This window comes from Pantoea sp. X-Soil-ISGK-355 (genome assembly GCF_059730805.1).
Map to the genome: position 1 here is coordinate 285,205 of NZ_AP035972.1, position 230,686 is coordinate 515,890.

Consider the following 230,686-nt stretch of genomic DNA (forward strand, 5'->3'; position numbering starts at 1 on the left):
TGGTACCTCTGATGATTAACAATCTTGCGGTACTGGGGCATGACTCGATGCTGCCTATGCTGTTGCCTGCTGTCATGGGTCAGGTTGGCGCGGCGCTGGCCGTTTTTTTGCGCAGCCGGGATGCGCGGCAGAAGATGCTGGCGGGTTCATCCGTGACCGCTGGGATTTTTGGTATTACCGAACCGGCCGTCTATGGGGTTAATCTGCCCCTGCGTCGTCCCTTTATCTTTGGCTGTGTGGCGGGCGCTATCGGCGGTGCCATTGTCGGTTTCAGTAGCACACACGTTTATTCCTTTGGCTTTGCCAACATCTTCACTATCGCCCAGATGATCCCGCCTGGCGGTGTCGACGCCACGTTATGGGGTGGTATTGCCGGGACCACACTGGCGCTGATACTGGGCTGTAGCCTGACGCTGGTAGCGGGTATGCCTGCTACCAGTGTGCCAGTTACGGCAACCCCGGTGATAACTGGCGAAGATGACATTCTGTCACCGATGACCGGTACCGTAATCGCGCTTGATCAGGTGCCCGACCCGACCTTTGCCAGTGGCCTGCTGGGACAGGGCGCAGCCATCATTCCTTCCGACAACAAAGTCATTGCACCTTTCGCGGGTGAAGTTGCCTCTCTGTTTCAGACCCGGCACGCCATCGGCCTGTTGAGTGACAGTGGGATTGAGCTGCTAATCCATGTGGGTATCGATACCGTCAGGCTTGATGGCAAACCTTTTACGGCACATGTAAACGTGGGCGACACGGTTAAGCCCGGCGATCTGCTGCTGACGTTTGATCGTCAGGCCATTCTTGATGCCGGATATGACCTTGCAACACCGATCATTATCACTAACAGCGATGCGTATCATGAAGTTTTGACGGTGGCAGGGACAGCTGTCACCGCAGGAACGCCATTACTCAGCATCATTCATCAGTAAAAGGAGCACAGGATGAAAACTTTCCCGAATACATTTTTATGGGGTGGTGCGGTCGCCGCTAATCAGGTTGAAGGCGCCTGGCGTGAAGAGGGGAAAGGCCTTTCCACCTCTGACGTCCAGCCACAAGGGATTTTTGGCCCGGTAGTCGATCGCGTTGCGGGGAGTAAAAGCCTTAAAGATGTGGCGATTGATTTTTACCACCGCTATCCGGACGATATAAAACTGTTTGCAGAGATGGGATTTAGCTGTCTGCGGGTTTCAATTGCCTGGACGCGTATTTTCCCGAACGGTGACGAGCAACAACCTAATGAAGCAGGCCTGGCCTTTTATGACCGATTATTCGATGAGCTGGCAGCACATAACATTACGCCACTTGTGACACTGTCACATTACGAAATGCCCTGGAATCTGGTTCAGCAGTATGGCGGCTGGGGAAACCGCCGGGTGATTGGCTTTTTTGAGCATTACGCGCGTACGGTGTTTACCCGCTATCAGAAAAAAGTCAGGTTGTGGCTGACTTTCAATGAAATCAATATGTCTTTACATGCGCCGATGACTGGCGTAGGCCTGCCAGAAACCAGCAGCCTGGGCGAAATTTATCAGGCGATTCATCATCAACTGGTGGCCAGTGCTCTGGCGGTTAAAGCCTGTCACGAAAGTAACCCTGAAGCCAGTATCGGTAATATGCTGCTGGGTGGGCTGGTCTATCCGCTGAGCTGTAAGCCTGATGATGTGCTTGAAGCGCTGCAGGAGAACCGCAAATGGCAATTTTTTGGCGATGTACAGTGCCGGGGAGCTTATCCGGGCTATATGTTGCGCTTCTTCCGCGAAAACGATATCCAACTGGATATTACCGATGCCGATCGCCAGATACTCAAATCGACCGTCGATTTTATCTCTTTCAGCTATTACATGTCCGGCTGCGTCACCGCCGATGAGGCGCTGAATCAGCAGATGCGCGGTAACATTCTGAGCATGGTGCCTAATCCCCACCTGCAGAGCTCTGAATGGGGCTGGCAGATTGATCCGGTCGGGTTGCGTACCTTGCTGAATCTGTTGTGGGATCGTTATCAAAAGCCGCTGTTCATCGTTGAGAACGGACTGGGGGCCAAAGACATACCGGATGCCACCGGCGTCGTGCAGGATGACTACCGCATCAGCTACCTCCACGATCATCTGGTTCAGGTGCGGGAGGCCATTGAAGATGGCGTTGAGGTCATGGGGTATACCAGCTGGGGTCCAATCGATTTGGTCAGCGCATCCAAAGCCGAACTCTCTAAACGTTACGGCTTCATCTATGTTGACCGCGATGATAATGGCGAAGGCTCGCTGGCGCGTAGCCGCAAGAAAAGCTTCTACTGGTATCAGGAGGTTATAGCGACAAACGGAGCCTCACTTAAAGGGTGAGATGACTGCCTGTTAATACCCATCATTGTGGCTCACGACAGGTCGCGATGCCACATTGATTTTTGTCAGTAAAACGATTACGGGATGATGAAATGAAACTGATCGTGACGGACAATTATAATGAAATGAGCCAGATCGCAAGTCATCATATGCTGGGTTATATGACACAAAACCGACGTGTGAATCTGGCAATAACGGCAGGTCGTACGCCTGCTAAATTGTACGAATATCTTGTTTCAGCCATCGGCGGACGCTCCGGCTATTCACATGTTCATTACTATAACTTTGATGAAATTGCGTTCAAAGGTCAACATCGTGAGGGCGTTACGATATCCAGTCTGCGTCAGCTTTTTCTGTCACCAGCACAAATTAAAGAAACGAACATTCATAAACTCACCGATGACAATTTTCTGGATTTTGAGCGTCTGTTAAAGCAGGAGGGTGGATTAGATTTAGTGCTAATGGGACTGGGGTCAGATGGACATTTTTGCGGCAACATCCCTGGCCTGACCCGATTTCATCACCCGGTGGTTAAGCATCCCATAGAGGGTGATCTCGCTGAATTCATTGCCCGGACTGAAATGAAGGGTGATTTAAGCTCTGTGCCTGATCATTATGTAACTATGGGGCCGATGAGCGTTATGGCAGCAAAAAATCTGTTACTCATTGTCAGCGGCGAAAATAAAGCCTGGGCTTTGGCACAGGTTATTGAGGGAGCGGTGACGGAGCAGATTCCTGCATCCGTTCTGAAATTACATCCTTCTTTGTTAATTATCGCTGACAGGGCTTCTGCCTCTCAATTAAGTACTGAGTCGCTTGAGCGTTATGTTCAGGGTTAAACTAACCTGGTAGTTAACGTTACAGAACATCACGTGATTAACGCTATAGCTTTTTAGCATCTGTTACTACCTGATAGCGGGTGCTTCTGCCGCCACCCTCAAGCCGGTAAAGACAACCTTTCTCTACCAGGTCCGCCAGATGACGGGTCGCGGTCGCTTTACTCACTTTAGCCACCTTCTGATACTGACTGGCGCTGATCCCCCGTTCGAAACCCTGCTCGCCACCATCCAGCAGCCGGTTCAGCACTTTCACCTGTTCCGCGCTTAATCCCATCCCCTGGTGACGTAGCCAGAAACGCGCTTTCATCTGGGTACGATCGATGACGTGCATCGCCTGCTTCAGGCTCTCATCCAGGATATCAAGAAACCACACCAGCCAGTCTGTGATATCAAGGCCGCCTTTCTGCGTCTGCTCCAGGATGCGGTAATAACCGGCACGCTGCGCCAGGATAGCGGGTGACATGGCATAAAGGCGAATGCTCTGACTGTCGGCCTGCGCCAGTGCCAGATCGGTTAGCGCACGGGTGATACGGCCATTCCCATCGTCAAATGGATGCAGCGTAACAAACCAGAGATGACAGATGGCAGCGCGCAGCATCGGGTCCAGCATCACATCCTGCTGACTGCTGTTGAACCACTCAATAAACTGCGCGAGCTGCGGCTCCAGTCCGTGTCGCGGCGGCGCTTCAAAATGCACCGTGGGGCGATCAATGCGACCTGATATAACCTGCATTGGCTCACTGCCGCGCAGCGTGCCGACGCTCAGACGCTGCACCGTCCATTCATCGGCCGGGAAGAGCCAGTGATGCCACTGAAATAATCGGTCGAGCGTCAGTGGCTGACTGCGGTTGTTGATGGCATCCAGCATCATGGCGGCCAGCCCTTCTGAGCGATCAGAGACCGGATAAGGCTGTTCTTCTGTGACGCCTAACCGGCGTGCCAGCGATGAGCGTACTGACTGTACGTTTACCCGCTCCTCTTCAATCGCGGAAGAGGAAAGGATATTACTTAACAGAGTATCCAGCGTCTGCGAATCACTGTCTGACTGCAGGCTGGCACGGCCCAGCAGCAATCCGCGCTGCTGCTGCAGATGGCGCAGGCGCGGTAACAGCACGGCATCCTGCCATTGAAAATCGGGCCAGTCCGGCTGTTGCCAGATCCAGGTAACGCTCATATTCGGCTCACGCTAAGGGTGGATGAGCCGAATAAAGGAGGCTATTCGGCTCACAGAATGAGCCGATAATAGCGAGTATTTGGCTCACAGGTCAACCCGGCTGAATTGAGGGCAAAAAAAAGGACCCGAAGGTCCTGTTTGCTTAGCGGGAGAACTGCATAAAGGTGTCTGAATAGTAGTGAACGATCCAGGCGACATACGCCAGCCAGACAACCATCCCGATAGCTAATCCTGATTTACCGATCATTGTTCTATCTCCACTGCGATAAGGGGGCTACAGCAACTGTTGACATAAACTGACAGTAATGGTGGGCACCAGTATTGTTGCAGATCAAAAAAAGGCCGTTCATTAGCAGCGCCATAATCCCTTTGCGATCAACTTCCCGTAATCACGCTCTGTGAGACCCCCATCACGGCGGTGAAATGGCCATTAAAGTTCAAAAAAACGCCGCCGATAGATGATCTCAGGAGCACTATAACTACAAGGAGGTATTGAGCCAGGTAAATTTCAGGGGATCACTATGGCCAGTCAGTTAACACATAAGAAAAGAATGAGTACCCGTGCGCAGATGCTGATCATGGGTGGTTTGACAATTATGCTGGGATTTACCGTGACCATCGGCGTCCTCAGCTGGCAGTCGGGTAAAGAGCAGAAGGTGCTCGCAGAAAACTATCTGCAGCAGATTGCACAGAGCCGTGCGCTTCAGGTGCAGCAGGAGCTGGGGCATGCCCGTGATGTTGCCAGTCATCTCGGGCAAAGTCTGATCGCGTTGCCTCAGGCCGCTATTACCGACCGTAAAGTGGCCGATAAAGTCATGGAGTATGCGCTGCGCGCCAACCCTGATTATCTGTCGATGTCGGTGATATTCGAACAGAATGCGTTTGATGGCCGCGATGCGGAGTTCGCGTCACAGCCGGGCCAGGCGCCACAGGGACGCTATGCCTTTTTTGTGGTTCGTGACGCATCAGGTAAATACGCGATGCATCCGCTTCTCTCCTATCTGACACCGGGTCAGGGCGATTACTATCTGATCCCGCAAAAATCACAAAAAGATACGCTTACCGAACCTTATAGCTATGCCTACAACGGCGTGCCGACCTTGCTGACTTCCGTAGCTGCCGCGATTATCGATCAGGGGACCTTAAAAGCGATCGTCACCTCTGACATTTCACTGGCCTCACTGCAGCAGAAAGTGAATCAGATCAAACCCTGGCAGGGCAGCGGCTATGCGCTATTGCTCTCGAATGGCGGGAATGTGGTGTCCTCACCCGTGAAAGAGGAAGCCGGTAAGCCCTGGAAAGGCGAAAAAGATGGTTTTACGACGAAAGTCGTACAGCATTTTGATGACGTGCTGGGCGAAGACGCATTAGTCACCTGGCAGCCGGTGGTGATTGGTAACAGTGACAAACCCTGGTATCTCGGCGTTGTCGCACCGGTCAGTCAGGTGATGGCTGCTGCCAACCGGCAACTGATGTGGGCACTGCTGCTGATGGTGGTCAGTATTCTGCTGGTCGGCACCGTACTCGGCATGCTGTTCAGTCGTAAGGTGCTGCGGCCGATTGGCGGCGAGCCGATTGAAGCGGCAAATATTGCGCTGGCCGTCGCGGATGGCAAGCTGGATAACGCAATTGCAGTGAAAAACGGCGATCGCAGCAGCCTCTTCTTTGCGCTTCATACTATGCAAAGCCAGCTCCGGCAGATTGTCGGGCAGATTAAAGATTCCAGTGAATCAGTACGACAGGGCGCGGGCGAAATTGCCAGCGGCAACCTGAATCTGGCGTCACGCACCGAAGAACAGGCCGCCGCGCTGGAGCAGACCGCAGCCAGCATGGAGCAGATCAGCGCCACGATCCGCCTGAATGCCGACAATGCGCAGCAGGCGACCAGCCTGACTGAAAACGCGACGCACATTGCCAGTCGCGGTGCCTCGCTGGTAGGCGAAGTGGTGCAGACCATGGCGCAGATCGATGACAGCTCGAAAAAGATTGGCGACATTACCACGATGATCAATAGCATTGCCTTCCAGACCAATATTCTGGCGCTCAACGCGGCGGTAGAAGCAGCACGCGCCGGAGAGCAGGGGCGCGGTTTTGCGGTGGTCGCCTCAGAAGTGCGTAATCTGGCCCAGCGCAGTGCTAATGCGGTGAAAGAGATCGGCGCACTGATTGAAGAGTCGAGCGTACGGGTGGAGAGTGGCGTCCGGCTGGTGAACGATGCCGGTAAGACCATGCAGGAGATGATGCAGGCGGTAAATTCAGTGCAGGGAATTATCGGTGAGATCGTTACAGCGTCAAGCGAACAGGCACGTGGCATCAGTCAGGTAACGATAGCGGTTAATGAAATGGATGGTGTTACCCAGCAGAATGCCGCGCTGGTGCAGCAGATGTCGGCGGCTGCCAGTTCACTGGAAGATCAGGCGCAGCAACTGTCACAGACGGTGGAGCAGTTTCATCTGGCGTAAAGCGGGCTGATACTCCTGAAAAACCGTCGCTGCTGGATAAAGCGGCGGCGGTTCAAATAGCATACGTCCTTCGCAAAGAGATAAGAGCGCCATCCCTTTTCGCTAACACTGATAGGGTGATTAACTACCACCGGTGAAGCAGAGTACGCCCGTCTTCGTCCTTGTGGCCATTGCCACACTGAAACTTATTTAGCAGCACATGGTCCCAGCGTCACCTTTTATGCCAGCAAATCCAATTCATACTGCATATCTGAAACTAATCCTGTTTATTAATTCATCGGGGGATAAATCCCCAAACATAAAAAGCCAATTCTCGGGAAGCTTAATACTTCTGTATTTTCATTATTTAAGTTTGTCTGCACTTTATGGGTAATACAGCAAGTTGCGATAAAGCGTGCAGAGCTATACGTTTCAGCGGAACTTAAGCTGTCAAAGCGATAAGGTCTTGCTACATTGATGCTCTATGTCCCTTTTAATCGTCGTGACAAATGTCTGCCGAACTCATATCCGCTCGTGTTGACGCTGCGGGAATTGAGGTCAGACATGAGTTTGCTCTGGCATATTTACTGGCTGCGGCTGTTATATATAAAACGAATGCCGGGCATAGAAAATGAATACACGGTTCTTCAACGTATTGGCTAAATTTGTCTGTTTTGTGGACACAGAACTATTCTTTTGTGCCAGGAAAGTAAGGGAAATTGCCTGTTCTGAAGAGGTATAACAGGAAAGAAGACAACCTTATCTAATAAATGAAACGCAACTATGTTGAATACCAGGGACAGTGTAGTATTGAAATGACGAATTGACTGAGTTATTTTCAATATCACTGGCAAACCACCAGTCTTACTGGCGCGTGCAGTAGAAAGGGTTTTTTAACATTAATGACTAAAAAGGCAAGGCGATGAAGTTCAGATATATAGTCCTGATGGGAATGGTAACACTTAGTCTGGTCTTCGCACTATTACTTCCTGGTGTATTTTCACAGTTAAGAAATACGCCTGAAATTAATTATTATAAAGGTCATGCTGATCTGGCTTATAGTGTATATAGTGGTTGTAAAGATCATCCGGCCAACATTGATGACTGCTATGCGGCATACAGTGCGGCCGTTTATCTGGCAAGCTCAGGAGATTGCACTCCTGCAGGTAAAGAAGTAAAGCGTAGGTTTAAGATCCTTGTTGAAAACATTAGTGAGAAAAATGTTACTGAAGAAATAATATCTGATTGTCAGGTTAAAGATGAGGAGCATTTCTTTAAAAAAATGATGAAGAAGTTTAGCTGACGTTATTGGCGAAGAAATAGCGATAACATCCAGTGGCTCTGCCGTCCACTATTTAGATCGGCCACCGTTCAGGAAAAATTAATTCGGGCAATCCCGTTCCCCCCCTGAAAACGTCTTTAGCGACGACTGGTTGCTGTTGAAGTTGGGGAGAGTGTTAATCAATAATTTCGGCGACGGTCAGATGCGGATAAAGCGCATAGCTCTGAAACATCCTGACAATATCCCGGTCAGCGGGATTCAGGTCGTTGAACTGCTTTTTATCCAGCAGAATTGCCCCGCCAGAGACGCTATCCAGACCGGCGAACGTGTTCACGGTACGGCGCGCCATCTCAACCTCAACTCATTTATCTATCTCTACATCGGCACCGGTCTGGGTGCCGGCATCTTCACCGATGGCCACATCTATACCGGTCATGCTCATAATGCTGGAGAGATTGGTCACATTGTGGTGGAGCCGGGCGGGCGTGACTGCTACTGCGGTAATCAGGGTTGCCTGGAACGTTATGTCTCATTACAGGCCGCCTATGAATTCTGTGGTCTCGATCCGATGCGGGCGCTGCCTGAAGATCTGCTGCAGATTGAACCGGCGCGTTTCACCGCCTGGATTGAGAGCGTGATAACGCCCTTGCGCCAGGCAATCAATATTCTGGAGTCAGTGTTTGATGCAGAGGCGGTAATTATTGGCGGGATGATGCCTGCGCCGTTGCTGGATCAGATGGTCGCGCGCCTGCCGCCGCTTTATCAGTCGGTGCGTGGACGTTACCTGTTAGATATGCGGCTGAAGAGGGGCATGACCGGCAGCGATACCGCTGCGCTGGGGGCCGCCGCGTTGCCAATCTTTGATGAATTTAATCCGCAGTTTCAGGTGCTGATGAAGTAGAAAAAAGGCGCTATTGCAGACAACAGCGCCATAAGCATTAACCCGGGTAGATACCGCGATCTTTACGCGCCATCAGGATCCGTTCACACGCCACGATATACGCCGCAGTGCGCAGCGAGCAATCCTTCTCCTTTGACTTCTCCCAGATATGAACCATCGCTTCGGTCATAATCTTATCAGAGCGACGATTGATCTCATCTTCACTCCAGAAGAAGCTGGCCATGTCCTGAACCCATTCGAAGTAGCTGACGGTCACGCCGCCGGCATTACAGACCACATCCGGCACAACGATAATGCCGCGGGTTGCCAGCATGTCATCAGCATCCGGATAGGTCGGGCCGTTTGCGCCTTCCAGCACGATTTTGCAGCTCAGGATCTCCGCGCGCTCGCGGGTAATCTGACCTTCCAGCGCGGCTGGGATCAGGATATCCATCTCAGTGGTCCAGAACGCCTCTTTATCAATGCTCTGCGCACCAGGGAAACCGGCAATCTGCTTGTGGGTGATTTGCCATTCGCTCAGCGCGGCCATATCAATGCCATCTGAATTATAAATCGTTGCAGTGTGATCCTGAATCACCACCACGCGCGCGCCTGCTTCATCAAACAGACGTGCCGCTTCGCTGCCGACGTTACCGAAGCCCTGAACCGCCACACGGGCGCCTTCGATGTCAATACCTGAGCGACGAGCCACTTCACGGCCAGTAATAAACACCCCACGGCCGGTCGCTTTTTCGCGGCCCAGTGAGCCGCCCAGGTGAATCGGTTTGCCGGTCACCACGCCGGTAATCGTGGTGCCGTGGTTCATGGAGTAGGTATCCATCATCCACGCCATCACTTTGCTGTTAGTGCCGACGTCCGGTGCCGGAATATCTTTCTGCGGTCCAATAATGATGCCGATCTCGCTGGTATAACGACGGGTCAGCCGCTCAAGTTCACCATCGGAGAGTTTGAAAGGATCAACACGAATGCCGCCCTTGGCACCGCCATAGGGCAGGTTGACTGCCGCACATTTGATCGTCATCCATGCAGATAGCGCCATGACTTCATTAAGATCGACATCAGGATGATAGCGAATACCGCCTTTACCCGGGCCGCGTGAAAGGTTGTGCTGAACGCGATAGCCTTCAAAATGGCGAATCGAGCCATCATCCATCTGAAGAGGAATGTCGACAATCAGTGCGCGTTTTGGATGCCGCAAAGTATCTATCCAACGTGAAAGATCGCCAAGATAGGGCGCAACCCGGTCGATTTGCTGTAAGTAGGTGGACCAGGCAGATGTGCTGCTTTCAGACGCATAAGATAACTTATCCATAAAAAACCTTTCTTAATGAAGTTATTTATTGTGTGGAGCCGTGGATGGTGAGCGCATTGTATGGCGCGGACATAATCTAACACTTCTGAAACAAATAAGATGGGGTATCCGCCCTGGAAAAGTGCAGTCACGCCCCTTTTTGGGGCGTGTGTAGTGAATAGATTTTGAGAGATGCCCTTTAAAGACGAATAATAATGCGCTACAGGTGCGTACAGCCTGCATATAAGGGGGGGCTCGCTATCTTTCAATTCTTTGAGGACGTTCAAAAAGTTAAATAATTGATCTTAACTTCATTGACTTTGCTGCACCAATTAAGTGCATGAGAATAAGTAATCGAAGGATTATCTTAAGTAATGGGTTGAGCGGAAAATAAGCAGCTTAATCATCTGGTTAGAACAGACAGGAATGATAAGGCGAGGAAAATAAAATTGGCGGGCCAGCGCCGCAAGGCTGGCCCCGAAGCATTACTGCCGCAAAGCCTGTTCGGCTTCTTTCAGCTCTTCACGCGCTTCTGCCAGCTTATCTTCGCGCTTCTGAATCTTGCTGGCACTACGTCCTTCCGCTTTCGCTTCTGCCAGCTCCTCTTCACGCTCCTGCACCTTAAACTTTTTCTCTGCTACTTTTTCCTGGCGCTGCTTTAACAGGCTCTCTTCAGTGCAGTTCTGATCCACTTCACGCAGCGCTTTTTCAAGGCCGGCAACCTGATGGGTATTATTGTGCTGGCGGGCAAAGGAGAGCTGTGTCTCAATCTCCTGCTTTTTGGCAGCACAACCGGTCAGATTAGAAGCCGCATGCGCAGCGGTGAAAGCGAGTGGTGACAGGCACAGAGTCAGGGTCAGTAAAGTCTTTTTCATCGTAGTCTCGTCAATGAGTCAGGGTTGAGACTCCAGTATACGTAGTCACCTTAAGAGATTCTTAACGAAAAAAATTATTTACTGGCGCGGAAAAGCAGGGGAATAGTGAAGCTGCCTGCTATCAGGCAGCGCTGGAAGAGGAGGTTTGTGAAAAATGCAGATTACGATCAGGTCCACTGAGCATGATCGGAAAACCATCCTGACTCTGCTGGTCATAATAGTCCTGCATCACCTGACTGATCCCCGCACCACACCACATCACATGATGCTGATGAATGGCGGTTTTAATGGCAGGCTGTCCAGTGGCACGCGAGTCAACCGCGACATTAAAGCCCAACGCCGTCAGACGAATTGCCTCCAGCCAGATTTCCGTTTTATCCAGTACGCTTACCGCTTCCAGAAACAGAGGAACGGACGATTCACTGCGCGATGAGACACGCATCACTTTATCCGCCTGCTGCTTAACGGTTTTCTCAAAACGGTCAAGGCGTCGTGCCGCGCCCTGACGGTGGTCGGCATAGAGCCAGACGCTCAGCGGTCGCAGCAAATTAATGATTAAATCATCACCGCTATAGTTACTGGACATGTCGTGCATCTGACGTGAAAGCGACAACGGTGTGCCAAATTCAAGCTGCCAGAGCATGTCGCCCTTGCGCGCCGCCCAGCCGTAGGTCTTAACCGATGAGGCGTCCTGCTGACCCTGCCTGATCTCATTAAGTGTTGCACCGGTTGCCGTCAGGCCAACCAGAGTGTGGATTTCGCTGAGATGAGCATTGCTCCACTCGTCAGCATTCTGCTGTGATGTCAGTAATCCCTGCTTCATCCAGCGCTTCAGATTCGCAGGATGCGTGCCGGTTATCGCACAAACAGTATCAGTAGTATGAAATTGCATATCGTGCCCTCTGTTGAGGGAAAGGCCGCCGGAATTAACCGGGGATGAACAACCACTATGAACCTTATAATCGTTAATTAACAGCGTTAACGCCTGTTAAAAGCGCTAAATAGCACCAATCACGCTGCGCTTATTCGGGTTTTTGAACAGGTTAAATTCAGGGTGATCAGCAGGTTAAATGCGTGATGACTCATCATAAAAAGACTGTGTATTTATTCAGTAAATATTCTTTACGCAGATAGTCCGCAAAAGCAGCGCTGTTTTATCCATTTTAAGAGCATGCTGACTTCACACCCCCTTACATCCGGCCTGCAAACCGCTAAAATAGTTGGTTCTGATGATCAGGAGAAAGAGTGTCCAATGCGTTATCGTTTTACTCTCGCCGTTATGACGGTTGCTGCTGTACTGACCGGCTGTGCGAAACATGCCGCCAGCGAAGCACCAGATGAATTTGCTGCTGGTCCGACACAGATCGATGTCTCGCATATCAAGACCCGTGCGGATGATGGCTCCAGTGTATTCCTGACGGTAGATGGCAAAGACGCTGGCAGATTGCCGAATGGTGAAAGCAAACTGCTGCATGTGCCGGCGGGTAAGCATCAGGTCGGTGGGTATGTGCCGACGCTGTTTGGTATGGGCCGTGTCACTATTGCGCCAGTTGAAGTGACCACGTCACCTGAAGATGTCAAAAAAGTGGCCTATACGGTCACCCGCAATAAAGCGACCTTTGTCGAGAACAAGGGCGAGCAGGGCTGAGTTATTAACGGCGGAGAGCAGCGCTCTCCGCTGGAAACGGCTGTTATAAACCGAGCTCGCTTAGCGAAGGATGGTCATCCGGGCGACGCCCCTGTGGCCAGTGAAACAGCCGCTGTTCTTCGCTGATTTTCAGATCGTTAATGCTGGCAAAACGCTGCGTCATCAAACCCTGCTCATCAAACGCCCAGTTCTCGTTACCATAAGAGCGATACCACTGTAGCTGCTCGTCGTGCCATTCATAGGCAAAGCGCACCGCAATCCGGTTCTGGTCAAAACTCCACAGCTCTTTAATCAGCCGATACTGGTGCTCCCGCTGCCATTTTTGCTGCAGGAACGCGACAATCTCTGCCCGGCCGGTCAGAAAGGTATCGCGATTACGCCACCGGCTATCTGCGGAATAGGCCAGCGCCACACGTTCAGCATCGCGACTGTTCCAGCCATCTTCAGCGAGCCGTACTTTTTCCATTGCCTGTTCAGGCCGTGTAAATGGCGGTAAGGGCGGGCGTGAATTTTTCAACTTTCTCTCCTCAACGGCGCGGGCAGATGCGTTATCCGCATCCATGACAGGTTAATCAGAGGTCGAGCGCGTGGATCTGACAGACAGCGCGTGCCGCTTCCTGACCTTTTTTAACAAAGTGCTGGGTATAGAAATCGATGAACTCGGCCGATGGCTGGAAATTATGTGGTGTGAGTGACACGGAGAAGACGGGCACGTTAGTCGTCAGCTGCGCCTGCATCAGACCACTCACGACCGCCTGAGCGACGAAATCATGGCGATAGATGCCGCCATCCACCACCAGTGCCGCACAGACAATCGCATCGTAATTGCCGGTCTGTGCCAGACGTTGCGCCAGCAGCGGCATTTCAAAAGCGCCAGGAACATCCCATGTTTTAATCTCGTATGAGGCTCCGCGACTTTCCAGTTCCTGTTCAAACCCGGTCAGAACCTGAGAAACAATTTCGCTGTGCCAGTTAGCTTTGATAAAGGCGACTTTCAACGGCTGCATGACTTACTCCAGTAATAGATAACATTCAGTGGTAACGGGCCAGACTGAGCCTCAGCACACCGAATCAAAATAGTGAGCATCGCAGGTCAGTAACCTGCTGAGAGCCTTCACTATACTGCAATGTAAAGAGTCTGTGTCCATCATTGTGATTATATGTAAATAACAGATGACATCATTAGCCTTACTGGCCGCATGAAAAAAAGTACGCCTGCCATCGATAGCTCGCCCTGAACACGTCTCCCAGACCGGAAAACGCTTTCTGCTCCCATGTTTGCGTAACCGGTTCCATTTACGTTATTGCTTAAATAAAATACTGGATATTTGAACAGGTGTTTGTATAATAAATGGACTGCCCGCCGGGTATTGGTAGCGTTAGCGAGGGGTGAACCCATGATGATTTCGACTGAAAGCCTCAAATCTCTGGAACAATCGGTCACAATGAGCAGCCGTGAACTGGCTCAGATGACCGGCATTACACACGGAGAAGTGAAGCGGTTAATCAAAAGTCTGGAAACGGCTCAGCGTCTTTCTCAGCCACTCAAAGTAAATGACTATGAGCGGGATGGAGAAGTGCGCCAGGAGTATCGTCTCAGCAAGCGTGACTCTCTGCTGGCTGTAGCACGTCTTTCCCCGGGCTTTACGGCTGAAGTGCTGGACCGCTGGCAGGATCGTGAAAAAACCACGCATCTGCCTGACTTCACTAACCCGGCTGAAGCGGCTCGCGCATGGGCTGAGCAGTTTGAACAGCGTCAGGCGGCAGAGCAGCAGCTGGCCCTTTCGGCTCCCAAGGCGGCGTTCTTTGATAGCTTCGTGGAAGTTGACGACTCGCTGGGCTTTCGTCAGCTCTGCAAGATGCTGAAAGTGAAAGAACCAGAATTCCGCCAGTTCCTGCTGGAGCGCAACATCATGTACCGCGCCAAAGGAACCCTGACGCCGCAACACTACCATATGCAGGCGGGCTACTTTACGCTGCATACCGGCACCGGTGAAAACCAGCACGCTTTTTCTCAGGCGCGCTTCACCTCAAAAGGGGTGAAATGGGTGGCGAGTCTGTGGGCAGGGCATCTCTCTGTTCAGCCTAAAGGTGCAGCTGCGTAACTTCACCTCTGGCTTTCCTGACGGTCGCCTGTACGCAACCGTGCCGACAGACGTGCAGATTAAAGGGCAGATATAAAAAAGGCCGCATCAGAGTGCGGCCTTTTTTGATCGTTCAGGGTCGATTAAGGGCGATTTACCAGCCTTTAATAGCATCACCTTTATAGACTTCTTCCGCTTTCGCCGCGACTTCCGGTGACTGCAGCGCAGACTTCAGCTTCTGAATTTTGTCGCTGTCTTTATTATCTTCACGTGATACCAGTGCATTGACGTAAGGCGACGAAGCACTTTCCATAAATAAACCATCGCGGTGCGCTGATAATCCAGCCTGAGCCGAGAAGTTGGTATTGATGATGGATAAAGAGACGTTCGGATCATCTAACGTGCGGGTCAGCTGTGGCGTGTCCACTTCAACCAGCTTCAGATTTTTTGGATTTTCGATGATATCCAGCGAGGTCGGTAAATAACCCACACCGTCTTTCAGTTTAATCAGACCCTGCGCCTGAAGTAACAGCAGGCTGCGTCCCAGTGTCGTCGCCTCGTTAGAGATCGTCACAGTAGCGCCATTCGGCAGTTCACTGATGTTTTTGATTTTGTGTGAATAGGCCGCAATCGGGAACACGAAAGTCTTACCTACCACCGCAAATTTATAGCCGCGCTCTTTCGACTGGTCTTCAAGATAAGGGAGGCTCTGGAAGGCGTTGGCATCAACCTCTTTGTTATTCAGTGCTTCGTTTGGCAGCACATAATCATTGAAGTTAAGGACTTCGACATCAAGCTTGTATTTATCTTTGGCAACCTGCTGTACGACCTGCCAGATTGCTTCATCCGGCCCGGTATTAATCGCGACTTTAACTTTGTTATCGTCGTCTTTAGAGCAGGCGGATAATAATAAAACAGAACTGGCGAGTAATGCCGTAAACAAACCTTTCATTATCAGAAATCCCTCAGATAGTAGATGGCTTCAAAGATAATACAGAACGCACAGGTTGCGTACTGACGGCGGAATATATCTTATAACCGCAAAGCAAATTTCGAACATTAATTAACCACCCACTCTGCTGGCCCAATCATTCCCGCTATTTTTTTGCACTGGCTGACTGATCGTTTACTGGTTCATCACGTATGAAACCCCCAGCGCCATTTTCTTCTACGCTTACTGCTCAGTCACTACTGGCATTCTATTAATTAACAACAGGGATTAACCATGTCAAAGCAGGATAACAAGATTAACGCAGTCGAAGTGATGCGCAGCGGCCAGGCCTGGAACGGTGAGGTGATTAATGCTTATCCCACCGGCGAACCTGAACTGACAGTGATGCGACTGTCACTGCCTGCCCATACGTCATTGCCCTGGCACACCCACCCGATGCCGAATGCGGCGTTTATTCTTTCCGGCACCCTGATTGTTGAGGATAAAGCGAGCGGCGAACAGCGTACGTTCACAGCAGGTGAAGCTCTGAATGAAACGGTTAACAGCGCGCATCGTGGTTACACTCTGGATGAACCCGCTGAACTGGTGATCACGTATGCCGGTGTGAAAGGACAGGAACTGACCGAGCCGCTGCCGGGAGAACCTGAAGAGTTTTAGGTGGCGGCTTTTGACATAACTCATGACGGCCGTGTTTCCGCTGCCGCTTTTTAGCCCTGAACTAAACCCCGCCCGGATTTGATTCGGATCAGTAAACGGTGTGCCTGCACAGACCAGGATGAACATTCTTTGCTCCATCCACACCCACAATGTAAAAGGATTTTTCATGGATAAGAACGTTGCTCTGCTGCTCGCGCCCGGTTTTGAAGAAGCTGAAGCCATTATCACGCTCGATATTCTTTCACGGCTTGGCGTTCGCGTGACCACTGTGGCCTGTCAGCCTTACCGGGAAGTGACCAGCTACCATCAGGTGAAGGTCGTGGCTGATGAGCTGCTGGAGGAGAATTGCGAGCGGCTGTTTGATGCGGTGATTGTGCCAGGCGGCCCGGACGGCAGCAAAAATCTGTCAGCGAATGCTGCGGTGATCGATTTTATTCGCCGGCATGATGAAGCGGGTCGTCTGGTCTGCCCAATCTGTTCCGCAGCGGCCAGAGTGCTGGCACCTCACGCGCTTTTAAAGGGACGGCGTTATGTCAGTTCCGGCACCTCTTCAGAGGGTGTGACCGATGGCGTTTATGTTAATGCATCGGTTGTGAAAGATGGCAATCTGCTGAGCGGACAGGATCTGGGCGCGGCGTTTGATTTCGCCTTCGCCATCGCTTTTACTCTGACAGGTGAGGGCGACAAAGCCACCGAACAGGCGGAACACATCAGTCATAAGCTTAAGGTGGATTTCGCTAAGCTGTGATTCGATTTTTCGCCCCCGAAGCGTCAGGCTGACGGGGCGCAAAATCATAGCAAGAACGCTTTTTATTCACAACCAAATCCCGCATCCCGTAATACCCCTTTTGCCTGCTCTGAACCTAAGAACGTCGCCAGCCTTTGCGCCTCTGGCGTGATGACCGCACAGGCATAGCGTGCAACAGGATTAACAGCCGCCGGAATATCCACAACCGTCAACCCCGCAGCCCGACTCAGGGCTGTCCGATAGCTGGCATAGCCGATAAACAGATCCGCCATATCCGCCTGAATAATCCACTCTGCTGCCAGCCTGCCTGTGGGAATTACTGGTGAGTCACGCCCGCCAGCAAGTGGGAGGGCGCGCTGGCGCACCGCTTCACCGGCATTACCCATCCGGGAAAAAAGAACCTGCGTATAGTCACCCGACGGGTCGGTACCAGGTGTGGACGTGGCGATTCGCAGCGAGTCACGGGTGAGCAATGTAAACCAGTCGTCTCCAGGCAGAAGACAATCGCTGCGCACCGTAATGCAGAGCCGGTTGCTGGTAAACGGCATGACTGCCAGCGCGCGTCCGGCAGCCAGCAGCGTCTGCGGATGATCCTCACTGGCTGAAGCAAAGAGGTCGCACGACTCACCGGCCTCAATCCTTTCGCGGAGCAGGCCGGCGGGCCCAAAATGGGTTTCAACCGGCGCCGGAAAGTACGCCATTAGTGCTGGCCAGACGCCTTTCAGGCTGCCCGCCGCCAGTATCTGCATCACTCTGGCCCCTGATAAGTGGTGCGATAAAAATGCTGATACCAGCGGTTAGCCAGCGTGCTCATGTCGACATCCTGAAACTTCTGCGGATAGAGTTTTTTTGCCATCCACAGCTCGCCAATCCCCATCGCTTCCGGCATCGGATAGCCCCAGGCTTTTGCGTAGTCAGGCATCAGATAAACGCGATGATTTTTTACTGCATCAATGGCCTGCCATTGCGGCGAACTGTTGATCTCATTGATGACAGAAGGATAGCGATCCTGGACAAAAATCACCTGCGGATCCCAGGCGATCACCTGCTCCATCGACACAGTTTTAAATCCTTTCACGGTCGCCGCAGCAACGTTAACCGCTCCCGCATGCTGCATCATCAGACCGGTATATTTCCCGGAACCATAAGTAGTCAGTTCCGGATTTGCCATATAGGCGCGAATACGTTTTTCCGCCGGAATATCTTTCAGCCGGTCGCTGACGATTTTGCGCCCCTGATCGGTAGCCTCAATCAGCGCTTTCGCTTCAGCGGGTTTATTGAAGATCTCGCCAATCAGCGTAATGCCGTCGCGCAGACCTTTGTCATAGGCCATTTCCTCATCAGTGAGGGTCGGATTCATTTTGTCCTGTTCACCCGGCAGGCCATGACGCAGCGAGATAGCCACGACAGGGATCCCCAGCGCGGTAATACTGTCGATCATCTCATGCGGGGCATAGTTGGTGACAAACACCACCTGCGGATGCAGCGCCACCAGCTTCTCCGGATCAACGTGCGTCAGATCGCCAAGCGTAGCCATAGGGTTCAGCTCAGGGGCCAGTCGGGCATAGCCGTCGCCGAGTTGCTGCTTCCAGTTCGCCATCACCCCGACGATTTTATCGGTGGCGTTCATCTGCACCAGCAGGTTCAGCGTCTGATGCTGAAGCACAACAACGCGGTCAACGTGGTCAGGAATCGTAACCTGGCGGCCAATCTGGTCGGTGATCTGGCGTGAGGCGTGGGAAGAGAGCGGAAGAAATATCAGTAAACCGAGTGTGCATACCTGCCAGAAGCGCTTCATTAACTATCCTCGAAAATCGTTATGCATTGGATTATATAGCGATAAGTGATGCGCGTCACGGTCTGGGGCATTATTTTGGGAAAGCAGGACGAGGATAAACCAAATTGTTACAGATAAGACTCACGTCAGCTCGACATTTTCTACTCCACGGTCAATAAAATCCTGAGCGAATCATGATGATTTGCCGCTTTCCCTGTCTGTCATCAACGTTTGTATAATTAAAAATGCGTTAATCTGCGACCTCTTGGATTTCAGACCTGACAGGAAGTCAACTGCATGATAATCAGCCCACCATTTGTTCGCCCGCGGAATGCCGGAGAAAGTGACGTATCATGGGTCAGCCGAATGATGCCCGTGGATATCAACCGGGATTTCCCGCTCAACCGGCACGCATCATGGCACGGGGGCGTGCACGTCCTCCACACCGACCGCACTGAGGAAGGCTATGACCGCGTTGAGTTTGTCCGCGCGATTGCGGATGGGGAAGTTGTTTCTTTTCGTTCTCCGTCTTCCACACACAAACGTGATACTTTTCCGCTGCATTATGATGGCAGAACCGATGACGGTTATGTCCTGCTAAAGCATCAGACCGATATCGGTGAAAACTGTCGTGTCGTGTACTACTCCCTGTACATGCATCTCATGGACCGGCTGGACCCGGCAATCAGAGCCGGAGCAAAAGTCTGGCGCAAGGACCGTATCGGGCAAAGTGGTATGGTCAGCGAAACCAATGCCTTTCACTTTGAGGTGTTCTGTGACAACGAGAACATGCTGAAGCTGACCGGACGCATCACTCCTGAACTCGATATCACCCGTGACGGCAGAACCGACACCCTTTACGGCGATATCCATTTTTATCTGCCGCCCGGTACACACTTTTATGAATCGGTGACTGACGCTGCCTCACCGGACACGGACCGCCTGAATTCAGTTCATACCACCACGGAACCGTTATTCGTCAGCATGACCTTCGAAAAAGGCGACTGCACGATGGTAACCCGCAGGCAGAACACCACCACGGCGGCACGTTTCGACACAGTGGGGGAGCCGCTGGTGAATGCAGATGCCAGTCCGGCAGACAATTCCATTGCCGAAACATATCTTAAATATGAATACAATCTGTACCGGACAGCGTGCCGTCTGTACCCGCAGAATCCGTCTGCCGGGCTCGAATTGCTCCGTTTCGGGCGGGTCATCAGCACTGAACATGAAACCCTGACGCCTGCTGATGCCCCGTTATGGCGTACCGTCAGGTTCCCCGGTGGAACGGGCATGGTCAATCTGGCTTCCCCTGACATCAAAAAATTCAGCGATGCCGACTTCCCGCACTGGACAGGGTGGCGGATGGTGGACGATGACACGGACAACAACAGTCAGTGTAATTCTCCCCTTATCGCCGGATTGCAGGACAGCGGGCATTTCGGCGACCTGAGCAGCCGTCTGGTCTGCCATTTTCCGTTGGAGTGGAATGCTGCCACCTTTGACCAGCGCTATGCCTGGCTCAGAACCGGCTCTGACGATGTTCCTGCCATGTCTGAAGAAGACTATGAACGGCTGAAAAGTCATGCCTCAGCGCTGTGCTTCGAGACCGGTGAACACGGCACCGGCAGGCTGTGGCATTTCCATCCAGTGGCCTTCATTACCCACTTTCGCAAATGCTGCTGGCTGAGCAAATCAGAGCTGAAGCAGCTTGTTCCACGGAACGCATTAAGAGCGGCCGGGCGGAATGATTACCGCTGGGAGGCCATAAATTACCGGGATGCTGCTGGCAGCATCCCGGACACTATCCGTACGCACATAAACAGGACGATGCAGAAATACCTGATAACCACCCCGCTGCGCATCGCCTGCTTCCTGGGGAACGGCATTCAGGAAACGGGCTGGCTGGGATCGATGGAGGAAGGGTACCGCTATACGGAAACAGACCCGCGCACGCGTCAGGTCATCCGGCGCTACAACATCTGGTACTACCCGTGGTACGGGCGCGGCCTGTTACAGCTTACCAGCCCGGTGAACTACTTTGATTATTTCAGCTTCCGGGGACGGACCTGCCCTGAAAATATTAAAAACATCCTGATAAATGAATACCGACGCCTGTATTCATACCGGCCTATTCGCTACTCCGACAATCATCTGTCTGATACCGAAAACCACGTCCCGGAAAATATTATCCGCTGGAGGAATAACGTCAGCAGCGACCTCCATGAGGCGGCCAGCAGCGCCGGGTTTTACTGGGTGGCAAGGGATATGGCCCCCTACGCGGATGCCGAACATGTGCTGGAGCGGTGCAGCGTCACTCCCCGGCGGAGCGGGATAAAGATTTACTACCGCAGCCCGGCCTTCTGGCGGGCCAGCGCCGCCGTTAACCTGCCAAACCAGGTCAGCAACACTGATTATCAGGGGCTGAATGGTTTTGAGACCCGCTGCTGTGTTTACGGTAGTGCAATAGCTGTCTTCACCGAGCAGAAATTCCCGGACAGCCATAACAACCCTGTCAACGAAAAACCCGAATCAGACCAGCTAAGGAGAGGCTGATGAAGAAATTATTATTGCTGATGGCAATCCCGTGTTTTACATCCGGGAAAATAACGCCTGAAATAACTATTCCAGACAGATTCAGTGAGTTGTCTTTCGACCAGCTATCATTACACAGAGGTAACTACCTGGCGAATACAGCTAGCTGCGAAATTGTTTCATTAAAACTATTCCACCCAATAGAGCATAATAAATACCCGCCATCAGCATCCTGGCTTTGCCAGTTTCCTGTTGATGTCATCAATGACGGATATGGCCCAAACAGATCGCTTGCTGAAAAGGTCTACCTTGATAAAAAAATGGATCGGTGGAAAAAGAAAAAATATAACCGAAACAGAAAAGAAACCCAGCGTTCTCTGGATGTTTATGGCATCAAAAGCCTGAGCGAGTTACAGCCTCTGAAGCTGTTTAATATTCAGTCAGTCAATGCCCGTGGCTATGCGGTTATCGACAGCAATATTCCCTTGGAGGAAAAGCAGAAAGGAGTGAAGAAAAGGCTATCATTCTGCCTGATACAAAACCATAGCTATTCTGCTTTTTGTGGTTTTGGCTCAATGATTAATGTCGTCGACGGCAAAGAGATTGATTTCACTCCCTATATGCTCAAATCTCTTGAGACAGTTGAAATAGGATTGCCAGAAAAGCGGATGAAATAATATGTTAGAAATATTGACTACCGCAGCCCGGCAGTCTGGCAGGCCAGCGCCGCCGTTAACCTGCCGGGCCTGATAAACAACGATCAATATCGGGAGCTGAACGGTTATAATACCCGCTGCTGCGTCTACGGCAGTGCAATAGCTGTTCTCACTGAGCAGAAATTCCCGGACAGCCATAACAACCCGGTCAACGAAAAACCCGAATCAGATCAGTTAAGGAGAGGGTAATGGAAAGGTTTTTAATTTTTCTAACTCTGGCATTGTTAGCACAAAAATCTGTGGGCTCTATTACTCCAGAGATACATATCCCCTCTGCTTTCAACAAAGACAGGTTTGTTAATTATTACAAAGTTATATCCAGTAACAGCGGAAATAGTTCATGCGATAACATTTCATTTAAAAATTTCCACCCTCCGGAATACGCAACATTAAAAATAAAACGACCTCCATTTAATACTTGGTTTTGCCTGTATTCTGCCGATGTCCTGCATAATGGGTACGGGCCGGGAAGAGTATTACCTGAAAAAGTGTACTTTGATACAAATAAAGGATTATGGAAAAAGAAAAATTACACATTAAGTAAAGAAAGTAGCCGGCTTTCTCTGAACGTTTATGATATTAAAAACTTGAGCGAGTTGCAACCTGTAGAACTCTATAATATCCAGTCAGTCAATGCTCGCGGTTATGCGGTTATCGACAGCAATATCCCCAAGCAGGAAAAACAAAACGGGGTAAAGAAAAGTCTGTCATTCTGCCTGATACGTGACGAAGCTGCATTTTGTGCTTCAGGCTCAATGATCAACCTCGTCGATGGTAAGGAAGTCGATTTCACTCCCTATATGCTTAAATCTCTTGAGACAGTTGAAATGGGATACCGGCGAAATCAAATAATTGACAGTGACTAAATTCGCCATATGCCTGATTCAAATTCATATAAACAGCTAAGATGCTCACAAGCAAAAGGATCTGATAAGGATTCTTTTGCTTGTCCAGGTCTATCCTGAATTCTTACTCTACGTTTACATTCTACAGAGCGTCAGCCGCCCTCATAGCTTCCCCACCACAGCACTGATTATGTGCAATGCCCGTTGCTGGTTCACCATCCCGGTGCTTCCTGTACCAAAACTCGTCTACCTTACTGATATGACTTACTTTAATTTCTGGCACGCCATTTGCTCAAGTCTTAGCAGTAAGCAGCGTATGACACATTGATAGCAAATAGCTGGCTAGGGTTCCGGTTCACGCAGGTGAATGTCTGGTCCGAGAGCTGGCGACCTCTGCGAGGTTACACGGCGGGACAAAAGCCCGGGAGACAGCGGCACCATCTGGTGTCCTGCGCTGCTCCCGTTTTTTTGTGCCAACCAGAGGTCAATCATGAAGAAATCCCTCCTCCTGACGCTGATTCTTTCGCTGACACTGCTGGTCAGTGCGCCGTCTTTCGCCGCCGTCAAAAAAGAGTTCAACATCTGCTGGACCATTTACGCGGGCTGGATGCCCTGGGGCACCATCAGCAATGAGAAGATCATTGATAAATGGGCCAGCAAATATGGCATTAAAATCCACATCACTCAGCTCAATGACTACATCGAGTCGATCAACCAGTACACCGCCGGGCAGTTCGACGGCTGCACTATGACCAATATGGATGCCCTGACCATTCCTGCAGCCGGCGGCATTGATAGCACGGCGCTGATCACCGGCAGCTATTCGGATGGTAACGACGGCGTAGTCCTGAAAGGGGAAAATAAAAAGCTCAGCGATCTGAAAGGGATGTCGGTCTATCTGCCTGCGCTGTCGGTGTCGCACTATCTTCTGGTCCGCGGGCTGGAGAAAGCCGGGCTGCAGGAAAAAGACGTTAAAGTCGTAAATACCTCCGATGCCGATATTGTCTCAGCGTTCGGCACCAGCAACGTAAAAGCGGCTGTGGCCTGGAACCCGCAGCTTTCGGTCATCAAAAAGACCCCGCAGACGACAGAAGTGTTCAGCTCATCGGCCGTGCCGGGTGAGCTGATTGACATGATGGTGGTGAATACCGACACCCTGAAAGATAACCCCGCACTCGGCAAGGCGCTGACCGGTGCCTGGTTCGAGATGATCGCGAAGATGCAGGCCGGAGACACCCAGGCGCTTAGTGCCATGGCGGCCGATTCCGGTACGGACCTCACCGGTTATAAGGCACAGCTGAAAACCACCCACCTGTTCTGGACGCCAGCCGAAACCCAGACCTTTGTCTCATCCCCTGAACTGGCGAAAACCATGCAGCGCGTCGCTGCGTTTTCCTTTGATAAAGGATTGCTGGGTGAGGGCGCGCAAAGCGCTGACTTCATCGGCATGCGCTTCCCGGGCAACGTCACCGTCGGTGATACCGCAAACATCAAACTGCGCTTTGACGACAGCTATCTGAAGCTGGCCGCTGCGGGCAAGCTGTAATCACCGTACTCAGGAGTTATTGCTATGCGCCACATCAACCGCTATCCCCGGCAGGGAATGCGCCTGACGCTGATGCTGTTACCGTTTGTGTTGCTTATCGCCGCGTGGTTTATCAGTTCGGCAGTGCGTCTGGAAGCCAATCCCCACGACAAACTGCTGCCCGGCCTGTCGCAGATGATCGCGGCCATCGACCGGATGGCGTTCACGCCGGACAAGCGCAGCGGGGAGTATCTGCTGTGGGTGGATACGTGGATTAGTTTAACTCGTCTGCTGACTGGCCTGGCGCTCTCTTCGGTAATTGGCTTGTGCATCGGCATTGCTGCGGGCGTCTTTCCGATGACCCGCGCGGCGCTGTCACCCTTCATGACCGTGGTGTCGATGATCCCGCCGCTGGCGCTGCTGCCAATGCTGTTTATCGTCTTCGGGCTGGATGAGCTGTCAAAAGTGATGCTGATCGTCATCGGCATCACACCGATGCTGGCACGCGATCTGGAACATCGGGCGCGGGAAATCCCCGCAGAGCTGTTTATCAAAGCACAAACCCTGGGTGCGAACAGCTGGACGGTGGTGCTGCGGGTCGTGCTGCCGCAGCTGTTATCCCGGCTGATTACGTCGCTGCGTCTGCTGCTGGGATCGGCATGGCTCTTTCTGATCTCCGCCGAAGCCATCTCCGCGACTGCCGGGCTGGGTTATCGCATCTTCCTCGTCCGCCGCTATATGGCGATGGATGTGATCATTCCTTATGTCATCTGGATCACGCTGCTGGCGTGGCTGATGGACCTCGCGCTGCGTCAGCTGCACAAAACCTTTTTCCCCTGGGCGGAAGGAGGCCGGGAATGAGTTTTATCGATATCAAAAATATCTGGCAGGAGTATGGCGACCACGTGGTGCTGGAGCGCATCAATCTGCAGGTGAAAGAGGGCGAGTTCTGCTCGCTGGTGGGTGCGTCCGGCTGCGGTAAGTCGACGTTTTTACGCCTGCTGCTCGGTCATGAGAAGCCAACGCGGGGAACGATCACACTGGATGGCGAGCAGCTGCCCGGAGAGCCGGATCGCAGCCGTGGCGTGGTGTTTCAACGCTACTCGGTTTTCCCTCATCTCAACGTGCTGGATAACGTCACCATTGGCCTCGAACTTCCGGCGTCACCCTTTATCGGGCGGCTGTCTGGCGCCCGGAAACGCCAGGCCCGTGAGCAGGCAAAACAGATGCTGGAGAAAGTCGGGCTGGGCCATTCGCTGGATAAATATCCGGCGCAGCTTTCCGGCGGAATGCAGCAGCGGCTGGCCATTGCGCAGGCGTTTGTGATGCAACCACGCGTGCTGCTGCTGGATGAGCCGTTTGGCGCGCTGGATCCCGGCATCCGCAAAGATATGCATGCGCTGCTGCTCCAGCTGTGGAGCGAAACCCGGATGACGGTGTTTATGGTCACGCATGACCTTGCCGAAGGCTTCAATCTGGGAACCCGGCTGCTGGTGTTTGACAAAGTGCGCATCGACCCGCAGGCCCCCAATGCGTGGGGTGCGCGTATCACTTACGACATCCCGCTTAATGAAACGCGGCTGTCGCAGCTGACGACCGGCAGCAGAAACAACATTTACCCTTTAAAGGAGACCGCTCAATGACAGATCTTTTTCATTCAGCCCCGAGCGTGCGCGAAGAGCCGCTGCCCGGTGGCGCGCATACCTCGCTGATTCTGCGTAAAGGGCAGATCCTGCGCCTGACCGACATTGAGGGCGGTGCGAACGTCAGCATGATGATGCTCAATCCGCACGAGAAAAGTGAACGGCTGAATCTGCCGGATACCCTGAAAGGTCAGCACACCGCACGCCTGACCACCGGCCACTGTTTCTACTCCGATATGGGGCGCGTGATGGCCGCGATTGTTGCGGACAGCTGCGGCTGGCACGACCCGTTTGGCGGCGTACTCAACGCGGCGGAAACACAGGAGAAGTATGGTGCCGGTCGCTATCAGGAGCTGCGCAACGGCTTCTATCGCAACGGCGTGGATAATCTGCTGGTTGAGATGGGCAAATGGGATCTGGGTCTGGAAGACCTGCTGATGGTCGTCAACTTTTTCAACAAGGTAACGGTTGATGAGCAGGGGCGCTTCGGGTTCAGCGCGGACAACAGCCGCGAGGGGGATTTTGTTGAGCTTTACGCGCCCATGGATGTGCTGATGGTGCTGACCGTGCTGCCACATCCGCAGGATCCGGCCACTGACTATCATCCCCGTCCGGTCCAGCTGAGCTGGTATCAGGCCGACGATATGCAGGCCGTCAGCGAGGCGATCGTTAATCGCGGTGAAAACCAGCGTGCATTTCACAACACTCAACTTTTTGCCCTGTAAGGAGGCTGCGATGACCGTTGTCCACTCTGATCGTCGTCCTGAAGATGCTGTCTATCGCCACGTAATCCCGGCAGGCGAGCCGTGGCTGTTCGAAGTCAAAAAAGGACAGACGCTGCGCCTGCTCGACCTCGAAGGGAATCAGGCAATTGATACCCTGTTTTACAACAGCGATAACCCGCGGGAACGCTACGATCCTCAGCGCACGCTGCGTCGTCAGGGAAACGTCTATCTGACCACCGGCAGCGTGCTCTATTCGAATCTCGGCAATCCGCTGCTGACGATCGTCGCCGACACCTGCGGTCGTCACGATACCCTGGGCGGAGCCTGCTCGCAGGAGAGCAACACCGTGCGCTATGCCCAGGGTAAGCGCTACATGCACAGCTGTCGGGATAACTTTCTCTGTGCCTGCCTGCACGATGGCCGCCTTCACAAACGTGATATCGGTGCCAACATCAATTTTTTCATGAACGTTCCGGTCACGCCTGAAGGCGGTCTGACCTTTGAAGACGGCTTATCTGCGCCCGGCAAATATGTCGACCTGGTGGCTGAATGCAACGTAATGGTGCTGATCTCCAACTGTCCGCAGCTGAATAACCCCTGTAATGGCTGGAATCCGACACCCGCCGAAGTGCTGGTGTGGAACTGATATGGCCTTGCGCACTGACCTTCTGAACATTCCGCCGACGCACGCCGCTTAAGTGCCGGTCAGCCCCGGGGACGGCCCCAGGGAATATCGAATTTTGCGGGACGACCCGCATCCCTGAGAGTTCGCCTATGTTTGATACCTTACTGATTGCCAATCGCGGCGCGATCGCCTGTCGCATCCTGCGCACGCTGCGGCCCATGCAGATGAAAGGGGTCGCCGTTTACTCCGAAGCCGATCTGAGCAGTTTACATATCCGCGAGGCGGATGTGGCGCTAAGCCTTGGCGAAGGCCCGGCTGCACAAACCTATCTGGTGACGGAAAAGATCATCGCCGCCGCGCAGCAGAGCGGGGCGAAAGCGATCCATCCTGGCTACGGTTTCCTTTCGGAAAATGCCGCCTTTGCTGAGGCGTGCGAGGCTGCCGGTCTGATTTTTGTCGGCCCCACACCGCAGCAGTTGCGGACTTTTGGCCTGAAACATACGGCCCGCGCGCTGGCGAAGGCCGAAGAAGTGCCATTGCTGGAGGGCAGTGAGCTGCTGGCGGATGTCAGCGAAGCCTGCCGCGCCGCAGAGCGTGTCGGCTATCCGGTCATGCTGAAAAGCACGGCGGGCGGTGGTGGTATTGGGATGCGCGTCTGTGGTGATGCAAATGAACTGTCCGACGCGTTTGAAACCGTACAGCGACTCGGCCAGAACAACTTCAGCGACGCCGGGGTGTTTCTCGAAAAATATATCGAAAGTGCCCGTCATCTCGAAGTGCAGATTTTTGGTGACGGAAAGGGCGAGGTTATCGCGCTGGGCGTGCGCGACTGCTCGATTCAGCGACGTAATCAGAAAGTGATCGAAGAGACGCCAGCGCCGAATCTGCCAGCTGGTATGGCGGAGGCTTTATGCGCGGCGGCTATCGCGCTGGGAAAAGCGGTGAACTATCGCAGCGCCGGAACGGTTGAATTTGTTTACGACAGCGCATCACAGCAGTTCTATTTCCTTGAAGTGAATACCCGCCTGCAGGTTGAACATGGTGTGACAGAGCAGGTGTGGGGCGTGGATCTGGTGCAGTGGATGATTGAGCTGGCGGCAGGCGATCTTCCGCCGCTAAGCGTATTAGCCGCCACGCTGAATCCACAGGGCCATGCCGTGCAGGCGCGCATATACGCGGAAGATCCGGGACGGCAGTTCCAGCCTTCACCCGGACTGTTAACTGAAGTCCATTTCCCGGCGGCCGACGGTAAAAACCTGCGCATCGACCGCTGGGTGGAAGCGGGGTGCGAAGTCCCGCCATTCTTCGACCCGATGCTGGCCAAAGTGATTGCCTGGCATCCCACACGCGAAAAAGCTATCGCCGCACTGGCACAGGCACTGACGGAAACCCGCCTCTATGGCGTTGAAACCAACCGCCTCTATCTGTTGCAGATCTTAGCCTTTGCGCCTTTTACCGCTGGCGACCCCTGGACACGCTGCCTGGAGCAGCTCGGCTATCAGGCTGCAACGGTTGAGGTATTGAGTGCCGGCACCCAGACCAGCGTGCAGGATTATCCCGGACGACTGGGATACTGGGCGGTGGGCGTGCCGCCATCAGGGCCGATGGATGATCGCGCCCTGCGCTCAGGCAACCGTCTGCTGGGCAATGACGAGAGTGACGCCGCGCTGGAAATCACGCTGAACGGGCCCACCCTGAAATTTAACACGGAGATTCAGGCGGTGGTCTGCGGTGCGCCGCTCAGTGTCACGCTCGACGGCGCTGAACAGGTAATGGACGCCGTATTTACTATCCCGGCGGGCGCCACACTGAAGCTGGGCACGATGCGTGGTGCAGGCGTCAGAAGTTATCTCTGCCTGAGCGGTGGTATTCAGGTGCCGGACTATTTAGGCAGTAAAAGTACCTTTACGCTCGGTCAGTTTGGCGGACACGCTGGTCGTGCGATGCGCAGCGGTGATGTGCTGCATCTCGCGCCGCGGGCTACGAACACAGCCGGAACACAACTGCCTACGGCGCTGCGCACAGACCTCGCCACAATCCGCACGCTGCGCGTGATTTATGGTCCCCACGGTGCGCCGGAATTTTTTGCGCCGGACTATATTGCGACGTTCTTTGCCACAGAATGGGAAGTGCACTTTAACTCCAGCCGAACCGGCGTGCGCCTGATTGGGCCAAAGCCGATCTGGACACGCGACAGCGGCGGCGAAGCGGGACTGCACCCCTCAAACATCCATGACAACCCGTACGCGATCGGCGCGGTCGACTTTACCGGTGATATGCCAGTCATCCTGGGACCCGATGGTCCCAGTCTCGGCGGGTTTGTCTGCCCGGTGACGGTCATCGAAGCGGATCTCTGGCAACTGGGCCAGCTGAAAGCCGGTGACAAAGTGCAGTTTGTTCCGGTAGATATCCCGACGGCACGGCGGCTGGCAGAGGGGCGGCGTATTGAGCTGACCACGCTACAGCCACAGGGCATTCTCTGGGAGCCTGCGCCACTGATGTCGCCGATAATAATGACCTGCGGTGAAGCGGATAAACGTCTGGTCGCGCGGCTTTCAGGCGATACGCATCTGCTGCTGGAGGCAGGCGAGCCGGAGCTGGATCTGGTGTTGCGTTTTCGCATTCACGCGTTAATGCAGGCGCTGGAAGCGCAAACACGCCACGGCATTATTGATATCACGCCGGGCATCCGCTCGCTGCAAATCCACTTTCAGCCGGAGACGCTGACGCCACACGTGCTGCTGGCGTGGGTGCGCGGTGAATGGGAAACGGTCTGCATGAGTGACGACCTTCAGGTCCCCACACGCGTAGTCCATCTGCCGCTCTCCTGGGACGATCCCGCCTGTCAGAAGGCGATTGAAAAGTATATGACCACCGTGCGTCCGGACGCGCCCTGGTGCCCGAGTAATCTTGAGTTTATTCGCCGGATAAACGACCTGCCAGATGAGCAGGCCGTCTGGAACACCGTGTTTGAGGCCCGTTATCTGGTCATGGGGCTGGGCGATGTTTATCTTGGCGCACCGGTTGCCACACCGCTGGATCCCCGTCATCGGCTGGTAACGACGAAATATAACCCAGCCCGCACCTGGACGGCGGAAAACTCAGTTGGCATCGGCGGCGCTTATCTATGTATTTATGGCATGGAGGGGCCGGGCGGCTATCAGTTTGTGGGCCGCACGCTGCAGATGTGGAACCGATATCACGAAGTCGCCGATTTTGGCGGAAAACCCTGGCTGCTGCGCTTTTTCGATCAGATCCGTTTTTATCCGGTCTCTGCTGAGGAACTGCTGCAGATTCGTCGCGACTTTCCACTGGGTCGCTATCCGCTGCGCATTGAGCACAGCACGCTGAGGCTGGCGGCGTATCAGGAATTCCTTACGCGTGAAGCGGAAAGTATTGGCGAGTTTCGTGAGCATCAGCAAAGCGCATTCAATGCTGAACGTGACCGCTGGATAGCCAGCGGCCAGGCCCATTTCGACAGTCAGGAAAACGTAGCGGATGAAGGCGGTGACGCACCGCTGCAACCGGGCGAGCAGGGGGTTGAAAGTCCGGTATCCGGCAATCTCTGGCAGGTGCAGGCGACTGCGGGCAGTCGGGTGCGGGAAGGGGATATCCTTGTGGTGCTGGAATCGATGAAGATGGAGATCCCGCTTCTGGCTCCGTGCAGCGGCATAATTCAGCAGGTCAGCGTCCAGCCAGGCAGCGCAGTGCGTGCAGGACAACGCGTGGTGGTAATCGTTGAAGACAATGCGTAACGACGATCACAACCGACCAGCCGGATAAGGTCATGCTTAAGTAACAATCTGCCGCTGCGCCCGTCAGCGGCTACGTGCTGGCGGGCCATCACAGCAGCTGGGTATCAGCACCGCGCGCCCAGTTCTTTTAACCAGCCGATCATCGCCTCACTGCCAGGCTGACTCAGCGTGCGTTGCGGCCAGACAAGGTAATAGGGTTTGCTCAGCGGCAGGCAAAGATCATCCACTACCACCAGATCGCCCCGCGCCAGTTCCGCCGCAATAAGGCGTCGCTGCCCCAGCAGCACACCAGCTCCCGCGACAGCCGCATCAATCGCCAGCGAGGTCAGATTGAAGCTGAACGCGGGCTGCGGCAGCGGTTCATCCATGCCTTTTGCCTGAAACCAGCTTCGCCAGTCAGGCAGAAAACGGCCTTCATTGCCCCAGTCGAGGTGGATCAGAGGCGCCTGGCTTAAGATCGTTTCCGGCGTAAAACGATGTAACAGAGCAGGGCTGGCCACCGGCAGCACGTCATCATGAAACAACTTCAGCTTATCTGACTGCGGGTAACGATCCTCACCAAAGCAGATCACAAAATCGGCGTGCATCGCGGTGAAATCGACCTGAGAATGCGTACCGTGTAACGAGAGATCGATATTCGGGCAATGGTCGCGCCAGCTCGCCAGCTGGGGCAACAGCCATTTGGACGCCAGCGCCGGTAATGTGTAAACCGTGAGTTTTGGCGCGCTGGCCGCATGGCGGATGTTTTGCTGACCCAGGTGCAAAATATCAAAGGCTTCGGTGACATAGCGCAGATACTCTTTGCCGGTTTCAGTCAGCATCACGCCGCTCTGCGTGCGCAGAAACAGCGCGCTGCCAAGTTGCTCTTCCAGCTGGCGAATCTGCTGACTGACCGCCGCCGGGGTTAAAGCCAGCTGGGCGGCGGCTTTTGCCAGGCTGCCCAGTTCGGCGGCCACTTTAAAGGACTGAATGACGCTGATTTTGGGCAACCTTGGCAATTGGGCAGGCATTAACTCTTCCTTATCAGGGCAGTAAGTTTTTATCGTTACGCAGCGTGGCAGGCGACAGGTAGAATAACATCACACCTGCCCATCATGAGAGCTGTTGCTATGTCTGAATCCCTTGTTCGTCTTGATCTTCATCCGCTGACCGACCAGGGCTGGCGTCAGCGCTGTCGTGAGCAGTTAAACCACTCCGGCGCGCTGGTACTGCGTCAGTTTTTACAACCACACGCTTTAGAGGCGATGATCGAAGAGGGCAATGCCCGGCGTCATCTGGCCTATCACACCCGTAGTAAACACAATGTCTATCTGATGAAGCCGGATGAGGCGTTCAGTGCGGATCATCCGCGTAATCGGGATGTGCTCAGCACCAAAGGCTGTATCACGGATGATGTTATCGCTGCCGACTCGCCACTGCGCCAGCTTTATAACGATGACCTGTTTAAACGTTTCCTGTGCGATGTGCTGGGAGAGGAAGCGCTCTATCCCTACGCCGATCAGCTTTCGTCGATTAACCTGCACTATGCGCCTCACGGTCAGGAGCTGGGCTGGCACTTCGACAACTCCTCCTTTGCTATCACCTTACTGGTCCAGAAACCGCTGGCGGGCGGCGTGTTTCAGTATGTGAAAGATCTGCGGGATGCCGATGCCGGTGATATGAACTTTGCCGGTGTCGACGCAGTGCTGGAAGAACGTCAGACCGTTGACGCGCTGGAGATAGATGCCGGGGATCTGGTGCTGTTTCGTGGCCGTAATTCCCTGCACCGCGTGACCCCAACTGAAGGCGAGGTCACCCGGATGCTCGCCGTGCTGGCTTACAATACGCAGCCGGGTATTGAGTTGTCAGAAACCGCGCGTATGACCTTTTACGGCAGACTATGACATCATGGCGTGTCTGCAAGGGTACCCCAGCCGCGCAGAAAGATTTGCTGCGTGCGGAAAGCCACTAATGCACGCCAGTCCGCATCTTAGGGCCAGAATCCCTCGACAGTTAGCTTTACCGGTCAGATACCCCTGGATCAGGACAGATACTGGCTGTCTGCCCCGACACAAGACAATGCGCACAATCTATCTTATGTTAAATAACATATCGCACATGTATTCAGGTAGCTTAAGTAATCTCAATTCCCCCCCCTTCGGGTTTTCACTTCAGACACAGGAGGCTGTCTCGCAACTAATCTGCAGGATTATTTATTGGATAATTACTACGGACGGCACGCTCTGACGTTTACGGGAGGACCCTGCTCAGCGAGAGCTTCCCGGCGTCTCCTGTTCAGAGAACAGCGTGATAATATCCCGCGAACCATGTAGCAGCCTCTCTATACGGACTTCGGTGTCCAGCACCCTGAACACGATGAGATACCGCCCGTAAGTACAACTTCTGACGCTCTGTCCCAGTTCCGGTCTTTCTTTGTAAATAACCGGCGACTCGGCTATCAGCAAGCATTGCTGGTATAGTTCTTCCATGAAACTCACCGCGCGCATCGGATTATCCTGTGCGATATAATCACCGATGGCCTCCATATCCTGTTCTGCCAGAGGCGAAATACCCAGTTTCATTACGCTTTACCACTTTCGGCCTGCCGCCGATATTTTTGCGACAGGCGACCAAATACCTCTTCCGCGTTTTTGCTTTCGCCGCTGTTTATACCTGCGCTGACTGCTGTTTGCAGAGCATCAAGTTTCATCTGCTGCTCCCGTTCTTCCAGTGCCCTGAGGCCCGCACGGATCACTTCACTGGTGTTGTTATATCGCCCGCTTTCTATCTGTTCGCGGATGAACGCTTCGAAATAAGGACTGAGTGCTACGCTGGTTGGCATGATTCCTCTCCCGCTGAGTTACTATCAGTTATTAACTGTTAGTATTTCAGGGTTACTCTTCTCTTTCAACTTCCGGCTTAACAACCTTCCACAGGTTTGCCGGATGTTTACCTGCGTGTAACTTTGCGTTGACCAACCCAGCGACCTTATAGCATCGCCAGTATCCTGTGCAGATCTTTGCCACTTTCTCGCATTTGTGATGTCATCCCGTGACGGAACGCTGGCCTGTAAAGTAAAAACCCCAACAATTTAGCTGGGGTTATGATGGGTCGTTACTCTTTCGCTATTGGCGTCTCGCTCACATCAATCTTCGTTTCGCCCTGAATGCCCTTAATGCGTTTCTCAACGTCATTCACCTGCTCGCTGCTGTGCAGCAAGGTGTACGTCAGATCAAATGCCGTGCTCGCGCCCGGTTGCAGTTGCTTCACACGTTTTTGTTCACGTTCAATGGTGACCGGATAGGCGTAACTGGTACCAGGTTCGATGCCGGTCACGTAGCCCTGTTTCAGGGTGTCGGTATTTTTCCATAAGGTCAGCATCGGGAGCTGACGCGTATCGAACTGAATGGATGCGCCGCTGTTGCCCGCTTTATTTATCACCGCAGCGACGGTCTGATGATTGCTGTCAGAAAGTGGTTTGATGTTGAACACCATCTCATCGAAATCTTTGGTCGGACCTTTATAGGTCTGCCACTCTTTTAGCCCGGCTTTCGCGTAGTCATTGAACGGGCTGATGCCGGACATCGGTGCCATGAAGCGTGCGCCCTCTTCCAGAATAGGCTGGCCGAAGTTGCTGTGATAGATGATCTGGTAATCGTGCGGATAGTCGGCATGGTTGGTTAACACATCATGCAGGCTGAAACTGTTGCTGCCTGGCACGTAACGCAGCTCGGTCATGGTCTGCAAATCAGCTTTTTTAAAGGTGCTCTCTTTAATCAGGCCGCGAATACGGATTTCGTGTGGTGCCGCATCTGCCACTTCAACTTCCAGCTGGGAAACCGGCGTATTCCCCGCTTTACCGTGCAGCGTATAGATTCGTCCTTCATCGGTGACCGGATGACCGGTCCATTCGTAGCCGCAGCGCACCATCATCTCGTTGAAGCCGTCCAGCCAACCCAGACCGTTGCGGCTCTCAAGATTGATGTAGGCAGGATTGACGACCTCTTTCACTGGTGAATCCCAGCCCATGCGGGTGCCAAAGCCCTCAACATGCAGTAAGTTCATGCCGCGGGTCGGACTTAACGCAATTGTCAGGCCATCCTCACTGCGGATCGTCAGAATTTTACTGCCTTCCTGCTTGCCGCCATGCAGGACTTTCTGTTCGATGCTGAACGGTTTGCCCTGAGACTTCAGCTCATTGCTGGAAATCTTCCAGTTTCCTTGCTCGGTGCCCTGTTCAGCACTCGTCAGCACCCAGGTTTTCGCCGCTGCTGAACCTGATACCAGAACCGCCAGTACTGTTAATGCCAGTTTAATCTTCATCATTCGCCTCATTTGCTGAATCGTTTTTTCATTCCATAAATGGAATTTACTGTCTGAAGCCGAACAGAAACGTGACGATGCTCACCTGCCAGAAAACCGGCGCTTTTTAGCAAAATTATTGCGGCTCAAATCACATAAATTTTACTTAATCAGGAATAACCACGATGCAATCTGTGACTCAACGACGCATGAGCTGCACTCGATTCAGCAAATGATGCAATGACCACCTGAAAATTGTGGTTAACGTCCTCTTAAATAAATCGTTAAAAAAATTTCAAAACCGCGCAACTTTTTCTCGTTTTAAACGAACCTTAAAAATGAGACGTCAGACAACCCCGTCTGCTCGTTAATGGAGAGAGTCACGCCAATGAAAAACACCCTGAAAACCCTTGCCGTCGCTACGCTGCTGGCACTGAGTGTTCCGGCAACATCCGCTTTTGCAGCGTTACAGGTCGGTGAAAAAGCCCCGGATTTTAAACTCGACGCCGCGCTGGCGGGCAAATCGACCACCTTTTCATTACAGCAGGCGCTGAAGAAAGGCCCGGTTGTGCTTTACTTCTTTCCGGCAGCGTTCAGTGCGGGTTGTACGCTTGAAGCGCATGACTTTGCTGAAGCGACCGATGAATTCAAAAAACAGGGTGCGACCGTCATTGGTGTCACCGCCGGTAATACCGATCAGATTGCTAAATTCTCGCAGCTTGAATGCCGTGACAAATTTACCGTAGCCGCCGACCCGGGAGCCAAAGTCGCCGAAGAATATAAGAGCACCATGGAGATGAAAGGTCAGAAGCTTTCAGACCGGACCTCTTACGTGATTGCGCCCGATGGCAAAATCCTGCTGAGCTTCACCGATAAAAATCCTGATACGCATATCCAGAAAGCGATGGATGCCGTTAAAAAATATCGTCAGGCCAATCCGGCATAACTTCATCATCTGAGCAGGTACACCATGCTGACTGCGATTGCAGCCGCCTTCCTGGGCGGCATTATTCTGAACCTCATGCCCTGCGTGTTTCCGGTGATCTCACTGAAAGCACTGAGCCTGATCCGCCACCACGAATCACCCTCCCACGCCCGGGCAGAAGGCCTGGCCTTTTTGCTCGGCGTCGTGGTGACGATGGTTGCCCTGACCGCCGTATTGCTGCTGGCCAGGGCGGGTGGTGCATCGGTGGGCTGGGGATTTCAGCTGCAATCGCCGCTGGTCATTGCAGCGCTGATTCTGGTGATGCTGGGTTCAGCACTGAATTTGCTCGGTCTGTTTGAAGTCGGACTGTCGATTCAGCGGGTTGGCGAAGTGGGTGGCGATCGCGGAGGATTAGTGGGTTCAGCACTGACCGGCGCGCTGGCCATCATTGTCGCCACTCCCTGTAGCGCACCTTTCATGGCCAGCGCAGTGGGATATGCCCTGACTCAGCCTCCGCTGGTGAGTGTGGTGATCTTTATATCGCTGGCGCTGGGCTTTGCTGCGCCCTTTACCCTGATCTCATTCTTCCCGGTGCTGGCGAGAATATTGCCAAAACCGGGCGCCTGGATGATCACCTTAAAACAGGGTCTGGCGTTTCCCATGCTGGGTGCGGTGGGCTGGCTGATCTGGGTACTGGAACGTCAGGCGGGATCGGCTGCACTGGCCGCGATTCTGGCCTGCTGCTTACTGTTTAGTTTTGCTGCCTGGCTGTATGGCATGGCGCAGAAACGCCGTATGATGGGACAGCGTCATGTGGTAATGCATGTTGCCACCGCGTTCTTTCTGGCGCTGGTCGTGGTGCCGTTGTTGAATATCAACAGTTTTGCCACGGGACCAGCTGAGACGGAAACCACCTCACCGGCTGCTGCAGCGGTGGCCTGGTCGCCCCAGAATGTTGACGCAATCAAAGGCCAGGGCAAGCCCATCTTGGTGAACTTTACCGCGTCCTGGTGTATTACCTGCCAGGTCAACGATCGCACGTCGCTGTCGACGCAAGCGGTAAAAGCAGCCATGGCGCGTACCAGCACCATTTACATGGTCGCGGACTCGACTAAATACAATCCCGATGTTGAACAGGCGCTTAGCGATTTCGGACGCGGTGGATTACCCCTCTACGTGGTCTACCCGGCTGACGGTGGCAAACCCGTGGTACTCCCGCAGGTGCTGACGCCAGGCATCGTGATTTCAGCGCTGGATCAGGCAACGGAAAAAGGAAAGAAAACCTGAGACGATTGATGAAACGATGTTCTGCTCCGGTATCAGCACACGGCGACAGTGTGCTGACCTGCTGATAAATGATGTCAGACACTGATCAACGCGCACAGCACTGGCCAGCCTTAATGGCCCGGGCGCAGGCGGGCGACAAAGCAGCCTATAACCAGTTACTCAAAGCGATGGTTCCGGCCATCCGGGCACTGGTGCGCAAAAAAATGCGTGACGAGGGGCTGGTTGAGGATGTGATTCAGGAAACGCTGCTGGCAATCCATCGGGTGCGGCATACCTACGATCCGCAGCGCCCGATCTTGCCATGGGTAGCCGCTATCGCCTCTGCCCGAACGATTGATACGCTGCGCCAGCATGGTCGTCGTCAGGAGGTTCAGGATGATGAGGCGCTGCAGCAGCGGCCCGCTGAAAGTGCAGAAGCCTCAGCCGATGCCGATATTCTCTCAGGCTATCTCGATACCCTTCCGCTACGTCAGCGGGAGATCGTCGAATCCGTGCATCTGCGCGAGCAGAGCCTGGCGCAGGCAGCCGCTGAAACCCATCAGTCTCTTTCTGCCGTTAAATCCCTGTTGCATCGCGCAATGGTCAACCTTCGTAAATATGGACGGGGTCATCATGAGAAATCATGACCAGTTAATTAATCAGCTCAGCGCCTCCGCGCAGCCGGTGCAGCGCGTCTGGCCCACCGCCTGGCGCGTTGCGGGCTGGATCGCGCTTGCTCTGCCTTTTGGCGCACTGACCAGCTGGGCGTTTCACAGCAGGTTTACTGACTGGAGTCAGCCTGGCGCATGGCTGGCATTTATCGCCGTACTGCTCTCTCTTGTCATCGCGGGCAGCACGCTGGCGGCTGCGTTTACGCTGAGTATCGCCGGCAGAAAACCAGTCAGCCTGCGCTGGCCGCTGATGCTGGCAGTGATGTGGCTGGGGCTGAATCTGATCAACATGTCATCTGAAACCACGTCTGCGGGCGCAAGCCGCTTTGGTGAAGGGATACATTGCTATCTGTTTATGCTGTCGGCCAGCGCGCCGATGATGCTGATGTCCGTGATCGCCCTGAAGCGCACCCGTTCACTCTATCCCGCGCGCAGTCTGGCGCTGAGCGGCTGTGGCAGTGCGTTTACCTCATCGATGTTGCTGTCGCTGTGTCATGACACCCATCTGCACGCCATCGATTTTTCTATGCATCTGGCTGCGGGCATCACCATCGTGGCGCTGACGGTGCTGGCCGGCCGCCGCTGGGTCAGGCTGGGAGAGTAATGGCAGGCCGCTTCCGTTCCTCCTGAAGATGACTCCGCGCCCCGTTCAATGAAAGTCTGTCAGGAGCGCGGACTGGGTAATTTTATGCATTTTCCCCTGCGCGGCTACGGCCCAGATCCAGGGTCAGAGAGACCGCACCGACGATCAGCATCAGCGCCATAATCAGTGAAAACGAGAAAGCAAGATGCGTGTAATGCGCCACGTAGCCAATCACGGCTGGCCCGCTCAGTACCCCCAGGTAACCCAGAGTAGTAATGGCAGGCACGGCGACCGCCTGCGGCATCACCGTCTGACGTCCGGCGGCAGAGAACATTACCGGCACGATATTGGCGCAGCCTGCGCCGACAAGGGTGTAGCCCAGCAACGCCAGCGGCCAGGAGGCGATAAAGGTCACCATCGCCATGCCAGCGGCGGCAATCAGTGCGCCACCCAGTACTACAGGCAGACGACCCAGCGACGAAATGATGCGATCGCCGGTCAGACGCGCCACGGTCATCGCAATGGCAAAGCAGGTATAGCCCAGTCCGCCCAGTGATGCCGGCATGGCCCGGACGTCGGTCAGATAGACAGCACTCCAGTCCAGCACGGTGCCTTCGGTCAGGAAGACGGCAAAGCAGATGATGCCGATAATCAGTACGCTGCCGCGCGGAACAGCAAATACCGGGCCTTCAGCGGGGTTCGCGTAGGTCAGTAAACCCGGTGCGCTGACCAGCGTCATGATAATCACCGCCGCTACCGCCAGCAAACAGCCGGTGAGCACGCTAAAACCCATCGCCAGCAGCAGCGTCATAAAGCCCGCCCCGGCAATGCCGCCCACACTGTACATGCCGTGAAAGCCAGACATCACAGGCTTCGCCGCCTGCTTCTCCACCAGGATCGCCTGGATGTTCATGGCGCAGTCGGTCACGCCGATGCCGATGCCAAAAACCAGCAACGCCAGCGCCAGCAATAGCGGGTCGCTGAGCACCGACAGCCATGGCGTACTGATGATGACCAGCGCGACAGCGACCAGAATCACCCGGCGGCAGCCAAAGCGGCTGGTCAGCCAGCCCGTCACCGGCATCGCAATCAGCGCGCCGACGCCAAGACAAAGCAGCAAGGTGCCGAGTTGCGCCTCATTAACGCCGGTATTGCCGCGGGCGAAAGGCACAATCACCGCCCAGGTCGCGGTTATAAATCCAGCGATAAAAAAGATAATGCGTGTTGCCAGTGTGGAAGAGACGTTATTAGCCATTGCATTCCTTTGAGGGATGTCGTGAAGAGCTGACAGGACTGAGAGATCGCTATTGACTCCCTGCCCGGCAGTGAACGATTATGCTCACTATAGCTCGATTTTGAATTATTTGAGGTTTATATGCTCGATTATGCAGCTTTCCCGCAGCAGCGACAAGCGCTGATTCGTGAGATATTGAAGGACAAAGGACGTGTGGTCTGCGCTGACCTTGCAAGGCAACTGGCCGTGTCAGAGCACACTATCCGCCGCGATCTCCATGAACTCAGTAAAGAGGGTTTATGTAAAAAGGTCTATGGCGGTGCGGTGTTACAGCTGCAGGAGGCGGGCAGCTTTGTCAGCCGGAAAGCTCACGATCACGCAGCAAAAGCCCTGATTGCGCAGCGCTGTGCCAGCCTGGTGAAAGCCAATAGCTGCATCTTTGTTGATGCCGGTACGACCAATCTGGCGCTGGCACAGGCGCTATCACCAGATTTGAATATCACCGTCGTCACCAATGCGCCCGATATTGCTGCGCTACTGATCAACCATCCTGCTGCGGAGGTAATTATGCTGGGCGGGCAGATACAGACGAGCACCGGCGGCGCGGTCGGGCAAACCGCGATCAACCAGATCCAGGGGATTCTGTTTGATCAGGCGTTTATTGGCGGCTGCGCCATGAGCCCGGAGGCCGGGCTGACCGGTTTTAACTATGCGGATTGCGAATTCAAGAAAGTCGCCATGGCGCAAAGCAATCAGGTCATTGTCGGGCTGACAGCGGATAAAATCCCCGCAGTAGCGCGATTCAGCGTGGCGAAATGCCGTGAAATCTCAACGCTCGTCGTGGAAGAGAAGCTCGATAAAGAACTGCTTGAGGCGTTTGAAGCGGAAGAGATGATGCTTATTACTGTCTGATACGGCGTGATGAAATAAATCATGTCGCAGGCGAACCCGATAAATGCACACTGCCCTGGCTATACTAATGGTCGACAAATCCGCACCCGATGCTGCCAAATCCCAGGCTTTGGCGTAGGCTGAAAGCTGGTTGGTTTCACTACACAGGAGATCAGGATGCAAAATGAAATGACAGCGCAATGCCACTGTGGCGCGGTGGCGTACCGGGTGACGCTGAAGGATGGATTTAATACGGTGCGCCGCTGCAACTGTTCGTTTTGCCGGATGCGCGGCGCGGTGGTGGTATTTGCGACAAAGGTGGAGCTGATCCGGGGTGAAGCGCAGCTCACCGAATATCGATTCAACAGCAAAGAGGTGGGCCACTACTTCTGTTCGGTTTGCGGCATTTACACCTTTCATCAGAGCCGCTCACAGCCCAATCAGTTCGGGGTGAATGTCGCCTGCCTTGAGGGGGTTTCGCCGTTTGATTTCACCGATGTCCCGGTCTCCGATGGTATCAATCATCCAAAAGATGGCGGCGCGGGCGGTGTAGCCGGTCATCTGATCTACACCCCCACGCAATCCTGAACGAACGCAGGCTGAACTACTCCCGTGTGGGCTTGCCACTGAAGCGGGTAATCGGCTTCTGCTCTTCACGGTCAATCTGCTGTGAGAAGACCTCCAGTGCGGCGAAGATCGGGCGCAGTCCACGCCACAGATCTTCATCATTGAGCAACCGGATGATGCCGCGGATGCCTGGCGCGGCTTTTTCCTGACGGGCCTCATCGCGCGCCGGTTTAACGGCCATCGCGGCATCGCGAACGGCCAACAGCAGATGATTAAAACTTTCTGGCGGCACACTGCCCAGCGTCATCATCAGTAGCGAGAGATTCTGTAGCGCGTTCTGCGTACCCGGCTGATTAAGGCCCGAAACCAGGATTTTCGCCACCTCGCTATTTGATTTAACCAGATCGTTCGCCAGCCGCAGAAAACCGTGCTGGTGGAGATTTTCAATCAGCTCATCCATCGCTTCGCGTGCGGTTGGCTCAGTACGTGTCGGCGTGACCTGATATTTCATCCGTTCTGCCATTAAAATTTCTCCGGTTTGTCTACGTGTTCAGGCGGTTCACGGTAGCCTGCCTGCTGCCATTTTTGTTCAATCGGCAGGTGATCCAGCGGGGTCCGACTGCCGTAACGGAAGTTGTGTAACGGCAACGGATTGGGCTGCGTCCGCCGTTCGATTCGCTTCATGTTCACGGCAAGCTCTTTATAAGCCGGTGTGTTGACGTCGGGATCGTGATGTTCGCCGGTCAGCGCGTTGACGCCATCCTTACCATGATGAATTGGCATAAACATGACGTTGCCCGCCACGCGTTCGGTGATAACAACCGGCACATCCAGCGAGCCGCGCCGTGAGGTGATGCGCACCCATTCTCCTTCCGTCAGCGCGCGCGAGGCAGCCAGTTCCGGTGAGATCTCAACAAAGGCATTAGGTGACAGCGACATCATGCGGCCACCCTGACCGGTCTGGTTCATCGACTGAAAATGCTCCAGCATCCTGCCGTTATTCAGCAGGAGATTGTACTCTGCATCCTCCTGCTCGGCGGGTGGCTGCCAGCTCAGCGGATAAAGCCGGGCTTTGCCATCCGGGAAATTAAACCGTTCCGTGTAGAGACGCGGCGTGCTTTCACCTGCGGCATTGACCGGCCAGAGTTGCGACTGCCAGCCGACCAGTTGCTCATAGCTTACGCCGGCGAAAATATCTGCAATGCCCGCTGCTTCCGCCATGATCGCGCCCGGATTCGGGTAATGCCACGGGTGACCGAGGCGCGCGGCGAGTTCGGTGAAAATCTGCCAGTCGGGACGACAGTCGCCCAGGGGTTTCATGGCGGGCGAGAAGTGCTGGATGCGTCGCTCGGTGTTCACAAACGTCCCCTCTTTCTCCACGCTGGGCGCGCCGGGTAACACCACATCGGCAAACTCAGCCGTGCGCGACATGAAAATGTCCTGAACCACCATAAATTCCAGTTTGGTGAAGGCGGCATGCACAGAATCTGAGTCAGCATCCGCAAAGGCGGTCTCTTCGCCGGTGATATACATCGCGCGGATTTTACCTTCACCCGCCTCCTGCACCATTTTGAAGTTATCCGCGCCTGGCTGGTCGGAGAGTGCCTCAGGCGCGACGCCCCATGCTCGCGCCCATTTCTCCCGCACCGCCGCGTCAGTGACTTTTTCATAGCCGGGATAGAGATTGCTCAGGCAGCCGAAGTCGCTGGCGCCCTGCACATTGTTGTGTCCGCGCATCGGGTATCCGCCGGTGCCAGACCGGCCATAGTTGCCGGTGACCAGCAGCAGGTTCGACAGCGCCGTGCTGGTGTCGGCACCGTGGCTGTGCTGGGTAATCCCCATCGCCCACAATATGCAGGCGCTGCTCGCCTGGCCAATCATCTCCGCCGCCTCTGTAAGTTCGGCTTCGCTCAGGCCACAGATCTTACTGGCATAGTCGAGCGTAAAGGCATCGAGCGAGGCGCGGTACTCTTCGACCTGATTAACCCGCTGTGACAGAAACGCGTCATCGGCATAACCGTGATCGAACATATATTTCGCCATCGCTGAGGCCCAGACGAGATCGCTACCTGGCCGGATGCGCAGATAGCAGTCAGCCCGTTCCGCCATTTCGTGACGACGCGGATCGACAACCAGCAGTTTCTGACCGCGATGTTTATGGCTCTGTTTGATGTGCGAAGCGATAACCGGATGGTTCTCGGAAAGGTTACTGCCGACCAGCACAATCAGATCGGTTTCCTGCAGATCTTTTATTGTTCCGGCATCGCCACCGTAGCCCACAGTCCGAAATAACCCTTCTGTGGCCGGGTTCTGACAATAGCGTGAAGAGTTATCGACATTGTTGGTGCCGAAGATTAAACGGGCGATTTTCTGGGTGAGATAGGCTTCTTCGTTACTCGCTTTACTGGAGCCAATAAAGCCTATTGCGTCACCGCCATAGTTCTGCGCAACACCACGTAATCCATCGGCAACCCGCTGTAATGCTTCATCCCAGCTGGCAGGCCGGAAGCGGCCATTCTCGCGAATCAGCGGCGTTGTCAGGCGTTCCGCGCTGTTGACGAAATCCCAGCCAAACTTGCCTTTAACACAGGTGGAAATACCATTGGCTGGCGCTTCGGCGACCGGCTGAATTTTCAGGATGTGACGATCGCGGGTCCAGATTTCGAAGCTGCAGCCCACGCCACAATATGTGCAGACTGTTTTGGTGCGTTTGATTTCAGACTGGCGCAGCGCCACGTCAATTTTTGACACACCGGTAATTGGCTCCATGCCGATACTGTTTTCCAGCGTTTTCACAAAGTCGATAAGCGGACGCTTCAGCCCTTCATCCATCGCGGTGAACGGGCCCGCATCGGGCTGCATCGTTTTTTCCAGCAGTGCATTGCACGGGCAGACCGTAACGCAGTGCCCACAGCTGACGCAACTGGAGCCGGCGATTTCCGTGCCGCCATCCCACAACACGCGTGGGTGCGCCTGGGTATAGTCAATCGAGAGCGTCTCGTTGACCTCTACATTCTGGCACGCCTCGACACAGCGACCACATAAGATGCACTGGTCAGGGTCGTAGGTGTAAAACGGATTGGAGTGATCTTTCGCGTAAGGCTTGGGCTGATGAGGATAGTACTGAATCGGAATGTGCATATCGGCTACTGCGTTATGCAGCGTACAGTCGCCGGTGTTGTGTTCGCAGACGGTGCAGTAAAGCTCATGACGATTAAGCAGCCTATCCATACCCTCCTGCTGCGCGGCTTTCAGCACACTGCCCTCACTCCGGACCGACAAACCCTCTTCAGTACGAAGCGTACAACCGCGAACACGCTCGCCATTAGCATCGACCCAGCAGACATCACAGCTTTGTTGCGGCGTTAACGCCGGGTGATAACAGACATGAGGCAGTTTTTTCCCGTGAGCATCCAGAAAATCGATAAGCGGTTGATCAGCAAATCCTTCTAATCGTTCACCATTGAAAAGAATGGTGCAGTAATTTTCACTCATATGAGCCTCATGACGACATGGCGAATAGCGCTGGGCTGGAAAATGTCCCCAAATTTAAACGGTTACTTCACAAGCTTAGTGAGGATTATCAGCCGTGCCATGAATACCGCTACGCTTATTGAGGTTAATCGCTGACAGGTAAGGCTTTTTTAAAATGTAATGACTTCTTACCGGATGAAATCAGGGGTTTTTTATGACAAAACCTTCGTGATAATGACAAAGGGGATCTGAATGCTGCTTAGCAATGATCACTCTGTTGCCTGACCCCTGATACATTTATCCGTTAAATGTATGTTGTAACTATAAACTGACTTTTTGTTGTGTATCGCGTGAATTGCGGCGCTGTTCAGTCTGAAGTGAGTTAACCACTGATTGTCAGTTACCGTGCCGCTTATTCCAGAGATGAATTACACACTGGCACGAACTTATTACGCCATTAAAAAAGCGAGGCAGATTTAATCCGGTGAGCAATTTTATGGACTATTTCAGCGTATGGCGATCACTATTCTGCTGGTCGCAAGTGAGCGCTCTGTTGATTACACAAATATGGCGCTCAGCTTATAGTCCAATACCCAGCAGACCGGAATGACGGCACACAGCCCACAGTATAACGCTCACGTTTTAATCATATCTATCAGTAATTTATCTGATTCTTAACATGCTGTTAATCATAAGATGATAATGATAACTGTTATGGTAATATCCTGTTAACCCTGCCGGAGGCTCACTGTTCAGGGCCTCTTTACGCGTCATGTTTAATTTAATTATCAGTAAAACTCTGGCTGGAATGAGGTCCCTATGAATCCCATCGTATATATTGTTGACGACGACGCTGCTGTGACTTCAGCATTACGTAATCTGCTCACCGCCGACGATTACACAGTTATCACGTTTTCATCGGCAGATGATTTTCTGGCTCATGCATTCACTCCCCTTCCCTGTTGCCTGATTCTGGATATTAATCTTCCCGGCGCAGATGGATTCGATGTCGCACAGGCTTTGCTCGATCGCGGTTACACGATCCCCACCATCTTTTTAACCGGTTTCGGGACCATTCCGGTCACAGTGCGTGCGATGAAAACCGGCGCTTATGAGTTTCTGACTAAACCGGTTGATCCCGATCATATGTTGCAGGCAGTAGCGGAAGCGTTGCGCATCGCTGAACAGAATATGGCCGCCTCTGAGGAGCGGCGAGAAATATTCCAGCGGCACCAGACCCTGACGCCGCGTGAAAGCGAGGTGATGCTGCTGGCGGTTAGTGGCCTGCTCAATAAGCAGATTGCTGCCGAAATGGGCGTCAGTGAAATTACGGCTAAAGTCCACAAGCGGCGAGTGATGGAGAAGATGCATGCGCGCTCGCTGACCGATCTGGTGCGTGCGGCTGAGCGGCTCAATATTGATCATACCCGCCGTCGCTAAAGCCACGATGTAAAGCTGGCCCGCACGCTTATTCCAGTGGCAGTGTAAACCAGAAACGGCTGCCGCCTTCTGGCCGGTTCTCTGCGCCTAACTCTCCGCAGTGCTTTTTGATGATCCCTTTACTGATGGTTAATCCCATGCCCATGCCGCTTTTCTTGGTGGTGTAGAACGACTCAAAGATCCGGTCACGCACGCCATCAGGCAATCCGCAACCGCTATCCAGCACCTCAAAGCGCAGCGTTTCAGCCGTGGGATTCTCTGAGGTGAGGCGCAGCAGGGCCGCGCGCGGTAAATCATCGGACATGGCATCGATAGCATTAATGACCAGATTGAGCAGCACCTGCTGAATCTGAACGCGGTCGCAGAAAATATCTGCCCTGGCCGCCTTGAGTTTCAGTTCCAGTGAAATGCCCCGCCGTTCCAGCTCGATCCGGGAGAGCGCCAGAATATCACGGGCAATCAGATGCAGGTTTTCTGGCGCAAAGCTCGGTTCATGATTGCGGGTCAGCGCCTGCAGACCGCGAATAATCTCTCCGGCACGTTTACCCTCTTTAATGATCTCGTTCAGACTGCTGCTGGCATTTTCCAGCATCAAGGGTTCACGCTTTAACCAGCGCAGGCTGGCACCCGCGTTAGCCACGATTGACATCAGAGGCTGGTTAATCTCATGGGCGATGGAAGCAGTAAGCTGCCCGACGGTGGTGGCGCGGCTAACCCGAGCCAGGTCCGCCTGCGCCATACGCGCGCTATCTTCTGCCTGACGCTGTAAAGTGATATCCGAAATGGTGCCGAAATACTCTTTCACCTCCGGGAAATTGTCCACCGGTTCTCCGATGCCTTTAATATAGCGGCATTCCCCGTCCGGCCTGAGTATACGGAACTCAGCCTGCATACTGCGCCCCTGGCTGACGCTAAGCGTGACCAGTTCACTGATGCACGCATGATCATCGGGATGAACGCGGGTGAGAAAGTCAGCCATCGACAGCCCTTTTTGTTCAGCTGGCAGGCCAAGAATGCGACCATATTCTTCAGAGACCATCATCATGTCCTCTGTCAATTCCCAGCGCCAGGTGCCGGTATGGCTGATCTTCTCGCCGAGCATCAGCGAGGTTTTACTGGCTCGCAACTGCTTCTCAACCCGCCGCCGATGAGTGTTCTCCTCCAGCAGCTCTGCGTAGAGCCGTGCGTTTTCCAGCGAAACGGCCGCCTGCGCACTCAGGGTTTTTACTATATGGGAGTGCTCAGCAGTAAACGCGTCGGGCATCAGGCGGTTCTCCAGATAGAGCACCCCGACCATGTTGGCCTGCCTGAACATCGGGACACACAACACCGCTGCGCCTGAAGCCACCAGATAGGGATCCTGGCTGAAGGGACTGAACGCCTCCGGTTTGCCGGTGCGTATCTCCTGGCCTGTTCGGATCACCGCTGACAGCACGGATAAAGGCAGGTCGGACGCGAGAGGTCGTTCTTTAACAATCTGCACACGCACCCCCTCTGCCATGCTCTCTGCCCAGGCCTGCGTCTCCGGCAGATTGCCATCCAGAATCCGGATGAGCCGACAGCGCTGAGCACCGGCCCGCTCCAGCAGCATGCGCATCAGGGTATGTATCAACCGATCAAGGTTGATCTCCTCCGTCAGGGCGCGCACGGCGGTCAGCACGCTCTCCATGTCATAGAATGCGGCATCCTGGGTAAACGGAATTGTCGCCAGTGCGCTGTTTTGCAGCGGCGCGGACAGATGCGGATAGCGCTGCTCCAGCTGGCGCACCATTGCCTGCGCGCCCCAGTTTTCCCAGCTTGCCATTGCCGCTTTAATCCAGGCATCTGCGGCGGTGTCCAGCTGTAAGGCTTTGCAGCAGCGACCCGCCAGCTGATTCGCCAGCGCATGGATGTGCAGATAGCCCGCCTGTCTGGAGAGACGAATGGCCTGTTCATACTGCTTCAGAGCGTCGCCCGTGTTGCCCGCCAGACGCGCGCACTCTGCCCTGAGCAGAGCATATTTGTCTGCAAACAGACCAGGATTGAGGTCAGCCCAGTCAGCAAACTTGTCGAGATGGCCACGCAGCACATTGCTGTCAGCCGCTTCAGGCTGGTGACTCAGTGATAATGCGCTGTAGAAATGAAAATCCATCAGATAGATATAAGCGGGCACTGCGCTAATCAGCGGACGAATATCCTCAAAACAGCGCAGCGCCTCCCGGTATTCAGCCGCAAAGAAATGCGCCATTCCCCGATAGAGACCGTCCCAGAACCGCACCATCGCTTTAGGGCCGGATATCGGCCCCGGCTCACTGCCCGCTACCAGCGGCAAAGAGGCGACGCGATCCTCTGCCCTGAATCCATTGCTATTACGCAGTTGCATCACCAGTTGCTTCTGCATAACGAGCACGTTCTCGACGTCGGGATAATACGATTTGCGGGTAAACGCCAGTCCACGCTCAATGGAGGTCAGCACCGACTCAAGGTGGTCGCCGCGTGTCAGCGTGTTCATGATCTGATGACGCAGCGAGAGGCAGGCAAAAGAGCGGTCGCCATGCATTACCGCCACGCGAAAGCTTTCGCGGGCACACTCCACGGCGACATCCAGCGGCTGTGTCCAGATCCCTACCTGATCCAGTGGCAGCAGCGTGCGTGCTTTGTAGCGGATAAAGTTATGCTCTTCCACCAGCGCACGCGCCACCCGGCCACAGTCATAGCTAAACTGCCAGGCCTGATAGCGGTCGCCAGTCAGCACGCTGAACCAGGCAAGGCCAAACGCAGAAGCCCCTGTCATGCCCTGGTCCAGCGTCATCTTCAGCATCCGGCAGACCAGCATCAGATGCAGCTGCGGGCAGTCGTAGGCGGAAACAAAAATTGTGCTGGCCATCAGGTTCAGCACCGACTCCGTTTCGGCATTGTTGTTCAGCGGCAGCCGTGAAAAAGCGGTCTGCGGGGAGTCGCCAATCCGCGTTCTGAGTGACAGCCATTCGGCGTCGATCTCCGCGTCATTCGGATTACGGTTGAAATGCTCACCAAAAACCGCCAGCCAGGCGAGTGCGGTTTCCAGTGCCAGATGATTGTCAGACTGGCGCATATGAATTTCAGCAGAGAGACAGGCAGCCCTGGATTTTTCACTGAGCGTTCCCGGCTCACGCAGCAGTCGGGTGCAGAGCGATTGTGCGTTGCTGAGATTACCGTGCAGAAACTCGCACTCCGCCTCATCAAGACCCAGCATAAAGTCATTGCCGGTCACCATCCGCTGGCTAAGTCGCTGGGCGGTGCGCAGATAGCGCAGCGCCGAGAGATAGTCCCCCGCACGTTTCGCTCCCTGTGCAGCGCGCAGACAGAGCGGATAATACCGCTCACGCTCTGCGACACTCAGCGGCAGTTCAGCAATCATGCCAATGTGATAAACCGCGCGGAACAGTGTTTCACCGTTATCCGCCGTCACCACCGCGTCTGACAGCCATGCCGCCGCCTGCTGATGAAGATGCTGTTGCTGCCGGCGGTCGGGCAGCGAAAATGCCGCGTTGTGAACCCGATCGTGGGTAAAGGCGTAGTTACCGCCCGTCAGGGTGATAAAACGACCACTGACTGCCGGTTCAAGCTGCTGCTGAAGCCGTTTAACAGGGGTTCCGCTGATATGACTTATCAGGGAGAGTTCGCCGCTGGCGCCCAGGCAGGCCAGATCGCCCAGCAGCTGCCGCGTTATCTCCGGCATCCGTACCAGCTGATTCAGCACCAGCGTTGCCACATTGTCGGTGTACTGACGCGTACTCAGTGTCTGGCTGTCGTAATGCCATTTCAGCGGGTTCTGACGAAAGTAAATGACCCCATCGTCCACCGCCTGACGAAAGAACTCCTGCACAGAGAGTGGATTGCCGCCGGTTTTGTCGAAAATAATCTGTGCCAGTTCGCGATGGCCGCCGGGACGGGTATGCAGCCTCCCCGCCAGCCAGCGACCGATACTTTTCACGCTGAGCGGCTGTGGCGTCAGCGCCACGGCCCGCGCCGCGGATTCTCTGATCCGCAGTAGAAAACCGGCAATCATCGGACAGGGCATTGATTCACCCTCCCGGAAAGCGAGCACCAGCATAAAAGGCAGATGTTCACTACGAATAATCAGCGTTTCCAGCAGTTGCAGCGTGGCATTATCTGCCCAGTGAACATCATCAATCAGCATCACCAGCGGGCGACCCGGCGTGGCAAAAGCCTCAATCAGCGCACACGCCATCTGGTTAAACTGCTCGCGGGCGTCCGGAGCATGGCGCACCACGGGCGACAGTGTCCGGATATTCAGCAGCTGTTTTAATTCGGGTACCAGTTCAATGGCTAAATCGGTATACCCGCCCAGTAACCGCAACAGTCGCCCCCGCCATTTGCTGACTTCCGGGGCGGACAAACCCAGCAGATAGAGCGTGACCGTGCGAAAGGCGGAGGCGATTGAGGCATAGGGGGCGACTGGCGAATGCTGATCGGCCTTGCTGGCGGCCAGCAGAATCTGTCGGTGCTGCAGGTTTTTCAGTGCGGAGGCGATAATGGCAGACTTCCCGGAGCCGGGCGCACCGCTCAGCATCACCAGGCTCTGCGTGCCGCTGCGGTTGACCGCCTCAAGCGTGGTCAGTAACAGGCGCGCCTGCGGATGCTGCGTGAACAGCGTTTCGGGCCGGAAACTGCTGCTGAACCGCTCCTGCAAACCGGGCGTAAACGGCGCAATGGTGTTTTCCGCTGAGAGGGTTGCCTGACAACGGCGCAGATCGGCCATCAATCCCTGCACGGTCTGATACCCCTCTGCGGGCGACTTTGCCAGCAGGCGCAACAGAATCACCGAGAGCATCGGCGGCACATCCTCTCTGACCTGTTCGGCGGGACGGGGGGCGGTAGCAATGTGATGATGAATCCACTCTGCTTCACCCGCTTCTGCTGATCCAAACGGCAGTCTGCCGGTCAGGTACTCATACAGCACCACACCCAGGCTGTAGAGATCGCTGAGGCTGCTGACGGGATGCGGTGTGCGACCGGTATGCTCAGGAGACATATAGGCCAGCGTACCGCCTGAGGCGCGCAGGCTGGTTTTGTCCGCCGACTGCGCTGCCAGCGAGGCCAGTCCAAATCCGCCCAGGCGGAAGCGCTCATCGTCAGTGACAAAAAAGTGACCCGGCTTGATATCCCCATGCACGATACCCTGATGATGCGCCTGACCGAGCGTGTGGCAGAGCTGCAATGCCACCTGCAGGAAGTCGGCGATGTTTTCAGGTGGAGTGGCGAGATTGTGAGCCAGAGTACGAAACGGAAAGCAAGGATAAATCAGGGCATACCGATTGTGATAACGGGTGGTGCCGGTGGCGGTGATTGCCCAGCGCGGTGAAAGATAGCCCGCCAGCGCACGCTCATTTTTAAGTCGCTGCGTCGCCTGAAAGGTGACCTCGTCACTTTGACCCGTAGCGATAATCAGGGATTCACCAGAGTGGCAGCGCGCCAGTATCCAGAGCAGGCAGCCATCCTGCGCCAGCGGTGTCAGCGTGTCGAAGTGGTCAATCGCGATCCCTGCGTCGTCACCTTCCTGGACATTAACTGAAAGCATGCTCATCAGCGGGCTTCTCCCCTGGATAACTCGCAACGGATCAGTGTCAGCAGCGTATCAACATCAATGGGCTTTCGCAAAAACGTGACCGCCCCCAGGGCGATGGCATACCACAGTGTTGTTTCTTCCAGATCTGCTGAGATAAAGATGACCGGGGGCAGCTCTGTCTGCTGTTTCAGGAGGACAAATAGCTCAAAACCGGACATGCCCTTGAGTCCGACATCAATAATCAGCAAGCCCGCCTCTGAAAGGGCATTGTCATCGCTCAGGAGCGCCTCACCGGACTCATATAAGCGCGTCGGGTAGCCGTCTGAGTGCAACAGATTGCTCAGTCCACTGCGGACCGCGCGTTCATCATCAACAATGATAATACGCTGTGACAGCGCCATGCAGTTATTCTCCGGAACGCCTCACTGAGCGGTACGCGAGGATTTAAGGGGTGTTATCGCCATCGGGTGGCGATGTCCCACTGATTTTTGGCACACACTCATGGCGAAACCACTTCAGCGTCACCGGCTGACGGCGAAGCAGACGCTTAGCCAGCGGAATGATCTGTTCCCCCACCAGCATACCGAACAGCCCCACCAGTGCAATAATCGGCGGAGCCGGAGAGTTGACGTTAATCAGCGCATAGATTACCCCGGCAAGCAGGCCCACCGCGAGAGAAATGATGTAGGATTTCAACATGTTCAGCTTGTCCGCAACAGGTATGTTTCAGGCTGAGCGTTGAGCGGCTGAAGGACGGTCGCATGCGCTGCTGGAATAACCGCCTGCATCAGCGCCCCGCCCAGTAACATTCCCAGCAGGCCCACCAGCGCAATCGCGGGCGGAGCGGGTGAACGTACTTTAAGCAGGCCATAAAACAGGCCAATCAACACCCCTGCTGCCAGGGAAAGAAGTAAAGGATTCATGACCGGACTCCTGTGCTGCCCGTCTGCTGACCGGCAGCGCGTGCCGATCAGCAGAGCGACCCTTAGCGGACCGGCGCGTGAACCGGTGCCAGAGTACGGTGTTCGCTTTTCTGACGTGATGGCGCTTTATGCACCATGGTGTAGGCGTAATCCACACCAATGCCATAGGCACCTGAATGCTCTTTGGCAATATTCATCACCGCATCGTAAGTGTCACGGTTAGCCCAGTCACGCTGCCACTCCAGCATCACCTGTTGCCAGGTCACCGGCACGACACCCGCCTGAATCATGCGCTGCATTGCGTAGTCGTGCGCTTCTTTGGTGGTGCCGCCTGACGCGTCGGCCACCATATAGATTTCGTAGTCGCCTTCCAGCATCGCGCACAGGGCAAAGCTATTGTTGCACACTTCCGTCCAGAGACCGGACACCACCACTTTTTTCTTGCCGTTCGCTGCCAGCGCGTCACGCACTTTCTGGTCATCCCAGGAGTTCATTGAGCTGCGCTCCAGAATGTCCTGACCAGGAAAGACATCCAGCAGTTCCGGATAAGTGTGACCCGAGAAGCTTTCGGTTTCGACCGTGGTGATGATGGTCGGGATGTTGAAGACTTTTGCCGCCTTCGCCAGCGCAACGGTGTTGTTTTTCAGCACCTGGCGGTCAATCGACTGCACGCCAAAGGCCATCTGCGGCTGCTGGTCGATGAAGATAATCTGGCTGTTATGTGGCGTGAGGACTTCAAGCTTTGCGTTGGACATGCGTTCACCCATAGAGGTTAAGTAACGGAATTTCCGCCAACTGGCGCGGAGCAAAAAGACGGTCAGGACAGGTTTATTAATCCTGCTGCTGACTTGTCTGGTCGCAGTGTAGGGCGAGGTGACACGGCAAACTATTATCTCTGCGTATAACTATACGAAGGTATAGGTATCCCTCTGTATAACTAGACGACCCATCAGCCCGCTCACCATAATCCGGCTTATTCGTGCCCTGCTTATTGCGGCACTTCCTGTCCCGCGCTGAGTCGGACAACCCCGTTGAGGAGGATCTATGGTTACGCTGGGTAAAGCAGAACTGATACTGACCCATGGCAAATTTCATACTGTTGACCGCAGCAATCCGGTCGCAGAAGCCGTGGCAATTCGTGATGGCAAATTTGTTGCGGTAGGTACGCTGGCAGAGGCGATGGAGTATCACTGTGACGGCACCAAAGTGATCGATCTGAAAGGTCACACCGCCGTGCCGGGCCTGAACGATTCACACCTGCACCTGATTCGTGGTGGTCTGAACTACAACCTTGAACTGCGATGGGAAGGCGTTCCGTCGGTTGCCGATGCGCTGCGGATGCTGAAAGAGCAGGCGCTGCGCACGCCGTCACCGCAGTGGGTGCGTGTGGTAGGCGGCTGGACCGAGTTCCAGTTTGCCGAGCGCCGGATGCCGACGCTGGATGAGATCAACGAGGCTGCCCCCGATACGCCAGTCTTCGTGCTGCATCTTTATGACCGCGCCCTGCTCAACCGCGCCGCACTGAAAGTCGTCGGCTATACCAAAGAGACGCCGAACCCGCCGGGTGGTGAAATCCAGCGAGACAGTAACGGTAATCCCACCGGTCTGCTGATCGCCCGTCCCAATGCGATGATCCTCTACGCCACGCTGGCGAAAGGCCCGAAACTGCCGCTGGAACAGCAGATCAACTCGACCCGCCAGTTTATGCGCGAGCTGAATCGACTGGGCCTGACCAGCGCCATTGATGCGGGCGGTGGCTTCCAGAACTATCCCGAAGATTACGAAGTGATCGCTGAACTGCATCAGAAAAAGCAGATGACGCTGCGTATCGCCTACAACCTCTTCACGCAGCGTCCGGGTCATGAACTGGAAGATTTTGAGAAGTGGACGGACATGCTGACGCCAGGCCAGGGCAGCGACTATTTCCGTCACAACGGCGCAGGCGAAATGCTGGTGTTCTCGGCCGCCGACTTCGAAGATTTTCTGGAGCCACGTCCGGACTTAGCGCCTGGCATGGAGGACGAACTGGAGCGCGTGGTGCGTCATCTGGTGGAACATCGCTGGCCTTTCCGTCTGCATGCAACTTATGACGAGTCGATCAGCCGGATGCTGGATGTCTTTGAGAAGGTCAACCGCGATATCCCGTTTAATGGTCTGCACTGGTTCTTTGACCACGCGGAAACGGTCACTCAGCGCAATATCGATCGTATCAAAGCGCTGGGCGGTGGCATTGCGGTGCAGCATCGCATGGCATTCCAGGGCGAATACTTTGCTGAACGCTACGGCATTGAAGCCACCCGCCACACCCCGCCGGTACAGAAAATGCTGGAAACCGGCGTCCCGGTCGGACTCGGCACCGACGCAACCCGCGTCGCCAGCTACAACCCCTGGACCGCGCTCTACTGGCTGGTTTCTGGTCGCACCGTGGGCGGCATGCAGATGTATGACGTCAATGCCCGCCTTGACCGTGAAACGGCGCTGATGCTCTGGACACAGGGCAGCGCCTGGTTCTCCAGCGAACAAAATAAAAAAGGTCGGATTCAGGTAGGTCTTCTGGCGGATCTGGCCGTGCTGAGCAAAGATTTCTTCAGCGTGCCGGAAGAGGAAATTAAAGGCATTGAGTCGGTGCTGACGGTGGTGGATGGCAATATTGTCTATGCCGCCGGTTCGTTCAGCGCGGATGCACCGCCCGCGATTCCGGTCCTGCCTGAGTGGTCGCCAGTGGTAAACGTGCCGGGTCACTATCGCAGCGCCCCGCCAGTTGTGCAGAGCCGTGCAGGCATGATGCCCGCCGTCCACCACTGCAGCGGCCCGTGCGGGGTTCATCAACACTCGCATAAGATCGCCCGGGGTTCCAGTGTACCGGTCGCCGAAGATAACGCCTTCTGGGGCGCGCTCGGCTGCAGCTGCTTCGCGTTTTAATCATGAATAACGCTAGGGATCTGTCGCCCCGTATCAATGCGGGGCTGTTCTTCCTGCGCCTGACCGGCAGCCTGCTGCTGTTGCAGGTGCATGGGCTGCCGAAAATTCTGCATTTCAGCGAAGAACTGACGCGTATAGAAGACCCGTTTGGTCTGGGACCGATGATGAGCCTGCTGCCAGCGATAGTGGCAGAAGTCATCTGCCCGATCTTTATTATTCTCGGCTGGGGTAGCCGGATTGCCTGCCTGCCGATCATCGCGGTGCTACTGGTCGCGATGCTGGTGGTACACCCTGGCTGGTCACTAGCGGAAGGCCAGTTCGGCTGGCTGCTGCTCATTATCTTTACCACGCTGGCGCTGACCGGGCCTGGCGGCTGGCGAATCGGCGCGGTGAAACATCAGGGGGTTCGTCATGGCACAGGTTAATGATATCCACCAGCTCGAGCAGGAACAGCCTGCGGCAACGCCCACGGGTGAGGTTTCACCGCTACAGCCGCTGCGTCAGCCGGTGTTCCGCATGCTGTGGATCGCCACCGTCGTCTCCAATATCGGTTCATGGATGAACGATGTGGGTGTGAACTGGAGCATGCTGACGCTGAGTGCCGACCCGCTGGCCGTGGCGCTGGTGCAGGCGGCCAGCAGCCTGCCGATGTTTCTGTTCGCGCTGCCCTCAGGCGTAATGGCGGATATCGTTGACCGCCGCAAATATCTGCTGTTTTCCCAGCTCTGGACCTTTATCGCCGCGGCCGGGCTGACGGTGCTGGCCTGGACCGGCCATGTAACCCCTGAAGTACTGCTGGGCGCTGCCTTTTTGCTGAGCGCGGGTGCCGCCATGAGTTCGCCGCCCTTCCAGGCGATCGTGCCGGATCTGGTGACTAAACAGGAACTGGGTCCAGCCATTGCCCTTAACTCGCTCGGCATTAATATCAGTCGCGCCATCGGTCCGGCGCTGGGCGGCCTGATCCTCTCATTCACCGGGCCCTGGATGGTTTTCCTGCTCAATGCGTTGTCCGTGCTGGGCGTGACCTGGGTGCTCTGGCGCTGGAAAGCAGAACCCAGCGTGCAGCGCCTCCCGCCCGAGCACTTCTTCCCGGCGGTGCGTGCCGGCCTGCGCTATGTGCATGCGGCACCAGTGTTGCGTAACGTGCTTGTGCGGACCTTCGCGTTCTTCCTGTTTGGCAGCGCAGGCTGGGCTTTGCTGCCATTGGTGGCGCGTCGTGAACTCGGCCTCGGCCCTGGCGGCTACGGCATTATGCTGGCCTGCATCGGTGTCGGCGCGATAACTGGCGCCGTCCTGCTGCCGCGTCTGCGTCGTCGCCTGAGTTCCGATCGCCTGATGGTGCTTGCCAGTCTGATCTTTGCCCTGACTATGCTGGCGCTGGCCTTTGTGCGGCACTTCTGGCTTCTGAATGCGTTTGAGTTCTTCACCGGCTTTGCCTGGATCGCGGTGCTGTCGACGCTGAATCTTGGCGCACAGCGCAGCGCCGCGAAGTGGGTGAAAGCGCGTGCGCTGGCGGTTTATCTGACGGTGTTCTTTGGTTCGATGACCGCAGGCAGCGCCCTCTGGGGACAGCTCGCCTCGCACTTCGGCATTCCGCTGTCGCTCTGCATCGCCGCGCTGGGCATGGTACTGGCCAGCAGTACCGTCTGGCGCTGGCGGCTCGATCAGGATCCCGATCTCAATCTCGATATGATTGGTGACGGCGTCAATGCGCCTGCGCTGGATATGCGTCACGAACGCGGGCCGGTTATGGTGAATTACGAATACCGGATTACTATTGATGATGTACATGCTTTTACAGTCTGCATGCAGGATATGCGGCGGGTCAGACGCCGCGGTGGCGCCATCAACTGGTCACTGTATGAAGATATTCTGCAGCCCGGCATTTTCGTTGAAACGTTTGTGGTCGGTTCCTGGGTCGAACATCTGCGTCAGAAAGAGCGCTACACCATCAACGACAAAAAAATAGAGCGGCGGGTTTTCGCTTTTCATCAGGGCGAGCGCTCACCCGAGGTACGCTATCTGGTGGCGCCAGTGTAACTGGCGCAGTACCAACTTCTCATCTATCACGTCATACAGAGGGCAATACTATGAGCACTTTTAAAACGACCGACGGCACACAGATTTACTTCAAGGACTGGGGAACCGGTAAGCCTGTATTATTCAGCCACGGCTGGCCGCTGGATGCCGACATGTGGGACAGCCAGATGAAATTCCTGGCCGATAACGGCTATCGGGTGATTGCGTTTGACCGTCGTGGCTTTGGCCGCTCTGACCAGCCCTGGACCGGCAATAACTACGATACCTTTGCTTCAGATATTAACGATTTGATCACCCATCTTGACCTGCAGAACGTGACGCTGGTGGGCTTCTCCATGGGTGGCGGCGACGTTACGCGCTACATCGGCAGCTACGGCAGCGATCGCGTCGCGGCGCTGGTGCTGCTCGGTGCCGTTACGCCTATCTTTGGCAAAACGGCAGACTACCCGCAGGGTGTCGATATGTCGGTATTCGAGGGGATTCGTGATGGCCTGCTCAAAGATCGCGCGCAGTTTATCAAAGAGTTCGCCACGCCGTTCTACGGCACCAACGCCGGGCAGACTGTTTCAGATGGCGTGATGACGCAGACGCTGAATATCGCGTTGCTGGCTTCGCTAAAAAGTACCGTGGACTGCGTTACCGCGTTTGCGGAAACCGATTTCCGTGCCGACGTAGCGAAAGTCAATGTGCCAACGCTGGTGATCCATGGCAGCAACGACCAGATCGTGCCGTTTGAATCCACCGGCAAAGTGGCGGCGGAGATGATTGAGGGTGCTGAACTCAAGGTTTATGACAATGCGCCGCATGGTTTCGCGGTAACGCATCAGGATCAACTGAACCAGGATCTGCTGGCGTTTCTTAACGCGCAGTGATGCAAAAAAAACTGCGCGGTGAAAGCCGCGCAGTTTTCATTTTAACGGGTTGGATGATTCACTTCGTTGGGACGCAGATCGAATAACAACACCTCCGCTCCTTCACCGTGACTGAACGACAGCGTTTTCTCATTGCGAACCCGCGCACCGTCTCCGGCATTAAATTGCAGGCCATTTACCCTGACACTGCCGCGCGCCACATGAATATACGCATAGCGGTCGTCCGGCAGCGTGATCGTCTGCTGCTCATCGCCCTGGAACAGTCCCGCATAGATGCGAATATCCTGGCGCACCCGTAATGCCCCGTTTTCACCTTCCGGCGAAATAATCAGTCGCAAATTACCGCGTTTATCCGCTTCGGTGACGGAGATCTGCTGGTAGCCTGGCGGCGTGTTCTTCTCAGCAGGAACTACCCAAATCTGCAGGAAATGCACGCCCTCAGTACCAGAGTGGTTAAACTCACTGTGGGTCACACCACTGCCCGCACTCATCAACTGCACGTCGCCGGGAACAATCACCGAGCCGGTGCCCATTGAGTCTTTGTGCTCCAGCGCGCCTTCCAGCACATAAGAGATAATCTCCATGTTGCTGTGCGGATGAGCACCAAAACCACGCCCTTTAGCGACGCGATCATCGTTGATCACCAGCAGATCAGAGAAGCCCGCCTGTTTTGGGTCCCAGTAGTTTGCAAAAGAGAAGGTGTGACGTGAATTCAGCCAGCCGTGATCGCCCACACCGCGTTGCTCTGACAATCTTTGCTCAATCATATTCTGCCCCTTCGTTGATTCGGGAAGTGCGAATGCCCTTCGATGGAAACAGCATATAAGTAAACAAGAGAGTCACACAATGGTGTGAACGGGCAATCACTGTCGCTTTTTAGTGGACAATAGAGGCGTCGTTAAATTGGGAAAAGGCTGGCGGGTCATGCTTTCAGCTGCTGCACCGCACCACCAGCTCACCCTGCATGATCACACATTGTGAAGGCGCATCGGGCCGGGTGATTTTCTGCAACACCAGTTCACAGGCCCGGCGACCTATTTCCTTTGAGGGTTGCGCCAGGGTGGTCAGTGGCGGCGATACCATTTCAGCCAATTCGCTGCCGTCAAACCCTACTACGCCGATATCGTCAGGTATCCGCAACCCCGCCTGCTGAATTGCCGTCATGGCGCCAGCGGCAAGCGTATCAGACACGGCAAACACCGCATCAGGAATGGTTTTGTCCGCCAGCAACTGCTCCATCGCCGCTTTTCCGGCGCTGAAGCTTAACTCGCTGGCGTAGGCAATCGCTTCCCAGGTCAGGTGCTGTTCTTTGATCTGGCGGGTATAGCCCTGCTGACGCAGTCGGGCATATCGATAGCGGAGGTCGTGATTAATTAACGCGATGCGCTGCCGTCCCCGTGCCGCAAGGAACTGCACCACTGACTGCGCAGCGACGTCATCATCAATACCAACGCAGGAGACCTGCCCGGTGTCATCATGTTCGGCACACTGAACCCAGGGGGCCGCGCCTATCAGCTGGCTCAGCTCCGGCAGCTTGCTGAAGGCATCCATCGTAATGATGCCATCCACCATTTTGCCGGAAAGCAGTTGCAGACTGGATCGCGAACGTTCTATCTCCGCGCCCGAGTTGCACAGCAGGATGCGATAGCCATTTTTCTCGGCGTGCGCCTCTATGCCTTTAACCACTTCGGCGCAGAACGGGTTGGAGATATCTGAAACCAGCACCAGAATCATCGCGCTGCGCGCCGTGCGTAGCTGGCGTGCCAGCAGGTTAGGCTGATAATGGCTTTCTTCGATGGCCGCCAGGACTTTCTGGCGATTAGCTGGTTTTACGCTGTCGCTGTTATTCAACACCCGGGAAACCGTAGCAACTGAAACACCCGCCATCCGGGCGATTTTCTGAACAGACATAACGATCCTTCTGTTTTAATGCGTGTAAAGCCGACTCACCGCTCATCCGCTGAATCCACATGGCCACCTCAGACGTCGCGATCCAGCCCCAGCTGGTGGCGTATCGATGGGGCGTTCTCTGCTAAAGCAAAATCATCAAACGCGCGGTCAGCCACGGGAATAATATGGCGACGGATAAACTCTGCACCTTCACGCGCCCCGGTTTCGCCCTCTTTCAGGCAGCACTCCCACTCCAGCACCGCCCAGCCATCATAGTCATACTGTGCCAGCTTGCTGAAAATACGACCAAAGTCGATCTGGCCATCGCCCGGCGAGCGAAAGCGTCCGGTCCGTGCCAGCCAGGGCTGATAACCGCCATAGACGCCGCTGCGTCCGTTAAGCTGATATTCAGCATCCTTAACGTGAAAGGCTTTGATACGCGGATGGTAGAGGTCGATAAACTGCAGATAGTCGATGTGTTGCAACAGCAGATGGCTGGGGTCGAACAGAATATTGCAGCGCGGATGGTGATTCACCTCCGCCAGAAAACGCTCAAACGTAACACCGTCATGCAGGTCTTCGCCGGGATGAATCTCATAGCAGAGGTCAATGCCATGCTGGTCAAATACATCCATCACCGGTAGCCAGCGCCTTGCCAGCTCAGCAAACGCCTCATCAAACAGCGCTTCATGATGCGGCGGCCAGGGATAGAACCAGGGCCAGGCGAGTGAGCCGGAAAAGGTGGCGTGGGCGCGCAAACCTAACTTCTCAGAGGCCGCGGCCGCCTTTTTCAGGGTGGCGATAGCCCAGTCAGTGCGCCGGACGGGATCGCCGCGCAATGCCGCTGGGGCAAAATTATCAAAAGCCATGTCATAGGCCGGGTTAACGGCAACCAGTTGCCCTTCGAGATGGGTAGACAGCTCGCTGATCTCCAGCCCAAAACCGGCCAGCAATCCCCGTACCTCATCGCAATAGGTCTGGCTGACCGCTGCCTGCTCAAGGTCGAAAATAGCGGGCTGGTGACAGGGGATCTGCAGCGCCCGGTATCCCAGCGCGGCGGCCCACTCCGCCAGACCCGCCAGGGAATTAAATGGCGGCTGCGAGGTGATGAACTGCGACAGGAAGATGCCCGGTCCCTTAACTGTTTTCATTAGTAACTCCTGTTTTTGCTACCGCCTCATCACGATATTTAAACGAGAAGAAGAAAATAATCGCGATCAGCGCGGCGGCAACGGCGGGGATCCACCAGAAGAGTGCCCAGCTCTGCGCGCTGACGTGACCTGCAACCAGATGGTTGTAGAGCGCGCCAGAGATTTGCGATCCCAGCAGCATGCCGATGCCGTAGGTGAACATCACCACCATGCTCTGCGCCTGCCCTTTTACCTTTTCACCGGCAATCCGATCGGTATAGATGAAGCCCACCACGAAGAAGAAGTCATAGCAGATGCCATGTAGCAGAATGCCGAGGTAGATCAGCGTGCGCGTCTCATCACTCATGCCCAGCGCAAACAGGGCATAGCGGACAAACCACGCCGTCATCCCAATCAGCAGCATGTACTTCACACCCAGGCGACGAAATAGCAGCGGGATGATCAGCATGAAGGCAATTTCAGACATCTGCCCCAGTGACATTAGCGTGCTGACTTCGCGGATACCGGCATCCGCCAGCCAGGAAGCAGTAAACGCGTAGTAGGTGCCAAGTGGAATGGAGATCAGGGTGGCACACAGTGCAAAGACCATGAAATGCCGCAGCCGCAGCAAGGCGAAGGCGTCGGCGCAGAAGAGATCGCGGACTTTTAACGGTAAACCTTTAGCCGGTGCCGGTGTGTGAGGCAACGTCAGGCTATAAATGGCCAGCAGGACTGAACAGAGTGCCGCCAGCTGGAACACCGCCACGCTGTCTGCAATGCCGGTCACGCCGATAAAGATCCCCGCCACGATCCAGCCGATAGTGCCGAAGACCCTGACGATGGGGAAACTCTTCTCACTGCTGGCGAGACTGTGAAAGGCGATGTTATTCGAGAGCGCCAGCGTCGGCATAAAGCAGAGCGTATAGCCAAATAACAGGGCGATCAGCAACGCGCCGTTCTCTGCGATCAGTGCCTGCGGCACGAACCAGAGAATCGCTGCGCCCGCCAGATTCATGACGGCCATCACTTTCTGCGAGGGAAAGAAGCGATCCACCAGCATACCGAGCACAAACGGTGAGAGAATCGACGCGATAGGCCCGGCCGAAAACGCATCCCCAATCAGCAACGGCATATTGTGACGGGTCATCACCAGCCCCAGCGTTACCGACCAGCTGCCCCAGATAAAGAACTGCATAAACATCATCAGTGAAAGACGCGGCACCAGCAGCTTATGCTGCACCCGCTGACCTGCACTCTCCTGCACCGTTGCAATCATGAGAACCTCACGAATAAGTAATCGATTACTTTATGCCGGATTTAAAAGTAATCGATTACAACCGTTCATTCTTTCGCCGCGCTCACAAATTGTTAACTGTACGTTATTATCCTTTTGTTATTCAGCATTCTGATGCGTGCTCTGCTCAGGTCGTAATATCCGCTACCCGCGCTTTACGAAAGCGGTAGCGCTCATACAGCACTGAATAGAGGCCGCCGCACACCACCAGAACCGCACCGATGACCGTGGTGGTAGTCGGCAGGTTACCCAGCAACAGATACCCCACCGCGACGGACCAGAGCAGCGTGGTGTAGTCGAACGGAGCCAGCAGGGAGGCTTCTGCGTACCGCAGGCTCAGGGTCATCAGAATCTGCGTGATTCCGCCCAGCAGCCCGCATCCTATCAGTAGCGCTACCTGATTACCGTGCGGCACTTTCCAGCCGCCCGGCAGCGTGACCAGCGACGTTATCGCTGTGGTGACGGCGAACCAGAAGGCGATGGCGCCCGGTTTCTCTTTGCCGTTAAGAAACCGAATCTGGACCAGTGCACAGGCGGTACAGAAGGCTGCCATCAGCGCCAGCAGAATGCCCGCCGACGCGGAGAGCGAGAATGCTGCCGACTGCGTCAGCGAAAGATGCCCGGAAAACATCACCAGAATGCCGCTGAAACCGGTAAAGACCGCCACCCAGCGATGGTGGCGCACTTTTTCACGCAGCAGCAATGCCGCCAGCAGCACGGTAAATAGCGGTGCGGCATAGTTAATCGCGGTAGCGTCGGTCAGGGAAATATAGAGCAGCGACAGGTAGCTGAAATAGAGACCACCGGTTCCGGCCAGCCCGCGCACAAAATGCCCGCGAATATTACGGGTGCGGATGCCCTCCAGCACGCTGCCCTGAACGCGTAGCCAGATGAGCAGTGGAACCAGTGCCAGCAGCGAGCGGAAAAATATCACTTCGCCGACCGGTATTGCGCCATCCAGCCCTTTTACACAGGCCAGCATCAGCGTTGAGCTCAACGCAGCTGTGATTTTCATCGCGATGCCAGCGGACGCGTTCATAAGTTTTTTAATCTCATCGGGGAAAATAAGCAGTAAAATCAGCAGACTCAGACAATATACTGGCACAATGTTCTACAGCAATCTGCCGTGATTGCGCCGCAGACGGCATTTTATCTTTTTTTGCCGCAGCATCACGGCATGAAGAGGCATGTGAGTCCGCGTCCGTGCTGGTAGACTCTGCGTTCTGCCTGCTTTACGGGCCGCTTCTCATAAGGATCGGGAGTTACTGATGTCCACGCTGCGTTTACTGTTATCTGAATCCAATGATCCCTGGTTTAATCTGGCGGTCGAAGAGTGCATTTTCCGGCAGATGCCTGCCACCCAGCGGGTGCTGTTCCTGTGGCGGAATGCGGAAACGGTGGTGATTGGACGGGCGCAGAACCCGTGGAAAGAGTGCAATACCCGGCGCATGACGGAAGATGGCATCCGTCTGGCGCGTCGCAGCAGCGGCGGTGGCGCGGTGTTTCACGACCTCGGTAACTGCTGTTTTACCTTTATGGCCGGCAAGCCGGAGTACGATAAAAGCGTTTCAACTGCCATTATCCTGCACGCACTGAACGCGCTGGGTGTTCCGGCGGAAGCGTCCGGCCGTAACGATTTAGTGGTGAACACCGCTGACGGACTGCGCAAAATCTCCGGGTCTGCGTATCGTGAAACGCCGGATCGTGGTTTTCATCACGGCACTATTCTGATGGATGCCGATCTTTCCCGGCTGGCAGATTACCTTAATCCTGATGTGAAGAAACTGCAGGCTAAAGGGATTACGTCAGTGCGCGCCAGGGTTGCTAATCTGACGGAGTTAACGCCCGGTATCAGCTATCAGGCTATCTGCTCAGCCGTGACAGACGCCTTTTTTGCACATTTCGGCGAGCAGTGTGAGCCGGAGATGATCTCTCCCGATGCCCTGCCCGACCTGCCTGGATTCACTGAGCAGTTCGCAAAGCAGAGTAGCTGGGCATGGAATTTCGGTCAGGCACCTGCCTTCTCGCATCTGCTGGACCAGCGTTTTATCTGGGGCGGTGTGGAGATTCACTTCGATGTCGAACGCGGCGTGATCAGCCGCTGTCAGATTTTCAGCGACAGCCTCAATCCCGCGCCGCTCGAAGCGCTGGCCCAGCGGATGCAGAACGTCACATACCGGCCCGATGCACTGGACCAGGTCCTGAATCTGCTGATAGCCGATTTCCCGGCACAACAGGCGGAGTTGACAGAATTGCAGCAATGGCTGATCGCAAGCTTAAGGTGAACAGGCTCAGTCTGATACTGGCCCGCGCGAAACGCTGTTGTGGGCAAAAACTTCGCGAAAGTTTTCAGCCAGACATAAACGCAAAAAACCCGCACAAGGCGGGTTTTTTTATTATCAATTCAGGCTTATCTGCTCGGGCTATTGCCGTCATCGCGATTGTAAGCGTTATTGATAACAGAGGCTTACATAGGGACTACGTTTGCCGCTGAAGGACCTTTAGCGCCGTTTTCAATAGTGAATTCGACCTGCTGGCCTTCGTCCAGAGTTTTATAGTCGTTGCTCTGGATTGCAGAGAAATGTACGAATACATCTTTGCTGCCGTCCTGAGGAGAGATAAAACCGAAACCTTTACCCGCGTCAAACCATTTTACTAAACCAGTCATTTTATTAGACATCGATAATTCCTTAATTTATGAGCCACTAAGTGGCGAAGATGGCCTGTCTTTCAGAAGGTAACTTACCAGGCTTTTAGGAGGAGACTCATGAATAAGGGTATCTTGTGATATCGCTTGCACTGAGGACTGCTTTACTAAAACTGCTTTGATAAGGTCTGTGTTCCAAACCGAGGTCGCCATTAAGCCATCCCTTAACGACTTTAGCAAACATTATTTTAATTTAATTTTAACATCCAGACGTCCGGAACGCCATTATTGATTTTTCAAGCCTTTTTAAATTCCCGCGCTTTCAGAATGATAATTTTCATTAAACGGTCAGCCAGTAAAAAGCCTTGCGGTTAATCACTGCGGAAAAGTTATACGTCGGCGCTGTACACATTAAGCGCAGCGATAATCGGTATCGCTGCGCCCTCTTCTTTTATATCAGGCCAGTTGCGTCTGCTGACGCGCAGCATGGCGCGCCGTCATCACAAACACCATCAGACCGGCCACGCCCAGCGCAACACCCACCCACGCGGTGGAGATCCAGCCATAGCCCAGCGACACGGTCAGGCCACCCAGATACGCGCCCATCGCATTGGCGATGTTCAGCGCTGAATGGTTCATCGCGGCTGCCAGGGTTTGCGACTCATTGGCGACATCCATCAGGCGAATCTGCAGTGACGGCAGCAGCACTGAGCAGGTGCCGATCAGGAATGTGGCCAGCAGGCCAGTTGCCACATGCTGAACCAGCACCGGGAAGGCCAGCATCACCAGCACGTTCCATAACAGCGTCCAGCCAATAATATTCAGCACCGGGCCATCAGCCAGACGGCCCCCCACCAGATTACCGATGATCATTCCCAGCCCAAACGCCACCATCGCCCAGGGGATCAGCGAGGGGGAGATGCCAGCAATGTTAATCAGCGTCGGCGCGATATAACTGAAGATCGCGAACATGCCGCCAAAGCCTACCGCGCCCACCAGCAGGGTCAGCAGCACCTGTGTGTTTTTCAGCGCACCCAGTTCACGCAGCGGATGTGCATCCGCATCGCCTGGCGTGTAAGGCACGTAGCGACCAATCAGCAGGCAGGTCAGGAGACCAACCGCGCCCACAAAGGTGAACACCACGTGCCAGCTGAATAGCTGCCCAATCCATGAGCCTAGCGGTACGCCAATCAGGGTCGCCACCGTCAGTCCCAGCATCAGTGACGCCAGCGCACGACCGCGCCGTTCAAGCGGGACCAGTGAAGCTGCCACCAGTGAGGCAACACCAAAGTAAGCCCCGTGCGGCAGGCCGGTCAGAAAGCGCGCCACCAGCAGGCCGTGATAGCTGTCGGCCATCGCACTGGCGACATTGCCGACGCTGAACAGCGCCATCAGGATCAGCAGCAGCGATTTACGTGCCATCCGCGCTGCCAGTACGGCAATAAACGGTGCGCCCACCACCACACCCAGCGCGTAACTGGCGATAGCGTTGCCCGCCTGCGGTTCGGTGATCGTCAGAGAGCGTGAAACATCGGGCAGCAGGCCCATCATGATGAACTCACCGGTTCCGATACCAAAGCCGCCCAGTGCCAGAGCGAGTAATGCCCAGCGGACAAAACCGGCATCGTCGGTTTTATGATTTTTTCTTAACAAAATGGATTCCCAATGACCTGAACTGAAAAGCTGACGTGAGTCGGCGGGAGAAAGCAGAACGTTATCCCGTCCGGATGAAGCGGCTTGACTATAGAAAGTGAGGCCGCGCTAAGCAACCCATTTTGTGATCTGACGCACAGTTAAGGCTGTTCCAGGATTACGCTTCCCCTGTGCGGGTCTGGCGCGATTCGCGCTAAGCCAGCTCACAATCCGGAGAGGTCAGGCAGGCTTAGATCGGGGATGTCTGCTTTACTGACCGATTAACGCGTCTTTATTTAACAGGTTACTGAACAGGAATCAGCAGATGACGACCAGAGTGATCCTTCTTACCGGCGCCAGCGGACGCATCGGCCGGACCTTCTTCGCAGCCAGCCAGGATCGTTACCGCTTTATCCTGACGGATGTGCGGCAGCCCGACTACGCGATCCCCGCCCCGCATCGGTTTATCGCGGCGGATTTATCGCAACCGGATGCGGCAGAGAACTTACTGTCAGATGAACCTGTCGATACCGTTATCCACCTCGCCGGTATCCCTGATGCACAGGCCAGCTTCGACGATCTACTGCCCGCAAACATTCTCTCCACCACCTGGTTACTGAAGGCAGCCGCAGATCATCGCTGTCGTCGTCTGGTGTTTGCCAGCAGTGCGCAGACTATCGAGGGTTATCCGACAGATATTCAGGTACATCCCGGCATGGCTGTCTGTCCTGCGAATCTGTATGGCGTCACCAAATGTTATGGGGAAGCACTTTGCGCTTTCTACGCCAGCCAGCACGATCTGAGCTGCGTGGCGCTGAGAATCGGGGCGTTTGAACCGGCACTGGATAATAGCCAGCACACTGCACGGGATTACAGCGCCTGGCTGAGCCCGGATGATGCCGTCAGACTGCTGACCGGCGCTGTCGAAGCGGAGAAGATCACTTTCTTTATTGGTTACGGCATTTCCGATAACCGCTTTAAACGGTTTGATCTGACGCAGACGCGTGAGGTGCTGGGCTATACGCCGTCCGATAACGCATTCAGGGCATTTACGCCGGGCGAACTGGATTATTAATCCTGCACCAAAGAGGTCAACGCGGTCGTAGTTTTGCCGGGTTGTGGCGCTTTATCTCAACAGCCGCCGGAAAGTCCGGCGGTTGCTTCAGGAATGTGGCAGAGATCGTCAAAATCAGTGCGTACCGGTATTCACCCGCCGGCCAATGTCTTTGAGCTGTGAATATTTCTCCAGCAACTGAGGACCATCATCCAGGCTCATGGCAAACATCCACATATAGGTCATTACCGAATAGATATGACCCGCATTGGTGCCGCCACGGCCCGACATTAGCGCGATAGTGACCGCAAACAGCAGTGCCGCCACGCTACCGATGGCCAGATAACCGCACGCTTCCCGATCCGAGAGGCGGATCCGCAGACTGGCCAGCACGCCATAGTGGCGGCCCAGTGACGCGGCGTTCGCGTTGCTGACAAAGCTCACTTCTTTCTCCAGCCGGTTGTTAAGACGGCCAAACAGCGCATCGTTCTTGCGGGTAAATCCCGGCAGGAAACAGGCGAAGAAGAGCAGGATCGCCAGACAGCCTGCGCCGGTCCAGAACTCGATAGCCAGCAGCATCACTGCCGCACCGGTCATCGACGCCAGCGAAGTAATCAGCACCGGCAGATGCTTCTCGAAAAAGTCGACAAACTCGCGAGACAACGCCACCCGCGCAGCAATCGTCGACGCACTCTGTTTTTCGCTGCGCTGTGCCACAATCACCGGCACGGCCAGCTCAGCATAGATGCGGGCAAAAGTCCGGGTATCGACACTGCGCCGCGCTGCGCCGATAGCCCACATGGTAAAGACCATCGCCGCATAGAGCACCGCATGCCAGGTCCTGCCGGAGAGTATGGCGTTGATAGCGAAGCCCGCCAGCAGCGGATAAAGCAGATACATGACGTTTTCCGCCACCACCAGCAGCAGCGTGAGGAATAGCTTGCGGCTATGGCGGCGGCCAAGCATTTTTAATGTCAGAATAGCGCTGCGGGGAGCCGCAACGGGCAGGATCGTTTTTGAGGAAGACATAGTTTCTTTTTCTGATAGCGTCACTCTTGAGCGGTTGCTCAAGTACAAAAAGCAGTCTATTTGAGCGGTTGCTCAAAGTCAACGTGGCAATGATAGAGAGAATAATGAAAGAGTCGGCTGAGGTATTGAGAACCAAAATCCTGGATGCAGCGATAGTGCTGTTTATTGAGAAAGGGATCGAAAAAGTGACCACCCGTGAACTCACCGAGTCGGTAGGTATTTCACGCAGTCATATTTACCACTACTTCAGCAACTGGCAGACACTCTGCCTGGCGGCGCTGGAACGCTTTATGCGGGTCGATGTTGAAAATTTTGCCGACACACTGGCCTTGCTCACACCGCGTCAGCGGCTGCATACCCTGTTTGAAAGCCATCTGCCGAGTGCGCCGGATGCCACCTGGCAGCTCTATGCCTCTTTCTGGCAGATGGCTGCGCACAATGATGCATATGCTGCACTGGCTGAAGAGATGACTGAAGTGTGGCAGGCACTAATGGAGGGGATTATCCGTGACGGCGTCACCGACGGCACACTACGGTGTGATGATGTTCCCCGCACCGCCAGGCAAATCAGCGCCATGCTGAACGGCTATGCGGATTTGCTGACGATCAATCCTTCAGAATCTAAAGCTCGCGAAGCTATGGCAGACCTCGACCAGTTTGTTGAATTTGCCCTGGGGCCATGCCGTTAATCCCGGTTAATACGGTTTACCTTTCGCCATATATTAATTAAATGTTAAATAAAGGTTTATTATTTTAATTAGCCTGCAGTTTTAAGCGTCTATAAATGCGTATTCGTCAGTTGAGCGGACTTATGCTTTTTACGTCTGAAAAGCTGCCTTTTTGATAGCGTTTTTTGCCGGAAACAGCTGTTTACACAGATTATTATCATTGACTTAGCGCCTTGTGAACCGGGTAAGCTGGTGTTTTTACGCCATTTATTAGAAAGCCGTTAGCGTAGCGGCAATAATGCATGCGGTCATAAACCCACCAACTGATTGATTCCTATAACAAAGAATCCGTTATCTGACGATAAAATTAATCATTGAGTCGGACCTGAAAAACACCTATATTGGCCGCGCTTTACACATAGCCACCCATTTTAATTCATTTATTCAACTGTGACGCTACGCCCGTCCCGGTTGTAGGAGAGATATGATGACGGATAAAGTCCGTATTGATAGTTTGAATGCACAGAACTTAAACGCAACCAACGAAACCTATTTAGTCCGTCAGGCTGAATTTGAATCAAACGTTCGAAGTTATCCTCGCAAATTGCCGTTCGCGATTGCGAAAGCTCAGGGTGTCTGGATCACCGACGTCGAGAATAATCAGTATCTCGACTGTCTTGCCGGTGCCGGAACGCTGGCGTTGGGTCATAACCATCCAGACGTTCTGCAGAGCATTCAACATGTCATTACCAGCGGCTTGCCGTTACATACTCTCGATTTAACTACGCCGTTAAAGGATGAGTTCTCTGAGTACCTGCTCTCGTTATTACCGGGTCAGGGCAAAGAGTACTGCCTGCAGTTTACCGGCCCGTCCGGCGCAGATGCCGTTGAAGCGGCGCTGAAACTGGCGAAAAAGCACACCGGTCGTTCCGGGATCATCAGCTTCTCGGGTGCGTATCACGGTATGACCCACGGCGCGCTGTCGGTCACCGGCAACCTGTCACCGAAAGAAGCCGTAGATGGCATGATGCCGGAAGTGCAGTTCATGCCTTATCCGCACCTTTATCGCTGCCCGCTGGGCATTGGCGGTGAAGCAGGCGTGAAAGCACTGACTTACTACTTTGAAAACCTGATCAATGACGTTGAAAGCGGCGTTCGCAAACCTGCGGCGGTGATTCTTGAAGCAGTTCAGGGTGAAGGCGGGGTTAACCCGGCTCCGGCTGAGTGGCTGCAGCGCATCCGCAAAGTGACCAAAGAGCACGGCATTCTGCTGATCATCGACGAAGTCCAGGCGGGTATTGCCCGTACCGGTAAATTCTTCGCCTTTGAGCACGCGGGTATCGAACCAGACATCATCGTAATGTCCAAAGCGGTCGGCGGCGGTCTGCCACTGGCGGTACTGGGCATTAAGAAAGAGTTCGACGCCTGGTCTCCGGGTCACCACACCGGCACCTTCCGTGGCAACCAGCTGGCGATGGCGACCGGCCTGACCACGCTGAAGCTGCTGAAAGATAACAACATCGCTGACAAAGTTGCGGCACAGGGTGAATGGCTGAAAGGCAAACTGGGCGAGCTGCAGCAGCGCTACCCGGTAATCGGCAACGTGCGTGGTCTGGGTCTGATGATCGGCATTGAGCTGGTGAAACCCGACGAACCTGCTGACCATATGGGCAGCTTCCCGGCTGACGGCGAACTGTCTGCACTGGTACAGAAAAAATGTTTTGAGAACGGCCTGATTCTGGAGCGTGGCGGACGTCACGGCAGCGTATTACGTCTGCTGCCTTCCCTGCTGATCACAGATGCAGAACTGGACGTATTCATGGATAAATTTGAAAACGCCCTGCTGTCCGCTGGCGTGAAAGCAGTTTAAGTGGAGTGAATGCAATGTCCCGGTTAAACCCGATTCTGGCGGCCTCAGCACAGAGTACCGAGGCCTACCAGCAGGCGATTGCCCAGAGTAGCGCGGCCGTCGTTAAGTGGCTGGAACAACCTGAGATGTATCAGGGAAAAACCGTCGCAGAGCTGCGCGAGCGCATTACGCTGGACTTCAATCCTCAGGGCCTGGGTAACCAGGCCGCGATTGAACGCGCCATTGAGTACTTCCTCAAAGACAGCCTGTCGGTGCATCACCCGCAATGTGTGGCGCACCTGCACTGTCCAAGCCTGGTCATCAGCCAGGCGGCGGAAGTGCTGATCAACGCCACCAACCAGAGCATGGATTCATGGGATCAGGCACCGTCTGCCACCCTGATTGAGATGAAGCTGATTGAGTGGCTGCGCACCCAGGTCGGTTATCAGCCTGGCGACGCGGGCGTCTTCACCAGCGGCGGCACCCAGAGCAACCTGATGGGTCTGATGCTGGCGCGTGACGCCTGGTTTGCGCGTCAGGGTCATTCTGTTCAGCAGGATGGCTTAACCGGCGATCTGAAGAAGATTAAAGTCTTCTGCTCAGAGAACGCGCACTTCTCCGTACAGAAGAATATGGCGCTGCTGGGTCTGGGCTATCAGTCCGTCACGCAGGTGAAATGTGACCAGTTTGCCCGCATGGATATGGATGATCTGCGTCAGAAGCTGGCCGCATCCAAAGCTAACGGCGAAAACATTCTGGCGATCGTTGCCACGGCGGGAACTACCGATGCCGGTGCAATCGATCCCCTGCGTGAAATCGCGGCGCTGGCGGCGGAAGAGAACATCTGGGTGCACGTCGATGCGGCCTGGGGCGGCGCGCTGCTGCTGTCAGAGAAGTATCGTGACTATCTGGATGGCATTGAGCTGGTCGACTCCATTACGCTGGACTTCCACAAGCAGTTCTTCCAGACCATTAGCTGTGGTGCCTTCCTGCTGAAGGAAGCGCGTCACTATGAGCTGATGCGCTACCAGGCGGCCTATCTGAACTCGGAGTTTGATGAAGCACAGGGCGTGCCGAATCTGGTCTCCAAATCGCTGCAGACCACCCGTCGTTTTGATGCACTGAAACTGTGGATGGGTCTGGAAGCGCTGGGTCAGAAGCAGTATGCCGAAATCATCGATCACGGTGTGACGCTGGCACAGCAGGTGGCACAGTACGTTGAAGAGCAGCCTGCTCTGGAGCTGGTGATGAAACCGCAACTGGCCAGCGTGCTGTTCCGCTATCGTCCGGCGCATCTGGCGCACCTCAGCAGTGCGGATATCGCCCTGCTGAACCAGCGCATCGGGGATGCCCTGCTGGAGTCAGGCCGCGCCAACGTCGGTGTGACCGAGCATGATGGCGTGACCTGCCTGAAGATGACCCTGCTGAACCCAACGGTAACGCTGGAAGATATCAAGGTGTTGCTGACGCTGGTGGAAAAAACGGCACAGCAGCTGGTGTAATTCATCACATCGGTTCACACCACAGAGGCGCCTTCGGGCGCCTTTTTATTTTTCTGCCGCTCTCTTTGCGTTGATGACCTGTTCATCCCTGCCCCCTCCGATCCGTAACCTGGCCTCTTCATCTCAGGTCTTGTACTGGCTGCTTCATTCGGTGCAAAAATCGAGGTACACGAGCGTAGTGGCCTGAATGTCTGGCATAATGCCGTGCCCTAATCACGCATCGACGCGCTGGAGCGCATGCTGGATAACATTCAAAAAACGAAGCGGCTGATATGCTAATTGATGAGCAGGTTGAGCTGGGTTTAATTATTGCGCTTATCGATCCCGGAATAGTCAACGTTAAAGCAGCACCGCATTAAACTCATTTGTAGAAAATTGCCTGCACCGGAATCAGCTCGTCGCCGCCGGCCAGCCAGATTCCGGTCTCCGGCATCTCTTTTTTAGCAATGCCCTCACGGCGTACGCCTGTATGTTCAATTCTTATTGACCAAACGCACGGAAGCGTAACCGGCGAATTTAATGAGCCTGTTTAGCCCGTGTTTAATATTCAACCCGCATAACGTTTTTATTTTATCTGATATTGATAAACCGCATCGCGATCAAAAAATAAAGCTTATCTTTCAGCCATAATAGATCAATATTCAAATTAACTCTCTGATTAACCAAAAATAATGACTGTTCGTCTGGGTTAGGTAATTCAACAGGAGTAATGACTTATGCTGCTGCGTAAATTAATCATCATTATTATGGGCCTGATTATGGCGGCTGTGATTATCATTGCCGATAACCACGCTGATAAAGTCCGTTCGCGTGATCAGGTTTTCAGTTTATCGTCATCGCATGATCGCTAATCTGTTCTGAATAACCAACGCCTGCCCCCTTACGGGCGTTCATGCTAACGGGCTGCCTGATGCACAGGCAGCCTGCCGGATTATCCTTTACCGCTCAAACCACCATCCAGATCTTAGCGCGACGGCGGCTCATCCAGCCGTCGCAGATGATCATCTTTATTCAGCGTCATCAGCGCCACAATACTCACCAGCGCCGTCGCCATCACATACCAGGCGGGAATATCGGGATTACCGGTCTCTTTAATCAGCCCGGTGATGATTAGTCCCGCGCAGCCGGAAAAGACTGCATTGGAAAGTGAATAAGCCAGCCCCAGCCCGGTGTAGCGTACCCGCGTCGGAAACATCTCGGCGAGCATCGCGGGGCCGGGTCCTGCCAGCAAACCGACCACGCCACCTGCGATAAAGACCACCAGCGCTTTCAACAGCAGTCCGGTACTCTCTGCCTGCAAAACGTTTAACAGCGGCAGAGAGAGCACCAGCAGCAGCACCGCAGCTGAGACCATCACGGCGCGGCGGCCAATCCTGTCGCTCAGCATCCCGGCCGGGATGATGGTGGCGGCAAAACCGAGGTTCGATATCACCGCAATCAGCAGTGCCTGGTTAAAGCCGGTGTGCAGCGATGCCTGCAGATAAGTCGGCATAATCACCAGCCAGGTGTAACCGGCCGCTGACCACACCATCAGCCGGCAGATACCGAGCAGAATCGTTTTCAGCGTGTCGCCCAGGCTGGCGTTCACTTTTGCATGGGGCTGTGCCTGCTGCTGAACAAATGCGGGCGTCTCTTCCATCTGCACCCGCAGCCAGAGTGCCAGCCCCCCCAGCGGCAGTGCGATAAAGAATGGGATGCGCCAGCCCCAGCTCAGCATCTGCTCTGGCGTCAGCAACACTGAGAGCAATGCCACTATGCCTGCGCCCGCCAGTAATCCCAGCGCCACGGTAAAGGATTGCCACGCGCCATACAGACCGCGCTTTCCGCGTGGTGCAAACTCGGTCATCAGCGACACCGCCCCACCATACTCGCCTCCTGCGAACAGGCCCTGCAGGATACGCAGGCCGGTCACGATCAGCGGCGCCAGGATACCCAGTTGGGCATAAGTCGGAACCAGACCGATGGCAGCTGTCGCCAGCGTCATCATAATTAATACAAAAATCAGTGTGGGTTTTCGCCCGATGCGATCGCCCATCCGGCCAAAAACAATCGCACCCAGTGGACGGAAGAAAAAAGCGATGGCGAACGACGCGTAGGTCAGCAGCAGTCCGGTCAGCGCAGACTCGCCTTCCAGCCGGAAAAAGTTCTGCGCAATCACCGTGGCCAGAAAGCCATAGACCGCGAACTCATACCATTCAATGAAATTACCGACCGAACCGGCAAGCAGAGCACGTTTTCGGCTGGCGGAGGAGAGCAGATTATCAGCAGGGGCAGACATGACAGGCGATCCTTTTTAAAGCATCATCAGTCGTTTATGATTAGCACAATCGCTGCTGATCTGCGCAAACTTCTGCCCGTCGCGTTAGCGCAGACACATAAATCTGCAGGTACACCCCCCCACACGCTCTTTTTCACCTTCAGTCCTTGCACAACCGCTTTACGGTTGTCAGGATGTGCGGCATTGAATGAATCAGGCGGATAGATGATGAACGCACACACCTCAAAAGATCCTCTTCACGGCATCACACTGGAGATGCAGATAAACAGTCTGGTCGCGCAGTATGGCTGGGCTGAAATGGCAAAACGGATCAACATTAACTGCTTTAAAAGCGATCCCAGCGTTAAATCGAGCCTGAAATTTTTACGCCGTACGCCGTGGGCGCGGGCTGAAGTCGAAGCGCTTTATCTGGCCTCGTTAAACGCGCAACCGGCAGCACGCGACGAACCGGCTGAAGAAGCCGATCAGGCACCCGCTGAAGATCCGTGGGGCAAGTGGCGCGGTAACACGCCGGAGTAACACTGACAACGAAGCAATAAAAAAGCCCGCGCAGGTAAACCTGGGCGGGCTTTTTTCACGTCAGACTGCTGTTACAGCGCCATGTCGTGTTTCGCTGACGGCGCAGCCTGCTGAGGCTGTGCTGCCGGCGCGTCTGCGGTTTTGCCTTCCATGTTGATCACGGGCGGCGTGGTCAGTTGCAGGGTCGCTGCGGTCTCATTCCAGACCTGCTGCAGCAACGGCACGTTGTCATTCAGTTTCTGACCGTAACCTGGGATCATTTTGTGGATCTTCGCCTGCCATTCCGGTGATTTGAACTCTTCCGGGAACAGTTTCTGCATCACGCTCAGAGAGATTGGCGCTGCGGTTGATGCACCAGGAGAAGCACCCAGCAGAGCCGCCACGGTTTTCTGCTGATCGGTCACAATTTCTGTACCCAGTTTCAGCACGCCACCTTTATCAGCATCTTTCTTGATAATCTGCACACGCTGACCGGCCTGAATCAGTTTCCAGTCCTCTTTCTTCGCGTCCGGGTAGTACTCTTTCAGCGACTCAAAGCGATCTTCATCACTCAGCATCACCTGTCCAATCAGGTATTTTACCAGGTCGAAGTTATCCATACCCACATCGGTCATTGGCACGATGTTATGGGTAGTGGTGGTGCTCAGCAGATCAAACAGCGAACCGTTTTTCAGGAACTTGGTTGAGAAGGTCGCAAACGGTCCAAACAGCACGACGCGTTTGCCATCCAGATAACGGGTATCCAGATGCGGAACGGACATCGGCGGTGCACCGGTTGAAGCCTGGCCGTAAACTTTCGCCAGATGGCGATCGGCAATGGCACTGTTTTCGGTGACCAGGAATGAACCACCGACCGGGAAGCCTGCATAGTTATCGGCTTCCGGGATGCCGGTTTTCTGCAGTAATTTCAGCGCGCCGCCGCCTGCACCGATAAAGACATATTTTGCGTCAACCGCACGTTCGTTGCCGTTTTTGGCATCTTTAATCGTGACGTGCCAGGAGTTGTCGCCGTTACGTTTGAAATCGGTAACTTCAGAAGAGGTTTCCAGACGGAAGTTGTCATTCTTCTTCAGGCTGCCGATCAACTGACGGGTAATTTCACCGTAGTTAACGTCGGTGCCGACTGGCGTCCAGGTGGCGGCCACTTTCTGCTGTGGATCACGGCCTTCCATCACCAGCGGTGCCCACTGCGCGATCTGTTTGTGATCGGTAGAGAACTTCATCCCCTGGAACAGCGCCGTTTTCTGCAGTGCCGCATAGCGTTTGGTCAGGAAGTCAACATTGTCGCCCCAGACAAAGCTCATGTGTGGCGTTGAGTTGATGAAAGAGCGCGGGTCGTGCATGACGCCCTCTTTAATCTGTGAACTCCAGAACTGGCGAGAGACCATGAAGGCTTCGTTGATTTCCAGCGCTTTGGACACGTCAATCGAGCCGTCTTTACGCTCAGGCGTATAGTTCAGCTCCATGTTGGCAGAGTGACCGGTACCGGCATTATTCCAGCCGTTAGAGGATTCCAGCGCCACGCCATCCAGCTTCTCGACCATGATCTGTTTCCAGCCAGGCTGCAGCTCTTCCAGCATGGTGCCCATAGAGGCGCTCATAATGCCGCCGCCAATTAACAGGACGTCGGTTTTCTCTGGTGAGGTTTCAGCATGGAGGGCTGAAGAAACTAACAAGGCCGCGAGGGAAAGGGTGGGGATTACTTTCTTTGAATTCATCATTTTAATCGACAGCTCGGACGGTACTGGTTAAAAAAAGTCCTTAAAGTTTAAAATAATGTTATTTGTGAGTTAATGTGAAAATAGTTATAAAATTAAAAATAGCAATTTAGCCTTAATTTAATTACAAAAGGCTTACTGAATTGCTCACATATTTTAACCACACATTAAGGGTGTCCTTTGAATTATACAATCCCCTAACCCAAATATTGTTATTGCTCTGTCGCCCGCGCGCAGACCGCTAAAACTGTACTGATGCGGTGAGTTAGCGTATGTTTCAAGCCGATCCCCTACCCGTGCTGAACATCGATGACAAGCCAACCACAAAACCGACATGCCGTGACTAAACGACCCATGAAACTCAGTACCCTGACCACCCTGATGATGACTGCGGTGATCGTTACCGTGCTGCTCGCTGTCCATCTGCTCTATTTCGTTCAGATTGATAACTTTGCGCAGTCGCATCTTAAAGATAAAGCGATGGCGGTGGCGCGAACGCTGGCAGACAGCCCGGAGGTGCAGCGCGGGTTACTGTTGCCAGACGGCAGCAGCCAGATTCAGCCGCTGGCGGAAGCCGCGCGCAAACGCAACGGCCTGCTGTTTGTGGTGGTGACGGATATGCACGGCATCCGCTTTTCACATCCGAATGCCGCGGTGATCGGAAAACATTTTGTCGGCAATGACATCTATCCGACGCTCGGCGGCCGGGAAAATGTCGCGGTCAATCATGGGGTGCTGGTGGAGGCACTGCGGGTCTTTACGCCGGTTTATAACGCCCAGCATCAGCAGATTGGCGTGGTGGCAATCGGCATTGCACTGAATGATGTGGCGGCTCAGATTGCGAAGAGCCGCTGGAATATCGTCTGGACCGTCCTGTTTGGCGGTGTGGTTGGCCTGCTGGGTATTCTGATTCTGGTCAGGCGACTCAAGAACATACTGCTGGGGCTGGAGCCGCACGAAATCTCCAGCCTGTTTGAACAGCGCCAGGCGATCCTGAATTCCATTAAAGAAGGGGTGATTGCGGTCGATGATCAGTCACGCGTCAGCCTGATTAACCATGCGGCTCAGCAGCTACTGCATGAGACCACCCGCAGGATGCCGTTAAGCGGTGATCTGATTGCTGAGGAGAGCGTCATGCACCGTCATCAGCAGGATGCGCTGCATGCGGGCAAAGCCTGGCACGATCAGGAGCTGACGCTGGGTAATCGCATCCTGATCAGCAACACCGTTCCGGTGCGCAGTCGTGACCGCATTATCGGCGCGGTAACCACCTTCAGGGATAAGACCGAAATCAGCCAGCTGATGCAGCGTCTGGACGGCATGGTAAACTATGTAGATGCGTTACGTGAGCGGTCTCATGAGTTCATGAACAAGCTGCATGTGATTCTGGGCCTGCTGCATATGAAAAATTATGCACAGATGGAAGAGTACATCCTGAAAACCGCTAATGCCTATCAGACGGAGATCGGTTCGCTGCTGCAAAAGATCAAATCGCCGATCATTGCCGGTTTCCTGCTCAGCAAAATCAACCGGGTAACCGATGAAGGTCATCAGCTGATTATCGATGAGGCGAGTTTTCTGCCTGACTGCGGCAGCGAGGAGCAGAGCGCGGTTCTGATTACCGTGCTGGGCAATTTAATTGAAAATGCCCTGGAGGCGCTGGACCCGGAAACCGAAGGGGAAATTCACCTCATGCTGCATTATCAGAATGGCTGGCTGGCCTGTGAAGTGAGTGATGACGGCCCAGGTATCGACAGCTCGCAGCTCAGCGCCATTTTTGAGCGCGGCGTCTCGTCAAAAGGTGACGATCGCGGTGTCGGACTGTTTCTGGTTAAGCAGCAGACCGAAAGCCTGGGCGGCAACGTTAGTGTCGAGTCGGAACCCGGTGTATTTACCCAATTTTTAGTGCAACTTCCGTGGGAGAGAGGAATGATTACCCAATGATCAATGTGTTAGTTGTCGATGATGACGCCATGGTAGCCGAGCTGAATCGCTGTTATATCGGGCAGATCCCTGGCTTCACCTGCTGCGGCACGGCCTCAACCTTACAGCAGGCCAAAGAGCGGCTGGCCGAGGCTGAACCACAGGTTGATCTGATCCTGCTTGATATCTATATGCAGCAGGAAAACGGTCTCGATCTGCTGCCAGAAACTGCGCAGCGCAGGGCGGCCAGTTGACGTGATTATTATCTCATCAGCGGCGGATGCCGCCACCATCAAGACTTCGCTCAACTATGGCGTGGTGGATTATCTGATTAAGCCTTTCCAGTTTGCCCGCTTTGAAGAGGCGCTGACCGGCTGGCGTCAGAAAAAATCGCTCATGGATAATCATCAGTTCTATCAGCAGTCGGACGTTGATCAGCTGTTGCATGGTAATCCGCCTGGTGCCAGCGAACAGAAACGCCTGCCGAAAGGGTTAACGCCGCAGACGCTACGTACACTGTGCCTGTGGATCGACGCCCATCCCGGCACGGAATTTTCTACCGACGAACTGGCGACGGAAGTCAATATCTCGCGCGTCTCGTGCCGTAAATACCTGATCTGGCTGGCGCAGATTAATATTCTGTTCACCAGCATTCATTATGGGGTTACGGGCCGTCCGGTTTACCGCTATCGCCTGCAGCCGGAGTATCACACCTTACTCAAACAATACTGTCAGTGAACCAGCCGGTAGTCCGTGTCGAGTAACTGAAACGAAAAGTGACGTTGTGACGAGCAGATTATCTGCCTGTCACGGGTCACAAAGATAGCTTCAATGCCCGGTTTGTCGGTCAGGCAGGCGATGCCCTTTTCAACGCCCAGTCCGTACAGCAGCGTCGTATAGATGTCGCCATCCAGCGAGCGATCGGAAATTACAGTTACACTCAGCAGCTCGTTATCCAGCGGATAACCGGTCTGTGGATTCAGGATGTGGTGATAACAGACCTCATCCAGCTCGAAGTAGCGCTCATAGATACCGGACGTCACGACCGAGCGGTTGTTCACACCGATGACACCGATCAGCGCATCGGCCTCACCAAACGGCTTTTTCAGACCGATTGCCCAGCCCGCGGATTCTGGTGGCGCGCCCACCGTCTGAACGTTGCCGCCCAGATTGATCAGCGCACTGCTGACCTGCTGCTGACGCAAAAAAGCCTGGACTACGTCGGCGATATAGCCCTTGGCGATGGCACCCAGGTCAATCTCCATTCCTGGCCGTGCCAGCCTCACGCTGCGGGTGGCAGCATCAAGGATAACGTCCTGTGGATTGATCAGCGTCATGCGCGCCTGAAGATCGGCTTCTGACGGAACGCTGTGGCCCTTAAAGCCAATTTTCCAGCACTTCACCAGCGGACCGATGGCCAGATTAAACAGGCTGTCGGGCAACAGGCTCACCGCATGCGCACAGGCGATCACATCAAACACGGGCTGACTGACGACCACCGCATGCTCTCCTGCCGCGTGGTTAATCGCCATGACTTCCGACGCCGCGCGATTTACCGTGAAGAGATTCTCCTGCTGTTTGATCAGGCGAAAAACCTGCCTGGCCAGCGTCTGGTTGTCTTCGAAGAGTTTGAGCAGGATGGGCGAACCCATTAATACAGCGGAATAAGCATAGACACGCGCATCAGTTAACATAGGCGACTCTGCTTTAAAGGGGAAAACCGGCACCCGCAGGATGCGGATGCCGGAGACTGCCGTTAACGTCGGGCGTAGGCGGCGGCGTTACCGCCAGCCAGGATACCGAAGATAATGATATCTGCAACGGCGTTACCGCCAATACGGTTCGCGCCATGAATGCCGCCAACCACCTCGCCACATGCCCAGGCACCGTTAATCACCTGTTTCTGGCTGTCCAGCACCGCGGTGGTGGTATCAATGGTGACACCGCCCATGGTGTGGTGCACGCCTGGTGCAACACGAATCGCATAGAATGGCGCTTCGCTCAGCGGATGACGCAGCGCGGTCTGGCGACCAAAGTCTTCGTCTTTCTGCATTATTACGAAGTTATTGTAACGTGCCAGCGTCGCTTCCAGCGTGTGATGCTCACTCATGTTGAGTTTCACCGCCAGTTCCGCCACGGTTGGCGCGCTGACCACAAAGCCCTTGGCGATGTACTCGTCAGCCGCTTTGTTATTCATGCGCACCTGCTCGTCAAACACAATCCAGGCACTCTTCTCTGGCAGGGCAATAATCTGCGCTGAGACTTTGTCGCGGGTCTCCATCTCGTTGTAGAAACGCTTGCCGGCCTGACTGACCAGGATAGCGCCGCCGCCGCGAATCGATTCAGAGACCAGATAAGACGTGGTCTGCTCAACAGTCGGGTGAATCTGAATTTCCCCCATATCCACCGTTCCGGCACCAATTTTCTCCAGCATCGCAATACCGCTACCGGTCGCACCTTTGTGGTTAGTGGTGACAAAGCCATCAAGTTCAGGGCGATATTTCACCACCAGCTCACGGTTCGCACTGAATCCGCCGGTCGCTACAATGACGCTTCTGGCGTTAAGGATACGGCTGTCGTTGTATTCATCGACCACTTTCACACCCGTTACAGCACCGTTCTCATAAAGAATTTCTGCAACAGAGGTTTCCAGCAGCACTTCGATGTTGCGGCTGTTGATATTTTTCACCAGGCCGCTGATCAGGAAGCCACCTACCGCTGAACGGTCAGCCGGACGGTGAGTACGGTCGATGCTCATCCCACCGGTAATAGTGATGTCATTCAGTTCAATGCCGTGATTCGCCAGCCACTCAATCGCCTCAGGCGCCAGGTCCACAAACTCGCGCAGCAATACCGGGTTGTTTTTGAACTGGCCGCCTTTGAGCGTCTCCTCGTAGAACAGCTCTTTGCTGTCTTCGATGCCTTTGAGTTTCTGGAAACGGGTTTCGGCGGCGTTCATACCCACAGACGCTTTGATGGTATTGCCGCCAATGGTCGGCATCTTCTCGATGATAACCACACGTGCGCCTTCATCGTGCGCCTGAATCGCCGCCGCCAGACCGGCACCGCCGCTGCCCACAATCACCACATCGTAATTCTGTGGGGCATTAGGGTTACCGCCCTCTTCAATCACATGCTCTTTGCTGGAGGTGGTCAGCGCACGGGAAACCGCTTTTTTCAGCGCTTCACTCTGGGTGGTCGCGCCGGTAATCGCATCAACGTGTGGGCTGTTCGCCACCAGAATACGGTTACGCAGGCTTTCAAAGGTGGTGGTGAAGTCCACATCCAGCGTATCGTCCGGCACCAGCGAGATGTCGGTAATACGGTCGGTATCCAGTGTGACGTTGATTTTCAGCTTCAGCGCTTCGGCTTCCACTTTCTCCTGATAAACACCCGCTTTGTATTTACGGCCCGATTCGCTCATGTCGCGGATCATCGCGTCGACCAGCGAGAAGCGCCACAGCGGTTCCGGGATCTGCAGCTCTTCGCGTTTATTGCTGTCGATGTAGAGTTCGAGATGTTCGTTATTGATGATGCGGTCAGCCCAGTTCGGATAGGCGATACAGGCTTTACCAATGGCCACCAGGTCATAGCCTTTTTCCAGCGCCAGTTCGGCGTCGGCTTTATTCACCACGCCGCCGACACCAATCACCGGCACTTTTGCCAGCACTGGCGAGCGCATCGCAACGAATTTCTCGATCAGCGGCGTCGGGTCCTGCGTATCGACAATGGACGGGCGCAGCAGCTGGCCGACAGAGAAGTGAACATAATCGAGTCCGCGCGCGGCCAGTTTTTCCAGCAGATAGAGGGTGTCGTCAAAGCGGATGCCGGGCACTTCGATCTCTTCTGGCGAGAAGCGATAGCCGATGATGAACGAGTTATGGGCGAAGCGCTCCGCCATTTTGTGAGTGATTTCCAGCACTTCCAGCGGGAAGCGCGCGCGGTTATCGCGGCTGCCGCCCCACTTGTCATCGCGCTGGTTAGAATTCGGAGAATAGAACTGCTGAATCAGATAGGTGTTCGCACCATGAATTTCGACGCCGTCGAAACCGGCCTTAATAGCACGGTTCACCGCATCACCAAATTTGGTGATCATGGTTTCGACTTCTTCAGCGCTCAGCGCCAGCGGTTGAGTGGCACCTTCGCGTGGTGCGGCAATGGCGCTCGGCGCAACCGGTGTTTTCCCGCCGATGAGTTCCGGCTCGACCATGCGGCCACCGTGATAGATCTGCAGAATGGCCGTGGAGCCTTCCGATTTAATCGCGTCCGCGATGCGTTTCAGACCAGGAATTTTGTTGTCACTGTCGATAGCAATGGCACCCGGAAACGCCGGGCCGCGGTTATCAATAAAGCAGCACTCAACGATCACAGTTCCGATGCTGCCTGCACGTGCGCGGTAATACTCGACCAGTTCGCTGGTGACCGTTCCGTCATAAAAACCGGTACAGGTGGTCATGGGGGCCATCACCAGTCGGTTTTTTAACACAGCGCCGCCAGGCAGGGTAAGTGGATTAAGGATGGGGGTGAGAGATTTCATTGCGATAAACTCCAAGATTTAAAAGTCTGGAAATTTTTTAGCGGACGCAAATTATCGCTTTATTAAGTGGTCCGATGTCATGCGTCTAATATACCCTTATCTTTGCTTTCATAAGTGATAAATTTACTTTTTTAACTTTTAAACGATTCAGAGTTTTTATTTGCTGAATTCAGGAAGTGTAGTTATATTAATTGTTAACCATGGGTAACTAAAAATCAACCATTGATTTACATAAATAATTTAACCTTTATGATCATAGTGTTAAGATGAATGGGTCGACCGGGGCCTTCCCAGGATTTGTCGATCAGCTTCACAAAACTGTCAGAATGTCGATGTCAAAAATATAAATAAAAAATAAATGTTAAAAACGGGGGAATAATGAATAAATTTCTTTGATCTGGATCAAAATCTATATTTGCAAAAATCGCATCATATTTACATGGATTTAAAAATGCTGCTCAATAGTCCAGCAGCAGATTGATAAAATCATTGCATCGCGGTTTATTCACACTATTAAGAATAAATAAGAAAGTCATCAGTGAAGGTCCGGGGCGCAAATCGCATTCTTCTCAACGTGCAGATAAAATACTATGAAACCACTCTCAGCTGTAACTGAACCCCCTAAAGCTGCCCCTGCGGCGGCGGGTAAAAAGAAAGCTATCATGCTGGCTCTGCCAGTCATCGTTGCTGTGTTGCTGTTGCTGGTGCCAACACCGGCCGGTCTCGAACCCTATGCCTGGCACTTCTTCGCCATCTTTGTCGGCGTGATTGTCGGATTGATCTTTGAGCCGCTGCCCGGTGCCGTTATCGGCCTGACCGGCGTCGTGGCCATCGCGCTGTTCAGTCAGTTTGTCCTCTTCAGCCCGGAGGAACTGGCTAACCCGAAATTCAAAGTCGCCAGTGAGTCCTTTAAGTGGGCGGTCAGCGGTTTCGGTAACTCCACGGTCTGGCTCATCTTCGGTGCCTTTATGTTCGCCGCCGGGTATGACAAGACGCAGTTTGGTCGTCGTCTGGCCCTGATTCTGGTGAAATATCTGGGTCGCCGCAGCCTGACGCTGGGCTATGCCATTACCTTCGCTGACCTGCTTCTGGCACCGTTTACCCCCTCAAACACCGCGCGCAGTGGCGGTACTATCTATCCGATTATTGCTAACCTGCCTCCGCTTTACGGCTCTAAACCCAACGACCCGAGCGCCCGTAAGATCGGTTCGTATCTGATGTGGGTCGCGATCACCGCAGCCTGTATCACCAGTTCGATGTTCCTCTCAGCGCTGGCACCTAACCTGCTGGCACTGGCGCTGGTGAAAAGCATCATCGGTTTTGATATCTCATGGGGTATGTGGTTCCTGGCCTTCCTGCCGCTGGGCGTGCTGCTGATTCTGACCATGCCGCTGCTGGCTTACTGGTTCTATCCGCCAGAAGTCAAAATCAATGATGAAGTGCCGAAATGGGCTATCGCTGAACTGGAGAAACTGGGCCGCCTGACACGCAATGAAATCCTGCTGCTGGTGTTTGTGGTCTGTGCCCTGCTGATGTGGATCTTCGCCACCTCGTGGATTGAACCTGCGATGGCTGCGCTGCTGGTGGTGGTACTGATGCTGTGGACCGGCGTCCTGAACTGGAACGACATTACCAGCAACAAGCCGGCCTGGAATACGTTCGCCTGGTTCGCAACGCTGGTGGCGCTGGCTGATGGCCTGGCCCGCGTCGGCTTCATCGCCTGGCTAGGTAAAGAGGGAGGCATGCTGCTGCAGGGCTATGACCCACAGATTTCAGCCGTGGTGCTATTAATCGCCTTCTTCCTGCTCCACTACCTGTTTGCCAGTACCACGGCACATACTACTGCCCTGTTACCGGCCATGCTGACCATTGCAGCGTCAATCCCGGGCATCAATATGCCAGTCTTCTGCCTGATGCTGTGTACCTCTCTGGGTGTGATGGGCATCATCACGCCCTACGGTACTGGCCCAAGCCCGATTTATTACGGCAGCGGTTATCTGCCGACAAAAGATTACTGGCGTCTGGGTACCATCTTCGGTGCCATCTTCCTGGTCTCTATGATGGTGATTGCTTATCCGTGGATGGTGTGGATGTTCTGACGGATACAACATGCAGATCAACGCGTTATAAGATACCATTCCTTCACTTCCCCGCTGCACCCGCAGCGGGGAAGCATAATAAACAATGAATTCGCCTATGATGTTGCGCCCCGCAGCCTGCCCGCGGAGGTTCAGCCGGTCATTAAGTGAGAAAAAATGTCGAACAAACCTTTTGTCTATCAGAACCCTTTTCCGCTGTCCCACGAAGATACTGAATACTACTTGCTGACTCGGGAGCATGTCTCGGTCGCCGAGTTTGAGGGTCAGGAGATCCTTAAAGTCGACCCGCAGGCGCTGACCTTGCTGAGCCAGCAGGCGTTCCACGACGCCTCTTTCATGCTGCGTCCGGCCCACCAGCAGCAGGTGGCTTCTATCCTTAATGACCCGGAAGCCAGCGACAATGACAAATATGTCGCCCTGCAGTTTTTAAGAAACTCTGAAATTGCCGCCAAAGGCGTGCTGCCGACCTGTCAGGATACCGGCACCGCGATCATCATGGGCAAAAAGGGCCAGCGCGTCTGGACCGGCGGTGGCGACGAGGCCGCGCTGTCACAGGGTATCTACAACACCTACATCGAAGATAACCTGCGCTATTCACAGAATGCCGCGCTGGATATGTACAAAGAGGTGAACACCGGCACTAACCTGCCGGCGCAGATCGACCTCTACAGCGTCGATGGCGATGAGTATAAATTCCTCTGTATCGCCAAAGGTGGCGGCTCCGCTAACAAAACCTATCTCTATCAGGAAACCAAAGCGCTGCTGAGCCCCGGCAAGCTGAAAAATTACCTGGTGGATAAGATGCGTACCCTCGGCACCGCAGCCTGCCCGCCTTACCATATTGCGTTTGTTATCGGCGGCACCTCGGCTGAAAGCACCCTGAAAACCGTTAAGCTCGCCTCGACGCACTATTACGACGGCTTACCGACTGAAGGCAACGAGCACGGTCAGGCTTTCCGTGACGTTCAGCTTGAGCAGGAGCTGCTGGAAGCGGCGCAGCAGCTCGGCCTTGGCGCGCAGTTTGGCGGCAAATATTTCGCGCACGACATCCGCGTGGTGCGTCTGCCGCGTCACGGCGCGTCATGCCCGATCGGCATGGGCGTCTCCTGCTCGGCTGACCGTAATATTAAAGCGAAGATTAACCGCGAAGGTATCTGGATTGAAAAGCTGGAAGCCAACCCAGGTCGCCTGATCCCGGAAGCGCTGCGTCAGCAGGGTGAAGGTGAGGTGTTGCAGGTTGATCTTAACCGTCCAATGGAGCAGATTCTGGCGCAGCTTTCTGCGTATCCGGTCTCTACCCGCCTGTCACTGACCGGCACCATTATCGTGGCGCGTGACATTGCTCATGCCAAACTCAAAGAGCGCATCGATAACGGCGAAGGATTACCGCAGTACATAAAGGATCATCCGGTCTATTACGCCGGTCCGGCCAAAACGCCCGAAGGTTATGCGTCTGGTTCACTCGGCCCGACCACCGCAGGCCGCATGGACTCCTACGTCGATCTGCTGCAGGCTCACGGCGGCAGCAAAATCATGCTGGCAAAAGGCAACCGCAGCCAGCAGGTGACGGATGCCTGTCATAAACATGGCGGCTTCTATCTGGGCAGCATCGGTGGCCCGGCCGCGGTGCTGGCGCAGCAGAGCATCAAAAGTCTGGAATGCGTGGAGTATCCGGAGCTGGGAATGGAAGCGATCTGGAAAATCGAGGTGGAGAACTTCCCTGCCTTTATCCTGGTCGATGACAAAGGTAACGACTTCTTCCAGCACATTGAGCGCGCGCACTGCGCGAAATGCGTGAAGTAAAAGCTGCGTCAGATAAGAAAAAAGCCCCGGTCTCGGGGCTTTTTTGTAATGCGGACTGACAGATTTAAGGACCGGATGGCTGTAAGAGTAAGCATGCGCAGGGAACGGACTCCCAACGCAATATAAATCCAGCAGCAACTTTTTAGCCCGGCGCATAGCGACAATGAAAGCAGCATAAATCTGACAGCAACACCTTAGCTTAACGCGCAGGAAACACGCTCGGCCCGCGCCAGGACGGCGCGGGCCGAGCGTGCCATGGATGGTGGCTTTTGCGTCTTTCCGATCTGACCGCGTTTCCTGAGCAGCCTCGATCAAAGCGCGAACCCAGCCCTACCTTCCCAGGTAAACTAAAGCGCCGCTATCGGACCCTGTTAACCGCGCTGCAACCGCTGCAACGCCATATCGATCTGCACCTCACCTTTGGTGAGTTCGATAATCTGATACTTAATCGCCGGATTCTCAATCAGACCGACCAGCGTCGCTGCCACATCTTCGCGCGGGATCTCACCATAGGGGATCGCCAGATCTGCATGCACCCGACCCGTACCAGCCTCATCGGTCAGCGTGCCAGGCCGCAGGATCACCCACTCCAGCTTGCTCGCCACCAGTTCCACATCCGCCAGGCGTTTCACCCGCATATAGTTCTCAAATCCCTCAGACGGCGTTTTACCGCGGCCCGCATCCGGAAAAGCGGATACCAGCATAAAGCGTGACACGCCAGCCTGCTCTGCGGCGGCGACCGCCAGCTTCAGCCCTTCACCGTCAATGGCATTGGTCAGCGCGATACCGGCACCGCCCGCACCCGCTGTAAAGACCGCCACGTCGTGACCGGCCATCAACTCTGCCAGCGCCGTCACGCTCAGCTGCTGAATATCGCCCGCGACAGGCTTAGCGCCTGCGGCCTGCAGGGACTCAGCCTGTTCCGGCTTGCGGTGCATTGCCGTGACAGTGTGGCCTTTGTTGCTCAGCTGACGGGTCAGCTTTTGGCCAACCTTACCTGCCGCCCCGATAATGAAACATGTCGCCATAGGATTCACTCCTCCATTCACTGATTAGGTGTCAGAGTATAGCTATCTGCCAGAAACGAAACAGGCGCCTGATGCGGCGCCTGCTGGGTTTATTTCGGGATGACTTTTTCCGCTTTCAGCTTATCAAACAGCTGTGTAAAGGAGTCCAGCGTACTGCGATAGCCGGTAAAGCCCGCTTTGCGGCTCTTACTCATGTCGGTAAAGGCTTCCATCGGACGACCCAGGTCGGCATCGGTATGCCACCACGAGGCCAGCTTAGTCACATCGGCCTCACGCAGCTGATGCTGCTCTGCTATTGCCCGCCATGCGCTCTCAGCTTCCTGCATGCGATCTTCCAGCGGCATCATCTTCGCCGGGTAGTCTGCAGCTTCGATACCGAAATAGTCAGCCAGTTTTGGCCACATCCAGTTCCAGCGGAACACATCGCCATTTACCGCGTTGAAATCCTGATTAGCGGCGTTTGGTGACGTTGCCGCCCAATGCAATTGCTCGGCCAGCAGACCCGCATCGGTCATATCAGCGACACCATTCCACTGCTCTGGCGAACCCGGGAAGATAAACGGCCAGCCCTTCTCTTTGCACAGCGTCGCATAAACCGCCAGCGTCTGTCCCATGTTCATCGCATTGCCTACGGCATAGCCGATGATGGTATGCGGACGGTGCACGCTCCAGCGATAGTCATACTTATCTGCGCCCGCGAACACTTCATCTTCCTGCGCATAATAAAAGTTATCGACCGGCTGACGCCCCTGCTCTTCACGGAACGGCGTAACCGGCACGGCGCCTTTACCGTAGGCTTCAAACGGACCCAGATAGTGCTTCAGTCCGGTCACCAGCGCGACGTGCGAACCTTTGAGGCGTTCACCGAGTGCTTCAATCACATTGCGAACCATGCCGCCGTTGACGCGGATATTCTCTTTCTCATTTTCCTGACGCGCCCAGACGCTGAAAAACAGCGCATCCGGTTTTACCTCTTTCAGTGCTTCACGGACAGCCTCTGCATCGGTCAGATCGGCTGTCAGGCTGGTTGCGCCTTCAGGTACGGCACCACGTCCGCGTGACAGGCCACTGACCTGCCAGCCTTCCTGCTGTAATTTATCTGCCAGTGCGCGACCAATAACGCCGCTGATGCCCACAATTAAAGCGTGCTTTTTCATTTGATTTCTCCTCGTTTTGCGTAATGCTAAGCCTAATAGAGAATTCAGTTCTTATCTCTGGCATTTATTCACAGCATTCTCAACCTGAGTTCACTAATCGATGCACGATCATCGCCTTAAAGATATTCTCCCGTTTGTCGCCAGCGTGGAGTGTGGCAGCTTTACCGCCGCGGCTGAACGTCTGCACGTGACCGGCTCGGCGGTCAGCAAGAGCATCAGCCGACTGGAAGCGCGCTTAGGCTCGCGGCTGCTGGAGCGCACCACGCGTAGCCTGAATCTGACCGACGCGGGCAGCGCCTATTATCAGACCTGTCTGCGGGTGCTGGAGGATCTGGCCGAAGCCGAGGCGGTACTGGCGGCTCAGCGCACCATTCCTTCCGGCCGGCTGCGTCTGGCGGTGCCCACCACCTATGGCCGCCTCAACGTCATGCCGCTGCTGATGCCCTTCTGCCAGCAAAATCCAGAGCTGGCACTGAGCCTGAGTTTGTCCGATCGCTTTGTTGACCTGTTTGAGGAAGGCGTGGATGTGGCGGTGCGGATCGGCGGTGCACCCGACCTTCCCGCGTCGCTGGGCTGGCGTAACATGGGTCGCGAGAAGATGCAGTTCTGTGCCTCTCCCGCTTATCTGGCCCGGGAAGGCCGTCCTGAAAATGAAGCAGCGCTGCTGAACCATCCCGCCATTCTTTATGAGCGTGTGGATGGCACAACCAAACCCTGGCTATTTACCACCGAAGATGGACAGCCCCACTGGCGCGACGTGCCCTACCGGCTGGCGCTGGGCGACGTCGATGCACAGCTTCAGGCAGTCATTGCCGGGCTGGGTGTCGCGCAGATGCCCTCATGGTTGATTCAGCGCGCCGTGGCCGCCAGTGAACTGGAAATTATTATGCCGCAGTTACAGCCCGACGGGCTGACGCTGAGCGTGGTGTGGCCACGCCGCAAACAGTTCCTGCCAAAAGTGGACGCGCTATTATCAGCGCTAAACGCCCTGGCCATTCGCTGACACCGGCCTGTTTTTTTGACTGCGGTTGGGATGTTTCATCCTGACCCTTTTTATTTTCTTTTTGCCGCCGTGCATTCCTGACTGTTCTGCCCCGTCTGAAATACCCCCAATCTGTTATTCCCCCAAATAATCCCTTTAACTTCAAAGGGCTTATTTGGGATTTGATGGAATCCCATCAAAATAAAAAACGCGAAAGGCTTGAGCTCACATAATGAAAACTAAGTTTCAAATATAATTTAACCCGAAATAAAAATATCAGTAGGGTGATGGCTTCTTCATGTTCTGACGTTTTGTCTTTGTTGTTATTGCCAGGAGTATTCATGGAAAAAGAACTTTATATCTCGTCGAACCCGGCCTCCGGTCCAAATAGCGCCACCCGCACCGAGCCTTTTGTGAAGATTATTGCGCTGGTTGCTACCCTGGGTGGATTGCTGTTTGGTTATGACACCGGCGTGGTTTCGGGCGCGTTACTGTTTATGCGTGGCGATTTGCATCTTACCCCGTTTACCACCGGGCTGGTCACCAGCTCCCTGCTGTTTGGTGCCGCCTTCGGCGCGCTGGCTGCCGGTCATCTGGCGGATGGCCTCGGCAGACGCCGCATCATCATTGCGCTGGCGCTGATCTTCGCCTTTGGCGCTGTCGGCTCGGCGCTGGCGCCTGATGTCACCTGGATGATCGCTTCTCGCCTGTTCCTGGGCTTTGCCGTGGGCGGTGCTGCCGCGACCGTGCCGGTCTACATCGCAGAAATCGCCCCCGCCAATAAACGTGGCCAGCTGGTCACCCTGCAGGAACTGATGATCGTCAGCGGTCAGCTGCTGGCGTATATCTCCAATGCCACCTTTAACGATATCTGGGGCGGCGAAAATACCTGGCGCTGGATGCTGGCGCTGTCGATTGTTCCCGCCGCTCTGCTCTGGATCGGCATGATATTTATGCCTGAAACCCCGCGCTGGCACGTAATGAAAGGTCGCAGTCAGGCAGCGCGTGAGGTGCTGGAAAAAACCCGCGCCGCTGAAGATGTGGAGTGGGAACTGGAAGAGATTGAAGAAACCATCGAAGAGAACCGGCAGCGAGGTAAAGGCCGCCTGCGCGATCTCGCGACGCCATGGCTGATGAAAATCTTCCTGCTGGGCGTGGGCATCGCTGCGATTCAGCAGCTGACTGGCGTCAATACCATTATGTATTACGCACCTACTATGCTGACCGCAGCCGGACTCAGCAACGATGCCGCGCTGTTTGCCACCATTGCGAATGGTGTGATTTCGGTAGTGATGACACTGGTGGGTATCTGGTTAATCGGCAAAACGGGACGTCGCCCGCTGGTATTAATCGGTCAGATGGGCTGCACCTGCTGCCTGTTCTTTATCGGGCTGGTCTGCTGGCTGATGCCGGAATACCTCAACGGCACGGTCAACCTGCTGCGGGCTTATCTGGTGCTGGCGGGCATGTTGATGTTTCTCTGCTTCCAGCAGGGCGCATTGTCACCGGTCACCTGGCTGTTGCTGTCGGAAATCTTCCCCGCCCGGATGCGTGGCATCTGTATGGGTGGCGCGGTCTTCTCACTGTGGATCGCCAATTTCGCCATCTCCATGGCCTTCCCGCTGTTATTAGCCGCGTTTGGTCTGGCGGGTGCCTTCTTTATATTCGCCCTGATTGGCATCGGCGGCTCTGTATTTGTTGTGAAGTTTATTCCCGAGACCCGGGGAAGAAGTCTTGAGCAGGTCGAGCACTATTTCTATGCGCTTTATAACGGCAAAAAATAACCTTTGCATGCTCTGTGTTAAATAAATAACGGCCCGTGTCATGAGGCATGACGACCCGACCGCCCTTAGCACCTCACCAATAATTTAAGGAAATCGTTATGAGCCTGAATATTCCCAATGCGCGCTTTTGCGTTAATCGTAAAATAGCGCCCAGCCTGAGTATCCCGCAGTTTTTTAAACTGGTCAGCCAGCTCGGTATTCATAATGTCGAACTGCGCAATGATATGCCCAGCGGACGCGTTACCGACGATCTCAGCGGCGATGAGGTAAAAGCGCTGGCGCATGAGTCAGGCATCCGGATTGTTACCATCAATGCGCTCTACCCGTTCAACCAGCTGAATGAAGAGGTGCTGCAACGCGCCCGCCAGCTGTTAAGCGATGCGCAGGCCGTCGGCGCCGAATCGCTGGTGCTCTGCCCGCTCAACGACGGCACGCCCATCAGCGCTGCCGACACCGTAAGCGCGCTGAAAACCCTGGCCCCGCTGTTCGCTGAGGCAGGCATTCAGGGGCTGGTGGAACCGCTGGGTTTCCCGCAAAGCTCGCTGCGTTCGGCGACTCAGGCGCAGACGCTGATCCGCGAGGCGGCCGTGCCTTTCCGCTTGCTGATCGACACTTTTCATCATCATCTGTTTGAAGAGGCCGAACAGACTTTTGAGCAGGGAATCGACATTCAGCAAATCGGTCTGGTGCACCTCTCCGGTGTCACCGACCCGCGCCCGGTCAGCGAACTCACCGACGAAGAGCGCATCATGCTCAGCGCAGATGACAGATTGCGCAGTAAACAGCAGGTCGAACGCCTGGAGAAGATGGGCTACACCGGCCTTTACGCCTTTGAGCCGTTCTCCTCCGTGATGAATAGCTGGCAGGAAGCGGACATCACCCGCGAAATTCGCAACAGCATCCAGCTGTTAAACCACTCAGCGTAAGGAATCATTATGACCATTAATATTGGTGTTATCGGCACCGGCGCAATCGGCCGCGAACATATCCGCCGTTGCAGTACCGTTTTACAGAATGCGCGCGTGGTGGCACTCAACGATATCAACCGTGACAACTGCCAGCAGATTATTGACGAACTGACGCCGGAAGCGCGCATTTATGACAATGCGATTGATCTGATCAACGACCCACAGGTTAACGCGGTGCTGGTTACCTCCTGGGGCCCGACGCATGAAGCCTTTGTGCTGGCCTGTATTGAGGCGGGTAAAGCAGTATTCTGCGAAAAACCGCTGGCGGTCACCGCGCACGGCTGTATAAACATTGTGGAAGCAGAAATTAAGGCAGGACGTCAGCTGGTGCAGGTCGGGTTTATGCGCCCTTACGACAGCGGCTATCGCGCACTAAAAGCGGTGATCGACAGCGGCGAGATTGGTGAGCCGCTGATGCTGCACTGCGCGCACCGTAATCCGGAAGTGGGCGACAGCTACACCACCGACATGGCGATCACTGACACGCTGATCCACGAACTTGATGTGCTGCGCTGGCTGCTGAATGATGACTATGCCAGCGTGCAGGTGATCTTCCCGCGTAAAACCCGTAAGGCGTCGTCCCACCTGCATGACCCGCAGATCGTGCTGCTGGAGACTATCAAAGGCGCACGCATTGATGTCGAAATTTTCGTGAACTGTGAATATGGTTACGACATTCAGTGTGAAGTAGTGGGTGAAAGCGGCATTGCCCGCCTGCCGGAGCCGGTCTCTGTGCAACTGCGCAGCGCGGCTAAGCTCTCCACCACCATTCTGACGGACTGGAAAAAGCGCTTTATCGATGCGTATGACGTGGAGTTGCAGGCCTTTATCAACAACGTCATCAGCGGCGAGATGACCGGTCCCTCCGCGTGGGATGGCTATGCCGCTGCCGTCGCCGCCGATGCCTGCGTCGTGGCGCAAACGTCTGGCGGGATCGTGCCGGTTGCTATGCCAGCCAGACCAGCCTTTTATCGCTGACAGGCAAAATGCACGGTGGATCCCACCGTGCACGTCCCTATCCCGCCCCCCTTTTCAGCGACGCTTCCCGCTATAGGTAATCAGGCGATCCGCTATGTTTAATGCGGGCCGCAAAATTACGCGGCCGCTGAATAATTACGGCGCGGTGATGACAATAGCCACGCGCCGGTTCTGCGCACGTCCCTGCGCGCTATTGTTGCTGGCAACCGGTGCACTCATGCCCAGGCCACGCGTCATAACATTTTCACGCGGTATCGCCGCGCCTTCCGCCCACTGAGCCGCGACCGCGTTTGCTCTTTTCAACGACAGCTGCTGATTATAATCCGGTTTGCCGTAATTATCGGTATGCCCGTCGATGCGCACATGCTCAATACCGGTCGACGCCAGACTTTTCGCCATTCCCCGAATGGTGAGCTTACTCGAGGGTGTCAGCTCTGATTCATTTACACCAAACAGGATCTTATCAGATAAGCCTAATCCCCAGCCTTCCAGGTTCTGCGTGAATCCGGCGCTTTTCATCGCTGCGATTTGCGCGTCGCTAAAACGCGCTTTCGACTGACAACCGACCAGCGCCAGAGTAACCAATAGCAGGGAAAGGTTTTTCTTCATATTTACGCCCTATTTATTCGCTTGTTTTTGTACATATTCATATCGGCACGTTCGAGGATCGATTCAACCGTATCGCCAGGTCGTGACCAGGCGTAGCCAATAGTCACCGAAGTTGTAACCGGCATGTCATCCGTAATAAGGATGCGTTCCCCAATGGTGTCATTAATGCGCTGCATGAGCTGCTGTAACTGCGCCTCACTCGTCCGGCTGTTGACCAGCATGGCAAATTCATCGCCCCCTAATCGTGCGACTACATCCTGTTCAGTCGCCAGCGATAAAAGACGCGATCCTATCGCTTTTAATACCTCATCCCCGGCGGCATGGCCCCAGTTATCATTGATGCTCTTGAAGCGATCGCCATCCAGAAACAACAGCGCAAAGCGCTCGTGATCGTCTGGCTGGTCAAGGCGCTGTGTCAGGCGAGCAGAGAAGGCGCTGCGGTTGGCAAGACCGGTCAGCGGATCGGACAGGGCTTTAGCTGCCAGCGAGCGATTGTCACGCATCAGCGACGCCTTCAGTGATTGCATTTCCATCAGCAGGGAGTTGAGGTCATCTGAAAAGAGCTGAAATTCTCTGATTGGGCCACCCGGAATACGCAGGGAAAAATCACCCGAATGAATGACATAGTGAATCGAACTGGTAATGGTACGCAGTGTCGCAATCATACCCCGATGCAGAAACTCACTCAGCATCAGCGAGATAATCAGTACGCAGAGCATCCCTATGGAGAGAATCATGAATGAGTATTGAAGGAAACTCACCGCGCCGGTTACGGTCCCTTCCAGCATTAGCGTACCAACAGCCACGTCAGCATGAAGAATCTCAACGTTAAGTGGTTTGTGATAAATCCACTCACGCAGCAACCGCGAAAACCAGCCCGTCTGTTCCCGCTGTGCATTCCACTGGACCAGAACCAGCTGATCCCGTGTAACCAGCTTCGCAGAAGCGTACATGCCTTCATTGCCAAGCCGTTCGATTTTATTACGTGCATCGTAGCTATCGGCAAAAACGGTTGCCGCGGTGAGCGTGGTACTTAGCGTCGAGCCGATTAATTCGAGGTTTCGTTTCTCATAATTTTTAATAAAAAGCAGCGACGTCGATGAGAGCAACAGCCAGCACAACAGTAATATCACCGCCGAATTGATGGTGCTTATTTTGCGCAGTTTATTGCGGATGGATGATTTATCGTGCTTTAGTTTATCGAATTTCATTTCATTCACTTCCCTCGCGGGAGAGCAAAAGCACATCCGGATTCACTCTGACACCGCTTCTGGCAAGTGAATCGAGATTAACGGAAAAATGCGTATGGTCCGGTTGAAAAATCAGACAAAAAGCGGCGCCCAGCGTGCATTCCGCATTGTTCTCTGCAAGGGTAAGCACCGCTCTTCCCTTCAGCTTCTCAATAATGTCCACCTGCTGCTGCGGTGTCTGATCGCCGAAATAAATGGCATCGCATCGATGCATTGCAGAATCACCTGCACCCGCAAGATAGAGAACGGTGAATGTCGCGGCCGCAGCGGCGCTATTTTCCGGCAAAGAGAGATGGCGTGCTGAAGTAAAAACACATAATTCAGGCGGCCTGTTTAAATTTTGCCAGTGAGTGAAACTGATGATGCCGCTAACGATACGATTAGCTTTGTCATCTTTTGTCCCGGCCAGCGCAATAGGGGGATGAAGAAACAGCAGAATAAGTAGCGCCAGGGCGAGCTGGCAGATGCGGCGCAGCAGAAGCAGCACATCGACATTATGATGCAGGTGATATTTATGGGTCATACTGCGTTCCGGTAATACTACGCACGGCAGGAGAGTTGAATAAGCGCGCAAATATTAACATAGCGCTGGTTACGCTTGCACACAGAATTTTCTTAGCTATAGATCATTCTGCTTATACTTTCAGACAGGTTCATTCACGGAATATTCGTTGGTCGTAACAGCTTCTGATAGCGAACGCCGACGGAGAATTACCTTACTTCACCGGCTTTTTCTGGTGGGTGATAACGTCTCTCTTTTGGTAAAGCAATTCGCCAGGCTTTTCGTTTCAAGGCGCAGACTGGATAAAGACGCCTGTAATAACGTGATGCTGATAATGCATCGCCAGCGATATTCCGCAATTAACCTGTCCAACCAATACCCTCAAACATACCCCATCATTTTCAGAAGCGACTGCACCTGATTCATCGCTTCGCTACGATGTGACACGCCCAGTTTCTGATAGAGATTACGGATATGGGTTTTGATCGTGGTTGACGCTACCGCCAGCTCACCGGCAATTTGATCGTTGCTGTAGCCCGAATAGATTAACCCCAGCACCTGCCATTCGCGCTGCGTCAGCGGGCTGGTGCGAATCAGCTCCGGCACGTCAGGATGGTTAAGCAACCGGCTGACAAAACCTTCATCGAAATGGGCGAACTTGTGACGGTGATATTTGTTGATCTCCAGCAGGATGCGGCGGGCGCGGTGGTTGTCCAGCTCATTCAGGGTATTAAGCTGTATCAGCTGCCGCAGTTGCTGCGCCATCATCTCGCCTTCAATGACAAAATGGCTGATAAAGCCCGTGCTGCGCGCCAGTTTCAGCGCCTCAATCAGCACGCGCTGCGCCTCCGCTTTGCGGTCAGTCTGCCAGTAGATCTGATTGAGCAGCAGCAGATTACGGTTTAAATCGCTCATCAGGCGCAGGGCGCGGGCATTCTCATTCAGCTCCTCCAGCACCACTTCCGCCTGGCTGACATCACCCAGCAGAATCTGCGCGCGGGCGATGTTACGCCACTGTCCCTGCAGAAAATGGTTGTTGGCGAAGGCGGGTTTAGGTGTCTGCCGCATCCAGTCGCGGGCGTTCTGACTGTCGCCCGTCATCTGCCAGTAAATCACCCGGACTTTATCGGCATTGGCGATCCAGTCGCTGTGCCAGTTGCCGTTGTTCAGCAGGTTTTCCAGCCGGTTCAGATAGCTGCGGGCATTATCAATATTGCCGCGCGCCAGCGAGCACTGCACCAGCAATCCCAGACACTGAATCTGCTGCTGCGGCTGGTAACCATTCAGCACCTTGATGCCTTCGCGCGCCGCCTGTTCCGCCTCTTCCAGACGGCCCCAGGCCCACAGCAGCTGAGCGCGAATGCGCAGCAGAAACTCATGCAGCGGGAACTGTGCCAGATGCTGCTCTTCCACCAGCACAAAGGCGCGGCTCTGGATCTCCCAGGCGGCCTGCAAAAAGCCCTGCGCAAACAGGATTTCGCTCTGCTGAATCAGGCTCCAGAGCGCGTAGTGCCATATTTCATCGCGACGCGCCATCTGTTCGGTCTGCCGCATCAGCTTGAGTGAGTCGTCCAGTTCGCCTTTGCAGTGCATCACCTCGCCATGCACCGAAGTTGCCACAATGCGGCTGTAGTGACGGCTGGTGGGCAGAGTATCGAGCGCCACTTTCGCCAGCCGCTCCGCTTCATCGGTATTGCCATCGTTGATCGCCACCTGAGCGCGCAATGCATTAAATTCACCGCGCAGTGCCGCATCTATCTCGCAGTGGCTGGCCTGCTCAAAACGCGCCAGCAGGCTGTCGACTTCTGAAAAGCGATGCTGAGTCTGCATCAGCCACGCCTGCAATAGCACCAGCATCGGGTTGTCGAGCATCATCTCCCACGGCAGCGCTTTTAAAGAGTTCTCCAGCAGCGGCAGCTCGCTCTGATTAAACAGCGTCCAGGCGTGCTTCAGCAGCACGTCCCGCAGCATGGTAGCGTCGCCTGAGGCAAGCGCATGGTGAATCGCCTCGCCCGGAAAGCCCTGCGCCATCCAGCTCTCGGCTGCGGCTCGATGCAGCGCAGGCAGCTCCGCCGCCAGTTCCCACTGACAGCGCTGACGCAGGAAGTTGCCGAACAGCGGATGGTAGCTGAACCAGCAGCCGGAATCGTCCATACGCTGCAGAAACAGTCCCTGTCGCTCAATCTCCTCCAGCCGCATCTGACCGTTCTCTTCACGGGTCACGCAGGCGATCAGTTCATCATTCATTGAGCGCAGCAGCGCGGTTTTCAATAAAAAATGGCGGGTCGGCAGATCGACGTTATCCAGCACCTCTTCCACCAGATAGTCGGCGAGATGGCTGGCATTAATGCCCGAGAGACGTCGGGCGGAATGCTGAGCCGAACTGGCTCCCTGACGTGCCGACAAGACAATCAGCTGCAGCGCCGTTGCCCAGCCTGCGACATCATCACAGAGGCGACTGCTCTCTTCGCTTTCAAGCGGGGCCGCCAGACGGCAATCAAAAAACTGGCGCGCTTCCTGATGGGTGAACGCCAGCTGCTGGCTGCCCAGTTCGATCAATTGCTCACGCACCCGCAGGTTCGCGATACCGAGCTGCGGCAGGTTACGTGACATCAGAATCAGGGTCAGATTTTCAGGCTGATGACGCAGGAAAAAGCGCATCGCGTCGTGAATGACCGGGTTGGTGATCAGATGGTAGTCATCAACAATCAGCCAAAGCGGCTGCTGCCACTCCACCAGCTCGATAAAGAGCTGTGAAAACAGCGCATTGAGATTCACATATTGCCGCTTCTGCGCCAGCAGCTCACTGCGGGGACAGCCGCCGTGCGTCGCCTGTTGCAGTGCCGCGATCAGGTAATCGGCGAAGCGTTCCGGCTGATTATCGCCCTCATCCAGAGAAACCCAGCCCAGGTCGCTTTTCCCCGCCGCCCATTGCGATACCAGTGTGGTTTTACCGTAGCCCGCCGGACTGGTCACCAGCACCAGCCGATAGTTACCGGCAGCGGTGAGCTTTTGCAGCAATCTCTCGCGGATTACGGTGCCTTCAAGACGCACCGGGCGACTGAGTTTGGCGGGTATTAACATGGGCGCACGTTTCTCCATTTGTCGAGCGCATCATTATTTTACGCTTCGTAATTATTCCTTACACAGGTTCAGCATTTCGTCAGATGAATGCAAGCAAACCCATTAATTAAACTTTACAAAAGCGTGCGCAATCACACTCCTGCGACGATTTCGGATTAGCCTCATCCTCTCCACCCTCCCTATCCTCCTGCCCTAATTCTTTTCAGGAGGATGAGCAATGATTTCCGCCTGGGCAGACTGTCGGCACATTGATCCATTTTCTGTTTTTACAGGACATCAACCATGACACAGCCCGATTTCAACCCGACTCAGTTCAACGCTGCCCTGACCCGTCAGTGGCAGCGTTTTGGCCTGCGCAATGCGCAGGAGATGACCCACGCACAATGGTGGCAGGCACTTAGCGGTGCGCTGGCCGATATGCTGGCCGCACAACCCGCTCGCCCGGCCCCGACAGATCTCCGCCATGTTAACTACCTGTCGATGGAGTTTCTGATCGGTCGCCTGACCGGCAACAACCTGCTGAACCTGGGCTGGTATGACGCGGTTAACGACGCGCTGTCGGCCTGGAACATTTCACTGACCGACGTGCTGGAAAACGAAACGGATCCGGCGCTGGGCAACGGCGGACTCGGTCGTCTGGCCGCCTGCTTCCTGGATTCCATGGCGAATGTGGGGCAGCCTGCGACGGGCTATGGTCTGAACTATCAGTACGGACTGTTCCGCCAGCGCTTTGAACAGGGCGCACAGATTGAAGGCCCGGATGACTGGCAACGCGATTGCTACCCGTGGTTTAACCATAATGCTGCGCTCAACGTCAGCGTTGGACTGGGCGGTAAAGTGTTGACCGCTGCGGGGCAGCAGCAGTGGCAGCCGGCGTTTGAACTGGTTGGTGAAGCCTGGGATCTGCCGGTCGTTGGTTTTGAGAATGGCATCAGTCAGCCACTGCGTTTGTGGCAGGCGAAACATGCGCAGCCGTTTAATCTTAGTCGCTTCAATGACGGTGACTTTCTGCGCGCGGAGCAACAGGGCATTGATGCAGAAAAACTGACCAAAGTGCTCTATCCCAATGACAATCACCAGAACGGTAAAAAGCTGCGTCTGATGCAGCAATATTTCCAGTGCGCCTGCGCGCTGGCTGATATTCTGCGTCGTCATCATCGGGCCGGACGCAGCATCGAAACCCTGGCCGATTACGAAGTGATCCAGCTGAACGACACCCATCCGACGCTGGCAATCCCGGAACTGATGCGTCTGCTGCTGGATGAGCATCAGCTGAGCTGGGATCGCGCGTGGCAGATTACGCAACAGACCTTCGCCTATACCAACCATACCCTGATGCCGGAAGCACTGGAGTGCTGGGATGTCCGGCTGGTGCGCAGCCTGCTGCCGCGCCATATGATGATTATCAACACCCTGAACGCGCAGCTGAAAACAGCTGTCACGGCGCGCTGGCCGGATGATGAAGCAAAATGGGCGAAACTGGCGCTGGTGCATAATAACCAGTTGCGGATGGCTAACCTCTGCGTTACCAGCGGCTTTGCAGTTAACGGCGTGGCGGCGCTGCACTCGAAACTGGTGGTGCAGGATCTCTTCCCGGAATATCACCAGCTGTGGCCGGAGAAATTCCATAACGTGACCAACGGCATCACACCGCGCCGCTGGATCAATCAGTGCAACCCGGCGCTAAGTGCGCTGATCACCCGAACGCTCAACAAGCCGTGGCTGAACGATCTTGATGCCCTGCAGGGACTGGAAGCCTTTGCGGATGACGCCGCCTTCCGCGCGGAATATCGCGCCATCAAGCAGCAGAATAAGCAGGCGCTGGTCGGCTGGATCAAAAACCGTACCGATATCGAAATCGACCCCACTGCGCTGTTTGATGTGCAGATCAAACGCCTGCATGAGTACAAACGTCAGCATCTGAGCCTGCTGCACATCATTGCGCTGTGGCAGACGCTGGTCACCGATCCGCAGGCAAACCGTGCGCCGCGTGTGGTGCTGTTTGGTGCCAAAGCAGCGCCCGGTTATGCGCTGGCGAAAAACATTATCTACGCCATCAATAAAGTGGCCGGGGTGATCAATCAGGACCCGCGCATCGGCAACCGCCTGAAAGTGGTGTTTATTCCCGATTACAACGTCTCCGTTGCCGAGCGACTGATTCCCGCCGCCGATCTCTCCGAACAGATTTCTACCGCCGGTAAAGAGGCCTCCGGCACCGGTAACATGAAGCTGGCGCTTAACGGAGCGCTGACCATCGGCACACTGGATGGGGCGAACGTTGAGATCGCTGAGCAGGTCGGCAGCGAGAACATTTTTATCTTCGGACATACCGTGGAACAGGTGAAGGCGTTAAAAGCCGATGGCTATGCCCCGGCGCAGTGGCGCAAAAAAGATCCGCAGCTCAATCGGGTTTTACAGGCGCTGGAAGATGGCACCTTCAGCCAGGGTGACCTCCACGCCTTTGACGCGATGCTGCACAGCCTCGGTCCGGAAGGCGGCGATCCTTATCTGGTGCTGGCTGACTTCCAGCCCTATCTGGACGCGCAGGCGCAGGTGGAACTGCTGTGGAGCGATCAGGAGGCCTGGACCCGTGCCACCATCCTCAATACCGCGCGCTGTGGCATGTTCAGCTCCGATCGTGCGATCCGCGATTACCAGCAGCGCATCTGGCAAGCGAAACGCTAAGGAACGCGATGAAAGTTTTGGACGATTTTTCGCTGGCAGGCATCGCCGCAGAGTATATCAATGCGCACGGTAAGCCGCAGGCGATCCCGACCCTGACCCGCCAGCGTTTGCTGGCGGTGATGCAGCCTCCCCATCCGCTGAGCACGCCGCTGCCGCCAGGAGTCATTTTTCACAGCGGCGACCTGCTGAGTCTGTCGCCACAGCTGAGCGACGATGCCCACTGGCATCTTACCAGCGAGGCGGGTGAGATCAGCTCAGGTCGCTGCCAGCCCGCCCAGCCGCTGCATCTGCCGCCGCTGCCCGAAGGCTATCACCAGCTGACGCTGCAGCAGGGCGCACAGCAGTGGTCGTGCCGGGTGATTATTGCGCCGGCCCGCTGTTATGAACCCCCTGCACTGCTGGCGGGTGAGTCGTTGTGGGGCGCCTGCGTGCAGCTCTATACCCTGCGCTCGGCGGAAAACTGGGGCATTGGCGACTTTGGCGATCTGCGCAGGATGCTGCCAGAGGTGTCCGCACGCGGCGGCGCGTTTATCGGTCTTAATCCTGTCCATGCGCTCTTTCCTTCCTGCCCCGAGAGCGCAAGCCCTTACAGCCCGTCGTCCCGACGCTGGCTCAATGTACTCTACATCGATGTAGGCGCGGTCACTGACTTCCGGCAGAGCGCCACCGCGCAGGAATGGTGGCAGTTGCCGGAGACGCAGCAGGCGCTGGAGCAGACTCGCGCGGCCGAATGGGTCGATTATGCGGCGGTAACCCGGCTGAAGATTCAGGCACTGAGCCTGGCGTGGTCGCAGTTCACCCAGCGTGACGCCGCCGATTCAGAGGTACAGGCGTTTAATGTGTTTATCCGGGAGGGTGGCGAAAGCCTGCAGCATCAGGCGCTGTTTGATGCGCTGCACGCCGACCAGATGGCACAGGATAGCGGGCGCTGGGGCTGGCCAGTCTGGCCGGAGGCGTTGCAGAATCCCGGTACCCCGGCTGTGCAGGCATTTTTGAAACAACATCAGGATCAGGTGCGCTTCTGGCTCTGGCTGCAGTGGCTGGCCGCGAAGCAGTTTGCCGACTGCTGGGACATCTGCCAGCAGCAGCAGATGCCGATTGGCCTTTACCGCGATCTGGCGGTGGGTGTTGCGCAGGGTGGCGCAGAGACCTGGAGCGAGCGCGATCTCTACTGCATGGAGGCCAGCATCGGTGCGCCACCCGATATTCTTGGCCCGCGCGGCCAGGACTGGGGGTTGCCGCCCATGGATCCGCAGGTGATGCGGCAGCGCGCCTGGGAGCCGTGGATCGCCCTGCTGCGCGCCAGTATGCGCCACTGCGGCGCGCTGCGTATTGACCATGTGATGGCGCTGATGCGGCTGTGGTGGATTCCGGCCGGTGATAGCGCGATGCACGGTGCCTATGTGCACTATCCCATCGACGATCTGCTGGCGATTCTGGCGCTGGAAAGTCATCGTCACCGCTGCATGGTAATTGGCGAAGATCTCGGCACCGTGCCGGAGGCGATTGTCGATAAGCTGAGGGACGGCGGGGTCTACTCCTATAAGGTGCTCTATTTTGAGCAGGAGTCAGCCCATGGTTTTCGTCCGCCCGCCGAATGGCCACGGCAGGCAATGGCGGTGGCGACCACTCACGATCTTCCGACGCTGCGTGGCTGGTGGCAGAGCGATGATTTGACCACCGGCGCACAACTCGGCCTCTATCCCGACAAGGTGATGCTGGCCGGGCTATATCAGGATCGGCTGCGGGCGAAGCAGGCACTGCTGCAGAGTCTGCATCGCGTTGGTGCCCTGCCGAAACGTGCCGGACGCGATGCACGTCGCACCGGCATGAGCAAGGCATTAAACCGGGCGATGCAGCACTATCTGGCTGACAGTCACAGCGCCCTGTTGGGACTGCAACCAGAGGACTGGCTGGATATGGCGGCGCCGGTCAATATACCGGGCACCCGCGATGAATATCCGAACTGGCGACGCAAACTGAGCGTACCGCTGGAAACGTTGTTCAGCGATCCTGCCACTGACACGCTGCTGCGTGATCTGACGGCACGACGTAAGCGGCTACTGCGCGACTGAAGGTTAACGCGCGACGCAGACTCTTAACTGACGCAGCCTGTTTTACATAATTTTCAGTTATTACAGCGTGCGGGCCGGCAACGGCTCGCACGCTGCTACTGTAATCAGCGCCTCTCAACAGTGATAAGATCACCCTGAGCACGAGCATCTGAAAAACACACCGGATGCTGTTCAGGATTTAATCAACTTAAGAATTTGTATTCGCCCATTCCTGAGATTGCTTTAACAGCAATGCCCAGTCGTCAGGTGGATAGCCGTTATGCAACATTCCTGAAAATACTTTATAGGCGTCACGCTTACTGCCATAAGCACGTTTGGTTTCAGCGTCATTCATCCATGCAAGGATGATGGTTTTATGTTGCTCACTGAATCTAAAGAACAAACGATACTGCATCAAAAACTTTGCACGGAACCAATGCTTATTTTGTTCTCCCAGCGTATCGCCCTGGCGAAACTTTGCCTGATGTGGATCGGTGCAAATCTCACTATTGATAACTTTAAACACAGCGGCTAAAAGCTTAGTCGTCGCTTTTCGCTGGTAACTTTCAGGATATTTAGCCCTGAGTAACTCCACTTCATTGGTCAGCGCAATCAGCTGCGATTCAAAACAGGGATGAACATAAACGTGCCATCCATTTATAACCGTGCTGTCTTCCATACTTAATTACTCATCGTCCATGAGTGGAGCATCCAAATCAATGTCCATACCTTCGGTCAACGATGTAATGCGAGTTAATAATCCTCGATCCAGCGTTTTAATATTTGCAGGCGTGTTGCGTATGTCAGCAGCAAGAAAACTCAGAAAGCTCGCCATCACTGGATCATCATCAGTCACCGTTTCCTGACGGGCAATAAGGACTTTGCCGCCCGGCAGAACAGCGTATTCGATATTCTCACCAGGTTGCAGATTCATCGCATCACGAACTGCGGCAGGGATAGTGGTCTGGCTGCGGGCTGTCAGTTTTGATGAAGCACGCAGAGAGATGTTTGCATGAGTCAGAGTTCCCATTGCGGATTCTCACTAGAAGAAACAAGATAGCGCAACAGTAATGCAAGTGCATTGGCAATGCAAATGCATTGTTCGCTATAAGAGCGAATGTTTTGTTACTAAGTCTTCATTAAAAGCTTCTGATTACGCTTTTCCGTATCGACTGAAAAATTGGCACCCTGTTTTATTTCCTGCCAGACATCAAACTCTTCGCGACTGATAAGCACAGCAGCAGAGCCGCCCCGGCGGGTGATAATCACAGGCTCACGCGCCATCACGATATCCATGATTTCAGCAAGATATTTTCGGGCCTGTGTTGTCGTGTAACTTCGCATTTAGCCTCCAGAAAAGTCATCCCTGAAACAGCTTAGTTAGCCTATATTCATCAAACGCTATTGCCCACAGCATGACTTACGCAATGCGTAAAACCACGCAAAAAAATCATGCAATCAGGATCTCTGCAACAAAAAAAAGGTGCGCCGCAGCGCACCAGATGGAACAACATCAGTATTGTCGGGGCAGCTTCACCCCTTGCCTTTAACACTACTGATAAAGGTTTGCCGCGCAGAAGTGGAACCCAGCCGCTCGGCTTCATCCAGCAGTTTCAGCGCCTTGTCGATATTGCCGCTGTTCACCGCCTCGGTGATCTTCTGATTAAAGTAACGCTCGGTGTCGCTCATGATCGGTTCCGCGCGGGCTTTGGGCGCGGGCGCTGCGGCGGGTGCCGGTGCTGCGCTGTACGCTGCCGCAGGTGCGGTATTGCCGACGGTCACCGCGCTCGGGCCGGATGAACCAAACAGCGGCCCGACCAGAATGGATGAGCCGGAGCTGGTCTGCATCTTCAGCTTGATCGTGCCTTCCCGGCTGTGGCGGGCGACGGGATCGGGGATATCCGGTACCGCATGACCGGTGCCCTGGGCGTAGGCCTTGGCCGGGTCAAGCAGCGTGGTGGTTTGCGTCAGATCGCTGTCGGTGGTGAACACCAGCAGGTAGATTTTTTGCTGACCCAGCGCCGGGGTTAGCTTCATCACCCCTTCCAGTCGATCTGCCGCCATCACGCCCGGCTTCTGATAGGTAAAGTAGCGGCTGGGGAACCAGGCCGCGGGACGCAGGTTTTCATCCAGCACCAGCACGTTCGGCGCGAAAACCTGACCGTTCGCCACTTCACTGCTCAGCGTCAGCGTCAGTTCGCCGATATTGGCGGGCAGACTGTAGGCCGCGACCGACCCGGCAATGTGTGGCGCGTTCAGCGTCTGGCCGCTGTTCGAAAGTGTCGTGGTCTGGGTCTGAGAGGCCGCCAGCGGTTGCCAGCTCAGACGTTGTAGCGATTCAGGTGCCACGACGGGTGCAGCGGAGAGATCCTGTGGCACCAGATTAACATCGGCCAGGGCAGGCAGAGTGTGCCCTGTCAGCAGCGCCGCACTCAGACAGAGTGCAGCCAGTTTTTTCATTTTCATTATGCGTACCTTATTACAGGTCGCGATGTGAACCAGGCAATGGCACACCACGACCAAAGAGATCCCTCAGGCGCGACGCCGCGCCTGTCAGAAAAGGGTTACCACCAGATTTCCATCTGCGCGCCGAAGGTGACTTCGTCGTTGTTGCCACGGCTGTTAGTCAGGATGCCGTTGCCGCTGGTGTCCGCAGAGGCGAAGGTGGTGAGATCGCCTGAGTTATCTTTGTTGTAACCCCACTTTTCATCCCATTTGGCGTAGGTCGCGAACAGACGCAGTGCCGGACGAGACCAGATGCTGTCGCCCGCCTGCCACTGCTGCGCCAGCGTCACTTTGTACTGGCCGTTGCGCTCGTTAGCCTGCTGCGATTTGACGTTGTCGTAGCCCAGTTCCAGCAACGTGCTCATAATCGGCGTCCATTTGTACATCGGGCGCACACCCACGGTGTACCACTCGGTGCCGCGGTTGTTGTCCAGATCGATGTTCTGATACATGGCGACGTACATCAGGTCCCAGCGTTCCGCCAGCGAGATCGCGCCGTGATCGAGAATACGATACATGTCACCATTGTTATTCAGACTGGTACCCTGCGGCACGCCTTTGCCCTGCGAGGTCAGCGCATCAGTGGCGTACTGCAGCACGAACTTGTTGTAACCCTTCAGCATGCTCTGGGTATGTTCAGCCGTGAACATCCAGCCATCTTTCGACGCGCCATCCTCCAGACGGTAGTCGTCACGGGCATTGGCACGACCGTAATCGACACCCAGTTCCAGCACGCCATCCGTGTTAGTTTCCAGACCGGCCAGACGCACATCAAACACGTCGTTGGCAGTGCTGGTGGCGAAGTCACGGATACGATCGCTGGAGAAGGTATAAGAGCCGCCGGCTTCAGACGAACGGGTTGCCGCGAAAGAGAGCTTACCAAAGCCCAAATCGACATCTTCCAGACCCGCGCCCGGACCGGAGATATCCCAGTAGTAGAAGTCGATCATATGAACGTCGTGACGCTGATAGAACCGCTTACCGGCCCAGATGGTTGAACCTGGCAGCGCATCAATCAGGTTTTTACCTTTGACGTTGGCTTCGCGGAAAGCGGGGGATGTCGCTTCCCAGTCATTCTGCTGTGCCACGGAGTAAGCCACGTTGGTGTCGAAATAGAAGCTTTTGTCGCCCTCTTTCCACACTTCCTGGCCTAATTTCAGTTCGGCGTAGGTTTCACACTCGTTACCCAGACGGTACTTACTTTGAGCGCCGGTCGCCTGAAAACATTGCTGCTCGCCACCGCTGCCGGTCCAGCCAATGCCGGAACGGGCGTAACCGGTAAAATCAACCGCCATCGTCGGGGCGGAGAGGGTGCCCACCGCGACGGCAACGGCAATGGGAAGTTTGCGCAGAGTTAACATTTTCTATCTCCTGAGGTCATTGCTTTTATTGTTTTTGGCAGGGCTATACACCCGGCTCCTGATACAGCCTGCGGCACGCGCTCCCGTCCTCGCGGAACAGGTGACAACGCTCGGGCGGCAGGCCAATACCGAGGATGGCGCCCTCTTTTACCAGCACGACGTCCTCCTGGCGGTAGACCAGGTTCTGACGGATAGCGGGAATCTCGATGTGAATCTGTGTTTCATGCCCCAGCTGTTCCACCACCTGCACTTCCCCTTCCAGGGTGACGTCGGCGATATCGCTGGAGAGCAGATGTTCCGGGCGAATACCCAGTGACATATTGCTGCCGACCTGGACGCCAGCACTGTCCACCGGCAGCCAGACCAGCTGCTGATTCGGCAGCCGCACCTGCACCTGATCAATGGCGGTGGCGGTCACTTTTACCGGCAGGAAATTCATTTTGGGTGAGCCAATAAACCCGGCGACAAAGCGGTTGGCGGGATAGTGATACAACTCAAGCGGCCTGCCGACCTGCGCAATGCGCCCGGCATCCAGCACCACGATCTTGTCTGCCAGCGTCATCGCTTCGATCTGATCGTGGGTGACGTAAATCATGGTGCGCTTCAGGCGCTTATGCAGACGGGAGATCTCAATGCGCATCTGGACGCGCAGCGCCGCGTCGAGGTTCGACAGCGGTTCATCCAGCAGAAAGACGCGCGGCTCCGCCACCAGCGTGCGGCCAATCGCCACGCGCTGACGCTGACCGCCAGAGAGGGCTTTAGGCCGGCGATCGAGCAGGTGCGCCAGTTGCAGAATCTCTGCCACCTGATTGACGCGCTGATGGATCTCCGCTTTTTTCACCCCGGCCAGCTTCAGGCCAAACGACATATTCTCCGCCACCGACAGGTGGGGATAGAGCGCATAAGACTGAAACACCATGCCGATGCCACGTTCGGCGGGCGGCACCTCATTCATGTGCCGGTCGCCGATCAACAGTTCGCCGCTGGTGATGGTTTCCAGTCCGGCAATCATGCGCAGCAGCGTCGATTTGCCACAGCCCGACGGGCCGACGAAAACAACAAATTCCCCTTCACGAATAGTGAGATCAATATCTTTCGACACCACCGTATCGCCCCAGGCTTTTGTGACATTGCGTAGCACAACGCTCGCCATGATCCCTTCCCTCTTAGCTGCACATTCGTGTCTGCCGGGCGGCAGACGGGTTCCGGGGCTCACTATGCGAGAGGAAACAGGGAGTAACATCCTCCGCCGCGACGCAATCTGATGGGGGAGGAGGCGGGAGGAGGAGAAATGCGGGCTGACTCGGCAGGCCGCGCGCTGCTGCGCTTTTTTGTGATCGCTGACGCAGACCTGCAGGATTTTTTAGCGCTTCAGCACGCGCTTAAGGCGCTTTTTGCACGTGCGATCACAGCGATTACGCCAGGGGCGTAGAGCGCAGGAGGATGAGATGGCGGTGTGGATCCGCACAATGATGCCGACAGAGCATTCACCACTTCCGCTAACAGGATGGATTTATGACGATGAAAACCGGAGCACGAATTCTGGCCCTTTCTGCCCTCTCTGCTGTGCTCTTTTCAGCAAGCGCGATGGCAAAAATCGAGGAAGGTAAACTGGTCATCTGGATCAACGGTGACAAGGGGTATAACGGCCTTGCCGAAGTGGGTAAGAAATTTGAGCAGGAGACCGGTATCAAAGTCACGGTCGAACATCCTGACAAAATGGAAGAGAAGTATCCGCAGGTCGCGGCGACCGGCGATGGCCCGGACATTATCTTCTGGGCGCATGACCGTTTTGGCGGCTACGCGCAGTCGGGCCTGCTGGCTGAGGTGACACCGGATGCCAGCTTCCGCGAAAAAATCTTCCCTTTCACCTGGGACGCGGTGCGCTTTGACGGCAAGCTGATCGGCTATCCGATTTCAGTGGAGTCGCTGTCACTGATCTACAACAAAAAGCTGCTGCCAACTCCGCCAAAAACCTGGGAAGAGATGGCCGCGCTCGACAAGCAACTGCGCGCCAAAGGCAAAAGTGCCATGATGTTTAACCTGCAGGAGCCTTACTTCACCTGGCCGTTGCTGGCCGCTGGCGGAGCTTACGCCTTTAAGCTGAGCGATGGGCACTATGATGTGAAGGATGTCGGCGTCGATAACGCCGGGGCGAAAGCGGGCATGCAGTTCCTGGTCGATCAGGTCAAAGCCAAAACGCTGAATGCGGATACCGATTACTCCATTGCCGAAGCCGCCTTCAACAAAGGTGAGACTGCCATGACCATCAATGGTCCGTGGGCATGGGGCAATCTGGATAAGAGCGGCATCGACTATGGCGTCACAGAATTGCCTGCCTTGAAGGGAAAACCGTCTAAAGCCTTTGTCGGCGTGCTGAGCGCCGGGATCAATGCCGCCAGTCCAAACAAGGAACTGGCGAAGGAATTCCTGGAGAACTATCTGCTGACCGATTCCGGACTGGAAACGGTCAACAAAGACAAGCCGCTGGGTGCCGTGGCGCTGAAATCTTATCAGCAGACGCTGGAGAAAGATCCGCGTATCGCCGCCACCATGAGCAACGCTAAACAGGGCGACATCATGCCGAACATCCCGCAGATGGCGGCCTTCTGGTACGCGATGCGCACAGCGACCCTGAATGCGCTGGGCGGTCGTCAGAGCGTTGACGCCGCACTAAAAGATGCCCAGGCCCGTCTGAAGAAGTAATTCTCCCTTTTGCAGCCGGGGCAACCCGGCTTGAGTGATCGTTAAGGAAAACCGCATCATGTCAGGAAAACCGAAAACGCGCAGTCTGCTGCTGAAAAGCGTTCTCATCGCGCTCTGCTGTCTGCTGGTCGGCTATCTGCTGGTGCTGATGTACGCGCAGGGCGAATATCTTTTTGCGCTGCTGACGCTCATCCTCAGCGCGACCGGACTGTGGATTTTTGCCAACCGTCGCGCCTATGCGTGGCGCTATGTCTATCCTGGTGTCGCCGGAATGGCGCTGTTTGTGTTGTTCCCCCTCGCCTGCACTATCGCCATCGCTTTTACCAACTACAGCAGCAGTAACCAGCTTACCTTTGAGCGGGCGCAGCAGGTGCTGCTGGGCCGCACGTTCCAGTCGGGTGAGGCGGTGAATTTTTCACTCTTCCCGGCGGGTGATCGCTGGCAGCTGGTGCTGAACGATGGCAAAGACAATTTTGTCTCCCCTCCCTTTACATTTGGTGCAGATCAGACGCTGAAAATGGCTCCCGCGGCACTCCCTGCAGCCGAACGTGCCACCTTCAGGGTGATCACCACCCACCGTCAGGCGCTGAGCCAGATCCGCGCCGAGCTGCCGGATGGCCGTCAGCTGCGGATGAGTTCGCTGCGTCAGTACTCTGGTACCCAGCCGCTTTATCGGGTTGGCGCGCAGGATGAGCTGATTAATCAGCAGAGCGGCACGCATTACCGCGCCAATCCGCAGACCGGTTTTTATCAGGCCATCAACGCAGACGATAACTGGGGCAACGAAACCCTGAGTCCCGGCTTTACCGTGAATACCGGCTGGAAAAACTTCGTACGGGTCTTTACCGATGAAGGGATTCAGAAGCCGTTCCTGGCGATATTTGGCTGGACGCTGCTCTTCTCGCTGATCACAGTGGTGCTGACCGTGGCTGTGGGCATGGTGCTGGCCTGTCTGGTGCAGTGGGAAGCGCTGCGCGGCAAAGCGGTCTATCGGGTGATGCTGATTCTTCCCTATGCCGTGCCGGCCTTTATCTCGATCCTGATTTTCAAGGGGCTGTTTAACCAGAGCTTTGGCGAGATCAACGTGATGCTGAGCGCGCTGTTTGGTGTAAAACCCGCCTGGTTCAGCGATCCGACGCTGGCACGCACCATGCTGATTATCGTCAACACCTGGCTCGGCTATCCCTACATGATGATCCTCTGCATGGGGCTGCTGAAAGCCATTCCCGACGACCTCTATGAAGCCTCGGCGATGGACGGTGCCGGCCCGCTACAGAACTTCTTCCTGATTACGCTGCCGCTGCTGCTGAAACCGCTGATGCCGCTGATGATTGCCAGCTTTGCCTTTAACTTTAATAACTTTGTGCTGGTGCAGCTGCTGACCAACGGCGGGCCGGATCGCCTGGGCACTACCACACCAGCCGGTTATACCGACCTGCTGGTGAACTACACCTGGCGTATCGCCTTTGAAGGCGGTGGCGGGCAGGACTTTGGTCTGGCGGCCGCCATTGCTACGCTGATCTTCCTGCTGGTGGGTGCGCTGGCGGTGATTAACCTTAAAGCCTCGCGGATGAAATTCGATTAATAGCCTGATGGACCAGGCGCTAAGGAGTTGTTATGGCTATGGTACAACCCAAATCGCAACGGCTGCGTCTGCTGACCACGCATCTGCTGCTGCTGTTATTTATTGCCGCGATTCTGTTTCCGCTGCTGATGGTGATCGCGATTTCCCTGCGAGCCGGTAACTTTGCCACCGGCAGCCTGATCCCGGAGCAGATTTCCTGGGAGCACTGGCGGCTGGCGCTGGGCTTTAGCGTTGAACATGCCGACGGCAGGGTGACACCGCCGCCCTTCCCGGTGCTGCTGTGGTTATGGAATTCGATCAAGATTGCGGCAATCAGCGCGCTGGGCATCGTGGCGCTCTCCACCACCTGCGCCTATGCGTTTGCCCGTATGCGCTTTACCGGTCGCGCCAGCCTGCTGAAAGGGATGCTGATTTTCCAGATGTTCCCGGCGGTGCTGTCGCTGGTAGCGCTCTATGCGCTGTTTGATCGTCTCGGCCAGTATCTGCCCTTTATCGGGCTGAATACCCACGGTGGAGTGATCTTCGCCTATCTGGGCGGCATTGCGCTGCATGTCTGGACGATTAAGGGCTATTTCGAAACCATCGATGGGTCACTGGAAGAGGCCGCCGCGCTGGATGGCGCAACGCCGTGGCAAGCGTTCCGGCTGGTGCTGCTGCCGCTGTCGGTGCCGATTCTGGCGGTGGTGTTTATTCTGGCGTTTATCGCTGCAGTAACTGAAGTGCCGGTGGCCTCGCTGCTGCTGCGCGACGTCAACAGCTATACCCTGGCGGTGGGGATGCAGCAGTACCTCAATCCGCAGAACTACCTGTGGGGGGATTTTGCCGCGGCGGCGGTGCTCTCCGCGATTCCGATCACCCTGGTTTTCCTGCTGGCACAGCGCTGGCTGGTCAGCGGATTAACCGCGGGCGGGGTGAAAGGCTAAACGATCATCATTGTACGTTGCCACTGCTTACACAACGCCTGTTGTGGTTGAATGATTCGGCGGCCTGCGGGCCGCCTTTTTTATCCTAATCCGCTTCTGACGCCAGACTGCCCGCCACCAGCGCCATCACCATAGCCGCTATCGCCTGCTGACCTTCAGGCTTGCTGATATCGCCGCGTGCCACCGCGCCTGCGATGGCATCCGCGCCCCCCAGCAGCCCCCACATGCCGGCTTCCGCAATACCGCTGCTGCCAGCAAAAGGCGCAAGCCAGCGCTGACAGCGGGCAATAAAATCGAGCTGATAGTGGCGTTTGACGGCGGCCAGTTCCGGTGAGGTACTGAGCGCGGACAGCAGTTCGGGTATTTCGCGCCCCTCCGTCATCACACAATCGACATAACAGGCCGCGAGCACGTCCGCTTTTTCTGGTAATTGCATCGGCGCGGCATCCATCGCCGCATTCATCCGCTCGCTCTGGCGGCGATCAAAATCGTCATACAACGCCGCCAGCAGCCCATGACGGGTAGTGAAATGGTCATACACCACCGGTTTACTGACGCCTGCCGCGTCGCCGACCCGCGCCAGCGTCAGCGCCTCGCTGCCTTCCGTCTGCATTATCTGCCACGCGACGTCTGACAACTGCCTGCGTCGGGCCTCACGTGACAGACGCTTACGGGGTGTTTTTTCTACGGTCATGTTTTTCCTGATGGGCGAACAGACGCTGGCCCAGAGCCTGCGCCAGCTGATAGTGCGACTCAGGATAACCTTCATCGCCGATCAGTAACAGCTCACTGGTCACCACCGGCGCACCGCAGTAGTCAAAGATGCCGTTTTCAATCTGATTACGCATGCTGGTGAAATAGCCGCGCCGCACAAAGGTTCGGGTGTCCGCCGCGCCAATGGCCAGCAGATGCACAGGCAGATGGCCAAGGCGTTTAATTACCCGGCCATCCTGTTCGCTGAAGGCCCAGTCCTGGATAAACACCCGGTCGATCCAGCCTTTGAGCTGTGCCGGGAATGACCACCAGTAAATCGGATAGACCAGTACCAGCGCATCGGCGCGGTCCAGTCGCTGCTGTTCCGCCAGCACTTCGGGCGATGCCATAGCCTGACCGTTGAAACGTCGATGATCATCGAGCGTGAAGCGTGGATCAAACCCTTCTGCCGCCAGATCGGCCTTTTCAACCGTGTGGTGCCCTGTCGAGATTATGCCCTGCGCCAGCTGGTCCGCCACGTGGTGGGAATGCGCATCCTGATTAGGATGGGAAGTCACTATGAGTGCATGCATCGTTGTCACCTTACCTGATTAGCCATTAAGCTACTAAAGGTAATTTACTATTGGTAGGTTATCAAGCGGCAACGTCTGTTCTTCTGACTCACCGCATTTACGGTTTAAACGCGGCCGTCGCCAGCAGAGCCTTCTCCAGTTGATGAGGGTCAAACGTAAAGGGAAGATGCGCCAGGCTGGCGGCGGGAAAGTGGATTTGCTGCGCGATTTGATGCACGGTGTCGGCGTCGATAGCCGCAGGTAGCGTCAGGGGCGAGTGGAAACGGCGCAGCAGCGACAGCAGTTCCGGCTCGACCTGTTTGCCCTGCTGTTCAATCCAGGACTGGATCAGCAGGCTGAAACCGACCTTTTCGCCGTGCAGCCAGTGATGCAGTTCTGGCTGGTGCGTCAGACGGTCGTGGATAACATGGGCAAAGCCGGGCGTCGCCATTGCGTCCTGAATACTGTTCGCCAGCCCTGCCAGTACAATATTGGCTTCAATCACCTTCTCCAGCGCCGGGGTGACCTGTTGCGCTAGGTTATCGGCCACCGCCGTTTCACCCCACTGTCTCAGCACCGTCACCGCCTGCCAGGCGGCGGCGACTTTAAGATCCAGCGCCATCCGGTGCGGCGTCTGTCGCTGATAAGGTTCAAACTCAAACCATTTCGCCAGCGCGTCCACAATACCGGATCGCAGGTAGCGGACGTCGCTATGGGCAATCACTTCACTGTCCACCAGAATCCATTCCGGCATGGCGTTAAGTGGCTGACTGCGAAGATGCCCGCCCTGCTTGTTATAAATAATTGCCAGCGGAGACCAGGCTGCGCAGGTGGCAGCCAGCGTAGCGAAGTTGACCAGCCGCACATCCGGCAGGGCATCATTGACCGCTTTGGCACAGTCCAGCACCCGCCCGCCCCCGACGGCCAGAATCAGGGTGGCTCCGTGCGTCTGCACCCGCTGTTGCAGTGAAGCTATCGCCGCATCGGTGCATTCACCGGTCAGCATGTCGAGCTGCCAGCGAATGCCTGCCTGTTCCAGGCTGATGGTCAGTGCCGGATTCACCGCCTGCCAGGCGTGCGGCGAGGTGAGGATATGTATATGCGAGGTCAGCGGCCGGATAATCTCACCCACTTCAGACCGGAGTCCTGGCCGTTGCAGATAGCCTTTTGGCGACATTACACGAAACATCGCTGCCCCTTAACGCCGATAAGCCAGCGAACGCACCAGGCGGTCACCGAGTTTCTGAATCAGCATCACCAGCGCCAGCAGCACCACAATGGTGGCCGCCATGATCTGGTTATCGAAGCGCTGATAGCCGTAGCGAATCGCCAGATCGCCCAGTCCGCCGCCGCCGACCACACCCGCCATCGCCGAGAAGCCAATCAGCATCACAATAGTCAGGGTAATGCCCGCCACCAGCGCAGGGAGTGCTTCCGGCAGCAATACGCGGCTGACGATATGCCACAACGTGCCGCCCATTGAGACTACCGCCTCAATGCGGCCGCGATCGACCTCATCCAGCGCGTTCTCCACGATGCGGGCAAAAAAGGGAAAGGCGCCCAGCGTAATCGGGACAATCGCGGCGGTACTGCCGAGCGTGGTGCCGACCAGCAGGCGGGTAAAAGGGATCAGTGCGATCAGCAGCACCACAAACGGCAGCGCGCGCCCAGTATTGACCAGCGCATTGAGCAGTAGTGAAATCGCGCGGTTAGGCAGAATGCCCTGGGGACGGGTCAGGAACAGCAGCACGCCCACCGGTAAACCTATCGCAACCGTAAAGAGTGCCGCCAGCAGCACCATATATAACGTTTCGCCTGTGGCGTTCAACAGCAGTTCCTGAAACCGATCGCTACTCATGCTACGCATCGGGTTAATGCCTCTCGCTGATATTTTTCAATAAACGCCCGGTCCGCTTCGCCATCCTTCAGCAGCATTTTGCGCAGGCGTCCCTCTTCGCGTCCCATAATCTGGCTCAGCGTTCCGCTCTCGACCAGCTGGCCATTCTCCAGCAGCGCCGCACCGTCACAGATACGCTTTACTACCGCCATTTCATGGGTAATCAACACAACTGTGATATTGAGCTGCTGCTGAATATCGGCCAGCAGATCGAGAATCGAGGTGGTGGTTTCGGGGTCCAGCGCGCTGGTCGCCTCATCGCACAGCAGATAACGCGGTCGGGCGGCCAGCGCGCGGGCAATGCCGACGCGCTGTTTCTGTCCACCTGAGAGCTGCGACGGCCAGGCGGCCGCAAAGGACTCCAGCCCCACCAGTTTCAGCAGCGAGGTGACCCGCTGGCGGCGCGCCGCCTTAGGCACACCCGCAATCTCCAGCGCCAGATCGACATTGTCCTGCACGTTACGGGAATGCAGCAGATTGAAGTGCTGGAAGATCATCCCCATCTGCTGGCGCTGCTGACGCAGCTGCGCCAGGCTCAATGTGGCGAGATCATGACCATCTATCTCAATCCGCCCGCTGGAAGGACTCTCCAGCCGGTTCAGGCAGCGCAGCAGCGTACTTTTGCCCGCCCCGCTCCGGCCCAGGATACCAAAGATGGTGCCCTCTTCGATGGTCAGAGAGATATCGTCTAACGCTGGCGCAGGTGCGCCAGCGTAGTGTTTGCTGAGATGACTGAGCTTAATCATGCTGCTGGTCCGCAACCGGAATCACAGAGCCCTGATAGGTTTTACGGATGAACTCTGCCACCTGCGGCGAGCGCAGATCTTTCGCCAGCTGAATCACTCGCGGATCTTTCGCCAGTTCAGGCGTGGTCACCAGCAGGTTGGCGTAAGGGTTATGCGCCGCGGACTCCAGCCCCAGCGCATCTTTTGCCGGATTCAGACCCGCTTCCAGGGCATAGTTGCCGTTGATAATGGCGGCATCAACGTCATCCAGTGACCGTGGCAGCTGCGGTGATTCGATCTCAACAATTTTAATTTTCTTCGGGTTTTCACTGATATCTTTCGGCGTCACCAGCGTCGAACCCGCCTCGCCCTGCGCGTTAAGTTTAATCACCCCTTTGTCCTGCAACAGCCAGAGTGCGCGGCTCAGGTTGGTGGTGTTGTTCGGCACGGCAATGCTTGCGCCCTCTGGCAACGCTGCCAGCGATTTCACCTTACGCGAGTAGATCCCCAGCGGCTCAATATGCACACTGGCGACCACGGCAAAGGTTTTTCCCAGCGCTTTCTCCTGATCTTTTAAATAAGGCAGATGCTGGAAGTAGTTGGCATCGACATCCCCGGATGCCAGCAGTTCATTGGCATTCACGCCCCCGCTCAGCTCAACAATTTTGATATCCAGTTTCGGATCCAGAGTTTTGACATACTCAAGGATTTCCGCATGCGGCAGCGGATCGGCCGCCACGCGCAGCGGTGCCGCCTGTAAACTTTGAGCAATCAGCAGTGAAAGACCAGCCAGAACCAGAAAGCGCTTTTTAATCATCATCATTTATCTCTTATCGTTATCAGTCGTAGTTTTTAGTGGGTGTTGTGTTCGGGATAGAAACGCTGGGCAACTTCCGGATGCGAACGCAGCCGGCCTTTAAGGTAATTCCAGCCAACTTCTCGCAGGAGCGGGTTAAGCGGATCGCTGCTCGGTCCCTGCGCCAGCTCAGCCAGCTGCGGGGGAAGCTGATAGATTGGCACGACGGCGTCGAGCTGTGCGCCAAGGAAGAAGGCGATGGATAAGCGCTCATTGTTCTGCTGCGGCGACACCACGCGGTGTACCGTCGCGCGCAGATAGCCGTTGGTCGCCAGCTCCAGCAGTTCGCCAATGTTGACCACAAACGCGCCCGGCAAAGGTGAGGCATCAATCCAGTTGCCCGGCGTCACTTCAACCTGCAAGCCCGGCTGGTCGTCCTGTAATAACATGGTCAGGAAACCCGAATCCTTGTGTGCACCTACACCCTGGCGTGATTCACCCTCGGTGCGGCCCGGATAGCGGATCAGTTTGATGTGTTCGTTGGGATAGTCGCCGTAAAGGTTATCGAAGGCGTTACGTGGCAGGTTCAGCGCTTCGGCAAAGGCGCGCAGCAGCTCCAGCGCCACGGCAGTCATCTGCTGCTGCCAGCGGGTCACCACCGTCTGCAATTCAGGCAAGGCTTCAGGCCACTGGTTCGGCCCCTGCATGCGTTGCCAGGTCGGGGAATCGGCGGTGACGGGCAGCGCTTCGCGCTCTGCGCCAATATCGAACTGCTCACGATAGTCGGGCTGGCTGCGGGTGATTTCCACGCCCGCCAGGTTGTAACCACGAAAATGCGGTGAGTTGGCCATCGCGACCGCCGTTTTGTCCGCCTGCGGCAGAGCAAAAAACGTCCGTGCGACCCGCTGAACCTCATCCAGTAATTCACGGTCGATACCGTGATTAATTAAGTAGAAGAAACCGACATCACGCGCGGCCTGGCTTAATTTTTCCAGAACCTGTCGCTGCTGCTGTTGATGACCTGACAATAATGCGAAATCAATGACCGGCAATTCTGATGGGGTTAACGCACTCATGATTAATACTCTGTTGGCATAGAATCGTTTTACCTTGCCATTTCAGTTATGCGTTAACTACCAACTAATCCTGCTATGGATATGCGGCGGATGGGAATATCCCACCGCCCCTTAAGTCCCCGCCCGCAGATTACTCTGTGGTCGGGATCACAAATTCCGGTGGCGACCACGCTGTGATTTCAGGCAGGGTCTCGTGGTAAAGCGCAATCTCTACAAAACAGGTCTGCGCGCTGCACCCCTGGCCCAGTCGTGAACTGCCGCGATCCTGGGTCAGCACATTAGGGTTGCCATGTTTATCCAGCGGCTTGCCCTCCTGCTGTTCCAGCGGGTCATACCAGGCCCCGGTCGACATCTGCACCACCCCCGGCAGGATATCCTGTGTCAGATGCACGCCCGCCAGCAGCGCGCCGCGTCCGTTAAACACTTTCACGATGCTGTTCTCCTCAATGCCACGCGCAGCCGCATCCTCAGGGTGCATCCAGAGCGGCTCGCGCCCGGCAATTTTGGTGGCCCGGCTGACCCGGCCATGATCGTACTGGCTGTGCAGCCGGGTTCGCGGCTGGCTGGAGAGCAGATGCAACGGCCACTGCTGCTTCTCCTGCTGCTGAGCCTGATATTCCGGCGGATACCAGAAGGCAAAGCCGGGCGCTTCTTCATAGCCAAAGTCAGCCACCCGCTGCGAAAAGAGTTCGATTTTTCCCGATACCGTGCTGAGCGGGGCCGACTCCGGGTTATCGCGAAACGCTTTAAGGAGGATCTGTGGTGTGTCAGGCGCGGGATATTCCACCACGCCCTGTGACCAGAAGGCCTCAAAGGGCGGCAGTTCGATGCCCTGCGCCGCTGCGCGTGGCCGGGAGTCTGCGTAAATGGCTTCAAGCCACTGGCGCTCACCGCGTCCCTGAGTAAAGGCATCAGCAAAACCGAGCCGCTGCGCCAGCTCAGCAAAGATGGCGTAATCCGATTTTGCCGCCCCAAACGGCGGCAGATGCTGCGGCATGGCAATAATAAAGCCGTCGTTGCTGGCGCTGCCGATATCCTCGCGCTCCAGCGAAGTGGTGGCGGGCAGGACGATATCGGCAAATCTGGCCTGCGCCGTCCAGAACTGCTCATGCACAATCACGGTGTCCGGCTGCTGCCATGCGCGTATCAGCTTGTTGATATCCTGATGATGATGGAAGACGTTGCCGCCAGCCCAGTAGACCAGCCGGATGTCGGGATAGGTTCGCTGCTGGCCGTCAAACGCGTAGAGACCGCCGGGATTAAGCAGCATGTCAGCGATACGTGCCACCGGTATAGTCTGCTGTACGGCATTATGGCCGGCAGGCAGCCGGGGGCCAGAGAACTGTCGCCGGGCGGCACCCGCCAGATTGGTTGAGGCGTAACCAAACCCCAGCCCGCCGCCGGGCGTGCCAATCTGCCCCAGTAGCGCAGTGGTGGCGACAGTGGCCCAGAACGCCTGCTCGCCCTGCCGCGCACGCTGCACTGACCAGGCAATATTGACCATCGTTTTGTGAGCCGCCATCTGCCGTGCTAATCCGCGAATCTGATCGGCTGCCAGCCCGGTTAGTGACGCAGCCCATTCGGGCGTTTTGGCGATGCCATCGTGTTCACCCAACAGATACGCCGCATAGATATCGAAGCCTACGGTGTAGCGCGCCACAAAGGCCGCGTCATACAGGGATTCCGCAATCAATACCTGCCCGATGGCCAGTAGTAACGCCGTATCGGAGCCGGGCTTTATCGCCAGCCACTCCGCATCGGCCACCCCGGCGAGATCGTTTCTGACCGGACTGATGTTGATAAAGCGGGTGCCATTCTGCCGCAGTGTGGTCAGCCAGTGAGCCAGCGCATGATCGTTAGCCCCACCGCCATTGACCTGCGCATTGCGCAGCGGCAATCCGCCAATCGCCACAAACAGCTCACAATGCTCCGCCAGTACCGGCCAGTGAGTATGGTGACGTTGTAACTCATCCAGATTACCGATGATGTGCGGCAGCGTGCGTTCACCGGCCGCAATGCTGTAGGTATTGGTGCTGGCGGTGTAGCCGCCGTAGTGGTTAAAGAAGCGGTGCAGCTGGCTCTGGGCATGATGAAATCGTCCGGCGCTGGACCAGCCATATGAACCGGCATAGATCGCTTCATTGCCGTGCCCGGTTTTCACCCGCGCCAGCTCTTCAGCCACCAGTTGCAGCGCCACTTCCCAGCTCACCTCGACAAACGGCTCTTTACCGCGTCCGCTGCGTGAAGCGCTTCTGTTCTGCAGATAGCCGAGCCTGACAGCCGGATTTCTGACCCGGGTTTCACTCTGCACCGCGCCCGGCAGCGACTGACCGATAGCGGACGGATTACGGTCCCACGCCACCGGCCTGACCGACGTCAGCGTGTCACCGTCGGTGGTGACGTGATAGGTGCCCCAGTGCATTACCGCTAAATCATTCTTCTTCATGGTTTACTCGCGTCGGATACGACGTGAAATACGCGTACCCAGGCTTTGCAGAAGCTGGACAATCACAATGAGAACCAGCGCAGTGGAAATCGTGGCAAAGGCGTCAAAGCGCTGATAACCGTAAGTAATGGCGAGGTCGCCAATGCCGCCGCCACCCACCGTGCCCGCCATCGCCGTGGCGCCCAGCAGTCCGATGGTGGCAGTGGTCAGGGCCAGCACCAGCGAGGAAGCCGCTTCCGGCAGCATGAAATACCAGATGGTCTGCAGCGTAGTAGCCCCCATCGCGTTGGCTGACTCCAGAATGCCTTCGTCGACCTCCAGCAACGCGCTTTCCACCAGCCGCGAGATATAAGGCGCAATAAAGATCACCAGCGGTACAATGGCCCCCGCCGTGCCAATCGTGGTGTTCACCAGCAGGCGCGTCAGCGGCAGGATAGTAATCAGCAGAATAATGAACGGCAGCGAACGGATGATATTCACGACAGGGTTCAATAGCTGATGCACCAGACGCTGGGGCTGTATCCCGCCCGGACGGCAGACCACCAGAATAATGCCAAGCGGCAGCCCCAGCAGCGAACCAAAGCCCAGCGACAGCCCCACCATAATCAGCGTGTCCTGCATCGCCGTCAGGAACTGATCGCCGGTTACAGCCGTTTCAAAGAGTTCAGACATCACTGATTTTTACTCCGGTCGCGGTGAGAAACTGAATCGCCGCCTCGCGCTGCGCGGGTTCGCCTTTGATCTGCACAATCATGAAACCCAGAATGGTGCGCTGCACCTCCGTCATGCTGGCGAACAGAATATTCACCTCCACCTCATAGTTGCGGATCAGCTGATTGATCACCGGCTGCTGTGCCGTGCTGCCGACAAACTCCAGCCGTAACGCGTCGGCTGCCGGATGCTCGCTGAGCAATTCAAGCGTCTGCTGTGGCAGGCGATCGTGAATGACCGACTGCACAAAGCTGGCGCTCACCGCCTGCTGTGGTTCGGCGAACAGCGTCAGGACATCGCCCTGTTCAACAATGCGACCGTGCGCCATCACCGCCATCCGGTTGCAGATCTTCTGCACCACTGACATCTCGTGGGTGATCAGCACAATGGTGATGCCGTAACGCTGATTGATTTCCTGTAACAGCAGCAGAATCTGCACCGTGGTCTGGGGATCCAGCGCCGACGTCGCCTCATCGCACAGCAGAATGGCAGGGTTGGTCGCCAGCGCACGGGCAATTCCGACGCGCTGTTTCTGACCGCCGGAGAGTTCGTCCGGGTAGCTGTGGGCTTTGTCGCTGAGGTTCACAAACGCCAGCAGTTCCGCTACGCGGGTGGCGATAAAATCTTTACTCCGCCCCTGCAATATCAGCGGGATGGCCACGTTGTGAAATACGGTACGGGCATTGAGCAGATTAAAGTGCTGAAAGATCATCCCAATCTGCTTTTTGACGTCAATTAACCGCTTTTTGCTGATCCCCTGTAACGCTTCACCCTGCACCTCCACCGTGCCGGTCGTCGGCGTTTCCAGATGATTAATCAGGCGCAGCAGCGTGCTTTTTCCGGCACCGCTGGTGCCAATAACGCCAAAAATATCGCCCTGGTTGATGCGCAGATTAATATCCTGCAGCGCCTGCACTTCTGACCCGTTACGTGCAAAGGTTTTGCTGACCTGGTCAAACGCGATAGCCGCCTGACTCATTTGAAATAGTCTGGCAACAGATAGCCCGCATATTGCGCATTACTGGTGATATACGCTTTGAATTCCGGCGAGTGATAGCCGGCAATAATGTCACGGGCAAACTGAGCCTGCTTATTTTTACCCGCTACCGTTACTACGTTAATAAACTGGCTGGTTGGTGCCTCCAGTTTCAGCGCGGAATTGAGTTTCAGGCCACTGGAGACCGCGAAGTTACCCTGAATAACACCATAATCCACATCAGGCAGTGCGCGCACCTGCTGGGCATTATCCATCTCTTTCAGCACGATTTTGTAGGGGTTCTCCGTAATGTTTTTCTGCGAGAAGGTTGCGGCGTCGCTCTCAGGGCTGATTTTCAGCCAGCCGATACTCTGAAGTAGCAGCGCAGCCCGATACTCATTTGAGGGCTGGTTCGGCACAGAGACCGTGCTGCCTGGCGCAGGCTGCGTCAGCGTTTTTGCGCGTTCAGAATAGAGCGCCATTGGCGGGGTCGGCACCTGCACAATACCGACGTTATCAATGCCAAGCCGATCGTTAACCGACTTCAGATAGACCGGATGCTGCATGATATTGGCGTCAATCGTGCCGCGATGAACAGCATCATTAACCTGTATGCCATCGCTGAAATCCTTATATTCCAGCGTATAACCCTGCTTAATTAGCAGAGGTGCCACGCCTTTTTCAAACTGCTCTTTATACGGACCCGGATTAAAACCAATGCGTATTTTTTTCTGGTCTGCGGCTTGCGCAGCAGAGGTAAAAATTGAAACAGCCGTCAGTGAAAAAATAATTCCCCGTGAAGTAATGCGCATAATGCTTCCTGATTCATTATTGTGAGAGCAATCGATTTAATCACAGCCCTTACGATCAGGAACAGGCAAAACCGGCCCCGACTTTGGCTTATTTATGCTAACGATAGTCACAGGCTGAATATCCAGATGGCGGCAATCTTCAGCGTTATTTCTGCTAAAGAAATGAAACCCGGCTGTGTCATTCTTTTCCGCTTCACACTCTTTATTGCGGGACGGTTATGGCGGAGTTTGCAGCTTCAGATTTGGTCGCAGGGCTGGAAGAGAATCTTTTCAGCTTACTTGAGAAGCAGGCAGCAGAACTGGATGCATCGCAGTTACCGCTTATCGATCTCTCATCGGGCAGCCCACGTCAGCCTACGCCGCCTGCGGTCATCGCCTCCTTACAGGCTGCGGCGGCGCGGCCGGAAAATCATGAATATCCCTCCTTCTGGGGAAAGCCCGCCCTGCGTCAGGCTATCGCAGACTTTTACCAGCGTCACTATGGGGTCATGCTGGATCCCGATACCGAAGTTGCGCTGTTTCAGGGCGCGCACATTGGCGTCAACGGCTTTCCACGCGCCCTGCTCAACCCGGGCCAGGTGTTAATCTCCACCGATCCCTGTTATCCAATCTATCGCTCAGCAGCACGCCAGGCCGGTGCCGATTTTTATGGCATCCCGGTGGAGGCGCGTAACGCTTTCCTGCCCGATTTTACTCAGGTGCCGGATGAGATTACCGCGCGCGCCGGTCTGGTTATGCTCAACTATCCCCATAATCCCACCGGCGCACTGGCGACGCCCGCGCTGTTCGCCGACGCGCTGGCTTTCGCCCGCCAGCACCCTATTCCGCTGATCCATGACTTCGCCTACGCTACGCTAGGCAGTGAGCCGGACGAGCAGCCGCTAAGTCTGCTGGCCCAGCCCGATGCCAAAGAGTGGGGGGTGGAAATTTACACCCTGTCGAAAAGCGCGTTGATGGCAGGCTGGCGTGTGGGCTTTGCTGTGGGAAACGCCTCGATTATTACGGCTTTTAAAAAACTGCATACTCACAGCTACAGCACGGTGTCTGGCGCGGTGCAGGATGCCGCCATCACCGCCTTGTCGCTCTCTGCTGAGCAACTTAACCGTCTGGCTGATCCTTATCACCAGCGTCGTCGCGTGGTACTCGCCAGGCTGGCAGAGATGCACTGGCCGGTGCGCGCTCGTCAGGGCACCTTTTTTCTCTGGCTGCCTGCGCCACCCGGTTTTACCGGCGAGGAGTTCGCCAGCCTGTTACTGCAAGAGTGTCATCTGCTGGTGGCACCAGGTCACGGCTTTGGCCTCGCCGGGCGGCATTATATTCGTATCAGCCTGACCGCCAGCACGGAACAGCTGCTGCAGGCGCTGGACCGCATTGACGGGTTGAAACTGTTTAATGAGCGCAGGCGTGGCTGATGAAATCAGAGCCAGACAGCATCTGAGCCATAAACGCGGGATATGACCAAATGTTTATAAGCGTAAGCAGGCATGATTAAGTGCAGTGTGCTGGTTTTGTCAGCAAAGCCAGTTATTTCGGCTGAAAACTTGCAAAACCTTACATTCGTAGTCTAAGGTTTACCGGCTGCGGTTTCTGCCGCTTCACTTAAAAATTATTCGGCTTCTTATAGCTTTCATTTCCACGGTTTCTTCTGAACATTATTTGCGGCTGCGAAAGCTATAAGACTCCTTCATTGAAGTACCTGAGGAGAATATGGACACCAGAAACACATCGTCTGAACACCCAAAGAAACATTTCTGGAACAGGAAGCCCAAAGAGCTGACTGTTGACGACATTACCGTTATTGATAACGACATGCTGAAGCGCGCAGTTGGCGCAGCGGCGCTCGGTAACGCGATGGAATGGTTCGACTTTGGCGTATACAGCTATCTTGCCGTCATCATCGGCAAAGTCTTTTTCCCGGATGCCAACAACGCGGTGCAGCTGATTGCCACCTTTGGTACGTTTGCGGCGGCCTTCCTCGTGCGTCCGATTGGCGGCCTGGTGTTTGGCCCGCTGGGTGACCGCATCGGCCGCCAGAAAGTGCTGGCGATGACGATGATCATGATGTCGATCGGGACATTCTGCATCGGCCTGATCCCGGCCTATTCGTCGATCGGGATTATGGCCCCGATTCTGCTGCTGGTCGCACGCCTGATTCAGGGCTTCTCGACTGGCGGTGAATATGGTGGCGCAGCGACCTTTATCGCGGAGTACTCCACCGACAAACGCCGTGGCTTTATGGGCAGCTTCCTGGAGTTCGGTACCATTGGCGGCTACCTTCTGGGTGCCAGCCTGGTCACGGTGATGACCACGGTGATGTCGAACGAGGCGATGATGTCCTGGGGCTGGCGCGTGCCGTTCTTTATTGCCGCGCCGCTGGGTCTGTTCGGCCTTTATGTCCGTCTGAAGCTGGAAGAGACGCCGGCATTCCAGCAGCACATGGAAAAGCAGGAAGCGCTGGAACAGAGTAAACCGCGTCTGACGCTGATGCAGATGCTAAGCAAGTATCGTGCGCCCATGCTGAAATGTATCGGTCTGGTTTTGCTGTTCAACGTCTCTAACTACATGCTGACCTCTTATATGCCGAGTTACCTGACCGGCGTGCTGGGTCTGCCAGAGCTGAGTGGTCTGCTGCTGGTGATGGTGGCAATGTTCGTGATGATGCCGCTGACGCTGCTGTGGGGGCGCTGGACCGATCGCATTGGTCGTCGTCCGGTGATTGGCTTTGGTGCAGTAGGCCTGATCCTGCTTGCCATTCCGAGCTTTATGCTGATTGGCTCCGGTAATATGTGGGCGGTATTTGGCGGCCTGCTGATTCTGGGCGTGCTGCATACCTGCTTCAGCGGCACCATGCCGTCGACGCTGCCTGCCCTGTTTACCACGGATATTCGTTACAGCGCACTGGCTATCGGTTTCAACCTGTCGGTGTCGCTGTTCGGCGGTACCACACCGCTGATTACCGCGTGGCTGGTAGATACCACCAAAAACAACATGATGCCCGCTTACTACATGATGGGCGCAGGTGTGATTGGCCTGCTGACCATTCTGACGGTACGTGAAACGGCGCGTCAGCCGCTGACCGGTTCATCGCCTGCGGTAGCAACCAAAGCGGAAGCGCATCGACTGATCGACAAGCTGCGCAAGCGGCACAAGCCATCAGCGACCGCCGCGAAATAATGGCTCTGACACCCTGCTCTGCAGGGTGTTTTTTTTTCTGCCGTCCGGACTGTTTATCCAGCTGATTTAACTGCCCTGAAACGCGCCACTTTCGCCCGATTGCCACACAGCGCCATGCTGCACCAGCGACGGCGATGGGCTTTGGTACGATCGTAAAACCACAGTGTACAGGCGGGATGTTCGCAGCCACGGACTCTGCTGAAGTCCCCCTGCGACAGCAACATCGCGGCCTGTTCCGCAATCTGTCCCAGCCGTTGCAACACACTCTGGCCCGCATAAACCCGCCTGATCTTTAAGGCACCCGGCTCCCCGGTCATTTGCAGATGGCTGGTCGCTTCACCCAGCCAGGCGTTCAGCGTCTGAAAATCAACGCCCTCTCCCGCTTTGTGCTGCTGTACGTTGTCACGAATTATCTGACGTAACTGACGCGCAGCTTCCAACAGCGCACCCGGTTCATGCTGCGGAGCCGGGGCGTCTGGTGCCAGTCCTGCCTGGTGTAGCCACGCTTCAACATCCTGATCGGTTTGCCAGAAGTCGTGCGACTGGCCTTCCACGATGGCCACGGTATTGATGAAATCCAGCGCCGGATGATCGGCCAGAAACCACGGCCCCTGTGCGTTGCGTAATTGCGTTTCCGCCATGACATTGCCTCCCTTTTTAACTCTGCTGATGCCACTGTAACCGAAAAAGGACTATTTGAATAGTTACACCGCACCTGTTGTAACCATTATAAATTGACTTGACAGGTTACACTCTGACTGCATAATGCCGCTCAGTAACCCCATAAACATCACTTCAACAGTTACAGGAGTTAAGCATGCGTGATCAATCCATTTCTTACCGTTACCAGCAGGCCGATGGCGTCAATATTTTCTATCGCGAAGCGGGCGATCCTTCCCTGCCGGTACTGCTGCTGTTGCATGGCTTTCCCACCTCTTCACATCAGTTCCGCAATCTGATCCCGCTTCTGGCTGATAAATTTCATCTCATCGCACCCGATATGCCGGGCTTTGGCTTTACTGAAGTGCCTGCTGAGCGCAACTATTCCTGGACCTTTGACGCGCTGGGCCAGACGCTGACCGCCTTTGTCGATGCACTGGGGCTGGAACGTTATGCGATGTATGTTTTCGACTATGGCGCACCTGCCGGTCTGCGACTGGCACTGGCTTACCCCGATCGCGTCAGCGGGCTGATATCACAAAACGGTAACGCCTATCTGGAGGGATTAGGAGAGGCCTGGGCACCGGTCCGCGCCTACTGGGACGATCCCAGCGAAGCAAATGGTCAGGTGATCCGTGACGCTATCCTGACGCTGGAAGGGGTGAAGTGGCAGTATCTGCATGGGGTAAGCGATCCGCAGCAGATCGCACCGGAAACCTATACCCTGGATACTCTGTTGATGGAGCGCCCCGGTAACAAAGATATTCAGCAGGCCCTGTTTCTCAATTACGCCAGTAACCTGAAACGTTACCCGGAATTTCAGGCGTTCTTTCGCCAGCAGCAGGTGCCAACGCTGGTGATCTGGGGCAAGCACGATCCGTTCTTTATTCCACCGGGCGCCGTGGCCTGGCAGCGTGATAATCCACAGGCGGTGGTCGAGATGCTGGACAGCGGCCACTTCGCGCTGGAGACACACACGCATCACATTGCGTCGCGCATCCGCGAGATGTTCAGTGGCGACTGATCCGTAGCGCGCAGAGGCAGGCTATTCAGCGCTGCCTCTGCAAACGTGCAGGTCATTCATTGCTAAAGCGGCCAACGGTGCTGGCCGCGCCCAGCGCATGGCCTTTCAGCTGTGCCACCAGCTCGGCCTGTGTTAACCCTGCTTTCAACTGACCCACCGGCAAATCGGTGGCGATCAGCACAAAGTTATAGTGATGCAGGCCGCTGCCTGCAGGCGGGCAAGGTCCATAATAGTGCAGTGTCCCGGGTGTATTTTTTCCGCCGGTGTAGTCCTTGCCCTTTGTCAGCGCCCCCTGCGCGAACGACGAACGGCTGGCCGGAATGTTATAGGCCACCATATGAGTCACGCCCAGCCCTTTGGCCCCGACCGGATCGGTCATCAGCAGGGCCAGACTGCGGGTGCCCGCCGGAATCGCAGACCAGTTGAGTTCGGGAGAGATATTCTCACCGGTGCAGGAAGGATTACTTTTATTAGCACCGGCAAACTTTTTATCCAGTAGGGCATTATCGCTGAAATCCTGTGATTGCAGCGTAAACACCGATGCTGCCAGCGTGGTTATTGGCAAAACAGCCAGCACCGTTGCGCAGAGTAATTTTTTCACCAGCCACTCCTTATCAGGTTAGTTCCGGATGGATTGCATCACTGCCTGCTTACTATAACGGCTTTAACGCGATTAGCCCGGCTGACAGCCTGTTTAAACATGACGGAACGGTAAATCTATGATCCCTGTCGCGCTGGCTGAGGGTGCTGACGCGTTGCCCTGTGACCCAATACCCGATATAAGTTAACGCCTGCGGCTGAGTTTTCGCCAGACACCCCGTCACTGTTACCAATAAGTGGACACTATGCAGATCGAAGATCTCCGGATTTACATCGCCGTGATACATGCTGGTAACTTCACTGCAGCCGCTGAGCAGCTGATGTTATCGAAGCAGTATGTCAGCCGCCGCATGGCCGCGCTTGAAGCGTTATTAGGCGTACGTCTGCTGATACGTAACACCCGCAAGCTGTCAGTGACGGATGCGGGTCTGCTTTTTGCGCAGCATGCTCAGCGCATTCTGGATGAGATTCAGGAAGCCGAACTGGCGGTGTCGGAGCAGCAGCAGGCGCTGCGCGGGACTTTCCGCATCAATCTGCCAATGTCGTTTGGCATGAGCCACCTGTCACCGCTAATCGCTGAATTCCTGAGCCATCATCCGGCACTGCAGTTTCAGATTGAGCTGGCCGATCGCTATGTTGATGTAATTGGCGAAGGCGTCGATATGGCGATTCGCATCGGCACCCTGGCAGATTCCACGCTGATTGCCCGTCCGCTGGGTGAATTGAAACGGGTAATCTGCTGCAGTCCCGGTTACCTGCAGCGGGCCGGCACGCCGCAGCAGCCCGAGGAGTTGCTGCAACACGCCTGTCTGCGCTACGGACGGGAAGGTCTGAATGGCTGGGAATTGCAGGTCAATGGCAAAGCGAAATGGCTGGCGGTTCAGGGCCCCATGGTGAGTAACAATGGCGAAGTGCTGCGTGATGCCGCCCTGGCGGGACTCGGACTGGTCTTGCTTCCCGCTTTTATCGTAGAGACAGACCTGCAAAGGGGTGAACTGGTGACGGTGCTGGACGGCTGCCAGCCGCCCCCACTCTCCCTGAATGCGGTTTACCCACAGCACCGTCAGCGCAGCGAAGTAAACCGCCAGTTACTGGCCTTTTTACAGACGCGTTTAGCGCTGTGATTGAGCTAAAGCGTTTTTAATGCCGCAAAAACGCGGGCGACGGCAACCGCACCGGGATCGGGCACGCCATTCAGGTTCGCGCTGTTGAGATAAGATGATCGGCCCGCCTTTGCTTTTCCCATGCTGGCGGTTGCATCACTGCCGTGCTGCGCCGCATCTGCTGCGGCTGCCAGCGGTTTGCCCGCCACCAGCGCCTCAATAGCGGGCTGGAGCGCATCAATCAGTGTGCGATCGCCCGGTTTAGCCCCACCATACTGCTTCATTTTTTCCAGACCCTGCTGTAAGGCGACCGGCAGGTCATCTCCTTCCGACAGGTGCTGCGCCGCGGCGGTGAAGAAGATGGCCATCAACACGCCGCTGGATCCGCCCATGACCGTGGCCAGTCGCTCACCCGTTACCGCGAGCAGGTCGGGCAGAACATTCAGTGGCAGCTGGTTATCTGCGCATTCACGCTGGATCTGACGCGCGCCAGCAGCAAAGGTCGAGCCGGTATCACCATCACCCACCTGAGCATCGAGTTTATTCAGCTCGCTTTCACTGGCGATCAGCGTTTCACAAATGCGGTTAACAAAGGCTGCGACTACCGGATTTTCTGAGGGTTGCACCGAATGCGCTGTCGCCTCTCGGGTCGCGTTAACCGGCTGAAGCGATGTGATCTTAACCGCCGGAACCCAGCCGGTCACTTCAACCGGGGCGCAGATCGCCGCTTCGAACAGCGGCGTCAGCGTCATGCAGGTAACGGAAAACCCTTTCATGTCCAGCGCGGTCATCAGCGGTGCCGGGCCAATCAGATAACGGCTTCCCCGGCTCAGCGGCGACTCAATCAGATCACGTGTGACCAGACTCATCTCCAGCGCCGACATCCCGCCAAGGTTATTCACCAGCAGCGCGCAGGGCAGATCCTTGTCTGGACCTGGCATCACCTTCTCCAGCAGATGCTGCACAATCTGCTGACTGTTCTGAGTCGGCATGACGTCAACGCCCGGCTCACCATGAATCCCCAGCCCCATTTCCACGCTGCCGTCGGGCACCCGCTGGCCGGTCTGTTCTTCCGGCAGATGACAGCTGGAAAGCGCTACCCCCATGGTGGCGATAGCACGACTGGCGGCCTCTGCGGCCTCCGTTACCGCCGTCAGATCATCACCGCGTTCGGCGACAAAGCCTGCCACTTTATGCACCAGCAACGTGCCTGCCACGCCGCGTGGCTGAGGATTGTCCGGTAAGGCTATATCATCACCGACAATCACCATATTGACGCTGAATCCTGCCTTGCGGGCTTTTTCAGCCGCCAGCCCAAAGTTGAGTCGATCGCCGGTGTAGTTTTTCACAATCAGCAGACATCCCGCGTCACCGGTAAGGTTGATGATGGCGTTATAAACCGCATCAACGCTGGGTGAGGCGAACACATCGCCACAGACGGACGCCGTCAGCATTCCTTTGCCGATAAAACCGACGTGCGCCGGTTCATGGCCGGAACCGCCACCGGAGATCAGTGCGACCTGCTGTTTTTTCCAGTCTCTGCGCATCACGATGCGAATGTGGGGATCGACCTGCAGCCGCACCAGATTGCGCCACGGACTGGCGTAAATCATGCCATCCAGCGCGCTGTCGACGAGTTCATCCTTTTTATTCATTACGAATCGGGTCATGTCTTCATTCCTCATGGACGGACAGGTTTGTAATAAAGAAGTGTTGCACACAACTGACGATGGGCATAATCCACCGCCTCTCACCGCATACCCACCAGACGAAAGCCCTGCCTGAATGAATTGCGCGCAGTACTTTTTACTAATTCATTGATTTTTATCAAATGTTCTTACCTGAAACTGAGAGGTTATGCGCAGAACCTGAAAAGCGGATAACGGATCGTAGAAAACCATTTTTAACAGAGGATGTTTTGATGACCCAACGTATGATTCTGAATGAAACCGCCTGGTTTGGTGCTGGCGCATTACGTCATTTGCCTGAAGAGGTACAGCGTCGCGGGATGCGTAAAGCGCTTATTGTCACTGACAAAGCGCTGGTTGCGGCCGGTGCGCTGAAGCGGGTAACTGACCTGCTGGAACAACATCAGCTTGCCTGGGCGGTCTTTGATGAGGTCGTTCCGAATCCGACTATCCGGGTAGTGCAGCAGGGCGTTGCCGTGTTCAGGGAATCAGGTGCTGACTACCTCATCGCCATCGGCGGTGGTTCACCGCAGGACACAAGTAAAGCGATCGGCATTATTATCAACAACCCTGAATTCGAAGACGTTCGCAGCCTGGAAGGGGTTAGCCCAACCCGTCATCCGTGCGTGCCAATCATCGCAATTCCGACCACGGCAGGCACGGCGGCAGAAGTCACTATTAACTATGTCATTACCGATGAAGAGAATCGTCGCAAGTTTGTCTGCGTCGATCCGCATGACATTCCAAAAGTGGCGATTATTGATGCGGAGATGATGGCGAGCATGCCCGCCTCGCTGAAAGCGGCCACCGGTATTGATGCCCTAACTCACGCGATTGAAGGGTACATTACGCGCGGTGCCTGGCCCCTGACTGACATGCTGCACCTCAAAGCCATTGAAATTATCAGCCAGTCGCTGCGCGAATCGGTGGCGGGAAATATTGTTGCTGTTGAGCAGATGGCGCTGGGGCAGTATGTGGCCGGTATGGGCTTCTCCAATGTCGGACTCGGTCTGGTGCATGGTATGGCACATCCCCTGGGCGCTTTTTATAACGTGCCGCACGGCGTGGCGAACGCCATTCTGCTGCCACAGGTGATGGCATGGAACGCCCCATCAACAGGCGAAAAATATCGCGATATTGCCCGTGCGATGGGCGTGAAACAGGTCGACACGCTGACGCTGGATCAGGCGCGGGAAGCGGCTGTCGCTGCAGTTCGTCAGCTCTGCCGCGATGTGGGTATTCCGCGTTCGCTGCGCGAGGTCGGCTTACATGAGGCGGATATCCCTGCACTGGCGCAGGCGGCGCTGGATGATGTCTGCACCGGCGGTAACCCTCGTACCCCGGATCTGGAAGCGGTGATGGCACTCTATCGTCAGAGTTAAAACGCGTACGCTGTTTAGTCATGCACTGCCATGTCTGGCCCGCCCACCATAGCGGGCTTTTTACGTCAGGGTAACGGTCAGTCAGCAAGCGTTCGCCAGGGGATGTAAAGATAGGATGGCGGCATCAGCAAAGGTTCGACCCACATTTCCCGCCACGGTTTCAGCCTGAAATCGCCCGTTATCATCATCGATGTCAGAGCGTAAATCAGCCATATTGACCGATAATTTCTTTAGATGCTTAACCCTGATTCACTTGATCTGGATCACAAAAATCCGCATCATGCGCAGCGAAAACCATAATGACACTGCGGAGATATCAATGACACTGTACCAGGGTATGCTAATTTTTTATGCCGTTGTTGCACTGGTCGCGACGCTAATCACTTTCTTCATCGCCAAAGATAAGCTGAGCATCAAACTGCTGAGCGCTTTTCTGGTGGGTGCCACCTGGCCGATGAGTTTTCCTGTTGCGCTGATGTTTGCGCTGTTTTAATTGACATTATCCCCTTAGCGACCACACTCAGGTAAGACGTCCCTGACCTGCCAACCGCCGATCACCGACGTGACCTTGCTCAAAAGGGTTAATAAGGAGCGGATATGCGCGTATTCAGTGTGATGATTCTGGTTTCTCTTCTCAGTGCCTGCAGTGCCCCGTGGCACGCTGAAAAAACGGTTCCCGCGGCCGAAACCCGTCAGCAGACCTGCCAGCCCGGATCTAATCCCAGCCAGAACGACTGTGGTCACTTCCCTGAGCCTGAGTTCCACTAATCACTCATACAGCGATCGCGGCGGCGAGATCGCATTTACGCTATTTCATCATATAACAAGGCTTTACAGGCCGCTAACCGGTCAGTAAAGTAACGCCCAGACATCAATTCTGATGCGTAAGCGTTAACGTCAACCAACGCCCCCGCAGCACTGCTGCATGTGATGATCCCTGCCATGATGCCTGTACAACAGCAAGCTAAACCCCTCGCTGCGTTTTCCAGCGCCAGCTTTTTTTTGTTCGTCCTGCTGCTCACCGCAGCAAATCTTCGGGCACCGATTACCGCCGTCGGGCCGGTGCTGCAGGATGTCCGCCAGACCTTTGGCCTCAGCGCCAGCGAAGCAGGCCTGTTTAACTTTATTCCACTGATGCTTTTTGCCCTGCTCGCCCCGCCTGCCGCCTGGCTGGGAAATCGGGTCGGGCTGGAGCGCAGTTTGTGGAGTGCACTGTGCCTGATTACTGCCGGTTCACTGTTGCGCTGGTTGCCTGCTGAAGCGGCATTATGGAGCGGAACGCTGCTGCTGAGCGCAGGTATTGCCGCGGCCAACGTACTGCTGCCGCCCCTGATTAAGCGCGATTTCACCGCCCATACCGCCAGATACATTGGCCTTTATGCCGCCACCATGTCGATTACTGCCAGCCTCGCGTCGGGCATTGCCGTGCCGCTGAGCGAGCTCTCAACGGCGGGCTGGCGACTCTCACTGGTTGTCTGGGCGCTGCCAGGGCTGGTTGCGCTGCTCGCCTGGCTGCCGCTTTTACGTCAGCGGCAGTCATCTTTAGCGTCGGCTGAAGCCCCTGTTGCACATCGTCATGCGTGGCGCTCAGCCGGTGGCTGGCAAATCGCCCTGTTTATGGCACTGCAATCGCTGGCATTTTATACCCTGATCGACTGGTTTGCCGTGTTTGCTCAGGATAATGGCTTCACTCAGGCGCAGGCTGGGTGGCTGCTGTTCTGGTATCAGGCAATTGCCATCGTTGCTAATCTGGCCTGTATGGTTGCGCTGAAGCGGGTAAAAGATGCCCGGCTCACCGCATTCATTGCTTCCTCGGGTATTTTCCTCGGTATGTCAGGTCTGCTGCTTAATCCGCAATGGGCGTTGATCTGGCTGACACTGGCCGGACTGGGTGCCGGGGCTTCACTGGTGCTCTGCCTCTCGCTGTTTAATCTGCGCGCCACACATCACCGTCAGGCCTCACAACTTTCAGGCATGGCGCAATGTGTGGGCTATGCGCTGGCAGCCCTGGGCCCGCTGTTTTTTGGCGTGCTCCATGAACAGAGCGGTAACTGGACGCTGCCCTTCAGTGTGCTGGCACTGCTGAGCCTGTTACAGATGGTATTGGCTCCGCTGGCAGCACAGTCAAAACCCATCAGCTGAAAATGCGGCTCAGCGACTCACAACAGATGACTGGCCGGTCGCAAATGCATCACGCATTGCCGGCCAGCGTAAACCGACGGGAGAAAAGTGCGTGTCTGAACTAAATAATGCTCTGCTGCAGGAGGTCCTGGATCAGGTGCGTCCGCTGGTCCATCGGGGAAAAGTCGCTGACTATATCCCCGCGCTGGCCGATGTTGCGGCCGACAATCTGGCCATTGCCGTTTGCCTGCGTGACGGCACCCTCTTTCAGGCGGGCGATGCGGAGACGCGCTTTTCTATTCAGTCGATATCCAAAGCGCTATCGCTGACTGTGGCACTGACCCGCTATGACGACAGTGAAATCTGGCAGCGGGTTGGCAAAGAGCCATCAGGCCAGCCATTTAATTCACTGGTCCAGCTGGAGCTGGAACAGGGCAAGCCACGTAATCCGTTTATCAATGCCGGTGCGCTGGTGATTTGCGATCTGCTGGAAACCCGCCTGACGGCGCCACGCCAGCGAATGCTGGAAATTGTGCGCCAGCTTAGCCAGCAGCCCGATATCAATTATGATCGCCACGTTGCCCGCTCTGAATTTGAACATTCTGCCCGCAATGCCGCGATAGCCTGGCTGATGAAGTCGTTTGGTAATTTCGATAATGATGTCACCAGCGTCATGCAGACCTATTTCCACTATTGCTCACTGTCGATGAACTGCGTTGAACTGGCGCGCACCTTCATCTATCTGGCTAATCAGGGTAAAACACTGGATGGCAGCCAGATGATTACACCGCGTCAGGCGCGGCAGATTAACGCACTGATGATCACCAGCGGGATGTATGATGGCGCAGGCGAATTCGCGTGGCGGGTTGGGATGCCTGCAAAGTCGGGCGTAGGTGGCGGAATTATTGCCGTCATCCCTGGCGAGATGAGCATTGCCGTCTGGTCACCCGGGCTGGACAGCGCAGGTAATTCGCTGGCGGGCACTGCTGTGCTGGAATTGCTGACGGAAAAGCTGGGGCGCTCGATATTTTGATACTGAGCGCGCAAATAACAGGCTCGCCGTGATGAAAAGCGATGGAGTTCCCATGATTCCGGCAAGCTGATTTTATATTTTCAGTGCAGTACGCTGGCGATTTGAGTCGTCAGCGTTAATCAGCGCTCAAAAAATTCTTAGCGCGAAATCTGTGCCAGCTCCTGTACAAAGGTTTTGGCGTTTGAGACTTCGCCCGCCTGCACAATGCAGTTTGCCAATGATTATCACCTGCGATGAAGAGTGATCGCCTGCCATCAAAATGGATACCAGCCTGTCCATCAGTTCTGACAGATCACGTTGCCGGATATGTTTCTGCAACAGGGTCAGTGCCGCCATGCTGCGGTGTTGCATGATCTCATCGTCAGGAATCGTCGTGACATCGACCAGCGGAAAACTGTGGCTGTAAAGCCTGTCCGCCAGCAACGGGTCGTCGAACTCATCCAGCCACCGGGTCGAATAAGGATAGGATAGGGAGTGCGTCTGCCCGCGTAAAACAGTATGGGTATTACCCGCGGCAATCTCTTGTGCCCAGCTTCAGGATGGCGCTGCATGGCAGCCACTGCATAGCGCATCAGCCGAAATGCCATATGTTTGTCAGGTGATGACTGATGCTCAATGAGTACATGGATCTATCCATTGCCAGCGGTAGTTTTACGACTGTAAAGCACATCGCTAACGTACTGCCGAAGGTCATCCTCGACAAACGACCCCGACTCCAGCTTCAGTGTGCTGAGATCACAGCGTTGGCACAACTCTGGCGGCAGGTGCAGCGCCAGGAAATCCCGGGCAATATCCGGCTGAGTCAGAAATTGCCGGAATGTCGCATCATGAGGCGTGTGCGTGCTGTTGTTCTTTTTCACTGACCAGACTCCTTTCTGTTCCTGAAGCGCTGACAACGGCTGATTCAGCAGGATAAAAGGCGCTAAATCCTGTAGCGCACGAACGTTTAAAGACCGGATGGAAATAACGAAATGAATACTCTGATGATTGAACCCCGTAAAACGCTTTTCCTGAATTCTACGAGGTTGCTCTGAATATTAACGAATTGCAGGCCTCAGAAAGCCATTCGACCCAGCTCAGCTCACCACATTAACCGGCTCGCCCTGAATAAAGGCCGCAATATTGGCCATCACACCCGTCACCAGATTCTCTACGCCGCTGCGACTCGCCCAGGCAATGTGCGGCGTCAGCAGCAGATTGGGCAAATCTGCCAGCAGCGGGTTATCTGCAGAGGGTGGTTCGCTGCTCAGAACATCCAGCGCCGCGCCGCCAATCAGCCCCTGCTTTAATGCCTCAGCAAGATCGGCCTCGTTAATGAGGCCACCACGCGCGGTGTTAATCAGCAGCGCATGCGGTTTCATTTTCTCCAGCGCCTCGCGATCAATCATCTGACGGGTGCTGTCACTCAATGGGCAGTGCAGCGAAATAATATCGCTGGTGGCCAGCATCTGCTCAAAGCTGACATAGCCCTCACGCACCCGATCACTGCCTTTGCGCTCCGCGTACTGGACCTTCATTCCCAGCGCCTGGGCCAGCCTGCCGACCGCCTGACCGATATCACCTTTGCCCGCGATACCCAGCGTGGCGCCGCCAATATCCCCTATTGGCTGACGATGCAGACAAAAGTGCTGCGCCTGCGGCCAGTCGATGCGGGTATTAACGGCATAAGCCATCATGTGACGACGCAAGGCGAAAATGGCGGCGATTACCGCCTCCGACACGCTCTGAGAAGAGTAGCCGGGTACATTACTGACCACGATGCCGCGGACGCGGCAGGCCTCTGTATCAATACAGTCATAACCGGTTGCCGCAATACAGATAAAGCGCAGTTCAGGAAGCTGCGCCAGGGTGTCGGCACACAACGGCACCTTATTGGTAATCGCAACCGTCGCGCCCGTGAGCGAAGAGACAATGTCACTGACCGGTGTTTGTGCGCGAATCTCCCAGTCAGCCTGTAGTTGCCCGGTCGGCAGAGAGACAGGCAGTGTGTCACCATCCAGCATTACAATTTTCATCTTCATTCCTTTATGGGTTCGGTTAAATGCAACCGACTCATTAATGTTATTTGTATGTATTTAACGAGTAACATCTAAGTTAAATGATGCTGGAATTAAAGTGAATATGTTCAAAGAGTGCGAATTTTTTCGGAACAGATGCCACTTTATTTAACCCTTTTATCCCCTTCGCGTTACACTGCCGCCCGGAATTCTCACCCCTTGCGTCCGTTAAAATCATGCAGAAATCTTCACTCAGACATCGACTCACTGCCGGTATTGCGATACTGGCCGTGCTGCTGTTGTTTGTCGCCCCGATGATTTCAAAGAATCTGGCTGAGCATCACGCCACAATGCAGCGTGTCTCCGCTATGAGCGCAGAGATGCCGATGATGCATCATCACAGCGAAGTGATGTCAATGGCGGACCATGGGATGATGATGGATCCTGGTTTTGCCTGTGGTTACTGCGATTTACTGGTGCATGTGCCGCTGATGCTCTGGGTCTTTATCCCGTTCATCTGGTGGATGAGCCTGATCAGCCGCACCCCGCCGCCCTTTGCGATTAATCCGCCTCCGTGGCGATGGATGTTGCGTCTCCACCGACCACGAGCGCCGCCCGCTTTCACGTCACACTCACTGCTTTCTGATTCGATTGCGTGACAACGTCACCCAATCGCCTTTGTCTTTTGAAAAGTGTGGAATGCTATGTCCTCTTCTCAGGAAATTATCCCTGCACCGCGCGGCACGCTGTTTAATCTGTTTCGCCGCCTGCATTTTTATATCGGTCTGTTTATCGCACCGTTCATTTTTGTCGCCGCGCTCACCGGCACGCTCTACGTTCTGACGCCGCAGCTGGAACAGGCTATCTACCACGATGCCCTGACCACCGATGCACAGGGCCAGGCACAGCCGTTGTCAGCCCAGATTGCCGCCGCACGTGCGCGTGCGGGTGAGTCTGCACGTATCTACGCCGTGCGTCCCGCACCGGGTCCGCATGATACAACCCGCGTGCAGTTTGCTGAGCCTCAGCTTGGCCCATCGGAATCACGATCGCTGTTTATCGATCCCTACACTCTGCAGGTGAAAGGCGATATGACGGTGTATGGCACCAGCGGTGTGTTGCCGCTGCGCATGTGGCTGGATCAGCTGCATCGCGGCCTGCTGCTCGGCGATTTTGGCCGTAACTACAGCGAGCTGGCAGCCTCATGGCTGTGGGTCGCTGCGCTGGGTGGGATCATCTTATGGTCCGGCACCCGGCCACCACGTACCCGTAAGAAAGTGCGCAGCGGATTTGCGGCAACGCGTCACTGGCACGTTACGCTGGGTCTGCTGCTGGCTATCGGGCTGGTGTTCTTTTCGGTAACGGGACTGACCTGGTCACAGTGGGCAGGCAACAATATCGAAAAGATGCGCAGCGACTTTGGCTGGAAAACGCCGCAGGTTAATACCGCACTGAACGGTGACGCGCCCGCCGAAGCAGCCGATCCGCATGCTGACCATCGCGGTGCGATGGAAGGCATGACGATGTCCGGCATGACCATGCCAGCCAGAATCGCCGCGCCAGTGGTTCTCAATCAACCGAACGCCAGTTGGGATCAGGCGCTGGCAGCAGCACGTCAGGCCGGACTGCACGCCGCGAAACTGGAGCTGCGTCAGCCTAAGAACGCAGAACAGGCCTGGACAGTTTCGGAGATTGATCGCAGCTGGCCAAGCCAGGTTGATGCGGTTTCTATCAATCCGGCTGATTTCAGCGTGGTCGACCGCGTTGAATTCGCCAGCTTCCCGCTGGTGGCAAAACTGACCCGCTGGGGCGTGGATGCGCATATGGGGGTGCTGTTTGGTCTGCCTAACCAACTGATTCTGGCCCTGTTCGGCTTTGGACTCTGTGCGATGATAGTGCTGGGCTACCGCATGTGGTGGATTCGCCGCCCGGCGGTTCCCCAGCTCAGCCCCTCGCAGACGCTGTTGTCCGTCTGGCTTGCACTGCCGCGTTATACGCAGGGCACCAGCCTGATAGTGACGCTGGCGCTGGGTTATGCGCTGCCTGTCCTGGGCATCAGCCTGGTGGTGCTGATCCTGCTGGATATTCAGCGCTGGCGCAGCGCGCAGCATGCGTCGGTCATTCGGGAAGAAATTGCGCCAGATAAGCAGTCGCCGCTGGCTATCGTCCAGTCACGCTTCGCCGGAAAGCGCAAAGAAATGCGCTATTTTCTCCGCAGCGTCACGGTGCTGGCGCTGATTGTGATTTCAGTGATGGCGAATGCGATGATCGGCGGCGTAATTGACCAGTATCAGATCCCCTTCAGCCACTGGTCACTGACCATGTATATCACCCAGGCGATGATGATCCTGCTCTACTCCACGGTCTTTACCGGGCTATTGTCGATCCCACTCTGGTATTTCTTCCTGGGTGAGAGCGACGAACAGGGCAAATAAGCAGATGACACACCGCGTTATTTTTTATTCAAAATAACTGACGAAGCCGGGCAAATCATCCGGCTTCTCATTCTGCGCCTGAGGTCTATGATCGTTGTTATGCCTTCCTTTATCTGAGAACTCATCATGAATATTGTGCGAGCTAATTCTGAACAACTCTTTGAGTACGGTCCTTTTACCGTTCGTCGTCAGCGGCCTGGCGAGGCGCTTAGCCCGTTGCTCATTGTTGACCTGATGTCGCTGAAACTGGATGCCCGGATCCCGATGCAGCAGCATCAGGACGAAGAAGTGTTCACCTACCTGTGGCGCGGTTCAATGCAGCATCAGGACAGCAACGGCGAGCGTACTCAGCTCTCTGCGAAAAAGGTAATGGTGGTGAATGCCGGTGAGGGTGTTCAGTACGAAGAATCAGTGCCGCTGTATGAAGCGGAACTGTTGCAGGCCGTTATCCGGCCTTCACTGCCGGGCGGTGAAGCGATGACTCAGGTGCTGGAGCGCGATCAGGGCATTATGACTAACGGCTGGACCGAACTGGCCGGGCCGGAAGAGTCTGATGCCCCGCTGGAATTGCGCCAGGAAGTCTATATCTACGATACGCTGCTGGAGCGTAACCAGACGGTGGACGTGCCCTCGATGCCGGGCTTTGTGGCTTATCTCATCGTGCTGGAAGGAATTATTCGCATCGGCGATCAGCGACTCAGTCGCGGCGATGCGGTGAGTGGGCTGGATAGCAGCATGGAGGTTACCGGCGATCGGGATGCCAATCTGGTCTGCTTCCTGGTGAAGCCTGATAATGTTGCATAACAAAGCGCGGGATAATCCCGCGCTTTTCTTTTGATGGGCGATTTAAAGCGTTTTACGTTGCTGCATCGCCTGCACCCGCTTATAGACATGATCAAACTGACGTACATCGTCGCGTAGCCAGTGGCGTTGTGTCAGCGGTGCATCATCCAGTGCCTGCGGCAGCGGCACGCCGGCCAGCGATCCCCGGCAGCAAAAGGCGCGCGCCAGCGTCGCCGTAGTGATGCCAATGTAGCGGGCAAACTCAGGTAAGGTCATCAGTGCAGTGCTCATATTCCACCTCCTGTTAACAAAATATTCCCTGCATTTTCAGCCCAAATCTTTAATGCATTTATTGATCTGAAATATAGATATGGTACTAATCTTCTGCCTGCTGATGAGATAGCTCGTCTCGCCTGCCGTAAAACGAAAAGAAGTGAGGACCCCGTGCGCCATTATGGATTGATGATAGCCCTGCTGTTTTCCGGCTTTACAGCTGCTCATACTCTGACACCCGGTCAGCCTGTCCCGCCGGTCTACATTGCCGACAAAGGCGAAATGGTGCTGAACCAGGGTGACATCGATTATCAGCGCTGGAACAGTCAGACACTGACCGGAAAAGTGCGTCTGGTAATTCATGTTGCTGGCCGGCTTTCTGCGAAAGATCAGAGTGCCTCCTTAATTAAAGCCATTCAGCAGGCCCAACTGCCGCGTGACCGCTTCCAGACTACCACCATCGTAAATACCGACGATGCCCTGCCCGGCAGTGCCATTTTTGTGGTGCGCAGCATCGCCTCCAGCAAAAAAGCAGCACCCTGGCAGCAATTTATTATCGACAGCAGTGGCGTCACTGCGCATAGCTGGCATCTTCAGCCGGAAAGCGCGTCTGTCGTGGTGATTGATCGGGAAGGGATTGTACGCTTCGCTAAAGATGGCGCATTATCGGATGAGGATGTCACCAGCGTGATGAAAGCGCTGCGCGCATTACTGGGCTGATTCAGGCAATATAGTGGTCAGGATGGCACGTTAAAACGCGGAATGCTGCTGAATTCGCCGACATTTTTATCACTGTGAGCTACGCTTAGTTGTAATGGATTTACCCGCCGTTCTTTGAAAACCTGCCAACTATGCTGTGGCAGTCGGGGACGATTATTGAAGATGGCATCGAATCATTTCGACCTGCTGTGACTTCCTCTGTAGATAAGGACAGCCATGATGACGGTCTGTGCAGAACAACACGTCAATTTCAGCCATAGTGATGCAGCCAGCCTGTTGAACGACATTGAGCAGCGGCTTGATCAGCTTTTACCGGTGGAGAGTGAACGTGATTTAGTTGGCGAGGCAATGCGCGAGGGTGCGCTGGCACCGGGAAAGCGTATCCGCCCGCTGCTGCTGCTGCTGGCCGCGCGCGATCTCGGCTGTAGCGCCACCCCTGCCGGGCTGCTTGATCTCGCCTGCGCGGTTGAGATGGTGCACGCCGCCTCCCTGATTCTGGATGACATGCCCTGCATGGATGATGCGCAGTTGCGTCGCGGACGTCCGACCATTCACTGCCAGTATGGTGAACATGTCGCGATTCTGGCCGCAGTGGCGCTGCTGAGTAAGGCTTTTGGCGTGGTTGCAATGGCTGAAGGCTTAACGGCAGCTGCCAGAGCTGATGCGGTCGCGGAGCTATCTCACGCTGTCGGCATGCAGGGTCTGGTGCAGGGTCAGTTCAAGGATCTTTCAGAAGGTGACAAGCCACGCAGTGCCGACGCCATTCTGATGACCAATCACTACAAAACCAGCACCCTGTTCTGCGCCTCTATGCAGATGGCCTCTATTGTGGCGGAAACGCCAAAAGAGGCGCGCGAACAGCTACACCGCTTCTCGCTTAATCTCGGTCAGGCCTTTCAGCTGCTGGACGATCTCACTGACGGCATGGCGGATACCGGCAAAGATGCCCATCAGGATGAGGGGAAATCGACGCTGGTCAATCTGCTGGGGCCTCAGGCGGTTGAAACGCGACTGCGCGATCATCTGCGCTGTGCCAGTGAGCATCTGCTTTCGGCCTGCCAGGACGGTTATGCCACTCATCATTTTGTTCAGGCCTGGTTTGAGAAAAAACTCGCTGCCGTCAGTTAAGGATGCTGCATGAGTCACTTCGCGGTCATTGCACCGCCCTTCTATAGCCATGTGCAGGCGCTTACGCATCTGAGCCAGGCCTTAATCGCACGCGGACACCAGATTACCTTTATCCAGCAGACGGATGTCAGCGCACTACTTACTGACAGCCGGATAGGGTTTTTCCCGCTGGGTCTCGCCTCGCATCCGGCAGGCAGTCTGGCGCATACCCTTCAGCTGGCGGCGCATCCTCTTGGCCCATCAATGCTTAAATTAATCAATGAGATGGCCCGCAGCACAGAGATGCTCTGCCGTGAACTGCCGGTGGTGCTGAACACGCTGGCGATTGATGGCGTGATCGTCGATCAGATGGAGCCAGCCGGTGCGCTGGCGGCAGAGTCTCTGAACCTGCCCTACGTCTCTGTGGCCTGTGCGCTGCCACTTAACCGTGAACCCCATTTTCCGCTGGCCGTGATGCCGTTTGACTATGCTAACACCGACCAGGCACGCGAACGCTATCGCGCGAGTGAAAAGATCTATGACTGGCTGATGCGCCGTCACGATCGCGTTATCGCCCGTAACGCCCATGCGATGGGATTAGCACCACGGGAAAAGCTGCATCACTGCTTTTCACCCCTTGCGCAGATCAGCCAGCTGTTGCCGGAACTCGATTTTCCCCGCCAGGCGCTGCCCGACCATTTTCATTCGGTCGGTCCGCTGCGTGCAGCGGTAACAGCGCCTGCCGCGTCGCAGCCACGTTATTTCCCACATGGCGACAGACCACGCATTTTTGCTTCACTTGGCACGCTGCAGGGGCACCGCTACGGCCTGTTTAAAACCATTGTTCGCGCCTGCCATGAGATCGACGCGCAGTTGATGCTGGCGCATTGTGGTCGTCTGTCACCGTTTCAGGCGGAAAAACTGGCGCAGTCCAGCCATGTTCAGGTGGTCGATTTTGCCGATCAGGCTGCCGCACTGGCGCAGGCCGATCTGGCGATAACGCACGGCGGCATGAATACGGTACTGGATGCTGTTAACTATCTGACGCCAATGCTGGCGATTCCCCTGGCCTTTGACCAGCCGGGCGTCGCGGCCAGAGTGGTCTGGCACGGTATAGGGCGTCGCGCGTCACGCTTCACTACCAGCCACTCAATGGCCCGTCAGCTTCAGACTTTGCTGGCTGATGAAAGCTACGGCCAGCAGATGAAAACGCTGCGCACTGCGCTCTGTCAGGCGGGCGGCACCACCCTCGCAGCGGATATTGTCGAACAGGCGATGCAGACCCGCAAGCCGGTACTCCACAGGAGAGATTATGTCGCGGTATGATCTGATTCTGGTGGGCGCGGGGCTGGCTAACGGGCTGATTGCTCTGCGCCTGCGCCAGCAGCGTCCGTCACTGCGTATGCTGCTGATTGATGCAGAAAGTGAGCCTGGCGCGCATCATACCTGGTCGTTTCATGCGGAGGATCTCACTGACACGCAGCATCACTGGATTGCTCCGCTGGTGGTTCATCACTGGCCCGGTTATGAGGTGCGCTTTCCGCAACGCAGTCGCAACCTGAACAGTGGCTATTTTTGTGTGACCGCAGCGCGTTTTGCGCAGGTGATCCGCGATCGGTTTGCGCCGGATCTGCTGCTGAATACCCGCGTGGCGAGCATCGCTTCACGCCTTGTCACGCTGGAGGATGGTCGGGTGCTGGAAACTGACGCGGTGATCGATGGACGCGGCTATCAGCCCGATGATGCGCTGCGCATGGGCTTCCAGGCGTTTGTGGGTCAGGAGTGGCAGCTCAGTGCGCCCCACGGCCTGACCGCACCAGTCATTATGGACGCGACCGTGGATCAGCAGTCAGGCTATCGCTTTGTCTACAGCCTGCCCTTTTCGGCGGATACGCTGCTGATTGAAGATACCCACTATATTGATAACGCCACGCTGGGAGGCGATCGCGCCCGTCAGAATATCCGTGACTATGCTGCTCAGCAGGGCTGGCAGTTAAAGCAGCTATTGCGTGAAGAACAGGGCGCGTTGCCAATTACGCTGACCGGCGACGTGGACGCCTTCTGGCAGAAACGCGATCTGCCCTGCAGCGGCCTGCGTGCCGGGTTATTCCATCCTACCACCGGCTATTCGCTGCCGCTGGCGGTCGCGCTGGCTGACCGGCTGGCGCAGATGCAGTCGTTCACTTCTGAGACCCTGCACGCCACCATTCAGCAGTTTGCCAGTCATTCCTGGCAGCAGCAGCGCTTCTTCCGCATGCTAAACCGGATGCTGTTTCTGGCGGGTCCGGCAGACCAGCGCTGGCAGGTTATGCAACGATTTTACGGCCTCCCCGAAGGTCTGATTGCCCGTTTTTATGCGGGAAAACTCACTGTGTCTGATCGGCTGCGCATCTTAAGCGGCAAGCCGCCGGTTCCCGTACTGGCTGCGCTACAGGCTATTATGACTCCTCACCGTCAACAGGCGATGCAATGAACAGAACGACAGTAATTGGTGCAGGCTTTGGTGGTCTCGCGCTGGCCATTCGCCTTCAGGCGTCAGGGATCCCTACGCGGCTGCTGGAGCAGCGTGATAAACCCGGCGGCCGCGCCTATGTTTACGAGGATCAGGGCTTTACCTTTGATGCCGGCCCCACGGTGATTACTGATCCCAGCGCTATTGAAGAGCTCTTCACCCTGGCAGGTAAAAAACTCTCTGACTATGTCGAACTGCTGCCGGTGAAGCCGTTTTATCGCCTCTGCTGGGAGTCCGGCAAAGTCTTCAGTTATGACAACGATCAGCCCGCGCTGGAAGCGCAAATCAGCGCATTTAATCCGCGTGACGTAGAAGGCTATCGTCGCTTTCTGGCCTATTCCCGTGCGGTGTTTGCAGAAGGTTATCTCAAGCTCGGCACCGTGCCATTTCTGTCATTCCGGGACATGCTGCGCGCCGCCCCTCAGCTGGCAAAACTGCAGGCGTGGCGCAGCGTCTACAGCAAAGTGGCGAGCTATATTGAAGATGAGCATCTGCGTCAGGCGTTCTCTTTTCACTCGCTGCTGGTAGGCGGAAATCCATTTGCCACCTCGTCAATCTATACCCTGATTCATGCGCTGGAACGTGAATGGGGCGTCTGGTTCCCGCGTGGTGGCACAGGCGCCCTGGTACAGGGCATGGTGAAGCTGTTTCAGGATCTGGGCGGCGAAGTGGAGCTGAATGCCAGCGTTGCCCGGCTGGAGACGCAGGAAAATAAAATCATTGCCGTGCATCTGGATGATGGCCGGGTCTTCCCGACCCGCGCGGTTGCCTCTAACGCTGACGTGGTTCATACCTACCGCGAACTGCTGAGTCAGCATCCCGCCGCTGTGGCCAGAGGAAAATCCCTGCAGAACAAGCGCATGAGCAACTCGCTGTTTGTGCTCTATTTTGGCCTGAATCATCATCACGATCAGCTCGCGCACCACACAGTCTGCTTTGGTCCGCGTTATCGTGAATTGATTGATGAGATCTTTAATAAAGACGCCCTCGCAGAGGACTTCTCGCTTTACCTTCACGCGCCCTGCGTGACCGATCCGTCACTGGCACCCGAAGGCTGCGGCAGTTATTACGTGCTGGCACCGGTGCCGCATCTCGGCACCGCCGATATCGACTGGGCCGTGGAAGGTCCTCGCCTGCGCGATCGCATCTTCGACTATCTGGAACAGCACTACATGCCAGGCCTGCGCAGCCAGCTGGTGACGCATCGCATGTTCACGCCGTTTAATTTCCGCGATGAATTGAATGCGTATCAGGGCTCGGCATTCTCGGTCGAGCCGATTCTGACGCAAAGTGCCTGGTTCCGGCCCCATAACCGCGATAAGACCATTAAAAATCTTTACCTGGTCGGCGCGGGCACCCATCCTGGCGCGGGCATCCCAGGAGTGATTGGTTCGGCCAAAGCCACCGCAGGATTGATGCTGGAGGATCTGGCTTGAATAGTCCGTCACTGCTCGATCATGCCGTTGAAACCATGGAAGTGGGCTCGAAAAGCTTTGCCACGGCATCGAAACTGTTTGATGCCAAAACCCGACGCAGTGTGCTAATGCTCTACTCATGGTGTCGTCACTGTGATGATGTGATTGACGATCAGGTGCTGGGATTCAGCAACGATACGCCGTCACTGCAATCTGCTGAACAGCGCCTGGCGCAGCTGGAGATGAAAACCCGTCAGGCCTATGCCGGATCGCAGATGCATGAGCCTGCCTTTGCCGCCTTTCAGGAGGTAGCGATGGCGCACGATATTCTGCCTGCTTACGCTTTTGATCACCTGGCGGGCTTTGCGATGGATGTCCATGAGACCCGCTATCAGACGCTGGACGATACGCTGCGCTACTGCTATCACGTGGCGGGCGTGGTGGGTCTGATGATGGCGCAGATTATGGGCGTGCGCGACAACGCCACGCTCGATCGCGCCTGCGATCTCGGTCTGGCCTTTCAGCTAACCAATATTGCCCGCGATATTGTTGAAGATGCTGAAGCGGGACGCTGTTATCTGCCCGCTGAGTGGCTGGCAGAAGAGGGGCTGACGCGGGAGGCGCTGGCGGACCCGCGCCATCGCCAGGCCCTCAGCCGCGTTGCCCGCCGACTGGTGGAGACGGCAGAACCTTATTATCGATCGGCATCGGCGGGGTTGCCCGGTTTACCGCTGCGTTCAGCGTGGGCCATTGCGACGGCAAAACAGGTTTATCGTAAGATCGGTATGAAAGTAGTCGAAGCGGGTGCACAAGCGTGGGATCAACGTCAGTCCACCAGCACGCCAGAGAAACTGGCCATGCTGGTGGCAGCATCCGGTCAGGCAGTTACTTCCCGGATGGGACGTCCTGCTCCACGCCCTGCTTACCTCTGGCAGCGCCCCGTTTAACGCCGTGACGTTCCCTGAGCGTCGCCTGCAGTTTTGACAGCGGCGGCGCATAGAGAAAACCAAATGAGACACAATCTTCCTTACCCCGTACCGCATGATGCAGTCGGTGCGCCATGTAAAGCCGGCGCAGATAACCCCGGCGCGGCACATAGCGGAATGGCCAGCGCTGATGGACCAGCCCGTCATGCACGATAAAATAGAGCAGACCGTAAAGCGTCATCCCTGCACCGATCCACTGTAGCGGCCAGATGCCTGTGCTGCCCAGATAAATAAGTAAAATCGACAGGCCCGCGAACACCACCGCATAGAGGTCGTTAACCTCGAACCAGCCCTTATGTGGTTCATGATGTGACAGGTGCCAGCCCCAACCCCAGCCATGCATGATGTATTTGTGCGCCAGCGCAGCCGTTATCTCCATGCCGATAACGGTGACCAGAACAATCAGGGCATTCCAAATCCACAACATAGCTTCTCCCGAACATGCATCCTGCAAAGTGGTACAGAGGAATAATTTTAACAGAGATTAGGGAAAACCGCGGGTCATGGTTAGCGGGTTTTAACAATTGCTGCAGGAGACGGGCCGTATAGCGATGCTGAGCGGGCGTAATGCGCAGGGCTGATGACACATGCAGCCAGCATCACGCAGCATTCGTCAGTGATGCACAGCCTGTGCCTGTTAATTATAAACGAGATTGAACGTCACCGTACCGTCCGCTTTTCCCGCCATCACCTGCCCGCCAGTCTGAATATATTGCGCGTTAAACGTCATCGACGCCGCCTGATTGGGAGAAGAAACTGTCGTCAGCACCGGCAGCTGATCGGTTGAGACATTCAGCGGCACGCGCTGACCTTCCGGGACCTGCAGGCCGGGTCCATAAGTCAGAGCAATGCCTACACCGGATGCTGAGTTGCTCTGAGGCGTCAGGCTGATGGCATCTTTATCACCTGATGTAGCCATACCAAAGAAACCGACTTTTACGGCTGCACTGTGCTCACACATCACCTGAATCCGGAAGCGCTTCTCGCTTCCTGCCCGGCTGCCGATACCGGTGAATTCCGTCTTACTCACCTTTCCCATGTCCACATTAATAGCGGACTGGGAGGCGACCACAGAACAGCTGCCATACTGCACGGTAAAGCTGGAGAGGAATATTTGCGGCTTGTCGTTGATTGGCTGGCTGCTGGCTGCACTGTCCCCGACCTTCAGGCTGGCATTGCCAATGTTCACCTCACCGACAGATGCGGGTTGATCGCCAGGGTTAAGCGGCGAGCGCTGTCCGGGAATTTTATAGAACACCACATAGGACTGAAGGGTTATGTCGTGGGCAGAATTTAACTGTGGGCTGGTCTGGGAGTTGCAGATCGAGCTGGTTTTACCTTTACCGGTGGTATCAGCGAAACCGCCACCGCAATAAGACGGCTCCTTGAAACCAATAGCGAACCCGATGCTCTCAACGCCTGGAACACGGTATATCGGCGTATTGTGCCCGCCCGCGATATTGGTCTGTAAGCCGGACTCTTCAGCATTAATCTCAAACCCCATATCTTTGTAGTTATAGCCCTGCTCACCGCTGTTTTTATTGCATGTAAAAGCATTGCTGCTTTGCAGGGGCATCTGCGCCGAGATGGGGGTGCCATCGGCTGCGCCCGGCACATAGTTGACGTTATGCACCTGCACGACCACCTGGCTGACGCCGTGACAGGACTCCTGTCCCAGTGCAGGTAAAGCACATAATGTCGGGATAATCAGCATCATCCCTTTCGCTAAACGCAGAACTGATTTCATCTTACATTCCTGTGAATTACTGGCAAACCGCAGAGACGAGTCTGACCGGATTGGTGCCGCTGGCGGCAGGCAGGCGGAACGGCGCGCGGCAGCTTTTCTCCCCCCCCTCTTCCTGCCATTTCACCTCGATAACACCCTGGGCGGGTACACCACTCAGATAGAGTTCGCCTCTTTCAGCGACGATGCCGCTGGTGCTGCTGTTTTTTCCCTCTTCGGCGAGCGCGATCTGCCCCGTCGCCCCGAAAGGTGGGAAGGCATCCTGCCAGCTAAGCGTGAACAGCACCCGATTACCCACGTGGGTGGCATAGTCGGCCATCACAATCGCGCCGCGTGTCGGGATAGCCGTTTGACCATCCAGTTCGACGTCAACATTGTCGGGCAGCGTATCCGTTTCCAGTTCGATGGCATTTTCATGATAAGGCGAAAGTGACGGCACAATCGCATAGCCGCGACCATCGGTGACCACATTGCTGCTGCTCTGAATGCCCACATCGGCCGTACCCGGCACACGCACAATCGCGAAGGTGTCGCCCAGCGGCTGGCTCAGCGTAATGCCGTGTGCATGTGCGACGATGCCGCCCGAGAGACCATAGTTAAACTGAGTGCTGTGGCGATCATGACTGACCCCAGCACTGAGGCTGCCGCGACTGCCACGATAGTCCAGCGAGCCGTTGCTGTTCAGATTTTGTCCCTGGCTGTTGTGGCCCTGCTGCAGGTTGTAATGCAGGTTGTTGTCCTGTAACGCGCTACCCGACAGGCTGACCTGCTGCGAAACATTCCCATCATTGCCGGAGTTCATGCTGTAGCTGACGGAGCTGTCTGGCAGCAGCGCGATGAAGGGAACAGAGACATTAAAAGAGACCGCGCGGTCAGCCTTACGGACGCTGGTCGAGTCGGTGTAAAACCAGGCGATGCCCCAGGAAATGGCTTTGTAATTGCTGTAAAAACCCAGATGCAGGGTGCGATCTTCACTCTTTGAACGCCAGTAGCGCTGCACATAGGCAGAGGCGCTAAGGCTGCCGTAGTCACCCATTTCCTGAGAGACCATTATTTCTGACCGACTGCGCTTGTTAGCCACGTAGCGGGTCGGGCTGGTCATCGCATTGGCTTCGCTGAAAGCATAGAAACCACTGGAGGAATAGCGATAGCTCGCCATGCTGAAAGTCGTATTGGTGGAGGCGAAATTTTTCTGATACTGCGCGCGGACTGACTGACCACTGCTGCTCTGGCCTTGCGCTAAACGGGTTTTAGCCACGGTAACATCGGTTCCCAGCGAGCCAAAATCGCCAAGACTTTTACCCAGACCGATCGCCACAGCGTGATAATTCTGCGCCATCTGAACGCCACCAAAGGCGGTAAAGTCATGCGGCAGTCCGTAAAACAGTGTGGACTGCACAAATTCAGGTGAACGTAGATTGTTGCTGCCTGAGTAATGATAACGACCGCCGCTGACGCTGTACTTCATATGCCCCTCACGCAGCATATAGGGCACCGCCGAGTAGGGCTGGGTGAAGGTTCGCACCGTGCCATCGCTTTCATGGATAGTGATATCGAGATCACCGCTCTGCGCCGTGGGATAGAGATCTTTGATTTCGAATGCGCCCGGTGCGACTACAGTTTCATAAATCACGTAGCCATGCTGACTCACCGTGACCCGGGCATTGCTGTGGGCGATGCCGTGTATCACCGGGGCAAAACCACGCTGACTCTCGGGAAGCATGGTGTCATCAGACATGATCTGCACACCGCGAAACTGCACGCTGTCAAAAACGTCGCCAGAGGTGTAGGTATCTCCGACCCTGAACTGGCTTTTCAGTGTCTTAAGATCCCGCTCCAGATAAGTAGTCTGGGATTGCCAGTGACTGACCAGATCATAGCGCCAGGTGGCCGTGTTACGCAGTCGCCATGCGCCAAGATTGGCCCCACTGCGCAGGCTGAGCAGCGTTGAATTCCAGCGGTCGCTTTCATTACGGCTGCTGCTTCCGGTGAGGTTATAATTTACAAAAGCGGCCGATACACCCTCATCCCAGCGCGAAGGATCGACATAATCGCGATCTTTTATTTTCAGGGCAATCTGGGGAATGGAAAGATTTAACTGCTGGTGCGCGAAATCAAAGTTGGCCGCAGCATCGGGTATGAAATCACCCAGTTCCTCAACCGTCTCATCTTTCTTCAGATTTCTGAACGCAGAGAAGCCGTTTACGTTGACACCAATCGCTGAAAGTTCCTCCGCCGTCAGTTGCGGAACAAGCCCGTTTCTGCCCTGCACAAAAGTGACATCGCGGCTATCAATCATCCGGTTGTTGAGCAGCAGCGTGACATGATAGGTACCCGGTTGCTGGCCGCCTTCATGGGCGAAATAGTGGAGATCGGCGGCGTTATGCTGATCGGATGAAAATTCCAGCGCCGCCGGATTAAAGTAGTCGTCCGCACGCGCACCACGCAGCGGGCAGAACATAAGCAGCATCAGACCCGGAACGCCTGCAAACCAGGAGGAGGCGTAAAGCGGTTTCGCGTGCTTTTTCTTCCCTGTATTGGCCTGTTGAGTGACTTTCACTGTTGATGCCCCGGATTCAAATCAAAATAAATGACTAACGCGTACGTTGTTCAGTGATGCCGCCAAAATCATTAATGGCCGACCATGTCACTGCGCCTGAATCAGCGACGTTCCACTGACGATCTTCACCCGGGCCAATCATGCCAGGATCCTGAATGGCGTGATGATTAACGCTGATCGAATAAAAAGAGACAAAGTAAGGGGTTGGGTTATGTGCAATCAGCTGCCTGCCTTCATGGCGAAACGAGAGTTGTTGCCAGGCATCAGCCGGATTTCCCGCCAGGCCTTTGGGCCGATAAAAAAGTTTAAATTTCGATTTGATATTAACCTGCAGCTGGTTGCTTTTATCGCGTGGCGCAGGCGAAATAGATTTCACATTGAGCCAGAATACCGATTCGCGATCTTTCGGCAGGGGCATTCCCAGATAATTAATCCTTAACAGATTCTCTTTTCCCGCATCGAGGCGGAAGAGTGGTGGCGTGACAATAAAAGGCACGCGGGCGTGGTCATCTGAATTAAAATTCTCTATCCAGGATTCAATCAGGTAGGGGATAGTTTTATCCTGATTAGTGACAGAAAGCGCTGCCTCCTTTTTTCCTTCAACAAAAATAATACGCGTCCCTCCCATCACAACACCTGCATGAGCAGCCATGCTCAGCATACACGCAGAGAAAAGCGAAATAATTCTTATTACTTTAAACATAGTCATTTACGCCGTTGATATTCAGGAGGGAAGCAGGGTTGCCCCTGCTTTTAATCAGTTATAAACCATCACAAAATTTGAAACTGAGTTGGCGGGACCGACTGCAATTTCAGCACCATCACTTTTATAATCGGCAAAGAAATTCAGGTCGGCAGAGCCCCCATCTGAAGCCTTAACCACGTTGACCGCTTTGGAAATGGTACCGATAGCAATCGGTGTGCTGCGGTCAGCTTCGTAGAGTTTGATGCCCACGCCAGTTGCGCCACCGTCAGTCACTTTCAGGAGGGTATTGTCGCCGCTATCTTTATCGCCATCGAACAGCACGGCCACTTTAGTGACCGATGCCGGGCAGTCTTTGACTGAAATAGTGAAAGGGGTTTCGGTGGTTTCGCTGCGGCTTTCGAAATAAGATTTCGCCCACTTACCTAAATCAACGCTCTGATTTTTACTGGCAGTTGAAACGTCACAGGAAACATCGGTAATTTCACCGGTAAATTTCACTTCGCCACCTGCACCCTGAGTACCGGCGGCGGTTCCCGGATTAGGCACAATGGGTGATGGGCCGTCAGCTGCGGCTAATGCCGATCCGGAAATCATAAGGCCAGCCAGTGCCACTGGCAGAATACGTTTTCTGATATTCATCAAACCTGTCTCTTTTCAATACATGCAAAGCGGCTGGGATCAGCCACCTGATGGATAAATATGCATTTATAAAATGCGCCAACATAACAACCCGGTGTTTATTATGTTGGGACTATATTAGCGCTGTGCAGCTATATAAAAGATAAACAGGTCGTTTCGTTACATTGCCAAATAATCCATTAAACGCCTTTCATGTTCTGGATCAATTTCCGGTAATTTAAGAAAAGGATTAGTCAGCCGGTTAAGCATCCCTTTTTAATAAAACATTCACCTATGCGGCCCTTTATATTTACTTTAATTATTTATAGGTTCCAGAATGGGAATATCTTTTTCGCCAGCAGCACATACGTGTCGCTCAACAATAGCCTGCAACAATTATTCATTACGATGAAATAGCAAGCCAGTGCAACTTAAAGCAGATCGTGATCCATCGGCGTGCGAAAAGCTTGCCGTGCGGCAACCATCAGTTGACTGGCTGTTACAGTGGTGGGGAGTCGAAGCAGAATTTTACTTGCCTGCCAGTAACAGAGCACCATGACCTCATCCTCCTCTTTTTCAGCCAGCTCATGCAGCCGGGCGCGCAGTGATAACACGTCAATACTCTGCTGATCATCCAGCATGTCAGAGATTGTCTTGTTAATAACGCGATGGAGAATTTTCCAGGTAAGATCGGTATGCAAAATTAACCTCTTCTAACGCTTATCGGCCCCAGGCAGACGATTAGCATACAGTTAACAGAACTGACTTTCTCATTCGGGCGAGCAAATTCTGCAGATAACTATAGCTGCGTTGCAGGGCCAGCAGTTGAGAATGCCAAAGCCGACAATTCTAACGATTAATGGCCCTTGCTGTCGCCTGTTACGCGCGTCTCAGCCGCTGATTGCTGTTTTTTGTAACAATTACGGCTGATTCTCAACTGGCTGATGCGATGAGGATTTGCCAGGGTAAGGACACTTTCCGTTCCGTTTATCTTAAAGGAGTTTTCGATGAGTCAGCATGCTGATGTCCTGATCTGGGGCCACGGTCCCGCAATCTTTGAAGTCTTTCTGGAACCCACCTGCCCTTTTTCGGTACGCGCGTTCAATAAATTTGACGCGTTACTGGCGCATGTGGGTGAAGAGAAGATGACCCTGAAGATTCGCCTGCAATCACAGCCGTGGCACCTCTATTCCGGCGTGATTGTGCGTTACATCCTTGCCGCCGCCAGCGAAAGTAAAGAGGCGGCAAAGAAGGTAATGCAGGCAGTCGCCGATCATCGTGAAGAGTTTGAGTTCACCGATCACTGTACCGGCCCGAATCGCGATGCAACGCCGAACCAGATTCTGGCCCGCCTCAGGGAGTACAGCGGCGTGGATGCCAGCGCCGCGTTTGATCAGCCCAATCTGCAGAACGCGATCAAATGGCACTGCAAATATGCCCGCCAGAATGGTATCCACGTTTCACCGACCTTTATGGTGAATGGTCTGGTGCAGCCCGACATCAGCAGCGGTGACGACATTGAACACTGGGCGAGCTTTCTGATGCGTTAGTTTTTGTGCGCGGCTGTGGCTGGCCGCGCCAGAGTATGCCTCTCCTTTGCGATCCAGCACACACCCAAACCCAATATCATGATAATTAAGCCTGTTTTCCCATGAGCAGGCCGGGTAAGCTGTAACGCGCTTAGCAGCATATAAACCGCTGCTGCTTTATCTTAACGGCGACACTGGCCTGCATTTATTCCGGTCAGGCGCTTCTTTCATTAAGGATTTGCGGATGTCGATGACGCTGGAACAACTGCAGGACAAATATCCGGGTGCATTCACAGATGCATTCGTTGATTCCCCGGAATTAGCTAACGAGCTGGCAACGCTGATTATTGCCGGAAAAAAGGTAGCCACCTGCGGTTCGTTACAGAGCTGGCAGGATCAGGAAGTCCTGCCACAGCCGGGCGGCTACACCATTGTTCTGAACGGCGAAAAACGGCCCGTCTGCGTGATCCGCACTACCGGACTGTTCCTGACGCGCTTTGATCGCGTGACGCCCGAGATGGCGATGCTGGAGGGCGAAGGCGATCTCAGCCTCGACCACTGGCGGCAGGAACATCAGCGCTACTTCGAACGTGAAGGCTATTTCCACAGCGAAATGGAGCTGATCTTCGAAACGTTCCAGCTGGTCGAGGTGATCTAAACCCGAACCTTACAGCGTATTTGCCGCCATCAACGCCAGACGCGTAACACCACGCGCGGCGAGGTTCTCAGCCGCCTGAGCTGCACGCATGCCACTGGCACACACCAGTACCACACGCTGATCGGATGGCGGCTGCCAGGCTGCTATCTGCTGCGGCAAAATCCGTAACACCCGTCCGGCCACACTGACCGGCGCTTCTTCGGGACTGCGCAGTTCCACAATGCAATCGTCCTCACTGAGCATCAGCTTATCGATAAACGGGATGCCCGGCACGTCGGGTTCAGGTGCATCATCAAAGCGAAATTGCCTGATGTGCCAGTCCACAAAGTCGCAGTGAATCATGCAGCCGAGCGGCGACGGCGTCAGTTTCAATAACACACTCAGCACCATCTGGGCCTGCATTGCACCCAGCGTCGCTACCGCAGGTCCCATCACGCCCGCCGTATTGCAGTTTCCCGACGCTATCGGCAGTTGAGGAAAGAGCGCACGATAGCCAGGCGCACCGCCGCAGAATCCGCCGACATAGCCTTTGCGACCCAGCACCGAGGCGCAGATCAGCGGCAGACCACGCGGAGAGCAGGCGTCGGAGAGTTGATAGGTGATGGCGAAGTTATCCGCCGCATCCACCACCAGATCGACCCCCTTCAGCGCCTGCGGCAGTTGGCTGGCGCTCAACATCTGAGGATGTACCTCAACGTGGCAGTCAGGATTACGCAGCGCCAGCTCGCGCTGAGCACAGATTGCTTTCGGCTGGCCCACATCCCCGACGCCAAACAGCGTCTGCCGGTGGAGGTTGTGCAGCTCGACCCGATCGCCATCGTAAAGACGAATAAATCCGATGCCCGCTCCGGCCAGCAATGGCAGCAGCGTCGCGCTAAGGCCGCCCGCACCCACTACCAGCACCCTTGCCCCGCTCAGGCGCTGTTGCCCCGCTTCACCAATCTCCGGCAGCATCGCCTGTCGCTGATAACGCGTCATCGCTGCTCCTTAACTGAACTGTGCCAGACCAAAAATGGGCGTAGAAGCTGACGCCATGTCGCGTTGCTCCATCAATCCTGCCTGAAACGCCTCGTACCCGCCGTGGATCGCGGCGGCAAAGGCACCCGCCATGCGCACCGGATCGCGTGCTTTCGCTACCGCCGTGTTAAGCAGCACGCCATCAAAACCCATCTCCATCGCCTGTGCCGCCTGGCCTGGCGCACCGATGCCCGCATCAATAATCAGCGGCACACCTTTAAACCACGCACGCATGGCGCGTAGTCCCTCTATATTGCGCAGCCCCTGGCCGGAACCAATCGGCGCGCCCCAGGGCATCAGCACTTCACAACCCGCTTCCAGCAGTTTCTCGCCAACGATCAGATCTTCGGTAGTGTAGGGAAAGACCTGAAAGCCATCAGCACAGAGGATTCGGGCCGCTTCAACCAACGCAAAGGGATCGGGCTGCAGCGTGTCGGCATGACCAATCACTTCCAGCTTAATCCAGGGCGTGTCGAACAGTTCACGCGCCATCTGCGCCGTCGTCACCGCCTCTTTCACCGTGTGGCAGCCTGCGGTATTCGGCAGAATCCGTTTATTGAGCTGCTGCAACAGCGTGCGAAAGGCACCGCCTTCGCTGCCTTCACGACGCAGACTGACGGTAATGATCTCCGCACCGGATGCATCGATCGCCTGATGCAGAATGTCCGGTGACGGATAGCCGGCGGTGCCGAGCAGAAAGCGTGATTGCGGGGCAAATTGATAGAACATGGTTAACCTCCCTGCATCGGTGACAGGATTTCCAGCTGGCTGCCCGGCTCAAGCTGCTGGCTGGCATAACGGCTGCGCGGCACAAACTCACCGTTCAGCGCAGTGGCGACGGTGCGCGGGTCAATCTGCTGCTCCGCCATAAGTTCCGCCAGCGTGATTGCGCTGGTTTCAATCATGCGTCCATTAAGTTGAACTCGCATGAGTCATCTCCTGAGTGAGTTGCAGCATGAGTTTTTCAGCCATGATCGGGGCCAGTAAAAAGCCGTGGCGGTACAGCCCGTTTAACGAGAAGCGGCCATTTTCATAGCGGACTTCCGGCAGGTTCTGACGGTAGGCGGGACGCAGACCGGTGCCACTCTCCACGATGCGCGCTTCAGCCAGCGCCGGATGCAGGCTGTAAGCCGCGCTCAGCAACTCCATCATCGCCCTGCCGCTGATCGGGCTGCTGTCGTGACTTTCGACCATGGTGGCTCCGAGCATGAAGTGGCCTCCGGCACGCGGCACCAGATAGCAGGGAAAGCGCGGATGCAGCAGACGGACCGGACGGGAGAGCTGTACGTCGGTTGATTGCAGGATCAGCATTTCGCCCCGCACGGCGCGCAGGGCGGGCTGATGATCAAGAGCGTGAATGCCGCGGCAGTCGATAATTTTGCCACCGGGTTTACCGCTGTGAAAGGGTACGCCAGCCTCCTGCAGTGTGGCGCGCAGTTGCTGCAGTGCGCCGCGCGGATCAAGATGCGCCTCTGCAGCAAAGAACAGGCCACGGGCGAAACGATTTTCCAGCGCCGGTTCGATGTCACCGGGCGCAACCCACCGATGCTGCTCCGTCATGCTGGCGAAGCGCGTCAGTTCGCGACTGTCTCGCGGCGGCGCAACCACCAGCGTGCCCTGCTGCTCAACGCCATCAACGCGTTGCGCCCACCAGCCCGCCGCATGCTGGCCCCATTCGATCACCTGCGGCGGCGCGCTTTCCGCTTCGCACCAGGGCGCAAGCATACCGCCCGCCCAGTGCGAGGCGGCACGACAGTCCGGCTGCGTAATAATTTCGACGGATTCTCCCCGCTCCCTGAGCAGTGTGGCGACGCACAGCCCGGCGACGCCGCTGCCGATCACCGACCAGCGGCTCATGGTGTCCACCGGAGAGGAAGAAAGAGGTTCAGGATGAGATAGTTCACTTTGGCCTCGTTATCAGTTAACGAAGACCCGTGATACGGAGGGAAAAGGCAGAGACGTCGCGAACGCGCCCCTGCGGCAAGTATCGGATGCGATACCCGTCTTCCTACGCCAGTATCAACTGGGTCAGGTTCTAAGGGTCGCTAAGCCGCGCACTACGCTATTAGCCTCTCAGTCTCTCTGGCGAGACTCCCCTGACGGCTTTAGTTGTAAGTTAAGCGGGCAGCTTCGTCAAGCCGCATGCGTGAAGACGCGCCAGAAATTCGGAGGATATGTGCAGGCGTTTACTGTGAGTGCAAAGGCTATGCATTCGCATATGAGAAAAGAGAGATGTGTTAAACGGCAGGTGCTCTAAAGCGCCTGCAGCGATTGTGTCACCACGTCGGTTATTTCACGAATACGCAATTCAGCGCGGCGATAGTAGGTCCATTTCCCGACTTTGCTGGCTTCGACCAGTCCCGCATTGTGCAGGGCTTTCAGACATAACGAGGTAGCGGGCTGTGATAAGCCCGCCTTGTCCTGGATGAGGGTGGCACAGACACCATACTGAGCGAAGGGATAGAGCTGCGAATAGCCCGCAAACGCTTCGTCAGGATTTTTAAGCCACTTCAGTACTGCCACTCTGGTCGGGTTGGACAGTAACTTCAGGGCATTTTCGGGGGACATGCCGCCTCACATAAGATCAGGATTGAAAAACAGGATAGTCAGTATAGCCTTTCTCAGTGCCGCCATACAGGGAGGCGTTGTCGACCTCATTCAGCGGATAGCCCGATTTAATGCGCGCAGGCAAATCGGGATTCGCGATAAACGAGCGGCCAAAACCCGCCAGGTCGCCCCAGCCGTTATCCAGCATACGCTGTGCTTTTTCCGCCGTGTAGCGACCGGAATAGATGATCGGCGATCGGAATGCTTCCCTCAGCGCAACCCGGAAACACTCTGGCATATCCGGGCTATTATCCCAGTCCGCTTCGGCAATAGAGAGATAACCAACTTCCAGCTCATTCAGAAGCTGAGCGGCGCGGATGTAGGTTGCGTGGGGATCGCTTTCAACCAGGCCAAGATAGACGCGCTCTTCGTCGGTACTCGAAAACAGCGGCGCAAACCGCACGCCAACACGGTGGCTGCCAAATACCGAGCTGACCGCCTCAACCACTTCACGCAGAAAACGCAGACGATTCTCTGCTGAACCACCATATTCATCCGTACGGAAGTTGGTGTGCTCCGAAATAAACTGGTTAATCAGATAACCGTTGGCGGAATGCAGTTCCACACCGTCAAAACCCGCCTCTTTTGCATTTTCCGCTGCGCGTCGGTAAAGCGCCACGATCTCTTTTACTTCCGCGTTGGTCAGTACCCGTGGTTCGCTGGGTGCGGTCAGTATCCCGGCACCGGGTCCGGTTTCAATAAATACCCGGACGTTATCAGCCGCGATGGCTGAAGGGGCAACGGGTGCCTGTTTACCGGGCTGAAGCTCATTGTGAGAGACGCGACCAACATGCCAGAGCTGACAGAAAATCGTTGCGCCTTCCTGATGTACCGCCTCTGTCACCTTTTTCCAGCCAGCGATCTGAGCGTCGCTGTGGATCCCCGGCGTCCATGCATAGCCCTGCCCGCGAGGTTCAATCTGGGTGCCTTCGGTGATCATCAGTCCCGCGCTGGCACGCTGGCGGTAATACTCCACCATCAACTCGCCGGGAATATTGCCCGGCTGTTCACTGCGACAACGCGTCAGCGGCGGCAATACAATGCGGTTACGAAGCGTGAGATCGCCCAGGTTCAGGGGGGTAAAAAGTGACGGCATAACAAAAGGTCCTCTGATGTGTAAGAGGCGCCATTATATTTACACATTTAAATTTGTAAATGTGTAATCAGTGCTTTTTGTTTTAGTCGGGTTTATCAGAGTGTCTCATCATACTAAACAGCCTCATCGTAGCAATCCTGCCGACGCGACGCTCAGGATGGCTTTATTGTCACGAAAGAGCCGCCAGCCGCAGGTTCATCACCTTTTAAGCTATGTATTTATCAGCGAACGCCTGCCACTGCTGGCGATAAACCTCCAGCTGTTTAAGTGCGTCATCGATTGAGGGTTGCGATTTGTTGCCCGGATTCGGTGTGGAACGAATCACATCAGCAAACGCACTGAAAATGGCGTTCATGTCACTGCCCGATTTTGTCGCTTCGAACATCCTGGCCCGTTCATTCTGTGGCCGCGCGGTGCCGCTCTTTACCTGGTTGAGATAATCACGCGCAGCCGCCACGATTTCGCGGGTGCCATATTGATGCGCAATATCCAGCCTCTGCTGTGCCCCCAGCAGCGTGCGCTCTTCGCGGAATGCCACTTTACCGTCGATCATCTCATCAACAATGCCCGTCGCCTGCTCCCACTTGTCCTCCGGAACATATTTCTCAATAAGTTTGTGCAGTTTCACTTGCGTTAACGTTATTGCCATCGCTTCAGAGGTATCGCTGTTATCGTACTGATTTTGTCCCACCTGACCTTCAGCGAGCACCTGATGAAGTGCGCCCGCAAACTCATCCATACTGGCCTGGGTGTTATCTGTCGTCATGTCCACCAGGGGCCGGAATGTCCTTGCATCCCAGTTAGTATAGGGATCATTGAAAAGCGCATAGCCGAGGTTAAACGTGGGTCCCTGATTAGCGGATCGACTTGTCAGCAGACCTTTCAGATTTATATCCTGCTGTTCAGCTGAGACAGGATCAGCTACGACCTGCATCAGGCGGTCTCTTGCCGCCTGAGAGATGTTAACTACAGCGTCAGGAAGCGTTTTTCCGGTAATTGACTCGGTATTGACGCCTGAAGATGGTTTGATTACACCGGAAGTAGCATAGCTATTTGCCACGCCGTCTGTAAGTCCATTGATTAACACCATAATGCCCTCTACGGTTTGATGAATTGAGTAATTAATCGGCAGGATGTAACAAACCTTTACCGTGAAAAATACAATCCGTAAGGCGGGTGACTTCTTTGAAAATCAGATCATCAGGTTCGCTTTGGCATAACTTTGATTCATAATGCCTTCAGAAACCCTTATTTTCGCCTCCTGCAGGTCAACACATTCCATATAAGATTAAAAACTTGCGAAATGCATAGAAAAGCATCATGTCAGCAGGCCGTTATTCCTTTCAGACAAGGCAAATTCAAAGGACATATTATGAATAGTGCACTGACTTTAGAGGCGCTGGGACCACGTATTTGTATTATGGGTCCTTCAAACAGCGGTAAATCCACCTTAGCAGAGGCTATTTCCCGCAAAACGAATTTACCTGTTGTTCATCTTGATCAACTTCACCATCTTCCAGGTAGTCAATGGATTCCCAGAGCGCCGGAAGCATTTCGCCATTTGCATGCGGATGCAGTGAGTCAGGAAAAATGGGTGATGGAGGGAAATTATACAAAATGCATTGAGGAACGATTTGCTCATGCCACGGGATTGATTCTTCTGGATGTAAAAGTGACCGTGGCACTGCTGCGTTATATTCGCAGGTGTTATTCATCCACACCGCGAATAGGGGGTCTCGGCATCAGCAGAGAGTCCGTAAGCCTGGAGATGCTTAAATATATTGTTCGTACTGCCCCGCAGAATCGTAAGTACCATCAGACGCTTTACGATCAGGTCAGATTGCCAAAAGTTCTGCTTAATTCTCCGCACGAGATTAAAGCCTGTTCAGAATACTGGGGCTTACAGTTAAAAAAATAAGTAAACCCACACCGCTTCGATAAATCACCCATCTATAAGCTCGTCAGCAAGTCAGCGCGATAACCTGTTGGTTTACGCCATGACATTATCAGGGTTGCATCGCCTGCTGCCGCTCCGGCTCATCATCTGATCGTTCCTCGTAAGGAGTCAAAACGGATGACGCTCCGTCATCATTAGCCGTAATTAGTTACGGCTGAAGACCAGTTTCAATCCTGCCAGCGCAAAGCAACAGGCTAGCAGCGCATCCAGCCCGCGACGAATTCGACGGTAAAAAGCGCTCATTACAGCCGTCGAAAATAGCAAAGCATAACCACCGAATACAACCATGCAGATCGCCGCACAGCCGCAGATAATCATTGGTAACGTCGAGGTGACCGCTTGGGGTTTAAGGGCAAATGACATAATCGCCACCCAGGTCAGAATCGCTTTGGGGTTGCCGATATGCATCAGGATACCCTGACGGAACAGGCTACCATAAGCGACCCGGGCATCGCTGGTTTTAAACTCTCCGGCTTCCGTACGGCGTAACGCAGATTTACCGGCTTTAAACGCCAGCCAGAGCAAATATAATCCGCCGCCAATTTTCAACGCAATCAGCAGTTGAGCAAAGGTTGTCAGTATGGTCAGCACACCGCAGGCTGCCAGCAGCGCCCAGATCATCGACCCACTCACGACACCCGCAGCCAGCGCCAGCGCGGCACCTCTGCCCTTTTCCATCGCTGTCCCCATTATCGCCATATTGCTCGGTCCGGGACTGGCCGTGGCAACAAAATAGGTCGTAAAGATCAGGATTAACTCGTGTGAAAGCGCCATATTTTTCTCTGCGATGCGGGATTATCGATATGTTATATCCGCTGGCAAAGAAATTTACTATTCATTAACACATTGCCGGTTTTTACGGAGGAGGCTTAATAAAAAGGGCAGGCATCAGGTACGGCAGCGATAAGCTGTATTCACTGAATGACAGGGGCGCGTTAACGGCTATACAGACCTTGTTTTCCGAAAAAGCGGGAGGAACATCGATCTGCCTGACATCCCTCGCGATTTGTGACCTAATTTCATAATGGTCACTTTAAGTCAATCAGGGTCAGCGACGTTAAGGGAACAGGATCTGCCGATACCCATCTGCGGCTGAATCATAGATCCACCTGGCTTGCCGCCCCAAAAATGCAAGGTGCACAGGAACCGTTTTCATTGCCCGCAGCCTCGGATATTCTCCTGCTCAGCTGCCACAACCTTTTGTTATGACTCCTTTACAGTGACATGCCTTAATTTGTTGATGATAAAAATCCAGCCATAAGTGACCATTGACTTAATTAGTCACAAGAATGAGAATGCGCAAACTATCCTGTTACCGCTTTAAGGGAACTTATGCTCAGGCTTAAATCCGCCACCCTTGCTGTTTACGTGTTGCCGCTGGCTTTGGTGGCCTGCGGTGAACCTTCCACCCGCGACGATCCCCGAACGCAGGCTCCTCTGGTGCGGACTGCAACCGTGGTAAGCGCGATAGATCGATCCCACGCCTTTACCGGCGTTGTGGTCGCCCGGATTCAAAGCGATCTCAGTTTCAGAGTACAAGGCAAAATCCTTGAACGTCTGGTGGATACCGGTCAGGCGGTCAAACGCGGTCAGCCGCTGATGCGTCTGGATCCGATTGACCTGACACTACAGTCTCAGGCTCAGCAACAGGTTGTGGAGGCAGCGCGGGCACGGGCTAAGCAAGCCACACAGGATGAAGCGCGCTATCGAGGCCTTGTCACGACGGGTGCCGTATCGGCATCAGCCTACGACCAGATAAAGGCCGCTGCCGATACGGCCAGAGCCGATCTCAGAGCCGCACAGGCACAGGCCAGCGTCGCGCAGAATGCAACGGGTTATGCCGTGCTGCTGGCCGACGCCGATGGCGTTGTCGTAGATACGCTGGCAGAACCGGGTCAGGTGGTCAGTGCCGGACAGGCGGTTATCCGGCTCGCCAGAGCCGGACAGCGTGAGGCCATCGTACAGTTACCTGAGACGCTCAGGCCTGCGCCGGACAGTGATGCTCAGGCGACGCTTTACGGCTCCGGAGATAAACGGGTGCCCGCCAGGCTGCGCCTGCTATCAGATGCCGCTGATCCGGTGACGCGAACCTTTGAAGCGAGATATGTACTGGAAGGCGCGCTGGCTAATGCACCGCTGGGCTCGACCGTCACGCTTAACATCGCGGAAAACGCCAGCAAAGCTGCGGTAATGAACGTGCCCTTAGCCGCGCTCTACGATCCGGGTAAAGGGCCGGGCGTCTGGAGCATTTCAGGTCAGCCCGCAACCGTCTCATGGCGCCCGGTGCAGGTGATTAACCTTGGGGATGACAACGCCGGCGTTGTCGGAAAACTCAAGCCGGGTGAGCAGGTCGTTGCGCTTGGCGCGCATCTGCTCCATGAGGGTGAAAAAGTGCGCACGGCTTCGCACGGCAACGCGCACAGTGCGGGGAGTCATCCATGAGCAAGGGACGTTTCAATCTCTCGGCGCTGGCTGTACGTGAGCGATCGATTACCCTCTTCCTGATCATTCTGATTACTGTTGCCGGTATTCTGTCGTTCTTCGAACTTGGGCGAGCGGAAGACCCGCCTTTTACTGTCAAGCAGATGACCATTATCACAGCCTGGCCGGGTGCTACTGCCCGGGAGATGCAGGATCAGGTTGCTGAGCCGCTGGAGAAGCGTCTGCAGGAGCTTAAGTGGTACGACCGCAGTGAGACCTATACCCGTCCGGGTCTGGCGTTTACCATGCTGTCACTGCAGGACAGCACGCCGCCTTCACAGGTGCAGGAAGAGTTCTATCAGGCGCGCAAGAAAGTCCGTGATGAAGCCAGCAGCCTGCCCGCGGGTGTCATCGGACCGATGGTTAATGACGAGTTCTCTGATGTGACTTTTGCCTTATTTGCGCTTAAGGCCAGGGGGGAGCCGCAGCGTCTGCTGGCAAGGGATGCTGAATCGCTGCGCCAGCAGCTTCTGCATGTAGCCGGCGTAAAAAAGGTCAACATTATTGGTGAGCAGAGTGAGCGAATTTTTATCTCGTTCTCTCATGACAGGCTGGCCACGCTCGGCATTTCCCCCCAGGATATCTTTTCTGCCCTGAACAGTCAGAACGTGCTGACCCCGGCCGGTTCGATAGATGCCAGCGGCCCCCAAATCTTTATTCGTCTTGATGGCGCCTTCGACACACTGGAAAAAATCCGCCAGACGCCTGTCGTTGCCGGGGGCAGAACACTGCGCCTTTCAGACGTCGCGACGGTTGAGCGAGGCTATGAAGATCCGGCGACTTTTATCGTACGTAATCAGGGCGAGCAGGCGCTGTTGTTAGGCGTCGTTATGCGCGACGGCTGGAATGGCCTCGATCTCGGTAAGGCACTGGATGAGGAAACGGCCAGAATTAATGACGGCATGCCGTTGGGTATGACGCTGACGAAGGTCACCGATCAGGCCATCAACATCAGTTCAGCCGTAGACGAATTCATGATCAAGTTCTTTGTCGCCCTGCTGGTGGTCATGGTGGTCTGCTTTGTCAGTATGGGCTGGCGGGTTGGTGTAGTGGTCGCCGCAGCCGTGCCACTGACACTGGCTATCGTGTTTGTTGTGATGGAGGCTTCCGGCAAGAATTTTGATCGCATCACCCTGGGTTCGCTGATCCTTGCCCTGGGTTTGCTGGTCGATGACGCCATCATCGCGATTGAAATGATGGTGGTCAAAATGGAAGAAGGTTATGACCGCATCAAAGCCTCTGCCTATGCCTGGAGTCATACGGCGGCACCAATGCTGGCGGGTACGCTGGTTACCGCTGTGGGCTTTATGCCGAATGGTTTTGCACAATCTACCGCCGGCGAGTACACCAGCAATATGTTCTGGATTGTCGGCATCGCCCTGATCGCCTCGTGGATAGTGGCGGTGGTCTTTACGCCTTATCTTGGCGTGAAAATGCTGCCGGAGATCAAAACGGTGGCGGGAGGACATACCGCGATTTATAACACCCGCCATTACAACCGATTCCGTCATATTCTGGGCCGTGTCATCGCAGGCAAATGGCTGGTGGCCGGTTCGGTGGTTGCTCTATTTACGCTTGCCGTGCTCGGCATGGGGATTGTGAACGCACAATTTTTCCCCACCTCTGACCGCCCGGAAGTGCTGGCAGAAGTCCAGATGCCTTATGGAACGTCAATCGAGGAGACCAGCCAGGCGACTGCAAAAATCGAAGCCTGGCTGCAGAAGCAGCCGGAGGCAAAAATCGTCACATCTTATATCGGACAAGGGTCACCGCGTTTTTATCTGGCCATGGCTCCCGAACTGCCCGACCCCTCGTTTGCGAAAATTGTTGTGCTGACGGACAGCCAGGAAGCGCGTGAAGCACTCAAGCACAGGTTACGCGAAGCGGCGGCTCATGGACTTGCAGCAGAGGCGCGCATCCGCGTGACACAACTGGTGTTTGGCCCCTACTCGCCCTATCCGGTGGCGTATCGCGTCATGGGGCCGGATCCCGACACGTTGCGCGCCATCGCAGCCGACGTAGAGGCAGTGCTACAGGCCAGTCCGCTAATGAGAACAGTTAATATGGATTGGGGGCCAAAGGTGCCGACGCTGCATTTCACGCTTAATCAGGATCGTCTGCAGGCCGTGGGACTGACATCGAATGCGGTGGCAGAGCAGCTTCAGTTCCTGCTTTCTGGCGTTCCGATTACCTCAGTACGTGAAGATATCCGCTCCGTACAGGTTATGGGACGTGCGGCGGGTAACATCCGGCTCGATCCGGCCAGAATAGCGGGCTTTACCTTAGTCGGTTCCTCAGGTCAGCGTATTCCACTCTCTCAGATAGGCGACGTTGATGTACGCATGGAAGATCCGATTCTGCGCCGCCGCGATCGCACCCCGACGCTGACGGTGCGCGGTGATATTGCTGAGCATCTGCAGCCGCCGGATGTCTCAAAGCAGATGCTCAAAGCGTTACAGCCCATCATCGATTCACTGCCAGCGGGCTACCGCATTGAACAGGCAGGCTCGATTGAAGAATCTGGCAAAGCGACCAAAGCAATGGCACCGCTGTTCCCGATTATGATCGCCATGACGCTGCTGATTATCATTCTGCAGGTGCGTTCGATGTCGGCGATGGTGATGGTCTTTCTGACGTCGCCTCTGGGACTGATTGGTGTGGTGCCGACGCTACTTCTGTTTAACCAGCCGTTTGGCATCAATGCACTGGTTGGACTGATAGCGCTGTCGGGCATCCTGATGCGCAACACGCTAATCCTGATAGGGCAGATTCACCATAATGAGCATCAAGGACTCTCGCCTTTTGATGCGGTGGTAGAGGCAACGATACAGCGTGCGCGTCCGGTGCTGCTGACGGCAATGGCTGCCATTCTGGCCTTCATTCCGCTGACGCACTCCGTATTCTGGGGAACGCTGGCATATACCCTGATTGGCGGTACGTTAGGCGGCACCCTGATTACGCTGGTATTCCTGCCGGCGATGTACGCGATATGGTTCAGAATTCGTCCGGGTCAACTCCGCTCCGCTGACGCCCCCTGAGCTGAACGTAACCTGAAACGGGCGTGAACGCTGAACCCGACAGCCTGGCGGATTACGTTACAAAGGTTTCAGACCAGGGAATTTGATCGTGATGTAAGAGGAGTGGGATGAAGAGAATAATAAAGAGACGGATGGCGGGAAAGATAAAGCAACACTAAGGGCAGTTCAGTCCGGTTTTAAATCGCCTTTCAGGCCTCTGAAACCGGACTGCGTCTGCTCAGGAAAAGATTATTTTCCCAGAATTTCCCGGCGGACAATCTCGGCACCCGCACTCAACGCATGCAGTTTGCCATTGGCAACCTGGCGCGGCAGAGGAATCATGCCGCAGTTGGTTGAAGGATAGAGATTTTCAGCATCCACAAACTGCAGCGCTTTACGCAGCGTGCTTGCCACTGCTTCCGGCGTCTCAATTTCATGAGTCGCTACGTCGATAGCACCGACCATGACTTTTTTACCGCGAATCAGCTCAATCAGATCCATCGGAACGCGCGAGTTCTGGCACTCCAGTGAGACGATGTCGATAGCCGAACGCTGCAATTTTGGGAAGACCTCTTCATACTGGCGCCACTCTGTGCCCAGCGTTTTCTTCCAGTCGGTATTGGCTTTGATACCGTAGCCGTAGCAGATGTGAACGGCGGTTTCACACTTCAGACCGTCAATAGCACGCTCCAGTGCGGCAATACCCCAGTCATTCACTTCATCAAAGAAGACGTTAAAGGCTGGTTCGTCGAACTGAATAATATCAACGCCTGCGGCTTCTAACTCTTTCGCTTCCTGATTTAGGATTTTTGCGAATTCCCAGGCCAGCTTTTCACGACTTTTATAGTGATTGTCATAAAGGGTATCGATCATCGTCATCGGACCCGGCAACGCCCACTTAATAGGACGATCGGTCAGCTTGCGCAGGATTTTTGCATCTTCAACAAACACCGGCTTCTGACGTGAGACTTCACCCACTACGGTCGGCACGCTGGCGTCATAACGATTACGGATGCGGACCACTTCACGCTTCTCAAAATCCACGCCGCTGAGGTGTTCAATAAACGTCGTTACAAAGTGCTGACGGGTCTGCTCACCATCGCTGACGATATCAATGCCGGCGCGAACCTGGTCGTCCAGACAGAGACGCAGTGCATCTCTTTTACCGTCAACTAACTCTTCATCCTGCAGTTTCCAGGGTGACCACAGCACCTCTGGCTGCGCAATCCAGGACGGTTTAGGCAGGCTGCCCGCAGTGGATGTCGGTAATAAAGTTTTCATAGCAGGTGACCTTTTGTTTTTAATTAATCAAAGAACGGATTCAGCAGACCATTGTGCGAGAAGTGTCTGATTAGGCTTGATGAAATGCGCCTCAGTAAACTTACCCTGCTCAACGGCCAGACGGCTACGCTCTTCGCGATCGTAAACGATGCGGGTTAATGAATAATCCTGATGGTGCAGCGTTGGCTGATAGCACTGTCCGGCTGCTGAATTCGCGTTATAAATTTCCGGGCGATAGATCTTCTGAAAAGTTTCCATGGTGCTGATAGTGCTGATCAGCTCCAGATTGGTGTAATCGCTGAGCAGGTCACCGTGGAAGTAGAAGGCCAGCGGCGCAACACTGCCCTGCGGCATAAAGAAACGCACTTTCAGGCCCATTTTTCCAAAATAAAAATCAGTCAGCGAAGGCGCATCCTGCTGGTATTCGATGCCCAGCACCGGATGCACATTACCGGTACGCACATAGGTATTTTTGCTCGACACACTCAGACAGATGACCGGAGACTTATTGAAGTTTTCTTTATAGGCCGCTGAGTTGACGAAGCTTTTAAAAATGTTGCCGTGCAGCTGGCCAAAATCATCCGGCAGACTGAATTCAGTCTGCCCTTTATTATGCTCTGTCAGCACCACGCTGAAATCATAATCACGTACGTAGGATGAGAAGTTATTGCCGACAATCCCTTCGAAACGTTCACCGGTTTTGTGATCGACGATATGGGTCTTCAGAATCTCAATCGCCGGGAACGATTCGTCGTTGCTGCCAGGACGAAGATTCAGCTCAGCAGAAATAATCTCAAGTTCGACAGCGTAACGGTCGCTTTTTGGGTTGTCCCAGTGCGCCAGCGCGTTAAACCGGTTGTCGATCATCGCCAGCGCGTTATGCAGGTTTTCCTGGCGTTTTTCACCACGCGCCAGATTAGCGAAGTTAGTCGTCGCCCGCGTATTTTTCGAAGGGTTATAGTTTTCGTCGAAACGAATGCGCTTAAGGGTAAAGGCTACGTTGTTCATCGCTATCGGGTATCCTGGTCGCTGATATGATTTGTTGCTTCAGGGTTATGCAACTTCGCTATCCCTTAACAAGCGTTCATATGACTCAAAGTTATTAACAATTCTTACTTTATGCCTCAACATCCGGTTGAAAAAAAGTGATTAAATTTCAACGAACATGAAGGAAATTCATGTTGAGGCGGGAAAGCGGGGAATTTTTCATGCGGCCAGCGTGCCTGAAAACATCTGGAGTGAAATCAGGATGTTTTAAGACGCTACGGAAATAAATAATTTTAATTTAAATCAATAAATTATTATCACCCCACCACATCTGCGAGGCTTTTGACGGTTTCGTACTCAGACACGCCGGACATCTTTTTATTCACCTTAGCGGAAATCAATCGATTCCAGCCTGCAGAAAATTGCTGCTAAGGGCACGGCCCTGACAGGGGATCACCTGTGCCCTACACATTTGCTAAATCTTATAAAAATTATCGCATGTCACTTTATGCGCGCCTGATTTAACTGAGAGCCGGCTGGCCGCTTCTTTCATCAGTTTCCCCAGTCCGCTCTCACACTTCGCCTGCGTCAGACGTGACGATGGCCCGGTGAGTGCCAGCGCAGCGAGCAGCCTGTCATCTTCCCCAAACACCGGTACGGAAAATGCCGCAATGTGCGGATCGCGCATCCCGGAGGTAAACAGCGGAAGTTCAGGTACAGCATCAAACAGGGGTTCGTGCTTGCCCCAGTAGCGAAGCACCTGCCCGATGGCAGAGTTATCCAGCGGCAGAAAGGTGCCGGGCAGACGCGTTTCACGCAGTCCTTCAGAAGGCTCAGCTCTGAACAGACAGAGTCGCTGATCATTTTCAATCACATACCATGAGGCGCTTTCACCCGTCGCGGTCGCCAGAGCGTGAAGCTCAGGCTGAACAATGCTGGCCAGATGGAAAGATTGTTCATAGAGCTTGCCCAGATAGAGCAGCCTCGGCCCCAGGGTATAGACGCCATTGTCACGGCGAATCACATAATTCATGCGCTCAAGTGAGTTCATCAGGCGATAGACCGTCGTTTTGTGATAACCCGACAGCTGCGCCAGCACGGTAAGCGTCAGCGACTCCTCGCCAGGTTTGAAACAATCCAGCAGCGCCAGCGCTTTTTCTACGGCAATTACGCCTTCATTCCCCATGGGTACGTCCTCCTGTATGCGACGGCAGGCAGTTTACCGCGCAATTTGTGATTCACATCGTATTTACATCACAAATGAGTGCTTAACACTGGTGCGATGCGAATTAACATCGATATAGTAGTTTTATATTGTACAACTAAGTTGTATCTGGTAAACCGAAAGAGGAATAATCTATGCCACATGCAGAGAATACCTTCATCAATCGCGACATTATCCGTGTCGCACCAGAGCTTGTTCAACAGGCGGCTCAGTTCCAGGCTGCGATACTGGCTGATGTCGCCGGTCGACGCGGGACGCTGCATGGTCGCGTCAAACCAGTCGCCTCCACGATGAAAGTCGCTGGTCCCGCTATCACCGTCGAGGTCCGGCCCGGCGATAATCTGGCGATCCATGCTGCACTGGCTATCGCCCAGCCGGGCGACGTAATTGTGGTTGATGGCAAAGGCGATATCAGCTGTGCATTAATCGGCGAGATTATGTCGGCCCAGGCTAAAGCCTCCGGCATTGCGGGGATTATCATTGATGGCGCGGTGCGTGACGCCGATGCACTGAGTACGAACGGCTTCCCGGTGTTTGCTGCAGGTCTGAATCCCTGTGGCCCGACCAAGTCTGTTGCGGGACGGGTCAACTATCCGGTTTCTGTCGCGGGCGCTGCCATTCAGCCCGGCGATCTGGTCATCGGAGATAGTGATGGCGTGGTGATTCTGCCGCGTGAAGAGATCCCTGCCCTGCTCGAGCTGGCGCAGAAAAAACTGGATTTCGAGACCGGGCGTATTGCCGCCATTCGTGATGGCGACCTTCGCGCGCCGTGGCTGGAGAAAGCCCTTCTTACCGCTGGCATGCTGGCGGATGGGGAGACGCTCTGATGACAACCCAACTTCCCGTCATTCTGGTCACGGCCAGCGATCTGGCTCCGCAGGCCGTCAGCCTGCTGAATGCGTTCAGCCTGGTTTATGCAGGCAAACAGCCGGACGAAGATACCCTGTTCAGACTCTGCCAGCAGCATAATCCGGTAGCGATAATTGTTCGTTACGGAAAAATTAATGCCCGCATCATGGATGCTGCGCCTGCCCTGCGCGTGATTTCCAAACACGGCAGCGGTATTGACGTTATCGATCAACAGGCAGCCGCGGCACGCGATATTCGTGTGCAGTCTGCGCCGGGTGCCAACGCAGCCGCTGTAGCCGAGCATACCTGGGCGATGATTTTGGCCTGCGCCAAATCCGTGATAACGCTGGATCAGCGCATGCGTCATGGGCACTGGGACAAATCCACGCATAAATCTGTGGAGCTGGAAGGCAGAACCCTGGGTCTGGTCGGGCTTGGTGCAATTGGCGGTCGCGTTGCCCGCATTGGGCGGGCGTTTGGTATGAAGGTGCTCGCCTATGATCCTTTTGCAAAAACCTTTCCTGATGAGTGTGAGTCCGCCTCACTTGACGACCTGCTGCAACAGGCAGACATCATTTCGCTGCACTGCCCGCTGACCGGACAGACACGCCAGATGATTAATGCAGAGAAACTGGCGTTGTTTAAAAAAGGCGCCATTCTGGTAAACACGGCACGCGGCGGTCTTATTGATGATGACGCGCTTTTAGCGGCACTGAACAATGGCACCGTCGCCTGGGCCGCACTGGATAGTTTCCCCACTGAACCTCTGACGGCACCGCATATCTGGCAGCATGTTGAGAATGTGATTCTGTCGCCCCACATTGGCGGCGTCAGTGACAACTCCTACGTGAAGATGGGTACGGTGGCGGCCAGTAATATTCTGAACGTTCTGGAATCTCTGAAAAATGAAAGCGCGGTGTCCTGAGCCATCTCTGTAGCCGACTAAACAGGCTTTATCGCTATGTAGTCGGCATTTTTACAGATTTGAGTCTCTGCAATCACTAAAAGCGTTAAGAAGCTATCATTGATGCCAGGGGGTTATAAATAATGCGTGTCTGCTTTTAGCGAACAGCTGAAGTCAGACTGATAACAAATCAGAATTGACTCCACCACCCTGGTATACGATCGGGAGTTCATTTACACATTTTCCAGACTCATAAATCCTGATATAACCCGTTGATGTCAACTTCGCGGACTTTTTCCGAATGAGGGATTAAGTCGTCGAGCTGCTTGTAGCGCTCACTCAAGCGTATGAAGTCAATCACGTCACAAATTCCTTTTTAATGAGGTCTGCAGGCTGAGAGTTTGAACCATTAAGCATCCCCTGACTTTATGGCACGTGACAGTTTTAACGAAAATGCCTGTTGAAGTTGATGCTTAGCTATTAGATTCGATCCTGCCGCGAGCCATTCGCTCAGGGCAGGATAACCTCAGTACGGGTCCCTGTCGGCAATAACGATGAGAGGATGCCACATCCAGATGAAAAACAAAAAACCGCCTCATGACAGATAACTTTCAGAGCCTGAATTTATTTTCCACGCGACGAGCCATGGCCTTTAAGCTTGATATTAAGTTACGCTTAATTTAGCTGGTGAGCCAAAGCAATATGAGTTTGATGGAAACGTCGAAGGCCGCATTAAGGATGAATACCTGAAAGAAAAGGGGTTCAGAGATATTCTTCATGTGCGGAAAATAATGAATAACTGTCAGCAGACTAATAATGCCTGCATAGTCAGGTGATCTCAGAATCACCATAAGCGTTCTTAAAATATGGAAAATTATATAAATTGAAAATAAGAAGTTAAAAAAACGATAGTATTAACTCATCACTACTTATGATAACGCTGGCAGGCTAACCGCTGAAGTGCTTTCAGACAGACTCACTGCAGTAGCTATCAAATGAAGAGCAATGTTGCTAGCTTAATGCGTATTTTTACATCCATTACTTGACTGGAGTAACTGAACAGGAAATTTTGCCCCTTAAAACACTAAGGGGCAATAAATTAATGATGGTTATTTGACTTATTTCGTATTCTGGTATTTTTATTATTTGAATGCTTTTTGCACTCTGTACGCAAGACTTTAAAAATCACATAATCTTGCGTGGTTTTCCCTGGTGTTGCATTGGTCTTTGACCGCCTGACCGCTATGCATTGAAAGTGCTAAGCAGTCAGGCACATTTTTATTATAAGACCTGTACGATATAATAAAAGCTGTCCTTAAGGGCAGGGGTGATAGTTTCATCATGTGATTATTTAGGGGGAGTTAATGAGTTCTGCTATTGATTTTTTTTTGCGTGATTATGATGAATTGTCGGTTGAACAAGCGAATGAGTTATACCGGCTGAGAAGAAAAACATTTCGGGATCGGCTCGACTGGGAGGTCGAATGCATTGACGGTATGGAAAAGGACCTTTTTGATAACAAAAACACAACTTACTTACTGGGTATGCACGCCGGTAAATTGCTATGCGGCGCACGATTCATAGACTCGACGCAGCCGACGATGATGAGCGAAATTTTCCATAAATACTTCTCAGGTGTATGTCGTCTCCCTACAGATATTCCCTGCTGTGAAATTACTCGCCTGTTTTTAGACAAAGAAAGACGTGATGCTGCAAAACTGGATGGTTTACCCGCCAGTAAAGCATTATTTCTTGCAATGATTATTTTTTGCATGAAGAAGAAATATTCAGGGATGTACGCAGTGGTCAGTCGCGGCATGTATGCCATATTTCGCCACGCCAACTGGAAAACAGAGGTCATTCAAAAAGGGATTTCTGAAAAAGGAGAAGTTATCTACTATATTTTTATGCCTGCTAACAGTAGCGTCATTGAGGATATCATCATTAAGGACAAACACTCTGAATGGCTTCGTGAGAAGCTACAGCACTTACGCCATCTTTAAATAAGTATCTGGCTCAGTTTTCCAGTAAGCGGAGTTCTGCGCCAAGTTTTATAGCGTGTCTTGCGTTATTAACACCGAGTTTTTTCATTACATTACCCATGTGGAATTTTACCGTGCGCTCTGCAATGGATAAAATAATAGCAATCTCAGCATATGTTTTCCCGTCACTGACCCACTTAAGAATCTGTCGCTCTCGCGGTGATAAAAAGGCATTTTTTTTCTGCTGATGTTGACTATATAGATTGAGCGTCTTCTGGTGCAGATGAATAAGGAAACTCATGAATTTTGACCGATGTTTATCAATGTCAAACTCGAAATCCTTCTTCCCAATAACAGATAATACAACCAGGTTATTCAGGTAGTCATGCAGAGGAAATGTCTGCCCCCGATATATGTTATATTGAAAACTTTCGTTGAAAATCCTGGTGAGATTGTAACCTTCTGACAAAATAACTTCATTCTCCCAAAAGTAGTCTTCAACGCAGCGCAAGCCGCGGATAATGACGGGATCGATAAACTGATATTTTCTTTCAAGGTAAACATCAAACCACGCCGGATTGTTATTGATAATCTGCATCTGCGAAGGGTCTTTTTTATTCATAATAGCGTATGCATAGATAATACCCGGGTAATCCTCGAAGAATGCATCCAGTTCCTCCTGGATCAACGAATTTATCCTTTGGTCGTTATAGTATGTATCCTTCACGTCAGCTGTTACCTTCAGGTTGAGTGGTTTAGAAGTATAATCTGGTTCATGAACTGCTGTGAATCGTATTTTCACCCAACTCACATATCCGAAGGACAACATCATACAGTAATATCCCACTCATTTCTGCCTTAAGAAAGCGAGGACAGGAGTGGCTCATGAGATTGTTGATGGGTATCGGAACGTTGACATAACACCATGATCAACAGGAATAGCCGAATAGTTTTTGACGGTTATAGGTAATGCATGCCTGTCTGAAGCGACAACAGCAACGTTCCTTGCAAATCCTTAGTAAGGAAAGGCTGGAGGATCGTGCAGGGGTATGGATCTGTCTTCAACGGGCGGGGAATTGTGATCATGAATTTTCATCAGGTATTGACGCCTGACAGACTTCTTTTAAGCGAAGTGCTTCTTAGATTGCATCCTGTTTTTCTGATCCTAAACTCTTGCTAAATTTCTCTTAGCGAATACTTCCCTGCTTGCTTTATGTCACCCGCATTTTAAAAATTACCTCATGGAATATATGTACTTCCTGATGGTTGTAATATGAATGTTTCAGCCCACCGGGGGTTTTCTCTTCACTCCTGCTCTGATGCAGGCTTTGAGCCATCGCTTTTAGAGGGTGCGAGGCTTTAAACCCACTTGTATGATGAGGTAATAGAACTTACCGTTCAAAGCGAAAGTCTGTGACAGAAAGCCTGATCTCGTCTCTGCTCAATTAATCCACTGACGTCTTAAAATCAAAAGATGAATATTCAAAGGCTATTCAAAACAGTGCTCTTGTGTCAGTAACGCTGAAAGGACTCACCTGCAGACGCAATGTTCAGCATCTGCAGATGATATTACGTTATTTACTGACTGGCGAAGCGTGCGTGTCAACTTCGATGTTTAACTGTTTTCTGCGACCCATAACCAGCACCGCAATACCGCCGATGCCACAGAGGATTGCCAGTGGCATCATTGCCAGCGTATGGCTGCCGGTCGCCTGATTAATGATGCCGTAAACGTTGACCATTAATCCTCCGCCAATCAGGTTCGCCATCGCACCGATAGCGGCCAGACCCGCAGCAGCGGTAGTGGATGACATCCATCCCGATGCCAGCGCCCAGAAAGGTCCTTTCATTGAGTAGGCACCCATTAATACCAATGACAGGATGACAACACTGCCGGTCAGGCTGTTAGTGATAAAGGCGGAGAGCAGACCACCCGCAATCAGGAACAGCGTTAATGCGGTATGCCAGCGACGCTCGCCGCTTCGGTCAGAACTTCTGCCCCATACAACCATCAGAATGGATGCCAGACCGTAAGGAATCGCATTGACTAAACCGGTGGAGAAGTTATCCAGCCCGAACGATTTCAGCAGTTGCGGAGACCAGACGCTCAGCGTTGATCCCGCCGCAGAAGCACCCGCATAAATCAGCGCCATCACCCAGATATGCTTGTGACGCAGTAACTGCCATAGCGAGATATGACCAATCGCTTTTTTCTTCTCGTTTTCTGCCTGAATAGTTGTACTCAGCCACGCTTTTTGTTCCTGATTTAACCAGCTGGCGTCAGTCGGACGATTACTGAGTAAAAAGAAGGCTGCAATCCCCAGAACCACCGCCGGAATACCTTCCAGGATGAATAACCAGTGCCAGCCACGCATGCCCAACCAGCCGTCGAACGACAAAATCAGGCCGGAGATAGGCGACCCTATAAAGTTCGCTGCCGGGATTGCCACCATGAAGGTTGCAATCACACGCGCACGGTACTTGCCCGGGATCCAGTAAGTCAGATAAAGAATCACGCCAGGGAAAAAGCCTGCCTCGGCTGCACCCAGTAAAAAGCGCAGTACGTAGAGCGTATTGGCACTTTCAACAAAAGCAGTACAGACCGAAATAATGCCCCACGATACCATGATGCGAGAGATCCAAATCTTTGCGCCAATTTTCTGCATGGCGAGGTTACTGGGAACTTCAAACAGGAAGTAACCCACGAAAAACAGGCTGCTTGCAAAACCAAATACCGCTTTCGACAACCCTAAATCTTCGTTCATCTGTAATGAAGCCATTCCGATGTTGCCGCGGTCGATGATGGCAATCAGATAACAGACAATCAGAAAGGGCAAAATGCGCCAGACCACCTTCTTAACGGTCTGCTGCTCAATATCGGCAGAGAATGTCGTGATGTGCTGTTTTTCAGACATGATAATCCTCACAATTTTGTCATCGGTTTAGGGCAGTGGAGAAACCGCATTATTGTACGATGTACAACAGCAATGTACTGAGTAAAACTATTATCACGATAAAATCTTACCCCTGCCTGACGATGTAATCAGGTTGTGTTAGTTGTCACAAAAAAGTATTCATCTGTTTTTGTTTATGTGATGGGCATGTCGTTAACGGGTCGGATTCAGCGATCTTTCTCCGAGGTACCAATCAGAGAACAGGTATGGAGGAGAAAAAATAGGGTGTTTTGAGGTTCAGTGGCTAATGATTGCAACACGTGCGACGACCAAAGGTTTATGTCACTGATTCCCCGGACCGAAAACGGCGAGTTTTGCCCCAGGCTATTCGATAACGTAATGACTCGCGGTGTAACGATGGAAACCACAGGGGTCATTATGAAATACAAAATCTCCGGCCTGAAAGCCGAGCCGTTTGCTCATCTTTTTGGACAAAGCGAAAGCTATCTGAAAAATCATAATGCTATACGACAAACGGTAGAGTGCTATCCGGGTTATCCTGACCGTATCTCATTGTGTGATATCCCCGTCGGTGAAACCGCTTTGCTGATCAATCACATCTATCAGCCTGCAGACTCCCCCTTTTTTGGCACTCATGCGATTTATGTCTGGGAGGGATGCACCCGACAAGGCATTTACCTGAATGCCTTACCCGAAGTGATGCAAAGCAGAATTCTGTCACTGCGGGCCTTTAACAAGGAACATTTTTTAATAGTGGCAGACATAGCTGAAGGGAAACTTGCTGAAAACCTCATAGGCCTTTTGTTTAGCGATTCACAGGTGAGTTATATCCAGATACATAATGCGAAACAAGGATGCTATTTATGTTGTGCTGAGCGTTGTGAATGACGAGTCAACTCAGATGTATCTGATGTGTTGCAGAATCCTCTTCTGGCCCTGAGGTGCTGGCTTTTACAAAGTCTTTATCACCATGCCGACTGCGGCCAGCATCATAATGAATCCGGCTGCACGGAAAATGCGTCGTTGCGCTTTTTCACTGGTGAGAAGGTGGCGTATTCTGAGCGCAGCAAGTATAAAAACCGCGCCTACACCCAAAAGGACAATCACGGTTAGCGGTACCAGAATTCCTCCCCACATCTTCAATGATGCATTATCCAGAGAGATTACCAGAGGCAATATTGCCAGATAAAAAGCGATGGTTTTAGGATTTCCCAGCGTGATGGTCAGCCCTGAAAACCAGGCTGAAGCCAGTTCTCGTTTTGTCGCTTTCCGGGCAATGTTTATAGTCTGAGGCTGGTGACACCAGAATTTCCATGCCAGCATACATAGATAGAGTGATGCAGCCCAGTTAATCAGAGCGAAGAGAGAAGTATAGGTATGAGCGATCACCGCCAGCCCAAATACCGCTATAGATAAATAGATTAAGTCTCCGAGAATAAGGCCGGCCAGCATCGTAAAGCCCGTCATCGCCCCACCACTTACACTGCGAGCGACTAATGCAGTCATACCCGGACCCGGAATTACGGCAGCTAAACCGAGCGCAGCCGTATAAGCTATTATCTGAGCGGCATCTGACATGATGATTCCTTTTAGTATCTAATTTCAGGAAGATCGGTTTGATATAATGTCTTAAACATATCTGGCCTGAGTGAAAAAGGAGTAACTCAGGCAGTAATAGCCTTAGTTGTTTTTAATCCTTTTTTGCCCGTGGTGCGCGTATCTGGCTCCATTATTAAGCTTGCCTGTTTTAATGATATTAACTGCCATGCACCGTCCGTTACTTTATCGATGTAACACTGCGGGATGCACATGACTCAATCTGCATGGGTGCCTGAGAAATATGGCGTATCCCATGCGCCATTTAAAATAAAAATGCCAAAACAGATTAAATGCAGATTCATACTCCCCCCAAAACTGTGTGTAATAACTGTTTAGATAGTGAATTTATTATGCAGAAATGATGCGGAAAATTGTTACCTATATCATTTACTAAATGCCGCTTTTAAGGTAAAAACAACCCTTTAATGCTTATGAAAAGAAAGGAATTTCCTCATATGGCCCTTAGCCTGACAGATATGAAAATCCTTGAAATTTTACAGGATGATGCTCGCGTCACTAACCAGGTGCTGGCAGAGAAAATAAACCTTTCAGCTTCTCCCTGCTGGCGCAAGGTCCGCAAGCTCGAAGAAGATGAAGTTATTCAGGGCTACCGTGCGGTTCTTGATCGCAAAAAAATTGGTCTGGGTGTGATGGTTTTCATTCGGGTCGTTATTGACAGTCATAGCGAGGCGGAGGCCAGAAAATTTGAAGAAGAAGTGACCGCGCTGGAGGATGTGGTTGCCTGTTATAGCATCGGAGGGGATGCCGACTTTCTGCTACAGGTTGTGGCATCAGATCTGGACTCTTATGCTGATTTTGCCATGTCAGTGGTACGCAGATTGCCAGGCATCAAAGAAATGCAGAGCATGTTTGTGCTTAAAGAAATCAAACCACTCGTCACTTATCCGATTAAGAAAACCCCTGAATAAATATCATTTCAGGATTTTCGCAAAGCACACCGCCTCTTTGCGATTAATGCAGGGTCCATAATTATCAATCCGTTCATAACCCTTTCTCAGATAAAAATTTACAGCCTTATGGTTAACAGAACGCGTTTCAAGCCAGATTTGGCTATAACCCACACTAAGGGCAGCGTTTTCCAGGAAAGTGAGCAAAGCACCACCAATAGCCGGGGAACTACGATCTGAGAACATCCTTTTAAGTTCGGCAATATGTCCGGTTAACGGTCTGATTGCACCACACCCTACTGCTCTGCCCTTGTCGTTTCTGGCAATTACCCAAAGCGATCTCATATCATTCAAAGAGTCCATGGTGAAGTTACTGTTGCCGCCATCACCAGTAATCGCCGCAAGCTTAGCTGACAGTTTACTTACCAGAAGTTGTGACTCTGCTGAGCGAGGATCTGCTTTTTCGACCGTTATCATGCTGATACCCTTTTTGATGATTACAGTCAGGATAAAAGGAGATGAACCCAAATGCATCCCGGTCATTTTCCGCCAATCCCGATACCGACCACAACATCAACCAACCCCGCACTTCGCATCTATAATTCAGTGTCCCAGGCCCATGCGCGCGATCCGGCCACCAGCTTTCTCATCGTATGGGTGTCTGAAAATCGTGGTGTCAGCGATACCTCGATTTTCAATGCCATGATGAAGCCCGCCGGATTTAACAAGCTCATCATTTACAGAATTAAGGAAGCCACATGATCTTATCACTCGAAAATCAGGTTGCACTGGTTACCGGCGCTAGCTCAGGTCTCGGCTATGCCTGCGCAGAAGCACTTGCCAAAGCAGGTGCTGGTGTGGTGGTTAACTACCATAGCCAGGCGGAACCTGCCGAAGAGCTGGTTGAAAAAATCCGTGCAGACGGTGGACGCGCCATTGCAGTAAAGGGAGACGTATCAAAAGAGGCTGATGTAGAAAATCTCTTTGCCCAGACGATTGCTGAATTCGGCAGGCTGGATATCCTGGTGGCTAACTCAGGGCTGCAGAAAGATGCGCCTTCCATTGAGATGTCGCTTGCAGACTGGAATACCGTTCTGGACGTGAACCTGACCGGGCAGTTCCTTTGCGCACGGGCTGCGCTGCGTCAGTTTCGTGACCAGGAGCACCGCCCGGAGATCAGTCGGGCTGTAGGTAAGATCATTCATATGAGCTCGGTTCATCAGCTCATTCCCTGGGCCGGACATGTTAATTACGCCGCCTCAAAAGGCGGGGTTGATTTGCTGATGAAAAGCCTGGCACAGGAAGTAGGCGAAGATCGCATACGCGTAAACTCAGTCGCACCCGGCGCTATCGCGACTGCCATTAACGAAGAAGCGACCCAGGGCGAAGCGGGTAAAGCGTTGTTAAAACTCATCCCTTATGGGCGTATCGGTGCGGCGGAAGATGTGGCGAATGCAGTGGTCTGGCTGGCCAGTGATCTTTCCGACTATGTTCATGGCACTACACTGTTTATCGATGGTGGGATGAGTCTTTATCCCGGATTTCGCGATAATGGTTAAGTGATGTGTCTGGAATGATATTAACTACCTGGCGGTAAGAGTGCTGCTCTTCCCGCCAGGTGCATTCAGCGATTGCTCGCGCCGCAGATATCGAACCAGACACTCAATCTCGTGATCCAACGCCGTTATCCGCACTGTGCTAATGTTGACGGACAACAGGTTCCGCTCTGAGGATTGCATCATGTCTCCCTTTTATCAACTCTCTGCCACCAGCCTGAATGGTCAGCCAATCCCGATGGCCGACTATGCTGGCAAGGTGGTTCTGGTGGTGAATACCGCCAGTCATTGTGGATTCACGCCACAATATGCAGGGCTTGAAACACTCTACAAAAAGTATACCGCTCAGGGCCTGGTGATACTCGGTTTTCCCTGTAACCAGTTCGGTAAACAGGAACCGGGTAGTGCCGATGACATCGCGCAGACATGCCACATCAACTATGGTGTGAGTTTTCCTATGTCAGGAAAAGTAGACGTTAACGGCACCGGAACGCACCCGATTTTCCGTTACCTGAAAGAAGAATTACCCGGCGTGCTGGGTGGCCGTATTAAATGGAACTTCACTAAGTTCCTGATTGGGCGTGATGGCAAACCCATCAAACGATTTGCCCCGACCACTACGCCGGAAAAAATGGAAGCTGCCATTCTGGCTGCACTTTAAGAGGGTGAGAGTGGGGATGGGCCATTAATGTAGAAGATGAAATTAACGATGTTCAGAGCCCGACATTTATTATTCTTTGTGCTCTTGTCAATTTGGAACTTATCTGCCGATATCAGCGAATACTCAGCCTTTACTCGCTTCGCAACCTGATACCTGCGAAAGCTTCAATGGGCAAAGTGATTTTGCTGATGGTCAGAATGGCGTCACAGGCACGATAACCCGTGACGCTCTCAAGGGTATTTTATGCAATCATCCCGCCATCAATCACCAGCTCGGTGCCACTGATATAGCTGCTTTCATCTGAAGCCAGGAACAGTGCCGCAGCCGCCACCTCCTCAGGATTTCCCAGCCGCTTTGCCGGGATCCGGGCGGTCAGCGTCTGCCTGACTTCATCGCTGGCCCGGTCAAACATCGGGGTATTGGTCGGACCAGGACTCAGCGTGTTGACCCTGATGCCGCGCGGTGCCAGCTCACTATTCCAGGTGCGGGCATAAGACCGTACCGCGGCCTTGCTGGCGGAATAGCTGCCATAACCGGGATTCGCTATCGCGCCCGCAACGGAACCCACCAGCACGACACTGCTGCCCTCGCCCATCAGCCGCACTGCGTGCTGCACCGTCAGCACCATGGCTCGCACATTCAGATTAAAAGCGCGATCGATGTGTTCTTCCGTGGTCTCTTCCAGGCTGGCCGGTTCTGACACACCTGAAGCGTTGACGAGGATATCAAGGCGACCCGCTCTGGTGCCCAGGGTTTCGAACAGACGCGCAAGGTCATTTGAGCGGGTGATATCGCCCTGAATGGCCTCGACCTGACCGCCGATCAGTGCGACTGCCTCAGCCAGCTGCGCTTCCCGTCGGCCGATGATAAAAACGCGTGCACCTTCCTCTGCAAAACGGCGAGCGACAGCAAGACCGATACCGCTATTACCCCCGGTGACAAGGGCGATTTTTCCACTCAGTTTCATCATTGCGACTCCGGATAGAGGTTAGACACCTGATGGTATATTTATTATATTTAGTGTCAATTACGCACCTGATGTACACCAGATATCCTAAAGGAAACCTCATGGCAACTGATATCACCCAGCTACTGGCCGAGATCAACAGCACGCGCCCTGTCCTGGAACAGGTAGCGAATAAGTGGTCGGTCTTAATCCTGACTGTATTATGCTCTCAGCCCTCACGTTTTAATGCCATCAAACGCAGGCTCGACCCCATCACCCATAAATCTCTGACAGAGGCCTTACGCCGGCTGGAACGCAACGGACTGGTAAGCCGCCGTGTGATTGCTTCATCGCCAGTGGCGGTCGAATATGCGATTACGCCGCTGGGACGGACATTGCAGGATCCTTTCGTCGCGCTGGTGAACTGGGCAAAGCAACATGGAGGTGCCATGGAGCAGGCGCAGGTGGATTATGATGAAGGGCGGGATAGCGAAGAATCTGCATGAACTTAGCCTGAGCGACGTTCCTGCATGTTGATAGCGTAGGGTGATGAGCAGATAAGTGCAGGATAACCACTTAAGGAGTGAAAGCGGAGACGCGCCATCATATACAACGGCTACTCCGCTGCTGGCTCAAAAAACTGATAAGAACCATCACGTCGTGCTTTAGCCTGATACATCGCCTTATCTGCATTCTCGAATAACATTTTAGCCGTTGCTGTCCCGAAGCGGGCAAGGCTGATACCAATCGCTGCGCCGATGCGTACATCCATGCTATTGATGGCGAAAGGTGCATGCAGACTGTCAATAATCCGCAGGGCAATAGCTGACGCGGCCTCGTGATTGCTGCATTTAGCAGCCACAACAAACTCATCACCACCCAGTCGGGCAACAGAGTCGCCCGGACGCATACAGTGCTGCAGCCGTTCACTGACCTGCTGCAGCAGGGCATCGCCTGTTGCATGACCCATCAGATCGTTCACCGCCTTGAAGCCATTCAAATCGATAAACATCACTGTGGTGTAGGCCTGATCGTCTGCCTGCGCCAGCATGAATCCCACCTTCTCGTTAATCCAGGCACGATTGTGCAGCCCGGTCAGCGTGTCCAGGGTTGCCAGCCTCTCAAGATTACGCATCCGTTCTTTGTCCCGCGTGATGTCGCGCGACACCAGCACGGCACCAATATTTTTTCCTGAACTGGGATTGATGACGCCACAGGCTTTGGTACCCAGTGAGATGTAATGGCCGTCGCGATGCAGTTTACGCACCTCAACGACATCCGGCAGTACCCCGCCGCTGAAGATGCATCCCAGCGCTTCGGTAGCTAACTCGCGGTCATCGGGGTGCAGGAAATCCACGACCAGTTGCCCCACAACCTCTTCGGTTGTCCAGCCTATGATTTCGCTGTAAGAGGGAGAAATTGATACGTATCTGCCCTCCGCGTCGCAATGGGCGATCAGATCGGTACTGTTTTCAATCAGAAGACGATATTCCGCCGCCGTGCGCAGTGCATCTTCCAGCGCTTTACGCTGCCCGGTCACATCCAGAATAAAGCCGTTGTATTGCAGATGGGAGGTGCCAGGCTGGCAATCCGGCAGGCCGGAAACAAGAACCCGACGCGTCTTGCCATCAAGACAATGAATCGGCACTTCAATATGGAAAGGCCTCAGCAATTCCAGGGCTGCAGTCAGTTGCAGTGCGATCTTTGCATCGTCGTCAGCCTGCGCCAGTCTCAGCCATGAACTCAGCGTCACGCCTTTAAGCTCAGGTATCAGACCCGCAGGACTTTCCTGACTGGCGATGCAGATCCCCTGAGCATCCGTAGACCAAACAGCGGTAAAAGAAGGTTTGATCATTGGATTCATGGTGGCCGACTCCGACGTTGCTGACGATGTTAAATAAGTTCAATACACGTCGCTACAGACCTGATTATAACCGTTAATGCCTGACTGTAGCTGAGGGAGGCTATGGATAAGGGTTCAGTATTGCGGGCCGTGATAAATGCTGGTGGAAACTGAGGCCTTACCGGCAGCAGTTTCTGAGGTGCCTTCTCCTGTGGCATTACGTAAAGCTGTCAGGTTGCAGTGTCAGAAGTATGAGTCTGTGTATATCGGCTCATCGGGACATAATCTTTAATCACGGCTTGTTGTCTGATGGCTGTGAACCCTGGAACCGGCAGAACATTGTTCCGACAGTAAATCCCTGCGGGTTTTGGGGCGTCACTCAGTCATGTCATTCCGGCTGGCTGAATGGCGGAGGGACTGATAGCCAGACTGACAAAGACTAAGCTGCTGACAATTAATTGCGCTTCACAATTTGTTAATTTTTTTTACTCGCAGATAATGTGCTGTCAGAAAGAGACATCTGAGCCATTCTGAAAAGCCCTTCAGGGCAGTGAGGATTTAACACCCCGCAAGACGTATAAAAAATCTTTTAATACAGAATCATAATAGCACCTGGCCTTTAAAAACTGCTTATCGTGGCGCATTTCCATCCTCAAGGCAGCAGTAAAAAGCCGGTCGAAAATTTCTCTCACCTCTTGTGCAGCTTAATCTTTCCTTAAGATTAATCCTATAACATCTCCGCTGTATTAGCCCATGCAGGGCTTATCCGGAGAATCACCCTATGCAAAATAACAACACAGCTTCTCACGCTCTGAGTAAAGTTCCGGCCGTTACCGCGGCTTTCTGGTTGACTAAAATCGCTGCAACCACCCTGGGTGAAACCGGCGGCGATGCGGTGACGATGTCGATGAATCTCGGTTACCTGACCGGAACACTGATTTTCGCCATCATCTTTCTGGTCGCTGTCGTAGTGCAGATCAATCGCACCAGCTTCAACAAATGGATCTACTGGTTCACCGTCGTGGCGACGACCACTGTCGGTACAACGATGGCGGACTTTGCCGATCGCTCACTGAACATGGGTTATCTGGGCGGTACGCTGCTGCTGAGCACTCTGCTGATCCTCTCTCTTTTTCTCTGGAAAATGACCTGTGGAACGGTCGCAGTGAGTTCGGTAAACAACGCTGTTACTGAGAGTTTTTACTGGGTCACCATTATGTTTTCTCAGACACTGGGAACAGCATTGGGTGACTGGACGGCAGACAGCGAAGGGCTGGGTTACGATGGCGGGATCCTGCTGTTTGTTGGCGCGCTGGCGATCATCTGGGCGGCAAGTCGCTTTACTTCCCTTTCACGCACCGCGCTGTTCTGGGCAGCCTTTATCCTGACCCGGCCACTGGGTGCCGTTGTCGGTGACTTCCTGGACAAACCCCTTGCTTCAGGCGGACTGGCGCTGAGTCGCTATGGCGCCTCGCTGACGCTGGCACTGATCATCATCGCTTTTCTGGTGGTGCTGCCACAGCGCGCGGCAATGAAGACCGCTCCCGCGAATTAAAAAGCACGACCGGAAGAATTAAAGGTAACGCTTCTTTTTAAACCTGGTCAGGGCCGCCAGTGATGGCGGCTATTTTTTATCTGATCTGTCATCGTCCGTGCAGGTTGTTAAATCAGGCTGGCCGCTCCAGCGAGACGATAAGCCCTTCATGCGCAGCAGAGAGGATGGGCAGACTTTCTACTGGCTCCTGCATTTTCACCCGAAATGCTGTATTGCTGGCATCAAGAAAAACGGTTCTCAGATGCCGGTTGCAGATAAACCAGATTTCGTCACGGTCATTTGAAAGAATGTAGTAAGCATCTGAGGTTTCAGAGGGGTTAAAGCAGCCCAGCGCGCGATAAGCGGTCTGCGGGGTAAAGCCACTGGAAAGCGGCAGCGGCCTGGGGCCATGCGCTAACTCTTCGATCCTGAGGTAAAGTCCCTGTTCAAGCCACAGCATAGTGTCACATCCTGGATGTAGAGGAATCGGGCTGAGCATGCCGGCTGGCTTACAGGTAGTAAGAATACCCGTTTACCGACCAGCTCAGGCAATAGGTAATTTTTCTGACATTCAGAAACGTTATCCTGATCTGAGCATAGCAGCGAGGTGTTGTTATGCTTTTTTATCTTTGCCTGGCTCCCCGCTACTCAAGCCGGCTGGCAATCAGCCGCAGTTGTTCCGCAATCTGCTTTAAATCACGCTGCTGCTGTCCGGCGATACCGGTCGAGCTGCGCACCACCAGCTTTGCCGGCAGAATCGAGGAGGAACGCTGCTCGTCCTGCTCACTGGCCAGCAACAGACGGGCAACCGCCTCTTTGCCCTGCAAATCGAGATCCAGCGACACCGTGGTCAGCGACGGATGGAAAAAGGCACTTTCATAAGTGTCATCGTAGCCAATCACCGAAATCTGCCCAGGCACGGCCACACCTCGCTGATGCAGCGCACTCAGCACACCCAGCGCCATCTGATCGTTGCCCACCAGCAGTGCACTGAACTCTGGCGCTTCACGCAGCAGTTGCAGCACGCCATTGTAACCACTCTGCGCATCCCAGTTACCGTGGCTGATGCTGACCGGCCTCAGACGGTAGCTTTCCAGCGTGTCGAGCCAGCTCTTTAACCGCAGATTGGCGGAGACCGACTGCTCAGGACCCGCCAGCAGGGCAAACTCGCGATGCCCCTGCTCATAGAGGTATTTGACGCTGGCGCGGGTGCCGTCAGCCGGGTTAAACGAAACGTTAAACACTGCGCTGTAGGGATCAACATCAAGGAACAGACAGAGAATATCGTCGTTCTCCTGCACGACCTGCTCAGCAGCGCTGCTCTCCAGCGGGACATTGATGATCACTTTATCCACCCGCTGAGATTTAAGTTCATTGATGCAATCCTGCAGACTTTGATTGACGTTCTCATCAATCATGGCGATCAGCACCTGGTAGTCCGCAGCATTCGCATAACGTTTAACCGCAGCGGCCACCTGTGAGGGCGCATGCAACGCCAGCGAAGTCGTTACCAGACCCAGGGTTGTACTCTGCTTGCCCACCAGCTGCTGAGCCAGGCGGTTGGGTACGTAGCGCAGGGTTTCAATTGCGTGTTCCACCTTGCGCCGCGTTGATTCCGAGACGTTTGCCGACTTATTCAGAACCCTTGATACCGTCTGATACGACACGCCAGCATGACGGGCGACATCCTCTAAGGTGGCATTTTTTGATTTCATAATTCGCATCCCTGATTACCGATGGCGGAATGTTATCACAGCCCTGATGTCAGCCAGACTACCGCAGTCACATTGCGCGAATAAAAAATAAAAGTAATACCTTCACATCGTAAAATTTGGTGATCTGATTCACTAATCGTTACAGATTCCGCCATTTTATTTGCAGTAAATCACACATTATCGCGATTTTATTTGTCACTCATCTGACAAAAAGCGTTTACTGCCGCTGTCATGTGAACGTATTACAAATAAAAACTGAGGATAACATGGAAACAAGGTTACGTACTGCTGCTGTGGCGCTTGCTGCGGCCCTGACCTCCCCGACGCTCTATGCCGCCATCGACAACATCGATTTTCATGGCTATCTGCGTGGTGGCGTTGGCGTATCACAGGATGGCGGTATTGAAGAGTATCAAAAGAACAAGGTTGGCCGTCTCGGCAATGAAGCCGACACTTATGGCGAGGTTGAGCTGGGCAGCGAAGTCTACAAAAAGGATGACGTCAGTTTTTACGTCGACACCATGGTCAGTATGTTCTCCGACGGCTCAAACGATAACGAAACTACCTTCGGCGACGATGCGCAATTTGGCCTGCGTCAGCTCAACCTGCAGATCAAAGGACTGGTGCCGGGTGATAAAGATGCGGTGATCTGGGGCGGTAAACGCTACTACCAGCGTCACGATCTGCACATCATTGATACCAAGTACTGGAACATCTCGGGTTCAGGTGCCGGTATCGAAAACTACACGCTGGGTCCGGGCGCTATCTCCTTTGCCTGGATTCGTGGCGATGCGAATGACGTGGATTACCGCGTCGATGGCGACAACGACGTCAACATTAACTACCTCGATCTTCGCTATGCCGGCTGGAAACCCTGGAACGGCGCCTGGACCGAATTTGGTATTGATTACGCCATGCCAAACACCACCAACAAACAGAAAGAATATGGTGGCCTGTATGACGCAGATAACGGCGTCATGCTCACCAGTGAAATCAGTCAGGACATGTGGGGCGGCTACCAGAAGCTGGTGTTCCAGTACGCCAACAAAGGTCTGGCGCAGAACATGATTTCGCAGGGCGGCGGCTGGTATGACATGTGGAATGATACTCAAAACGCCACCGGCTACCGCGTGATTAACACCGGTCTGCTCCCGATCACCGACAAGTTCTCACTGAATCAGGTCTTTACCTGGGGATCGGCGGACGATGTCACCGCACAGACCCGCAAAAGTACCCTGCTGTCGCTGGTGGGGCGTGGTCAGTATCAGTTTACGCAGTATGTCCGCGGCATCGGTGAAGTCGGTAGCTTCTGGCAGAAAGATGAAAACAAAGTGGGCAGCGACTATAAAGCGGCAGGACAGAAATATACGCTGGCGCTGGGTCTGGCAGCCGGTCCCGAATTTATGTCTCGTCCGGAACTTCGACTGTTTGCCTCTTACCTGAATGACTCAGAGGATGGACACAGCTTCAAAGACAACACCAGTAATAACACCTGGAACTTCGGCGTACAGGTTGAAGCCTGGTGGTAACCGCGCAATCTCCTCATTGTGATCATTATTGAGCTCTTATGCAGGGGCTTATTTGGATAACCGGCGACGGTTATCCATTTTTTTATTCATATTTCTCGGGCGTCTGTTACTCCGGTTTAAAGAAACGTTCTTCCAGCAGCTGACGCAGCTGGTCGGACTGCTTACCAAAGATCGCATGCACCTCATGCCCCAGAATCACCACGCCAATCGCCCCCGCCTTCTGCAATCCCGCCGTATCCACCGCTTTCAGCGATGTCACCTTCACCCGCAGCCGGGTTAAACAGGCATCCACCTGCTGAATATTGTCACGTCCGCCAAAACAGTTGACCAGACGCTCCAGTAGCGCGCTGTCTACCTCAAGCTCTTCCACCGTCAGCGGCTGCCGACTGAAATATTGCTTAAACGATTTGAGACTCAACATGTGGTTCTCCTTCAGATAATAAAAAGGCGGGCAACTGCCCGCCACTCACGAGTGATAAACGAAAACGCGGGGCAGAATGCCTGGGGCTGCTCACAGAATATACACGCTTCCTGCGCCTATCCTGCAATCAGCCTCTTAAAACCTGCTCTATATCAACAGTTATATGCAGACCTTCCAACAGACAGCTCCCAATCCATAAGCGATGGGGGCATATGCCTGTAGCAAAGCATCACACCGCCCGGATAAAAACGCCGGAAGCGTTTTTGAACAACGCGATGCGTTGGCCCGCTAACGGGCGCACCTCAGGGATGAGATGCGTAATTGCCCCTGCTGAGCGGACATGGATGCCGTCTTTTGCGTCTTTACGGAAGGCATATGCCCCCTGAGCCAGTGCTCAGACTGCCAGCAATCGCCAATGAATTAACTCCTGAGCCTGTACTCCCCCCCTACTCCATTGGCCCACTCAGAACCCGACATCCCCATGGCCCAAGCGTCAGCAATTCCCCCACACCCGAGCCATCAATCAAATCACTCACCCCGACAGGCAACGAGACCTGCTGCGTCTGACCGGTAAAGTTCTGCACAAACAGAAATGCCTGTTCACCATCAGTTCGCCGCTGAACGACAACGCCTGGCGGCAGCTCAGTCGCCAGCGCACGCGGTAACCCAAGCTGCTTAATCAGCGCACCATAAAAATCCCGATGGAACGGCAGATCATTACGTGACGCAATATACCAGGCTTTACCCTGACCAACCCGATTCACCGTCACCGCCGGGGTTCCGGCATAAAAATCACTCTCGTAACTGGCCAGCGCCGTGGCCCCTTCGAGATGAATATGCTCGCAAAGCTCCCGCGCCTGATATGGCCCGCTCAGACCCAGCTCATTGCCGCGCACCCCGCGCACGCCGTTAAACTCCTCATCGGTCAGACTGTCGATCTCTTCTGACCAGATGCCGAGCAGCGGCCGCAACGGCCCAGGGAATCCTCCCAGATAACAGAGATCGCTCTCATTCACGATGCCGCTCCAGTAACTGGCCACGAAATGCCCGCCCCGCTCAACATGCTGCTCAACCCGCGCCGCAAAACCGTCGCGTACCATATACAGCATTGGCGCTATCACCAGATCGTAACCGCTGAGATCGCTGTCGCCGTTAATCACCTCTACCGCAACACCCTGCTCCCAGAACGCGCGGTAGTGCTCGTTTACCGTACGCTCATAGTGCAGACCAAGATTGCGTGGGCCCTGCGCGTTATCCATTGCCCAGCGACTCTCCCAGTCGAAAATAATCGCGACGCGCGCCTCAACCCGACTGCCCATTACCGGCGTCATGGCCGCCAGCATCCGGCCCAGCTCACTCACTTCACGCCCTGTTCGCGTATCAATATGGCCGACATGATCAACCACCGCGCCGTGAAACTTCTCGACCGATCCCCGACTCTTGCGCCACTGAAAATATTGCACCGCGTCCGCACCATGCGCCACTGCCTGCAGCGAAGAGAGAATATGCATCCCCGGCTTCTTCAGTTTACTGGTCGGCTGCCAGTTCGTTGAGCCAGGCGTCGACTCCATCAATACAAACGGCTTGCCCTGCTTCAGGGTGCGCATCAAATCATGGTACATCGCGGTATAACAGGCGAGCGTGGTCTCATCCTTCTCGTTATGCCACATCGGGTAGCTATCCCAGGAGATAAAATCGAGCGCCGGTGCAAGCTTCCAGTAATCGTAGTCGTAGAAATATTCCATGAAATTAGTGGTCGCGGGCAGATCGGGATTGGCCTGTTTCAGCGGCTTAATCTCCTCCCGACAGAAGTCAGTCACCTGATCGGTCATAAATCGCCGCCAGTCCAGATTCAGACCATGAATCGACATCTCGCCCTGCGGCGCAGGCGACACAATCTGTGACCAGTCTGTGTAGGTATGACTCCAGAAGTCACTCCACCAGGCGAGATTCAGCTTCTCCAGCGTCTCATAACGACGCTGCAGCCAGCCGCGAAAGGCCTGCTGACAGCGATCGCAATGACATTCGCCACCATACTCATTAGAGATATGCCAGCCGACCACCGCCGGATGATGCGCGTAACGCGCGGCCAGGCGGCTATTCATCGCCTGCACTTTCTGGCGATAAACCGGCGAGGTCATACAGTGGTTATGACGGCCACCGTGCAGGGCAGGTACGCGATCGCGCCCCACGCGCAACACCTCAGGATACGCCTGCGACATCCAGGCCGGCCTTGCCCCGCTCGGTGTGGCGAGAAACACGGAAATCCCCTGCAGCCAGAGCGTATCGATCACCTCATCCAGCCAGCCAAACTCATAGCGCCCCTCTTCCGGCTCCAGCTTCGCCCAGCTGAAAATACCCACCGACATCACGTTGCAGTTCGCCTGCTTCATCATCGCGACGTCGTCATCAATAATGCCCGGCTGGTGCGCCCACTGTTCCGGATTGTAGTCAGCACCATGCAGCAGCCGGTTAACCCGGGCGCTCAGCGGGGGAAATTTATTCATACCTGGTCCTCAGAGGAAGAGATCAGCGTTAGTGCTGATAGTTAATGAAAAACCTGTAGCGAAGGCAGCGCCTTGCCGTGACAGTCAAACAGTGCCTGGTTCTCGCGGGCGTTACCCTGTTTCCATTCGTCGTGGATATATTTCATGCCGGCGGGCGTAGCCCAGGTATTGCCGGGCGCGGGGATCCACGCCGGTTCCCAGTAGACCACACCCTTGCCGCGATGGTCCGGCACTGCCAGCACCGCTTTAATCAGGTCATGCAGATAGGCCGCCTGACCCGCGACCGTGCCGGGATAGCCGCCTGCCTGCTCCTCTTTTGCCTGGAAACTGTTCTCAGCGTTGTCGCAGTTTTCCAGCGTGTAGCCATAGGCGGCTTCCACCACCATCACGTCTTTGTCATAGCGCCGGGAGATATCATCCATGTTGGCTTTCAGAGCGCTAATCGGGCCGTTCCAGTAGGTGTACATCGACAGACCGATCACATCGAACGGCACATCACGCTTAACGATTTCATCGAACCACCAGCGGAAGGTATCGTTTTTAGTACCCTCGGCCAGATGCAGCATGATCTTCACCTGATGCGGATCGCTGAGGTTCTCGCGCAACCCGCTGATGCCCGCCTTCAGCAGGCCGGCCAGCCGATCAAACTCGCCGCCGTTCTGGCCCCAGCTCTTGCCTTCCGGCCAGAGCATGCCGCCGTTAAGCTCGTTGCCAATCTGCACGATATCCGGCATGACGCCATCTGCTTTAAAGCGGGCGATGGTGTCGCGGGTGTAGTCATGCACCTGCGTTTCCAGCTGCGAAAAGGTCAGTGACTGCCAGGCTTTGGGCTTGAACTGCTTGCCCGGATCGGTCCAGAAGTCGCTGTAGTGAATATCCAGCAGCAACTTCAGGCCCGCTGCTTTAACCCGCTTCGCCAGCGCCAGCGTAGTCGCCAGATCGTTGCCGCCACCACCGTAGGTGTGACCGCTGCCGTCAGTGGGATCGACCCACAACCGCAGCCGGATAGTGTTGATGCCGCTGGCTTTCAGAATGGCGATAGCATCCTGCTGCTGGTTGTCCGCGTTGTAGAATTTCGCGCCCTGCTTCTCCAGCTCTGCCAGTGAAGAGATGTCCGCACCTTTGATAAAATCGGCGGGCCACGGCCCGGCAGAGCCGATGGCAGGCTTATCGGCGGCAAGCAGCGGCGTCGCCCAGGCCAGCGCCAGGGCGAGAATCAATGTTTTGGGCGTCATGATTTATCCTTTAGTACTGCCTGAAGCCAGGCCAGAGACGAAGTATTTTTGCAGAGCCAGATAGAACACGGCTACCGGCACAGCGATCAGCACGGCTCCGGCCGCATAGGTGGTGTAACTGGCACCCATTTTTTGCGACACCAGATTGTAGAGTCCAATCGGCAGCGTGAACTGTTCCGGCGTGCGCAGAATGGTGCTGGAGAGAATGAAATCGCCCAGCGGCCCCGTGAACGAGAACAGCGCAACGACCGCCAGAATCGGCTTCGACAGCGGCATGATGATCTCAACAAAGATGCGGAAGTTGCCCGCGCCATCCATGCGCGCTGACTCATCGAGATCTTTGGGTATCGAATCGAGATAGCCCTTCATCAGATACGTGTTCATCGGGATCATCCCGCCAACGTAGATCAGCACCAGCGCCAGGTGGCTGTTGATTAATCCCAGCAGCTGCGACAGGACGAAGATCGCGATCAGCGCTGAAAACTGCGGGATCATCTGCAGCAGCAGAAACAGCATCAGTCCATTCTGCCGTCCCTTAAACCGAAAACGGGAAAAAGCGTAAGCGGTACAGCTGACGCTGATTAATGTCAGCACCATGGTCAGGAAACTGATTTTCATCGAATTCCAGTACCAGGTCAGGTAAGGCACCGTGCCGTTAAACAGGTCGCGATAATGCTGAAGCGATGCATTCTCCGGAATGATCGAACTGCTGAGCAGGCTGTTACCTGCATTCAGTGATGCTCCTACCGTCCAGACCAGCGGATAGATAATGATGGCCGAGACGGCCAGCACCACCAGCCAGGTCAGCGACAGGCGTATCCACCTTTCGCGTTTAATACTGCCGGACTTCGCCATAACTGCTCCCTTACGCCATCTCATCTTGTTTAAACGACCGGGTCGCGCGGAACTGCCACAGCGCCAGACCTACCACGAAAATCGACAGCAGAATGGTAATCGTGGCGGCGATAGCATATTGCGACGACGACATGGTGAGCTTGTAGATCCACGACACCAGAATATCGGTGCCTCCGGCATTCGACCCCGCCACCGCCGGACCGCCGTTGTTAAACAGATAGATGATGTTGAAATTATTAAAGTTGAAGGTGTATTGCGTGATGATGATCGGCGCAATGGCGTAGAGCACCAGCGGCAGCGTGATGGTTTTCAGCCGCGTCCAGGCGCTGGCACCGTCCATGATCGCCGCCTCATAGAGATCGTCCGGGATCGCCTGCAGCACCCCGGTGGTCATCGCAAACACAAACGGGAAGCCGAGCCAGGTCTGCATCATAATCAGCGCGGTTTTGGTCCAGAATGGATCGGTCATCCAGGCTTTCGGTGCAATGCCAAAGAAGTCGAGAATGGCGTTGTTGATCACTCCAAAGCTGTCGTTGAACATCCCGGCGAAGACCAGAATGGTGACAAAACCCGGCACTGCCCACGGCAGGATAAAGATGGTGCGGATCAGCGGCTTAAAGCGCAGGTCCTTCTGATTGACCAGAATCGCCAGCATCACGCCGACGGTACACTGCAGTGTGGTCGCCAGCAGCGTCCAGACCACCGTCCACTGCAGCACATCGAAGAAGGTGGAACGCCAGATCGACAGCGTAAAAATGTTGATGAAGTTTTTGAATCCTACCCAGTCCACCAGCTTCGCCGGCGGCGTGTGATAGAGGTTGTAGTTTGTGAAGGCGATGGCAAAACCAAAAAGAATCGGAAACACCACCACGAAAACCAGCAGAATAAACCCCGGCGAAATCATCAGGTAGGGGAAGCCGTCGCGCAGCAGCAGCTGATACTGCTGACGCACGCTGTTAAGGGGTTGCCCCCTGTCGCGCTTAACGCCATTGACCCAGGCATCGCGCACCGACAATCCCCAGACCGCCACGCCAAAGGCGGCGATCAGCACGCTGATAATTCCCTCCGCCAGCAGGAAAATGGAGTTATCGCGCGGCACCGATTCACCCAGCGTGTATAGCCCCCAGAATCCTTCTCGCAGAAAATCGTGGAAGACGCCGGTAAAACTGCTGAGCAGAATCAGAAAGCACAAGCCTTTCGCCCACTGGCGGTGATAAAACTGGCCGAAGCCAGGCAGCAGTGCCAGCAACGCACCGGTCGTCGCATGACGACGCGGACGCTTAGCGGTCACCAGATGTTCATCGGAAGATATAGCCACACTCTGATCCTTATCCTGTACGGTTATCCCGTGAACCAGCATTACTGGTTGCTGGCCTGCATCGCTTCAATCTGCATGGTGATCTGTTTCACCGCGTTATCCAGCGCCGCTTTTGGCTCCTGCTTGCCGGAAACGCTCAGCTCCAGCGCCGCATTGGCCGGGCCCCACACTTCCTGCATCTCCGGCACGCCCGGCATGGCTGAGGCTCGCGCCGCCTGCACCGCAACCGCGTTGGCTTTCTCATCATCTTTGATAATCGGATCGTTCATCAGCGCAGTAACCGGTGGGATCTCCTGAGTTTTCTGATAGCGCTCTTTCACATACTGCGGCTGGTTGATAAAGGTCAGGAACTTCTGCGCCAGCGCCTGATCTTTACTCCATGTCGACACCACATAGCCTTTCACGCCCAGGAAAGAGCTCATCGGTTTGCCGTTAGGCAGCAATGGCAGGGGTGCCACGCCGTAGTTGATCCCGGCAGCCTGATAAGGCTGGAACGCCCATGGCCCGTTGATCACCGCCGCCGCTTTCTTCTCGGTAAACAGCGAGTCGATGGCATTCAGGCCGTTGTCGCCCATGATGCCGCCAGGCAACAATCCTTCGCTGAAGAAGCGCCTGAGATAGGTCACCGCTTCCACGCTACCAGGGGTGTTCAGCCCGATATCGTTGGTGTTAATCACGCCTTTTGCGTCTTTACCAAAAATGTAAGACCCCGTTGGTGCCATCACGCCCCAGCTGTAGTAAATCTGGTCAAACTTCGCCAGCAGGCCATACTGTTTTGCCTCGCGCTGCTTCTGCGAGAACGCGCGATACTCATCCAGCGTTTTCAGCGGCGCGGGCAGCAGATCTTTGTTGTAGATCAGCACCAGGGTTTCAACCGCCTTAGGCACGCCGTAGACCACGTTATTCTGTGTGAACGCGGCCATTGCCGAAGGCGTATAAGCGCTCTGCTCTGCCGCATCGATTTTCAGCGGAGCCAGCAAGCCCTGCACTACCGCGCTGCCGAGCTGGTCGTTTGGGATCACCAGCACATCCGGGCCAATTCCGGCCGGGCCATCCAGACGCAGCTTTTCAATCTGCTGCGCAAACGGCATCTCCTGCACTTTTACGTCAATGCCGAACTGTTTCTGAAAATCGGCGATCGCCGTTTTGATGCCGTCCGATTTCTTAATGTCTTCCCAGACGGTGAGTTGCTGAGCGGCCCAGACGGATTGATTAAGCATCAATGCTGAGAGGAGTAGCGTAACGCTGATTTTGATTTTCATTACCGGCCTCGTGTGAAGGTATGACATTTTTAGCTGCCATTTGCTGATGTTCTTTTTATAAACACATGCTGATTGTGCATATGAAGTATGAGTAACGTATCGCATTTGAGTCATACGCTACGCGGAACAGGTGCTGCGCTCCAGCCCGTTTGCACCAATGTGTGATCGGTATTACAGAAATCAAAAACAGCGATAGGGCGTGCCCGGACGGAACGTTATAGTCAATGCAGGCACCATCAGGCCTGACGTGGAATCTGACCCACTGTTATACGTCATACATTTTAACCACCAGACTCTTTGCCATGAGGTTCAGCATGTCCAGCATCAGATTGAGAAATGTCACCAAACGCTTTGGTAAAACAGAAACGCTAAAAAATATCGCACTCGATATTGAAGCTGGTGAGTTTGCAGTATTCGTCGGTCCATCAGGCTGCGGAAAATCCACGCTGCTGAGGCTGATTGCCGGACTGGAAGAGATCAGTGACGGTGAGATTCTGATTGGCGATGAGGTGATGAATGATGTCGCACCTTCGCATCGTGGGGTGGCGATGGTGTTTCAGTCTTACGCGCTCTATCCCCATATGACGGTAGCGGAGAATATCGGTTACGGCCTGAAGGTCAACGGGCTGCCAAAAGCGCAGATTCAGCATCAGGTTGAAATGGTGGCGAAGACGCTGCAGCTGGTGCAACTACTGGATCGTAAACCTAAGCAGCTTTCCGGCGGACAGCGTCAGCGTGTCGCCATTGGTCGCGCGATTGTGCGTAATCCCCGGGTGTTTATGTTTGATGAGCCACTGTCGAACCTGGATGCAGAGCTGCGTGTCGATATGCGGCTGCACATCGCTAAGCTTCATCAGGAGCTGAAAACCACCATGGTTTATGTGACGCACGATCAGACGGAGGCGATGACGCTGGCCGATAAGATTGTGGTGATGAACTACGGCAAGGTGGAACAGGTCGGTTCGCCGATGGAACTCTACTACAACCCGATCAACCGCTTCGTTGCGGGTTTTATCGGCTCGCCGAAGATGAACTTCCTGCCCGCGCGTGTAGAGCAGTGTGGCCCTGGCGGGCTGGTCGCCCTGATCAATGACGGCGAACACCGGCTGCAACTCCCCTCACCCATCCGCCAGCTGCAGTCAGGAGATGAGATCACCCTGGGTATCCGGCCGGAACAGTTGCAGATCAACGGCGATGCGCCTCTGAATATCGACTTCCACTGCGAGGTTGTGGAACGGCTCGGCAATAATACCTATCTGTTTGGTCAGAGCCACGGCCACGACGGCTTTAAGATGCTGCTGCCGGGCGATGTGCATTTCCGCCCTTATCAGACGCTGCGTCCCAGCTTCCATCCGCACCACTGCATGGTGTTTGATGCCGACGGCGCACGTATCAGCGCAGATATTGCGATGCCGCAGGTGCGCGCGGCCTGAGGTTTTATAAATCTGGCAGGCTGGATATGACATCGACAGCCTGCCCCTGGCAAACATAGGTCTGGTCTGCCGTTTCCTGCAAGATTATCCCGTTCACGCCAGCCTGCGGGTAGCTGGCTGGTATTACTGATGGCCAAAGCAAACACTGACATCCGGCTTTACCGGTTAACGGAGCAGACCTTGATTAAACGGAACCCTCTTTTTCAATGACCAACACGCGGGCGACGCCCTGTGGACGCGCAATGTGTTCTGTCCCTTCGCTGGCATAGAAAATATCACCTGTGTTGAGTGTCCTGCTTTTGATATCACCGTTTTCTTTGTATTGCATCTCAACACACCCATCCATAACAGCAAAAACCTCCTGTCCGTCATTGATGTGCCATCTATAGGGTTGATCGGTCCAGTGAAGTTTCACGCTGATATTATCGAAGCTGGCAATGTGTTGAGCATCCCAGGCTTTAGAGCCGGTAAATGCTTTACTGCGATAAAAGTTCATCTTTTCTCCCTCAACAGACATGATTTAACGTCATGAATAGCTGAGAGCGTTGATGGGTTCCATACGCTGCCCGTATGTTGTCCTGATTTGTCCCTGCGTTGTCCATTTGAGGGTAAAGCCAGGATGCAGGATCAGAGAACGAGGCCGGGAAATCGAATGCGCTTAGAATCAGGGTGTTTTGAAGTCAGAATCCTGTTCTTTATCAGATGACTGCCCGATGATCTCTGTGCGTGGCAAACGCTCTCTTACGGCATATCTCAGACCCGGGACGGAGCCGATGTCCGCTCAGTACCAAAGGCGGACGTTTTTCCGGTCTGTTACAGCTGATTCAGACATCATGACATAACCTGCGGTAATTATCGGGTTCAATCCCGTAACGCTTCATTTTGTTATACAGCGCACCGCGTGAAAGATTCAGCGCGATGGCAACCTGACGCATATTGCCCTTTTTTTCCATCAGACAGAGTTCTATTAGCGTCTTCTCGCCATCCTTCAGACTAAAACTTTTCACGCTCTCGCCTGGTATATCGGAAATGGCACAGGCGGACAGACGAAGCTCCTCAGGTAGATCTTTATCACTGATATCGTCCGTTTCGGTCAGGTTGATGGTTCGTTCAACAATATTTTCCAGTTCACGCACATTTCCGGGCCAGTCATAGTTTTCCATCATCTGCAGCGCCGAACCGGAAAGTAATGCGCGTTCACGATTGAGTGCGCGGCATATTTTTTCGCAGAACCAGTCAGCCAGCTCTTTGATATCTTCTTTTCTGACCCGCAAAGGTGGAATGGGCAGACTGATCACGTTCAGGCGAAAATAGAGATCACGACGGAATGAGCCATTATCAATATCTCTTTTCAGATCGCGATTGGTTGCAGCAACAATACGCACATTGACTTTTAGTGGTTGCTTCCCGCCGATGCGCGTCACTTCACCTTCCTGCAGTACTCTCAACAAACTGGCTTGCGCATCGAGCGGCATATCACCGATTTCATCAAGGAACAGCGTTCCTCCATCTGCCAGTTCAAATTTACCCGCTGAGCCACCACGTCTTGAACCGGTGAACGCGCCATCCTCATAGCCAAACAGTTCGCTCAGCACAAGATCACGAGGGATTGCGCCACAGTTAACAGCAAGGAACGGACCGGCATTGCGATTACTGCCATTATGGATGGACTGAGCAAATAGCTCCTTGCCGGTACCGCTTTCGCCTGTAAGCAGTACAGTACTATCACTGCGTCCAGCGTTACGTGCTTTATTACGCGTATCCTGCATTATGCGTGACTGGCCGAGAATCATGTCAAAGGTATAGCTGGCACTACTGCCAATAACACGACGCGTCATATCACGTATACGGCGGTTATCACGCATAGAAATGACGCGGCCACCTTCAGGTGTGATAACAACGGAAATCACACATGTGATACGCGAAACAGGGCCAGGAGAAAGAGTAATGTTGCGATCTTTACAGGCTGGCAGCGCTCTGAATGAACAATCATCCGGCATGAATACTTCATCAGCATCACGGAAGCGGACATCTTCCTGTATACCTAATATCTGGCGGGCATAGCGGTTTAACTGCCGAATTGTGCCTCTCTCACTGACAACCAGAACGCCTTCATTCAGCGATTCCATTACTGATTCCTGCTCATTTACTAAATGACGCAAAATCAGCTGCTGTGAAATTGCCTCTGCAGCAGCCTGAACGGTTCCCAGAGTATGGTAGTGAAAATAGCCAGGATTGGCAGTTAATGTCAGCACGCCCAGCATAACGCCATTTTCATCCCGGATGGGAGCCGCAGCGCAGTGTTTGCCACGAATACGCAGCGCTTCTTTATAATTTTCTGCGCTCAGCATATAGACCAGTTTGTTCTCTTTAATGCAGCGACCGGTGCAGTTGGTACCGGATATTGCCTCGCTGAGAATACTGCCTACTGGCGTTAAATCCTGGCCACAATAGTGCATCGTTACACCATTAGCGTCAGTCAGATTGATGTGACCATCAGGATTATAGGCGAGCAGATTACGCATGATATCGCGCGCTATGGCGATTAATGCCGAGTTCCGTGTCATGACTCTGCGAAGTTCGTGCTCTGCGCATAACTGGTATTCGAAGCGATAGGCATCAATACCTTCTTCATGGCTACGTATCCATGATGCGTGAACAGCCGGGCGTAAGCCTTTCGGTACATTTCCCTGCTCGAAAGCTTTCCAGGCTATCCCCAGTTCTTCTATGTATTCGTCAAATTTCTGCGCATGGTTCAGCCTGGCGATCAGCTCCCATTCCTCGTCCCACGTTTTTTCGTTTTTATGGTTCATACGTTTCATTATCTAATATTTTGAATATGTCCATTCTATAGACATGTTATGGAGACATGTCCTTTTTATAAACACTTTGTGATCGTCATCTTTTTTTATTCCCATATAAAACAGCGATGTGTGAGTTGGCACATTCATTGCTAACCAGAAAGGTCTTACCTACAAATACAAATCATAAAAACCACCGTGGAGAAATATTGAAATGTCTACACGAAAGCATAATGTGCCTTACCTCATTTTCATCTGTGCCATCGCATCAGTCAGCGGGATCATTCTTGGCTATGACGCCTCTGTTATTTCAGGCGTTATCGAACCACTGACTGAACATTTATCGCTCACGCCTGCTGAAAGTGGATGGGCGGTTTCTAACGTTATTTTGGGATGTGTTATTGGTGCCTGGGGTGTCGGGCGCCTTACTGACCATATTGGCCGTAAAGCGACATTAATCATTACTGCAGTTCTGTTTGCCATTTCAGCAGTCGGCGCGGCTCTCGCCAATGACCTTACCTGGTTCGTTATCTATCGCATGATTGGCGGTCTGGCCGTGGGAATGGCCTCTGCCGTTACTCCACTCTACATCGCCGAGGTGTCTCCGAAAGATCTGCGTGGGCGCATGCTGGGTATGCAGCAGATGCTGATGGTGAGCGGCCAACTGGTGGTTTACGTGGTGAACTATCTGATTGCCAAAGGGGCGGCTCACGAATGGATTGTATCGATGGGCTGGCGCTGGATGCTGGCGTCAGCACTGGTTCCCTGCGTCCTGTTCCTGGTGATGGCCTTCTTTATGCCAGAATCGCCACGCTGGTATGCGATGCATAACAGAAAAGAGAAATCACTCAAGGTGCTGACCTCTCTTTCCAACGCAGCACATGCTGAACGCTTATACGCCGAGATCCGTAGTTCTATTGATGTTGATTCCGCCTCAACCAGTGCGCCATCGCAGCGCGGCATCCTTAAGGACAAAAAGGCATCTTATATTCTGTGGATCGGTTGTGCCGTTGCCGTGCTTCAGCAGGTTTCCGGCATCAATATCCTGATGTATTTCGCACCATCACTACTGCAGAACGTGACGGGTAATACACAGGACTCTCTGTTTCAAAGCATTTTTCTGGGTCTGGCTTTGTTAGCGGGTGTCAGTATTGCGTTGGTTGCGTTTGACCGCGTGGGCCGTATTCCGTTACTTCGCTGGGGTGCTTTAGGTTGCGCTGCCTTCCTGTTCTTCACTTCCTGGGCCTTCATGAACGAAGCCAAAGGTTACCTGCCGGTGGTTGGCTTAGTGGGATTTATCTTTGTATTCGGCTTGTCATGGAGCCTCGGTGCCTGGCTGCTGATATCAGAAATCTTCCCGAACCGTATGCGTGCTGTAGCGATGGGCTATGCCTTCTGTTCCCTGTGGATTTCAAACTTCATCGTTACTCAGAGCTTTCCAATGATGAACCGCAGTCCGGCACTGATGGAGCATTTCCACGGCGCCTTCCCGCTGCTGCTATGCGGCGGGTTCAGCGTCATCGCTTTCTGGTTCGTTGGCCGCTTCCTGCCTGAGACAAAAGGTGTATCGCTGGAGCACATCGAACCGCTGATGCTTTCTAAATCCCGTCGTTTTGGACATGAGCAGCAACCGCTCGTTACACCAGAATCGGTATCCCAAAAGTAAGCCTTAAATACCCTACATATTGAGGAGAGTCACATGTCTTTAAAAAATATTGTGCGCGTTGGTCTGATTGGCGCAGGTCGTATGGGCAGTTTTCATGGTGAAACGGTTGCTCAACGTATTCCAGGTGCCACTTTAGTAGCAGTTGCAGATCCTGTTCCAGGCGCCGCAGAGAAACTGGCCGCTAAACTGGGCGCACAAAAATCCTATACCGACCCGCAGGCAATGCTGAATGACCCTGACATCGACGCAGTCGTTATAGCATCGCCAGCGCGTACTCACGCTGAGCTGATTGTAGCAGCAGCAAAGGCGAGTAAAGGCGTTTTCTGTGAGAAGCCAATGGCTGTGACTCTGGAAGAGGCAGATAAGGCAATCAACGCCGCTGAAGAAGCCGGTGTTACGCTGCAGGTTGGCTTCAACCGTCGCTTCGTGAGCGGTTTTGCTGCTGCTTACGAAGAAATCAAAGCAGGTAAAATTGGTGTGCCGCAGCTGCTGCGTTCAACCACACGCGATCCAGGCCTGGGCGATCCTGCTCCAATCCCACACTGGACCATTTTCCTGGAAACCCTTATCCACGACTTCGACATCCTGCTTCACATGAACCCGGGGGCGAAACCTACCCAGGTTTATGCTGTTGCCGATGCTTTAGTTCGTCCTGATTTTAAAGACCGTGGATTGCTGGACACCGCCGTAGTGAACATTCGTTTTGATAACGGCGCAATAGCTACTGCTGAAGCTAATTTCCAGGCAGTATATGGCTACGACGTGCGTGGTGAAGTGTTCGGCAGCAAAGGGATGCTGCAGGCTGGCAATATGAACGTGAACAACTGCGTGCGGTACACCGCTGAGGGTATCTCAATCGATACTGCACGCCGCGATACCGATCTGCTGCGTGATGCCTATGTAGCAGAGCTGACCGACTTCGTGCGTTGTGTTGCGACCGGTGAAACCCCGAAGGCAACGGGCGAAGATGCTCGCAACGCGTTGGAAATTGCGCTGGCATGTATTGCATCTGTTCAGCAGTCTCAGCCGATCACTCTGTAAGGATTACTCATGTCTGACTATTCATTATCCGTATGCGCTGAAATGGTGTTCCTCGAACTGCCTTTCATTGAGCGCGTGGAACGCCTTCACGCCATGGGCTTCGGCGTGGAAATCTGGGACTGGACCCAGAAAGACATCGAAGCGCTGGTGAAAACCGGTGCCCGCATTACTTCAATGACCGGCTATATCTCAGGAAACCTGACCGACGACGAAGAGATTGCACAGCTGCTTTCCAGTGCCAGCGAGTCAATTGAGGTTGCCTGTCGTCTTGGCTGTCCGTCACTGAACCTGCACGGAACCGGTTTGAACAATGTCGGCCTGCCTGTGAAACCAGTTGAAGTAGTAACCGGTGACATGTGGCTGAAGGCGAAGAAAACGCTGGATGCGCTTGCAAAACTGGGCGAGCAAGCCGGCAAGGTGTTCACTCTGGAGAACCTGAATACGGCCGTTGACCATCCGGGTACGCCTTTCGCCAAAGCAGACGATACGCTTGCGCTGGTTGCCGCAGTGAACAGCCCATACCTGAAGATGAACCTTGATATTTATCACGCGCAGATTGGTGAAGGAAACCTGATTGAGCTGATTCAGAAAAGCGAGAAGCACATTGGTGAAATCCAGGTCGCTGACGTGCCGGGCCGTAAGGAGCCGGGAACGGGAGAGATCAACTACAAAGCCGTTGCCCGGGCGCTGCAGGGCATCAACTACCACGGCGTGGTAGCACTGGAAGGTTGGGCATCAGGTGATTCTGTGGCGGCGCTGGACGCTTTCCGCGAAGCGTTCACCCTGTAATCCCTGCCCCCCGAGCCTCGCAGGACCTGGTTAGCATCGCTTCGCAGCTCATCGGGAGCGGTGCTTTTTATTTTGAAGGATAAAAATATGAGCGTATCAACGCGTATTCTTGTTGGAGTGAGTCCACTGTCCTGGACCAATGATGTACTGGAAGATCTCGGCGGCGATATCCCGCTAGAAACCTGCCTGGAAGAAGCCGCAGCAGCTGGTTATGAAGGGATTGAGTTGGGGCGTAAATTCCCGGGAACAATTAATACACTCCAGCCGATTCTCTCCAACGCAAAGCTCAAGCTGGCATCCGGCTGGTTTAACGGATTTCTTGCTGAGCGTAGCGTCGAGGAAGAGCTTGAAGCTGTTCACAATCACGCATTACTTCTCAAGTCTCTTGGGGCGAAAGTAATGGTTTATGGTGAGTGCGGTGTTATGCCAGGCAATTCTCCTCTGGATGAGCCATTATCGCTGTCTCCAGCTTTAGGGAGCATCAATCTTGAGCAGTATGCGCAGAAGGTAAATAGTCTGGCTGCGTCACTGTTGAAAACTTACGGCTTGCGTCTCGCTTACCATCATCATTTGATGATGATTGTAGAAACTAACGATGAGTTGAAAGCATTCCTGGAAGCGACTGATGATGTAGTAGGTATCGTGCTGGATTGTGGCCATGCGACAACCGCTGGCATAGACATTAGCTGGGTGCTGGAAAACTACGGCAACCGGGTGGCACATATCCATATGAAGGATGTGCGTGGAGATGTATTAAATAATGTGATCAACAATGATTGGAGCTTTAATAATGCTGTCAGAAACGGTCTGTTCACCATTCCTGGAGATGGCATCGTCGATTACACGCCAGTAATTAATTTTCTGAAGCAATCAAATTATAATGGTTGGATAATTATTGAAGCAGAACAAGACCCGGTAAAAGCACCGCCATTAGAGACGGTCAAAAAAGCGCGAGCATGGGTTAAAAATGAGATTGGAATCTGAGTCGCCATTAAAAATTAATTATTGGGTTAATACATAGGCTCGTCTGGCGCTCATTAAGCGCCTTTTTTAATATGAAAAAATTGGCCATTATGCCTGGTGCTTATTGTAATCAACTAACCCTGGATGATTAGGATTGATCGTTCGATGAAAAAAGGATGGTGCCTGGCGACTGTTACTTACCCGGGCATTTATTAATACAATACGTTATTGTTAAAGCCACCAGGAGGCAGTGATAATAATTTTTAGCTACCGTTTTTCACTCAAAGCGCATTTAAGCTCCTGTTGGACGGCTTTATGCTGAAAGTTAAACCGGAAATAGAGGCTGGTGTATTCATCTTTCGTCAGCTTTATTCAGGCTTTCGGTGCAAAAGTTCGTAACCAGATACTCGGCGTACCGCTCCGCTGGACGACCGGTAATGGTTTCCACAGTGTTGCTGACCAGCGGCGATAAAGGGGCGCCGTGGTAACTTCCGATTTCATCTTTGTCATCGGTGTCTGTCTGAGCAGCTATTCAACATAGCTGTCAGGCGTAAGGTCTGGCACATCAGCCGCACAACCCCAGACCGAAGCAAAGTGAACAGCAATCTGATCGAGGGTCAGCCTCTCCGGGTACGGTTAGCGGGAATATACGCCCTCCGAACGCTTGAACGAGCAGCAGTGCGGCTATATCCTCAGGTGTAATCGTCGCGATCGATATTCCCCGGAGGCAGACCATAATGTCTGCATCTCGCTCATATGGGACATCCATAATCAAATCTCCTGACACTATGAAGATTGAACATGACAATGTCCTCATGGAACAAAAGCCGTATCATGGGCCAGAAGCGGACATGGGTTATTTAATTACTGCACTGCTCATAAAATAATTCCCGCAACAGAATATATTCAATCCTTATGGACATCCTGACTGCAAAGGCGAGTACGGCACACATCCAGAATTTCATCAGCCAGTGCTGAGTTATCAGGGCAGGCACGAGATAGAACCAGGGCACCAACAAGATGTGCAATATTATCAATCAGGTCAGCGCGCGTTACATTTTCATTCCCCAACACTGCGAGCTGACGTTCAATCCCGGCCGCAAATGCCGCCTTCATTGACTCAGACTGACGCGCAGTATCGGTGCCTAGTGCCGACATCACACACCCGTTCCCCATATCATCGCGGTGTTGTCGGGAGAGGTAGTATTCAATAAATTTTTCCCGGCTCACACCAACCGTACTTTCTGCCGATCGCGTAAAACCACATCTCATGGCCTCCGACATCAGGTCAGCCTTGGAACTAAAGTGCTTGTAGAACCCGCCGTGTGTTAATCCCGCCGCAGCCATCAGTTCCGCGACGCCCACGCCATCGTAACCGCGCTCACGAAAAAGTTCTGAGGCCGTTTCAACAATGCGTGTCCGGTTTTCCCGAACCTGCTCTTTCGACACTTTCATGGTTTCCTGCCCCTTTTAAAAATTGAGTTTAAGTATACATTGATGATGACCATAATCAAACTGGTTGACTTTATTGATTATGATCATCATCATTATATTGACACCACAACCCACCATTAACGGGCGAATAAGCATGACGAATCAGACATTATTTCAACCCTATGAACTTGGCTCACTAACACTGGCCAACCACATCGTGATGGCACCGCTGACACGTAATCGGGCCGGAGCGGGGCTGGTACCGGGCGAACTGGCGGCGACCTACTACGCCCAGCGTGCCACAGCAGGATTGCTGATCACTGAAGCGACACAGATCTCCGCACAGGCGCAGGGCTATCAGGATACGCCGGGGATCTACACACAGGCTCAGATCGATGGCTGGCGTAAAGTGACTGACGCGGTGCATGCCAAAGGTGGGCGCATATTTGTACAGTTATGGCACGTAGGACGAATTTCGCATGTCGATTTACAGCCGGGTGGGGCTGCACCGGTCGCGCCGTCTGCGATGCGCGCCGGGACGAAAACCTTTGTGAATAATGGCTTTGCTGATGTTTCTGAGCCACGTGCGCTGGAGTTGCAGCAAATACCGGGGATTATTGACGATTTCAGAAAGGCATCGGCCAATGCCATTGCCGCCGGATTTGACGGTGTAGAGATTCACGGCGCGAATGGTTATCTACTGGAACAGTTCCTTAAAGATGGCGCCAATCAGCGAACTGATGAATACGGTGGCTCTATCGAGAACCGTGCGCGCCTGCTGCTGGAAGTTACAGCGGCTGTTAAAGATGAGATCGGTGCTGACCGCACCGGCGTGCGCATTTCACCAGTTTCCCATGCTAATGCCATTTCATGCAGTGATCCGCAGCCATTGTATGACTACGTCGCTGATGAACTTAATGCATCAGGCATCGTGTACCTCCATGTAGTTGAAGGTGAGACGGGCGGCCCGCGTGATGTTTCACTGTTTGATTACGACTCCCTGCGCCGGCGTTTTAAAAACACCTATATCGGCAACAATGGCTATGACCTGGAACTGGCGTCCACTCAGCTTGCGCAAGGCAAAGCCGATCTGTTCGCGTTCGGTCGCTTGTTCATCTCCAACCCGGATCTGGTCGAAAGGCTGAAGACGGGCGCGCCTCTGGCCTCACTCAATCCTGAAACCCTTTATGGCGGTGGCGCAGCGGGATATACCGATTACCCGTCGCTGACTGAGGCCAGCAAGTAAAGCCCTACATACATCGCACATTGCAGATTCTTTTTACACATTAATAAAGAAGATCAACTTATGACTAAAGCTTCAGTTCTCGTCACAGGCGCATCCACGGGTATTGGTGCTGTTTACGCAGAACGGTTTGCCAGCCGGGGCCACGACCTGGTGCTGGTCGCGCGCGACAAAACGAAGTTAGAAACACTGGCCGCGCGTCTGCGACAGGAAAATGGCATTTCTGTCGACGTTCTGCCTGCCGACCTCACGCAAACGCGTGATTTAGCCGCGGTCGAATCCCGTCTGCGTGAAGACACACGGATTGGCACCCTTATCAATAACGCGGGTATCGCGCAGTCTGGCAGTTTTACAGAGCAGACGCCTGATTCGATAGAAAGCCTTATCGCGCTTAACGTCACCGCCCTGACCAGACTGGCCAGTGCCGTGGTGCCACGCTTTGTGCAAACGGGCGAAGGATCGATCGTCAATATCAGTTCCATCGTCGGACTCGCCCCGGAATTTGCCATGACGGTTTACGGAGCAACCAAAGCCTTTGTGCTTTTCCTGTCTCAGGGAATGAATGTCGAGCTGTCATCTAAAGGCATTTATATCCAGGCGGTGCTTCCTGCCGGCACTTATACGGAAATCTGGGACCGCGCAGGTATCGACATCAGTAACTCGGCAAATTTCATGGAAGTGGGCGAGTTAGTGGATGCCGCATTGGTGGGCTTTGACCGCCGTGAACTCGTCACCATCCCGCCTTTACGTAATGCTGCCCACTGGGACACCCTTGATGCTTCGCGTCAGGCGCTGCTTACAGACATCAAACAGGATGAAGCCGCTGAACGTTATAAAACACGGTAATCAATGAGGTGCACTGTGCAGAACGGTCTTCCGGCTGTTCTGCGCAGCGGTAAATCCGACATAAATCCCTTACAGCCTGTCGTCTCATCCGCGATGAGAAACCTCAAACACATCATTAAGGTCTTATTCAGCATGATAAAAAAACGTGTTGCACTGGTTACCGGTGCGTCCTCGGGTATCGGCGAAGCGACTGCCCGTAAACTTTTAGCCGCTGGATTTACTGTATATGGCACAAGCCGGCGTGGTTCACAGGCGGGAAAACAATCGTTTCCGTTACTTACGCTGGATGTGACCGACGACGCCTCTGTCGGGGCCGCCATTGAGGAGTTACTGGGTCTGGAAGGGCGTATCGATGTTCTGGTGAACAATGCGGGCTTTGGGGTCGCTCCGGCGGCGGCGGAAGAAAGTTCTGTTGATCAGGCCAGGCACATTTTCGACACCAACTTTCTGGGCATCGTCAGGTTGAGCCGGGCAGTAATCCCTCATATGCGCCGTCAGGGCAGCGGGCGTATCATCAATATTGGTTCGATACTCGGCATCGTTCCGTTGCCGTATGTGGCACTTTATGCGGCCAGTAAGCATGCGGTCGAAGGGTATTCGGGCGCACTGGATCATGAACTGCGCACGCAGGGCATCAGAGTTTCTGTCATCGAACCGGCTTACATGAAAACACAGTTTGAAGCCAATAATATCGAGCCGGACGCCAGGCTTCAGGAGTATGACCAGATTCGGGCTAAGCTGACGAAAGTAGTGAACAAGGCAATGGCTGAGGCGGAAAGTCCAGAGGTGGTGGCTGACGTGGTGGTTAAAGCCGCACAGACTTCACGTCCAAAGATTCGCTATACGGCAGGAAAGCTGGCTGGTCAGTTGAATTTTATTCTCAGGTTCGCCCCTGCGTCATTCCTGGATAAGGTGGTGCGCAAAAGTCTTCAGCTTGATGCAAAACAATAAATGAAGAATAAGACGATGAAAGCATTTACGTTTAAACGCTACGGTAAATCCCCTGAGCTGGGATTTGAAAACATCGATTATCCAGCCCCTGCTGCTGATGAAATCCTGGTTAAAGTTTACGCCGTGGGTCTGAACCCGATTGATAACTTGATCCCAACCGGAATATTCAAGCCGGTTTTGCATTTCAAGCTCCCCGCCACATTGGGTAGCGACTTAGCTGGGGTTGTGATCGCAGCGGGGAGTCGCGTGACGCGTTTCAAGCCAGGCGACGAAATTTTCGCCAGCATTTTCGACACGGGAACGGGTTCTCTTGCTGAATTTGCTTTAGTGACTGAAAGCGCTGCGGCCATGAAACCCGTAAACCTGGATTTCGTCCAGGCGGCTTCGCTCCCGATGGTGAGCCTCACATCCTGGCAGGCGCTGACAGATCGAGCCGGGTTGCAGCCAGGCCAGAAGGTTTTCATCCCGGCAGGTTCCGGGGGGATTGGCAGTTTTGCTATCCAGCTGGCCAGACAATTTGGTGCAAAGGTGGGAACGACTACCAGTACAGACAATGTCGAATGGGTAAGTCATCTTGGCGCAGATGAAGTCGTTGATTATAAAAAACAAGATTTTGAAAAACAGTTGAGTGGCTACGATGTGGTTCTCGGCACTATCAGAGGCGACTCAATTGAAAAGTCTGCCCAAATTCTCAGGCCGGGTGGAAAGATTGTTTCTCTTGTCGGCCCGTTAGATACTGCGTTCGCCCGGACTCGGGGACTAAACTTTCTCCTGCGTTTTGTGTTCGGGCTGATGAGCCGCAGGATTTTGCGTCTTACCAGAAAGCGAGGCCTGACCTATTCATTTCTTTTTGTCCGGCCTGATGGCGATCAGCTTACTCAAATCTGTAAACTCGTAGAAACTGAACAAATCAAGCCTGTGATCGACAAGGTATTTACTTTCGCGGAAACAAAAGAAGCTCTTGCCTACCTTGGGCAGGGACATGCGAAAGGCAAAGTCGTCGTTAAGATACCGAGTGACAGCAACTGAGGTTTGCATCTGGTTAAGGAAAATCGCCAGAGTCTCTTGCTTCGGACAAGAAGCGCAGCATGAGCGCATTTCTCTCACAGCGTACCTTGCCACGCGCGCACATAGGTTCTGTGTCAGAGGCATCAAAAACGAGGCGCAGGGGCTGCTTTTGCTGGATGCGTATAGTGCGACGCGCAAGCCCATTCTGTTCCAGAAGCGGACATTGGTCAGTTGGCACTGAAGTAAATACCCCACATTGCCCAGCCCTCTGTCCGGGCTGGCAGTCGTGAATCATCGAGCGCTTTAAAAACAGCGTCATCAAAGTCCACGGATCGCTGAAGGTCATTTGTACCAATCGTGATATACGTCAGCATTTGATTACAACCTCTCGCCGTTTGTCTGAACAGATATTATACCGTTCACAGCAGCGATGAAGATTTACCTGATGCGCTAATTTCCGTTTCAAATCATCGCACCGGCCATCAAAAGCACCATATCAATGGCTGCCGCTGGCATGCCTCTGTTAATCAATAAGCAACTTCGCTGACGGTTACGCTCTCCGCAGTGGAACAACGACCGAAGCCCGCTTCTCGATCAAAACAACCGTAACAGCTGGCACATTCTCCAGGCAAAAAGCCCGCTGTGTGAACACAGCTATTCAGCCACATTTTTCCCTTTCCCAAACCTGACACTATCCGCACCGAGGCGTCTTTTTAACATTCTGATACGTCTGTTCTATGGGAAAAATCACAGGAAATTTAAAAAACCGCCGGACTCTGCCGATAACCTCAGATATCGAAACTCTGTCCGCAGGAAAAACATTCATGTCACCATCCGACACCCATAGTAAGCAGCAGGAAATTAGCGAAATCACGGCGCGTGCTGGCTCCATCCTGCGGCAGCTTCGCGACAGTCTGCAACAGCTAGGGCTTGATAAAACCATTGCAGATGTGGCGGGAAGTATCCCCAATGCCCGTGAAAGACTGGGTTATGTGGTCACTATGACCCGTGAAGCCGCAGAGGGCGTCATCAACAGCGTGGAGATCACGCAGCCTCTGCAAACCGAACTGGGCGAAAAAGCGGAGAAGCTCACTCAACGCTGGGATGCCACTTCCGGGAATCCGTCGGACAAAGAACAGGATCAGGCATTAGCTGCTGATACTGTTGCCTTACTGGATGAGGTCCCCCGCATCACGGGTCTGACACAACAGCAGTTGCACGCGATTATGATGTCACAGGGCTTCCAGGATCTTACCGGACAGATAGTCCAGGCGATGATGGCCGTGCTGAATCAGGCTGAGCAGCAGCTGATACAGGTCATCCGTGATAACACTGGTTCACATGGCACGACCGAGCGCGCAGCGCCGTCTAAACCCGCTTCCTCATCAGAAACCCCTGCCAGCCAGGATGATGTAGACGACCTGCTGGCCAGTCTGGGAATGTAAGCAGATATAAAAAAGCAAGGCTGAGAACGCATGATTGAGAAGAGGAAGGTCGGCGGCAAGTCAATCTGACTGAAAGCCAAAAATCCTCTTCATGCTCAACACCCGCTTATCTGCCATAAAACCGGCAACAGTTTTCACCCGGAATGACCTTATGCCTGAGCAGCTTTATAACGTTTTTCCAGCTTGTTCAGGAATTTAAAGAGTACCTGATTCCTTTCGCTGTAATCATGCGCCCGAAGTTTTTCCGGCGTGTCAACGAAGCGGTATTCTGCAGCACGGCTCAGATCTTTGTCAGGATGCGCGATCAGCAGCTCAACAACATCCGGCGTCAGTTCCATATGGCACTGAAACCCAAACACATGGTCGTAATAAGAAACGATCTGGCACAGACAGCCTTCGCTGAAAGCAATCATTTTTGCTTCCGGAGTAAGACCCGGCATGCCGTTATGCCAGTGGCGACATCAAGCGATTTCGTAAAATGAGAGAACAACGCATCCCTTCTGCCCTCTTCAGTCAGGGTAATCGGAAATTTGCCAATCTCTTTTTCCGGGCTATGGGCGAACGGCGCATCGAGCGCTTCACCGGTCAACTGTGATCCCAGGCAGATACCAATCACAGCCTTACCGGTTTTAACAGCGGAGGCAATCAGCGCCTGCTCACCTTTTGAATCGAAGTGCGGGCACGCTTCAGATGTTGTGGCTGGATCTTGTGGACCGCCCATAATGATTAGAAAATCGATGCCCTGAGCGTTGGCTGACAACGCATCACCTGCGTATCAGTGTGAGTAAGTCACATCATGACCCTGATTTCTCGCCCATGTTTCTTATGCCCTGGTGCTTCGAAACGTTCATGTAAGTAAAGTGTACCCGCATTAAGACAGGCTCCTGTTATACCTGGGATAATCTGGCGATAAACATTCTCTATCCCGTGAACTCGCACGCCGGATGATTCCGATTTAAGTATCATAGTGGCAGGGTCTGAATCTGAAATGCCAGGTAGTATAGATAAAGCGCCGGGACATGAAGACTTTACTGGCTGGTCTGGCACGGCTATAAGCTATCAACGTGGATAAATCGATCCTCCCCAACATCATCTTGAGTGGCAATAACGCTATGCCGTCAGGAGGTCATGCTGGTTGAAACGGAAAACAACCGATGGGTTATCCCCCTCAGCGTGCATTGTGGCTGCCACCTCTGCAGATCCATAGTTACAATTTGCTGTCTCATACCGATCTGAGGGCTGTCTGTTTTAGTTGCAGCCTTTTCGCAGAATGCACCAATTTTACGAAGAGTGACCCGGTACACGTCATTACGGCGCTGCCCCTGGTGAAAGAACTGATAACAGGTCTGTTCAGTGAGAACGACAACAGACCGAGTCAGCGCAATATGGCCCTGTTGCTTCTGGAAATACTCAGCGAAACTCAACCATTAACTGCAGTACTTCCAATGCCAAATGATGAGCGATTATTCTCTGCTGTCAGGGAACTACTGGTTAACCAACGCTGAGAAGCATCGATGAGTTTTCTCGCTTTTATAGCGGCGATGTCAGAGCGTACCTTTTCGCGATTGTTTATTAAAGGTACGGGCTGTAGTTTCAACACCTGAAAACAAAGAGCAATGATTTACGTTTCGCTGGATCAACTCGCGAATGGCATTCCAATCAAAAAGGCCGCTTATGAGCCTGGCATTTCATGTCCGGCGTCCTATAGCGCTGCTTTCCGTTCCATTCTGAGTTCAACACCGCGTGATTTTTTGCCTTAATCTGTGAATCAATTTCCGCCTTTCAATTAAAACAGACGCAGGTAAAAGACAGTCTGTTTACGCTGAAAATGCACTTCGGTTAAAACAGGGGCGTTCCTGAACGGCTCTCGCTTCACTGACGCTGAAGAGACGCACGCTGGCGCTTTTTTTGAATATCCTGATACGTCTGACAGAAGGAAATTACGCCGGGCTTCGCGACAGTCTGCAACACACGGGGCTTGATAAAACCCTTACTGATGTAGCCGGATGTACGTGAACGCCCGTGTAAGGCTGGGTAATATGATCGCTATAACCCGTGCAGCAGCAGCGTCATCAACAGCGTGGAGATCATGCAGCCCCCGCCACCAGGAATCTGCGCTGGGGGAACGGGTTGTTCTGGCTGTGAGCAAACCTATTATTCAAGGTCAGCTTTGTGCCAGTAGGAGGTGTAAAAAAACAGGATTGTTTTGAGCGGTCATAGAAGGTCACCGTATTACATTTTTATGTGTTGACGGAATGATCCGCCTGAGTCCGATGGAATCATTGCTGCCTCACAGGGATTCTGCTTTTTTAACAGTTATTTTATTCATTCAGGCTAGCGAGTATCTGCAGATAAAGTGCGTGCTGTTCGGCAGGAACCGGAGTGATGAACTCTCTCAGCCATGTTCTGGCTACAAAAATTTTATTGAGGCGCTCGTCGTGGCAGTTATCTGTTGCCATGTGTCCCAGTTCAATCAAAAGGGAATTAATATTTATCTCTTTTTCAGCGAGGGCCAGACGTAGTGCGGCCTCGCTAATAATTGTCTGCCCTTTATCTTCATCTCGTAGTGGCATAGTCTCCTCCTCAGGTTAAATTCATTAATACATTTCTAATCCACATGCCACACAAAATATCATTTTACTAAACATTCAGAGATTGATTGAAGTTGAGGATTCCACCATATTACCTGTCCTGTATTTGCAGCTAATCTGTTTAGCTAATTTATTTCTTCAGGACTATTGCTGCAGGCCTGCCTGTGACAGTTTATCGGCATAATCGCACCATGCTTTAAGATAAAACCGGCGTTTTTTAATTTTTACAATAAAATATTTATACGTTCTTAAAAAGCGAAATTATCACGGTAAAAGTGTGATTGAAGCCTTCACAGGTTTAATCTCATTCTGCTATAGATAACGGGTAGCCCAATACAAGATTTATGATATTTATCTATATTTATCATAAGCTTGTGAGGTTTACTTTGGATGCATACTGTGGATAAGCATGATGAATGCAAATGTGCGCATTTCTCTACACGCACTTATTTACATTTCCTTTCATGCACAGGTAAAGATGCTTATTAATTGTCTGTCCGCTAAAACAAGGTTGATACCAAACCATAACCGCAATGACAATCAATCCCGGTATTGTCCAGCACTAACCGAAGCGGGATGACTCATTAAATCCTTCCTGAAAACATCTTTTTAAATGCATTCAAAAAAGGTGTAAACAAAGCATCTTTTTTACCGATACCGTATTGAAGCCTGAGGTTATTTCAGGAGCAGGGTATTATTTAACACTGGGATTATTAAAATGAATATTATAAAAAAAGTTACGGATTTAAAAATAGGGGGCAAACTGGCGCTGGGATTCACACTGGTCATCCTGGCCTCTGTTATCATAGCGGCGCTCGCGTTTCGCTGTTTTTTAAGTATTCAGGAAAACTCAGCCAAGCGGGATGTTACCGTTCAGATGCTGGACACGCTGGCAAAAGCCAGGCTTAACCGCACGCTTTTTCAGTACACCCGGGATAAAAAGTTTATCGAGATTAACGGCGAGGCGATGAATCAGCTGTTTGCTTTACGAACCAGTCTCGATAAGTACTCGTGGTCAGCCGAAGGAAGTGAGAGGCTTTCTCTCCTGGGCGTGGTTCTGGCGCAGTATCAGGAAAAACGTCGGGCCTTTCTTGAGAGCAGTGACAGGGCTGCACTCGCGTTTAGTCAGATAAACACGATGGATCTGGCCTCACTGGCTGAAAAACTGGCTTCCAGTCAGGCTTCTGTCCCCGCAGGGATTGCTGCGCCCCTGCTTTCTCTCAGTTTCAAAACAGAGCAGGCAGCGTTTTATATCCAGGCCTTTATCAGAAAGCCAGAGTCTGTCGCGCTGGATAAATTCACTGGGATCAGGGACACGATTGCTCTGCTTGTTAACCAGCTCAAAGGCGATTCTGACAATGCGCTCGCTGAAATACTGGCGGAAGTGGACCAGAAAACTTTATCGGGTTCCGCCCTGTTAAATAATTATCTCCTTTCGGTGCGGGCAGAAAGCCTGGCTTCAGAGGAAATGACCGCAGCGGCAGGCAAACTGAATAGCGCCATCACAGGACTCGCGTTCTTTCAGTCAGAGATGGCTCAGAAGTATATCCACACCGCAATCTGGCAGATTGGTTTGGCTACCCTCGCCTGTATTATTCTCAGCCTCATTATTGCCTGGCGAATGACGCGGAGCATCACCATCCCGCTGAGAGAAACGCTGTCGTCTGCAAAACGTATTGCTGAAGGTGACCTGACGTCAGAAATAACCAGCTCCCGCACTGATGAGCTTGGCGAGCTGATGACTGCCGTGGGCACCATGAACCAGAGCCTGCGTAACATCATCTCGCGGGTCAGGGACGGCGTGAATAACGTTGCCCGCGCCTCCTCTGAAATTGCGGCCGGTAACACCGATTTGTCGTCACGTACCGAACAGCAGTCGGCTGCAGTGGTCGAGACGGCTGCCAGCATGGAAGAACTGACATCCACGGTTAAGCAAAATGCGGAGAACGCGCATCACGCCAGCCAGCTGGCTACCGACGCGTCACACAATGCCAGCCGCGGCGGGAATATCATCAGCGACGTGATTAGCACCATGGGGGGAATAAGTCAGAGTTCAGGCAAGATTGGGGAAATCATCTCCGTTATTAACGGCATCGCTTTCCAGACGAACATTCTTGCGCTAAACGCCGCAGTCGAGGCGGCCCGGGCTGGCGAGCAGGGGCGCGGATTCGCTGTGGTTGCCGGTGAAGTCCGCAACCTTGCGCAGCGCAGTTCGCTTGCTGCAAAAGAAATTGAGACGCTGATAAGTGAGTCTCTAAGCCGGGTAAGTAACGGGACCGAGCTGGTTAACCGTGCCGGCAATACGATGGAGGATATCGTCAGGTCTGTATCGCAGGTCAGGGACATCATGGGTGAAATTGCCGCTGCGTCGGACGAACAGAACCGCGGGATCACGCAGATTGCGCAGGCCATGACGGAAATGGATACAACTACTCAGCAGAACGCTGCGCTGGTTGAAGAGTCATCCGCAGCGGCCAGCAGCCTCGAAGAGCAGGCGCTCGAGCTTGAGAGAACCGTTGCCGTGTTCCGTGTGCCTTCTTCCGGATTGCTGACGCCGAAGGTTCAGGCGGTCACGCCTGTGTTAAAACCTCAGTCGTCCTTCAGGACATCAGAAACCAACTGGGAAACTTTCTGATATCCATCCGGCAGCCAGAGGTGGGTTTAACCTCATCTGGCTGTTTCCTTCCGTAAATTATATCGGTAAGGTGACAAGCCTTTTTATGACGCTGAGTCAGTCTGGGCTGCGCCCTGCTGACTAATACGCACTGATATCAGCCGACACATCTGCTTGTTACCTATGATTTCTTCCGAATGTTCGCTTCTGGCACGAAGCGGACGTTGTGCAGGCCAATGTCCGCTTTGAGCGAGAAGCGGACATTCGCTCAGAAGTCTTTTTCATACTCAATAGCCTCTTTAATCATAGTGAGTGCCTCGCTCAGCTGGGACATTGTGACTGAGCCAAGAGCGAGGCGAATAGCATGCGGTACGTTATCTGAGGTGCTGAACGGTTCTGCTGTGGAAATGGAGATTCTTTGCTGCATCAACCGGTGGACAAGGCTGTCTGCCCTTACCTCCTGAGGTAGCAATAACCAGATAAAGTAAGAGTTTGCATGGCTTACCCATTCACAGTTCGTAATTATTTTGCGGGCCAGCGCCTGACGCTGGCGGGCGTCGCGTCTTTTCAGCGACTCAAAGCGCCTTATGATGCCATTTTTAATCCAGCCGCACACAATCGAAACCATAAGAGAGGGGGTATTCCAGGTTGTTGCCCTGATGGCCCGCTCCAGGGCGATACGCATGCCAGCGGGGCATACTACGGCACCTACACGCAGGCCTGTGGCAATGCTCTTGGCAAAACCGGTTACGTAAACTGTTCTTTCGGGCGCATAAGTGGCAAGCGGCGGTGGGGGACGTCGGATAAGAAAAGCATAGGCCGCGTCTTCTATGATGAGCAGATCGAACGTTCTGGCAATAATGCCCAGCTCCCTACGCTGGGCATTATTCATCACCCAGCCAAGCGGGTTATGCAGCGTCGGCATCGTATAAATCGCACGGAGGCGCCTGCGCTGGCAGATATGCCTGAGTGCAGTCAGATCCGGTCCACTGGCACTGGCGGGTATCGCCACAAGTTCAAGGTGGTACAGGCTGGCCAAAGCTTTGAAACCGGGATAGGTCAGCGCGTCAACAGCCACTACATCGCCGGGCTTCAGCAGCCCCATCACCGCAACGCTTAGACCATGCTGCGCGCCATTAACGATTAAAACATCATCAGCTGAAGTATTCAGGCCAGAGTCATAAAGCCATCTCGCGATTGTCTCTCTGTCGCTTTGTCTGCCCGCATGAGGCTGGTATCGCATCAGGGAAGCCAGATCGCCTGATGTGGTCAGTTGTCGCATTGCGTCGCGTAACCGTTCAGACTGATCCGGCAGGGAAGGATAGTTGAAGTTCAGATCGAGCACATCTGAAGCTACTGCGTGCTGATCTAACCCCAACCCTGCAGGCAGAGAAATCTCTCTGACGAAAGTCCCTCTTCCGGTTTCTCCGCTCACAAGACCCATGGCTTTAAGCTCAGCGTAAACGCGGGTAGCCGTTGCCAGAGACACGTGTTTTTCAGCCGACAGCGCTCTGTGAGTAGGCAGACGTGTGCCCGGCAGAAGCGTGCCGGCTCGGATAGCAGATGCGAACTCATCCACGATGATTTTGTATCGCGCTTTCATAAATTGTATCTATGACAATTATTTGATTGTAATGAATGCTGAAACTTAGCATGGAGGATGTCAACTTTATTAAAAACGTTGTATGAACGGAAAGAGGTCTGGTGTGGCAAAAAATAGTGTAAGTAAAAGCAGTTCAGGTCTGAAGTCAGGCTGGTTAAGCGGGCTGGCGGGAGTGGTCATTTTCAGTGGTTCTTTGCCCGCAACCCGCATAGCAGTACAGGAAATAGATCCCTTTTTTCTGACTTTTTTACGTGCTTCAGTTGCCGGTGTACTGGCCATTATGCTGATTCTTTTTTTGAGACAGACACGCCCCCAGCGGAGGCAGTTGATTTCCCTGATTATCGTTGCCCTGGGCGTAGTAGTTGGCTTTCCTCTTCTGACAGCAATGGCGCTGCGACATGTTTCCTCGGCTCACTCCATTGTGTTTTTAGGGCTTCTGCCGATGGCAACCGCTATTTTTGGCGTTGTCAGAGGAGGAGAAAGGCCCAGGCTGGCTTTCTGGATATTTTCTGTAACCGGCAGCCTGCTGGTGATGGGATTCGCCTCATTCCAGGGTGGGGCTATATCTGCAACCGCCGATCTGCTGATGCTGGCCTCGGTCGTTATGTGTGGCCTCGGCTATGCCGAAGGCGCGAAGCTTTCGCGTGAGCTGGGGGGATGGCAGGTTATCTGCTGGGCGCTGATCATTGCGCTCCCTGTTATGTTGGTTGCCACCATTGAGACAATACCGGAGGACATTAGTGATATAAGCCTGCCGGTATGGTTTGCGCTGGGATATGTATCTCTGTTCAGTATGCTGATCGGTTTTATTTTCTGGTACAGGGGGCTGGCCGCTGGGGGCATCGCCGCTGTAGGTCAATTACAGTTGCTGCAGCCATTCTTCGGTCTCGGACTTTCGGCAACGCTGCTGTCTGAAACGGTTAGCCCGGGGATGATTATGATAACGCTGGGCGTGATCCTTTGTGTAATCGGCTCGCGCAGATTTGCACATTAAGCCACGGCCACTCCTCCTGTTTTTGAGATTCCTCAAAATGTCCGCTTCTGGCACAAAGCGGACATTAACATGCGCATCTGTCCGCTTTGTGCCAAAAACGAACGTTAACGCTTTACTCCTTTGAATCTTATTTTAGCGATTCCGCCAGCGTAACAACCCACAACTCACTGTCCGACTCCGGTTTCTTCAGTGGCTTCAGGCTAATAGTCGTGGCAACCGGCTTGTCATCAACCTTAAGCGTCCCCTGCTCCGTCACCCGATAATCCTTACGCTTCTTACCTTCAACCGGATCCTGCATCACCGCTTTCACGCCAAAGTCATTATCATTAGTGATCGCCAGCGTTTTATCGTCGATCAGCGCCAGCCCTTCGGCTTTCTCCTGCTGCCAGCCGAGCTGACGTAAATCAACCACCCGCTTTTTAGCGGCAAACTTAATGCCGCGTTTCAGCAGCGTTTTCTCGTCGTCAAACTCCGGGTATTCACCGGGCTTATCAAATGCTGAAAGCTCGGTAGCCGGGCTAAGATCCACCTTATAGACAAGGTTGCGCATCGCATCGTTTTTATCGGTGCCCTGTTCTATCAGCAGGATATGCTGATTGTCGATCGCCACGATATCGCCAATTTTTGCGTCACTGTTTTTACTGTAAGCCTCGCTGTCGATAGGGTAACCATACATCGCGGTTTTCCCGGTCGCCGGATCGAAACTCACCAGGCGGGTAAAGCGCGCCTGCTTTTTGCTTTTACCGTCGATATTAAGCGTGCTCTGCACCGCGGCAATGATACGCCCATCGGGCATGCGGGTGATCCCCTCAAAGCCACGGTTTGGCTGACGCCATTTGAGTATGTTCGGCAGACCGCCTGCGATGGATTTCTCCCCTTCGGCTGCCTGCGGCCCGTGAATGGCCAGGATTTTACCGCGCTCATCTACGTTAATCAGGAACGGACCATACTCATCGCATAGCCAGTATCCGCCCTTGCCATCCGGCGTAATGCCTTCTGTATCCAGACCACGGTTGTCACCCTGCAGCGCTTTCAGCGTATCGCTTAGCGCGACTTCATTAGTTGATCCAATGACGCCGTCCTGCAACGGCAATCCGTTTATATTGCCCTTATCGTCATGCAATGGTCGGGCATCCGTGGCCTCGGCTTTGCCGTTCTGCACCCGAATATTCATCAGCAGTGGAGCGAAGTCCGGCGTGACGAATATTTTTGATTCTTTCTTACCGACATCAGGTGAGTCGGCATTGGGTCCGCGATCGGTGACGGTAACAAAGGTCAGCGCCTCCCCCTGCTTACCGGTAAACAGCAAACCGGAACCAATACCCACCGGCAGACCCTGAGGAAATGCGCTGGCGAATGCCCCGTTGTAGCTCACGCGCGTTCCTTCAGGGAAACTGACGACGTAGCTTTCAACTTTCGGCTGTGCCGCTAATGTTGATAAAGAGAGTGCGCAACCGATAAGCAGAGAAATCGCTTTTATTTTCATATTTTTATATCCGTTAAGGAAAGCCACGAGCCTAAAGAATAAAAGTGACAGAAAAATGAAATCACCGGGAAACATTGGCGGTTAACAGAGTGATTATTTTCCCGTGAGCTCAGTGGGATGGACCTGTCTGTTCAGACAAAACGATCAGGATTATGACATCAGTAAACGCAGGTGCTCTGGTCAGCGATGCTCATATTCAAAAGAGTGTGGCGGATCGCGCAGCGTTCCCCCCTCGTATTAGATTGACACTGTTATATCCCGCAAAAGATGTTTACATTTGTTCAGCAAAATTATCGGCCGCTCAGCAAAGCGTGAGCGCAGGGAAGAATCGTGGTTATCGTCATCAAACTCACACCGCAAACAGAGGCAGAGATTGTATGAGGGAGATTGCACCTGATGGAATAACCGGGATGCCATCACGAACGGCAGCCTATCTTTGCCGTCAGATTGCTGGTCTGGTCAACGTCGGAAGACTGAGCCCGGAAACCTGCCAGCGCATCTTTGTTTTCTGTGGTATCAGGCCGTCACATGCGCAATGGCGTCAGTTTCTTATCCCGATGCTTAGCTTTCTGGGGTTGCTGTCACTGGTTGCCGGGTCGGTATTTTTTATTGCCTGGAACTGGGCCTGGCTGCCGAAGATGGCGAAATTCGCCCTGACCGAACTGCTGATCGTCGCGCTGGCGGTAGTGGTCTGGTGGCGCTGGTACAGCACGCTGGCACGCAGCGCATTGCTGGCAGCAGGATTAAGTTTCGGTGCTCTCTTTGCGCTTTACGGACAGATTTATCAGACGGGTGCGGATAGCTGGGAGCTATTCCGGGCCTGGTTATGCATTCTTCTGCCGCTGGCGCTGATTGCCCGGCAAAACAGCCTGTGGTTTTGCAGCTGGCTGGTCGCTAACCTGGCGTTCCAGCTCTATTACACCGCCACGTTGCCGACGTCACTGCTGGAGCTCGCCGTGTCTGACAGCTTCTTCTGGCTCCCGACGACAGTGCTGCACGTCTATCTGGCGCTGCTGGCAGCCTGCCTGATTATCAGGGAAGTTCTGGCCTGTCGGGCAATAACGCATCATCCTGAGAGCTGGCTGGCAAGCCGCTGGTTCTCACGCGTCATGGCCGGATTTTTACTGCTGCTGCTGACCGGCATCGTGGCCGGAAATATCTCTGACGGGCACGGTGCTAACCACTTTACGTTAGTCACGGGCGGCTGGGTGGCCACCCTGCTGGCAGGCTATTACCTGTACCGTTATCGCCATGTTGATCTCTGTATGCTGACGCTGGGCATCGCCAGTCTGACGATTGTGGGCTGCGCACTGATCATGCAGTTATTCCTTGTGGCCTATGTTACGGCTGACCTGTATCTGACCGGCGTCCTGATGATTTTCTGGGTGGCGGCAAATGGTTCGATCCTGCTGAAGTGGCAGCGCAAACTGGCTGAAAAGGGACCGCTCGATCAGGCTCCGGCCAGGCTGACCTTCCTGGAAGATGCCCTGCGTCATCAGGGCCTGCTGAGCGACGCACAGATTAGGGAGATTCAGCAACGCGGTCACGCATCCAATCTGCCCTGGTATCTGAGGCTGGCGCTGAGCGTCGGAGGCTGGGTCGCCGCGCTCATCACTCTGTTACTGATGGCGCTGGTGCTCTATAGCACTGACCTGCTCGACGACCCGAATGCTGTGACCCTTATCGTGCCTTCACTGGTCCTCGCCGTGATTGCCCGCGGCCTGTTACGCAGCGATCGTGACGGTAAGTATCACCTTGGGCTGGCATGGGCCATTGCGGCGACGTGTGGGCTGGTTATCGGCGTTGTGTTACAAATCCAGAGCGATGACGTCAGCTTTATGATGCTGAGCTCACTGTGCGCATTACCGATTCTCGCGGCGATGGCGGTGGGGATGCCTGACAGCACTTACCGATTTATGGCCATCACTGCCCTGACTTTTTTTCTGGTGCTGGCGGGCTATTTACTTTCCCTGCTCTACCTGTCGCCAACGGCAGGCCGCGTTGCTGTTTCCCTGCTGGTGGCAGCGGTGATGTTTTTGTGGCTGTGGATTGTCAGTCATCAACTGAGATTACTGGCAGGACCCTATGCTGACGCCGTGCATCCCCTGCTGTATGGCATCCCGGCGGGTCTGATGGTGCTGAGTTCACTCGGCATAAACGCGGCGGTTCTCATGAATTTACTCTGGTCTTCTGCGCAGTTTTCTATGCTTCAGCCTGCGACAGGCACCGGTATTGCGGCAGGCTTAGTGCTGAGTGCGCTCAGTCAGAAAAAGAGCAGTCAGCCGCTGTTTTCGATCATCACGCTGCCCGCCGCCGTTATCTGCGGGGCTGCCGCCCTTTATGCGCCGGGTATCGGGCTGGGATTGTGGTTAATTCTGATGGCACGTTATCAGGGAAGTCCGGGATTGCTGGTGGTCAGTGGCGGGTTCATGGTGCTGTATGTCATTGGCTGGTATTACTTCCTGGAAGTGCTGCTGCTGCATAAAGCGCTGTTGCTGCTGGCTGGTGGTCTGATTTTGCTGGGGCTGGCGTGGGTCGTCACAAAAGTGTTACCCGCACAGATCGGAGGTGCGAGTGAGAACGCGTAAAAAGAGCCGATGGCTGACAGGCGCGGTGATAGCGCTGGCGCTGGTGACCGTTAATGTCAGCATCTGGCAAAAAGAGCAGTTGCTGAAACAGGGCGCGGTCATGATATTACCCCTTGCGCCGGTTGACCCGCGCTCCCTGATGCAGGGTGATTACATGGCGCTGAATTATGCCCTCACCCGACCGCTGGAGCAGATCCTGTATCAACAGGCGGTGGCCTGCGGCGCAACCCGGTCAGCGCCATGCCTGCCCACCAGCGGAACTCTGATTGTGGACCTCGATGCGCAGCGTCATGCAACTCAGGCCCGGTTTGATCAGGGTGAGCCGCTACAGACGAATCAGCTACGGGTAAAATACCATCAACACTCCGGCTCGCTGACCGTCGGCACCAACGCTTATTTCTTTCAGGAAGGTCATGGCGAGCGTTTCACGCAGGCACGATACGGGGCATTTCGCGTGGGGAGCGACGGCACAGCACTTCTGACGGATCTGCTTGATGAACAGGGAAAGGTGATTCAGCCTTAGCTATGCAAGACGCTCGCTGAACAGCACAAAACAGGCTGGCAGACGGCCTTGATAGCTTTTACTAAAAGGGTTTCTGTAACAGCGCATCACGATGCCTTCGCAAGCCTTCGACCATCGTTCTGGCCTGGTTAGCTTAACCCGTCATAGCCTCAGCTGAAAAACGGGCAATACGCTTTCAAAGCGCCATGCTGCTAACAATGGGAGAATTGAATGCCCGCTATGTGCCAGAAGCGGACACTACTGAACTGAACAGGTCAACTCTTGCGGCAGCAGCGCCGCCACGTATAGTGATCTAATGAAAATCAGGAATACTGCCAGATTTATGGCCGCCCCTCATTGCTGCGGCTTTCAGCCGCAATTTCTTCGCGCAACACATCAATGAGCTCTCTTAGCCCCTGAGGAATGCGTCGGTGTCCAGGGTAATACAGATGCATAGCCGGTTCTATTGGAGCCCAGTCAGGCAACACGATCCTCAGACTGCCTTCCCGGATATAATGTGATACCCGGTTTTCCAGACAATACGCAATGCCGGTTCCTGCAAGGGCAAGCTCAATGGCTAACGCTGTCTCACTGACACAAATCTGTCCAGGGACATCGATTGCACGATAATCATCCCCCTTGCTGAATTCCCATTTATAGATTATCCCCTGGCCCGTTCGCAGCTGAATACAGGAGTGAGCGCGCAAATCATCCGGCGTGGCAGGAAGGGAACGATGATAGAGGTAACGCGGAGACGCGACGGCAACCCATTTCAATTCAGGGCCCAGTTTGACGGCAACTAAATCCTCAGGAACTGTCCCGCCAAATCGAATGCCAGCATCAAACCCCTCAGAAACAATATCCACCATTCGATCATCAACGCTGACTTCTACTTCAACTTCTGGATACTGACTCAGAAATTTCGGCAGGTGACGAGCCATAATTAACCTTGCCCCGTCACTCAGGACGTTCATTCGTAACCGCCCGACTGGCCGATCACGCATCCGGTTAATTTCGTCTAAAGCGTCCCCTATTTCACGAAAGCCTGCATCCAGCCGCAGGGCCAGGCTTGCACCCGCTTCGGTCGGAGCAACCGTACGGCTCGTACGGTTCAGCAACCGAACACCCAGGCGCGTTTCAAGATTACGCACTGCGTGGCTGAGAGCAGAGGTGGTGATCCCAAGCTCAACGGCAGCTTTGGTGAAGCTGCGTAATCGTTCAACAACGCGAAAAGCATTCAAATCTGCCAGATCGCTACGTGAAAGACGGGGAGTAGGTGTGACTGACATAAAAGCGCCTTCTATACGTGAGAAAAATTCAACGCCCCATTGCAGGACACTAAATATAACCCGATCTCAAAGGTAATAAGTTTAGTTAAATTCACAAATTATATGCAACCAGTACAATGTCTCTGTGACAGTCGGACGGTTACATTTCAGTCTGGAGATGAAAGGATGTTTCACGTATGGACACTGCTCCCGGCAGTGTATGTATACCTGCGCTTTATAAAGAAGCTGAAATGCAGTAATAAAATCCAGATGTTACTGGTCCTTTTTATAGCGGTAGTATGTGAATTTCATTTACTGAGCCGTCTCGTCTTTGGCACGATGTTTTCTCCCGAACTGCCCTAACCGATCATGATCGTTCTTGGATGGATTTTTGGCAGCGTTATATTTTTAGCCATCATGCTGTTGCTTCAGGACAGCTGTTTTATTTTTTGTCGTGTCTTTCTACATCGTTCCGTTACAGGCAGAGCGGGTGGAAGGATGCTAATGCTGGTTGCTTCATGTCTGCTTGCCGCAGCGGGTGTGCATAACGCCGTAAAAACGCCTGGTGTACAACGTTCTGAACTTACGCTCAGGAAGCTGCCGCGTGAATTTGATGGCTTTACCATTGTGCAACTGACCGATCTTCATGCCAGCCGCCTCCTGCCTCATTCATGGATGCAGAGCGTGATGGATAAGGCCAATGCACTTCATCCTGATCTGATTGTAGTTACCGGTGATATAGCTGACGGGACGGTCAGGAACCGCCGGGCTGATGTATCCCCCCTGTCCTCTTTGAAGGCGCCTTATGGGGTATATGCCATTACGGGTAATCATGAATATTACTTCAACGCTGCCGCCTGGACGGAGGAATACACACGGCTTGGCCTGCGTTTCCTCAACAACTCACATGTCCGTCTGTCAAAAGGTGGCACCT

The 230,686-nt window shown here is 54.2% G+C and carries 195 protein-coding genes, 8 pseudogenes and 2 riboswitches (2 of these 205 running past the window's edge); of the genes and pseudogenes, 101 read left to right on the forward strand and 102 right to left on the reverse strand.

The window, feature by feature from the left end; genetic code table 11:
• From bglF to AC6I8J_RS20075, 3 genes are all read left to right on the forward strand, one after another.
• A protein-coding gene (gene bglF, locus AC6I8J_RS20065) for a PTS beta-glucoside transporter subunit IIABC (protein WP_161736809.1) crosses the window boundary here: on the forward strand, positions 1-929 show its final stretch. Its footprint begins 931 nt before the window's first position; 929 of the gene's 1,860 nt are visible here — the last part of the coding sequence; the start codon falls outside the window, past its left edge; the stop codon is at positions 927-929.
• Between the two features lie 12 nt (positions 930-941).
• On the forward strand, positions 942-2,336 hold the full coding sequence (locus AC6I8J_RS20070; protein ID WP_497825764.1) for a glycoside hydrolase family 1 protein: 1,395 nt from the start codon (positions 942-944) through the stop codon (positions 2,334-2,336).
• Positions 2,337-2,428: 92 nt separating this feature from the next.
• Entirely contained in the window at positions 2,429-3,175 is a 747-nt protein-coding gene (locus AC6I8J_RS20075) for a glucosamine-6-phosphate deaminase (RefSeq protein WP_161736811.1), read from the forward strand.
• Between the two features lie 43 nt (positions 3,176-3,218).
• On the opposite strand, the gene AC6I8J_RS20080 is transcribed toward AC6I8J_RS20075, so the two are convergent.
• Complete coding sequence (locus AC6I8J_RS20080) at positions 3,219-4,349, reverse strand: Fic family protein (protein WP_285088655.1); 1,131 nt, start codon at positions 4,347-4,349, stop codon at positions 3,219-3,221.
• 521 nt (positions 4,350-4,870) lie between these two features.
• Here AC6I8J_RS20080 and AC6I8J_RS20085 point away from each other — a divergent pair.
• Together AC6I8J_RS20085 and AC6I8J_RS20090 are read left to right on the forward strand one after the other, a co-directional pair.
• Complete coding sequence (locus AC6I8J_RS20085) at positions 4,871-6,811, forward strand: methyl-accepting chemotaxis protein (RefSeq protein WP_497825765.1); 1,941 nt, start codon at positions 4,871-4,873, stop codon at positions 6,809-6,811.
• Between the two features lie 901 nt (positions 6,812-7,712).
• Complete coding sequence (locus AC6I8J_RS20090; RefSeq protein ID WP_222925746.1) at positions 7,713-8,093, forward strand: hypothetical protein; 381 nt, start codon at positions 7,713-7,715, stop codon at positions 8,091-8,093.
• 166 nt (positions 8,094-8,259) lie between these two features.
• On the opposite strand, the pseudogene AC6I8J_RS20095 reads toward AC6I8J_RS20090, so the two are convergent.
• Positions 8,260-8,394 (reverse strand): annotated as a pseudogene (locus tag AC6I8J_RS20095) (ABC transporter); the annotation flags it as partial.
• Here AC6I8J_RS20095 and AC6I8J_RS20100 point away from each other — a divergent pair.
• A pseudogene (locus AC6I8J_RS20100) lies at positions 8,392-8,973 on the forward strand (ROK family protein); the annotation flags it as partial. The pseudogenes AC6I8J_RS20095 and AC6I8J_RS20100 sit on opposite strands and share 3 nt — an antisense overlap.
• 37 nt (positions 8,974-9,010) lie before the next feature.
• Here AC6I8J_RS20100 and AC6I8J_RS20105 read toward each other — a convergent pair.
• The 3 genes from AC6I8J_RS20105 to AC6I8J_RS20115 all read right to left on the reverse strand — a co-directional run bounded on the left by AC6I8J_RS20105 (position 9,011) and on the right by AC6I8J_RS20115 (position 12,031).
• A complete protein-coding gene (locus AC6I8J_RS20105) occupies positions 9,011-10,285 on the reverse strand; it encodes a Glu/Leu/Phe/Val family dehydrogenase (protein ID WP_161734684.1) in 1,275 nt (424 codons plus the stop codon).
• 464 nt (positions 10,286-10,749) lie between these two features.
• Positions 10,750-11,139, reverse strand: a complete 390-nt coding sequence (locus AC6I8J_RS20110; RefSeq protein ID WP_161734681.1) for a DUF1090 domain-containing protein — start codon at positions 11,137-11,139, stop codon at positions 10,750-10,752.
• Positions 11,140-11,260: 121 nt separating this feature from the next.
• Entirely contained in the window at positions 11,261-12,031 is a 771-nt protein-coding gene (locus AC6I8J_RS20115; RefSeq protein ID WP_161734678.1) for a MerR family transcriptional regulator, read from the reverse strand.
• Positions 12,032-12,391: 360 nt separating this feature from the next.
• Between AC6I8J_RS20115 and AC6I8J_RS20120 the strand changes: the two genes are divergently transcribed.
• Complete coding sequence (locus AC6I8J_RS20120; protein ID WP_222925750.1) at positions 12,392-12,787, forward strand: hypothetical protein; 396 nt, start codon at positions 12,392-12,394, stop codon at positions 12,785-12,787.
• Positions 12,788-12,830: 43 nt separating this feature from the next.
• Here AC6I8J_RS20120 and AC6I8J_RS20125 read toward each other — a convergent pair whose 3' ends face one another.
• Complete coding sequence (locus AC6I8J_RS20125) at positions 12,831-13,304, reverse strand: nuclear transport factor 2 family protein (RefSeq protein ID WP_161734671.1); 474 nt, start codon at positions 13,302-13,304, stop codon at positions 12,831-12,833.
• Between the two features lie 55 nt (positions 13,305-13,359).
• The gene (locus tag AC6I8J_RS20130; protein ID WP_033735722.1) at positions 13,360-13,794 is read right to left on the reverse strand and encodes a 6,7-dimethyl-8-ribityllumazine synthase; all 435 of its coding nucleotides are present in this window, start codon (positions 13,792-13,794) and stop codon (positions 13,360-13,362) included.
• Positions 13,795-14,184: 390 nt separating this feature from the next.
• Here AC6I8J_RS20130 and AC6I8J_RS20135 point away from each other — a divergent pair, with 390 nt between their 5' ends.
• Complete coding sequence (locus AC6I8J_RS20135; protein ID WP_497825766.1) at positions 14,185-14,892, forward strand: phage antirepressor KilAC domain-containing protein; 708 nt, start codon at positions 14,185-14,187, stop codon at positions 14,890-14,892.
• A 133-nt stretch (positions 14,893-15,025) separates the two neighbouring features.
• Here AC6I8J_RS20135 and AC6I8J_RS20140 read toward each other — a convergent pair whose 3' ends face one another.
• Positions 15,026-15,823, reverse strand: a complete 798-nt coding sequence (locus AC6I8J_RS20140) for a MetQ/NlpA family ABC transporter substrate-binding protein (protein WP_161734665.1) — start codon at positions 15,821-15,823, stop codon at positions 15,026-15,028.
• 273 nt (positions 15,824-16,096) lie between these two features.
• Here AC6I8J_RS20140 and AC6I8J_RS20145 point away from each other — a divergent pair, with 273 nt between their 5' ends.
• Both AC6I8J_RS20145 and AC6I8J_RS20150 read left to right on the forward strand, forming a co-directional pair.
• Positions 16,097-16,480, forward strand: coding sequence for a cupin domain-containing protein (locus AC6I8J_RS20145; protein ID WP_497825767.1), 384 nt, complete (start codon positions 16,097-16,099; stop codon positions 16,478-16,480).
• Between the two features lie 166 nt (positions 16,481-16,646).
• Positions 16,647-17,228, forward strand: coding sequence for a DJ-1/PfpI family protein (locus AC6I8J_RS20150; RefSeq protein ID WP_161734659.1), 582 nt, complete (start codon positions 16,647-16,649; stop codon positions 17,226-17,228).
• Between the two features lie 62 nt (positions 17,229-17,290).
• On the opposite strand, the gene AC6I8J_RS20155 is transcribed toward AC6I8J_RS20150, so the two are convergent.
• Both AC6I8J_RS20155 and AC6I8J_RS20160 read right to left on the reverse strand, forming a co-directional pair.
• Positions 17,291-17,977, reverse strand: coding sequence for a molybdate ABC transporter substrate-binding protein (locus AC6I8J_RS20155; protein WP_497825848.1), 687 nt, complete (start codon positions 17,975-17,977; stop codon positions 17,291-17,293).
• Entirely contained in the window at positions 17,977-19,026 is a 1,050-nt protein-coding gene (locus AC6I8J_RS20160) for an ABC transporter substrate-binding protein (protein ID WP_497825768.1), read from the reverse strand. The genes AC6I8J_RS20155 and AC6I8J_RS20160 overlap by 1 nt, the downstream gene beginning before the upstream one ends.
• A gap of 276 nt (positions 19,027-19,302) precedes the next feature.
• Between AC6I8J_RS20160 and AC6I8J_RS20165 the strand changes: the two genes are divergently transcribed.
• From AC6I8J_RS20165 to uca, 10 genes and pseudogenes are all read left to right on the forward strand, one after another.
• Positions 19,303-21,561, forward strand: a complete 2,259-nt coding sequence (locus AC6I8J_RS20165; RefSeq protein WP_497825769.1) for a M23 family metallopeptidase — start codon at positions 19,303-19,305, stop codon at positions 21,559-21,561.
• A complete protein-coding gene (locus AC6I8J_RS20170) occupies positions 21,561-22,217 on the forward strand; it encodes a hypothetical protein (RefSeq protein ID WP_497825770.1) in 657 nt (218 codons plus the stop codon). Before AC6I8J_RS20165 ends, AC6I8J_RS20170 begins: the two co-directional genes overlap by 1 nt.
• A 9-nt stretch (positions 22,218-22,226) precedes the next feature.
• Positions 22,227-22,445 (forward strand): annotated as a pseudogene (locus tag AC6I8J_RS20175) (hypothetical protein); the annotation flags it as partial.
• On the forward strand, positions 22,445-23,122 hold the full coding sequence (locus AC6I8J_RS20180; RefSeq protein WP_497825771.1) for a hypothetical protein: 678 nt from the start codon (positions 22,445-22,447) through the stop codon (positions 23,120-23,122). The pseudogene AC6I8J_RS20175 and the gene AC6I8J_RS20180, both read left to right, overlap by 1 nt.
• Positions 23,123-23,432: 310 nt before the next feature.
• Positions 23,433-23,531: riboswitch (guanidine-I (ykkC/yxkD leader) on the forward strand.
• A gap of 60 nt (positions 23,532-23,591) precedes the next feature.
• Positions 23,592-24,647 carry a putative urea ABC transporter substrate-binding protein gene (locus AC6I8J_RS20185; RefSeq protein WP_497825772.1) on the forward strand — a complete coding sequence of 352 codons (1,056 nt, stop codon included), beginning with the start codon at positions 23,592-23,594 and terminating at the stop codon, positions 24,645-24,647.
• A gap of 24 nt (positions 24,648-24,671) precedes the next feature.
• Positions 24,672-25,487 (forward strand): ABC transporter permease, encoded by an 816-nt coding sequence (locus AC6I8J_RS20190; RefSeq protein WP_161734650.1) that lies wholly within the window; start codon positions 24,672-24,674, stop codon positions 25,485-25,487.
• The gene (locus AC6I8J_RS20195; RefSeq protein ID WP_222925838.1) at positions 25,484-26,269 is read left to right on the forward strand and encodes an ABC transporter ATP-binding protein; all 786 of its coding nucleotides are present in this window, start codon (positions 25,484-25,486) and stop codon (positions 26,267-26,269) included. Before AC6I8J_RS20190 ends, AC6I8J_RS20195 begins: the two co-directional genes overlap by 4 nt.
• A complete protein-coding gene (locus AC6I8J_RS20200) occupies positions 26,266-26,994 on the forward strand; it encodes an urea amidolyase associated protein UAAP1 (protein ID WP_497825773.1) in 729 nt (242 codons plus the stop codon). The genes AC6I8J_RS20195 and AC6I8J_RS20200 overlap by 4 nt, the downstream gene beginning before the upstream one ends.
• A 10-nt stretch (positions 26,995-27,004) precedes the next feature.
• Positions 27,005-27,640 (forward strand): urea amidolyase associated protein UAAP2, encoded by a 636-nt coding sequence (locus AC6I8J_RS20205; RefSeq protein ID WP_497825774.1) that lies wholly within the window; start codon positions 27,005-27,007, stop codon positions 27,638-27,640.
• 128 nt (positions 27,641-27,768) lie between these two features.
• A complete protein-coding gene (gene uca / locus AC6I8J_RS20210) occupies positions 27,769-31,374 on the forward strand; it encodes an urea carboxylase (RefSeq protein ID WP_497825775.1) in 3,606 nt (1,201 codons plus the stop codon).
• A 104-nt stretch (positions 31,375-31,478) separates the two neighbouring features.
• Here uca and AC6I8J_RS20215 read toward each other — a convergent pair whose 3' ends face one another.
• On the reverse strand, positions 31,479-32,384 hold the full coding sequence (locus AC6I8J_RS20215) for a LysR substrate-binding domain-containing protein (protein WP_260058519.1): 906 nt from the start codon (positions 32,382-32,384) through the stop codon (positions 31,479-31,481).
• 99 nt (positions 32,385-32,483) lie between these two features.
• Between AC6I8J_RS20215 and AC6I8J_RS20220 the strand changes: the two genes are divergently transcribed.
• Entirely contained in the window at positions 32,484-33,257 is a 774-nt protein-coding gene (locus tag AC6I8J_RS20220) for a HalD/BesD family halogenase (protein ID WP_260058518.1), read from the forward strand.
• Between the two features lie 363 nt (positions 33,258-33,620).
• On the opposite strand, the gene AC6I8J_RS20225 is transcribed toward AC6I8J_RS20220, so the two are convergent.
• From AC6I8J_RS20225 to AC6I8J_RS20235, 3 genes are all read right to left on the reverse strand, one after another.
• Positions 33,621-33,935: a type II toxin-antitoxin system RelE/ParE family toxin gene (locus AC6I8J_RS20225; protein WP_285088676.1), complete on the reverse strand. Its 315-nt coding sequence runs from the start codon at positions 33,933-33,935 to the stop codon at positions 33,621-33,623.
• Positions 33,935-34,195 carry a type II toxin-antitoxin system ParD family antitoxin gene (locus AC6I8J_RS20230; RefSeq protein WP_285088677.1) on the reverse strand — a complete coding sequence of 87 codons (261 nt, stop codon included), beginning with the start codon at positions 34,193-34,195 and terminating at the stop codon, positions 33,935-33,937. Before AC6I8J_RS20230 ends, AC6I8J_RS20225 begins: the two co-directional genes overlap by 1 nt.
• A 272-nt stretch (positions 34,196-34,467) precedes the next feature.
• Positions 34,468-35,676, reverse strand: coding sequence for an aldose 1-epimerase family protein (locus AC6I8J_RS20235; RefSeq protein WP_497825849.1), 1,209 nt, complete (start codon positions 35,674-35,676; stop codon positions 34,468-34,470).
• Between the two features lie 367 nt (positions 35,677-36,043).
• Here AC6I8J_RS20235 and AC6I8J_RS20240 point away from each other — a divergent pair, with 367 nt between their 5' ends.
• The 4 genes from AC6I8J_RS20240 to AC6I8J_RS20255 all read left to right on the forward strand — a co-directional run bounded on the left by AC6I8J_RS20240 (position 36,044) and on the right by AC6I8J_RS20255 (position 39,121).
• A complete protein-coding gene (locus AC6I8J_RS20240; protein ID WP_222925844.1) occupies positions 36,044-36,601 on the forward strand; it encodes a peroxiredoxin in 558 nt (185 codons plus the stop codon).
• A 24-nt stretch (positions 36,602-36,625) separates the two neighbouring features.
• Positions 36,626-37,867: a protein-disulfide reductase DsbD family protein gene (locus AC6I8J_RS20245; RefSeq protein WP_285088678.1), complete on the forward strand. Its 1,242-nt coding sequence runs from the start codon at positions 36,626-36,628 to the stop codon at positions 37,865-37,867.
• Positions 37,868-37,938: 71 nt separating this feature from the next.
• Positions 37,939-38,493: a sigma-70 family RNA polymerase sigma factor gene (locus AC6I8J_RS20250; RefSeq protein ID WP_161734687.1), complete on the forward strand. Its 555-nt coding sequence runs from the start codon at positions 37,939-37,941 to the stop codon at positions 38,491-38,493.
• Positions 38,480-39,121 carry a DUF1109 domain-containing protein gene (locus tag AC6I8J_RS20255; RefSeq protein WP_222925846.1) on the forward strand — a complete coding sequence of 214 codons (642 nt, stop codon included), beginning with the start codon at positions 38,480-38,482 and terminating at the stop codon, positions 39,119-39,121. Before AC6I8J_RS20250 ends, AC6I8J_RS20255 begins: the two co-directional genes overlap by 14 nt.
• A gap of 82 nt (positions 39,122-39,203) precedes the next feature.
• Here the strand turns inward: AC6I8J_RS20255 and AC6I8J_RS20260 are convergent, their stop codons facing one another.
• The gene (locus AC6I8J_RS20260) at positions 39,204-40,355 is read right to left on the reverse strand and encodes an MFS transporter (RefSeq protein WP_497825776.1); all 1,152 of its coding nucleotides are present in this window, start codon (positions 40,353-40,355) and stop codon (positions 39,204-39,206) included.
• A gap of 120 nt (positions 40,356-40,475) precedes the next feature.
• Between AC6I8J_RS20260 and AC6I8J_RS20265 the strand changes: the two genes are divergently transcribed.
• Positions 40,476-41,246, forward strand: a complete 771-nt coding sequence (locus AC6I8J_RS20265; protein ID WP_497825777.1) for a DeoR/GlpR family DNA-binding transcription regulator — start codon at positions 40,476-40,478, stop codon at positions 41,244-41,246.
• 156 nt (positions 41,247-41,402) lie between these two features.
• Positions 41,403-41,813, forward strand: a complete 411-nt coding sequence (locus tag AC6I8J_RS20270) for a GFA family protein (protein ID WP_497825778.1) — start codon at positions 41,403-41,405, stop codon at positions 41,811-41,813.
• A 16-nt stretch (positions 41,814-41,829) separates the two neighbouring features.
• On the opposite strand, the gene AC6I8J_RS20275 is transcribed toward AC6I8J_RS20270, so the two are convergent.
• Both AC6I8J_RS20275 and fdhF read right to left on the reverse strand, forming a co-directional pair.
• Complete coding sequence (locus AC6I8J_RS20275) at positions 41,830-42,315, reverse strand: helical membrane plugin domain-containing protein (protein WP_497825779.1); 486 nt, start codon at positions 42,313-42,315, stop codon at positions 41,830-41,832.
• On the reverse strand, positions 42,315-45,287 hold the full coding sequence (gene fdhF / locus AC6I8J_RS20280) for a formate dehydrogenase subunit alpha (protein ID WP_497825780.1): 2,973 nt from the start codon (positions 45,285-45,287) through the stop codon (positions 42,315-42,317). Before fdhF ends, AC6I8J_RS20275 begins: the two co-directional genes overlap by 1 nt.
• 798 nt (positions 45,288-46,085) lie before the next feature.
• Here fdhF and AC6I8J_RS20285 point away from each other — a divergent pair.
• A complete protein-coding gene (locus AC6I8J_RS20285) occupies positions 46,086-46,706 on the forward strand; it encodes a response regulator transcription factor (protein ID WP_497825781.1) in 621 nt (206 codons plus the stop codon).
• 28 nt (positions 46,707-46,734) lie between these two features.
• Here the strand turns inward: AC6I8J_RS20285 and AC6I8J_RS20290 are convergent, their stop codons facing one another.
• The 5 genes from AC6I8J_RS20290 to AC6I8J_RS20310 all read right to left on the reverse strand — a co-directional run bounded on the left by AC6I8J_RS20290 (position 46,735) and on the right by AC6I8J_RS20310 (position 53,935).
• Positions 46,735-52,275 carry a trifunctional serine/threonine-protein kinase/ATP-binding protein/sensor histidine kinase gene (locus AC6I8J_RS20290; RefSeq protein ID WP_497825782.1) on the reverse strand — a complete coding sequence of 1,847 codons (5,541 nt, stop codon included), beginning with the start codon at positions 52,273-52,275 and terminating at the stop codon, positions 46,735-46,737.
• Positions 52,275-52,658: a response regulator transcription factor gene (locus AC6I8J_RS20295; RefSeq protein WP_161734598.1), complete on the reverse strand. Its 384-nt coding sequence runs from the start codon at positions 52,656-52,658 to the stop codon at positions 52,275-52,277. The genes AC6I8J_RS20290 and AC6I8J_RS20295 overlap by 1 nt, the downstream gene beginning before the upstream one ends.
• A gap of 43 nt (positions 52,659-52,701) precedes the next feature.
• The gene (locus tag AC6I8J_RS20300; protein ID WP_497825783.1) at positions 52,702-52,956 is read right to left on the reverse strand and encodes a XapX domain-containing protein; all 255 of its coding nucleotides are present in this window, start codon (positions 52,954-52,956) and stop codon (positions 52,702-52,704) included.
• Between the two features lie 2 nt (positions 52,957-52,958).
• Positions 52,959-53,180: a DUF1427 family protein gene (locus AC6I8J_RS20305; protein ID WP_161734592.1), complete on the reverse strand. Its 222-nt coding sequence runs from the start codon at positions 53,178-53,180 to the stop codon at positions 52,959-52,961.
• A 62-nt stretch (positions 53,181-53,242) separates the two neighbouring features.
• Positions 53,243-53,935: a hydrolase gene (locus AC6I8J_RS20310; RefSeq protein WP_010670331.1), complete on the reverse strand. Its 693-nt coding sequence runs from the start codon at positions 53,933-53,935 to the stop codon at positions 53,243-53,245.
• Positions 53,936-54,224: 289 nt separating this feature from the next.
• Here AC6I8J_RS20310 and AC6I8J_RS20315 point away from each other — a divergent pair, with 289 nt between their 5' ends.
• From AC6I8J_RS20315 to AC6I8J_RS20330, 4 genes are read left to right on the forward strand one after another with little or no spacing between them, the layout of a single operon-like run.
• On the forward strand, positions 54,225-56,102 hold the full coding sequence (locus tag AC6I8J_RS20315; RefSeq protein WP_497825784.1) for an amidohydrolase: 1,878 nt from the start codon (positions 54,225-54,227) through the stop codon (positions 56,100-56,102).
• 2 nt (positions 56,103-56,104) lie between these two features.
• A complete protein-coding gene (locus tag AC6I8J_RS20320; RefSeq protein WP_161734587.1) occupies positions 56,105-56,527 on the forward strand; it encodes a DoxX family protein in 423 nt (140 codons plus the stop codon).
• The gene (locus tag AC6I8J_RS20325; RefSeq protein WP_497825785.1) at positions 56,514-58,142 is read left to right on the forward strand and encodes an MFS transporter; all 1,629 of its coding nucleotides are present in this window, start codon (positions 56,514-56,516) and stop codon (positions 58,140-58,142) included. The genes AC6I8J_RS20320 and AC6I8J_RS20325 overlap by 14 nt, the downstream gene beginning before the upstream one ends.
• A gap of 50 nt (positions 58,143-58,192) precedes the next feature.
• The gene (locus AC6I8J_RS20330) at positions 58,193-59,014 is read left to right on the forward strand and encodes an alpha/beta fold hydrolase (RefSeq protein ID WP_161734582.1); all 822 of its coding nucleotides are present in this window, start codon (positions 58,193-58,195) and stop codon (positions 59,012-59,014) included.
• Between the two features lie 41 nt (positions 59,015-59,055).
• On the opposite strand, the gene AC6I8J_RS20335 is transcribed toward AC6I8J_RS20330, so the two are convergent.
• The 5 genes from AC6I8J_RS20335 to AC6I8J_RS20355 form a co-directional block, all read right to left on the reverse strand.
• Positions 59,056-59,781 carry a pirin family protein gene (locus AC6I8J_RS20335; RefSeq protein WP_161734580.1) on the reverse strand — a complete coding sequence of 242 codons (726 nt, stop codon included), beginning with the start codon at positions 59,779-59,781 and terminating at the stop codon, positions 59,056-59,058.
• A gap of 163 nt (positions 59,782-59,944) precedes the next feature.
• Positions 59,945-60,925, reverse strand: a complete 981-nt coding sequence (locus tag AC6I8J_RS20340) for a LacI family DNA-binding transcriptional regulator (RefSeq protein WP_161734578.1) — start codon at positions 60,923-60,925, stop codon at positions 59,945-59,947.
• A 68-nt stretch (positions 60,926-60,993) separates the two neighbouring features.
• Positions 60,994-62,055 carry a sugar phosphate isomerase/epimerase family protein gene (locus tag AC6I8J_RS20345; protein WP_260058501.1) on the reverse strand — a complete coding sequence of 354 codons (1,062 nt, stop codon included), beginning with the start codon at positions 62,053-62,055 and terminating at the stop codon, positions 60,994-60,996.
• Complete coding sequence (locus AC6I8J_RS20350) at positions 62,042-63,310, reverse strand: MFS transporter (protein WP_497825786.1); 1,269 nt, start codon at positions 63,308-63,310, stop codon at positions 62,042-62,044. The genes AC6I8J_RS20345 and AC6I8J_RS20350 overlap by 14 nt, the downstream gene beginning before the upstream one ends.
• Positions 63,311-63,455: 145 nt before the next feature.
• Positions 63,456-64,367, reverse strand: coding sequence for a DMT family transporter (locus AC6I8J_RS20355; protein ID WP_222925858.1), 912 nt, complete (start codon positions 64,365-64,367; stop codon positions 63,456-63,458).
• Between the two features lie 229 nt (positions 64,368-64,596).
• Between AC6I8J_RS20355 and lplA the strand changes: the two genes are divergently transcribed.
• A complete protein-coding gene (gene lplA, locus AC6I8J_RS20360) occupies positions 64,597-65,613 on the forward strand; it encodes a lipoate--protein ligase (protein ID WP_440829587.1) in 1,017 nt (338 codons plus the stop codon).
• A gap of 182 nt (positions 65,614-65,795) precedes the next feature.
• On the opposite strand, the gene cspE is transcribed toward lplA, so the two are convergent.
• Both cspE and AC6I8J_RS20370 read right to left on the reverse strand, forming a co-directional pair.
• Complete coding sequence (gene cspE, locus AC6I8J_RS20365; protein ID WP_003855207.1) at positions 65,796-66,008, reverse strand: transcription antiterminator/RNA stability regulator CspE; 213 nt, start codon at positions 66,006-66,008, stop codon at positions 65,796-65,798.
• Between the two features lie 423 nt (positions 66,009-66,431).
• Positions 66,432-67,628, reverse strand: coding sequence for an MFS transporter (locus AC6I8J_RS20370; protein ID WP_161734568.1), 1,197 nt, complete (start codon positions 67,626-67,628; stop codon positions 66,432-66,434).
• A 304-nt stretch (positions 67,629-67,932) separates the two neighbouring features.
• Between AC6I8J_RS20370 and AC6I8J_RS20375 the strand changes: the two genes are divergently transcribed.
• Entirely contained in the window at positions 67,933-68,682 is a 750-nt protein-coding gene (locus AC6I8J_RS20375) for an NAD-dependent epimerase/dehydratase family protein (RefSeq protein WP_161734566.1), read from the forward strand.
• 114 nt (positions 68,683-68,796) lie between these two features.
• On the opposite strand, the gene AC6I8J_RS20380 is transcribed toward AC6I8J_RS20375, so the two are convergent.
• The gene (locus AC6I8J_RS20380; protein WP_161734564.1) at positions 68,797-69,690 is read right to left on the reverse strand and encodes an ABC transporter six-transmembrane domain-containing protein; all 894 of its coding nucleotides are present in this window, start codon (positions 69,688-69,690) and stop codon (positions 68,797-68,799) included.
• Positions 69,691-69,794: 104 nt separating this feature from the next.
• On the opposite strand from AC6I8J_RS20380, the gene AC6I8J_RS20385 reads away from it, so the two are divergent.
• The 3 genes from AC6I8J_RS20385 (at position 69,795) to AC6I8J_RS20395 (ending at position 73,709) form a co-directional block, all read left to right on the forward strand.
• Positions 69,795-70,379: a TetR/AcrR family transcriptional regulator gene (locus AC6I8J_RS20385; RefSeq protein ID WP_222925860.1), complete on the forward strand. Its 585-nt coding sequence runs from the start codon at positions 69,795-69,797 to the stop codon at positions 70,377-70,379.
• A 463-nt stretch (positions 70,380-70,842) separates the two neighbouring features.
• A complete protein-coding gene (locus AC6I8J_RS20390) occupies positions 70,843-72,228 on the forward strand; it encodes a diaminobutyrate--2-oxoglutarate transaminase (protein ID WP_222925861.1) in 1,386 nt (461 codons plus the stop codon).
• 14 nt (positions 72,229-72,242) lie between these two features.
• Positions 72,243-73,709 carry a pyridoxal phosphate-dependent decarboxylase family protein gene (locus AC6I8J_RS20395; protein WP_497825787.1) on the forward strand — a complete coding sequence of 489 codons (1,467 nt, stop codon included), beginning with the start codon at positions 72,243-72,245 and terminating at the stop codon, positions 73,707-73,709.
• A 964-nt stretch (positions 73,710-74,673) separates the two neighbouring features.
• Here the strand turns inward: AC6I8J_RS20395 and AC6I8J_RS20400 are convergent.
• The gene (locus AC6I8J_RS20400) at positions 74,674-75,987 is read right to left on the reverse strand and encodes an MFS transporter (RefSeq protein WP_222925862.1); all 1,314 of its coding nucleotides are present in this window, start codon (positions 75,985-75,987) and stop codon (positions 74,674-74,676) included.
• A 207-nt stretch (positions 75,988-76,194) separates the two neighbouring features.
• Here AC6I8J_RS20400 and AC6I8J_RS20405 point away from each other — a divergent pair, with 207 nt between their 5' ends.
• Complete coding sequence (locus AC6I8J_RS20405) at positions 76,195-76,506, forward strand: VF530 family protein (protein WP_222925870.1); 312 nt, start codon at positions 76,195-76,197, stop codon at positions 76,504-76,506.
• A 71-nt stretch (positions 76,507-76,577) separates the two neighbouring features.
• On the opposite strand, the gene mqo is transcribed toward AC6I8J_RS20405, so the two are convergent.
• A complete protein-coding gene (mqo, locus tag AC6I8J_RS20410) occupies positions 76,578-78,227 on the reverse strand; it encodes a malate dehydrogenase (quinone) (RefSeq protein ID WP_222925863.1) in 1,650 nt (549 codons plus the stop codon).
• Positions 78,228-78,533: 306 nt separating this feature from the next.
• Here mqo and AC6I8J_RS20415 point away from each other — a divergent pair, with 306 nt between their 5' ends.
• Together AC6I8J_RS20415 and dcuR are read left to right on the forward strand one after the other, a co-directional pair.
• Positions 78,534-80,168, forward strand: a complete 1,635-nt coding sequence (locus tag AC6I8J_RS20415) for a sensor histidine kinase (RefSeq protein WP_161736155.1) — start codon at positions 78,534-78,536, stop codon at positions 80,166-80,168.
• A pseudogene (gene dcuR / locus AC6I8J_RS20420) lies at positions 80,165-80,885 on the forward strand (two-component system response regulator DcuR). Before AC6I8J_RS20415 ends, dcuR begins: the two are co-directional and overlap by 4 nt.
• On the opposite strand, the gene AC6I8J_RS20425 reads toward dcuR, so the two are convergent.
• Together AC6I8J_RS20425 and AC6I8J_RS20430 are read right to left on the reverse strand one after the other, a co-directional pair.
• Positions 80,879-81,841: an FAD:protein FMN transferase gene (locus AC6I8J_RS20425; protein WP_497825788.1), complete on the reverse strand. Its 963-nt coding sequence runs from the start codon at positions 81,839-81,841 to the stop codon at positions 80,879-80,881. The pseudogene dcuR and the gene AC6I8J_RS20425 sit on opposite strands and share 7 nt — an antisense overlap.
• Positions 81,842-81,903: 62 nt before the next feature.
• Positions 81,904-84,684, reverse strand: coding sequence for a flavocytochrome c (locus AC6I8J_RS20430; RefSeq protein WP_161736157.1), 2,781 nt, complete (start codon positions 84,682-84,684; stop codon positions 81,904-81,906).
• 590 nt (positions 84,685-85,274) lie between these two features.
• On the opposite strand from AC6I8J_RS20430, the gene AC6I8J_RS20435 reads away from it, so the two are divergent.
• Together AC6I8J_RS20435 and fumA are read left to right on the forward strand one after the other, a co-directional pair.
• Positions 85,275-86,783 (forward strand): anion permease, encoded by a 1,509-nt coding sequence (locus AC6I8J_RS20435; RefSeq protein ID WP_161736158.1) that lies wholly within the window; start codon positions 85,275-85,277, stop codon positions 86,781-86,783.
• 156 nt (positions 86,784-86,939) lie between these two features.
• Positions 86,940-88,586 (forward strand): class I fumarate hydratase FumA, encoded by a 1,647-nt coding sequence (gene fumA, locus AC6I8J_RS20440; protein WP_222925866.1) that lies wholly within the window; start codon positions 86,940-86,942, stop codon positions 88,584-88,586.
• Between the two features lie 371 nt (positions 88,587-88,957).
• Here fumA and AC6I8J_RS20445 read toward each other — a convergent pair whose 3' ends face one another.
• Together AC6I8J_RS20445 and AC6I8J_RS20450 are read right to left on the reverse strand one after the other, a co-directional pair.
• Positions 88,958-89,614: an SDR family oxidoreductase gene (locus AC6I8J_RS20445; protein WP_222925801.1), complete on the reverse strand. Its 657-nt coding sequence runs from the start codon at positions 89,612-89,614 to the stop codon at positions 88,958-88,960.
• An 89-nt stretch (positions 89,615-89,703) separates the two neighbouring features.
• The gene (locus AC6I8J_RS20450) at positions 89,704-90,771 is read right to left on the reverse strand and encodes an SDR family oxidoreductase (RefSeq protein WP_222925802.1); all 1,068 of its coding nucleotides are present in this window, start codon (positions 90,769-90,771) and stop codon (positions 89,704-89,706) included.
• A gap of 100 nt (positions 90,772-90,871) precedes the next feature.
• Between AC6I8J_RS20450 and AC6I8J_RS20455 the strand changes: the two genes are divergently transcribed.
• The 4 genes from AC6I8J_RS20455 (at position 90,872) to iolG (ending at position 95,483) form a co-directional block, all read left to right on the forward strand.
• Positions 90,872-91,774: a LysR family transcriptional regulator gene (locus AC6I8J_RS20455; RefSeq protein WP_260058484.1), complete on the forward strand. Its 903-nt coding sequence runs from the start codon at positions 90,872-90,874 to the stop codon at positions 91,772-91,774.
• 320 nt (positions 91,775-92,094) lie between these two features.
• A complete protein-coding gene (locus AC6I8J_RS20460; protein WP_161736163.1) occupies positions 92,095-93,537 on the forward strand; it encodes a sugar porter family MFS transporter in 1,443 nt (480 codons plus the stop codon).
• A 98-nt stretch (positions 93,538-93,635) separates the two neighbouring features.
• Positions 93,636-94,463: a TIM barrel protein gene (locus tag AC6I8J_RS20465; protein WP_305884798.1), complete on the forward strand. Its 828-nt coding sequence runs from the start codon at positions 93,636-93,638 to the stop codon at positions 94,461-94,463.
• A 9-nt stretch (positions 94,464-94,472) separates the two neighbouring features.
• The gene (iolG, locus tag AC6I8J_RS20470) at positions 94,473-95,483 is read left to right on the forward strand and encodes a bifunctional inositol 2-dehydrogenase/D-chiro-inositol 1-dehydrogenase (RefSeq protein ID WP_497825789.1); all 1,011 of its coding nucleotides are present in this window, start codon (positions 94,473-94,475) and stop codon (positions 95,481-95,483) included.
• A 135-nt stretch (positions 95,484-95,618) separates the two neighbouring features.
• Here iolG and yfiB read toward each other — a convergent pair whose 3' ends face one another.
• The 4 genes from yfiB to malT form a co-directional block, all read right to left on the reverse strand.
• The gene (gene yfiB / locus AC6I8J_RS20475) at positions 95,619-96,092 is read right to left on the reverse strand and encodes an outer membrane lipoprotein YfiB (protein ID WP_260058481.1); all 474 of its coding nucleotides are present in this window, start codon (positions 96,090-96,092) and stop codon (positions 95,619-95,621) included.
• Positions 96,093-96,094: 2 nt separating this feature from the next.
• On the reverse strand, positions 96,095-97,303 hold the full coding sequence (dgcN, locus tag AC6I8J_RS20480; protein WP_222925806.1) for a diguanylate cyclase DgcN/YfiN: 1,209 nt from the start codon (positions 97,301-97,303) through the stop codon (positions 96,095-96,097).
• A gap of 1 nt (position 97,304) precedes the next feature.
• Positions 97,305-97,865 (reverse strand): regulatory sequestration protein YfiR, encoded by a 561-nt coding sequence (gene yfiR, locus AC6I8J_RS20485; RefSeq protein ID WP_161736168.1) that lies wholly within the window; start codon positions 97,863-97,865, stop codon positions 97,305-97,307.
• Between the two features lie 360 nt (positions 97,866-98,225).
• Positions 98,226-100,928, reverse strand: coding sequence for an HTH-type transcriptional regulator MalT (malT, locus tag AC6I8J_RS20490; protein WP_161736169.1), 2,703 nt, complete (start codon positions 100,926-100,928; stop codon positions 98,226-98,228).
• A gap of 282 nt (positions 100,929-101,210) precedes the next feature.
• Between malT and malP the strand changes: the two genes are divergently transcribed.
• Both malP and malQ read left to right on the forward strand, forming a co-directional pair.
• The gene (malP, locus tag AC6I8J_RS20495) at positions 101,211-103,613 is read left to right on the forward strand and encodes a maltodextrin phosphorylase (RefSeq protein ID WP_480343387.1); all 2,403 of its coding nucleotides are present in this window, start codon (positions 101,211-101,213) and stop codon (positions 103,611-103,613) included.
• An 8-nt stretch (positions 103,614-103,621) separates the two neighbouring features.
• Entirely contained in the window at positions 103,622-105,688 is a 2,067-nt protein-coding gene (gene malQ, locus AC6I8J_RS20500; RefSeq protein ID WP_497825790.1) for a 4-alpha-glucanotransferase, read from the forward strand.
• Positions 105,689-105,875: 187 nt separating this feature from the next.
• On the opposite strand, the gene AC6I8J_RS20505 is transcribed toward malQ, so the two are convergent.
• The 6 genes from AC6I8J_RS20505 to malK form a co-directional block, all read right to left on the reverse strand.
• Positions 105,876-106,346, reverse strand: coding sequence for a type II toxin-antitoxin system YhaV family toxin (locus tag AC6I8J_RS20505; RefSeq protein WP_161736172.1), 471 nt, complete (start codon positions 106,344-106,346; stop codon positions 105,876-105,878).
• A gap of 6 nt (positions 106,347-106,352) precedes the next feature.
• The gene (locus tag AC6I8J_RS20510; protein ID WP_497825791.1) at positions 106,353-106,697 is read right to left on the reverse strand and encodes a type II toxin-antitoxin system PrlF family antitoxin; all 345 of its coding nucleotides are present in this window, start codon (positions 106,695-106,697) and stop codon (positions 106,353-106,355) included.
• Positions 106,698-106,795: 98 nt separating this feature from the next.
• A complete protein-coding gene (locus tag AC6I8J_RS20515) occupies positions 106,796-107,011 on the reverse strand; it encodes a type II toxin-antitoxin system Phd/YefM family antitoxin (RefSeq protein ID WP_222925810.1) in 216 nt (71 codons plus the stop codon).
• Positions 107,012-107,200: 189 nt separating this feature from the next.
• Complete coding sequence (gene malM / locus AC6I8J_RS20520) at positions 107,201-108,133, reverse strand: maltose operon protein MalM (RefSeq protein WP_222925811.1); 933 nt, start codon at positions 108,131-108,133, stop codon at positions 107,201-107,203.
• Positions 108,134-108,231: 98 nt separating this feature from the next.
• A complete protein-coding gene (locus tag AC6I8J_RS20525) occupies positions 108,232-109,533 on the reverse strand; it encodes a maltoporin (protein WP_161735458.1) in 1,302 nt (433 codons plus the stop codon).
• Between the two features lie 43 nt (positions 109,534-109,576).
• Positions 109,577-110,686, reverse strand: a complete 1,110-nt coding sequence (gene malK / locus AC6I8J_RS20530) for a maltose/maltodextrin ABC transporter ATP-binding protein MalK (RefSeq protein WP_497825792.1) — start codon at positions 110,684-110,686, stop codon at positions 109,577-109,579.
• Between the two features lie 362 nt (positions 110,687-111,048).
• On the opposite strand from malK, the gene malE reads away from it, so the two are divergent.
• From malE to malG, 3 genes are read left to right on the forward strand one after another with little or no spacing between them, the layout of a single operon-like run.
• Positions 111,049-112,239: a maltose/maltodextrin ABC transporter substrate-binding protein MalE gene (malE, locus tag AC6I8J_RS20535; protein ID WP_161735456.1), complete on the forward strand. Its 1,191-nt coding sequence runs from the start codon at positions 111,049-111,051 to the stop codon at positions 112,237-112,239.
• A 58-nt stretch (positions 112,240-112,297) separates the two neighbouring features.
• On the forward strand, positions 112,298-113,824 hold the full coding sequence (gene malF / locus AC6I8J_RS20540) for a maltose ABC transporter permease MalF (RefSeq protein ID WP_222925813.1): 1,527 nt from the start codon (positions 112,298-112,300) through the stop codon (positions 113,822-113,824).
• 32 nt (positions 113,825-113,856) lie between these two features.
• Positions 113,857-114,747, forward strand: coding sequence for a maltose ABC transporter permease MalG (gene malG / locus AC6I8J_RS20545; RefSeq protein ID WP_013196178.1), 891 nt, complete (start codon positions 113,857-113,859; stop codon positions 114,745-114,747).
• A gap of 85 nt (positions 114,748-114,832) precedes the next feature.
• Here the strand turns inward: malG and AC6I8J_RS20550 are convergent, their stop codons facing one another.
• The 11 genes from AC6I8J_RS20550 to AC6I8J_RS20600 all read right to left on the reverse strand — a co-directional run bounded on the left by AC6I8J_RS20550 (position 114,833) and on the right by AC6I8J_RS20600 (position 125,451).
• Positions 114,833-115,441: a TetR/AcrR family transcriptional regulator gene (locus AC6I8J_RS20550; RefSeq protein ID WP_161735452.1), complete on the reverse strand. Its 609-nt coding sequence runs from the start codon at positions 115,439-115,441 to the stop codon at positions 114,833-114,835.
• The gene (locus tag AC6I8J_RS20555; RefSeq protein ID WP_161735451.1) at positions 115,416-116,033 is read right to left on the reverse strand and encodes an NAD(P)H-dependent oxidoreductase; all 618 of its coding nucleotides are present in this window, start codon (positions 116,031-116,033) and stop codon (positions 115,416-115,418) included. The genes AC6I8J_RS20550 and AC6I8J_RS20555 overlap by 26 nt, the downstream gene beginning before the upstream one ends.
• Before the next feature lie 97 nt (positions 116,034-116,130).
• Positions 116,131-117,201, reverse strand: coding sequence for an iron-containing alcohol dehydrogenase family protein (locus AC6I8J_RS20560; RefSeq protein WP_161735449.1), 1,071 nt, complete (start codon positions 117,199-117,201; stop codon positions 116,131-116,133).
• Positions 117,202-117,210: 9 nt separating this feature from the next.
• Positions 117,211-117,879 (reverse strand): methionine ABC transporter permease, encoded by a 669-nt coding sequence (locus AC6I8J_RS20565; RefSeq protein ID WP_013196174.1) that lies wholly within the window; start codon positions 117,877-117,879, stop codon positions 117,211-117,213.
• The gene (locus tag AC6I8J_RS20570) at positions 117,867-118,655 is read right to left on the reverse strand and encodes a methionine ABC transporter ATP-binding protein (RefSeq protein ID WP_497825793.1); all 789 of its coding nucleotides are present in this window, start codon (positions 118,653-118,655) and stop codon (positions 117,867-117,869) included. The genes AC6I8J_RS20565 and AC6I8J_RS20570 overlap by 13 nt, the downstream gene beginning before the upstream one ends.
• Positions 118,648-119,451, reverse strand: coding sequence for a MetQ/NlpA family ABC transporter substrate-binding protein (locus AC6I8J_RS20575; RefSeq protein WP_033785173.1), 804 nt, complete (start codon positions 119,449-119,451; stop codon positions 118,648-118,650). Before AC6I8J_RS20575 ends, AC6I8J_RS20570 begins: the two co-directional genes overlap by 8 nt.
• A gap of 35 nt (positions 119,452-119,486) precedes the next feature.
• A complete protein-coding gene (locus tag AC6I8J_RS20580; RefSeq protein WP_161735443.1) occupies positions 119,487-120,506 on the reverse strand; it encodes an isopenicillin N synthase family dioxygenase in 1,020 nt (339 codons plus the stop codon).
• Positions 120,507-120,636: 130 nt separating this feature from the next.
• On the reverse strand, positions 120,637-122,952 hold the full coding sequence (locus tag AC6I8J_RS20585) for a molybdopterin-dependent oxidoreductase (protein WP_222925814.1): 2,316 nt from the start codon (positions 122,950-122,952) through the stop codon (positions 120,637-120,639).
• Between the two features lie 3 nt (positions 122,953-122,955).
• Positions 122,956-123,624, reverse strand: a complete 669-nt coding sequence (locus AC6I8J_RS20590; protein WP_497825794.1) for a methionine ABC transporter permease — start codon at positions 123,622-123,624, stop codon at positions 122,956-122,958.
• Positions 123,617-124,642: a methionine ABC transporter ATP-binding protein gene (locus AC6I8J_RS20595; RefSeq protein ID WP_260058754.1), complete on the reverse strand. Its 1,026-nt coding sequence runs from the start codon at positions 124,640-124,642 to the stop codon at positions 123,617-123,619. Before AC6I8J_RS20595 ends, AC6I8J_RS20590 begins: the two co-directional genes overlap by 8 nt.
• Positions 124,639-125,451: a MetQ/NlpA family ABC transporter substrate-binding protein gene (locus tag AC6I8J_RS20600; protein ID WP_497825795.1), complete on the reverse strand. Its 813-nt coding sequence runs from the start codon at positions 125,449-125,451 to the stop codon at positions 124,639-124,641. The genes AC6I8J_RS20595 and AC6I8J_RS20600 overlap by 4 nt, the downstream gene beginning before the upstream one ends.
• Before the next feature lie 218 nt (positions 125,452-125,669).
• Here AC6I8J_RS20600 and AC6I8J_RS20605 point away from each other — a divergent pair, with 218 nt between their 5' ends.
• Positions 125,670-126,863: an aminotransferase class I/II-fold pyridoxal phosphate-dependent enzyme gene (locus tag AC6I8J_RS20605; RefSeq protein WP_440829580.1), complete on the forward strand. Its 1,194-nt coding sequence runs from the start codon at positions 125,670-125,672 to the stop codon at positions 126,861-126,863.
• Positions 126,864-127,158: 295 nt separating this feature from the next.
• Positions 127,159-128,625: a glycine betaine/L-proline transporter ProP gene (gene proP / locus AC6I8J_RS20610; RefSeq protein ID WP_161735434.1), complete on the forward strand. Its 1,467-nt coding sequence runs from the start codon at positions 127,159-127,161 to the stop codon at positions 128,623-128,625.
• A gap of 53 nt (positions 128,626-128,678) precedes the next feature.
• On the opposite strand, the gene AC6I8J_RS20615 is transcribed toward proP, so the two are convergent.
• Positions 128,679-129,266, reverse strand: coding sequence for a CGNR zinc finger domain-containing protein (locus tag AC6I8J_RS20615; protein WP_497825796.1), 588 nt, complete (start codon positions 129,264-129,266; stop codon positions 128,679-128,681).
• 176 nt (positions 129,267-129,442) lie between these two features.
• Here AC6I8J_RS20615 and AC6I8J_RS20620 point away from each other — a divergent pair, with 176 nt between their 5' ends.
• A complete protein-coding gene (locus tag AC6I8J_RS20620) occupies positions 129,443-130,309 on the forward strand; it encodes an alpha/beta fold hydrolase (RefSeq protein WP_010247407.1) in 867 nt (288 codons plus the stop codon).
• Between the two features lie 52 nt (positions 130,310-130,361).
• On the opposite strand, the gene AC6I8J_RS20625 is transcribed toward AC6I8J_RS20620, so the two are convergent.
• The gene (locus AC6I8J_RS20625) at positions 130,362-130,910 is read right to left on the reverse strand and encodes a YbhB/YbcL family Raf kinase inhibitor-like protein (protein ID WP_222925821.1); all 549 of its coding nucleotides are present in this window, start codon (positions 130,908-130,910) and stop codon (positions 130,362-130,364) included.
• Positions 130,911-131,154: 244 nt separating this feature from the next.
• Here AC6I8J_RS20625 and AC6I8J_RS20630 point away from each other — a divergent pair, with 244 nt between their 5' ends.
• Positions 131,155-132,033, forward strand: a complete 879-nt coding sequence (locus AC6I8J_RS20630; RefSeq protein ID WP_497825797.1) for a LysR family transcriptional regulator — start codon at positions 131,155-131,157, stop codon at positions 132,031-132,033.
• 5 nt (positions 132,034-132,038) lie between these two features.
• Here the strand turns inward: AC6I8J_RS20630 and AC6I8J_RS20635 are convergent, their stop codons facing one another.
• Entirely contained in the window at positions 132,039-133,682 is a 1,644-nt protein-coding gene (locus AC6I8J_RS20635; protein WP_161735426.1) for a dihydroxyacetone kinase subunit DhaK, read from the reverse strand.
• Between the two features lie 251 nt (positions 133,683-133,933).
• On the opposite strand from AC6I8J_RS20635, the gene fucO reads away from it, so the two are divergent.
• From fucO to glsB, 5 genes are all read left to right on the forward strand, one after another.
• Positions 133,934-135,082: a lactaldehyde reductase gene (fucO, locus tag AC6I8J_RS20640; protein WP_497825798.1), complete on the forward strand. Its 1,149-nt coding sequence runs from the start codon at positions 133,934-133,936 to the stop codon at positions 135,080-135,082.
• Between the two features lie 319 nt (positions 135,083-135,401).
• Positions 135,402-135,575 (forward strand): GhoT/OrtT family toxin, encoded by a 174-nt coding sequence (locus AC6I8J_RS20645; protein WP_008924737.1) that lies wholly within the window; start codon positions 135,402-135,404, stop codon positions 135,573-135,575.
• A gap of 104 nt (positions 135,576-135,679) precedes the next feature.
• Positions 135,680-135,850: a hypothetical protein gene (locus tag AC6I8J_RS20650; protein WP_202605013.1), complete on the forward strand. Its 171-nt coding sequence runs from the start codon at positions 135,680-135,682 to the stop codon at positions 135,848-135,850.
• Positions 135,851-136,024: 174 nt separating this feature from the next.
• On the forward strand, positions 136,025-137,224 hold the full coding sequence (locus AC6I8J_RS20655) for a CynX/NimT family MFS transporter (RefSeq protein ID WP_161735422.1): 1,200 nt from the start codon (positions 136,025-136,027) through the stop codon (positions 137,222-137,224).
• A gap of 91 nt (positions 137,225-137,315) precedes the next feature.
• Positions 137,316-138,236, forward strand: a complete 921-nt coding sequence (glsB, locus tag AC6I8J_RS20660) for a glutaminase B (RefSeq protein ID WP_222925824.1) — start codon at positions 137,316-137,318, stop codon at positions 138,234-138,236.
• A 149-nt stretch (positions 138,237-138,385) separates the two neighbouring features.
• Here glsB and AC6I8J_RS20665 read toward each other — a convergent pair.
• Positions 138,386-139,096: pseudogene (locus tag AC6I8J_RS20665) on the reverse strand (Rpn family recombination-promoting nuclease/putative transposase); the annotation flags it as partial.
• A gap of 216 nt (positions 139,097-139,312) precedes the next feature.
• Positions 139,313-140,251, reverse strand: coding sequence for a D-2-hydroxyacid dehydrogenase (locus AC6I8J_RS20670; RefSeq protein ID WP_161735418.1), 939 nt, complete (start codon positions 140,249-140,251; stop codon positions 139,313-139,315).
• A 218-nt stretch (positions 140,252-140,469) separates the two neighbouring features.
• Between AC6I8J_RS20670 and AC6I8J_RS20675 the strand changes: the two genes are divergently transcribed.
• The 3 genes from AC6I8J_RS20675 (at position 140,470) to AC6I8J_RS20685 (ending at position 143,472) form a co-directional block, all read left to right on the forward strand.
• A complete protein-coding gene (locus AC6I8J_RS20675; protein WP_161735416.1) occupies positions 140,470-140,892 on the forward strand; it encodes a DUF2946 domain-containing protein in 423 nt (140 codons plus the stop codon).
• 45 nt (positions 140,893-140,937) lie between these two features.
• Entirely contained in the window at positions 140,938-142,668 is a 1,731-nt protein-coding gene (locus tag AC6I8J_RS20680) for a DUF2534 family protein (protein WP_497825799.1), read from the forward strand.
• 126 nt (positions 142,669-142,794) lie between these two features.
• Positions 142,795-143,472, forward strand: a complete 678-nt coding sequence (locus tag AC6I8J_RS20685) for a pirin family protein (RefSeq protein ID WP_161735412.1) — start codon at positions 142,795-142,797, stop codon at positions 143,470-143,472.
• 42 nt (positions 143,473-143,514) lie between these two features.
• Here AC6I8J_RS20685 and AC6I8J_RS20690 read toward each other — a convergent pair whose 3' ends face one another.
• A complete protein-coding gene (locus tag AC6I8J_RS20690; protein WP_161735411.1) occupies positions 143,515-143,742 on the reverse strand; it encodes a hypothetical protein in 228 nt (75 codons plus the stop codon).
• Between the two features lie 171 nt (positions 143,743-143,913).
• Between AC6I8J_RS20690 and AC6I8J_RS20695 the strand changes: the two genes are divergently transcribed.
• The 6 genes from AC6I8J_RS20695 to crtB all read left to right on the forward strand — a co-directional run bounded on the left by AC6I8J_RS20695 (position 143,914) and on the right by crtB (position 150,425).
• Positions 143,914-144,444, forward strand: coding sequence for a YtfJ family protein (locus AC6I8J_RS20695; protein WP_161735468.1), 531 nt, complete (start codon positions 143,914-143,916; stop codon positions 144,442-144,444).
• 219 nt (positions 144,445-144,663) lie between these two features.
• Complete coding sequence (locus tag AC6I8J_RS20700) at positions 144,664-145,572, forward strand: polyprenyl synthetase family protein (RefSeq protein ID WP_161735466.1); 909 nt, start codon at positions 144,664-144,666, stop codon at positions 145,570-145,572.
• A 9-nt stretch (positions 145,573-145,581) separates the two neighbouring features.
• A complete protein-coding gene (locus AC6I8J_RS20705; protein WP_497825800.1) occupies positions 145,582-146,877 on the forward strand; it encodes a glycosyltransferase in 1,296 nt (431 codons plus the stop codon).
• A complete protein-coding gene (crtY, locus tag AC6I8J_RS20710) occupies positions 146,864-148,024 on the forward strand; it encodes a lycopene beta-cyclase CrtY (RefSeq protein WP_161735407.1) in 1,161 nt (386 codons plus the stop codon). Before AC6I8J_RS20705 ends, crtY begins: the two co-directional genes overlap by 14 nt.
• Positions 148,021-149,499, forward strand: coding sequence for a phytoene desaturase (locus AC6I8J_RS20715; protein ID WP_161735405.1), 1,479 nt, complete (start codon positions 148,021-148,023; stop codon positions 149,497-149,499). The genes crtY and AC6I8J_RS20715 overlap by 4 nt, the downstream gene beginning before the upstream one ends.
• On the forward strand, positions 149,496-150,425 hold the full coding sequence (crtB, locus tag AC6I8J_RS20720; RefSeq protein ID WP_161735403.1) for a 15-cis-phytoene synthase CrtB: 930 nt from the start codon (positions 149,496-149,498) through the stop codon (positions 150,423-150,425). Before AC6I8J_RS20715 ends, crtB begins: the two co-directional genes overlap by 4 nt.
• Here the strand turns inward: crtB and AC6I8J_RS20725 are convergent.
• The 6 genes from AC6I8J_RS20725 to AC6I8J_RS20750 all read right to left on the reverse strand — a co-directional run bounded on the left by AC6I8J_RS20725 (position 150,364) and on the right by AC6I8J_RS20750 (position 156,793).
• The gene (locus AC6I8J_RS20725; RefSeq protein ID WP_161735401.1) at positions 150,364-150,891 is read right to left on the reverse strand and encodes a sterol desaturase family protein; all 528 of its coding nucleotides are present in this window, start codon (positions 150,889-150,891) and stop codon (positions 150,364-150,366) included. The two genes, crtB and AC6I8J_RS20725, sit on opposite strands and share 62 nt — an antisense overlap.
• Positions 150,892-151,101: 210 nt before the next feature.
• Positions 151,102-152,211, reverse strand: a complete 1,110-nt coding sequence (locus AC6I8J_RS20730) for a fimbrial protein (RefSeq protein WP_497825801.1) — start codon at positions 152,209-152,211, stop codon at positions 151,102-151,104.
• Between the two features lie 16 nt (positions 152,212-152,227).
• Positions 152,228-154,768: a fimbria/pilus outer membrane usher protein gene (locus AC6I8J_RS20735; RefSeq protein WP_497825802.1), complete on the reverse strand. Its 2,541-nt coding sequence runs from the start codon at positions 154,766-154,768 to the stop codon at positions 152,228-152,230.
• Between the two features lie 34 nt (positions 154,769-154,802).
• A complete protein-coding gene (locus tag AC6I8J_RS20740; protein ID WP_222925831.1) occupies positions 154,803-155,471 on the reverse strand; it encodes a fimbrial biogenesis chaperone in 669 nt (222 codons plus the stop codon).
• Positions 155,472-155,525: 54 nt separating this feature from the next.
• Complete coding sequence (locus AC6I8J_RS20745) at positions 155,526-156,113, reverse strand: fimbrial protein (RefSeq protein ID WP_222925832.1); 588 nt, start codon at positions 156,111-156,113, stop codon at positions 155,526-155,528.
• Between the two features lie 410 nt (positions 156,114-156,523).
• Complete coding sequence (locus tag AC6I8J_RS20750) at positions 156,524-156,793, reverse strand: hypothetical protein (RefSeq protein ID WP_161736151.1); 270 nt, start codon at positions 156,791-156,793, stop codon at positions 156,524-156,526.
• A 306-nt stretch (positions 156,794-157,099) separates the two neighbouring features.
• Here AC6I8J_RS20750 and AC6I8J_RS20755 point away from each other — a divergent pair, with 306 nt between their 5' ends.
• Both AC6I8J_RS20755 and AC6I8J_RS20760 read left to right on the forward strand, forming a co-directional pair.
• Positions 157,100-157,642: a DsbA family protein gene (locus tag AC6I8J_RS20755; RefSeq protein WP_260058736.1), complete on the forward strand. Its 543-nt coding sequence runs from the start codon at positions 157,100-157,102 to the stop codon at positions 157,640-157,642.
• 223 nt (positions 157,643-157,865) lie between these two features.
• A complete protein-coding gene (locus tag AC6I8J_RS20760; protein WP_497825803.1) occupies positions 157,866-158,279 on the forward strand; it encodes an ASCH domain-containing protein in 414 nt (137 codons plus the stop codon).
• Positions 158,280-158,288: 9 nt separating this feature from the next.
• On the opposite strand, the gene AC6I8J_RS20765 is transcribed toward AC6I8J_RS20760, so the two are convergent.
• From AC6I8J_RS20765 to AC6I8J_RS20795, 7 genes are all read right to left on the reverse strand, one after another.
• A complete protein-coding gene (locus AC6I8J_RS20765; protein WP_260058734.1) occupies positions 158,289-159,257 on the reverse strand; it encodes a HesA/MoeB/ThiF family protein in 969 nt (322 codons plus the stop codon).
• A 9-nt stretch (positions 159,258-159,266) separates the two neighbouring features.
• On the reverse strand, positions 159,267-160,025 hold the full coding sequence (locus AC6I8J_RS20770; RefSeq protein ID WP_222925567.1) for a thiazole synthase: 759 nt from the start codon (positions 160,023-160,025) through the stop codon (positions 159,267-159,269).
• A gap of 2 nt (positions 160,026-160,027) precedes the next feature.
• Positions 160,028-160,225, reverse strand: coding sequence for a sulfur carrier protein ThiS (gene thiS, locus AC6I8J_RS20775; protein ID WP_161736146.1), 198 nt, complete (start codon positions 160,223-160,225; stop codon positions 160,028-160,030).
• Entirely contained in the window at positions 160,209-161,153 is a 945-nt protein-coding gene (locus AC6I8J_RS20780) for an FAD-dependent oxidoreductase (protein WP_497825804.1), read from the reverse strand. The genes thiS and AC6I8J_RS20780 overlap by 17 nt, the downstream gene beginning before the upstream one ends.
• 131 nt (positions 161,154-161,284) lie before the next feature.
• Positions 161,285-161,404, reverse strand: a riboswitch (TPP riboswitch).
• A gap of 145 nt (positions 161,405-161,549) precedes the next feature.
• Entirely contained in the window at positions 161,550-161,864 is a 315-nt protein-coding gene (locus tag AC6I8J_RS20785) for an ArsR/SmtB family transcription factor (RefSeq protein ID WP_161736144.1), read from the reverse strand.
• Positions 161,865-161,880: 16 nt separating this feature from the next.
• Positions 161,881-162,999, reverse strand: coding sequence for an alkene reductase (locus AC6I8J_RS20790; RefSeq protein ID WP_440829570.1), 1,119 nt, complete (start codon positions 162,997-162,999; stop codon positions 161,881-161,883).
• Between the two features lie 205 nt (positions 163,000-163,204).
• Entirely contained in the window at positions 163,205-163,933 is a 729-nt protein-coding gene (locus tag AC6I8J_RS20795) for a hypothetical protein (RefSeq protein WP_440829569.1), read from the reverse strand.
• Between the two features lie 438 nt (positions 163,934-164,371).
• Here AC6I8J_RS20795 and AC6I8J_RS20800 point away from each other — a divergent pair, with 438 nt between their 5' ends.
• Positions 164,372-164,917 carry a P-loop NTPase family protein gene (locus AC6I8J_RS20800; protein WP_253417763.1) on the forward strand — a complete coding sequence of 182 codons (546 nt, stop codon included), beginning with the start codon at positions 164,372-164,374 and terminating at the stop codon, positions 164,915-164,917.
• Positions 164,918-165,100: 183 nt separating this feature from the next.
• Here the strand turns inward: AC6I8J_RS20800 and AC6I8J_RS20805 are convergent, their stop codons facing one another.
• Complete coding sequence (locus tag AC6I8J_RS20805; RefSeq protein ID WP_260058730.1) at positions 165,101-165,730, reverse strand: LysE family translocator; 630 nt, start codon at positions 165,728-165,730, stop codon at positions 165,101-165,103.
• A gap of 558 nt (positions 165,731-166,288) precedes the next feature.
• On the opposite strand from AC6I8J_RS20805, the gene AC6I8J_RS20810 reads away from it, so the two are divergent.
• Positions 166,289-167,398, forward strand: coding sequence for an efflux RND transporter periplasmic adaptor subunit (locus tag AC6I8J_RS20810; RefSeq protein WP_253417765.1), 1,110 nt, complete (start codon positions 166,289-166,291; stop codon positions 167,396-167,398).
• On the forward strand, positions 167,395-170,475 hold the full coding sequence (locus tag AC6I8J_RS20815; protein ID WP_497825805.1) for an efflux RND transporter permease subunit: 3,081 nt from the start codon (positions 167,395-167,397) through the stop codon (positions 170,473-170,475). Before AC6I8J_RS20810 ends, AC6I8J_RS20815 begins: the two co-directional genes overlap by 4 nt.
• A gap of 228 nt (positions 170,476-170,703) precedes the next feature.
• Here the strand turns inward: AC6I8J_RS20815 and AC6I8J_RS20820 are convergent, their stop codons facing one another.
• The 3 genes from AC6I8J_RS20820 to AC6I8J_RS20830 form a co-directional block, all read right to left on the reverse strand.
• Positions 170,704-171,735, reverse strand: coding sequence for a methionine synthase (locus AC6I8J_RS20820; RefSeq protein WP_161736138.1), 1,032 nt, complete (start codon positions 171,733-171,735; stop codon positions 170,704-170,706).
• Positions 171,736-171,762: 27 nt separating this feature from the next.
• Positions 171,763-172,743: a DUF1852 domain-containing protein gene (locus tag AC6I8J_RS20825; protein WP_161736137.1), complete on the reverse strand. Its 981-nt coding sequence runs from the start codon at positions 172,741-172,743 to the stop codon at positions 171,763-171,765.
• A gap of 454 nt (positions 172,744-173,197) precedes the next feature.
• The gene (locus tag AC6I8J_RS20830; RefSeq protein ID WP_497825806.1) at positions 173,198-173,908 is read right to left on the reverse strand and encodes an IclR family transcriptional regulator; all 711 of its coding nucleotides are present in this window, start codon (positions 173,906-173,908) and stop codon (positions 173,198-173,200) included.
• A gap of 173 nt (positions 173,909-174,081) precedes the next feature.
• On the opposite strand from AC6I8J_RS20830, the gene AC6I8J_RS20835 reads away from it, so the two are divergent.
• From AC6I8J_RS20835 to AC6I8J_RS20845, 3 genes are all read left to right on the forward strand, one after another.
• The gene (locus tag AC6I8J_RS20835) at positions 174,082-174,774 is read left to right on the forward strand and encodes an RraA family protein (protein ID WP_222925559.1); all 693 of its coding nucleotides are present in this window, start codon (positions 174,082-174,084) and stop codon (positions 174,772-174,774) included.
• Entirely contained in the window at positions 174,774-175,721 is a 948-nt protein-coding gene (locus AC6I8J_RS20840; protein WP_161736134.1) for a hydroxyacid dehydrogenase, read from the forward strand. Before AC6I8J_RS20835 ends, AC6I8J_RS20840 begins: the two co-directional genes overlap by 1 nt.
• Before the next feature lie 1,343 nt (positions 175,722-177,064).
• Complete coding sequence (locus tag AC6I8J_RS20845; protein ID WP_497825807.1) at positions 177,065-177,703, forward strand: acyl-homoserine-lactone synthase; 639 nt, start codon at positions 177,065-177,067, stop codon at positions 177,701-177,703.
• Between the two features lie 13 nt (positions 177,704-177,716).
• Here the strand turns inward: AC6I8J_RS20845 and AC6I8J_RS20850 are convergent, their stop codons facing one another.
• Both AC6I8J_RS20850 and AC6I8J_RS20855 read right to left on the reverse strand, forming a co-directional pair.
• Positions 177,717-178,514, reverse strand: coding sequence for a helix-turn-helix transcriptional regulator (locus tag AC6I8J_RS20850; RefSeq protein WP_260058726.1), 798 nt, complete (start codon positions 178,512-178,514; stop codon positions 177,717-177,719).
• Positions 178,515-179,256: 742 nt separating this feature from the next.
• Complete coding sequence (locus AC6I8J_RS20855) at positions 179,257-180,597, reverse strand: MFS transporter (protein ID WP_285088768.1); 1,341 nt, start codon at positions 180,595-180,597, stop codon at positions 179,257-179,259.
• 417 nt (positions 180,598-181,014) lie between these two features.
• Here AC6I8J_RS20855 and AC6I8J_RS20860 point away from each other — a divergent pair, with 417 nt between their 5' ends.
• Positions 181,015-181,485 carry a DUF1203 domain-containing protein gene (locus tag AC6I8J_RS20860; RefSeq protein WP_253417776.1) on the forward strand — a complete coding sequence of 157 codons (471 nt, stop codon included), beginning with the start codon at positions 181,015-181,017 and terminating at the stop codon, positions 181,483-181,485.
• A 63-nt stretch (positions 181,486-181,548) separates the two neighbouring features.
• On the opposite strand, the gene AC6I8J_RS20865 is transcribed toward AC6I8J_RS20860, so the two are convergent.
• A complete protein-coding gene (locus AC6I8J_RS20865; RefSeq protein ID WP_497825808.1) occupies positions 181,549-182,175 on the reverse strand; it encodes a LysE family translocator in 627 nt (208 codons plus the stop codon).
• A gap of 476 nt (positions 182,176-182,651) precedes the next feature.
• Here AC6I8J_RS20865 and AC6I8J_RS20870 point away from each other — a divergent pair, with 476 nt between their 5' ends.
• A complete protein-coding gene (locus AC6I8J_RS20870) occupies positions 182,652-183,125 on the forward strand; it encodes an Lrp/AsnC family transcriptional regulator (RefSeq protein WP_161736129.1) in 474 nt (157 codons plus the stop codon).
• A gap of 3 nt (positions 183,126-183,128) precedes the next feature.
• On the opposite strand, the gene AC6I8J_RS20875 is transcribed toward AC6I8J_RS20870, so the two are convergent.
• Positions 183,129-183,581, reverse strand: coding sequence for a GNAT family N-acetyltransferase (locus AC6I8J_RS20875; protein ID WP_497825850.1), 453 nt, complete (start codon positions 183,579-183,581; stop codon positions 183,129-183,131).
• Positions 183,582-183,632: 51 nt separating this feature from the next.
• On the opposite strand from AC6I8J_RS20875, the gene AC6I8J_RS20880 reads away from it, so the two are divergent.
• The 3 genes from AC6I8J_RS20880 (at position 183,633) to AC6I8J_RS20890 (ending at position 185,321) form a co-directional block, all read left to right on the forward strand.
• The gene (locus tag AC6I8J_RS20880; protein ID WP_161736128.1) at positions 183,633-183,866 is read left to right on the forward strand and encodes an FAD-binding domain-containing protein; all 234 of its coding nucleotides are present in this window, start codon (positions 183,633-183,635) and stop codon (positions 183,864-183,866) included.
• Positions 183,863-184,663, forward strand: coding sequence for an SDR family oxidoreductase (locus AC6I8J_RS20885; protein WP_161736127.1), 801 nt, complete (start codon positions 183,863-183,865; stop codon positions 184,661-184,663). The genes AC6I8J_RS20880 and AC6I8J_RS20885 overlap by 4 nt, the downstream gene beginning before the upstream one ends.
• Before the next feature lie 181 nt (positions 184,664-184,844).
• The gene (locus AC6I8J_RS20890; RefSeq protein ID WP_497825809.1) at positions 184,845-185,321 is read left to right on the forward strand and encodes a glutathione peroxidase; all 477 of its coding nucleotides are present in this window, start codon (positions 184,845-184,847) and stop codon (positions 185,319-185,321) included.
• 241 nt (positions 185,322-185,562) lie between these two features.
• Here AC6I8J_RS20890 and AC6I8J_RS20895 read toward each other — a convergent pair whose 3' ends face one another.
• Positions 185,563-186,291, reverse strand: coding sequence for an SDR family NAD(P)-dependent oxidoreductase (locus tag AC6I8J_RS20895; RefSeq protein WP_222925554.1), 729 nt, complete (start codon positions 186,289-186,291; stop codon positions 185,563-185,565).
• Between the two features lie 98 nt (positions 186,292-186,389).
• Between AC6I8J_RS20895 and AC6I8J_RS20900 the strand changes: the two genes are divergently transcribed.
• The gene (locus AC6I8J_RS20900) at positions 186,390-186,773 is read left to right on the forward strand and encodes a winged helix-turn-helix transcriptional regulator (RefSeq protein ID WP_222925553.1); all 384 of its coding nucleotides are present in this window, start codon (positions 186,390-186,392) and stop codon (positions 186,771-186,773) included.
• A 110-nt stretch (positions 186,774-186,883) separates the two neighbouring features.
• Here the strand turns inward: AC6I8J_RS20900 and AC6I8J_RS20905 are convergent, their stop codons facing one another.
• Positions 186,884-188,131 carry a diguanylate cyclase domain-containing protein gene (locus AC6I8J_RS20905; RefSeq protein WP_497825810.1) on the reverse strand — a complete coding sequence of 416 codons (1,248 nt, stop codon included), beginning with the start codon at positions 188,129-188,131 and terminating at the stop codon, positions 186,884-186,886.
• Between the two features lie 760 nt (positions 188,132-188,891).
• On the opposite strand from AC6I8J_RS20905, the gene AC6I8J_RS20910 reads away from it, so the two are divergent.
• Positions 188,892-189,665, forward strand: coding sequence for a COG4705 family protein (locus AC6I8J_RS20910; RefSeq protein ID WP_161736918.1), 774 nt, complete (start codon positions 188,892-188,894; stop codon positions 189,663-189,665).
• Between the two features lie 112 nt (positions 189,666-189,777).
• On the opposite strand, the gene AC6I8J_RS20915 is transcribed toward AC6I8J_RS20910, so the two are convergent.
• Positions 189,778-190,104, reverse strand: a complete 327-nt coding sequence (locus AC6I8J_RS20915) for a hypothetical protein (RefSeq protein ID WP_285088779.1) — start codon at positions 190,102-190,104, stop codon at positions 189,778-189,780.
• 184 nt (positions 190,105-190,288) lie between these two features.
• Positions 190,289-191,359, reverse strand: coding sequence for a LacI family DNA-binding transcriptional regulator (locus AC6I8J_RS20920; RefSeq protein WP_161736920.1), 1,071 nt, complete (start codon positions 191,357-191,359; stop codon positions 190,289-190,291).
• 266 nt (positions 191,360-191,625) lie between these two features.
• Here AC6I8J_RS20920 and AC6I8J_RS20925 point away from each other — a divergent pair, with 266 nt between their 5' ends.
• Positions 191,626-192,888 (forward strand): maltoporin, encoded by a 1,263-nt coding sequence (locus AC6I8J_RS20925; protein WP_253417792.1) that lies wholly within the window; start codon positions 191,626-191,628, stop codon positions 192,886-192,888.
• A gap of 106 nt (positions 192,889-192,994) precedes the next feature.
• On the opposite strand, the gene AC6I8J_RS20930 is transcribed toward AC6I8J_RS20925, so the two are convergent.
• The 6 genes from AC6I8J_RS20930 to AC6I8J_RS20955 all read right to left on the reverse strand — a co-directional run bounded on the left by AC6I8J_RS20930 (position 192,995) and on the right by AC6I8J_RS20955 (position 200,486).
• Complete coding sequence (locus tag AC6I8J_RS20930) at positions 192,995-193,309, reverse strand: PTS sugar transporter subunit IIB (RefSeq protein ID WP_150015418.1); 315 nt, start codon at positions 193,307-193,309, stop codon at positions 192,995-192,997.
• Positions 193,310-193,755: 446 nt separating this feature from the next.
• On the reverse strand, positions 193,756-195,816 hold the full coding sequence (locus AC6I8J_RS20935; protein WP_497825811.1) for a beta-galactosidase: 2,061 nt from the start codon (positions 195,814-195,816) through the stop codon (positions 193,756-193,758).
• A 41-nt stretch (positions 195,817-195,857) separates the two neighbouring features.
• A complete protein-coding gene (locus tag AC6I8J_RS20940) occupies positions 195,858-197,051 on the reverse strand; it encodes a glycoside hydrolase family 53 protein (RefSeq protein WP_497825812.1) in 1,194 nt (397 codons plus the stop codon).
• 3 nt (positions 197,052-197,054) lie between these two features.
• Positions 197,055-197,906 carry a sugar ABC transporter permease gene (locus tag AC6I8J_RS20945; protein ID WP_033786803.1) on the reverse strand — a complete coding sequence of 284 codons (852 nt, stop codon included), beginning with the start codon at positions 197,904-197,906 and terminating at the stop codon, positions 197,055-197,057.
• A 10-nt stretch (positions 197,907-197,916) separates the two neighbouring features.
• A complete protein-coding gene (locus tag AC6I8J_RS20950) occupies positions 197,917-199,266 on the reverse strand; it encodes a carbohydrate ABC transporter permease (protein ID WP_202605113.1) in 1,350 nt (449 codons plus the stop codon).
• Positions 199,266-200,486: an extracellular solute-binding protein gene (locus AC6I8J_RS20955; RefSeq protein ID WP_222925548.1), complete on the reverse strand. Its 1,221-nt coding sequence runs from the start codon at positions 200,484-200,486 to the stop codon at positions 199,266-199,268. The genes AC6I8J_RS20950 and AC6I8J_RS20955 overlap by 1 nt, the downstream gene beginning before the upstream one ends.
• A gap of 314 nt (positions 200,487-200,800) precedes the next feature.
• Between AC6I8J_RS20955 and AC6I8J_RS20960 the strand changes: the two genes are divergently transcribed.
• Entirely contained in the window at positions 200,801-201,919 is a 1,119-nt protein-coding gene (locus AC6I8J_RS20960; protein WP_497825813.1) for an ABC transporter ATP-binding protein, read from the forward strand.
• Between the two features lie 184 nt (positions 201,920-202,103).
• Here AC6I8J_RS20960 and AC6I8J_RS20965 read toward each other — a convergent pair whose 3' ends face one another.
• On the reverse strand, positions 202,104-202,415 hold the full coding sequence (locus AC6I8J_RS20965; RefSeq protein WP_260058712.1) for a cupin domain-containing protein: 312 nt from the start codon (positions 202,413-202,415) through the stop codon (positions 202,104-202,106).
• Positions 202,416-202,743: 328 nt separating this feature from the next.
• Positions 202,744-204,732, reverse strand: a complete 1,989-nt coding sequence (locus AC6I8J_RS20970) for a sigma-54-dependent Fis family transcriptional regulator (protein WP_260058711.1) — start codon at positions 204,730-204,732, stop codon at positions 202,744-202,746.
• A gap of 202 nt (positions 204,733-204,934) precedes the next feature.
• Here AC6I8J_RS20970 and AC6I8J_RS20975 point away from each other — a divergent pair, with 202 nt between their 5' ends.
• From AC6I8J_RS20975 to iolE, 4 genes are all read left to right on the forward strand, one after another.
• A complete protein-coding gene (locus tag AC6I8J_RS20975) occupies positions 204,935-206,386 on the forward strand; it encodes a sugar porter family MFS transporter (protein ID WP_161736713.1) in 1,452 nt (483 codons plus the stop codon).
• A 33-nt stretch (positions 206,387-206,419) separates the two neighbouring features.
• Positions 206,420-207,427 carry a Gfo/Idh/MocA family oxidoreductase gene (locus AC6I8J_RS20980; RefSeq protein ID WP_497825814.1) on the forward strand — a complete coding sequence of 336 codons (1,008 nt, stop codon included), beginning with the start codon at positions 206,420-206,422 and terminating at the stop codon, positions 207,425-207,427.
• Positions 207,428-207,436: 9 nt separating this feature from the next.
• Positions 207,437-208,216, forward strand: coding sequence for a TIM barrel protein (locus AC6I8J_RS20985; protein ID WP_161736715.1), 780 nt, complete (start codon positions 207,437-207,439; stop codon positions 208,214-208,216).
• An 87-nt stretch (positions 208,217-208,303) separates the two neighbouring features.
• On the forward strand, positions 208,304-209,200 hold the full coding sequence (iolE, locus tag AC6I8J_RS20990) for a myo-inosose-2 dehydratase (protein ID WP_161736716.1): 897 nt from the start codon (positions 208,304-208,306) through the stop codon (positions 209,198-209,200).
• 885 nt (positions 209,201-210,085) lie between these two features.
• On the opposite strand, the gene AC6I8J_RS20995 is transcribed toward iolE, so the two are convergent.
• Positions 210,086-210,634: a TetR/AcrR family transcriptional regulator gene (locus AC6I8J_RS20995; RefSeq protein WP_161736717.1), complete on the reverse strand. Its 549-nt coding sequence runs from the start codon at positions 210,632-210,634 to the stop codon at positions 210,086-210,088.
• Between the two features lie 133 nt (positions 210,635-210,767).
• On the opposite strand from AC6I8J_RS20995, the gene AC6I8J_RS21000 reads away from it, so the two are divergent.
• The 5 genes from AC6I8J_RS21000 to AC6I8J_RS21020 all read left to right on the forward strand — a co-directional run bounded on the left by AC6I8J_RS21000 (position 210,768) and on the right by AC6I8J_RS21020 (position 216,106).
• Positions 210,768-211,859: an alkene reductase gene (locus tag AC6I8J_RS21000; protein ID WP_497825815.1), complete on the forward strand. Its 1,092-nt coding sequence runs from the start codon at positions 210,768-210,770 to the stop codon at positions 211,857-211,859.
• A gap of 60 nt (positions 211,860-211,919) precedes the next feature.
• Entirely contained in the window at positions 211,920-212,702 is a 783-nt protein-coding gene (locus AC6I8J_RS21005) for an SDR family NAD(P)-dependent oxidoreductase (protein ID WP_497825816.1), read from the forward strand.
• Positions 212,703-212,834: 132 nt separating this feature from the next.
• On the forward strand, positions 212,835-213,653 hold the full coding sequence (locus AC6I8J_RS21010; RefSeq protein WP_222925646.1) for an oxidoreductase: 819 nt from the start codon (positions 212,835-212,837) through the stop codon (positions 213,651-213,653).
• Complete coding sequence (locus AC6I8J_RS21015; RefSeq protein WP_222925542.1) at positions 213,654-214,682, forward strand: NADP-dependent oxidoreductase; 1,029 nt, start codon at positions 213,654-213,656, stop codon at positions 214,680-214,682.
• 803 nt (positions 214,683-215,485) lie between these two features.
• Positions 215,486-216,106 carry a protein phosphatase CheZ gene (locus tag AC6I8J_RS21020; protein WP_161736721.1) on the forward strand — a complete coding sequence of 207 codons (621 nt, stop codon included), beginning with the start codon at positions 215,486-215,488 and terminating at the stop codon, positions 216,104-216,106.
• A 149-nt stretch (positions 216,107-216,255) separates the two neighbouring features.
• Here AC6I8J_RS21020 and AC6I8J_RS21025 read toward each other — a convergent pair.
• Positions 216,256-216,978 (reverse strand): annotated as a pseudogene (locus tag AC6I8J_RS21025) (glutamine amidotransferase-related protein).
• Between the two features lie 116 nt (positions 216,979-217,094).
• On the opposite strand from AC6I8J_RS21025, the pseudogene AC6I8J_RS21030 reads away from it, so the two are divergent.
• Positions 217,095-217,866 (forward strand): annotated as a pseudogene (locus tag AC6I8J_RS21030) (AraC family transcriptional regulator).
• A gap of 561 nt (positions 217,867-218,427) precedes the next feature.
• Here the strand turns inward: AC6I8J_RS21030 and AC6I8J_RS21035 are convergent.
• Positions 218,428-218,679 carry a hypothetical protein gene (locus AC6I8J_RS21035; protein WP_161736722.1) on the reverse strand — a complete coding sequence of 84 codons (252 nt, stop codon included), beginning with the start codon at positions 218,677-218,679 and terminating at the stop codon, positions 218,428-218,430.
• A gap of 736 nt (positions 218,680-219,415) precedes the next feature.
• Between AC6I8J_RS21035 and AC6I8J_RS21040 the strand changes: the two genes are divergently transcribed.
• Positions 219,416-221,332 (forward strand): methyl-accepting chemotaxis protein, encoded by a 1,917-nt coding sequence (locus AC6I8J_RS21040; protein WP_161736122.1) that lies wholly within the window; start codon positions 219,416-219,418, stop codon positions 221,330-221,332.
• Positions 221,333-221,579: 247 nt separating this feature from the next.
• On the opposite strand, the gene AC6I8J_RS21045 is transcribed toward AC6I8J_RS21040, so the two are convergent.
• Entirely contained in the window at positions 221,580-222,914 is a 1,335-nt protein-coding gene (locus AC6I8J_RS21045) for an aminotransferase-like domain-containing protein (RefSeq protein ID WP_497825817.1), read from the reverse strand.
• Positions 222,915-223,017: 103 nt separating this feature from the next.
• Here AC6I8J_RS21045 and AC6I8J_RS21050 point away from each other — a divergent pair, with 103 nt between their 5' ends.
• Complete coding sequence (locus AC6I8J_RS21050) at positions 223,018-223,908, forward strand: DMT family transporter (protein ID WP_497825818.1); 891 nt, start codon at positions 223,018-223,020, stop codon at positions 223,906-223,908.
• Between the two features lie 127 nt (positions 223,909-224,035).
• Here the strand turns inward: AC6I8J_RS21050 and AC6I8J_RS21055 are convergent, their stop codons facing one another.
• A complete protein-coding gene (locus AC6I8J_RS21055; protein WP_260058699.1) occupies positions 224,036-225,394 on the reverse strand; it encodes an esterase-like activity of phytase family protein in 1,359 nt (452 codons plus the stop codon).
• A gap of 377 nt (positions 225,395-225,771) precedes the next feature.
• Here AC6I8J_RS21055 and AC6I8J_RS21060 point away from each other — a divergent pair, with 377 nt between their 5' ends.
• Both AC6I8J_RS21060 and AC6I8J_RS21065 read left to right on the forward strand, forming a co-directional pair.
• The gene (locus AC6I8J_RS21060) at positions 225,772-227,982 is read left to right on the forward strand and encodes a DUF4401 domain-containing protein (protein ID WP_497825819.1); all 2,211 of its coding nucleotides are present in this window, start codon (positions 225,772-225,774) and stop codon (positions 227,980-227,982) included.
• Complete coding sequence (locus tag AC6I8J_RS21065) at positions 227,969-228,505, forward strand: GDYXXLXY domain-containing protein (protein WP_161736110.1); 537 nt, start codon at positions 227,969-227,971, stop codon at positions 228,503-228,505. Before AC6I8J_RS21060 ends, AC6I8J_RS21065 begins: the two co-directional genes overlap by 14 nt.
• 320 nt (positions 228,506-228,825) lie before the next feature.
• Here AC6I8J_RS21065 and AC6I8J_RS21070 read toward each other — a convergent pair whose 3' ends face one another.
• Entirely contained in the window at positions 228,826-229,773 is a 948-nt protein-coding gene (locus AC6I8J_RS21070; RefSeq protein ID WP_253418035.1) for a LysR family transcriptional regulator, read from the reverse strand.
• Between the two features lie 165 nt (positions 229,774-229,938).
• Here AC6I8J_RS21070 and AC6I8J_RS21075 point away from each other — a divergent pair.
• A pseudogene (locus AC6I8J_RS21075) lies at positions 229,939-230,686 on the forward strand (metallophosphoesterase); it runs 368 nt beyond the window's last position.

Excerpts from the sequence above, each read along its gene's own strand:
- malG (WP_013196178.1), top strand. The coding sequence starts at position 113,857 with ATGGCTATGGTACAACCCAAATCGCAACGGCTGCGTCTGCTGACCACG.
- AC6I8J_RS20950 (WP_202605113.1), bottom strand. The coding sequence starts at position 199,266 with ATGCTGGTTCACGGGATAACCGTACAGGATAAGGATCAGAGTGTGGCT.
- mqo (WP_222925863.1), bottom strand. The coding sequence starts at position 78,227 with ATGATGAATTCAAAGAAAGTAATCCCCACCCTTTCCCTCGCGGCCTTG.
- AC6I8J_RS21070 (WP_253418035.1), bottom strand. The coding sequence starts at position 229,773 with ATGTCAGTCACACCTACTCCCCGTCTTTCACGTAGCGATCTGGCAGAT.
- AC6I8J_RS20305 (WP_161734592.1), bottom strand. The coding sequence starts at position 53,180 with ATGAATCCTTTACTTCTTTCCCTGGCAGCAGGGGTGTTGATTGGCCTG.
- AC6I8J_RS20725 (WP_161735401.1), bottom strand. The coding sequence starts at position 150,891 with ATGTTGTGGATTTGGAATGCCCTGATTGTTCTGGTCACCGTTATCGGC.
- AC6I8J_RS20960 (WP_497825813.1), top strand. The coding sequence starts at position 200,801 with ATGTCCAGCATCAGATTGAGAAATGTCACCAAACGCTTTGGTAAAACA.
- AC6I8J_RS20395 (WP_497825787.1), top strand. The coding sequence starts at position 72,243 with ATGTCCCGGTTAAACCCGATTCTGGCGGCCTCAGCACAGAGTACCGAG.
- AC6I8J_RS20350 (WP_497825786.1), bottom strand. The coding sequence starts at position 63,310 with ATGATTGCAACGGTGCAGGAGAGTGCAGGTCAGCGGGTGCAGCATAAG.
- AC6I8J_RS20760 (WP_497825803.1), top strand. The coding sequence starts at position 157,866 with ATGTCGATGACGCTGGAACAACTGCAGGACAAATATCCGGGTGCATTC.
- AC6I8J_RS20955 (WP_222925548.1), bottom strand. The coding sequence starts at position 200,486 with ATGAAAATCAAAATCAGCGTTACGCTACTCCTCTCAGCATTGATGCTT.
- AC6I8J_RS20855 (WP_285088768.1), bottom strand. The coding sequence starts at position 180,597 with ATGTCTGAAAAACAGCACATCACGACATTCTCTGCCGATATTGAGCAG.
- AC6I8J_RS20330 (WP_161734582.1), top strand. The coding sequence starts at position 58,193 with ATGAGCACTTTTAAAACGACCGACGGCACACAGATTTACTTCAAGGAC.
- AC6I8J_RS20390 (WP_222925861.1), top strand. The coding sequence starts at position 70,843 with ATGATGACGGATAAAGTCCGTATTGATAGTTTGAATGCACAGAACTTA.
- AC6I8J_RS20445 (WP_222925801.1), bottom strand. The coding sequence starts at position 89,614 with ATGGCGACATGTTTCATTATCGGGGCGGCAGGTAAGGTTGGCCAAAAG.
- AC6I8J_RS20525 (WP_161735458.1), bottom strand. The coding sequence starts at position 109,533 with ATGTTAACTCTGCGCAAACTTCCCATTGCCGTTGCCGTCGCGGTGGGC.
- AC6I8J_RS20315 (WP_497825784.1), top strand. The coding sequence starts at position 54,225 with ATGGTTACGCTGGGTAAAGCAGAACTGATACTGACCCATGGCAAATTT.
- AC6I8J_RS20900 (WP_222925553.1), top strand. The coding sequence starts at position 186,390 with ATGGCAACTGATATCACCCAGCTACTGGCCGAGATCAACAGCACGCGC.
- AC6I8J_RS20825 (WP_161736137.1), bottom strand. The coding sequence starts at position 172,743 with ATGAACAACGTAGCCTTTACCCTTAAGCGCATTCGTTTCGACGAAAAC.
- AC6I8J_RS20685 (WP_161735412.1), top strand. The coding sequence starts at position 142,795 with ATGAATATTGTGCGAGCTAATTCTGAACAACTCTTTGAGTACGGTCCT.
- AC6I8J_RS20140 (WP_161734665.1), bottom strand. The coding sequence starts at position 15,823 with ATGAAAGGTTTGTTTACGGCATTACTCGCCAGTTCTGTTTTATTATTA.
- lplA (WP_440829587.1), top strand. The coding sequence starts at position 64,597 with ATGTCCACGCTGCGTTTACTGTTATCTGAATCCAATGATCCCTGGTTT.
- AC6I8J_RS21020 (WP_161736721.1), top strand. The coding sequence starts at position 215,486 with ATGTCACCATCCGACACCCATAGTAAGCAGCAGGAAATTAGCGAAATC.
- AC6I8J_RS20705 (WP_497825800.1), top strand. The coding sequence starts at position 145,582 with ATGAGTCACTTCGCGGTCATTGCACCGCCCTTCTATAGCCATGTGCAG.
- AC6I8J_RS20815 (WP_497825805.1), top strand. The coding sequence starts at position 167,395 with ATGAGCAAGGGACGTTTCAATCTCTCGGCGCTGGCTGTACGTGAGCGA.
- AC6I8J_RS20375 (WP_161734566.1), top strand. The coding sequence starts at position 67,933 with ATGACGACCAGAGTGATCCTTCTTACCGGCGCCAGCGGACGCATCGGC.
- AC6I8J_RS20910 (WP_161736918.1), top strand. The coding sequence starts at position 188,892 with ATGCAAAATAACAACACAGCTTCTCACGCTCTGAGTAAAGTTCCGGCC.
- AC6I8J_RS20575 (WP_033785173.1), bottom strand. The coding sequence starts at position 119,451 with ATGATTAAAAAGCGCTTTCTGGTTCTGGCTGGTCTTTCACTGCTGATT.
- AC6I8J_RS20085 (WP_497825765.1), top strand. The coding sequence starts at position 4,871 with ATGGCCAGTCAGTTAACACATAAGAAAAGAATGAGTACCCGTGCGCAG.
- AC6I8J_RS20240 (WP_222925844.1), top strand. The coding sequence starts at position 36,044 with ATGAAAAACACCCTGAAAACCCTTGCCGTCGCTACGCTGCTGGCACTG.
- AC6I8J_RS20965 (WP_260058712.1), bottom strand. The coding sequence starts at position 202,415 with ATGAACTTTTATCGCAGTAAAGCATTTACCGGCTCTAAAGCCTGGGAT.
- AC6I8J_RS20145 (WP_497825767.1), top strand. The coding sequence starts at position 16,097 with ATGTCAAAGCAGGATAACAAGATTAACGCAGTCGAAGTGATGCGCAGC.
- AC6I8J_RS20080 (WP_285088655.1), bottom strand. The coding sequence starts at position 4,349 with ATGAGCGTTACCTGGATCTGGCAACAGCCGGACTGGCCCGATTTTCAA.
- AC6I8J_RS20860 (WP_253417776.1), top strand. The coding sequence starts at position 181,015 with ATGAAATACAAAATCTCCGGCCTGAAAGCCGAGCCGTTTGCTCATCTT.
- AC6I8J_RS20755 (WP_260058736.1), top strand. The coding sequence starts at position 157,100 with ATGAGTCAGCATGCTGATGTCCTGATCTGGGGCCACGGTCCCGCAATC.
- AC6I8J_RS20805 (WP_260058730.1), bottom strand. The coding sequence starts at position 165,730 with ATGGCGCTTTCACACGAGTTAATCCTGATCTTTACGACCTATTTTGTT.
- fucO (WP_497825798.1), top strand. The coding sequence starts at position 133,934 with ATGACCCAACGTATGATTCTGAATGAAACCGCCTGGTTTGGTGCTGGC.
- AC6I8J_RS20220 (WP_260058518.1), top strand. The coding sequence starts at position 32,484 with ATGTCTGAATCCCTTGTTCGTCTTGATCTTCATCCGCTGACCGACCAG.
- AC6I8J_RS20895 (WP_222925554.1), bottom strand. The coding sequence starts at position 186,291 with ATGATGAAACTGAGTGGAAAAATCGCCCTTGTCACCGGGGGTAATAGC.
- AC6I8J_RS20810 (WP_253417765.1), top strand. The coding sequence starts at position 166,289 with ATGCTCAGGCTTAAATCCGCCACCCTTGCTGTTTACGTGTTGCCGCTG.
- fumA (WP_222925866.1), top strand. The coding sequence starts at position 86,940 with ATGTCGAACAAACCTTTTGTCTATCAGAACCCTTTTCCGCTGTCCCAC.
- yfiB (WP_260058481.1), bottom strand. The coding sequence starts at position 96,092 with ATGAAGAAAAACCTTTCCCTGCTATTGGTTACTCTGGCGCTGGTCGGT.
- AC6I8J_RS20605 (WP_440829580.1), top strand. The coding sequence starts at position 125,670 with ATGGCGGAGTTTGCAGCTTCAGATTTGGTCGCAGGGCTGGAAGAGAAT.
- AC6I8J_RS20455 (WP_260058484.1), top strand. The coding sequence starts at position 90,872 with ATGCACGATCATCGCCTTAAAGATATTCTCCCGTTTGTCGCCAGCGTG.
- AC6I8J_RS20195 (WP_222925838.1), top strand. The coding sequence starts at position 25,484 with ATGAGTTTTATCGATATCAAAAATATCTGGCAGGAGTATGGCGACCAC.
- cspE (WP_003855207.1), bottom strand. The coding sequence starts at position 66,008 with ATGTCTAATAAAATGACTGGTTTAGTAAAATGGTTTGACGCGGGTAAA.
- AC6I8J_RS20270 (WP_497825778.1), top strand. The coding sequence starts at position 41,403 with ATGCAAAATGAAATGACAGCGCAATGCCACTGTGGCGCGGTGGCGTAC.
- AC6I8J_RS20600 (WP_497825795.1), bottom strand. The coding sequence starts at position 125,451 with ATGCGCATTACTTCACGGGGAATTATTTTTTCACTGACGGCTGTTTCA.
- AC6I8J_RS20730 (WP_497825801.1), bottom strand. The coding sequence starts at position 152,211 with ATGAAATCAGTTCTGCGTTTAGCGAAAGGGATGATGCTGATTATCCCG.
- AC6I8J_RS20945 (WP_033786803.1), bottom strand. The coding sequence starts at position 197,906 with ATGGCGAAGTCCGGCAGTATTAAACGCGAAAGGTGGATACGCCTGTCG.
- AC6I8J_RS20745 (WP_222925832.1), bottom strand. The coding sequence starts at position 156,113 with ATGAATATCAGAAAACGTATTCTGCCAGTGGCACTGGCTGGCCTTATG.
- AC6I8J_RS20875 (WP_497825850.1), bottom strand. The coding sequence starts at position 183,581 with ATGATAACGGTCGAAAAAGCAGATCCTCGCTCAGCAGAGTCACAACTT.
- AC6I8J_RS20415 (WP_161736155.1), top strand. The coding sequence starts at position 78,534 with ATGACAAGCCAACCACAAAACCGACATGCCGTGACTAAACGACCCATG.
- AC6I8J_RS20780 (WP_497825804.1), bottom strand. The coding sequence starts at position 161,153 with ATGAGCCGCTGGTCGGTGATCGGCAGCGGCGTCGCCGGGCTGTGCGTC.
- dgcN (WP_222925806.1), bottom strand. The coding sequence starts at position 97,303 with ATGAAATTCGATAAACTAAAGCACGATAAATCATCCATCCGCAATAAA.
- AC6I8J_RS20120 (WP_222925750.1), top strand. The coding sequence starts at position 12,392 with ATGCGTTATCGTTTTACTCTCGCCGTTATGACGGTTGCTGCTGTACTG.
- AC6I8J_RS20515 (WP_222925810.1), bottom strand. The coding sequence starts at position 107,011 with ATGCGAAGTTACACGACAACACAGGCCCGAAAATATCTTGCTGAAATC.
- AC6I8J_RS20585 (WP_222925814.1), bottom strand. The coding sequence starts at position 122,952 with ATGAAGAAGAATGATTTAGCGGTAATGCACTGGGGCACCTATCACGTC.
- AC6I8J_RS20580 (WP_161735443.1), bottom strand. The coding sequence starts at position 120,506 with ATGAGTGCGTTAACCCCATCAGAATTGCCGGTCATTGATTTCGCATTA.
- AC6I8J_RS20425 (WP_497825788.1), bottom strand. The coding sequence starts at position 81,841 with ATGTTAACTGATGCGCGTGTCTATGCTTATTCCGCTGTATTAATGGGT.
- AC6I8J_RS20290 (WP_497825782.1), bottom strand. The coding sequence starts at position 52,275 with ATGAGCATGCTTTCAGTTAATGTCCAGGAAGGTGACGACGCAGGGATC.
- proP (WP_161735434.1), top strand. The coding sequence starts at position 127,159 with ATGGACACCAGAAACACATCGTCTGAACACCCAAAGAAACATTTCTGG.
- AC6I8J_RS20385 (WP_222925860.1), top strand. The coding sequence starts at position 69,795 with ATGAAAGAGTCGGCTGAGGTATTGAGAACCAAAATCCTGGATGCAGCG.
- AC6I8J_RS20230 (WP_285088677.1), bottom strand. The coding sequence starts at position 34,195 with ATGCCAACCAGCGTAGCACTCAGTCCTTATTTCGAAGCGTTCATCCGC.
- AC6I8J_RS20920 (WP_161736920.1), bottom strand. The coding sequence starts at position 191,359 with ATGAAATCAAAAAATGCCACCTTAGAGGATGTCGCCCGTCATGCTGGC.
- AC6I8J_RS20740 (WP_222925831.1), bottom strand. The coding sequence starts at position 155,471 with ATGTTTAAAGTAATAAGAATTATTTCGCTTTTCTCTGCGTGTATGCTG.
- AC6I8J_RS20940 (WP_497825812.1), bottom strand. The coding sequence starts at position 197,051 with ATGACGCCCAAAACATTGATTCTCGCCCTGGCGCTGGCCTGGGCGACG.
- AC6I8J_RS21035 (WP_161736722.1), bottom strand. The coding sequence starts at position 218,679 with ATGCCACTACGAGATGAAGATAAAGGGCAGACAATTATTAGCGAGGCC.
- AC6I8J_RS20180 (WP_497825771.1), top strand. The coding sequence starts at position 22,445 with ATGGAAAGGTTTTTAATTTTTCTAACTCTGGCATTGTTAGCACAAAAA.
- AC6I8J_RS20555 (WP_161735451.1), bottom strand. The coding sequence starts at position 116,033 with ATGCATGCACTCATAGTGACTTCCCATCCTAATCAGGATGCGCATTCC.
- AC6I8J_RS20870 (WP_161736129.1), top strand. The coding sequence starts at position 182,652 with ATGGCCCTTAGCCTGACAGATATGAAAATCCTTGAAATTTTACAGGAT.
- AC6I8J_RS20865 (WP_497825808.1), bottom strand. The coding sequence starts at position 182,175 with ATGTCAGATGCCGCTCAGATAATAGCTTATACGGCTGCGCTCGGTTTA.
- AC6I8J_RS20790 (WP_440829570.1), bottom strand. The coding sequence starts at position 162,999 with ATGCCGTCACTTTTTACCCCCCTGAACCTGGGCGATCTCACGCTTCGT.
- AC6I8J_RS20840 (WP_161736134.1), top strand. The coding sequence starts at position 174,774 with ATGACAACCCAACTTCCCGTCATTCTGGTCACGGCCAGCGATCTGGCT.
- AC6I8J_RS20885 (WP_161736127.1), top strand. The coding sequence starts at position 183,863 with ATGATCTTATCACTCGAAAATCAGGTTGCACTGGTTACCGGCGCTAGC.
- AC6I8J_RS20130 (WP_033735722.1), bottom strand. The coding sequence starts at position 13,794 with ATGCAGCCGTTGAAAGTCGCCTTTATCAAAGCTAACTGGCACAGCGAA.
- AC6I8J_RS20795 (WP_440829569.1), bottom strand. The coding sequence starts at position 163,933 with ATGCAGGTCGTAGCTGATCCTGTCTCAGCTGAACAGCAGGATATAAAT.
- AC6I8J_RS20335 (WP_161734580.1), bottom strand. The coding sequence starts at position 59,781 with ATGATTGAGCAAAGATTGTCAGAGCAACGCGGTGTGGGCGATCACGGC.
- AC6I8J_RS20155 (WP_497825848.1), bottom strand. The coding sequence starts at position 17,977 with ATGCAGATACTGGCGGCGGGCAGCCTGAAAGGCGTCTGGCCAGCACTA.
- AC6I8J_RS20560 (WP_161735449.1), bottom strand. The coding sequence starts at position 117,201 with ATGTTTCGTGTAATGTCGCCAAAAGGCTATCTGCAACGGCCAGGACTC.
- AC6I8J_RS20655 (WP_161735422.1), top strand. The coding sequence starts at position 136,025 with ATGATGCCTGTACAACAGCAAGCTAAACCCCTCGCTGCGTTTTCCAGC.
- AC6I8J_RS20715 (WP_161735405.1), top strand. The coding sequence starts at position 148,021 with ATGAACAGAACGACAGTAATTGGTGCAGGCTTTGGTGGTCTCGCGCTG.
- AC6I8J_RS20205 (WP_497825774.1), top strand. The coding sequence starts at position 27,005 with ATGACCGTTGTCCACTCTGATCGTCGTCCTGAAGATGCTGTCTATCGC.
- AC6I8J_RS20615 (WP_497825796.1), bottom strand. The coding sequence starts at position 129,266 with ATGGCGGAAACGCAATTACGCAACGCACAGGGGCCGTGGTTTCTGGCC.
- AC6I8J_RS20215 (WP_260058519.1), bottom strand. The coding sequence starts at position 32,384 with ATGCCTGCCCAATTGCCAAGGTTGCCCAAAATCAGCGTCATTCAGTCC.
- AC6I8J_RS20255 (WP_222925846.1), top strand. The coding sequence starts at position 38,480 with ATGAGAAATCATGACCAGTTAATTAATCAGCTCAGCGCCTCCGCGCAG.
- AC6I8J_RS20510 (WP_497825791.1), bottom strand. The coding sequence starts at position 106,697 with ATGGGAACTCTGACTCATGCAAACATCTCTCTGCGTGCTTCATCAAAA.
- AC6I8J_RS21000 (WP_497825815.1), top strand. The coding sequence starts at position 210,768 with ATGACGAATCAGACATTATTTCAACCCTATGAACTTGGCTCACTAACA.
- malQ (WP_497825790.1), top strand. The coding sequence starts at position 103,622 with ATGAAAGTTTTGGACGATTTTTCGCTGGCAGGCATCGCCGCAGAGTAT.
- AC6I8J_RS20430 (WP_161736157.1), bottom strand. The coding sequence starts at position 84,684 with ATGAAATCTCTCACCCCCATCCTTAATCCACTTACCCTGCCTGGCGGC.
- AC6I8J_RS20245 (WP_285088678.1), top strand. The coding sequence starts at position 36,626 with ATGCTGACTGCGATTGCAGCCGCCTTCCTGGGCGGCATTATTCTGAAC.
- AC6I8J_RS20880 (WP_161736128.1), top strand. The coding sequence starts at position 183,633 with ATGCATCCCGGTCATTTTCCGCCAATCCCGATACCGACCACAACATCA.
- AC6I8J_RS20310 (WP_010670331.1), bottom strand. The coding sequence starts at position 53,935 with ATGTCCAACGCAAAGCTTGAAGTCCTCACGCCACATAACAGCCAGATT.
- thiS (WP_161736146.1), bottom strand. The coding sequence starts at position 160,225 with ATGCGAGTTCAACTTAATGGACGCATGATTGAAACCAGCGCAATCACG.
- AC6I8J_RS20355 (WP_222925858.1), bottom strand. The coding sequence starts at position 64,367 with ATGAACGCGTCCGCTGGCATCGCGATGAAAATCACAGCTGCGTTGAGC.
- AC6I8J_RS20915 (WP_285088779.1), bottom strand. The coding sequence starts at position 190,104 with ATGCTGTGGCTTGAACAGGGACTTTACCTCAGGATCGAAGAGTTAGCG.
- AC6I8J_RS20285 (WP_497825781.1), top strand. The coding sequence starts at position 46,086 with ATGAATCCCATCGTATATATTGTTGACGACGACGCTGCTGTGACTTCA.
- AC6I8J_RS20160 (WP_497825768.1), bottom strand. The coding sequence starts at position 19,026 with ATGAAGCGCTTCTGGCAGGTATGCACACTCGGTTTACTGATATTTCTT.
- AC6I8J_RS20200 (WP_497825773.1), top strand. The coding sequence starts at position 26,266 with ATGACAGATCTTTTTCATTCAGCCCCGAGCGTGCGCGAAGAGCCGCTG.
- AC6I8J_RS20690 (WP_161735411.1), bottom strand. The coding sequence starts at position 143,742 with ATGAGCACTGCACTGATGACCTTACCTGAGTTTGCCCGCTACATTGGC.
- AC6I8J_RS21055 (WP_260058699.1), bottom strand. The coding sequence starts at position 225,394 with ATGAAAATAAAAGCGATTTCTCTGCTTATCGGTTGCGCACTCTCTTTA.
- AC6I8J_RS20835 (WP_222925559.1), top strand. The coding sequence starts at position 174,082 with ATGCCACATGCAGAGAATACCTTCATCAATCGCGACATTATCCGTGTC.
- AC6I8J_RS20150 (WP_161734659.1), top strand. The coding sequence starts at position 16,647 with ATGGATAAGAACGTTGCTCTGCTGCTCGCGCCCGGTTTTGAAGAAGCT.
- AC6I8J_RS20985 (WP_161736715.1), top strand. The coding sequence starts at position 207,437 with ATGTCTGACTATTCATTATCCGTATGCGCTGAAATGGTGTTCCTCGAA.
- AC6I8J_RS20770 (WP_222925567.1), bottom strand. The coding sequence starts at position 160,025 with ATGTTCTATCAATTTGCCCCGCAATCACGCTTTCTGCTCGGCACCGCC.
- fdhF (WP_497825780.1), bottom strand. The coding sequence starts at position 45,287 with ATGAGTGAAAATTACTGCACCATTCTTTTCAATGGTGAACGATTAGAA.
- crtY (WP_161735407.1), top strand. The coding sequence starts at position 146,864 with ATGTCGCGGTATGATCTGATTCTGGTGGGCGCGGGGCTGGCTAACGGG.
- yfiR (WP_161736168.1), bottom strand. The coding sequence starts at position 97,865 with ATGACCCATAAATATCACCTGCATCATAATGTCGATGTGCTGCTTCTG.
- malE (WP_161735456.1), top strand. The coding sequence starts at position 111,049 with ATGACGATGAAAACCGGAGCACGAATTCTGGCCCTTTCTGCCCTCTCT.
- AC6I8J_RS20405 (WP_222925870.1), top strand. The coding sequence starts at position 76,195 with ATGAACGCACACACCTCAAAAGATCCTCTTCACGGCATCACACTGGAG.
- AC6I8J_RS20325 (WP_497825785.1), top strand. The coding sequence starts at position 56,514 with ATGGCACAGGTTAATGATATCCACCAGCTCGAGCAGGAACAGCCTGCG.
- AC6I8J_RS20995 (WP_161736717.1), bottom strand. The coding sequence starts at position 210,634 with ATGAAAGTGTCGAAAGAGCAGGTTCGGGAAAACCGGACACGCATTGTT.
- AC6I8J_RS21060 (WP_497825819.1), top strand. The coding sequence starts at position 225,772 with ATGAGGGAGATTGCACCTGATGGAATAACCGGGATGCCATCACGAACG.
- AC6I8J_RS20435 (WP_161736158.1), top strand. The coding sequence starts at position 85,275 with ATGAAACCACTCTCAGCTGTAACTGAACCCCCTAAAGCTGCCCCTGCG.
- AC6I8J_RS20845 (WP_497825807.1), top strand. The coding sequence starts at position 177,065 with ATGAGTTCTGCTATTGATTTTTTTTTGCGTGATTATGATGAATTGTCG.
- AC6I8J_RS20670 (WP_161735418.1), bottom strand. The coding sequence starts at position 140,251 with ATGAAAATTGTAATGCTGGATGGTGACACACTGCCTGTCTCTCTGCCG.
- AC6I8J_RS20235 (WP_497825849.1), bottom strand. The coding sequence starts at position 35,676 with ATGAAGATTAAACTGGCATTAACAGTACTGGCGGTTCTGGTATCAGGT.
- AC6I8J_RS20465 (WP_305884798.1), top strand. The coding sequence starts at position 93,636 with ATGAGCCTGAATATTCCCAATGCGCGCTTTTGCGTTAATCGTAAAATA.
- AC6I8J_RS20970 (WP_260058711.1), bottom strand. The coding sequence starts at position 204,732 with ATGAACCATAAAAACGAAAAAACGTGGGACGAGGAATGGGAGCTGATC.
- AC6I8J_RS20980 (WP_497825814.1), top strand. The coding sequence starts at position 206,420 with ATGTCTTTAAAAAATATTGTGCGCGTTGGTCTGATTGGCGCAGGTCGT.
- AC6I8J_RS20850 (WP_260058726.1), bottom strand. The coding sequence starts at position 178,514 with ATGATGTTGTCCTTCGGATATGTGAGTTGGGTGAAAATACGATTCACA.
- AC6I8J_RS20345 (WP_260058501.1), bottom strand. The coding sequence starts at position 62,055 with ATGAAAACAGTTAAGGGACCGGGCATCTTCCTGTCGCAGTTCATCACC.
- AC6I8J_RS20935 (WP_497825811.1), bottom strand. The coding sequence starts at position 195,816 with ATGAATAAATTTCCCCCGCTGAGCGCCCGGGTTAACCGGCTGCTGCAT.
- iolG (WP_497825789.1), top strand. The coding sequence starts at position 94,473 with ATGACCATTAATATTGGTGTTATCGGCACCGGCGCAATCGGCCGCGAA.
- AC6I8J_RS20620 (WP_010247407.1), top strand. The coding sequence starts at position 129,443 with ATGCGTGATCAATCCATTTCTTACCGTTACCAGCAGGCCGATGGCGTC.
- AC6I8J_RS20165 (WP_497825769.1), top strand. The coding sequence starts at position 19,303 with ATGATAATCAGCCCACCATTTGTTCGCCCGCGGAATGCCGGAGAAAGT.
- AC6I8J_RS21045 (WP_497825817.1), bottom strand. The coding sequence starts at position 222,914 with ATGAAAGCGCGATACAAAATCATCGTGGATGAGTTCGCATCTGCTATC.
- AC6I8J_RS20260 (WP_497825776.1), bottom strand. The coding sequence starts at position 40,355 with ATGGCTAATAACGTCTCTTCCACACTGGCAACACGCATTATCTTTTTT.
- malF (WP_222925813.1), top strand. The coding sequence starts at position 112,298 with ATGTCAGGAAAACCGAAAACGCGCAGTCTGCTGCTGAAAAGCGTTCTC.
- AC6I8J_RS20505 (WP_161736172.1), bottom strand. The coding sequence starts at position 106,346 with ATGGAAGACAGCACGGTTATAAATGGATGGCACGTTTATGTTCATCCC.
- AC6I8J_RS20190 (WP_161734650.1), top strand. The coding sequence starts at position 24,672 with ATGCGCCACATCAACCGCTATCCCCGGCAGGGAATGCGCCTGACGCTG.
- AC6I8J_RS20450 (WP_222925802.1), bottom strand. The coding sequence starts at position 90,771 with ATGAAAAAGCACGCTTTAATTGTGGGCATCAGCGGCGTTATTGGTCGC.
- AC6I8J_RS20275 (WP_497825779.1), bottom strand. The coding sequence starts at position 42,315 with ATGGCAGAACGGATGAAATATCAGGTCACGCCGACACGTACTGAGCCA.
- AC6I8J_RS20070 (WP_497825764.1), top strand. The coding sequence starts at position 942 with ATGAAAACTTTCCCGAATACATTTTTATGGGGTGGTGCGGTCGCCGCT.
- AC6I8J_RS20250 (WP_161734687.1), top strand. The coding sequence starts at position 37,939 with ATGTCAGACACTGATCAACGCGCACAGCACTGGCCAGCCTTAATGGCC.
- AC6I8J_RS20645 (WP_008924737.1), top strand. The coding sequence starts at position 135,402 with ATGACACTGTACCAGGGTATGCTAATTTTTTATGCCGTTGTTGCACTG.
- AC6I8J_RS20320 (WP_161734587.1), top strand. The coding sequence starts at position 56,105 with ATGAATAACGCTAGGGATCTGTCGCCCCGTATCAATGCGGGGCTGTTC.
- AC6I8J_RS20135 (WP_497825766.1), top strand. The coding sequence starts at position 14,185 with ATGATGATTTCGACTGAAAGCCTCAAATCTCTGGAACAATCGGTCACA.
- AC6I8J_RS20785 (WP_161736144.1), bottom strand. The coding sequence starts at position 161,864 with ATGTCCCCCGAAAATGCCCTGAAGTTACTGTCCAACCCGACCAGAGTG.
- AC6I8J_RS20925 (WP_253417792.1), top strand. The coding sequence starts at position 191,626 with ATGGAAACAAGGTTACGTACTGCTGCTGTGGCGCTTGCTGCGGCCCTG.
- AC6I8J_RS20830 (WP_497825806.1), bottom strand. The coding sequence starts at position 173,908 with ATGGGGAATGAAGGCGTAATTGCCGTAGAAAAAGCGCTGGCGCTGCTG.
- AC6I8J_RS20550 (WP_161735452.1), bottom strand. The coding sequence starts at position 115,441 with ATGACCGTAGAAAAAACACCCCGTAAGCGTCTGTCACGTGAGGCCCGA.
- malP (WP_480343387.1), top strand. The coding sequence starts at position 101,211 with ATGACACAGCCCGATTTCAACCCGACTCAGTTCAACGCTGCCCTGACC.
- AC6I8J_RS20570 (WP_497825793.1), bottom strand. The coding sequence starts at position 118,655 with ATGATTAAGCTCAGTCATCTCAGCAAACACTACGCTGGCGCACCTGCG.
- AC6I8J_RS20075 (WP_161736811.1), top strand. The coding sequence starts at position 2,429 with ATGAAACTGATCGTGACGGACAATTATAATGAAATGAGCCAGATCGCA.
- malK (WP_497825792.1), bottom strand. The coding sequence starts at position 110,686 with ATGGCGAGCGTTGTGCTACGCAATGTCACAAAAGCCTGGGGCGATACG.
- AC6I8J_RS21005 (WP_497825816.1), top strand. The coding sequence starts at position 211,920 with ATGACTAAAGCTTCAGTTCTCGTCACAGGCGCATCCACGGGTATTGGT.
- AC6I8J_RS21015 (WP_222925542.1), top strand. The coding sequence starts at position 213,654 with ATGAAGAATAAGACGATGAAAGCATTTACGTTTAAACGCTACGGTAAA.
- malM (WP_222925811.1), bottom strand. The coding sequence starts at position 108,133 with ATGAAAATGAAAAAACTGGCTGCACTCTGTCTGAGTGCGGCGCTGCTG.
- malT (WP_161736169.1), bottom strand. The coding sequence starts at position 100,928 with ATGTTAATACCCGCCAAACTCAGTCGCCCGGTGCGTCTTGAAGGCACC.
- AC6I8J_RS20820 (WP_161736138.1), bottom strand. The coding sequence starts at position 171,735 with ATGAAAACTTTATTACCGACATCCACTGCGGGCAGCCTGCCTAAACCG.
- AC6I8J_RS20765 (WP_260058734.1), bottom strand. The coding sequence starts at position 159,257 with ATGACGCGTTATCAGCGACAGGCGATGCTGCCGGAGATTGGTGAAGCG.
- AC6I8J_RS20695 (WP_161735468.1), top strand. The coding sequence starts at position 143,914 with ATGATAGCCCTGCTGTTTTCCGGCTTTACAGCTGCTCATACTCTGACA.
- AC6I8J_RS20115 (WP_161734678.1), bottom strand. The coding sequence starts at position 12,031 with ATGCAATTTCATACTACTGATACTGTTTGTGCGATAACCGGCACGCAT.
- AC6I8J_RS20595 (WP_260058754.1), bottom strand. The coding sequence starts at position 124,642 with ATGAGTCAGGCGGCTATCGCGTTTGACCAGGTCAGCAAAACCTTTGCA.
- AC6I8J_RS20680 (WP_497825799.1), top strand. The coding sequence starts at position 140,938 with ATGTCCTCTTCTCAGGAAATTATCCCTGCACCGCGCGGCACGCTGTTT.
- AC6I8J_RS20300 (WP_497825783.1), bottom strand. The coding sequence starts at position 52,956 with ATGTTGAAATCCTACATCATTTCTCTCGCGGTGGGCCTGCTTGCCGGG.
- AC6I8J_RS20460 (WP_161736163.1), top strand. The coding sequence starts at position 92,095 with ATGGAAAAAGAACTTTATATCTCGTCGAACCCGGCCTCCGGTCCAAAT.
- AC6I8J_RS21040 (WP_161736122.1), top strand. The coding sequence starts at position 219,416 with ATGAATATTATAAAAAAAGTTACGGATTTAAAAATAGGGGGCAAACTG.
- AC6I8J_RS20185 (WP_497825772.1), top strand. The coding sequence starts at position 23,592 with ATGAAGAAATCCCTCCTCCTGACGCTGATTCTTTCGCTGACACTGCTG.
- AC6I8J_RS20340 (WP_161734578.1), bottom strand. The coding sequence starts at position 60,925 with ATGTCTGTTCAGAAAATCGCCCGGATGGCGGGTGTTTCAGTTGCTACG.
- AC6I8J_RS21010 (WP_222925646.1), top strand. The coding sequence starts at position 212,835 with ATGATAAAAAAACGTGTTGCACTGGTTACCGGTGCGTCCTCGGGTATC.
- AC6I8J_RS20890 (WP_497825809.1), top strand. The coding sequence starts at position 184,845 with ATGTCTCCCTTTTATCAACTCTCTGCCACCAGCCTGAATGGTCAGCCA.
- AC6I8J_RS20930 (WP_150015418.1), bottom strand. The coding sequence starts at position 193,309 with ATGTTGAGTCTCAAATCGTTTAAGCAATATTTCAGTCGGCAGCCGCTG.
- AC6I8J_RS20380 (WP_161734564.1), bottom strand. The coding sequence starts at position 69,690 with ATGTCTTCCTCAAAAACGATCCTGCCCGTTGCGGCTCCCCGCAGCGCT.
- AC6I8J_RS20905 (WP_497825810.1), bottom strand. The coding sequence starts at position 188,131 with ATGAATCCAATGATCAAACCTTCTTTTACCGCTGTTTGGTCTACGGAT.
- AC6I8J_RS20650 (WP_202605013.1), top strand. The coding sequence starts at position 135,680 with ATGCGCGTATTCAGTGTGATGATTCTGGTTTCTCTTCTCAGTGCCTGC.
- AC6I8J_RS20800 (WP_253417763.1), top strand. The coding sequence starts at position 164,372 with ATGAATAGTGCACTGACTTTAGAGGCGCTGGGACCACGTATTTGTATT.
- AC6I8J_RS20110 (WP_161734681.1), bottom strand. The coding sequence starts at position 11,139 with ATGAAAAAGACTTTACTGACCCTGACTCTGTGCCTGTCACCACTCGCT.
- AC6I8J_RS20675 (WP_161735416.1), top strand. The coding sequence starts at position 140,470 with ATGCAGAAATCTTCACTCAGACATCGACTCACTGCCGGTATTGCGATA.
- AC6I8J_RS20105 (WP_161734684.1), bottom strand. The coding sequence starts at position 10,285 with ATGGATAAGTTATCTTATGCGTCTGAAAGCAGCACATCTGCCTGGTCC.
- AC6I8J_RS20295 (WP_161734598.1), bottom strand. The coding sequence starts at position 52,658 with ATGGCGCTGTCACAGCGTATTATCATTGTTGATGATGAACGCGCGGTC.
- AC6I8J_RS20635 (WP_161735426.1), bottom strand. The coding sequence starts at position 133,682 with ATGACCCGATTCGTAATGAATAAAAAGGATGAACTCGTCGACAGCGCG.
- AC6I8J_RS20975 (WP_161736713.1), top strand. The coding sequence starts at position 204,935 with ATGTCTACACGAAAGCATAATGTGCCTTACCTCATTTTCATCTGTGCC.
- AC6I8J_RS20700 (WP_161735466.1), top strand. The coding sequence starts at position 144,664 with ATGACGGTCTGTGCAGAACAACACGTCAATTTCAGCCATAGTGATGCA.
- uca (WP_497825775.1), top strand. The coding sequence starts at position 27,769 with ATGTTTGATACCTTACTGATTGCCAATCGCGGCGCGATCGCCTGTCGC.
- AC6I8J_RS20590 (WP_497825794.1), bottom strand. The coding sequence starts at position 123,624 with ATGTCTGAACTCTTTGAAACGGCTGTAACCGGCGATCAGTTCCTGACG.
- AC6I8J_RS20400 (WP_222925862.1), bottom strand. The coding sequence starts at position 75,987 with ATGTCTGCCCCTGCTGATAATCTGCTCTCCTCCGCCAGCCGAAAACGT.
- AC6I8J_RS20170 (WP_497825770.1), top strand. The coding sequence starts at position 21,561 with ATGAAGAAATTATTATTGCTGATGGCAATCCCGTGTTTTACATCCGGG.
- AC6I8J_RS20565 (WP_013196174.1), bottom strand. The coding sequence starts at position 117,879 with ATGCGTAGCATGAGTAGCGATCGGTTTCAGGAACTGCTGTTGAACGCC.
- AC6I8J_RS20265 (WP_497825777.1), top strand. The coding sequence starts at position 40,476 with ATGCTCGATTATGCAGCTTTCCCGCAGCAGCGACAAGCGCTGATTCGT.
- AC6I8J_RS20090 (WP_222925746.1), top strand. The coding sequence starts at position 7,713 with ATGAAGTTCAGATATATAGTCCTGATGGGAATGGTAACACTTAGTCTG.
- iolE (WP_161736716.1), top strand. The coding sequence starts at position 208,304 with ATGAGCGTATCAACGCGTATTCTTGTTGGAGTGAGTCCACTGTCCTGG.
- AC6I8J_RS20630 (WP_497825797.1), top strand. The coding sequence starts at position 131,155 with ATGCAGATCGAAGATCTCCGGATTTACATCGCCGTGATACATGCTGGT.
- AC6I8J_RS20225 (WP_285088676.1), bottom strand. The coding sequence starts at position 33,935 with ATGAAACTGGGTATTTCGCCTCTGGCAGAACAGGATATGGAGGCCATC.